General features: G+C 66.9%; 218 protein-coding genes and 2 pseudogenes (1 of these 220 only partly in view). 109 read left to right on the top strand and 111 right to left on the bottom strand.

Annotated elements, in window-relative coordinates:
* Positions 1-118: 118 nt before the first annotated feature.
* On the bottom strand, positions 119-670 hold the full coding sequence (locus ABZS43_RS07425; protein WP_355034966.1) for a YceI family protein: 552 nt from the start codon (positions 668-670) through the stop codon (positions 119-121).
* A gap of 194 nt (positions 671-864) precedes the next feature.
* Here ABZS43_RS07425 and ABZS43_RS07420 point away from each other — a divergent pair, with 194 nt between their 5' ends.
* Positions 865-1,299 (top strand): SRPBCC family protein, encoded by a 435-nt coding sequence (locus tag ABZS43_RS07420; RefSeq protein ID WP_355034965.1) that lies wholly within the window; start codon positions 865-867, stop codon positions 1,297-1,299.
* 103 nt (positions 1,300-1,402) lie between these two features.
* Here ABZS43_RS07420 and ABZS43_RS07415 read toward each other — a convergent pair whose 3' ends face one another.
* From ABZS43_RS07415 to ABZS43_RS07395, 5 genes are all read right to left on the bottom strand, one after another.
* A complete protein-coding gene (locus tag ABZS43_RS07415; protein ID WP_355034964.1) occupies positions 1,403-2,941 on the bottom strand; it encodes a DHA2 family efflux MFS transporter permease subunit in 1,539 nt (512 codons plus the stop codon).
* Positions 2,942-3,004: 63 nt separating this feature from the next.
* Positions 3,005-4,939, bottom strand: a complete 1,935-nt coding sequence (locus ABZS43_RS07410) for an MFS transporter (protein WP_355034963.1) — start codon at positions 4,937-4,939, stop codon at positions 3,005-3,007.
* A 187-nt stretch (positions 4,940-5,126) separates the two neighbouring features.
* The gene (locus ABZS43_RS07405) at positions 5,127-6,536 is read right to left on the bottom strand and encodes an amidase (protein ID WP_355034962.1); all 1,410 of its coding nucleotides are present in this window, start codon (positions 6,534-6,536) and stop codon (positions 5,127-5,129) included.
* Positions 6,537-6,672: 136 nt separating this feature from the next.
* Positions 6,673-7,695: a crotonase/enoyl-CoA hydratase family protein gene (locus tag ABZS43_RS07400; protein ID WP_355034961.1), complete on the bottom strand. Its 1,023-nt coding sequence runs from the start codon at positions 7,693-7,695 to the stop codon at positions 6,673-6,675.
* A 121-nt stretch (positions 7,696-7,816) separates the two neighbouring features.
* The gene (locus ABZS43_RS07395) at positions 7,817-9,346 is read right to left on the bottom strand and encodes a putative glycoside hydrolase (RefSeq protein ID WP_355034960.1); all 1,530 of its coding nucleotides are present in this window, start codon (positions 9,344-9,346) and stop codon (positions 7,817-7,819) included.
* Between the two features lie 186 nt (positions 9,347-9,532).
* Here ABZS43_RS07395 and ABZS43_RS07390 point away from each other — a divergent pair, with 186 nt between their 5' ends.
* From ABZS43_RS07390 to ABZS43_RS07365, 6 genes are all read left to right on the top strand, one after another.
* Complete coding sequence (locus ABZS43_RS07390; RefSeq protein WP_355034959.1) at positions 9,533-10,516, top strand: polysaccharide deacetylase family protein; 984 nt, start codon at positions 9,533-9,535, stop codon at positions 10,514-10,516.
* A gap of 243 nt (positions 10,517-10,759) precedes the next feature.
* Positions 10,760-10,936: a hypothetical protein gene (locus ABZS43_RS07385; RefSeq protein ID WP_355034958.1), complete on the top strand. Its 177-nt coding sequence runs from the start codon at positions 10,760-10,762 to the stop codon at positions 10,934-10,936.
* 87 nt (positions 10,937-11,023) lie between these two features.
* Entirely contained in the window at positions 11,024-11,527 is a 504-nt protein-coding gene (locus ABZS43_RS07380) for a hypothetical protein (RefSeq protein ID WP_355034957.1), read from the top strand.
* Positions 11,528-11,755: 228 nt separating this feature from the next.
* Positions 11,756-11,878: a hypothetical protein gene (locus ABZS43_RS07375; RefSeq protein ID WP_355034956.1), complete on the top strand. Its 123-nt coding sequence runs from the start codon at positions 11,756-11,758 to the stop codon at positions 11,876-11,878.
* Between the two features lie 192 nt (positions 11,879-12,070).
* Entirely contained in the window at positions 12,071-13,336 is a 1,266-nt protein-coding gene (locus ABZS43_RS07370) for a helix-turn-helix domain-containing protein (protein ID WP_355034955.1), read from the top strand.
* A 184-nt stretch (positions 13,337-13,520) separates the two neighbouring features.
* Positions 13,521-15,722, top strand: a complete 2,202-nt coding sequence (locus ABZS43_RS07365) for a serine/threonine-protein kinase (protein WP_355034954.1) — start codon at positions 13,521-13,523, stop codon at positions 15,720-15,722.
* An 8-nt stretch (positions 15,723-15,730) separates the two neighbouring features.
* Here ABZS43_RS07365 and ABZS43_RS07360 read toward each other — a convergent pair whose 3' ends face one another.
* The 11 genes from ABZS43_RS07360 to ABZS43_RS07310 form a co-directional block, all read right to left on the bottom strand.
* The gene (locus ABZS43_RS07360; RefSeq protein WP_355034984.1) at positions 15,731-17,212 is read right to left on the bottom strand and encodes an MlaD family protein; all 1,482 of its coding nucleotides are present in this window, start codon (positions 17,210-17,212) and stop codon (positions 15,731-15,733) included.
* 2 nt (positions 17,213-17,214) lie between these two features.
* A complete protein-coding gene (locus ABZS43_RS07355) occupies positions 17,215-18,378 on the bottom strand; it encodes an MCE family protein (RefSeq protein WP_355034983.1) in 1,164 nt (387 codons plus the stop codon).
* Positions 18,378-19,616, bottom strand: coding sequence for an MCE family protein (locus ABZS43_RS07350; protein WP_355034953.1), 1,239 nt, complete (start codon positions 19,614-19,616; stop codon positions 18,378-18,380). Before ABZS43_RS07350 ends, ABZS43_RS07355 begins: the two co-directional genes overlap by 1 nt.
* Positions 19,613-20,647, bottom strand: coding sequence for an MCE family protein (locus tag ABZS43_RS07345; protein ID WP_355034952.1), 1,035 nt, complete (start codon positions 20,645-20,647; stop codon positions 19,613-19,615). The genes ABZS43_RS07350 and ABZS43_RS07345 overlap by 4 nt, the downstream gene beginning before the upstream one ends.
* A gap of 2 nt (positions 20,648-20,649) precedes the next feature.
* Positions 20,650-21,675, bottom strand: a complete 1,026-nt coding sequence (locus tag ABZS43_RS07340) for an MCE family protein (RefSeq protein WP_355034951.1) — start codon at positions 21,673-21,675, stop codon at positions 20,650-20,652.
* The gene (locus ABZS43_RS07335) at positions 21,672-22,826 is read right to left on the bottom strand and encodes an MCE family protein (protein WP_355034950.1); all 1,155 of its coding nucleotides are present in this window, start codon (positions 22,824-22,826) and stop codon (positions 21,672-21,674) included. Before ABZS43_RS07335 ends, ABZS43_RS07340 begins: the two co-directional genes overlap by 4 nt.
* Before the next feature lie 5 nt (positions 22,827-22,831).
* On the bottom strand, positions 22,832-23,677 hold the full coding sequence (locus ABZS43_RS07330; protein ID WP_355034949.1) for an ABC transporter permease: 846 nt from the start codon (positions 23,675-23,677) through the stop codon (positions 22,832-22,834).
* 10 nt (positions 23,678-23,687) lie between these two features.
* Positions 23,688-24,482 carry an ABC transporter permease gene (locus ABZS43_RS07325; protein WP_355034948.1) on the bottom strand — a complete coding sequence of 265 codons (795 nt, stop codon included), beginning with the start codon at positions 24,480-24,482 and terminating at the stop codon, positions 23,688-23,690.
* Positions 24,483-24,516: 34 nt separating this feature from the next.
* The gene (locus ABZS43_RS07320) at positions 24,517-26,010 is read right to left on the bottom strand and encodes an aldehyde dehydrogenase family protein (protein ID WP_355034982.1); all 1,494 of its coding nucleotides are present in this window, start codon (positions 26,008-26,010) and stop codon (positions 24,517-24,519) included.
* Between the two features lie 324 nt (positions 26,011-26,334).
* Entirely contained in the window at positions 26,335-26,841 is a 507-nt protein-coding gene (locus ABZS43_RS07315; protein WP_355034947.1) for a hypothetical protein, read from the bottom strand.
* Positions 26,838-27,443 (bottom strand): helix-turn-helix domain-containing protein, encoded by a 606-nt coding sequence (locus ABZS43_RS07310; RefSeq protein ID WP_355034946.1) that lies wholly within the window; start codon positions 27,441-27,443, stop codon positions 26,838-26,840. The genes ABZS43_RS07315 and ABZS43_RS07310 overlap by 4 nt, the downstream gene beginning before the upstream one ends.
* Before the next feature lie 440 nt (positions 27,444-27,883).
* Here ABZS43_RS07310 and ABZS43_RS07305 point away from each other — a divergent pair, with 440 nt between their 5' ends.
* The 7 genes from ABZS43_RS07305 to ABZS43_RS07275 all read left to right on the top strand — a co-directional run bounded on the left by ABZS43_RS07305 (position 27,884) and on the right by ABZS43_RS07275 (position 38,056).
* On the top strand, positions 27,884-29,053 hold the full coding sequence (locus ABZS43_RS07305; RefSeq protein WP_355034945.1) for an amidohydrolase family protein: 1,170 nt from the start codon (positions 27,884-27,886) through the stop codon (positions 29,051-29,053).
* Between the two features lie 76 nt (positions 29,054-29,129).
* Positions 29,130-30,365, top strand: coding sequence for a Xaa-Pro peptidase family protein (locus tag ABZS43_RS07300; protein ID WP_355034944.1), 1,236 nt, complete (start codon positions 29,130-29,132; stop codon positions 30,363-30,365).
* Positions 30,355-31,485: a M24 family metallopeptidase gene (locus ABZS43_RS07295; RefSeq protein ID WP_355034943.1), complete on the top strand. Its 1,131-nt coding sequence runs from the start codon at positions 30,355-30,357 to the stop codon at positions 31,483-31,485. Before ABZS43_RS07300 ends, ABZS43_RS07295 begins: the two co-directional genes overlap by 11 nt.
* An 8-nt stretch (positions 31,486-31,493) precedes the next feature.
* On the top strand, positions 31,494-32,453 hold the full coding sequence (locus ABZS43_RS07290) for an enoyl-CoA hydratase/isomerase family protein (RefSeq protein ID WP_355034942.1): 960 nt from the start codon (positions 31,494-31,496) through the stop codon (positions 32,451-32,453).
* A gap of 36 nt (positions 32,454-32,489) precedes the next feature.
* A complete protein-coding gene (locus tag ABZS43_RS07285; protein WP_355034941.1) occupies positions 32,490-34,958 on the top strand; it encodes a CoA transferase in 2,469 nt (822 codons plus the stop codon).
* A gap of 108 nt (positions 34,959-35,066) precedes the next feature.
* Positions 35,067-36,581 carry a DNA mismatch repair protein MutS gene (locus tag ABZS43_RS07280; protein WP_355034940.1) on the top strand — a complete coding sequence of 505 codons (1,515 nt, stop codon included), beginning with the start codon at positions 35,067-35,069 and terminating at the stop codon, positions 36,579-36,581.
* A complete protein-coding gene (locus ABZS43_RS07275) occupies positions 36,578-38,056 on the top strand; it encodes a DNA mismatch repair protein (RefSeq protein ID WP_355034939.1) in 1,479 nt (492 codons plus the stop codon). The genes ABZS43_RS07280 and ABZS43_RS07275 overlap by 4 nt, the downstream gene beginning before the upstream one ends.
* Positions 38,057-38,199: 143 nt before the next feature.
* Here ABZS43_RS07275 and ABZS43_RS07270 read toward each other — a convergent pair whose 3' ends face one another.
* The 16 genes and pseudogenes from ABZS43_RS07270 to ABZS43_RS07195 form a co-directional block, all read right to left on the bottom strand.
* A complete protein-coding gene (locus ABZS43_RS07270; protein WP_355034938.1) occupies positions 38,200-39,402 on the bottom strand; it encodes a cytochrome P450 in 1,203 nt (400 codons plus the stop codon).
* A 48-nt stretch (positions 39,403-39,450) separates the two neighbouring features.
* Entirely contained in the window at positions 39,451-40,683 is a 1,233-nt protein-coding gene (locus tag ABZS43_RS07265; RefSeq protein WP_355034937.1) for a cytochrome P450, read from the bottom strand.
* A gap of 49 nt (positions 40,684-40,732) precedes the next feature.
* A complete protein-coding gene (locus tag ABZS43_RS07260; protein WP_355034936.1) occupies positions 40,733-40,927 on the bottom strand; it encodes a ferredoxin in 195 nt (64 codons plus the stop codon).
* A gap of 47 nt (positions 40,928-40,974) precedes the next feature.
* Positions 40,975-41,811: an SDR family oxidoreductase gene (locus ABZS43_RS07255; RefSeq protein WP_355034935.1), complete on the bottom strand. Its 837-nt coding sequence runs from the start codon at positions 41,809-41,811 to the stop codon at positions 40,975-40,977.
* Positions 41,812-41,842: 31 nt separating this feature from the next.
* Positions 41,843-42,712 carry an alpha/beta hydrolase gene (locus ABZS43_RS07250; protein WP_355034934.1) on the bottom strand — a complete coding sequence of 290 codons (870 nt, stop codon included), beginning with the start codon at positions 42,710-42,712 and terminating at the stop codon, positions 41,843-41,845.
* Positions 42,709-43,902, bottom strand: coding sequence for a 3,4-dihydroxy-2-butanone-4-phosphate synthase (locus ABZS43_RS07245; RefSeq protein ID WP_355034933.1), 1,194 nt, complete (start codon positions 43,900-43,902; stop codon positions 42,709-42,711). Before ABZS43_RS07245 ends, ABZS43_RS07250 begins: the two co-directional genes overlap by 4 nt.
* Positions 43,899-44,513, bottom strand: a complete 615-nt coding sequence (locus ABZS43_RS07240) for an NADPH-dependent FMN reductase (RefSeq protein ID WP_355034932.1) — start codon at positions 44,511-44,513, stop codon at positions 43,899-43,901. Before ABZS43_RS07240 ends, ABZS43_RS07245 begins: the two co-directional genes overlap by 4 nt.
* Before the next feature lie 21 nt (positions 44,514-44,534).
* Positions 44,535-45,530, bottom strand: coding sequence for a cyclase family protein (locus ABZS43_RS07235; RefSeq protein WP_355034931.1), 996 nt, complete (start codon positions 45,528-45,530; stop codon positions 44,535-44,537).
* Positions 45,531-45,582: 52 nt separating this feature from the next.
* Positions 45,583-46,392: a coniferyl-alcohol dehydrogenase gene (locus tag ABZS43_RS07230; protein ID WP_355034981.1), complete on the bottom strand. Its 810-nt coding sequence runs from the start codon at positions 46,390-46,392 to the stop codon at positions 45,583-45,585.
* Between the two features lie 25 nt (positions 46,393-46,417).
* Positions 46,418-47,716 carry an LLM class flavin-dependent oxidoreductase gene (locus ABZS43_RS07225; protein WP_355034930.1) on the bottom strand — a complete coding sequence of 433 codons (1,299 nt, stop codon included), beginning with the start codon at positions 47,714-47,716 and terminating at the stop codon, positions 46,418-46,420.
* A gap of 164 nt (positions 47,717-47,880) precedes the next feature.
* Positions 47,881-49,599: pseudogene (locus ABZS43_RS07220) on the bottom strand (FAD-binding protein); the annotation flags it as partial.
* Positions 49,596-50,573, bottom strand: a complete 978-nt coding sequence (locus ABZS43_RS07215) for a 3-carboxyethylcatechol 2,3-dioxygenase (protein WP_355034929.1) — start codon at positions 50,571-50,573, stop codon at positions 49,596-49,598. The gene ABZS43_RS07215 and the pseudogene ABZS43_RS07220, both read right to left, overlap by 4 nt.
* A complete protein-coding gene (locus ABZS43_RS07210; RefSeq protein ID WP_355034928.1) occupies positions 50,530-52,185 on the bottom strand; it encodes a bifunctional 3-(3-hydroxy-phenyl)propionate/3-hydroxycinnamic acid hydroxylase in 1,656 nt (551 codons plus the stop codon). Before ABZS43_RS07210 ends, ABZS43_RS07215 begins: the two co-directional genes overlap by 44 nt.
* Positions 52,182-53,051 (bottom strand): alpha/beta hydrolase, encoded by an 870-nt coding sequence (locus ABZS43_RS07205; RefSeq protein ID WP_355034927.1) that lies wholly within the window; start codon positions 53,049-53,051, stop codon positions 52,182-52,184. Before ABZS43_RS07205 ends, ABZS43_RS07210 begins: the two co-directional genes overlap by 4 nt.
* A 41-nt stretch (positions 53,052-53,092) precedes the next feature.
* Positions 53,093-54,721, bottom strand: a complete 1,629-nt coding sequence (locus tag ABZS43_RS07200; RefSeq protein WP_355034926.1) for an FAD-dependent oxidoreductase — start codon at positions 54,719-54,721, stop codon at positions 53,093-53,095.
* Positions 54,722-54,756: 35 nt separating this feature from the next.
* Positions 54,757-56,295 (bottom strand): AMP-binding protein, encoded by a 1,539-nt coding sequence (locus ABZS43_RS07195; RefSeq protein ID WP_355034980.1) that lies wholly within the window; start codon positions 56,293-56,295, stop codon positions 54,757-54,759.
* A gap of 219 nt (positions 56,296-56,514) precedes the next feature.
* Between ABZS43_RS07195 and ABZS43_RS07190 the strand changes: the two genes are divergently transcribed.
* From ABZS43_RS07190 to ABZS43_RS07165, 6 genes are all read left to right on the top strand, one after another.
* Entirely contained in the window at positions 56,515-57,375 is an 861-nt protein-coding gene (locus tag ABZS43_RS07190) for a mycofactocin-coupled SDR family oxidoreductase (RefSeq protein WP_355034925.1), read from the top strand.
* A 128-nt stretch (positions 57,376-57,503) separates the two neighbouring features.
* Entirely contained in the window at positions 57,504-58,868 is a 1,365-nt protein-coding gene (locus tag ABZS43_RS07185) for a cytochrome P450 (RefSeq protein WP_355034924.1), read from the top strand.
* Complete coding sequence (locus ABZS43_RS07180) at positions 58,865-59,959, top strand: amidohydrolase family protein (protein WP_355034923.1); 1,095 nt, start codon at positions 58,865-58,867, stop codon at positions 59,957-59,959. Before ABZS43_RS07185 ends, ABZS43_RS07180 begins: the two co-directional genes overlap by 4 nt.
* 31 nt (positions 59,960-59,990) lie before the next feature.
* Positions 59,991-61,136, top strand: coding sequence for an amidohydrolase family protein (locus tag ABZS43_RS07175; protein ID WP_355034922.1), 1,146 nt, complete (start codon positions 59,991-59,993; stop codon positions 61,134-61,136).
* The gene (locus tag ABZS43_RS07170) at positions 61,137-61,538 is read left to right on the top strand and encodes a Rieske (2Fe-2S) protein (protein WP_355034921.1); all 402 of its coding nucleotides are present in this window, start codon (positions 61,137-61,139) and stop codon (positions 61,536-61,538) included.
* 16 nt (positions 61,539-61,554) lie between these two features.
* A complete protein-coding gene (locus ABZS43_RS07165) occupies positions 61,555-62,421 on the top strand; it encodes an alpha/beta hydrolase (RefSeq protein ID WP_355034920.1) in 867 nt (288 codons plus the stop codon).
* A 14-nt stretch (positions 62,422-62,435) separates the two neighbouring features.
* Here ABZS43_RS07165 and ABZS43_RS07160 read toward each other — a convergent pair whose 3' ends face one another.
* A complete protein-coding gene (locus tag ABZS43_RS07160) occupies positions 62,436-62,909 on the bottom strand; it encodes a hypothetical protein (protein ID WP_355034919.1) in 474 nt (157 codons plus the stop codon).
* A 41-nt stretch (positions 62,910-62,950) separates the two neighbouring features.
* Here ABZS43_RS07160 and ABZS43_RS07155 point away from each other — a divergent pair, with 41 nt between their 5' ends.
* Genes ABZS43_RS07155 through ABZS43_RS07145 form a run of 3 tightly spaced genes read left to right on the top strand, consistent with a single transcriptional unit; the run spans position 62,951 to position 64,718 of the window.
* Positions 62,951-64,258 carry an NADH-ubiquinone oxidoreductase-F iron-sulfur binding region domain-containing protein gene (locus tag ABZS43_RS07155; RefSeq protein WP_355034918.1) on the top strand — a complete coding sequence of 436 codons (1,308 nt, stop codon included), beginning with the start codon at positions 62,951-62,953 and terminating at the stop codon, positions 64,256-64,258.
* Positions 64,255-64,530, top strand: coding sequence for a ferredoxin (locus tag ABZS43_RS07150; protein WP_355034917.1), 276 nt, complete (start codon positions 64,255-64,257; stop codon positions 64,528-64,530). Before ABZS43_RS07155 ends, ABZS43_RS07150 begins: the two co-directional genes overlap by 4 nt.
* Positions 64,527-64,718, top strand: a complete 192-nt coding sequence (locus ABZS43_RS07145; protein ID WP_355034916.1) for a ferredoxin — start codon at positions 64,527-64,529, stop codon at positions 64,716-64,718. Before ABZS43_RS07150 ends, ABZS43_RS07145 begins: the two co-directional genes overlap by 4 nt.
* Positions 64,719-64,729: 11 nt before the next feature.
* Here the strand turns inward: ABZS43_RS07145 and ABZS43_RS07140 are convergent, their stop codons facing one another.
* The gene (locus tag ABZS43_RS07140) at positions 64,730-65,905 is read right to left on the bottom strand and encodes an acyl-CoA dehydrogenase family protein (protein ID WP_355034915.1); all 1,176 of its coding nucleotides are present in this window, start codon (positions 65,903-65,905) and stop codon (positions 64,730-64,732) included.
* A gap of 114 nt (positions 65,906-66,019) precedes the next feature.
* On the opposite strand from ABZS43_RS07140, the gene ABZS43_RS07135 reads away from it, so the two are divergent.
* Both ABZS43_RS07135 and ABZS43_RS07130 read left to right on the top strand, forming a co-directional pair.
* The gene (locus ABZS43_RS07135; protein ID WP_355034914.1) at positions 66,020-66,853 is read left to right on the top strand and encodes an acyl-CoA thioesterase domain-containing protein; all 834 of its coding nucleotides are present in this window, start codon (positions 66,020-66,022) and stop codon (positions 66,851-66,853) included.
* Between the two features lie 64 nt (positions 66,854-66,917).
* Positions 66,918-68,531, top strand: coding sequence for an FAD-dependent oxidoreductase (locus ABZS43_RS07130; RefSeq protein WP_355034913.1), 1,614 nt, complete (start codon positions 66,918-66,920; stop codon positions 68,529-68,531).
* Between the two features lie 65 nt (positions 68,532-68,596).
* Here the strand turns inward: ABZS43_RS07130 and ABZS43_RS07125 are convergent, their stop codons facing one another.
* Positions 68,597-68,899, bottom strand: coding sequence for a hypothetical protein (locus tag ABZS43_RS07125; protein WP_355034912.1), 303 nt, complete (start codon positions 68,897-68,899; stop codon positions 68,597-68,599).
* A 21-nt stretch (positions 68,900-68,920) separates the two neighbouring features.
* Positions 68,921-70,435 (bottom strand): AMP-binding protein, encoded by a 1,515-nt coding sequence (locus ABZS43_RS07120; protein WP_355034911.1) that lies wholly within the window; start codon positions 70,433-70,435, stop codon positions 68,921-68,923.
* 293 nt (positions 70,436-70,728) lie between these two features.
* Between ABZS43_RS07120 and ABZS43_RS07115 the strand changes: the two genes are divergently transcribed.
* The 9 genes from ABZS43_RS07115 (at position 70,729) to ABZS43_RS07075 (ending at position 79,448) form a co-directional block, all read left to right on the top strand.
* Positions 70,729-71,631 (top strand): enoyl-CoA hydratase/isomerase family protein, encoded by a 903-nt coding sequence (locus ABZS43_RS07115; RefSeq protein WP_355034979.1) that lies wholly within the window; start codon positions 70,729-70,731, stop codon positions 71,629-71,631.
* Between the two features lie 4 nt (positions 71,632-71,635).
* Positions 71,636-72,877, top strand: a complete 1,242-nt coding sequence (locus ABZS43_RS07110; protein WP_355034910.1) for a CoA transferase — start codon at positions 71,636-71,638, stop codon at positions 72,875-72,877.
* Complete coding sequence (locus ABZS43_RS07105) at positions 72,871-74,235, top strand: amidohydrolase family protein (protein ID WP_355034909.1); 1,365 nt, start codon at positions 72,871-72,873, stop codon at positions 74,233-74,235. Before ABZS43_RS07110 ends, ABZS43_RS07105 begins: the two co-directional genes overlap by 7 nt.
* A 216-nt stretch (positions 74,236-74,451) precedes the next feature.
* Positions 74,452-75,456: a hypothetical protein gene (locus ABZS43_RS07100; RefSeq protein ID WP_355034908.1), complete on the top strand. Its 1,005-nt coding sequence runs from the start codon at positions 74,452-74,454 to the stop codon at positions 75,454-75,456.
* On the top strand, positions 75,453-75,962 hold the full coding sequence (locus ABZS43_RS07095; RefSeq protein ID WP_355034907.1) for a twin-arginine translocation pathway signal: 510 nt from the start codon (positions 75,453-75,455) through the stop codon (positions 75,960-75,962). The genes ABZS43_RS07100 and ABZS43_RS07095 overlap by 4 nt, the downstream gene beginning before the upstream one ends.
* Positions 75,963-76,077: 115 nt before the next feature.
* Positions 76,078-76,935: an acyl-CoA thioesterase domain-containing protein gene (locus tag ABZS43_RS07090; protein WP_355034906.1), complete on the top strand. Its 858-nt coding sequence runs from the start codon at positions 76,078-76,080 to the stop codon at positions 76,933-76,935.
* Between the two features lie 145 nt (positions 76,936-77,080).
* Entirely contained in the window at positions 77,081-77,737 is a 657-nt protein-coding gene (locus ABZS43_RS07085; protein WP_355034905.1) for a TetR/AcrR family transcriptional regulator, read from the top strand.
* Positions 77,738-77,782: 45 nt separating this feature from the next.
* On the top strand, positions 77,783-78,832 hold the full coding sequence (locus tag ABZS43_RS07080; protein WP_355034904.1) for a dihydrodipicolinate reductase: 1,050 nt from the start codon (positions 77,783-77,785) through the stop codon (positions 78,830-78,832).
* Positions 78,833-78,974: 142 nt separating this feature from the next.
* Positions 78,975-79,448: a hypothetical protein gene (locus ABZS43_RS07075; RefSeq protein WP_355034903.1), complete on the top strand. Its 474-nt coding sequence runs from the start codon at positions 78,975-78,977 to the stop codon at positions 79,446-79,448.
* A 37-nt stretch (positions 79,449-79,485) separates the two neighbouring features.
* Here ABZS43_RS07075 and ABZS43_RS07070 read toward each other — a convergent pair whose 3' ends face one another.
* Positions 79,486-80,043 carry a helix-turn-helix domain-containing protein gene (locus tag ABZS43_RS07070; protein ID WP_355034902.1) on the bottom strand — a complete coding sequence of 186 codons (558 nt, stop codon included), beginning with the start codon at positions 80,041-80,043 and terminating at the stop codon, positions 79,486-79,488.
* A 275-nt stretch (positions 80,044-80,318) separates the two neighbouring features.
* On the opposite strand from ABZS43_RS07070, the gene ABZS43_RS07065 reads away from it, so the two are divergent.
* Both ABZS43_RS07065 and ABZS43_RS07060 read left to right on the top strand, forming a co-directional pair.
* On the top strand, positions 80,319-81,902 hold the full coding sequence (locus tag ABZS43_RS07065; RefSeq protein WP_355034901.1) for a hypothetical protein: 1,584 nt from the start codon (positions 80,319-80,321) through the stop codon (positions 81,900-81,902).
* A complete protein-coding gene (locus ABZS43_RS07060; RefSeq protein WP_355034900.1) occupies positions 81,899-82,570 on the top strand; it encodes a DUF305 domain-containing protein in 672 nt (223 codons plus the stop codon). Before ABZS43_RS07065 ends, ABZS43_RS07060 begins: the two co-directional genes overlap by 4 nt.
* Before the next feature lie 90 nt (positions 82,571-82,660).
* Here the strand turns inward: ABZS43_RS07060 and dapA are convergent, their stop codons facing one another.
* Entirely contained in the window at positions 82,661-83,626 is a 966-nt protein-coding gene (dapA, locus tag ABZS43_RS07055) for a 4-hydroxy-tetrahydrodipicolinate synthase (RefSeq protein WP_355034899.1), read from the bottom strand.
* Positions 83,627-83,698: 72 nt separating this feature from the next.
* On the opposite strand from dapA, the gene ABZS43_RS07050 reads away from it, so the two are divergent.
* Entirely contained in the window at positions 83,699-84,730 is a 1,032-nt protein-coding gene (locus tag ABZS43_RS07050) for a LysR substrate-binding domain-containing protein (protein ID WP_355034898.1), read from the top strand.
* Between the two features lie 7 nt (positions 84,731-84,737).
* Here ABZS43_RS07050 and ABZS43_RS07045 read toward each other — a convergent pair whose 3' ends face one another.
* A complete protein-coding gene (locus ABZS43_RS07045; protein ID WP_355034897.1) occupies positions 84,738-85,229 on the bottom strand; it encodes a MarR family winged helix-turn-helix transcriptional regulator in 492 nt (163 codons plus the stop codon).
* A 178-nt stretch (positions 85,230-85,407) separates the two neighbouring features.
* Here ABZS43_RS07045 and ABZS43_RS07040 point away from each other — a divergent pair, with 178 nt between their 5' ends.
* Positions 85,408-86,850 (top strand): MFS transporter, encoded by a 1,443-nt coding sequence (locus ABZS43_RS07040; protein WP_355034896.1) that lies wholly within the window; start codon positions 85,408-85,410, stop codon positions 86,848-86,850.
* Between the two features lie 69 nt (positions 86,851-86,919).
* On the opposite strand, the gene ABZS43_RS07035 is transcribed toward ABZS43_RS07040, so the two are convergent.
* The 3 genes from ABZS43_RS07035 to ABZS43_RS07025 form a co-directional block, all read right to left on the bottom strand.
* Positions 86,920-88,170 (bottom strand): cation:proton antiporter, encoded by a 1,251-nt coding sequence (locus ABZS43_RS07035; RefSeq protein WP_355034895.1) that lies wholly within the window; start codon positions 88,168-88,170, stop codon positions 86,920-86,922.
* Between the two features lie 115 nt (positions 88,171-88,285).
* Positions 88,286-89,533 (bottom strand): cytochrome P450, encoded by a 1,248-nt coding sequence (locus ABZS43_RS07030; protein WP_355034894.1) that lies wholly within the window; start codon positions 89,531-89,533, stop codon positions 88,286-88,288.
* Positions 89,534-90,012: 479 nt separating this feature from the next.
* Positions 90,013-90,924 carry a TIGR03620 family F420-dependent LLM class oxidoreductase gene (locus ABZS43_RS07025; protein ID WP_355034893.1) on the bottom strand — a complete coding sequence of 304 codons (912 nt, stop codon included), beginning with the start codon at positions 90,922-90,924 and terminating at the stop codon, positions 90,013-90,015.
* Between the two features lie 95 nt (positions 90,925-91,019).
* Here ABZS43_RS07025 and ABZS43_RS07020 point away from each other — a divergent pair, with 95 nt between their 5' ends.
* Positions 91,020-91,610: a helix-turn-helix domain-containing protein gene (locus ABZS43_RS07020; RefSeq protein WP_355034892.1), complete on the top strand. Its 591-nt coding sequence runs from the start codon at positions 91,020-91,022 to the stop codon at positions 91,608-91,610.
* A gap of 43 nt (positions 91,611-91,653) precedes the next feature.
* On the opposite strand, the gene ABZS43_RS07015 is transcribed toward ABZS43_RS07020, so the two are convergent.
* The gene (locus ABZS43_RS07015) at positions 91,654-92,124 is read right to left on the bottom strand and encodes a PPOX class F420-dependent oxidoreductase (protein WP_355034891.1); all 471 of its coding nucleotides are present in this window, start codon (positions 92,122-92,124) and stop codon (positions 91,654-91,656) included.
* Between the two features lie 167 nt (positions 92,125-92,291).
* On the opposite strand from ABZS43_RS07015, the gene ABZS43_RS07010 reads away from it, so the two are divergent.
* Both ABZS43_RS07010 and ABZS43_RS07005 read left to right on the top strand, forming a co-directional pair.
* On the top strand, positions 92,292-93,464 hold the full coding sequence (locus tag ABZS43_RS07010) for a DUF3089 domain-containing protein (protein ID WP_355034890.1): 1,173 nt from the start codon (positions 92,292-92,294) through the stop codon (positions 93,462-93,464).
* Between the two features lie 93 nt (positions 93,465-93,557).
* Positions 93,558-93,956 (top strand): hypothetical protein, encoded by a 399-nt coding sequence (locus ABZS43_RS07005; protein ID WP_355034889.1) that lies wholly within the window; start codon positions 93,558-93,560, stop codon positions 93,954-93,956.
* A 25-nt stretch (positions 93,957-93,981) separates the two neighbouring features.
* Here ABZS43_RS07005 and ABZS43_RS07000 read toward each other — a convergent pair whose 3' ends face one another.
* Together ABZS43_RS07000 and ABZS43_RS06995 are read right to left on the bottom strand one after the other, a co-directional pair.
* The gene (locus ABZS43_RS07000; protein WP_355034888.1) at positions 93,982-94,380 is read right to left on the bottom strand and encodes a PaaI family thioesterase; all 399 of its coding nucleotides are present in this window, start codon (positions 94,378-94,380) and stop codon (positions 93,982-93,984) included.
* A gap of 185 nt (positions 94,381-94,565) precedes the next feature.
* On the bottom strand, positions 94,566-94,739 hold the full coding sequence (locus tag ABZS43_RS06995) for a hypothetical protein (RefSeq protein ID WP_355034887.1): 174 nt from the start codon (positions 94,737-94,739) through the stop codon (positions 94,566-94,568).
* Positions 94,740-95,098: 359 nt separating this feature from the next.
* Between ABZS43_RS06995 and ABZS43_RS06990 the strand changes: the two genes are divergently transcribed.
* Together ABZS43_RS06990 and ABZS43_RS06985 are read left to right on the top strand one after the other, a co-directional pair.
* Positions 95,099-95,473 (top strand): DUF2255 family protein, encoded by a 375-nt coding sequence (locus ABZS43_RS06990; RefSeq protein ID WP_355034886.1) that lies wholly within the window; start codon positions 95,099-95,101, stop codon positions 95,471-95,473.
* Between the two features lie 281 nt (positions 95,474-95,754).
* Positions 95,755-96,342 carry a hypothetical protein gene (locus ABZS43_RS06985; RefSeq protein ID WP_355034885.1) on the top strand — a complete coding sequence of 196 codons (588 nt, stop codon included), beginning with the start codon at positions 95,755-95,757 and terminating at the stop codon, positions 96,340-96,342.
* Positions 96,343-96,451: 109 nt separating this feature from the next.
* Here ABZS43_RS06985 and ABZS43_RS06980 read toward each other — a convergent pair whose 3' ends face one another.
* Together ABZS43_RS06980 and ABZS43_RS06975 are read right to left on the bottom strand one after the other, a co-directional pair.
* Complete coding sequence (locus ABZS43_RS06980) at positions 96,452-96,928, bottom strand: DUF1801 domain-containing protein (RefSeq protein WP_355034884.1); 477 nt, start codon at positions 96,926-96,928, stop codon at positions 96,452-96,454.
* 153 nt (positions 96,929-97,081) lie between these two features.
* Positions 97,082-97,867: an IclR family transcriptional regulator gene (locus tag ABZS43_RS06975; protein ID WP_355034883.1), complete on the bottom strand. Its 786-nt coding sequence runs from the start codon at positions 97,865-97,867 to the stop codon at positions 97,082-97,084.
* Positions 97,868-98,046: 179 nt separating this feature from the next.
* On the opposite strand from ABZS43_RS06975, the gene ABZS43_RS06970 reads away from it, so the two are divergent.
* From ABZS43_RS06970 to ABZS43_RS06950, 5 genes are all read left to right on the top strand, one after another.
* Entirely contained in the window at positions 98,047-98,814 is a 768-nt protein-coding gene (locus tag ABZS43_RS06970) for a CoA transferase subunit A (protein WP_355034882.1), read from the top strand.
* Positions 98,811-99,470: a CoA transferase subunit B gene (locus tag ABZS43_RS06965; RefSeq protein WP_355034881.1), complete on the top strand. Its 660-nt coding sequence runs from the start codon at positions 98,811-98,813 to the stop codon at positions 99,468-99,470. The genes ABZS43_RS06970 and ABZS43_RS06965 overlap by 4 nt, the downstream gene beginning before the upstream one ends.
* 36 nt (positions 99,471-99,506) lie before the next feature.
* Positions 99,507-100,223, top strand: a complete 717-nt coding sequence (locus ABZS43_RS06960) for an alpha/beta hydrolase (RefSeq protein ID WP_355034978.1) — start codon at positions 99,507-99,509, stop codon at positions 100,221-100,223.
* A 296-nt stretch (positions 100,224-100,519) separates the two neighbouring features.
* Positions 100,520-101,809 carry a hypothetical protein gene (locus ABZS43_RS06955; RefSeq protein ID WP_355034880.1) on the top strand — a complete coding sequence of 430 codons (1,290 nt, stop codon included), beginning with the start codon at positions 100,520-100,522 and terminating at the stop codon, positions 101,807-101,809.
* Positions 101,806-102,726 carry a hypothetical protein gene (locus ABZS43_RS06950; protein WP_355034879.1) on the top strand — a complete coding sequence of 307 codons (921 nt, stop codon included), beginning with the start codon at positions 101,806-101,808 and terminating at the stop codon, positions 102,724-102,726. Before ABZS43_RS06955 ends, ABZS43_RS06950 begins: the two co-directional genes overlap by 4 nt.
* A 13-nt stretch (positions 102,727-102,739) precedes the next feature.
* Here the strand turns inward: ABZS43_RS06950 and ABZS43_RS06945 are convergent, their stop codons facing one another.
* From ABZS43_RS06945 to ABZS43_RS06915, 7 genes are read right to left on the bottom strand one after another with little or no spacing between them, the layout of a single operon-like run.
* On the bottom strand, positions 102,740-103,408 hold the full coding sequence (locus tag ABZS43_RS06945; protein WP_355034878.1) for a nuclear transport factor 2 family protein: 669 nt from the start codon (positions 103,406-103,408) through the stop codon (positions 102,740-102,742).
* On the bottom strand, positions 103,405-104,943 hold the full coding sequence (locus ABZS43_RS06940) for an NAD(P)/FAD-dependent oxidoreductase (RefSeq protein ID WP_355034877.1): 1,539 nt from the start codon (positions 104,941-104,943) through the stop codon (positions 103,405-103,407). Before ABZS43_RS06940 ends, ABZS43_RS06945 begins: the two co-directional genes overlap by 4 nt.
* Positions 104,940-106,301 carry an SAM-dependent methyltransferase gene (locus tag ABZS43_RS06935; RefSeq protein WP_355034876.1) on the bottom strand — a complete coding sequence of 454 codons (1,362 nt, stop codon included), beginning with the start codon at positions 106,299-106,301 and terminating at the stop codon, positions 104,940-104,942. The genes ABZS43_RS06940 and ABZS43_RS06935 overlap by 4 nt, the downstream gene beginning before the upstream one ends.
* Positions 106,298-106,564, bottom strand: coding sequence for a hypothetical protein (locus ABZS43_RS06930; RefSeq protein WP_355034875.1), 267 nt, complete (start codon positions 106,562-106,564; stop codon positions 106,298-106,300). The genes ABZS43_RS06935 and ABZS43_RS06930 overlap by 4 nt, the downstream gene beginning before the upstream one ends.
* Entirely contained in the window at positions 106,561-107,496 is a 936-nt protein-coding gene (locus ABZS43_RS06925) for a metallophosphoesterase (protein WP_355034874.1), read from the bottom strand. Before ABZS43_RS06925 ends, ABZS43_RS06930 begins: the two co-directional genes overlap by 4 nt.
* Positions 107,493-109,133 (bottom strand): fatty acyl-AMP ligase, encoded by a 1,641-nt coding sequence (locus ABZS43_RS06920; protein ID WP_355034873.1) that lies wholly within the window; start codon positions 109,131-109,133, stop codon positions 107,493-107,495. The genes ABZS43_RS06925 and ABZS43_RS06920 overlap by 4 nt, the downstream gene beginning before the upstream one ends.
* Positions 109,130-115,549: a type I polyketide synthase gene (locus tag ABZS43_RS06915; RefSeq protein WP_355034872.1), complete on the bottom strand. Its 6,420-nt coding sequence runs from the start codon at positions 115,547-115,549 to the stop codon at positions 109,130-109,132. The genes ABZS43_RS06920 and ABZS43_RS06915 overlap by 4 nt, the downstream gene beginning before the upstream one ends.
* 276 nt (positions 115,550-115,825) lie before the next feature.
* Here ABZS43_RS06915 and ABZS43_RS06910 point away from each other — a divergent pair, with 276 nt between their 5' ends.
* The 3 genes from ABZS43_RS06910 to ABZS43_RS06900 are packed head-to-tail and all read left to right on the top strand — an operon-like array spanning position 115,826 to position 119,450.
* A complete protein-coding gene (locus tag ABZS43_RS06910) occupies positions 115,826-116,263 on the top strand; it encodes an SRPBCC family protein (protein WP_355034871.1) in 438 nt (145 codons plus the stop codon).
* A 5-nt stretch (positions 116,264-116,268) separates the two neighbouring features.
* Positions 116,269-116,955, top strand: coding sequence for an ABC transporter ATP-binding protein (locus ABZS43_RS06905; protein WP_355034870.1), 687 nt, complete (start codon positions 116,269-116,271; stop codon positions 116,953-116,955).
* Positions 116,952-119,450 (top strand): FtsX-like permease family protein, encoded by a 2,499-nt coding sequence (locus ABZS43_RS06900; protein ID WP_355034869.1) that lies wholly within the window; start codon positions 116,952-116,954, stop codon positions 119,448-119,450. Before ABZS43_RS06905 ends, ABZS43_RS06900 begins: the two co-directional genes overlap by 4 nt.
* A 31-nt stretch (positions 119,451-119,481) precedes the next feature.
* On the opposite strand, the gene ABZS43_RS06895 is transcribed toward ABZS43_RS06900, so the two are convergent.
* Positions 119,482-120,159: a hypothetical protein gene (locus ABZS43_RS06895; protein ID WP_355034868.1), complete on the bottom strand. Its 678-nt coding sequence runs from the start codon at positions 120,157-120,159 to the stop codon at positions 119,482-119,484.
* Between the two features lie 191 nt (positions 120,160-120,350).
* Here ABZS43_RS06895 and ABZS43_RS06890 point away from each other — a divergent pair, with 191 nt between their 5' ends.
* Positions 120,351-121,100 (top strand): ABC transporter permease, encoded by a 750-nt coding sequence (locus ABZS43_RS06890; RefSeq protein WP_355034867.1) that lies wholly within the window; start codon positions 120,351-120,353, stop codon positions 121,098-121,100.
* Between the two features lie 147 nt (positions 121,101-121,247).
* Here the strand turns inward: ABZS43_RS06890 and efeB are convergent, their stop codons facing one another.
* The 3 genes from efeB to efeU are packed head-to-tail and all read right to left on the bottom strand — an operon-like array spanning position 121,248 to position 124,584.
* Positions 121,248-122,492, bottom strand: coding sequence for an iron uptake transporter deferrochelatase/peroxidase subunit (gene efeB / locus ABZS43_RS06885; RefSeq protein ID WP_355034866.1), 1,245 nt, complete (start codon positions 122,490-122,492; stop codon positions 121,248-121,250).
* 31 nt (positions 122,493-122,523) lie between these two features.
* Positions 122,524-123,612, bottom strand: a complete 1,089-nt coding sequence (gene efeO / locus ABZS43_RS06880) for an iron uptake system protein EfeO (protein ID WP_355034977.1) — start codon at positions 123,610-123,612, stop codon at positions 122,524-122,526.
* Between the two features lie 60 nt (positions 123,613-123,672).
* Positions 123,673-124,584 carry an iron uptake transporter permease EfeU gene (gene efeU / locus ABZS43_RS06875; protein WP_355034865.1) on the bottom strand — a complete coding sequence of 304 codons (912 nt, stop codon included), beginning with the start codon at positions 124,582-124,584 and terminating at the stop codon, positions 123,673-123,675.
* A 537-nt stretch (positions 124,585-125,121) separates the two neighbouring features.
* On the opposite strand from efeU, the gene ABZS43_RS06870 reads away from it, so the two are divergent.
* The 3 genes from ABZS43_RS06870 (at position 125,122) to ABZS43_RS06860 (ending at position 129,287) form a co-directional block, all read left to right on the top strand.
* Positions 125,122-126,486 (top strand): Y4yA family PLP-dependent enzyme, encoded by a 1,365-nt coding sequence (locus ABZS43_RS06870; RefSeq protein ID WP_355034864.1) that lies wholly within the window; start codon positions 125,122-125,124, stop codon positions 126,484-126,486.
* A 201-nt stretch (positions 126,487-126,687) separates the two neighbouring features.
* Positions 126,688-128,091, top strand: a complete 1,404-nt coding sequence (locus ABZS43_RS06865; protein ID WP_355034863.1) for an MATE family efflux transporter — start codon at positions 126,688-126,690, stop codon at positions 128,089-128,091.
* A gap of 134 nt (positions 128,092-128,225) precedes the next feature.
* A complete protein-coding gene (locus ABZS43_RS06860) occupies positions 128,226-129,287 on the top strand; it encodes an inosamine-phosphate amidinotransferase 1 (protein WP_355034862.1) in 1,062 nt (353 codons plus the stop codon).
* Between the two features lie 62 nt (positions 129,288-129,349).
* Here ABZS43_RS06860 and ABZS43_RS06855 read toward each other — a convergent pair whose 3' ends face one another.
* Together ABZS43_RS06855 and ABZS43_RS06850 are read right to left on the bottom strand one after the other, a co-directional pair.
* Entirely contained in the window at positions 129,350-130,066 is a 717-nt protein-coding gene (locus tag ABZS43_RS06855; protein ID WP_355034861.1) for an MspA family porin, read from the bottom strand.
* A gap of 354 nt (positions 130,067-130,420) precedes the next feature.
* Entirely contained in the window at positions 130,421-130,933 is a 513-nt protein-coding gene (locus ABZS43_RS06850) for an ArsI/CadI family heavy metal resistance metalloenzyme (RefSeq protein ID WP_355034860.1), read from the bottom strand.
* Between the two features lie 96 nt (positions 130,934-131,029).
* Between ABZS43_RS06850 and ABZS43_RS06845 the strand changes: the two genes are divergently transcribed.
* A complete protein-coding gene (locus ABZS43_RS06845) occupies positions 131,030-131,389 on the top strand; it encodes an Rv2640c family ArsR-like transcriptional regulator (RefSeq protein WP_355034859.1) in 360 nt (119 codons plus the stop codon).
* Positions 131,390-131,598: 209 nt separating this feature from the next.
* Positions 131,599-132,519, top strand: coding sequence for an MBL fold metallo-hydrolase (locus ABZS43_RS06840; protein ID WP_355034858.1), 921 nt, complete (start codon positions 131,599-131,601; stop codon positions 132,517-132,519).
* A gap of 25 nt (positions 132,520-132,544) precedes the next feature.
* Here ABZS43_RS06840 and ABZS43_RS06835 read toward each other — a convergent pair whose 3' ends face one another.
* Positions 132,545-133,207, bottom strand: coding sequence for a DUF308 domain-containing protein (locus ABZS43_RS06835; protein ID WP_355034857.1), 663 nt, complete (start codon positions 133,205-133,207; stop codon positions 132,545-132,547).
* 365 nt (positions 133,208-133,572) lie between these two features.
* On the opposite strand from ABZS43_RS06835, the gene ABZS43_RS06830 reads away from it, so the two are divergent.
* From ABZS43_RS06830 to ABZS43_RS06810, 5 genes are all read left to right on the top strand, one after another.
* On the top strand, positions 133,573-133,989 hold the full coding sequence (locus ABZS43_RS06830; RefSeq protein WP_355034856.1) for a hypothetical protein: 417 nt from the start codon (positions 133,573-133,575) through the stop codon (positions 133,987-133,989).
* Positions 133,986-134,246 carry a DUF4235 domain-containing protein gene (locus tag ABZS43_RS06825; RefSeq protein ID WP_355034855.1) on the top strand — a complete coding sequence of 87 codons (261 nt, stop codon included), beginning with the start codon at positions 133,986-133,988 and terminating at the stop codon, positions 134,244-134,246. Before ABZS43_RS06830 ends, ABZS43_RS06825 begins: the two co-directional genes overlap by 4 nt.
* A 25-nt stretch (positions 134,247-134,271) precedes the next feature.
* A complete protein-coding gene (locus ABZS43_RS06820; protein WP_355034854.1) occupies positions 134,272-134,949 on the top strand; it encodes a phosphodiesterase in 678 nt (225 codons plus the stop codon).
* A gap of 121 nt (positions 134,950-135,070) precedes the next feature.
* Positions 135,071-135,664 (top strand): DUF6328 family protein, encoded by a 594-nt coding sequence (locus ABZS43_RS06815; protein WP_355034853.1) that lies wholly within the window; start codon positions 135,071-135,073, stop codon positions 135,662-135,664.
* 53 nt (positions 135,665-135,717) lie between these two features.
* Complete coding sequence (locus ABZS43_RS06810; protein WP_355034852.1) at positions 135,718-136,215, top strand: CinA family protein; 498 nt, start codon at positions 135,718-135,720, stop codon at positions 136,213-136,215.
* Between the two features lie 35 nt (positions 136,216-136,250).
* Here ABZS43_RS06810 and ABZS43_RS06805 read toward each other — a convergent pair whose 3' ends face one another.
* From ABZS43_RS06805 to ABZS43_RS06790, 4 genes are all read right to left on the bottom strand, one after another.
* The gene (locus ABZS43_RS06805; RefSeq protein ID WP_355034851.1) at positions 136,251-136,862 is read right to left on the bottom strand and encodes a TetR/AcrR family transcriptional regulator; all 612 of its coding nucleotides are present in this window, start codon (positions 136,860-136,862) and stop codon (positions 136,251-136,253) included.
* Between the two features lie 42 nt (positions 136,863-136,904).
* Positions 136,905-137,618, bottom strand: coding sequence for an ABC transporter ATP-binding protein (locus tag ABZS43_RS06800; RefSeq protein ID WP_355034850.1), 714 nt, complete (start codon positions 137,616-137,618; stop codon positions 136,905-136,907).
* A complete protein-coding gene (locus tag ABZS43_RS06795; RefSeq protein WP_355034849.1) occupies positions 137,615-138,736 on the bottom strand; it encodes an FtsX-like permease family protein in 1,122 nt (373 codons plus the stop codon). Before ABZS43_RS06795 ends, ABZS43_RS06800 begins: the two co-directional genes overlap by 4 nt.
* 119 nt (positions 138,737-138,855) lie before the next feature.
* The gene (locus tag ABZS43_RS06790) at positions 138,856-139,182 is read right to left on the bottom strand and encodes a hypothetical protein (protein WP_355034848.1); all 327 of its coding nucleotides are present in this window, start codon (positions 139,180-139,182) and stop codon (positions 138,856-138,858) included.
* A 155-nt stretch (positions 139,183-139,337) separates the two neighbouring features.
* Here ABZS43_RS06790 and ABZS43_RS06785 point away from each other — a divergent pair, with 155 nt between their 5' ends.
* The 3 genes from ABZS43_RS06785 (at position 139,338) to ABZS43_RS06775 (ending at position 144,970) form a co-directional block, all read left to right on the top strand.
* On the top strand, positions 139,338-143,315 hold the full coding sequence (locus tag ABZS43_RS06785) for a hypothetical protein (RefSeq protein WP_355034847.1): 3,978 nt from the start codon (positions 139,338-139,340) through the stop codon (positions 143,313-143,315).
* 225 nt (positions 143,316-143,540) lie between these two features.
* On the top strand, positions 143,541-144,248 hold the full coding sequence (locus ABZS43_RS06780; RefSeq protein ID WP_355034846.1) for a hypothetical protein: 708 nt from the start codon (positions 143,541-143,543) through the stop codon (positions 144,246-144,248).
* Positions 144,249-144,610: 362 nt separating this feature from the next.
* The gene (locus ABZS43_RS06775) at positions 144,611-144,970 is read left to right on the top strand and encodes a DUF4189 domain-containing protein (protein ID WP_355034845.1); all 360 of its coding nucleotides are present in this window, start codon (positions 144,611-144,613) and stop codon (positions 144,968-144,970) included.
* A 60-nt stretch (positions 144,971-145,030) separates the two neighbouring features.
* On the opposite strand, the gene ABZS43_RS06770 is transcribed toward ABZS43_RS06775, so the two are convergent.
* A complete protein-coding gene (locus ABZS43_RS06770) occupies positions 145,031-146,137 on the bottom strand; it encodes a hypothetical protein (protein ID WP_355034844.1) in 1,107 nt (368 codons plus the stop codon).
* Between the two features lie 235 nt (positions 146,138-146,372).
* Between ABZS43_RS06770 and ABZS43_RS06765 the strand changes: the two genes are divergently transcribed.
* Genes ABZS43_RS06765 through ABZS43_RS06745 form a run of 5 tightly spaced genes read left to right on the top strand, consistent with a single transcriptional unit; the run spans position 146,373 to position 152,476 of the window.
* Complete coding sequence (locus ABZS43_RS06765; protein WP_355034843.1) at positions 146,373-148,268, top strand: hypothetical protein; 1,896 nt, start codon at positions 146,373-146,375, stop codon at positions 148,266-148,268.
* 26 nt (positions 148,269-148,294) lie between these two features.
* On the top strand, positions 148,295-148,636 hold the full coding sequence (locus tag ABZS43_RS06760) for a hypothetical protein (RefSeq protein WP_355034842.1): 342 nt from the start codon (positions 148,295-148,297) through the stop codon (positions 148,634-148,636).
* Between the two features lie 7 nt (positions 148,637-148,643).
* Positions 148,644-149,117: a YbaB/EbfC family nucleoid-associated protein gene (locus ABZS43_RS06755; RefSeq protein WP_355034841.1), complete on the top strand. Its 474-nt coding sequence runs from the start codon at positions 148,644-148,646 to the stop codon at positions 149,115-149,117.
* A 60-nt stretch (positions 149,118-149,177) separates the two neighbouring features.
* Complete coding sequence (locus ABZS43_RS06750; RefSeq protein WP_355034840.1) at positions 149,178-151,676, top strand: hypothetical protein; 2,499 nt, start codon at positions 149,178-149,180, stop codon at positions 151,674-151,676.
* On the top strand, positions 151,673-152,476 hold the full coding sequence (locus ABZS43_RS06745; RefSeq protein WP_355034839.1) for an ESX secretion-associated protein EspG: 804 nt from the start codon (positions 151,673-151,675) through the stop codon (positions 152,474-152,476). Before ABZS43_RS06750 ends, ABZS43_RS06745 begins: the two co-directional genes overlap by 4 nt.
* A 61-nt stretch (positions 152,477-152,537) precedes the next feature.
* On the opposite strand, the gene ABZS43_RS06740 is transcribed toward ABZS43_RS06745, so the two are convergent.
* Entirely contained in the window at positions 152,538-153,362 is an 825-nt protein-coding gene (locus ABZS43_RS06740; RefSeq protein ID WP_355034838.1) for a SigB/SigF/SigG family RNA polymerase sigma factor, read from the bottom strand.
* 166 nt (positions 153,363-153,528) lie between these two features.
* Between ABZS43_RS06740 and ABZS43_RS06735 the strand changes: the two genes are divergently transcribed.
* A complete protein-coding gene (locus tag ABZS43_RS06735) occupies positions 153,529-153,714 on the top strand; it encodes a hypothetical protein (protein WP_355034837.1) in 186 nt (61 codons plus the stop codon).
* A gap of 4 nt (positions 153,715-153,718) precedes the next feature.
* Here the strand turns inward: ABZS43_RS06735 and ABZS43_RS06730 are convergent, their stop codons facing one another.
* The gene (locus tag ABZS43_RS06730) at positions 153,719-154,672 is read right to left on the bottom strand and encodes a YihY/virulence factor BrkB family protein (protein WP_355034836.1); all 954 of its coding nucleotides are present in this window, start codon (positions 154,670-154,672) and stop codon (positions 153,719-153,721) included.
* Positions 154,673-154,875: 203 nt separating this feature from the next.
* Here ABZS43_RS06730 and ABZS43_RS06725 point away from each other — a divergent pair, with 203 nt between their 5' ends.
* From ABZS43_RS06725 to ABZS43_RS06710, 4 genes are all read left to right on the top strand, one after another.
* A complete protein-coding gene (locus ABZS43_RS06725) occupies positions 154,876-155,319 on the top strand; it encodes an SRPBCC family protein (protein WP_355034835.1) in 444 nt (147 codons plus the stop codon).
* A 68-nt stretch (positions 155,320-155,387) separates the two neighbouring features.
* Positions 155,388-155,519 carry a hypothetical protein gene (locus ABZS43_RS06720; RefSeq protein ID WP_355034834.1) on the top strand — a complete coding sequence of 44 codons (132 nt, stop codon included), beginning with the start codon at positions 155,388-155,390 and terminating at the stop codon, positions 155,517-155,519.
* Positions 155,520-155,588: 69 nt separating this feature from the next.
* The gene (locus tag ABZS43_RS06715; RefSeq protein ID WP_355034833.1) at positions 155,589-156,428 is read left to right on the top strand and encodes an SDR family oxidoreductase; all 840 of its coding nucleotides are present in this window, start codon (positions 155,589-155,591) and stop codon (positions 156,426-156,428) included.
* Between the two features lie 190 nt (positions 156,429-156,618).
* Entirely contained in the window at positions 156,619-157,833 is a 1,215-nt protein-coding gene (locus tag ABZS43_RS06710) for a phospholipase D-like domain-containing protein (RefSeq protein ID WP_355034832.1), read from the top strand.
* A 60-nt stretch (positions 157,834-157,893) separates the two neighbouring features.
* On the opposite strand, the gene ABZS43_RS06705 is transcribed toward ABZS43_RS06710, so the two are convergent.
* Together ABZS43_RS06705 and ABZS43_RS06700 are read right to left on the bottom strand one after the other, a co-directional pair.
* Positions 157,894-159,087 (bottom strand): cytochrome P450, encoded by a 1,194-nt coding sequence (locus tag ABZS43_RS06705; protein ID WP_355034831.1) that lies wholly within the window; start codon positions 159,085-159,087, stop codon positions 157,894-157,896.
* Between the two features lie 165 nt (positions 159,088-159,252).
* Entirely contained in the window at positions 159,253-159,834 is a 582-nt protein-coding gene (locus ABZS43_RS06700) for a TetR family transcriptional regulator (protein WP_355034976.1), read from the bottom strand.
* Between the two features lie 193 nt (positions 159,835-160,027).
* Here ABZS43_RS06700 and ABZS43_RS06695 point away from each other — a divergent pair, with 193 nt between their 5' ends.
* From ABZS43_RS06695 to ABZS43_RS06670, 6 genes and pseudogenes are all read left to right on the top strand, one after another.
* The gene (locus ABZS43_RS06695; RefSeq protein WP_355034830.1) at positions 160,028-160,756 is read left to right on the top strand and encodes a glycosyltransferase; all 729 of its coding nucleotides are present in this window, start codon (positions 160,028-160,030) and stop codon (positions 160,754-160,756) included.
* Positions 160,757-160,768: 12 nt separating this feature from the next.
* Entirely contained in the window at positions 160,769-161,692 is a 924-nt protein-coding gene (locus ABZS43_RS06690; RefSeq protein ID WP_355034829.1) for an acyl-CoA dehydrogenase family protein, read from the top strand.
* On the top strand, positions 161,689-162,444 hold the full coding sequence (locus tag ABZS43_RS06685; protein WP_355034828.1) for a PIG-L family deacetylase: 756 nt from the start codon (positions 161,689-161,691) through the stop codon (positions 162,442-162,444). Before ABZS43_RS06690 ends, ABZS43_RS06685 begins: the two co-directional genes overlap by 4 nt.
* Positions 162,441-163,016 (top strand): SAM-dependent methyltransferase, encoded by a 576-nt coding sequence (locus ABZS43_RS06680; RefSeq protein WP_355034827.1) that lies wholly within the window; start codon positions 162,441-162,443, stop codon positions 163,014-163,016. Before ABZS43_RS06685 ends, ABZS43_RS06680 begins: the two co-directional genes overlap by 4 nt.
* Before the next feature lie 85 nt (positions 163,017-163,101).
* Positions 163,102-163,221 (top strand): annotated as a pseudogene (locus tag ABZS43_RS06675) (cyclase); the annotation flags it as partial.
* Positions 163,222-164,056: 835 nt separating this feature from the next.
* Positions 164,057-165,235 (top strand): acetyl-CoA C-acyltransferase, encoded by a 1,179-nt coding sequence (locus ABZS43_RS06670; RefSeq protein ID WP_355034826.1) that lies wholly within the window; start codon positions 164,057-164,059, stop codon positions 165,233-165,235.
* Between the two features lie 104 nt (positions 165,236-165,339).
* Here the strand turns inward: ABZS43_RS06670 and ABZS43_RS06665 are convergent, their stop codons facing one another.
* Positions 165,340-165,966: a TetR/AcrR family transcriptional regulator gene (locus tag ABZS43_RS06665; protein ID WP_355034825.1), complete on the bottom strand. Its 627-nt coding sequence runs from the start codon at positions 165,964-165,966 to the stop codon at positions 165,340-165,342.
* A 313-nt stretch (positions 165,967-166,279) separates the two neighbouring features.
* On the opposite strand from ABZS43_RS06665, the gene ABZS43_RS06660 reads away from it, so the two are divergent.
* Complete coding sequence (locus ABZS43_RS06660; protein WP_355034824.1) at positions 166,280-167,764, top strand: aldehyde dehydrogenase family protein; 1,485 nt, start codon at positions 166,280-166,282, stop codon at positions 167,762-167,764.
* A gap of 11 nt (positions 167,765-167,775) precedes the next feature.
* Complete coding sequence (locus ABZS43_RS06655; protein WP_355034823.1) at positions 167,776-168,225, top strand: nuclear transport factor 2 family protein; 450 nt, start codon at positions 167,776-167,778, stop codon at positions 168,223-168,225.
* 15 nt (positions 168,226-168,240) lie between these two features.
* Here the strand turns inward: ABZS43_RS06655 and ABZS43_RS06650 are convergent, their stop codons facing one another.
* Genes ABZS43_RS06650 through ABZS43_RS06605 form a run of 10 tightly spaced genes read right to left on the bottom strand, consistent with a single transcriptional unit; the run spans position 168,241 to position 173,516 of the window.
* Complete coding sequence (locus ABZS43_RS06650) at positions 168,241-168,534, bottom strand: gas vesicle protein K (RefSeq protein WP_355034822.1); 294 nt, start codon at positions 168,532-168,534, stop codon at positions 168,241-168,243.
* On the bottom strand, positions 168,527-168,751 hold the full coding sequence (locus tag ABZS43_RS06645; protein ID WP_355034821.1) for a gas vesicle protein: 225 nt from the start codon (positions 168,749-168,751) through the stop codon (positions 168,527-168,529). The genes ABZS43_RS06650 and ABZS43_RS06645 overlap by 8 nt, the downstream gene beginning before the upstream one ends.
* Positions 168,748-169,524, bottom strand: a complete 777-nt coding sequence (locus ABZS43_RS06640) for a GvpL/GvpF family gas vesicle protein (protein WP_355034820.1) — start codon at positions 169,522-169,524, stop codon at positions 168,748-168,750. The genes ABZS43_RS06645 and ABZS43_RS06640 overlap by 4 nt, the downstream gene beginning before the upstream one ends.
* On the bottom strand, positions 169,517-169,906 hold the full coding sequence (gvpJ, locus tag ABZS43_RS06635; RefSeq protein WP_355034819.1) for a gas vesicle protein GvpJ: 390 nt from the start codon (positions 169,904-169,906) through the stop codon (positions 169,517-169,519). The genes ABZS43_RS06640 and gvpJ (ABZS43_RS06635) overlap by 8 nt, the downstream gene beginning before the upstream one ends.
* The gene (locus tag ABZS43_RS06630; protein WP_355034818.1) at positions 169,903-170,208 is read right to left on the bottom strand and encodes a gas vesicle protein; all 306 of its coding nucleotides are present in this window, start codon (positions 170,206-170,208) and stop codon (positions 169,903-169,905) included. The genes gvpJ (ABZS43_RS06635) and ABZS43_RS06630 overlap by 4 nt, the downstream gene beginning before the upstream one ends.
* Before the next feature lie 4 nt (positions 170,209-170,212).
* Positions 170,213-170,491: a gas vesicle protein GvpG gene (locus ABZS43_RS06625; RefSeq protein ID WP_355034817.1), complete on the bottom strand. Its 279-nt coding sequence runs from the start codon at positions 170,489-170,491 to the stop codon at positions 170,213-170,215.
* Positions 170,492-170,494: 3 nt separating this feature from the next.
* Positions 170,495-171,277 carry a GvpL/GvpF family gas vesicle protein gene (locus ABZS43_RS06620; RefSeq protein WP_355034816.1) on the bottom strand — a complete coding sequence of 261 codons (783 nt, stop codon included), beginning with the start codon at positions 171,275-171,277 and terminating at the stop codon, positions 170,495-170,497.
* Complete coding sequence (gene gvpJ / locus ABZS43_RS06615; protein WP_355034815.1) at positions 171,277-171,675, bottom strand: gas vesicle protein GvpJ; 399 nt, start codon at positions 171,673-171,675, stop codon at positions 171,277-171,279. Before gvpJ (ABZS43_RS06615) ends, ABZS43_RS06620 begins: the two co-directional genes overlap by 1 nt.
* Complete coding sequence (locus ABZS43_RS06610; RefSeq protein WP_355034814.1) at positions 171,672-172,883, bottom strand: SRPBCC family protein; 1,212 nt, start codon at positions 172,881-172,883, stop codon at positions 171,672-171,674. Before ABZS43_RS06610 ends, gvpJ (ABZS43_RS06615) begins: the two co-directional genes overlap by 4 nt.
* A 6-nt stretch (positions 172,884-172,889) precedes the next feature.
* Positions 172,890-173,516: a hypothetical protein gene (locus ABZS43_RS06605; protein WP_355034813.1), complete on the bottom strand. Its 627-nt coding sequence runs from the start codon at positions 173,514-173,516 to the stop codon at positions 172,890-172,892.
* 402 nt (positions 173,517-173,918) lie between these two features.
* Here ABZS43_RS06605 and ABZS43_RS06600 point away from each other — a divergent pair, with 402 nt between their 5' ends.
* Positions 173,919-174,089, top strand: a complete 171-nt coding sequence (locus tag ABZS43_RS06600; protein WP_355034812.1) for a hypothetical protein — start codon at positions 173,919-173,921, stop codon at positions 174,087-174,089.
* Positions 174,090-174,168: 79 nt separating this feature from the next.
* Here ABZS43_RS06600 and ABZS43_RS06595 read toward each other — a convergent pair whose 3' ends face one another.
* The 6 genes from ABZS43_RS06595 to ABZS43_RS06570 form a co-directional block, all read right to left on the bottom strand.
* Positions 174,169-174,972 (bottom strand): HPF/RaiA family ribosome-associated protein, encoded by an 804-nt coding sequence (locus ABZS43_RS06595; RefSeq protein WP_355034811.1) that lies wholly within the window; start codon positions 174,970-174,972, stop codon positions 174,169-174,171.
* A 99-nt stretch (positions 174,973-175,071) separates the two neighbouring features.
* On the bottom strand, positions 175,072-175,845 hold the full coding sequence (locus ABZS43_RS06590; protein ID WP_355034810.1) for a sulfite exporter TauE/SafE family protein: 774 nt from the start codon (positions 175,843-175,845) through the stop codon (positions 175,072-175,074).
* Positions 175,846-176,010: 165 nt separating this feature from the next.
* Complete coding sequence (locus ABZS43_RS06585; protein ID WP_355034809.1) at positions 176,011-176,247, bottom strand: DUF2892 domain-containing protein; 237 nt, start codon at positions 176,245-176,247, stop codon at positions 176,011-176,013.
* A gap of 125 nt (positions 176,248-176,372) precedes the next feature.
* A complete protein-coding gene (locus ABZS43_RS06580; RefSeq protein WP_355034975.1) occupies positions 176,373-178,466 on the bottom strand; it encodes an MMPL family transporter in 2,094 nt (697 codons plus the stop codon).
* A gap of 277 nt (positions 178,467-178,743) precedes the next feature.
* The gene (gene trxA / locus ABZS43_RS06575) at positions 178,744-179,118 is read right to left on the bottom strand and encodes a thioredoxin (protein WP_355034808.1); all 375 of its coding nucleotides are present in this window, start codon (positions 179,116-179,118) and stop codon (positions 178,744-178,746) included.
* 46 nt (positions 179,119-179,164) lie between these two features.
* Positions 179,165-180,544, bottom strand: coding sequence for an MBL fold metallo-hydrolase (locus tag ABZS43_RS06570; protein ID WP_355034807.1), 1,380 nt, complete (start codon positions 180,542-180,544; stop codon positions 179,165-179,167).
* A 354-nt stretch (positions 180,545-180,898) separates the two neighbouring features.
* Here ABZS43_RS06570 and ABZS43_RS06565 point away from each other — a divergent pair, with 354 nt between their 5' ends.
* The 4 genes from ABZS43_RS06565 to ABZS43_RS06550 all read left to right on the top strand — a co-directional run bounded on the left by ABZS43_RS06565 (position 180,899) and on the right by ABZS43_RS06550 (position 182,763).
* Positions 180,899-181,183 carry a metal-sensitive transcriptional regulator gene (locus ABZS43_RS06565; RefSeq protein ID WP_355034806.1) on the top strand — a complete coding sequence of 95 codons (285 nt, stop codon included), beginning with the start codon at positions 180,899-180,901 and terminating at the stop codon, positions 181,181-181,183.
* A gap of 548 nt (positions 181,184-181,731) precedes the next feature.
* Positions 181,732-182,001 (top strand): metal-sensitive transcriptional regulator, encoded by a 270-nt coding sequence (locus tag ABZS43_RS06560; protein ID WP_355034805.1) that lies wholly within the window; start codon positions 181,732-181,734, stop codon positions 181,999-182,001.
* A gap of 47 nt (positions 182,002-182,048) precedes the next feature.
* Positions 182,049-182,291 carry a DUF2892 domain-containing protein gene (locus ABZS43_RS06555; protein ID WP_355034804.1) on the top strand — a complete coding sequence of 81 codons (243 nt, stop codon included), beginning with the start codon at positions 182,049-182,051 and terminating at the stop codon, positions 182,289-182,291.
* Positions 182,292-182,349: 58 nt separating this feature from the next.
* A complete protein-coding gene (locus ABZS43_RS06550; protein WP_355034803.1) occupies positions 182,350-182,763 on the top strand; it encodes a DUF302 domain-containing protein in 414 nt (137 codons plus the stop codon).
* Positions 182,764-182,830: 67 nt separating this feature from the next.
* On the opposite strand, the gene ABZS43_RS06545 is transcribed toward ABZS43_RS06550, so the two are convergent.
* Both ABZS43_RS06545 and ABZS43_RS06540 read right to left on the bottom strand, forming a co-directional pair.
* Positions 182,831-183,280: a pyridoxamine 5'-phosphate oxidase family protein gene (locus ABZS43_RS06545; RefSeq protein WP_355034802.1), complete on the bottom strand. Its 450-nt coding sequence runs from the start codon at positions 183,278-183,280 to the stop codon at positions 182,831-182,833.
* Positions 183,277-184,095 carry a sigma 54 modulation/S30EA ribosomal C-terminal domain-containing protein gene (locus ABZS43_RS06540; RefSeq protein WP_355034801.1) on the bottom strand — a complete coding sequence of 273 codons (819 nt, stop codon included), beginning with the start codon at positions 184,093-184,095 and terminating at the stop codon, positions 183,277-183,279. The genes ABZS43_RS06545 and ABZS43_RS06540 overlap by 4 nt, the downstream gene beginning before the upstream one ends.
* A 354-nt stretch (positions 184,096-184,449) precedes the next feature.
* Between ABZS43_RS06540 and ABZS43_RS06535 the strand changes: the two genes are divergently transcribed.
* From ABZS43_RS06535 to ABZS43_RS06525, 3 genes are all read left to right on the top strand, one after another.
* Positions 184,450-184,881, top strand: coding sequence for an Hsp20/alpha crystallin family protein (locus tag ABZS43_RS06535; RefSeq protein ID WP_355034800.1), 432 nt, complete (start codon positions 184,450-184,452; stop codon positions 184,879-184,881).
* 90 nt (positions 184,882-184,971) lie between these two features.
* On the top strand, positions 184,972-186,138 hold the full coding sequence (locus tag ABZS43_RS06530; protein ID WP_355034974.1) for a site-2 protease family protein: 1,167 nt from the start codon (positions 184,972-184,974) through the stop codon (positions 186,136-186,138).
* Positions 186,139-186,182: 44 nt separating this feature from the next.
* Positions 186,183-188,225: an erythromycin esterase family protein gene (locus ABZS43_RS06525; protein WP_355034799.1), complete on the top strand. Its 2,043-nt coding sequence runs from the start codon at positions 186,183-186,185 to the stop codon at positions 188,223-188,225.
* 73 nt (positions 188,226-188,298) lie between these two features.
* Here ABZS43_RS06525 and ABZS43_RS06520 read toward each other — a convergent pair whose 3' ends face one another.
* Entirely contained in the window at positions 188,299-188,640 is a 342-nt protein-coding gene (locus tag ABZS43_RS06520) for a hypothetical protein (RefSeq protein WP_355034798.1), read from the bottom strand.
* 512 nt (positions 188,641-189,152) lie between these two features.
* Between ABZS43_RS06520 and ABZS43_RS06515 the strand changes: the two genes are divergently transcribed.
* Positions 189,153-190,550, top strand: coding sequence for a wax ester/triacylglycerol synthase domain-containing protein (locus ABZS43_RS06515; protein WP_355034797.1), 1,398 nt, complete (start codon positions 189,153-189,155; stop codon positions 190,548-190,550).
* Here the strand turns inward: ABZS43_RS06515 and ABZS43_RS06510 are convergent.
* The 12 genes from ABZS43_RS06510 to ABZS43_RS06455 form a co-directional block, all read right to left on the bottom strand.
* Positions 190,536-191,018, bottom strand: coding sequence for a hydrogenase maturation protease (locus ABZS43_RS06510; RefSeq protein WP_355034796.1), 483 nt, complete (start codon positions 191,016-191,018; stop codon positions 190,536-190,538). The two genes, ABZS43_RS06515 and ABZS43_RS06510, sit on opposite strands and share 15 nt — an antisense overlap.
* Positions 191,015-192,307 carry a Ni/Fe hydrogenase subunit alpha gene (locus ABZS43_RS06505; RefSeq protein WP_355034795.1) on the bottom strand — a complete coding sequence of 431 codons (1,293 nt, stop codon included), beginning with the start codon at positions 192,305-192,307 and terminating at the stop codon, positions 191,015-191,017. The genes ABZS43_RS06510 and ABZS43_RS06505 overlap by 4 nt, the downstream gene beginning before the upstream one ends.
* Positions 192,300-193,064 (bottom strand): oxidoreductase, encoded by a 765-nt coding sequence (locus ABZS43_RS06500; RefSeq protein ID WP_355034794.1) that lies wholly within the window; start codon positions 193,062-193,064, stop codon positions 192,300-192,302. The genes ABZS43_RS06505 and ABZS43_RS06500 overlap by 8 nt, the downstream gene beginning before the upstream one ends.
* Positions 193,064-193,918, bottom strand: coding sequence for an FAD/NAD(P)-binding protein (locus ABZS43_RS06495; RefSeq protein ID WP_355034793.1), 855 nt, complete (start codon positions 193,916-193,918; stop codon positions 193,064-193,066). Before ABZS43_RS06495 ends, ABZS43_RS06500 begins: the two co-directional genes overlap by 1 nt.
* Complete coding sequence (locus ABZS43_RS06490) at positions 193,915-194,424, bottom strand: cyclic nucleotide-binding domain-containing protein (protein WP_355034792.1); 510 nt, start codon at positions 194,422-194,424, stop codon at positions 193,915-193,917. Before ABZS43_RS06490 ends, ABZS43_RS06495 begins: the two co-directional genes overlap by 4 nt.
* The gene (locus tag ABZS43_RS06485; RefSeq protein ID WP_355034791.1) at positions 194,411-195,544 is read right to left on the bottom strand and encodes a 4Fe-4S dicluster domain-containing protein; all 1,134 of its coding nucleotides are present in this window, start codon (positions 195,542-195,544) and stop codon (positions 194,411-194,413) included. Before ABZS43_RS06485 ends, ABZS43_RS06490 begins: the two co-directional genes overlap by 14 nt.
* A 140-nt stretch (positions 195,545-195,684) precedes the next feature.
* Entirely contained in the window at positions 195,685-195,945 is a 261-nt protein-coding gene (locus ABZS43_RS06480) for a phosphopantetheine-binding protein (RefSeq protein WP_355034790.1), read from the bottom strand.
* A 2-nt stretch (positions 195,946-195,947) separates the two neighbouring features.
* A complete protein-coding gene (locus ABZS43_RS06475; RefSeq protein WP_355034789.1) occupies positions 195,948-197,402 on the bottom strand; it encodes a 2-oxo acid dehydrogenase subunit E2 in 1,455 nt (484 codons plus the stop codon).
* 1 nt (position 197,403) lies between these two features.
* Complete coding sequence (locus ABZS43_RS06470) at positions 197,404-198,372, bottom strand: pyruvate dehydrogenase complex E1 component subunit beta (protein WP_355034788.1); 969 nt, start codon at positions 198,370-198,372, stop codon at positions 197,404-197,406.
* Complete coding sequence (gene pdhA, locus ABZS43_RS06465; protein WP_355034787.1) at positions 198,369-199,361, bottom strand: pyruvate dehydrogenase (acetyl-transferring) E1 component subunit alpha; 993 nt, start codon at positions 199,359-199,361, stop codon at positions 198,369-198,371. Before pdhA ends, ABZS43_RS06470 begins: the two co-directional genes overlap by 4 nt.
* A complete protein-coding gene (acsA, locus tag ABZS43_RS06460; RefSeq protein WP_355034786.1) occupies positions 199,358-201,157 on the bottom strand; it encodes an acetate--CoA ligase in 1,800 nt (599 codons plus the stop codon). Before acsA ends, pdhA begins: the two co-directional genes overlap by 4 nt.
* Before the next feature lie 133 nt (positions 201,158-201,290).
* A complete protein-coding gene (locus ABZS43_RS06455; RefSeq protein WP_355034785.1) occupies positions 201,291-201,629 on the bottom strand; it encodes a sporulation protein in 339 nt (112 codons plus the stop codon).
* Positions 201,630-202,132: 503 nt separating this feature from the next.
* On the opposite strand from ABZS43_RS06455, the gene ppsA reads away from it, so the two are divergent.
* Entirely contained in the window at positions 202,133-204,424 is a 2,292-nt protein-coding gene (ppsA, locus tag ABZS43_RS06450) for a phosphoenolpyruvate synthase (protein WP_355034784.1), read from the top strand.
* Positions 204,425-204,493: 69 nt separating this feature from the next.
* Here ppsA and ABZS43_RS06445 read toward each other — a convergent pair whose 3' ends face one another.
* Positions 204,494-205,477 (bottom strand): NAD(P)H nitroreductase, encoded by a 984-nt coding sequence (locus tag ABZS43_RS06445; RefSeq protein ID WP_355034783.1) that lies wholly within the window; start codon positions 205,475-205,477, stop codon positions 204,494-204,496.
* Between the two features lie 249 nt (positions 205,478-205,726).
* Positions 205,727-206,203 (bottom strand): nitroreductase family deazaflavin-dependent oxidoreductase, encoded by a 477-nt coding sequence (locus ABZS43_RS06440; RefSeq protein WP_355034782.1) that lies wholly within the window; start codon positions 206,201-206,203, stop codon positions 205,727-205,729.
* A 391-nt stretch (positions 206,204-206,594) separates the two neighbouring features.
* Between ABZS43_RS06440 and ABZS43_RS06435 the strand changes: the two genes are divergently transcribed.
* From ABZS43_RS06435 to ABZS43_RS06380, 12 genes are all read left to right on the top strand, one after another.
* Positions 206,595-207,926: a nucleotide disphospho-sugar-binding domain-containing protein gene (locus ABZS43_RS06435; RefSeq protein ID WP_355034781.1), complete on the top strand. Its 1,332-nt coding sequence runs from the start codon at positions 206,595-206,597 to the stop codon at positions 207,924-207,926.
* A 38-nt stretch (positions 207,927-207,964) separates the two neighbouring features.
* Entirely contained in the window at positions 207,965-209,044 is a 1,080-nt protein-coding gene (locus ABZS43_RS06430; protein ID WP_355034973.1) for a polyprenyl synthetase family protein, read from the top strand.
* Positions 209,045-209,056: 12 nt separating this feature from the next.
* On the top strand, positions 209,057-210,580 hold the full coding sequence (gene crtI / locus ABZS43_RS06425; RefSeq protein WP_355034972.1) for a phytoene desaturase family protein: 1,524 nt from the start codon (positions 209,057-209,059) through the stop codon (positions 210,578-210,580).
* A complete protein-coding gene (locus ABZS43_RS06420) occupies positions 210,577-211,533 on the top strand; it encodes a phytoene/squalene synthase family protein (protein WP_355034780.1) in 957 nt (318 codons plus the stop codon). The genes crtI and ABZS43_RS06420 overlap by 4 nt, the downstream gene beginning before the upstream one ends.
* Positions 211,534-211,571: 38 nt before the next feature.
* The gene (locus ABZS43_RS06415; protein ID WP_355034971.1) at positions 211,572-213,107 is read left to right on the top strand and encodes an NAD(P)/FAD-dependent oxidoreductase; all 1,536 of its coding nucleotides are present in this window, start codon (positions 211,572-211,574) and stop codon (positions 213,105-213,107) included.
* Positions 213,104-214,120 (top strand): DUF5914 domain-containing protein, encoded by a 1,017-nt coding sequence (locus ABZS43_RS06410; protein ID WP_355034779.1) that lies wholly within the window; start codon positions 213,104-213,106, stop codon positions 214,118-214,120. Before ABZS43_RS06415 ends, ABZS43_RS06410 begins: the two co-directional genes overlap by 4 nt.
* Positions 214,121-214,283: 163 nt before the next feature.
* A complete protein-coding gene (locus tag ABZS43_RS06405; protein ID WP_355034778.1) occupies positions 214,284-214,685 on the top strand; it encodes an SCP2 sterol-binding domain-containing protein in 402 nt (133 codons plus the stop codon).
* A 35-nt stretch (positions 214,686-214,720) separates the two neighbouring features.
* Complete coding sequence (locus ABZS43_RS06400) at positions 214,721-215,587, top strand: cytochrome P450 (protein WP_355034777.1); 867 nt, start codon at positions 214,721-214,723, stop codon at positions 215,585-215,587.
* Positions 215,588-215,646: 59 nt separating this feature from the next.
* Complete coding sequence (locus ABZS43_RS06395; protein ID WP_355034776.1) at positions 215,647-216,438, top strand: coniferyl-alcohol dehydrogenase; 792 nt, start codon at positions 215,647-215,649, stop codon at positions 216,436-216,438.
* Positions 216,439-216,446: 8 nt separating this feature from the next.
* Complete coding sequence (locus ABZS43_RS06390; protein ID WP_355034775.1) at positions 216,447-217,853, top strand: aldehyde dehydrogenase family protein; 1,407 nt, start codon at positions 216,447-216,449, stop codon at positions 217,851-217,853.
* Between the two features lie 35 nt (positions 217,854-217,888).
* Entirely contained in the window at positions 217,889-218,080 is a 192-nt protein-coding gene (locus ABZS43_RS06385) for a ferredoxin (RefSeq protein WP_355034774.1), read from the top strand.
* Positions 218,081-218,230: 150 nt separating this feature from the next.
* Positions 218,231-219,478, top strand: a complete 1,248-nt coding sequence (locus ABZS43_RS06380) for a cytochrome P450 (protein ID WP_355034773.1) — start codon at positions 218,231-218,233, stop codon at positions 219,476-219,478.
* A 76-nt stretch (positions 219,479-219,554) separates the two neighbouring features.
* On the opposite strand, the gene adhE is transcribed toward ABZS43_RS06380, so the two are convergent.
* Entirely contained in the window at positions 219,555-222,197 is a 2,643-nt protein-coding gene (gene adhE / locus ABZS43_RS06375; protein WP_355034772.1) for a bifunctional acetaldehyde-CoA/alcohol dehydrogenase, read from the bottom strand.
* Positions 222,198-222,779: 582 nt separating this feature from the next.
* Between adhE and ABZS43_RS06370 the strand changes: the two genes are divergently transcribed.
* Entirely contained in the window at positions 222,780-224,312 is a 1,533-nt protein-coding gene (locus ABZS43_RS06370) for an alpha/beta fold hydrolase (RefSeq protein WP_355034771.1), read from the top strand.
* A gap of 293 nt (positions 224,313-224,605) precedes the next feature.
* On the top strand, positions 224,606-225,499 hold the full coding sequence (locus ABZS43_RS06365; protein ID WP_355034770.1) for a hypothetical protein: 894 nt from the start codon (positions 224,606-224,608) through the stop codon (positions 225,497-225,499).
* A gap of 429 nt (positions 225,500-225,928) precedes the next feature.
* On the opposite strand, the gene ABZS43_RS06360 is transcribed toward ABZS43_RS06365, so the two are convergent.
* Positions 225,929-226,837: a LysR family transcriptional regulator gene (locus ABZS43_RS06360; protein ID WP_355034769.1), complete on the bottom strand. Its 909-nt coding sequence runs from the start codon at positions 226,835-226,837 to the stop codon at positions 225,929-225,931.
* A gap of 70 nt (positions 226,838-226,907) precedes the next feature.
* On the opposite strand from ABZS43_RS06360, the gene ABZS43_RS06355 reads away from it, so the two are divergent.
* Positions 226,908-227,321 carry a nuclear transport factor 2 family protein gene (locus ABZS43_RS06355; RefSeq protein ID WP_355034768.1) on the top strand — a complete coding sequence of 138 codons (414 nt, stop codon included), beginning with the start codon at positions 226,908-226,910 and terminating at the stop codon, positions 227,319-227,321.
* A 148-nt stretch (positions 227,322-227,469) separates the two neighbouring features.
* Positions 227,470-228,063 carry a TetR/AcrR family transcriptional regulator gene (locus tag ABZS43_RS06350; protein ID WP_355034767.1) on the top strand — a complete coding sequence of 198 codons (594 nt, stop codon included), beginning with the start codon at positions 227,470-227,472 and terminating at the stop codon, positions 228,061-228,063.
* A gap of 78 nt (positions 228,064-228,141) precedes the next feature.
* On the opposite strand, the gene ABZS43_RS06345 is transcribed toward ABZS43_RS06350, so the two are convergent.
* The 4 genes in view from ABZS43_RS06345 to ABZS43_RS06330 are tightly spaced (at most 48 nt apart) and all read right to left on the bottom strand, a layout consistent with a single transcriptional unit that may run on beyond the window.
* Positions 228,142-228,417, bottom strand: a complete 276-nt coding sequence (locus tag ABZS43_RS06345; RefSeq protein ID WP_355034766.1) for a cytochrome C oxidase subunit IV family protein — start codon at positions 228,415-228,417, stop codon at positions 228,142-228,144.
* A 6-nt stretch (positions 228,418-228,423) separates the two neighbouring features.
* Positions 228,424-229,068 (bottom strand): cytochrome c oxidase subunit 3 family protein, encoded by a 645-nt coding sequence (locus tag ABZS43_RS06340; RefSeq protein WP_355034765.1) that lies wholly within the window; start codon positions 229,066-229,068, stop codon positions 228,424-228,426.
* 48 nt (positions 229,069-229,116) lie between these two features.
* Entirely contained in the window at positions 229,117-229,878 is a 762-nt protein-coding gene (locus ABZS43_RS06335; protein WP_355034764.1) for a hypothetical protein, read from the bottom strand.
* Positions 229,875-230,224, bottom strand: the 3' portion of a protein-coding gene (locus tag ABZS43_RS06330) for a hypothetical protein (RefSeq protein WP_355034763.1). Its footprint extends 394 nt past the window's final position; only the last 350 of its 744 coding nucleotides appear in the window; its start codon lies off the right edge, out of view; its stop codon occupies positions 229,875-229,877. Before ABZS43_RS06330 ends, ABZS43_RS06335 begins: the two co-directional genes overlap by 4 nt.

The following is a 230,224-nucleotide window of genomic DNA, read 5'->3' as shown; positions in this document are numbered from 1 at the left end:
CTTCCTTCCCACACCTTTTCCCCCACCCCACTCTGTTCCTATCGCCAAAAACAACCAATGCGGCGGGGGTCGCACCGAATTCGGTGCGACCCCGGCCGAAATGTGGAACTCGAGCGGATCAGGCCTGGAGGCCGACCTCCACCTCGAGGGTGAGGGTGATCTTGTCACCGACCACAACGCCGCCGCCGTCCGGCAGTGGCATATCGATATCGACGCCGAAATCGCGGCGGCTGACCACCGTCTTTGCCTCGAAACCCGCGACGGGGCCGTTGCCCATCCCCGGATTCACGCCGAGGAACTCGACCTCGAGCGAGAGCTGCTTGGTGACGCCGTGGAAGGTGAAATCGCCGTCGACGACGAAGTCATCCCCCTTGACCTTGAAGCCGGTCGACTTGAAGGTGGCGGTCGGAAACTGTTCGGCGTGGAAGAAGTCAGCGGTGCGCAGGTGCGCGTCGCGCTGCGGGTTGTCGGTGGTCACCGAGTCGACCCGGATCTCCGCCTCCGCGGAGGCCGTGCCGTCCTCGTTGATGACGAGTCGGCCCGAGAAATCGGTGAATCGGCCGCGCACCTTGCTCACCATCAGGTGGCGTACGGAGAAACCGACCAGTGAATGGACGGGGTCGATGACCCAGGTGCCCGCGGACAGGGCGGTCGTGGTTCCGGCGGTCATGAGCGCTCCTCTTGTTCGGTACGAGTTCGATGACATGGCTCTAGGTCGTGTTGCCGCATATTTGGTTGATGTGGCAACTTCTATAACGCGGATGTCGGGCCGGACATTTCCATTGTGACGCACAACACAATCGACCACATCGGGCGCCCGCGCGGTCGAATACCCACACTTCGGGTAACGGATACCATGCGCGCATGGCAAAGCTGAAGGTCTCCGTCGATGTCCCGATCTCGCCGGAACAGGCGTGGTCACACACCTCGAATCTCGCCGATCTGGACAAATGGCTGACCATGCACGAGGCGTGGCGCGGCGAGGTTCCGAGCGGCGAGTTGACGGTCGGCACGAAACTCGTCGGGGTCGCCACGGTGAAGGGTCTGCGCAATCGCGTGACGTGGACGGTCAAGGCGGCCGAACCGCCACGGCGGCTGGCGCTGAGCGGTGCGGGCAAGGGCGGAACCAAACTCGGACTCGAATTGCGGGTCGCGCCGAAAGGCTCCGGTTCGGAGGTCACCGTCGATATCGAACTGGGCGGAGCGCCGCTGTTCGGACCGATCGGCGCGGGCGTGGCTCGCGCGGTGCGGGGCGATATCCAGCGCTCCCTCGAACACTTCGTCGTGCTCTACACCTGAGCGGAAAACCGAGAATCCGGGTCGATGACGCCCGTGGACGTTCATCGACCCGGATTCGGGCGACCGGCGGATCGGTGCGCCGTCGAGCGGCGCACCGACAGCCTCAGTGCATCATCGCCGCGGGCGCGTCCGCGGCGAGCTCCGGATTCTTCGGTTTCGTCCGCGGCAGGAAGGCAGCGGGGATGAAGGTCAGCACGATCAGCGCGACAGCGACGATGTAGGTCGTGGCGAACGCGTCGGCGGCCTGATCGAGTCCCGTCTCGATCGCGCCGGGCGGCAATTGCGCGGCTACCGACGGATCCACATTCGACGCGATCGCCGGCCCGGCCAGCGGCTTGTCCTTCAGCAAGTTGGTGAGCACCACCGACATCGTCGCGGTGCCGATCGACCCCGCGGTCTGATTGACGATATTCATCAACGTCGTGCCACGGGCGACCTGCGCGTGCGTCAGGGTCTGGATGGCCGCGGTCATGATCGGCATCATCGTGCAGCCCATGCCGAAGCCCTGGATCAGCAACGCGCCCATCATGATCGGATAGGGCGTATCGGCCTGGAGTTGGGTGAAGAACGCGATGCCGACGGCCAGCAGGCTGATACCGGTCAGCACGATCCGGCCTGGACCGATCTTGTCGACCAACCGTCCCGCGATCGGCATGGTGATCATCGCGCCGATGCCCTGCGGCGCGATCAGCAATCCGGCGGCCAGCGCTGATTCCCCTCGCACCTGTTGCAGGTAGCTCGGCAGCAACAACCCGGCACCGAAGAACGCGATCGCGAACAGCACCATGGTGAGCACCGAGAAAGTCATCGCCCTGTCGCGGAACAGATGCAGGTCGATCAGCGGATGTTCGGTGCGCAGCGCGTGCAGGACGAACAGGACGACGAGCAGCAGACCGACGGCGACGGGAATCAGCACCCTGGCCGAGGCGACGGTGCCCTGCTCCGGAATCGAGGAGACACCGAACAGGAACAGCGCCAGACCCGGCGAGGCCAGCAGCATGCCGAGGAAGTCGAAGGATTCCGACGGCTCAGGATTGTCGGAGGGCAGCACGATGAAGGCGAAAGTCAGCGCGATCAGGCCGATCGGCAGGTTGATGAGGAAGATCCAATGCCAGCCGAACGCGTCGATCAGCCAGCCGCCGAGGATCGGGCCGCTGATCGGACCGAGCAGCATCGGCACGCCGAGGACGGCCATGACCCGGCCGATCCGCTGCGGACCCGCGGCGTGGGTCATGATCGTCATGCCCAGCGGCATCAGCATGCCGCCACCGATGCCCTGGATCACCCGGAAGGCGATGAGCGACTCGATATTCCAGGCGGTGCTGCACAAGAGCGAGCCGAGGACGAAGAACGTCAGCGCCATGATGTAGAGGCGCTTGGTGCCGAATCTGTCGGCCGCCCATCCGGTCAGCGGGATGACCGTCGCGAGCGCCAGCGTGTAGCCGGTCATGGTCCACGCCGCGATGGCGTAGCTGGTGTCGAACTCCACCTGGAACGTGGGGATCGCGACGGTCACGACGGTGATGTCGAGGATCGACATGATCGCGCCGAGCACGACCACGCCGGCCACCTTGAACACCCGCGCGTCCAGCTTGTCGCTGGCGGGATCGGAACCCGACGATGTATCCGGAGATAGTGTCACCGCTTAAGAGTGGCATTTCTCCGGCAAAAGAACCAGCACCTCCGGGAAGGCGCCGCGATTCGGCTACCGACCGAGTGCCGCCAGTTCGCTTTCGACCACCTTCTCGTGTTCCTTCGCCGCCGCGGCGGCCTTCCTCGGGCTCCAGTACCCGGCCATGATGAAGACGAACGGCAGGAAGGCCACCTGCGCGATCAGGCAGATCCACCACCAGAGTTCCCACTGTCCGGGCGAATCCTCTTTGGCCTGCTTGACTTCCGTTCCGTGGGCGGCCAGGTACGCCGCGTCGTCGGCCGGGATGCCGCCGACGGCCGCCAGTTGCGCGGCCCCCGTGGCGACCTTCGGACCGACCGCCGCGGCGACCGTCAACTGGTCACTCGGAATTTGCTGGATCGCGGTCAGGCGGGCGATCGCCTGATCCACCGGAATCCCGAATTTCTGCGAGACCTGGCTGACCGCCGCGAGTCCGGCGCTGACATCGGTGGGATTCTCGGCCAGTTTCGCCTGCGTCTCGGGTGCGATGGCTTGCAGGGTCTGCAATTCCTGCGGATATTTCGCGCTCAGCGCGAGCGTGGTCTGGACATCGGCCGCTGTCGCGCCGCTCAACGCCGCCAACGCCCGCACCTGAGCGGCCTGATCGCCCGGATTCTTCTGCAGCGCAGCGAGGGTGTCCGTGCCGACCGTCTGGATGGTGGTGAGTTCCGCGCCGTACTTCGCTTGGATTTCGGCCAGGCGCGGACCGTGGTTGACCAGGGGGCCCGCCGCGTTCACCACGATCAGCAGCCCGAACAGCACGAGCGTGACGACACCGCGCAGGATGCCGCCCCACACGGCCAGTCCCGCCACGGTAGCGGCCGGATTGCGAGCCTCGACGGTTTCGGTGAAGCTGGCCATCCAGGTGGAATAGGCGATGCCGGTGCCGACCGCGATGACCACGAACACCGCGGCGAACGTGTAGTACCCGGTGTCGGGTTCGTCGGTGAATCCGATGAAGACCCACAGACCGATGATGCTGATGATCGCGCCGACGATCATGAACGGTTTGCGCACCTTCAGGTAGTCCGAGGCGATACCCGCGAGCACGAGCGCCAGCGCGTTGAACCCCCAGTACCAGTTGCCGAGCGCATTGGCCTGGGCCGGACTGAAACCGAAGTTGGTCGCCATGTACACCGGCAGGAACGACACGATCGTGTAGAAGAAGGCGAGGAAAAGGCTGATGCCGAGCGCCGAGCCGACGATATTCAGGCGCATCATCTGCTTCCACTGGTCACGTTCCAGCGCGTGCACGTCCAGCCCGCGGGCCCGCGCCTCGATCAGCGCCCTGTCGCGCAGCGAGACCATGATCTGATCGCGCAGCGCCGGGGCCAGCTCCCGCAAGCCGATCACCGCGACGATGGCGATCACCAGGCTGATCACACCGCAGACCCGGTAGTGGAATTGCCAATCCGGATGGGCGTCGAGGGTGCGGGTGGAGATCGCGGTGGTGACCAGCGCGCCGATCACCGGCCCGAGCGTCCAGAAACCCATCGCGGAGGCACGGCCCAACTGCGGGGAGAAATCCCGGATCAGCGCGGGCGTCGCCACGAGCACGGCGCCCTCGACGATGCTCACCAGGATGTAGACGACCAGGTATGCCTCCTTGGTGGTCGTCGCCGGCACCGCGAACAGGGTGAGCAGCGAGCAGATCACCACGCCGTAGGCGACGATATTCGCCCGGCCCCAGCGGTCGGCCAACCCCGCCAGCACCGACGCGACCGCGCCGAAGGCGGCGCCGATGATGAATATCCACACGAAATACGAGAAGGACAGGTCGAAATAGTCGATCAGCTCATTGCCGACCGCACCGGTGACGAACAGTTGGTAGTACAACGCGATCGAGGCGATGACCACGACGGCGAGGTACCAGGATCGGGCGGGAGTATCGGGATAGTGCGGGAGTTTTCGCTGCCAGAGCCCGGTGAGCAGGGTCGGTGCGGTGGTGGGGATCGACGTCGAACTCATAGTCGCGGTGCCTTTCTAGCCACGGCACCTCGCACGATCTGGACCACTGCGATTCAGCAACGAGCAGCCGGGTGGACAACAGGCTACCCAGTCGAGGTGATCCACATCACTGATCGCGAAGGGTTGTCTTGTTCGGCGGCGCGGAGCCCGTGCGACCGGCCCCCATCAGGGCTTTCGCGTACCCGTCTCAGAGCGGGATCCGGTACGGCGGGCGCGGCTGCGGCCGTTCCCGCTCCAGTTGGGCGGCCACCGACAGAATCGTCGTCTCACCGTTGGCGGGGCCGATCAATTGCACCGCGAGCGGCAGGCCATCGGCGGCGACCCCACTGGGGATGGAGGCGGCGGGATGCCCGGTGACGTTCCACAGTCCGGTGTAGGCGACCATCGGGATCGAGGCGAGTTGCGCGCGGACACTGCCGACGCCGTCCAGCACGCCGAGTACGGGCGGGCGGATCGCCGTGGTCGGGGTCAGCAGCAGATCGCAGTCGTCGAAGACACGATCGATGCCGCGCGCCAGGACCTCTCCCCTGCGGATGGCCCGTTCCACCACCGCTCGCCGCGCCCACACTCCGAGTCGTAGTGTCTCCCTGGTACGCCGCTCCAGCAGGCCGGGATCATCGACCACCGCGGCCTCGGCGCGGACACCGCCGAAGAATTGCGGGAAGAACGCGGATGTCGGATCCGGATAGTCGGGATCGATCTCGAAGACGGTGTGACCGAGTCCCGCCAGCAGCGCGACCGTGTCCTCGACCGCGCGCACATGCTCCGGATCGGGTTTGGTCATCGGCACGGGTGATCGCAGGCTGTAGCCGATACGCAGCACCCGATCGGTTCGTCGCGTCGCCTCCTCGAACGACATGATCGGGTCGAGCGCCTGGAAGCGATCCGAGGCAGTGCTGCCACGGATGACGTCGTAGACCATCGCGGAATCCAGGACGCCCCTTGTCAGCGGGCCGACCACCCCGAGTGCCCACCACAGATGCTCGTGCGGCGCGGTCGGCACCCGCCCCCGCTGCGGTTTCAGCCCGAAGATGCCGCAGCACGCCGCCGGAATCCGAATCGAACCGCCCCCGTCGCCACCGAGGGCGACAGGGACGAGACCCGCCGCCACCGCCGCCGCCGACCCGCCGCTGGAGCCGCCCGTCGACCGGCCGAGATCCCAGGGATTGCGGGTCATGCCGAAGGTGCTGGATTCGGTGAACGGCCACTGACCGAACTCCGGCATCGCGGTCTTGCCGATGATGACGGCCCCGGCCGCGCGCAATCGGCGCACCACCTCGGCATCGGCGACCACCGGCGTGCGATTCGCCCGGGTGCCGAAGGTCGTGACCACCCCGGCCACGTCGATCTCGTCCTTGATCGCGACCGGAATACCGTGCAGCGGACCCAGTTCCGCCCCCGCGGCGCGCTGCCGATCGTATTCGGCCGCCTGGGCGCGGGCCTGCTCGCGCAGTACCCGGATGAACGCGCCGAGTTCGGCCGCCGCATCGATCCGATCCAGCGTCGCGTCGACGAGTTCGGTGACCGATACGGCCCCGCTGTCCAACGCCTCGCGCTGCTCACGCACCCCCGCGCCGGCAACCTCGTGAATATCCATCGGCCCTGCTTCTCACATCCGTGTGATCGATCCGGTTCGACCGGTACCGTGAAACGCCCTTCACTGAGCAGAGCCTACTGGCGGGCGCCGCGATATCGATCGGATGAGCGACCGCGAGCCGCCGCGTCGATCACGATCACGGCCTGCCGCGCTTGTGGTCGCCGAAGGGTTCGTCACGTTCGCGCACGGCTTCGCGAAAACCGACGGTCGCCGCGCGCGTCTGGAAGGCGTATCCCTCCTCGGTGTGGCGGGAGATGCCATCGAAGACGGTGGCGATCATGCCGGAGTTGAGCACGCCCTGGGAGTAGAGGGCCGAATTGAGCGCGAGTTTGGCCATCATGAGCTGGTTGACCGGCATCCGCGCGATCCGGGCCACCAGCGCTTCGGCACGGTCGTCGAGTTCGGACGCGGGACACGACTCCACCGCGAGTCCCCATTCCTCGGCCTGTTTGCCGGTGATGCAGTCGCCGGTGAACAGCAGTCGCTTGGCGCGCTGATCGCCGAGGCGGTGCGCCCACATACCGGCGGCGGGAATGCCCCATACCCGCGTGGGCGGGTAGCCGATCTTGGTGTCGTCGGCGCAGATGATCTGATCGGCGAACAGGGCGATATCGCTGCCACCCGCGACGGCGAAACCGTGCAGCTTCGCGACCGTCGGCTTATCGGCGCGCATGAGACTGGCGAATCCGCGGTTGAACCGGCTCATCATCGCGTAATCGACCATCGGATCCCAGGTCGCGGCGGGGTTGTGATTGCGGCCCTGCACCACGGGATCGACCACGGTGCCGGTGACCGGGTCGGCCGCGTTCGCGGGGTCGGTGACCTCGAAGGAGTTCTCCGCGAACATGCTCAGGTCGTAGCCACCGCAGAAACCTTTGCCACGTCCCGACAGCAGGATGACATGCACGCGCGGGTCCAGATCGGCCCGCTCCACCGCGTGCGCGAGGTCGCGTGGCGTGTCCGGGGTGATCGCGTTGCCCTGCTCCGGGCGGTCGAAGGTGATGCGCGCGATACGCCCGTCGACCTCGTAGGTGAGCGTCGGATACGTGTGCTGCGATTCCGGCTCCGCGCGATCGCGCCAGCGCGAATCCGGTGTCTCGGTCCAGTTCTCGTACCACGTCGCGGGCCGCGAACCCGCGGGAATTCGGCTGTCTGTCACTGGTTTCCTTCCGTGCCGGAGCCTGCCTCGGACTCCTCGACCGGTCCGAAGTCGCTGTCCACAACATGACCACACCGGTGACCCGATCACGCGGAACCCGGCCGCCCGGTGCGTGACCCGATCACAGGTGGTAGCGAACGTTGGGGCTCCAGAAGAAGTAACTATCGATATTCGCGGCGGCGCACGCGTCGATCTGGGCCTGGACCTCGGCGGGCCCGTAATTCACCCCGAGACTGAAATCCTGAAGCCAGGGAACGACTTTCGCACCGGTGCCCTCGGTCTGCCTGCGGAAGTCGTCGAGTGAGCGGACGACGATGTCGTAGGGCTGCCGGTTGGGATCGGCGACTCCGTACTCCCCCGGGTTCCAGTGCGACGGGTACAGCATCGGCGCCACGTAGTCGACATGGCGCGCCATCAACGGGATGTCCTGTGCGATCTGCTGCGGGCGGGTCGACGCGATACCGAAGACGGCCGCGCTCTGGAACGCGCCCGCGTCGTGGACGGGACCCCGACTCTCCCCCAGGAAGTCCGCGATGGATACGGCGGCGTCCACCGTGGCCCCGGAGAACACCATCGAGGATTCCGGGCCGTCCGGCCGCCGGATGTAGTCGTACATGATCTCATCGAAGCCGATGCGGGCCGCTTCGACCGCGAGATCGATGTTGTACCTGCGGATCTCGGGATGGGCGAAATTGGTGAACGCGACCGGACCGTATTTGCTCGAGTACGGCTGACCACCCGGATTCTGGATCACCCAGTCCGGCCTACCATTACGCCACGCCCATTCGGCGACCGCCGGATCCCGGAAGGCCACGATCCGCCCCACCACGCGCAGACCCATGTCGTGGAGCACCCGGATCGCGGACGGCGCGTCGTAGATCGCTTCGACCGCGCCGGATTCCCGTGCCAGCGGCACCTGGGAGTCGTAGCCGACCACGCCGTCCTCGTCCTTGATATCGAGTTGGACGGTATCTATCCGTCCGGCTCGCGCCAGTTCGAGCACATCCTCGCGCAGCCCCTCGTGCGACCAGGCATGCGCGGTCACGTGCACCGCCCTGATGCGCGGGACCTGCGCGGTGGCGGCGATCGGAACGGTGGTCGTATTGCCCGCCGCGTCCACCGCGACCAGTTCCGCGCCGACCGGCGCGCGGGGCAGGGTGATCTCGAAGGTCCCGTCCTGGGCGAGCGTCAGCGGCTCCGCGCCGATCGAGGCCCGCTGCGCGCCGGTGATCTTGCCTCGGAGGGAAACCGGCACCCGGTAGGAGTTCACGGGGGCGGGCTGGGTCAGCTCCACCTGCGGCGCCGAGGTATCGACGGTGAAGGTTTCGACGAATCCGGGTCCGGCGCGCAACCACCCGAACGGTCCACCGGGCGGGATCTCCGCGCTGATTTCGTGGTCCCCGTCGGCGAGCGGGCCGGGTCGGTACACGACGACATCGCCCTCGACCGAACCGGTGACCGCGGCGCCGTCCAGTTCCAGGCGCATGGCGTTCGCGTCATGCCCCCGCGCGTCTATTCGCAATTCCAGTGCGCCGAGGGCCGCGGCCCCGACGATGCCCTCCGGCAGACCCGTCACCGCGAGTCCTTCGGGTTCGGTTCTCATCCCGACGATCACCGAGGCGATCAGGCCCGCGAGAGCGATCGCGACCATTACCGACACCAGCCGCCGACGGCCCGGCTGCCGGACACTTTCCAACAACGCCCACACCAACTTTCGTACCGAGTGTTCCTACTATGTACGGCGTTTTCCACCGTGTCGCAGTTTCGCGCATATCCCGCGAACGAAATACTTCCGGCGGGTACCGTCACCCCGGTGGCGGTGAAGACGGTACCCGGAATGCGATTCGCTGTGTTGGCAGTACTGTTCGCGGCACTCACCGGATGTACGACGGCACCGGCTCCCGAAGTCGCTCGGGAACAACAGATTCAGCCGATACCCGATCCCGCGCCAGTGGTCGCCGATCCCGCACGGATCGCGGCCAACGAGTTGGGTGAGGTGCCGATCCTGATGTACCACCAGGTGATCGCGACCCCGGCTGGCGAATACGACCAGACCGTCGAGGAATTCCGTGCCGAACTGGACCGGCTCTACCGCGAGGACTACCGCCCGGTGACCGCCGCCGATTACATTTCCGGGCGCATCGATATTCCCGCGGGCACCCATCCGGTTGTGCTCACCTTCGACGATTCCACCGTCAGTCAATTCGCTTTCACGGCGGCGGGCGGACCAGCGCCGAACTGCGCGATCGGCGTCCTGGAGGAATTCGGCGCGGCGCACCCCGATTTCCATCCGACCGCCACCCTCTACGTCAACGACGACCCGTTCACCCTCGGTGCGCGAGCATTGTCCTGGCTGGCCGGGCACGGCTACGAGATCGGCGCGCACACCGTCGACCACGCCGCCCTCTCGCGCCTGGACGACGACGGCGTGCGCCGCGAGCTCGCCGAGAACGTTCGCGCCATCGAGGCTTCCGGCGTTCGGGTCGACACCATGGCGCTGCCGTTCGGCCTCGCCCCCGCCGATCGTTCCCTCGCGAGGCAGGGCAGCTGGGCGGGTACGTCCTACTCCTTCGATGCCGTGATGCTGGTCGGAGCGGCTCCAGCGCCCTCCCCGTTCGGGCCCGTCGACCCGGCGGCGGTGCCGCGGATCCGATCCGGCCGCGGTGAAGTGGATTTCGATTCCGCCTACTGGTTGGACCGGCTGGCCGAAAACCCGCGACGGCGCTACACCTCCGACGGGGATCCGGCCAGAATCTCCTTTCCCGGCTCGCTGGCCGGTGAACTGGCGCAACCGTGGTCGGGCCGGGGCAACCCGTACTGAGTCCCGCTTCGATTTCTCGTGGACTTCCCCCGAATCGGCCCGCGATGGCAAGCGCGTGGCTTACGGTGGGTCCACCTCGGTAACCCCGGGGTTGCAGGATGGGTAGCGAAGCCCCCAACGCACCCATCATCGCTGAGCAGGTCAGGTGGGGTTCACGGGTTTCAGGCTTCGACCCGACCCCACCTGACCAGTACAGGACCAGTACAGGACCGTTGCGGCGTAGATTCTGATCGAAGGACCACCATGAGCGGTATCGAGGAATGGACACCGGCCGAGCAGTTGCTGGCGAGCATCGCCCGCGCCGGATACGCATCGATCGACGAGTTCATCTCGAGGCTACGCACCGATCCGTTCGCCGATACGGTGGAATTGCCTGCTATCACGGAGTTCTGGGCCATCCCCGCGCGACAGGCCAGCTGACGCGTGGACGACAGCGGAGCGAACCGAGCCCGAATCCCCGGCGCGTCACCACCCCCGACGCGCGAACCGGAGTCGTACAGTGCGCAGATGACCAGTGATGTCGCGCGGCAGCCGAGGGCCGAGGATCTGGCGTGTGCGGCGGCGACCAGGGAGGTGATGGGCTATTTCACCGACCAGGGCTGGTCGTATCCGCCCACCCGGGTCGCGCAGGCCATCGAGTTGATGGGCACCGTAGGACGCTATCTCACCGACGCGGTGGAACATTCGGGTCAGCTGGATTCCGCGGATTTGGGCAGACGCTACGAATTCGTCTGCGCCCTCACCGAAATGGCCTACGAGCAGCGACGTCTGTACTGGCTACTCGACCGGTGGGCGCAGGAATGCGCCACCGAGGGCACACTCAACGGATTCGACGCGGTCTGGACCGCGCATCGATTCCGCGACGCCCAGAAACACGCGACCGCCCTCGGCGACGCACTCAGCGACGCGCACGCCCGCATCGGCCGCGATATCGACCGCACCTGCGCCGAGCACGAGCACGACGCCGTTCGCGCCCATGACGCCGACGGGGACGACGACGGAATCTGGTGACCGACCGGGTCGGCTCGGCGAGGTCGCTCTCGTCCTTGTGGCCTGACTGCCGGCGCAGACTATAGGGAGGATTCACAATCGTGAGGGGCCCCATTCGTTCTCTCTATGAAACGCGCTGGTCGGCTCGAAGGCGGTGACGTCGACACGTACCGTCGAAGCCTGGAGGACGTGACGGCGAGGAGTGGCATGCGCATGGGCCCGCACGAGGATTGCGGAAGTGGGGTAGACATGCCCGACGCCACCGATCGATGCCCGATTCGGCCGCGGGATCCGGATTCGATCCTCAAGGCCGGGATCGAACTCGCGCTCGTTCTGGTGGACGCCGCGGCGGCGATCGAGACGATACCGTAGGCCCGCCGAATCGGACGTTTGACCAGCTCACGGGCGGACTCCGATGCGCGCCTCGGCGCGCTGTGAACCATCACAGGCGAGATCGGCCGCGGTTCGACAGATCTCAGAATCCGTTTCCCGTCCACGCGATCAGCGACGCAACCGCGCTACCGTGATGTGCTTCGCCAGGTGCGGGGACGAAAGGGAGTCAGGATGACCATCGCCAGTACAGCCCGGCCGGACTTGACTGTTTCGGGCCAGCCGGTCACTTCATCACTGAAGGATGTCCGTGCCCTCTCACGAAAGATGGTGGGCCACTTCATCGAGAACGTCGCCCCGTGCCGCACCCTGCCGGGCGAGGCGCTCAACGGCGATATCACCACCATCACCCGCACCTGCCTCGAACTCGCGGTCAGCATGCTCGACGGCACCGATATCCCCGAGAAGACCCAGCAGCTCCGAATCGCCGCGGAAGGGTGGGCGCGCGAGGGAATCCCCATCGACACCATTCACCACGCGGTGCACGAGGGATTCAAACTCGGCTTCGATCTGATCCTCGCCGACGCCACCGCCGCGGATTTCGACAGCCTCAAAACCGTCGGCAGGCGGCTGCTCGAAATTCTCGACATCATCACCTCCACCGTCTCGCAGGCCTACGTCCGTGAACTACGCGCGGTGGTCGGCGAACATCACACCGCCGCGCATACCCTCACCTCGGCCCTGCTCGGCGGACATGCCACCTCGACGATGGCCAGGGAATGCGGGATCGAGATCGCGCAGTCCTATTCCGTACTCGCCGTGGCGATTCCGCCGCATCCCGAGGAAAGCGACACACGCCTCGACGGAAAGATCGTCGCGCGCCGCAAATTGCGCAGGGTGCAGGCCGAACTCGCCAAGCGTTGCGGCGACAGCGCGCTGTCGCTACTGAGCGTCGACGGCGGCACCATCCTGCTGCCGACCGGACTGATGACCGGGGAGGCCATGGACCACCTGGTCGAACAGCTCTCCCGCAGCGCGCAGGTGCCCATCGCGGCGACCCTGGTGGACGCGGTCACCGCGCGGGTTCCCGCTGCCGCCGACCAAGCGCATGAACTGCTGGATATGGTCCAGCGGTTGCGCTGTGTGCGCGGGCTGTACCGCTTCGATGATCTGGCCCTGGAATACCAGCTCACCCGTCCCGGCCCCGGACTCGAGCGATTGCGCACCATCCTCGGACCGCTCGACGAGCATCCAGATCTGCTCGAGACTCTGCAACGTCACATCAGTAACAATCTCAACCGCCAGCGCACCGCCCGAGCACTGCATGTGCATACCAATACTGTCGATTACCGGCTCAAACGCATCGGCCAGCTCACCGGATTCGATCCGTCCGAGGCGGCGGGCCTGTGGTACCTGCGCGCCGCGATCATCGCCCGCAGCTACCAGCGGCCAGCAGATCGCGAGTCGGCGCCGAAGGTGCGACCGATCAACCGATCCTGACAGACGTCCCGCCCGCCTCGTCCCACCCGCCTCGTCCCACCCGCCTCGTCCCACCCGCCTCGATCCGTGCGCTCACCCGCTCGCGAACACGGGGCATACTGTATGAACTATCAGCGGTTGCCGGGCTGTGCTCGGCGGGCAGGTCGGATCGTCCGGCCCGGTAGTCATGGGCGGTGCGGGTGTCATGAGAATGGAACCGACGATCGTTTCGGACGGTGCCGCCCGAACTCGGTCGCTGCTGGCCTCGATCGTCGCGCGATTCGCCGCAGACTGGGACGCTCGCGGAACACCCCCCGATCTGGCCGGATATCTGCCCGAGGCGCCGGAGTTCCGGCGGCTGTGCCTGGTCGAACTGATCAAGGTCGATCTCGAATACCGCTGGCTGCGCTACGACCATCCCAAGCGCCTGACCGACTACCTGGCCGAATTCGCGGAGCTCAGGGACGTGCCGATCCCGCCGGATCTCGCGTACGAGGAATTCCACGCACTGCGCCGATCCGGGCACGCGGGCGAGACCGAGGCGGTCACGCCGACGACCACGTCCGACTATCGCAGCACCATGCTGGCCCGGCCGTGGGCGCAGGAGGCGCTGGAAGGAATCGAGGCGGGCGATCGGCTCGGCGATTTCGATCTGCTCGTCGCGCTGGGCAGCGGCGCCTTCGCGCGAGTGTTCCTCGCCAGGCAGCGATCGATGCAGCGGCTGGTCGCGGTGAAGATCTCGCATAATCGCGGCACCGAACCGGAAACGCTGGCGCGGCTGGATCACAACTACATCGTGCGTGTTTTCGATCAGCGGCTGATCGCCGACCGGGAACTCAAGTTGATGTACATGGAGTACGTTCCCGGCGGCACGATGTCGGCGCTACTCGACCTGGTGCGGGAGCGGCCACCCGATGAACGCGACGGCAGGCTGCTGCTGGAGGCCGTCGACCGGTCGATGTCGAGTGCGGGCGGTATCGGCCCGAGCGAATCCGCCACCAGGTCTGCCATCGCCGAATACTCCTGGCCGGAAACGGTCGCCTGGCTCGGCAGCAGACTCGCCGCCGCACTCGATCACGCCGAACGCCAGGGTGTGCTGCACCGGGATATCAAACCCGCCAATGTCCTGCTCACCGCGGAGGGAGTGCCGAAACTCGCCGACTTCAATATCAGCTTCAGCCACCATGTCGCGGGCGCGAGCCCGATCGCGTACTTCGGCGGCTCACTCGTCTATATGTCGCCCGAACAGCTCGCCGCCTGCCATCCCGAGCTGCCGACCTCCGCGGCGGATCTGGACGGTCGCAGCGATATCTACGCCCTCGGGGTGATGCTCTGGGAGCTGCTGACCGGTCGCCGACCCTTCGACGACGAAACCGGCGCGGGCCGATCCGACACCTCACTCGAGCGCATGCTGGCGCTGCGGCGCACCCCGATCGACGCGCGGTACCTGTCCGAGCTGCCGCGGGACTGCCCGCCGACGCTGCGTCGCATTCTCTTGAAATGTCTTGCCCCGCAACGTGATGACCGCTGGATCAGCGGCGCGGATCTGGCACAGCAATTCGATCTGTGCCTGGATCGGCGAGCCCGCGACCTGGTCGACCCGCCGAGCGGCAGCCTGCGCGCTAAGGTCGGCCCGTGGTCCCTGCTGGCGATCGTGACATTGGCGAGCACGATCGGCGGCGGCCTGGGCGTGCTGTACAGCAATCTGCACAACGGCCCGCTGATCGAATCGTGGATCACCGCCGATCAGCGGGTGCGCCTACGCGAGATCAGCGCCGTCATCGAACTCACCGTGCCCGCCACGGTCGTGCTGGTGACCTGCTACCTGTGCCGCCGGGTATTCCTGGTGTGGCGCGGGCTGCGGCGCGGCAGGCAGTACGACGCGCGGACTCTCGCGCTCGCGAGAACCGACACCCTGGTCGACGGCGACCGGGTTGCCCTGATCGCCTTCGGCGGGTGGGCGGTGTCCGGTGTCGCGTTCCTGGCCGGACTGCTCGTCTACACCGATCTCACCAGGGGCCAGATTCTGCATTTCACCGCGTCCATGGCGGTCAGCGCCACCATCGCCGTCGCGTACCCCTTCTTCTTCGTCACCCTGTTCGTCGTGCGGTGTGTCTACCCGACCCTGCTGACCAGGGGCGCGACCAGCAGCGACTACGACGACCTGCGCAGACTGGGTCGCCGAAGTACCCGCTATCTCGCTGTCGCGGCATCGATTCCGCTGATCGGCGTCGTCACCGGCCTCATGTTCCTCACCCCGGCCGAGGTGTCGCTCGTCATCGATCCGATCCGCTGGCTGTGTCTGGCGGGCGTCGTCGGATTCATCATCGACTACTGGCTGTTCCGCAAACTCGAGGAGGATCTGCGGGCCTACGAACGCGCCATCTCCGCGTCGAACCGGCGGTAGTCGGCCGGTCAGTGCGGCAGCATATCCGTCCAGACCCGCGTGGCGCCCGCGACCAGATCCGACTGCTGGTACATCGTTCCGTCGGGCGAGAGGTATTTGCCGGTGCGCGGGTCGTAGTGCGCGATGCCGATCGTCGGGGAGTGCGCCGCGGGCGCGGTATCCGCACTCGGAATCGGCAGACCGGGAACGCCCGGCGGCGCGGGCTGATGCTGGTGCTCGGCGGGTACCCGGCGGGAATCGGGTGGGACGCCCTGCGATTCGAGATTGGGATCGGTCGGATACGGGCCGAGTAGCGGTTGATCGGTGGACAGCGGCACGAAGTGCTCGTCGCTGTTGCACATGGCCGCCGTCGCGGCGCGTTTACCGGGGACGGCGGCGCAGGGGATGTTGCGCGCACCGCGCACCGCTATCTGGGAATCCTGCGGCAGTTTGCAGTACAGGTCTTCTGGCGTGTCGATGGTGTCGGTCTCGGCGGGCGAGCGCCACGACGACGGCGGGAGGAAGCCGACCGTGCACGCGGGCGGATCGGACAGGCCGCCGAGCCGGAAGGTGCCGAGTCCGAGACCCGAGGCGTTATTACTCGGTTGTACCGCCTGGATCATCGAGATGGACGGCGGCAGCAGCACCAGCAATTGCTCCAGACCCGCGTGATAGGTGACCGCCAGCGAGCCGACGCTGGTCAGGTTGGCGAGCAGAATCGGCAGCGTCAATTTCACCGAGTCGAGCAGTCGCGTCGCCTCCTGCGCGAATCCGGGTCCGGTGTCGAGCAGCGTGCGGATCTGCGGATCGTCGGCGACCACCTGACCGGTGACCCCGGCGAGGCTTCGGGTCCAGATCCGAATGGCGTCGGCGGTGCGCACCTGGGTGTCGAGTAACGGGGCGGCGTCTTCCAGGAATGCCCGCGCCGTGTCGCCGACGCCGTTGAGATCGGACGACAGGACCTGCGCCGAGGTCAGCAGCGAATTCAGGTCGTAGCCAGCACCGTTGACCCCCTTGAACAGTTCATCGAGCAGTTCGTGCAACTTCTCCTTCGGAATGGTGGCGACCAGGGCGCTGAGGCTGTCGAGCATCGGGCCGACCGGTTGCGGCACCGTGGTGTCGGCCGACTCGATGACTGATCCGTCGTGCAGATACGGCGGAGAATCGGTGCGCGGACGCAGGTCGACATACTGCTCGCCAACGGCCGACACACTGCGTACCTCCGCGACCAGATCGGCGGGAATCCGTTGTCCGCCATCGATGGCCAGGCGGGCACGGACCCCGTCGGGAGTCAATTCGACCGCGGTGACCTTGCCGACCTGGACCCCGCGGTAAGTGACATTCCCGAATCGGTACAGCCCGCCGGTATCGGTCAGATCCACCGTGACATCGATGGTCCCGACGCCGAACAGCGTGGGCAGCCGCATGTACACGGTAGCCATGACGACCAACCCGATGACCGACAGTATCGAGAACAGCACCAACTGGATTCGGACGAAACGCGAGAGCAGCATCAGCGGCCTCCGCCGGTCGGCGGCGCGGAATCGGGGGTGATGCCGACACCGAGCGGATTCGAGGTCTGGCGGGCATACCCCGGATCCCCGACCGCGGCCTGGATGACCGCGGTGGGATCGCCCCACGGTGTTCCCATCAGCAGTTCGCGTCGCAGGCGGGGAATGGTGAGGTCGACGGTCGCGTGCAGATTGATGTAATCGCCCCGGACCGCGCGGTCGATGGTTTTCTGACCGTAGGGATAGACCGTCGCGTAGGCCAGCGCGGCATCGAGTTTCGGGCCGACATCGGCGATCGAGCGCAGGGTCGGCTCCAGATTGCGCAGATTCGTCACGAGATCGGACTGCACATCGGTGATCACCGCGGTGGCGGTGTCGCTCAAGGTGTGGAGTTTATCCAGCGCGAGCGTGATATTCGGCCGCTGCTCGATCAGCACGTCCAGAGCGGCGGGCAGGGTGCGCAGGGTTTCGGTCAAGACATCGCGTTGTGCGGCGAAGGTTCCCGCCAACCGGTTGAGCGCGTGGATGGAGGCGACGATCTCACCGCGTTGCTCGTCCAGCGCGCCGAGGAAGGTGTCGAGACGAGTGAGCAACGACCCCACCTGTTCCTGTCTGCCCGCGAACGCGTCGTTGAGATCGTTGATGATGTCGCCGATCTGGCCGAGTCCGCCGCCGTTCACCACGACCGACAGCGAGGCCAAGGTCTGCTCGGTCGACGGATACGTGGAGGTTCTGTTGAGCGGGACCGTCGCACCCGATTCCAATCGACCGCTCGGCGCGACACCGGGCGGGGTGTTGAGCGCCAGATGACTGGAGCCGAGCAGACTGGTCTGCCCGATGGTCGCGACCACATTCGCGGGGACCACCGTATCGGCGTCCACCGAAACCTCGACCACCGCGTGCCAGCCGCGCAGTCCGATGGCGCTGACACTGCCGACCACCACATCGTCGATGAGGACCGGCGAATTCGCTACGAGCGTACCGACATTCGCCATCTCGACCTGGATCACGGTCGAATCCTCGCCGCGCCCCGGGGCGCCGGGCAGCGGCAGGGAATTCACGCCATGCCACCCGCACCCGGTGCAGGCCAGTACGACGCACACACTGAGCGCGGCCAGCCGGACGCCGTGTGGTATGTCCCGAATTCTTCTGCGCGACAAGACCATCACCTTCCGCTCGGAAACAGGATGTCCACCAGACTCGGCAGCGCGGCGGGCGGCGGACCCTGGGTGTCCACCACCGCGGGCACGAGATCGGGTTCGGTGTAGATCAGGCTCTCCGGTCGGGCGGACGGCCCGTGCAGCGGATTCAGCGGGAAGGGCAGGTAATTGAAATTGAGCAGACCGAGGACGGGGCCGAGATAGTCGCGGCATTTGCGCGCCGATTCCTCCGTTGTCGCGGTCTCGATACTCGCGATCGAAGCGCAGACGAACTGGATCGGATTCGAGAAATTGTTCAGCACGAAAACCCCCGCCTCGGTGGCGGTCTCCGGGTTGTAGATGTTGTAGAAGTTGGCCATGCTGGTCGGGAAGATATGCAGCAGCTGTTCCAGATCGCCACGGTTGTCGACGAGGTTCTGGGTGACATTCACCAGCCCCTGGACCTGTTCGCTCGCCCTGTCACGGTTCTCGGCGACGAATCGCCGCACCTCGCCGACCGCGATCGACAACTCGGTCAGCGCCGCGTCCAGATCGGATCTGCTGTCGTCGAGGACGCTGGACAGTGTGGCGAGCCGGTCCTGGAATTGCACGATCTGCTCCGTGCTGCCCCGCAGGACCGCGACGAATTGATGCAGATTGCCGATGATATCCACGATATTCCCGCTGCCGTCGGCGAGTATCCGGCCGACACCGGACAACTGGGCCAGCGTCTCGCGCAATTTATCGCCGTTGCCCGCCAACGCGTTCGCGGCGCTATCGATGAATCGCCCGGTGGAACTGCCGGAGATCGCGCTGCCCGGTCCGAGGTCGGTGGCCAACCGCGTCAGCTGGGTCTTGATCTCGTCCCATTCGACCGGCACCGCGGTCCGCTCGACCGGGATGACCGCGCCGTCTGCCATTGTCGGGCCTTCGGAGCGGTAGGCGGGCGTCAGCTGCACATAGCGCGAGTCGACCAGGCTCTGGGCGATGATCACCGCCTTCGCGTTCGCCGGAACAGCGATGTCGCGATCGATGTCGAGCACCAGTTCGGCGGTGGTCCCGTGCGGCTCGATGGCGGCGATCCTGCCGACCTTCACCCCGGACACCCGCACGTCGTCACCCTCGTAGATCGCGGTCGCCGAGGTGAAGATCGCGCTGATCCGCTTGGGCCCGAACGCTATTCGGTACCCGGTGACCGCGCAGGCGACCAGCGTCGCGGCGACGACGACTATCGCGCCGATGCGCAGGATTCGGCTTCTCGTCATCGCGGCGGCTCCGGGTGCGGTATCGGGATCTGGCTCTGCGGTTGCACGCCGAAGGCCTGATCGATGAACGGCTGGATCAACGACCCGGGGATCAGATTCGCCACGTAGGCGTTGTAGAACGGCCCGCCGGAAACGGCTTCACCCTGCGTCAGCGCCACTTTCGCGAGACCGGGCAGCGCCGCGGCGATATTGTCGCGATTGCGTTCCAGCATGGCGACCACCGAATTCAGCCGATCCAGGGTCGGCGCGAGTTCGGCTTCGTTATCGGCCACGAGGCCGGAGAGCTGCCTGGACACCGCGGCGGTATTGGCCAGCAGGTCGACGATCGCCTGTCTGCGCGCGGCCAGCACCTCGAGCAGCGAATTCGCGTCGAGAATAAGCGAATTCAGCTGCTGACCGCGTTGGGCGAGGATTCCGGTCACGTCGGTGGTCGCCGCGAGCAGTTCCCGCATCGAATCATTGCGGCTGTTGATGGATTTCGACAGCGCGGTCAGACCGTCGAACGCGGGCCCCAGTTGCGGCGCGATGCGGTCGAGCGTGGCGGAGAGCATATCCAGTGACCTGTTGAGCGAGTCGGTATCCATATCGGTGATATCGGTCGTCAGGTCGCCGACGGCATCGGTCAGCGAGTAGGGCGAGGAGGTGCGCGAGGCCGGAATGACGTCGAACGGCCGCATCGTGGCGCTGCCCGCGGAATTCAGTGTCAGTATCCGTTTGCCGAGCAGCGAGCCGGTCTTGATATGCGCGGAGGTCGCGTCGCCGAGCCGGATGGTCTCGTCGACCGCGAAAACCACGCGCGCGTCGCCGTTGTCGAGACGCACCTTGGTCACCCGGCCGACCTTGACCCCGGACACGATCACATCGTCACCGACGGCCAGTCCCCCCGCCTCGGTGAATACCGCTTCGTAGCGCACGGTGGTGGCCCAGGTGATGAACTGCTGGGACTGCAATCCCACCAGGATGACGCAGACCACGAGGACGACCCCGACGAGTCCGTGCCGGAACAGATGTTCACCGCGATATCGGAGCATGACTACGGGCTACACCTTCCTGTGGTCTGTTCGATCCACGGCAGGACGAGCACCTGACCGGATTCGTCGGTCACCCGGACCGTCACGGCGCAGATGTAGTACTGGATGAAATTGCCGTACGCGCCCGCTCGCACCAGCTTCCTGAAGTTGTCCGGCGCGCGTTGCAGCGCGGCGTCGAGACGGTCCTTGTCGTCATCGATCAGCGGAGCCAGCCGCGCCAGTTCGTCGACCGTGCCGGCCAGCGGCGGTCGCGCCCGGGTGAGCAGGTCGGCGACCGTCGCGGTGCCGTTGTCGAGCGCGTCGATCGCCGCGGCGATGGGATCGCGGTCCTCGGCGAGTTGGCTGACGAGCTGTTCGAGGCGGTCGATGGTGGCGGTGAAGCGGTCACCCTCCCGCGCGAGCGTCGACATCACCGTGTTCAGATTGTCGATCACCTGCTCGACCACCACATTGTCACGTCCGAGCGTGGAGGTGAACGACGCCGTTCTGGCGAGCAGCGAATCCAGTGATCCCTCCCTGCCCTGCACGATCTCGAGCAACGACCAGGTCAGCGAGTTGACGTCCTTGGCGTTCAATCCCTGGATCACCGGTTTCAGACCGCCGAGCAACATATCCAGATCCAGGGCGGGGGACGTGCGCTCGAGCGGGATCTCCGTTCCCTCGGAAAGGATTTCGGTAGATCCGGGACCTTCGGTGAGTTCCAGATAGCGATCGCCGACCAGATTCAGGTACCGCACGGCGGCGGTCGTTCCCGTGGTCAGCGCCAGTGCGCGATCGGCGTCGAAGCGCACCGCCACCCGATGGTCGTCGCGTAACTCGACTGCGCGCACGACGCCGACTTCGACGCCCGCGACCCGGACGGTATCGCCGGAGCGCAGTCCCGACGAATCCTCGAAGACCGCGCCGTACTCGTAGGTCGAGCCGCTTCGATACTGGCCGAAGACCAGGATCAGGCATCCCGACAGCACCACCATGACCGCGGCGAACACGCCGAACTTCACCAGCGGTGTATTCCTGGCATCCCTCATCGCGGCGTCCCCAGCGGTCCGAACAGCGCCTGCGGGAGGGTGTCGACATTGAGCACCACGCCCTGATTTCCCTTCTCGAACGGGTTCGCGCCGACATCGGCCACGACGAACGGCGGCTTGCCCTCATAGGGCACGGGCAGTACCGAGCACTGCGGCCCGCCCGTGGCCGCGACCTTCGGCAGACTGTTGGGGTACCGGTAGGGATCGGTGCCCCAGAGGAAATTCGCGGAAAGGCCGAGTCCTGGCACGTCGACGGGTTGCGCGAACGCCAACTGCCCGAAACCCTCGAGCGAGCAGTTCAGCGCCTGGTTGTATTCGTTGGTCAGCGACGTGGTCGGCACCAGCAGTCGCAGTGTCCGCGCCAGCGCGGCACCGTTGTCGGCGAGCACCGGGGTGCCGACATCGGCCAAGCCGATCAACCCGACCAGCAGCGCGTCGAGATTGTGCTGCTCGTCCACCAGGGTCCGGCTCACATTCGTCGCATTGCCCGCGGTATCCACCAGCGCCTGCGCGGAATCGGCGTAGGTGTTCAGCACCGCGGGCGCGAGCGCGAGATCGGTTCGCAGGGCGGGCAATCCGGGCTCCAGCTTGCCGAGGAATGTTTCCAGATCACTCAGCATGAGCCCGACCTGGCCGCCGTGCCCGCCGGTCGCCGCCGCGATCGCGCCGAGGGTCTCGTTCAACTTCTCGGGTTCGATCCTCGACAGTACCGAGGTGAGTTGTTCGAAGACCGTGTTGATTTCGACCATGACATGTTCGGCGTCCAAGACCTGTCCCGCGTACATGGTCCGCGTGGTCGGACGCGCGGAGGGGATCAACTGGACGAATTTCGCGCCGAAGACGGTGGTCGAGGTGATCTCGGCGGTGACGTCGGCGGGGATCATCGCGAGCTGATCGGTGCGGATGGCCAGCCGGATCGCGGCGAGTCCGTCGGACCGTTCGTCGATCGAATCCACCTTCCCGACGGTGACACCGCGCATCTTCACGTCGGCATCCGGGTACATCACCAGGCCCGCGCGCGGCGACAGCACGGTGACCGGGACGGTGTCGGTGAGACCGCCGTTGAACATGACCACCGAGACAGCCACGATCGCCACGCCGACCACGATGGTCAGCAGGCCCGACAGGGGACGCCAGACATTGTCGAACATTTCCCTCACCCCGACAGATCGAAGTTGCCGTTGGCGCCGTAGACCGCCAGGGAGACGAGCAGGGTGACCGAGACGATGGCGATGAGCGAGGTGCGCACCGCATTGCCCACCGCGATCCCGACACCCGCGGGGCCGCCGCTGGCGAAGAAGCCGAAATAGGTGTGGATCAACAGGATCGTCAAGGCCATCAGCATCGCTTGCACGAAGGACCAGATGAGGTCGATCGGATTCAGGAAGGTCGAGAAGTAGTGGTCGTAGAGCCCGGAGGATTGACCGAGCAGAAAGACCGTGGTGAAGCGACTGGCGATGAACGAGGCGATCACCGCGAGCGCGTAGAGCGGGGTGATGGCGATCATGCCCGCCACGATTCTGGTGCCGACCAGGTAGGCGATGGGATCGATGGCAAGCGATTCCAGCGCGTCGATCTCCTCGTTGATGCGCATCGCCCCCAATTGCGCGGTAGCCCCGGCCCCGAAGGTCGCCGCGAGGCCGATTCCGGCTACGACCGGCGCGGAGATGCGCACGTTGATGAAGGCGGAAAGGAATCCGGTCAGCGCTTCGATGCCGATATTGCCCAGCGAGCTGTACCCCTGCACCGCGAGGGTGCCTCCGGTGGCGAGGGTGAGGAACCCGACGATGACGACGGTACCGCCGAATACCGCGAGAGCGCCCGCGCCCATGCTGATTTCGGCGATGAGGCGGATGGTCTCACGCTTGTAGCGCCAGGCCGCGAAGGGGGCGTACGCCAGCGCCTTCAGGTAGAAGAGAGTGTGGTCGCCGATGCGGCGCAGGCCGACGATCGGCGTGCGTATTCGGCGGGCCGCCACGGGATATCGCGCGGTCAGGGTCATGGCGTGCTCCTCACCTGACCGTCATCTGGATACCGATGGCGGTGACGACGACATTGATGACGAACAGCGACATGAACGCGTAGACGACCGTCTCGTTCACCGCGTTGCCGACCGCCTTCGCCCCGCCGGTCACGATCAGCCCGCGATAGCAGGCGACCAGACCCGCGACGAGACCGAAGAGCAGTGCCTTGATCGAGGAGATGATCACCTCGTTGATCCCGGTCAACAGCGTGATTCCGGCCGCGAACGCCCCCGGGTTGACGTCCTGGACGAATACCGAGAACGCGTAACCGCCCAGGATGCCGATGATGCAGACGAGGTTGTTCAACAGCAGCGCGACCAGACCCGAGGCGAGCATGCGCGGGGTGACCAGTCGCTGGACCGGGTCGATGCCGAGTACCTGCATGGCGTCGATCTCTTCCCTGATGGTGCGCGAACCGAGATCGGCGCACATCGCGGTGGCGCCCGAACCCGCGACGATCAGGACGGTGACCATGGGACCGACCTGGGTGACCGCGCCGAATGCCGCGCCCGCCCCGCTCAGATCCGCCGCGCCGAGTTCGCGCAACAGGATGTTGAGCGTGAAACTCACCAGCACCGTGAACGGGATCGCCACCAGCAGCGTCGGCACCATCGACACCCGGACGATGAACCAGGACTGCTCGAAGAATTCGCGGGTCTGGAACGGCCGCCGGAACGCGAATCTCACCGCGTCGGCCGACATCGCGAACAGTCCGCCGACCATCTGCAACGGTGTCGAGTAGCCGCGCGAGATCCCCGGGGACCACCTGCCCCGCCCCGCCATCAGGCCGCCGGTCCTCGGCGCGCCGCCACGGCGCTCACGAGACCACCGTCGCGAAGGTCTTGCTCTCCAGGAACTCCTCGAGTCCGGCGCGGCCCATCTCCCGGCCGATGCCGGACTGCTTGTATCCGCCGAACGGGGTGTCCGGCGCGAAGTAGTGGCCGCCGTTGATCATGAACGCGCCCGCGCGGATTCGGCGCGCGACCGCGATCGCCCTGTCCTCGTCACCGCTGAAGACCCCGCCTGCCAGCCCGTAGATCGAATTGTTCGCGATCCGGACCGCGTCGTCGTCGCCGTCGTGCGGCAGTACGACGAGCACCGGTCCGAAGATCTCCTCCTGGGCGATCTCGCTGTCGGGGTGCACATTCGTGAGCAGTGTCGGGGTGTAGAAGTAGCCGGGGTCGACGCGCTCGCCGCCGGTCACCAGGGTGGCGCCCGCCGCGATGGCGCGCTGGACCATGCCGTCGACCTTGTCGCGCTGCTGCTCGCTGATCAACGGGCCCATATAGGTGTGCGGATGGGAGGGATCGCCGTACGGAATATTGGCGAAACCGTTCGCCACCAGATCGACGATTTCGTCGTGATGCTGCCTCGGCACGATCAGCCGTGAGGTCAGCGCGCATCCCTGGCCCGCGTGGGAGGCCATGCTGAACGCCGAGAACATCGCGGGCATACCGAAATCGGCGTCGTCGAGTACCACCATGGCCGATTTGCCGCCGAGTTCGAGGAAGACCCGCTTGACCGTCTCACTGGCCGCGGCCATGATGCGTCGTCCGGTCGCGGTGGATCCGGTGAAGGTGATCATGTCGACACCGCTGTGATAGGTCAGTGCGCGGCCCACAGCCGCGTCGGAGGAACTGAGCACGTTCACCACGCCCGCGGGGATATCGGTGTGCTCGGCGATCAACTCCCCCAGCGCCAGGGTGACCAGCGGGGTGTCGGGTGCGCCTTTGAGCACCACGGTGCATCCGGCCGCGAGGGCGGGAGCCAATTTCGCGAGGGCGAGCTGATTGGGATAGTTGTAGGCGATGATCGCGGCCACCACCCCGGCGGCCTCTTTCTCGACCCACCGGCGATGCTTCTGCCCCCGTACCTCGATCTCGCCGAGTTCCTCGGTGAGCGGGTAGTCGCGCAGCAGATCCGAGTAGTAGCGGACGATTTCGATGGGAGCCTCCACCAGCGGTCCCGGTGTCAGCAGCCGGGCCGCGCCGACCTCGGCGATGGTCAGCTCGCGCAATTCCTCTGTGTTGTCGAGCAATGCCCGGTGCAGCTGATCCAGGCAGTGGATGCGGAATTCGACGTCGGTCGACCAGGTGGTGGTGTCGAACGCGCGACGCGCGGCGTCGACACAGGCGTCGGCATCCTCGACTGTCGCATCGGGCGCGTATCCGAGAACCGTTGCGGTAGCGGGGTTCATCGACGGGAACGTCGCGGCGGTCCCGACCAGTTCGCCGTCGATCAACAGCCTGCGATCACCGGCCGCGGACGCAGCCGCGGTACTCGTCTGGACTGTGGTGGATTCGGAGTGCATCATCTGCCCCACTCGAGATTCGATGAAAATACCGTTCTCATTTCCGAACAGCGTCACATCTCTGGACCGAGAATTCAATACCCGCAAGGGATGGATTCCTCCTGGAAGACGCGCGTAAGTACGCGTGATCAGGCCCATGGGCGCGCGACAGCGGCGGCGGGCCGCGTCCGGGACGCGAACAGGCCGCGCACTGCCGGAACATGCCCATCCCCGAGCCTGTGCGGGATGAGAGTTATTGGGGTCCAGCAGGTTTCATGGCAGGCGACGGCCGGCACGGTACGCCGGGCGTCGCCGCCGATGACGAGACAACAGATATCGGCGAGGTCAGCCCACGGGGCTGAGATCCGCGCCGACGGGCGGATGATCGAGCACCCCGCTGCGGAACAGTTCCGTCGAGCCGACCGAGGTCATCGGGACAGCGCCCGCGGCGAGCGCGTGCGCCTTGAACGCCTGGGCCGCCAGGCTCAGCCGGTGCAGCACCGGATCGACGCCGTGATCACTGCCGAGCGGCCAGCCCTCGCCCCACACCACGACCTCGATGCCGCCGTGGCCGAGCGCCTTCAGCAGACCACTGCGAGCGCGGGAGTCGACCTCGCAGATATTGGCGGCCACGGCGAGCGCCTGCGGCCTGCGACCGCGCCCGCCCGCCGCGAGAACCGTTTCCAGATCGAGCATTTCGGCGCCGAGGATCTGTAGCGGTCGCGCGTCGCCGGTGCCGGGAACCATGACGGTGACATCCCAGCCCGCTACCGCGCGATCGAATAGCCAGCCGCCCGCGTTCTGCACCACGTCGGCGATGCTCGTGCCGACGACGTCGAGGCGATACCTCATGACTTCGCTACCGGGGCGAAGTCCTGAGCCAACGACCTCGTGTACTCGTTGAACACCTCGGTGAGCGGGATCGAGTGGTCGAGCAGCCATGAGAGCTCCATTCCATTGATGAAGGCGACGATTTCCACAGCCCGAATGTCAGGATCCAAATCGGTCCGGAATCGTCCGATCTCCTGGTTGTGCCGGATGGACTCGGCGACGATGTCGACGGCCACCTTCCAACGGTTGAGGAGCCGGTCGTGGAGGGGAGCCTCGGGCAGCAGGTTCTCCACCAGTAATACGACGAAAGTGCCCACCAATTCTGGTGTGCGTTCTATGCGATCGGCGACCTTGCGAATCTCCTCGATCAGGTCACCGGTCAGATCGGAGACCGCGGCGTCGTCCGCGTCACGCGCATCGAGTACCGCATGCAGCAACTGCTCCTTCGATTGGAAATGATGCAGAAGCCCCGCCGGGGTGACCCCGGCTTCGCGCGCGATCTGCGCGAGTGTCGTACTGCGCCAACCACTACGAGTGAGCATCCGCTGGGCGACAGCCAAGATCCGCTGCCGCCGATCCTCACCCTTGGCGAAGAGGGAAGCGTACGGGCGCGGTGATGTCATTGCGAACCCCGATCAACTAACCTAGTGAACATACGGTAGGCCGGTTCCGGCCATGTGACAAGGGTCTCAGGCGCCCGAATTATCAGGGCGCGTCACACGGCGGTTCGCCTCGCGCGCCCCGCGGTCCGTACGGTGCGCAAACATCCGACGAGGCGTCCTGTTCTCTTTTTTGGAAATATCATTCTCATTGCCTGAGCTGGCATTATCTCGCCCCGAATTTTACCGTCTCGAGAGCGGGCACAACTGAAAACGAAAATGCCATTCCCCTCAAATGGAATCGCGTCTATCATCTGGTTGGTACGCCGCTCCCGCGGCACCTGACGCGGTGCGCGTCCTCGGCGAGGCTCCGACGCGAGTCGGCGCACTCCACACCCGATGGCCGAATCCGCACCGCGCAAGAGATGACGACAGTTCACGAATCACTCCCCTGGAGGCTCACGATGTCGGTTTCCATCAGCAGCTCGTCGCTGTATCCCCCCGGCGGATTCGCACCGCCCAAGGACCGGCGTGGGCACGCCGAGGGCAAGGTCGGCCTCCCCGAGGGCACCGAGGTGTTCTCGGCCGACAACCACATCTCCCTGGCGGACGACATCTTCTACGAGCGGTTCCCCGAGAACATGAAGGACCGCGCGCCCCGGGTCTGGTACGAGGACGGCGCCTACATGCTCGGCCGCAAGGGAAAGTCCTTCGTGGCAGGTGATTTCAGCCATGTGCTGATGCAGTACGACCCGCTGGCCGGTTCCGGAAGCCGGGACATGGCCGCCCGCGCACGCGACCTGCGCGGTGACGGCATCGCCAAGGAACTCGCGTTCCCCAATGCCCTGCTCGCCCTTCTGTTCTACCCGGACACCGAGGTCCGCGAACTCTGTTTCCGCGTGTACAACGAGTACATCGCGCAGTTGCAGGAGGAGTCCGGCGGCGGCTTCTACGGCGTTGGACTGATCAACTGGTGGGACGGCGAGGGGGCGCGCCGCACCCTGGCCGAGCTGAAATCCCTCGGCCTCAGGACATTCCTGCTCCCGCTCTCCGCGGGCAAGGACAACGAAGGCGTCCGCATCGACTACGGCAGCACCGCGATGATCCCGGTCTGGGATGCCATCGAGGAGTCGGGCGTTCCCGTCTCCCACCACATCGGCGAGGCGCCGCTGTCGGCCCCGTGCGAGGTCAACAGCGTCGCCGTCGGCATGATGCACAATGTCGCGCCCTTCCGGGAGATGTTCGGCAAGTACATCTTCAGCGGCATCATCGACCGGCACCCCAACCTGAGCATCGGCTGGTTCGAGGGCGGTATCAACTGGGTTCCCGCCGCGATCCAGGACGCCGAGCACATGCTGGCGTCCTTCCAGCACATGCTGAACCGACCGGTGGAACACGAGGTGCGCCACTACTGGGACAACAATATGCGCGCCTCGTTCATGGTCGACCCGCTCGGCCTGTCGATGGTGGACCTGATCGGCATCGACAGGGTCATGTGGTCCTCCGACTACCCCCACAACGAGAGCACTTTCGGCTATTCGGAGAAGTCGTTGGCGGCCGTCGTCGACGCGGTGGGCCCCGAAGCCGCCGCGAAGATCGTCAGCGGCAATGTCAAGGACTTCCTCGGTCTGTAGCCGTGCCTTCAGCCGTGCTCTCAGCCGTGCCTTCAGCCGTGCCTTCAGCCGCGCCTCGGAAAGTGACGCAAACTCCATGACAACGTTCGCGACCGCGACTCCCTCAGCTCTCGAAATACCGGATACACCGGACCGCGCCAGGATGCGCCGGGAAACCGGTGCGCGCTTACGCGCGTCCATGAGCGATCAGGGCGTCGACGCGCTGATCCTGTTGAACAACAGCAATGTCGTCTACGCCACCGGCGCGAGCTGGCCACTCGGGGACGCGGGCGTGTCCCATGTCGAACGACCCGTTGCGGTGGTCGTCGCGGGCGATCCGTGGCCGCATCTGTTCCTGCCGTTCCGTGAGGGCGCGTCCGAGGAATCCGATCTGCCATCGGACCACCTGCACGGACCCGTCTATCTCGAATTCGACGAGGGCGTAGCCGCTTTCGCGGGCTTGCTGCGCGATATCGTGCCGGGCGGGGCGACCGTCGCGGTCGACGAATGCACCGGCGCGATGATGCGGGCCCCGCACCTGCTGTTCCCCGGCAGCCCGCCACGCGACGCCGCGGCCGTCATCGGGCCCGCGAAACTGATCAAGACCAAGGACGAACTGTCCTGTATCCGCACCGCGTGCCGCATCACCGAGCGGGCGATGGTCGACGTGCAGGCGGCGCTGTCGCCAGGGCGACGCCAGATCGACCTGTCGGCGAGTTTCGTGCGCAGGGCTTTCGAACTGGGCGCCACCGCGACCATGCTCGACGCGATCTGGCAGGTGATGCCGGAACGCAAACAAGACGGTGTCTGGACCACCCACGGCGATCTGGCCCTGCCGCTGCTCACCTCCGAACGCGAACTCGCGGCGGGCGATGTGCTGTGGACCGACGTCAGCATCACCTACGGCGGCTACTGCTCGGATTTCGGGCGCACCTGGATCGTCGGCGAAACCCCTACCGCGCGCCAGCAGGCCCAGTTCGACCAGTGGCGCCACATCATGACCGCGGTGCTGGACGCGGTGCGTCCCGGTAATACCGGCGCGGATCTGACCGCGGCGGCCATCGCCGCGAACGGCGGCGCCCGTCCGTGGCTGCCGCATTTCTATCTCTCACACGGAATCGGCGTGAGCGCGGCGGAGATGCCGATGCTCGGCACCGATCTCGGCCAGGAATACGACGAGGGTTTCGTCCTGCAACCAGGCATGGTGCTCGTCTTCGAGCCCGTGGTCTGGGAGGACGGCACCGGAGGCTACCGAAGCGAGGAAATCGTGGTCATCACCGAGGAGGGCTGGACGGCCCTCACCGACTACCCCTATGCGCCCTATGGGAATTGAGATACTGCCGGACGATCGCGCCCTGCGGCATGGGCGGCGCGAACGCGCACTGGCACAGATGCAAGCCCATGACCTGGACATCCTCGTACTCGGACGGCAGGCGAACGCCAGATATGTCGCGGGCGCCCCGCAATTGTGGGTCGCCGGGACGCGACCGTTCGGCCCGGTGGCGACGCTGGTCCGCAAAACCGGTGACGTCCACCTGCTGAGCAGCTGGGACGAAGGCATCCCCGACGACATCCCGCACGATCACCTGTACGGCCTCGCGTGGAATCCGATGACTCTCGTCGCGGTCCTGCGCGGCATCGAGGGCGCGGATACCGCACAGCGGGTCGGCACCGACGCGCTGTCCCCCGGCTACGCGAACCTGCTGCCGTTGGCGTTCCCGAACGCCGAAATCGTCGACGGAGAGATCGCGATGCGGGCGGCGCGCCGGATCAAGACCGCGGCGGAGATCGAGGTCCTGCGCGGCGCACTGCGTGTCGCGCAGGCGGGCCTGGCGGCGGCCGTGGCCGAATTACGGCCGGGCAGTACCGAACAGGAGTTGACCGGCATCCTGCTCGAGGCGATGACCGCGGGCGGTATCAGCACGCCGGCCACCCAGGATTCGGCCTGGGTGACTTCCAAGGAACATCCCTGGCGGCGTGCCAGCGGTGACCGCAGTGCCCGGGAGGGTGATCTCGTCGCCTTCTCCTCCGGTGCGCTCGGCGACGGATACATCGGAGAGGTCGGCCGCACGATTCCGGTCGGCGATCCCGACTCGAGCCGTTCCGCCACACGCACGCTGTACCGGCGGTGGGAGGCCCTGTGGGCCCGGCTGCTCGAGGCGTGCCGTCCCGGTGCTCCCGCCTCCGATCTGCTCGCGGTCTACGAGAGCGCGGGCGAACCGCTACCGCCGATGCCGGTCGCGCGTGGACTCGGCATGGGCTTCGACCCGCCCGTCGTCTCGCCGCATCTGCGCGCGACCGCGGCGGCCGAACGGCTGGAGCCGGGAATGGTTCTCGCCGTCACCGGTTACGTCTGGCAATCGGGGGTCGGCGCGGTCTTCGGGCGTGACTCGGTGCTCATCACCGATGACGGTTCCGAGGTTCTCACCACAAGCCCGTACTGGAAAGAGTAGGAGCCCCGATGTCCGGTTCCGAGCAACCCTCGGCCGAAGAGATCATTCGCTACGAGAAAGATCCCAAGACCAGGATCGCGACGATCACCTTCGATCGGCCCGACCATCTCAACGCGCCGACCATGGCGGCGCGGCTGCGCTATGCCGATCTGATCCACCGCTCCAGCGTGGACGACGACGTCAAGGTGCTGGTGGTGCGCGGGGTCGGCGATGATCTCGGCACCGGTGCGGACCTGCCGGAATTCATGGAGATGCAGAACTCGCCGTCGCAGGGTCCACGCCTGAGCGAATACAAGATCGGTGAGGACGAGGTCAGGTACCCGCCGAAGGATTCCTTCCGCCACGGCGCCACGATCAATCAGTGGTACGCCAACGCGCAGGCGGGTTGCCGGAGTCTGCAGGAGTTCAAGAAGATCAGCATCCTCGAGGTGAAGGGCTACTGCTACGGCTGGCACTTCTATCAGGCCGCCGACGCCGATCTCGTGATCTCCTCCGACGACGCGCTTTTCGGGCATCCGTCGTTCCGGTACTACGGCTGGGGCCCGCGCATGTGGACGTGGGTGCAAACCATGGGCATGCGCAAATTCCAGGAGATGGTGTTCACCGGCCGCGCGTTCACGGCCGCGGAGATGTACGATTGCAACTTCCTCAACAAGGTCGTCGCACGGCAGGATCTGGAGGCGGAGACGGAGAAGTACGCGCTCGCCTGCGCCCGCACCAGGCCGACCGACACCGTCTTCATGCAGAAGGTGTTCTTCGAGATCATGAAGCAACACCAGGGCGAATACATGGGCAGCCTGCTCAGCGGCTTCTTCGAATCCATGGGCGGCTACGTCCGGCCCGACGACAACGACCTGATGCTCGACGACGCGTTCGAGAACGGCCTCAACAACGCGGTCAAGGATGTCGACAGTAAGTACCCGCCCGATTTCCGCCTGAGCAAGTCGGGCCGCAAGAAGGATTCGTAGCCGCCGCGAGCGCGCAGGCATGACAGGTGGAGTGACATGGCGTCGAAACATGCCCCCGATACGTCGGCATCCGGGACCGAACCGCCGCTCAGCGGTGTCGTCGTCATCGATCTCTCGACCGGGATCGCAGGCGCCTACTGCACGAAACTGCTGGCCGAAGGCGGGGCGCGCGTCGTGAAAGTCGAACCGCCGGAGGGTGATCCGCTGCGGCGGTGGTCGGCGTCATCGACCGAGATCGCCCAGGAGGCCGACGGGGCGCTGTTCAGCTTCCTCAACGGCACCAAGGACAGCGTCGTCGCCGACGTCGGCGTCTCCGGTGATCTCGATTTCGTCGACACCCTGCTGGCCGGGGCCGACGCGGTGGTGTGGTCGTCGGGGACACCCGTGGCCGACCATCCGCGCCTGTCCCCCAGCGTGATCCGGCGCGATCACCCCCACCTCGTGGTCACCGCGATCAGTCCGTTCGGGCTCGACGGCCCGTGGCGTGACCGACCGGCGACGGAATTCACCCTCCAGGCGTGGTCGGGCGGAATCATGGGACTGGGGCGCGGCGCTCCCGATCGTGCGCCGGTGCACGTGGGCGGGCGCGTCGGCGAATGGTTCGCGGGCGCTTACGCATCCGCGGTGACCATGACCTCGCTCCTGCGGACCGCGGGCACCGGCGTCGGCGAACTGGTCGATCTCGCGATGCTGGAAACCCAGATCCTGAGTCTGACCTACTTTCCCGTCTCGTTCTACGAGGCGCTCGGCCGCCCGTTCCGCACCCAGCGCAGGCTCAGCGTGCCGGGGGTGGCCTCGGCGGCGGACGGTCTCGTCGCGCTCGGCTGCGGCACCGCGCAGCAGTGGTTCGATCTGTGCGCCATGGTCGGACATCCCGAGTGGATCGACGAGGGTATCGTCCCGTCGATCACCGAACGCGCCAACGAGAAGGCGCCGGAGATCAACGGCTGGCTGGCCGAGCAGACCGTGGCCGAGATCCGTGATCTGGCAACGGCTTTCCGCATCCCGAACGGGCCCGTCGCGCACGGGGCCAATGTCACCGAGATGGACCATCACCAGGCGCGGGACTTCTTCACGACCAATCCGCGTGACGGTTTCACCCAGCCCGGCCCTCCGTTCCGCACCTCGCCCCCGCTGTTGCGCGAACCGGAACCCGCACCGGGGATCGGTGAGCACACCGAACACTATCGGGCCGAACCGCCGCGGCGCGCCGTCTCCGACACCGGCCGGACCCCGGACGCACTGCCGTTCCGTGATCTACGGGTCCTGGATCTGACGACCTTCTGGGCCGGACCCTCGTGCACCCACTATCTGGCCATGCTCGGCGCGGAGGTGATCCACGTGGAGTCCACGGCCAAGCCGGACGGCACCAGGCTCATCGCGGGCGTGCCGATCACCGAGGACCAGTGGTGGGAGAAGTCCCCGATCTTCTCCGGTCTCAACACCGGAAAGAAGGGTCTGACACTGGATTTCCGCACCGAACGCGGACGCGAACTGCTCACCGAACTGGTCGCCGCCTGTGACGTCATCGTGGAGAACTACACCCCGCGCGTGCTCGAGCAGATCGGGCTCGACTACCCGGCGGTGCGGGCGCTGCGCCCGGACGCGATCATGGTCAGGATGCCGGGATTCGGGCTCGACGGTCCGTGGCGGGAGCATCCGGCCTTCGCCTACGTCATCGAGGACACCTCCGGCCTGACGTGGCTGACCGGACATCCCGACCAGAATCCCGTCGAGCCGTATTCCATCGGCGATCCCAACGCGGGCATCCACGCGCTCAACGCCCTGCTGCTCGCGGTGCGCCATCGCCGCCGCACCGGCGAGGGCGTGCTGGTCGAGGCGGCGATGGTGGAGGCGGCGCTCAATGTGACGGCCGAGCAGGTGATCGAATACTCGGCCTACGGCGCGCTCTTGCAGCGCGCGGGCAATCGAGGCCCCGCGGCGGCGCCCCAGAACCTCTATCGCACTGTCGAACCGGATGAATTCGGCGGCGACGACAGCTGGGTCGCGGTGGCGGTGCAGACCGACGCGCAGTGGAGCGCCCTGTGCGCGGCACTGGGCGATCCGGCCTGGGCGACGGACCCGGCGCTGGCCCGCGCGTCGGGCAGGCGCGAGCGGCACGATCTGATCGACAAACATCTGTCCGCGTGGTGCGCGACCCGCACCGCCGAGGAGATCGTCGATATCCTCTGGGGCGCGGGCGTTCCGGTCGCCCAGGTGATGCAACCGCATCGACAGGCGGAATTGGCGCAACTCGAGTCGCGCGGATTCTTCGAGGCCGTCGGGCATCCGGTCAACGCGACAGCCAGGCACAGCACGGTGCCGGCGCGATTCTCGCTGGGACCGAGCAGTTTCCACGCCGGGCCCGCGCCGCTGCTCGGGCAGCACAATCGGGAGCTGTTACGCGGGCTCGGGGTGAGCGATGCCGAGATCACCGCGCTGGAGGCGGACGGTGTCATCGGAAACGCCCCGGCCGTGTCCGGCGGACGGGCCGCGACGAAGTAATCCGGCAGATCGGGGCGAGCCGACTCGATTCGATCGGGCGATATGGCATAGTCGCGTGCGATCACGCATACGGACGCGCGGCGTCGGGATCGGTGGGGAGGACCGCGATTGACGTGGGATGGGAGCATCCTGTGGGGTGGTGACCGGGACACCGCGGCGGTACGGGTCGCGCCGGAGGTACTCGCCGATCTGAATCTGGACCAGGTTTTCGCCGCCGCCGGTATCGGGGACCAGGAAGCGGTAACGCGTCCGCTGCGCGAGATTTCGACGGTGTCCTACCGGCACGGGGTGTTCCGCGATCTCGAAGTCGAGGAGATCCGCGCCGCGTTCGATGCCTTCGGCGCAGGCATGCGCTCGGTCCTGGAGCATCTGGAGCACGCACAGCGCCTGCGTCACCCACGGCAGCGCGATCGATGGCAACTGGACGCGGAGGCGGTGTATTGCCGGACGATCCTGGATATGTGCGCCGCGCTGCGCGATATGCCGTTGCGCTCGAACGGGTTACGCTACTGGCGGGCATGGTTGAGCGACTACGTCGGCGCAGACCGTTTCCGCGGGTTGACGACCGATGCGGCGAAGATTCGCGCGGCGCTGGACGCTGTGCGCTACCGGGTGCGTGTGACCGGGCGGTCGGTCGTGGTCGATCGGTACGACGGGCGATCCGACTACAGCGAGATCGTCGCGGCGGCATTCGCGCGCTTCCGTCCCGACGGCGATCCCGCTCCCCCGCGTCCGGGTAATCCCTGGTCGGATATGAACGAGGTCGAGGAACGCATTCTCGCCGCCGTCACCGCGCAGCACCCGATGGTGTTCGCGGAACTCGAGCGGCACGCGAACCGCTACCGCGACTTCATCGACCCGGTGGTCGAGCGATTCGATGCCGAGCTGCGCTTCTACCTCGGCTACTTGGGGTTCGTTCGCTCGCTCACCGCGCGGGGACCGCGTTACTGCTATCCGGAGATCACCGCCGACTTCGCGGGCGTATTCGCCGAAGGCGCCTTCGACGCCGCTCTCGCGCACCAACTCTCGGCTGCGGGAGCGACGGTGGTCGGCAACGACTTCCGGCTCGACGGCGCGGAACGGGTCCTCGTGGTCACCGGCCCCAATCAGGGAGGCAAGAGCACCTTCGCCCGCATGATCGGCCAGTTGTTCTACCTCGCCGCGCTCGGCTGCCCGGTTCCCGGATCGCGGACACGGCTGTCACTGCCCGACGGGTTGTTCACCCATTTCGTCCGGCAGGACGACCTCGACGATCCAGGGGGCGCGCTGGCGCAAGAACTCGCCAAAATCCGTGACATCCTGCCCCGCGTGACCGAGCGCAGCGTCCTGGTCTTGAACGAAAGCTTCAGTACGACAACGGCCGACGATGCCCGGCTGATCGGCGGTGCGGTGCTGCGGCGGATCATCGAGCGCGGTGCGGTGGCGGTATACGTGACATTCCTGGAGGAACTGGCCGAACTCGGTCCGGAGGTGGTGAGCATGGTCGCCGGTGTCGAATCGGGGGATGATCCGGTGCGGACCTTCCGCATCGATCGGCGCCCGCCGGACGGGCCCGCCTACGCCGTCGCGGTCGCCCACCGGCACGGGCTCACCTATGACGAGATCCGGGCGAGGGTCCGATGATCCCGGTCGGCCTGTTGCGACCACCCCGCCGTGACGCGCGGATCGCGCGTAACGGGGCCGCGATGGCGGACGACCTCGGCCTCGAGCAGCTGTACTCGGCCATGGCGGGAGATGACGATTTCATCGGAAGCGTCGTGAGAGCGGTGGTGCGGGACAGCCTCACCGATATCGAGGTGATCCGGTACCGGCAGGACGTGCTGGCGGACTGCTGTGCCGATCCGGCGATGCCGCGCGCCCTGTACGCCATCGCCACCGAGGCGACATCGGTGCGACGCTGGATAGGACGCGGGCGCGAGCCGAGGGCCAAGCTCGGGCTGGCACTGCAACCGCTGGAGGCCCTCGTGCATCACCTGCGCGAGCTGCGCCGGACCTGCGCGAAATACGCCGCTTCCTGCACCTCCGACGGCCTGGTCCGCTTGCGTGAGGTACTGGCCGACCAGCTCGACGACGGTTACCTCGCCATGCTCGAACAGCATTTGGCCGCACTGTATTTCGATAACGGTATGATATTCAGCGCCGGAATCGGCGCCGGGAACAAGGCCGACCGCATCATCCTCCACGAACCGCCGCGAAGCGCCGAACGCACGCTGTTACGCCGCCGCTCGGGCACAGAATTCGAGGCCCCCAGCGATTTCGAACACAACAACGACCCCCTGAGAGATGTCATCGAACCGCCACTCGAATCAGTCGCGGAGGTGATCTCGAACGCGACCGACAACGTGCAGGACTTCTTCCGCCGACTGCGCACCGAGCTGGCGTTCTACCTGGGCTGCCTGAACCTGCGCGAGCGGCTGACCCGGACGGGCACACCGGTGTGCTTCCCGGTCCTCGCACCCGAGGGCGGTGTGACATTGCGCTGCCGCGATCTGCGCGACGCGGCGTTATCCCTGACGGCGACCGATGTCGTCGGCAATGACATCGACGCGGCGGGAGCCACCCTCGTCGTGGTGACCGGCGCCAACAGCGGCGGCAAATCGACGTTCCTGCGCAGCGTCGGCACGGCGCAACTGATGATGCAGGCGGGGATGTTCGTCACCGCCGAGGCGTTCACCGCGGACGTGCGCGACGGCGTCTTCACGCATTTCGTGCGCGGTGAGGATCCTGGCATGAAACACGGCCGCCTCGACGAGGAACTCGCCCGTATGCGCGAGATCACCGACCGGATCCGACCCGGCGCGATGTTGTTGTGCAACGAACCGTTCGCCTCGACGAACGACCGGGAGGCCGCCGCCGTCGCCGAGCCCATAGTCTCGGCGCTACTCGATTCCGGCGTCAAGATCGTGCTGGTCACGCACCTGTTCGAACTCACCAGCCAGCGCTACGCCGCCGGATCCGAATCGGATCTGTTCCTGCGGGTCGAACGCGCTTCCGACGGCCGCCGCACCTACCGCGTGCGGACCGGCGCGCCCGCGCCGACCAGCCACGGGGGAGATATCTTCGCCGAGATCTTCGGGAGCCGCCCCGAAGCACCGTGAATATCCGGCGTCGGCCACCGAACGCCCTGTGACGTCGGGCATTCACCCCTGCCTCGCGAGCAAGGCGACCGCGATCACCGGATCGCCGAGGACCGCCGCGGCACGGCCCTCGACGACGGGGATCGGCGGGTCTCAGCCTTCGGTCACGACGTGAACGCGGGCATGGACTCCCAGCCGCGCACCGTCGAGGTGGGAGACAGTTTGGCCCCGGACATATCGACATCCCATTCGGGGAACCGCTTGAGGATCTCCTCGAGCGCGACCCTGCCCTCCAGTCGCGCCAATGCCGAACCGAGGCAGAAGTGGGTGCCGACACTGAACGACAGGTGTTGCCGCGCGTTGCGGTGGATATCGAAGACGTCGCCGTCAGGAGCGAATTGGCGATGGTCGCGATTGGCCGCGCCGATGAGGAACATCATGACGCTGCCCTCGGGCACGGTCCGACCGTGCAACTCGACATCGCGGTTCACGTAGCGGCACACATGCGGGGCGGGGGATTCGAACCGCAGCAGTTCCTCGATCGCCTGCGGTATGAGTTTCGGATTCTCCACCAACTGCTTGCGCTGGTCGGGGTGTTCGGCCAGCACCTTGCCCGCCCAGCCGATCAGCCTGGTCGTGGTCTCGTTACCCGCGCCCGCCACCACATTGACGTAGATCAGCAGTTCTTCACGGGTCAGGCGCCGGTACGTGCCGGTTTCGTCCTCGAATTCGACATTCAGCAGTTCGGTCATGATGTCGTCGGACGGATGCTCGCGCCGCCAATCGATATACGCGGCGAATATATCGCCGCTGACCATTCCGTCCGAGGCCGCCTTCATCGGCTGCCCCTCTTCGGTACGCATCTGTTCGTTGGCGAAATCCCGGATCGCTTCCTGATCCTCCTCGGGAATTCCGAGCAGCAGGCCGATGGTGCGCATGGGCATCTGCGCGCCGAGGTCGGCGATGAAATCGATGCGGCCGGTGCCGACGACCGGATCGAGGCTCTGCGCGCAGAACTCCCTGATCTTCGCCTCGAGTGCGATGATCTTACGCGGGGTGAACATGCGCGACAGCAGTGCGCGATGAATGTCGTGCACCGGCGGGTCCTCGAAGATCAGTGCGCCGGAGGGTATTTCGATATTCGCCTTGATCAGCTCCAGGATCGCGCCGCGGCCCGAGATGAAGGTGTCCTTATCGATGAGCCCCGCGTTGACGTCGTCGAAACGGCTCACCGCGTAGAAATCGTGCGCCTCGTTGTAGTAGAGGGGCATTTCGTCGCGGAGTCTTTTGAACATCGGGTACGGATCATTGTTGAGCTGTACGTCGTATGGATCATAGTGGACGTCACTGGCCGCACTGGTCGTCACGGAAATAGCCTTTCGAGAGTTACATCTATTCGTGCGAGCGTTGAATGCTCACCAGCGGACGGGCAGCGTGTACACGCCGAAGGCGAGCCGATCGTGTTTGAATTCGACCTGATCGAACGGGATCGCCAGTTCCAATGTCGGCACCCGTTTCACCAGGGTCTCGAAGACGATCTGCAACTCCACCCGGGCCAGCTGCTGACCGACGCATTGGTGCACCCCGAATCCGAACGCGACATGGTGGCGCGCGGGCCTGGCCAGATCGAGTTTGTCGGGATCGGGGAATGCGCTCGGATCCCAGTTCGCCGGCGCGAGGTCGATGATGATGCCCTCGCCCGCCCGGATGGTCTCCCCGGCGATCTCGATATCCTCGATCGCGACGCGCCGCTGACCGTTCTGGATGATGCTCAGATACCGCAGCAATTCCTCGACCGCGTTGGCGACCAGCTTCGGGTCCTCGGTATCGCGCAGCAGCGCGAACTGTTCCGGATTCTCCAGCAGCGCGAGCACACCGAGCGAAATCATATTCGCGCTGGTCTCGTGCCCGGCGATCAGCAGGCCGGTGCCGAGCTGGGCGGCTTCGCGCATGGTGAGTTCATTCGAACGGACCCGCTCGGCGAGATCGGAGACGACGTCCTCGGCGGGTTCGTCCAATTTCACCTTGATCAGGTCGATCAGGTACCGCGCGAGTCCGGCCCTGCCCTCCGCGGCCTGCTCCTTCGTCGCGTACCTGTCGACGCCGACGGTCGCGTGGCGCTGGAAGAATTCGTGATCTTTGTACGGCACGCCGAGCATTTCGCTGATCATCAGCGTGGGAATCGGCAACGCCAGCGCCTCCACGAGATCGGCGGGCTGCGGCCCGGCCAGCATCCGATCGATATGGTCCTCGGTCATCTGCTGAATCGATGGCCGCAGCGCGTCGACGCGTTTGAAGGTGAAGGGCTTGGTCATCATCCGGCGGAACCGGGTGTGTTCCTCACCGTCGCTGGTGAACACCGACCGGGGACGGCTGTCCACGGTGGCCAGCATGCCCTCGTTCCAATGCGGGAATCCCGGCCTGCGGTCGTCGACGCTGACCCTCGGATCCGACATCAGCGCCTTCAGCTCGGTATATCCGGTGACGAGCCAGGGCGTGCTGCCATTCCAGATGCGTACGCGGTTCAGCGGTTTGACGGCCGCCAACTCGCGGATCCGCGGGGCGGGCGAGAACGGGCACGCGGCCGATTTCTCGATCGGATATTCGGGAATCTCTGTGGTGGTGGTCGCCGTCGTCGTGTCGGACACGGTCACTCCTGTGGGTTCGGGCCGCGATGGCGGCGTCTCGAAATCTCTGTCATTCCTCGATGTGGATGGCCATGGCGGGGCATACCGCCGCCGCCTGCCGCACGTCCTCGGCGAGTTCCTCGGGCGGATTCTCTTCGAGCAGCACGACGATGCCGTCGTCCTCGCGCTGATCGAACACGTCGGGCGCGTGCATGACGCACTGCCCGGCCGCGACGCATTTGCCTTGTTCGACAGTTACTTTCATCGAAACCTTCCCTTCTGTTCGATCACCGGGCATCCCGCTCGGGACGCTCACCCACGGCTCGACACCGCCTGCGCATTCGTCTCGGCCCGGCGCTTGATCGGTTTGCCCGCGACGGTGCCGCCATCGATCGGCAGAACGGTGCCGGTGAGGTAGCGGGATCTCTCGCTGCCGAAGTACAGCGCCGCCTCCGCGACGTCCTCCGGAGTCCCCTCCCGGTCCAACGGCCGGTCCGCGCGCATATTCTCCCGCACCACCTTGGCGAAACGTTCGGCTCGCTCCGGCGACATCCCCGCGGCCGAGGACGCGAGCAGGGTGGTCGGAATATTGCCCGGTGCGATGCAATTGACGCGAATGTCGTATTGCGCCAACTCGATCGCGGCGGATTTGGTGTACTGGATGACCGCGGCCTTCGACGCCCGGTAGGTCATGACGCCGCCACCGGCCTGGATGCCGCCGATCGAGGACATGTTCACGATCGAGCCGCCGCCGTTCTCGGCCATGTACCGCGCCGCGAACTGGGTGCCCGCCATCACCCCGAGCACATTGACCGACATAACCCTGCTGAAATCGGTGAGATCGTCCAGCAGAATGCTCTTGTACAAAGTGCCGGAGATCGCCGCGTTGTTGACCATGATGTTCAGGTCGCCGAACGCGTCGAGCGCGAAGCTCACCAAACCGGCGACCTGCTCCGGATCACCCACATCCGCGTACTGGAAGATCGCCCCGGTCCCGCAGTGATCGGCCAATTCCGCGCCGCGTTCGCGATTGGTGTCCGCGATGACGACGCGCGCGCCTTCGGCGTGGTAGCGCTCGACGATCGCGCGACCGATGCCCGAGCTGCCGCCGGTGATGATCGCGACCTTCCCCGACAGTTCGTTGGCCATGGCCCTCACTCCTTTCGTTCGGATCGAGCGATCACGAGATCCCGCTCGGTACAGACTGTTTCGCCGATGGCACCGCGATCGCGCTGCCCTCGAGGAATTGGCGAAGCACCGCGTTCACCGCATCGGGCCGCTCGATCTGCGGGCAATGCCCCGCCTGCTCGATGACCACCGAACGGGCCCCGGCGATCCGGTCCGCGATCTCGCCCGCCCAACCCCGTGGCAGTAATTTGTCGCCGCCGCCCTCCACCATCAACGTCGGCACCGCGATACGTTCGTAGGGACGTTCGCTCGACGGAGCGGTCGGCGTGTCGGCACCCGGTCTGCGGAATCTCGCCGCCGCCACCGCTTCCCACGCGCCGGGCAGGGTACTGGACTCGAAACGTCTGCCCACATACCCCTCGTCCGCCGGGTAGGCGGACCCGTGGAACAGCGCCGCGACGATGCGCCGCATCGCCTCCAGCGACGCGTCGTAGTCGTAGAGCGCCCGCATATGCTCGTTGCGCTGGATCTCGCCGCCGCCGCATATCGCGACGAGACTGCGCATCGGCAGTTGCGGCGTTTCCGAGGTGGCGTCGACGAGCAGCATGATCGCTCCCATCGAATTGCCGACGAAATGCGCCGAACTCACCCCGAGTGCCGCGCAGAATCGAGCGACATGCCTGATACGCATGCCCCTGCCGTCGGTGAAGTCGATGACCTTGGCCGAATGCCCGAATCCCAGCATGTCGGGGGCGAGTACCCGGTAGCGCTCGGCGAGCGCGCCGATGGTGTGCTCCCACCCGAGTTCCGCGCTCGCCCCGAATTCACCGCCGTGCAGCAGCACGACGGGTTCGCCGACGCCTGCCTCGAGGTAACTCGTGGACAAACCGTCCACGACCACGGTTCTACGTTCGACCGTCATATCGCGCTCCGGACTCGATCCGCCGCGGCGACGCCGTATCCCTGACGCCGCCGCGCCGGGCCCCTCGCGCCGCCGGCCCGCGCGAACGAATTCTGTGCGGTGAGCTCGATCCGTTCGACGACGCGGATGTCGTCGGGCAGTTCCGCCGCGTCGGCGGTGTCGACGAGCAACCGGATCGCGCGCACGCCGAGATCGGCCAGAATATCGCAGGCCGACCGGAGATCCGTGTGCACCAGCGCATTTCGTTGCGAGGGGTCGCAGGCGGCACGCGGGCAGGTCGCGGGTGTGCGGGACACCACGTCGTCGGGACCGCGCACATAGACGACCGCGCCGCTACCCGCCTCGGCGATGCGCGCCAGGGACTGGCGCAGGGTGTCACGGCAGTCGCAGCGCCGCGACCCGAACACGTCGCCGAGCAGACATTCGCTCTGCACCCGGATCAGCGGGGCTTCGACGGCAGTGGGTTCGCCGCAGACGAGGGCGATATGTTCGCGGCCGGTTCCGTCGACGTAGCCGATCGCGCGGAACTGTCCGGCCTCCAGCGGAATCCTGGCCTCGCCCGCCCGCCGCACCCGGCACAGCTCGCGGCGGCGGTAATCGATCAGATCGGCGATGGTGACCACGGGGATATCGTGCGCGCGGCCGAGTTCGAGCAGTTCCGGTAGGCGCGCCAATTCGCCGTCGCCACCGCATATCTCGCACAGGACCGCCGCCGGATCGAGACCGGCCGACACGACGAGTTCGACCGCCGCCTCCGGATGGGCCGCCACGGCGAGGACACCACCCTCGCCGCACCCGATCGGGAAGATATGTCCGGGGCGGGCGAAATCGCGCGCCGTGCCCGCCGGATCGGTGAGCGCGCGGATCGTATCGGCACGACTGCGCGCGCTGATACCGGGCGCGGTCCCGGTGGCCAGGTCCACCGAGACGCGGAATGTGTCGCGGGCGGGCCCGGTCGCGGTGGGATCGGCGGGCGGGATGCCGAGGGCATCGAGTCGCGCCGCACTCATGGCGACCCGGATCAGGCCGCGCCCCGCCGTCGCCATGAAATTGACCGCATCGGCGCGGATATGTCCCGCGGCGAGCACGAGATTGCCTGTTCCCGAATCGTCGGTGCGGTCGACGACGATGACCATCCGTCCGGATCGCACCGCCTCGACCGCGACCCCCACCGCGTCCGGGCCGGTCACGACGTCGCCCCCGAACTGCGGGCGAAGGCCAGGACCTGGGTCGCCAGCAGCTCGAGTTGATTCTCGACCGTGGCATCGGTCAATTCGCCCGCGCTGTCCCAGATCTGCTCGGCCGAGTTGATCGCCACGCCGAGCGGTGTCGGCCACGCGCGCAGGGCGTGGCCGATCACCCGCAACTGGCCGAGCGTGCCCACCGCGGCCTGCCACCCGTAGGCGCAGGTGATGCAGCCCCACGGCTTGTTGTCGAGGTACACGGTCGGGTCTGCGCGCAGATCCTCGATGTAATCGAGTGCGTTCTTCACCAGACCGGAGATGCCGCCGTGATAGCCCGGCGATCCCACGATGACGGCGTCGGCCCGGCGCAGCGCGTCGACCAGGGCCGTCGCCTGCGGTGTACGGCTCGTATCGTGCGGACTGTACATCGGCAGATTGATGTCCTCGCCGCTGAACAGCGCGGTCCGGCCGCCCTGCTGCTCGACCGCCGCCAGGCAGCGCCGCAGGGCGCGCTCGGTCGACGAGTTCGCCCGCAGGGTGCCGCCGATGCCGACGACGAACGGAGATCCGTCACCGGTCACGGTGGATTCCGGTGCGCTGGTTGTACTTGCGGTCATGACCGTTACCTCGTGTTCTCACTACTTGATGGCGACCGGGTTGATCGGCGATCCGACAGCGCCGATGACTCGCAGCGGTGGTGCGATCAGCTGGAAGTCGTACACGCCGTCGGCGGCGCAATCCGCGGCCAGTGCGTCGAGATCCCAGTACTCCCCCAGCATCAGGCCCATATCCCGCAGGCACAGCATGTGCATGGGCAGGAATGTGCCGTCGACCCCGGAAACGGGATCCTCGACCATGAGGTTGTCGGCCGCGACCGCCGCCACCTCGCGCTCGTGCAACCACGTCGCGCACCGCCAGTCCAGGCCCGAATACGGTTCGGTGCCGTCGCCGGTCTCGAGGAAGCGCGCCTGCCAGCCGGTGCGGATGAGGACGATGTCGCCGCTGCCGACGGTCACGCCCTGGGCGGCGACCACCTCGTCCAATTCCTCTGGCGTGATGGGGTTTCCCGGCGCCAGGTAGGTGTCGGCCTTGCGATGGCGGACCAGGTCGAGCAGCACGCCCCGCGAGGTGATGCCTTTGCTGTCCACTTTGTCGATGCCGCAGTGGAACGCGCCGAGACTGGTGACCGAATCCGCCGGGAACCCGTTGTAGAGCTTGTCCTCGTAGTAGACGTGCGACAGCGCGTCCCACTGGGTGGCGGCCTGCAACGGCATGATGATCATGTCGTCGTTGAAGCGGAACGGATTCTCCTCGCCGTCGAAGAAGCTGCTCAGCTGCTGTCCGACGGTATTGGCCGGCCATTTCGAGCCGTATTCGACCAGGGTCCGCGCGTCGCCGCCGTCCACGGTCATCACGTGCACGGGATTCTGCCGGAACTGGAACGCGCCCTGCGGTCCGGACGATCCGAAATCGATGCCGAGCGGGAACACCCGCCCGTGCCTGACCAGCCCGGCCGCCTCGGCGACCTTGGCCGGGGTGATGAAGTTGAGTGTCCCGAGTTCGTCGGCGGCGCCCCATCGGCCCCAGTTCCGCACACTCTCGGCGACTCGCCGGAAATCGGTCAAATTGGCCACAGCGCCGCTCCTTCCACGTTGATTGCTCGCATAGTTCGGGTCGTTGGAGATATCACTTGGCGGCGATCTCCGCCGCGATTCGTCCGCCGACATTGCCGCCGTCGACCCACAGGACCTGGCCGGTCACGTAACTGGCCGCGGGACTGTTCAGGAAGGCGAGCACAGCCGCCTGCTCGGAGGGTTCGGAGACCCGGCCCAACGGCTTGGCGATATCGTCGAGATAGTCTTGGCCGTAGGCCGTTCGCAGCTGATCCAGGATCGGCGTTTCCGTCACTCCCGGTCCGGTGCAATTGATTCGGATGCCGCGCGCGCCGAGCGCCGCGGCGTTCGCCATGGTGTAGAGGATGATCGCTTCCTTCGACAGGCGGTATCCACCGTCGGCCACGGCCTCCGGATTCCGCCCGCACCACGCGATCCCCTCCGACATCGTCGTGGTGTCGAGCAATCCGCGCACGCTTTCCTGATTGTCGCGGTATCCGGCCGCGGCCAACGAGGAAACGCTCGCGATCGCCGAACCCGGGCGCATCGACTGGGCCAATGCCTCGGTGAATCGACGCAGACCGAGGAAATTGATGGTCACCACGCGCAGCGGATCGCCGATCCCGGACGAGACGCCCGCGACGTTGAACAGCGAATCGACTCGATCGACCGCGCGCGCGGCGCGATCGATCGAGTCCGGATCCGCCATATCCACGTGGTGGAACTCGTCGAGTCCCACCGTCGGCGACGCCACGTCGAGCCCGACCACCTCGGCGCCGAGTTCACGCAGCTGACGCGCCAGAGCGGCCCCGATACCGGAGGCACATCCGGTGACGACGGCACGTTTGCCGTCGTAGCGCCACAGTTCGTGGATAGGGGCCATCGTCAGACGCCCGGACGCGGAGTCATCAGTTCGCATCCCCGGCACGTTCGGCGGCCTGGGCCTGGCCCTCGGCCATTTCCGCCATCGCCTCGGGAACCTCGTTCGCGGTGTAGGTGCCGCCGCGACCGGTCGGCAGACCGCCGAACGCGTAACTCTCGTCGAATTCCGGAATCGCCCACGGCACCCGGCGTGCCTCGGCCTTGGCGAGGACGGGCTCGAGGCGCGCGGCCTTCGCCTTGACCGCTTGCTCGTCGCGTTCGATGAATTCCGGAAGTACGTGTTTACCCATCAATTCGATGGATTCCATCGTCGCCTCGTGGCTGCGCGGATTCAGCAGCAGGATGATCTCGTCGACACCGGACGCCTCGTAGCTGCGCAGGAATTCGCGCACCGTGTCCGGAGAGCCGATCGCGCCGCGACCGGGACCGTAGGCAAGCGTCGGATCGTTGGCGACCTCGGAAGCGTAGGTCTCCCACACTTTGGTGCGGCCGGGGGTGTGCTGACCGGTCATGTAGTAGTGCATGATGCCGAACGAGAAGAACCCGCCGCCGATCCCGAGCCGCTCGATCGCCTGCTCGTCGGTGGGCGCCACCATCATCGACAGGTCACCGCCGATGGCGAGGATATTCGGGTTCATCTGCGGGATGGACGGCGCCGCCGCGTCTTCGAATTCCTGGTAGTAGCCCCTGACCCGCTCACCGAGCGCCTCGGGGCCGGTGTAGGCGAAACTCAGTGCGCCCAGGCCCTTCTGGGCCGCCATCTGCACCGACGATGGCCTGGTACACGCGACCCACACCGGCGGGTGCGGCTTCTGCAACGGCTTGGGAACCACATTGCGCGCGGGCATCTCGATGTGCTCGCCCTTGAAACCGCTGAAGGGTTCTTCCATCATGCAGCGGATCGCCACCTGAAGCGCTTCGTCCCACTGTCCGCGCTTGTCGGCCGGGTCGATATTGAAGCCGCCGAGTTCTCCGACGGAGGAGGATTCGCCGGTGCCGAATTCCACCCGCCCGTTCGAGATCAGATCGAGCGTGGCGATTCGTTCGGCCGCACGCGCCGGGTGATTGATATTCGGCGGCATATGCATGATGCCGAATCCGAGGCGGATATCCTTCGTCCGCTGACTGGCCGCCGCGAGGAACATTTCCGGCGCGGTCGAGTGGCAGTACTCCTCGAGGAAGTGATGCTCGGTCAACCAGACCGTCGAGAAACCGGCCTTATCGGCCGCTTCCACCTCGTCGAGTCCATCCTGGAACAGGAGCCGCTCGTCATCGGCCACCCACGGCCGAGGCAGCGCGAATTCGTAGAACAGGGATATTTTCATCTATTTCCTCCGATGGAATCGACTGACGAATCGGTGTCTGTGGCGGTGCTGTCTGTGGCCGTGCTGTGTGTGGCCGTGCTGTCTGTGGCCCTGCTGTCTGTGACCGGGGCATCGCTGGCATCGCCCGCGGGCCGGGCGGCGACGTACCGAGCGGCGGCGTGCCGGGCGGCGGCGTGCCGGGCGGCGGCGTGCCGGGCGGCGATGTAGCCGAAGGTCATGGCGGGGCCGATGGTCGCGCCCGCACCCGCGTAGCTGCGGCCCATCACCGGGGCCGACGCGTTGCCCACCGCGTAGAGCCCGTCGATGACGGTCCCGTCGGCGCGCAGCACCCTCGCGTGCTCGTCGGTGCTCAGTCCGCCCGAGGTGCCGAGGTCGCCGAGCACTATGCGGAACGCGTAATACGGGGGTTTACCCAGCGGAGCGAGATTCGGATTCGGCAATGTGGGGTCGCCGTAGTAGTTGTCGTAGACGCTCACGCCGCGCTGGAAATCCTGGTCCTCGCCCTGCCTCGCCATCGCGTTGAACCGCTGCGCGGTGGCGTGCAACCGGTCGGCGGGAACCTCGATCTGTTCGGCGAGTCCGGCCAAGGAGTCGGCGGCGCGCACCACCCCGGAGTCCAGCCATGCCTGCGGCATCGTGCGACCGGTCGGCACCGGGGCGAACGGAATCCTGGGCAGCGGAAGGTGTCCGGCGACGACGTAGCGGTGAAACGAGCGCGCGTCGGTGATCAACCAGCACGGAATATGCGTGACGCCGCGGCGCTGGCCCTCGATCATCGCGTGACCGAAATCCATATAGGGCGCGGCCTCGTTGATGAACCGCTCGCCCGCGCCGTTGACGATGAACTGCGACGGCATCATCCGTTCGTTGAGCATGAATTGCATACGGCCGTCGGGCCATTGGATCGCCGGGAACCACCAGGCCTCATCCATGAGTTCGGTGCCGGCGCCGACCTGTTGTCCCGCGCGGATACCGTCGCCCATGGCGCGCGGATTGCCGAAACTCCAGTCGTCCTCGATCTCGGGCAGGTACTCCTTGCGCCACGCCATATCGTGGTCGAATCCGCCGGTGGCGATGATGACCCCGCGCCTGGCCTCGATCCGCAGCTCCGCCCCGTCGCGCTCGACCACCGCGCCGGTCACCGCGCCGTCCTCGGCGGTGATCAGCGATGTCATCGGGGTGCCGAGCCACAGCGGAATATCCCGCTCCCGCAGCGCGAGTCGCAGCCGGGCCACCAGTGACTGCCCGATCGCCGCGATGCGATCGCCGAAAACCCGCGCCCGGAACATCCGCCACAGCAATTTGACCAGCACTGCCTTACCCCGCCAGGATTGGCGCACCTGATAGAACAGCCGCAAATCCTTGGGCCCCAGCCAGATCCCCTTGGGCGCGAGGGCGAGCGGCGCGAGCAGATTCCGCTCCTCGTCGCCGAGCACCCGCAGATCGATCGGCGGCACATTGATGGTGCTGCCCTGCTCGGACCCGCCGGGAAGTTCCGGGTAGTAGTCGGCGTAGCCGGGTTTCCATACGAATTCCAGCCACGGGCTGCACTTCTCCAGGAACTCCATCATCGCGGGAGCCTGCGCTACGTATGCGCGTAACCTCGCCTCGCTGACCAACCCCTCGGTGATGGTCCGCAGGTATTCGACGACCGCTTCCGGGTCCGGCTCATACCCGTCGCGTTTCTGGGCGGGTGCGCCTGGCACCCAGATTCCGCCGCCGGACAACGCGGTGGAACCGCCGTAGCGGTCGGCCTTCTCGATCAGCAGCACCTCGAGTCCGGCGTCGGCGGCGGCGAGGGCAGCGGCCATTCCGCCGCCACCCGAGCCGATCACCAGGATGTCGACCGCGCTGTCGAAGGTGGCCGGTGGTTCGGACGTCACGATCGTCTCCTGTCGTTCGCCTGCGGGGAATCGGCGGCTTCCGGAATCGCCGTGCGGACCGCGAAACCGGCGATCAGCGCGGGGGCGGTCCGGTAGTAACGCACGCCGGTGCGATAGCGCCCCTGGGTCGCCAGGGCCGCGTAAGCGGCTACCCAGGTGCGGATTTCGTGCGCGGAGTTACCCGCCTCGCGGGTGATCGACGCATTGGTCCAGTCGTCGAACGCGTCGAGCCTGCCCTCGTCGACGACGGAGAGGAAGCGCCTGTCCCAGTCCGGGTTGAGCGGGGTGAGCGGGCTGTCGCCCGCGGCGAAATCGCGGGCCGCCGCGATCACCGCGGCCTGCCTGGCGGCACGCTGCTCGGAGGTCTGCGTGACGCCGTGGACGATGCGGTCGAGTACCGGCCCGGTGGCCGTCGCCAGCGATGGCACCGGCGGATCGTGGGAAAGTCCGCCGGAACCGATCAGCAGCACCCGTTTATCCAGTGACGCGAGATATTCGCCGACCGCCCGGCCCAGCGCCGCGGCCCGGCGCACTGGGCCGAGCGGCGTGGCCACCGCGTTGACGAATATCGGAATCACCGGCAGCGCACGCGCGTCGCCGAGCAGTCGCCGCAACGGCTGCGTGGTCGCGTGGTCGACATCCATCGTCGCCGACACCGCGATATCGACGCCCGCGTCGAGCACCGCCTGTGCGCACTCACGCGCCAATTCCGCCGGTACGTCGAGCTGACCCGCGTAAGTTCCGTAGTCGCCGACGCCGGTCGCGGCTGTGCCGAGGCAGAACGCGGGCATCAGTCGGTAGAAGAATCCGTTGTAATGATCGGGCGAGAACGTCACCACCAGTTCGGGATCCCAGGCCCGCACGAAATCGCGCGCCCGCGCGAGCGCGGCCCCGACATCATCGATGAGTTCGGCTTCCGGCCCCGGCAGATCAAGCAGAGGGCTGTGCGATACGCAGCACAGTGCCAGCGCCATGTTCACCTCCGGCGGTCAGGCTGAGCGCGTCGAATAATTCCGCGCTCAGTTCGGGGGCGAGCTGGGCGATACACGCTCCTGCGACACAGCGATCGGGGCGAAGGAACAGCACCGAATCCAGTTGGCCGTCGAACCAGCGTTTGAGTGCGCCGGTGCGGTCGCCGACGATGACGACGTCCGGATCGTCGTGCCCGGTCCAGTGCAGCTGCGACGCCGGTCTGGCCGCGACGAAGACGGCGCCGAGCGATTTCCAGCGCGCGAACGCCGCGTCACCGAGCACCTCGCGCGGCCGGTTGTTCCAGCACAGCACCGCGAACCACGGCCCGAGCACGTCATCGAGCAGGACGTCGGCGCGCTCCCTGGTGTCCACGCGCGGCTGGATGAACAGGGTGCCCACCGCCGACCTCGGTGAGCGAGACCGATTGTGCACCACCGCGCCCCGGTCGTAGCGCGGCATCGGCTTGAACCGCATCCCCAGCACATAGCGTTTCACCGGCGGGATCGCCGCCGCGACCCGCACGGCGACATCACGGAACGCGGTCACCTTCCGATTCGTCGGCGAGATCACCTTGCCGACCATGGTGGACAGGTCGATCATGGCGCGGGCGTGTTTGCGCCGCTCCTGGTCGTAGCTGTCCAGCAGCGCGTCCTCGGCGTGACCGTTGACCACCGCCGCGAGTTTCCAGCCCAGATTCGCCGCGTCCCTGATCCCGCTGTTGTAGCCCTGGCCCTGCCATACCGGCATCAGATGCGCGGCGTCGCCCGCCAGCAGCAGGCGCCCGCGGCGGAACGAGCTCGCGATGCGCGAGTGGTGGGTGTACACCCGCCGTCTGATGACCTCGACCCGATCGGGGTACGGCACGAACGGGGCGATCATCCGCGCGACGAATGCGGGATCCTCTGCCAGTTCGTCGGATTCGTCGTCGTGGATCATGAATTCGAAACGCCGGATGCCGTGGGCGATGGAGACCGAGACATTCGGGCGCTCCGGATCGGCGCCGACCTCGATATTCGGATGCCCCAACGGATCCGAGGCGATGTCGACCACCAGCCAGCGCGTCGACGATGTCGTCCCCTCGAAGGTGACGTCCATCTGATGTCTGGTCGCGCTGCGTCCGCCGTCACAGCCGACCACGTATCGCGCGGATACCATCGACGGTCCCTGCGGACCCTCGATGGCGACGCGGACGGCGTCACCGGATTCGGTGCAGGTACGCATGGCGCTGTGCCATGCGATCTCGACATTCCGATAGCGGTCGAGACCGGCGAGCAGTTCGGCGTCGACGAGCGGCTGGACGAATCCGTTGCGCTTGGGCCAGCCGAATTGGGTGTCGGTCGGCGCGATCTCGGCGAGCAGCCGACGCTTGCCGTCGACGAATCGCATGATCTGGTTCGGCGTGGTGTGGGGCAGGATGGGATCGGTCAGTCCGATCGACTGGAAGGTGCGCAGCGATTCGTCGTCGAGTCCGACGCCGCGCGGGTAGTCGATCAGGGTGGCTCGTTCCTCCACGACCAGTACTCGCACGCCATGGTGGCCGAGCGTATTGGCCAGGGTCAGTCCGACCGGGCCTGCGCCGACGAGCACCACGTCGGCTGTGCGTTCCTCGGTCACGGCCGACCGCCGAGCAGATGATCGAGGTGAATGGCGTTGAAGGTTTTCGCGTCCTCGTACTGGGGCCAGTGGCCGCAGTCGGGCATGACCTCGAAACGGGCGCCGGGAATCATCGATGCGATACGCCGTCCCTCGCTGACGTCCGCGGTGGGGTCGTCGCTGGTCCACAGCACCAGCGTCGGTGCGACGATGCCGCCGTATTCCTTCTCCCCCAGCAGATTTCGCTGGCGGATCACCGGATCCTGGAGGGCCATGATGTCACGCATGGCGGCGACGAAACCCGGCTGACGGTAGATCCGCTGTCTGCTGGCGACGATATCGTCGTAATCCTTCGACTTGTCGGCCATCAGCCAGGTGATCCTGGCCTGCACCGTCTCCCAGGTCGGATCGCTCACCGCGGCCATCGACAGCGTCACGATGCGCCGCATCACCTCGGGATCGGCCTGGGAACCGCCCGCGGTGTTGAGCACAAGGCGGTCGATCCGGTCCGGATGGTCGAACGCCGCCCGCGCGGCGACCCAGCCGCCGAGCGATTCGCCGCTCAGGCTGACCTTCTCGGCGCCGATCGCGTCGAAGAACGCGATCAGATGCTGTACGTAATGGGCGATTTCGAGCGGATGGCCGGGCTTGTCGGTGTACCCGTGGCCGAGCATGTCGATGGACCAGGTCGAGAAATGCTCGGCATGGGCCTCGAGGTTGCGGATATAGGCCTCGGCGTGGCCACCTGACCCGTGCAGCAACACCAGCACGGGCAGGGACGGGTCACCGGCGTGCAGGTAGCGCGTGCGTACTCCGCCCGCGTCGAGATATCCCTGGGTGAAGGACACCCCCTGCAGATCGCTCCAGATGCTTTCGTACTCGGACACTCGCTACCTCCATCTCCCCGGCGCAGTCGCCCGTCTGTGTGTCAGCACTCGACCGACTTACCGGTCGCCGCCGCGTGCCCCGCGCGAAAGCCCCACACCATGCCGGGTCCGATGGTGCCGCCCGCGCCGCCGTAGGCCCGGCCGGTGACACCGGCCATCGCATTGCCCGCGGCGAACAGACCGGGCAGGACATGTCCGTCGACGTGCAGCACCCGGCCGTCGCGATCGGTGCGCGGTCCGCCCTTCGTTCCCATCGCGCCGACGGTCACCGGCACCGCGTAATACGGTCCGGTGTCGAGCGGTCCGAGCGTGCGCCCCGCCACCGTCGCGGCCGACTCGTCGCCCCACCATCCGTCGTAGGCGCTCGATCCCCGTCCCCAGTCCGGATCGATCTCGTCCGCGACCGCGCGGTTCCAGCGCGCGACAGTGTCGGCAAGGCCCTGCGGGTCGATGCCGGTCTTCGCTCCCAATTCGGCCAGGTCGGCCGATTCGCAGAACCAGCCGGGCACCGGATCTCCCGGCGCGATGCCGAGAAATCCATAGCGCCGCAAGTGAATCGAATCGAAGACGATCCAGGCCGGATCGTTGACATATCCGCCACGTGGATCGAGGTAGTGGAACGCGCCGGCCATCGAGTTGTACTCCGACGCCTCGTTGACGAACCGCTTGCCCGCGCGATTGACCATGATGCTGCGCGGGCGGGTGCGTTCGAGCCGGACGCTGCGGCTGCGCGGATGACCGTCGATGGTGTCGCCGGGAATGCGCACGATCGGAACCCACCAGGCTTCACTCATGGTGCCGAGGTCGGCGCCGTGCGCCATCGCCATGCGCAATCCGTCACCGGTGTTGTCGGGCGGTGAGACAGCCCCGCGCATCGGCCCACGCAGGTACGCCTTCACCAAAGCCGGATCCCATTCGAAACCGCCTGTCGCCAGGATGATTCCGCCGCGCGCCCGGACGGTGCGTTCGCCGTCGGCCGTGGCGATCCGGACGCCGACGATCGCGCCGTCCTCGGCGATGAGTTCGACCGCGCGTGCGCCGGTGCGCGGCTCGACACCCGCCGCGAGCACACCCGCGAGCAATCCCGCGACCAGGGCGGTGCCCGCGACGCATGGCTCCGCCGATTCGTTGTCGACGGTGACGTGCAGCCTGGCCCTGGTCTCGGCGTCGAATCCGACATTGCTCCAGTCCGCGGGGAACGCGGTGATGCGGTCGTGCCACTGCCCGAGCCTGGTCAGATCGAAGGCCACCGGACTCAGCGATCGGCCGCCCGATGGCCTGCCGCCGGGCAGCTCCGGCTTGTAATCCGGGAATCCATCGGCGATTTCGAAGCGAACCCCGCTGTGCGCCTCCACGAAATCGACCATGGTCGCGCCGGTGCGCACGAAGGTGTCGACCAGTTCGTCGTCCATCGAGTCCAGCGACTGGGCGTGCAGGTAGCTCAGCGCGGCATCGACGGTCAGCTCACCATCGGGCGAACGGCGATGCGCGGGAATCCAGGCGATGCCACCGGAGACGGCGCTGGTGCCTCCGACAGTGCTCGACTTCTCGAACAAGGCCACCTCGGCGCCGTTCACGGCGGCGCTCAGAGCGGCTGTCAGACCGGCGGCTCCACTGCCGAGTACAACAACGTCGACAGTATCGTCCCAGGTAGAGGGTGGGTTTCCCATGAAAACCTCCATCTTCTAATAAGAGAATCGTATTCTCACAGCGACGCGTCCGCAATAGCTGCTCGTAGCAGATGTTTCTGGACTTTTCCGCTCGGGGTCCGGGGATACTCCGCGACCTCGAACAGTCGCTCCGGCCATTTCTGACGCGCGATGCCCTCGGCTTCGAAATGTCGCCGCACCGCGGCCATGGACGGCATCGAATGACCGGATCGCAACCGCAGGACGGCGCCGACCTGTTCACCGAATCGGTTGTCGGGCACCGCGATCACCACCGCCTCGGCGACCTCGGCCAGGCCGAGCAGCAACTCCTCCACCTCGAGCGCGCTGATGTTCTCGCCACCGCGAATGATGATGTCGGATTTGCGATCCGTGATCGTGAGATGACCGTCCGGATGCAGCACGCCGATATCGCCGGTGTGATACCAGCCATCGGCGTCGAACGCCTTCTCCGTCAACGATTCATCGAGATACCCTACGCACAGATCGGGCCCACGACTCAGGATTTCGCCATCATCGCCCAACCGGATCTCCACACCCGGCATCGGCCTGCCATCGGTCATCAGCCGCTCGAATTCGGGTGCGTCGAACAGCGAACCCGAGATCGACGGATGTTCGGTGCTCCCGTAGGCCCGGAACGCGGTGATGCCGAGCTCGGTCAGCCTGCGCGTCACCGCCACCGGGACCGACGACCCGCCGAGCCCGAAATACTGCACGCCACGCAGGTGTTCCTGGGTGAAATCGGGGTGATCGAGCAGGCTGGTGACGAAATACGGCGGACCGCCGCCGATCGCGAGGCCGTCACTCTTCATCAAGGCAAGCGCGCGCCCCGGATCCCAGGTGTCGGCGAGATGAATCGCCTTGCCGTGCAAGACCGGAATCAGGAACGCGCCGACCATCCCGATGAAGTGGCCGACCGGCGCGGCGGTGAGCTGGGTACTCCGGTCGCGCACATTACGCTCGGAGAGCTGCCTCGCCTCACAGCCGAGGGTCTGATGGCTGTGCACCACTCCCTTCGGCGCGCTCGTCGTCCCCGAGGTGAAGGCGATGAGCGCGGGCGCGGCCGGGTCGATCGCGAGCGTCCCCGCCATCGGCTCATCATCGAGCAGCTGTTCGAAATCCCTGCCGACGACACCGACCACCGGCACGCTCGCGGAAACGTCGGGCTCGTAGGTCATCCGCCCGAACCGCTCGGCGGTGATGAATACCCTGGGGCGCGCGACCTCGATGATGTGCGCGAGTTCCTTACGGCCGTAGAAGTGCACGATCGGCACGATCGCCGCGCCGAGGAAGGCCGACGCCCAGAACGTCGCCGCCGCCTCCATCCAATTGGGCAGCTGGAAGGCGATGACATCGCCCGGACCCACACCCCGCGCCCGCAAACCCGCGGCGAGCCTGCGCGCGAGCTGTTCGACCTCGCCGACCGTGCCGGACCAGGGGCGCAGGTCCGAGTGCACACGGAACTGGGCATCCCGCGCCGAGGCGAGGCTACGACTCAGCAGCTCGCCGAGAGTTTCCGAGGTCCACCAGCCCTCCTGCTCGTAGCGAACCTTCAGTTCAGGGGGAATCATTCGCATCTGAAAACACCATTCTCTGTATGCGAGAGGAACTAATATGCGCCGAACCGACACCGTCTCGAACGAGTGTGGAGGTGACCGCGCGGATCCGCAGCGAGAATGGCGACATCGCACCAGGTAGAAGCCGGAGTCTTGCAGGCAATCTGGCGGTAGAGTACCGTTCTCATATAGCGGAAGTAAAATTCTTGCGCATCGTTTGGGGGATGGAAAGGGATCACTGTGGGACGTGTTGCAGGCAAAGTCGCATTCATCACGGGCGCCGCGCGTGGCCAGGGTCGTAGCCACGCGGTGCGACTGGCCGAAGAAGGCGCCGACATCATCGCGGTCGACTTGTGCGAGAGCCTGACCACTGTCGGATACGCGCTGGCCACGCCGGAAGACCTCGAAGAGACCGCGGCCCTGGTGACCAAGACCGGGCAGCGCTGCTTCACCGCCAAGGCCGACGTGCGCGACGCCAACCAGTTGCGCACCGCCCTGGAGAACGGCATCAAGGAACTGGGCAAGCTCGACATCGTGGTGGCCCAGGCCGGTATCGCGGGCATGAAGGGGGAACCCCAGCTCGAGGCCTGGACCGACGTCATCAACACCAACCTGGTCGGCACCATCAACGCCATCCAGGTCGCCCTCCCCCACCTGAGTGAAGGCGCGGCCATCGTCGCCACCGGCTCGACCGCGGCGCTGATGGACGTCTCCAAGGTCGACCAGCCGGGCAAGGATCTGGGCGGCGCCGCCTATGTCACCTCCAAGCGGGCGCTGTCGGCCTATGTCTACGACCTCGCCACCCACCTCGCGCCGCGCGGAATCCGCGCCAACGTCGTACATCCCACCAACTGCAACACCCCGATGCTGCAGAGCGAGCCGATGTACCGCTCCTTCCGTCCCGACCTCGAGCACCCCACTCGCGCCGATGCCGAGCCCGTTTTCGGTGTGCAGCAGGCGATGAAGATTCCGTACATCGAGCCCGAGGACATCAGCAACGCCATTCTGTACCTGGTCTCCGATGAAGGCCGCTACGTCACCGGTGTGCAGTTGCGCGTCGACGGCGGCGGCTACCTCAAGTGGTACGACCACCACATCTGATCGACCGATCGCGCCGCACCGTCGAACGGTGCGGCGCAATATCTTCAGGTGGACAACCGGATTCGAGCGGCGAGCGCCTGTCATCCACGCGGAGCGGGGCGACACCGTGACCAACAGAGGACAACAGCGTGAGCACTGACGACGTCGCCGCAGACCAGGACCGCAAGGCCAACCGTTACCACTTCGACCGGCACACCCCCGAATACCGGCACAAGTTCCAAGAGATCACCGAAGAGATGCAGGCCAAATGCCCCGTGGCCTGGACCGACACCCACGGCGGCCACTGGGTCGCCGCGGGCGGCAGCGCGGTCTTCGAACTCGCGCGCTGCCCGCAGGTCTCCAACGACCACGATCTGAACAACGAACGCCGGGGATATAAAGGCATCTCCATCCCCTATGCCAAGCGGGTTTCGGTGGTCCGCGGCGGCATCCTCGAGATGGACGATCCCGAACACCGTATCTACCGTTCGATCCTCAACCCGTATCTTTCCCCAGCGGCGGTCCGGCGCTGGGAGCCGTTCATCGACGAGGTGGTGCGGGCGAGCATCGACGAGAAGATCGAGTCCGGCAGTATCGATTTCGTCGACGATCTGGCCAATATCGTCCCCGCTGTGCTGACTCTGGCCATGCTCGGCATCCCCCTGAAGCAGTGGTCCATCTACAGCGAGCCGGTGCACGCCGCGGTCTATACCCCCGAGGACTCCCCCGACGTCACCCGCGTCGCGGAGATGCACCGGGCGATGGGGCTGGATCTGCTCACCAATCTGCACGAGATCAAGCAGAATCCGCGCCCCGGCCTGGTGAACGGCCTGGTCCAGCTTCGGATCGAGGGCGAACCGGCCCCCGACCTCGAATTGCTCGGCATGCTCGGCCTCATCATCGGCGGCGGTTTCGACACGACGACCGCGCTCACCGCGCACGCGCTCGAATGGCTGTCGGAACATCCCGAACAGCGTGAGCTGCTGAGCGCGGAGCGCGAGCATCTGCTCGACCCCGCGACCGAGGAATTCCTGCGCTTCTTCACCCCGGCCCCCGGCGACGGGCGGACGATCTCCGAGGACGTCACGATCGAGCACACCCAGTTCAAAGAGGGTGAGCGGCTGTGGCTTTCGTGGGCGATGGCGAACCGCGATCCCTCGATCTTCCACGATCCGAACGAAATCGTGCTGGACCGCAAGGGAAATCGGCACTTCAGCTTCGGTCTCGGCGTCCACCGCTGCATCGGCTCGAATGTCGCGCGCACCGTATTCAAGTCCATGCTCACCGCCGTGCTCGACCGGATGCCCGATTTCCGCTGCGACCCCGAGGGCGCGGTGCACTACGACACCATCGGCGTCATCCAGGGCATGCGGAAACTGCCCGCCACCTTCACCCCCGGCCCGCGCCTCGGCCCCGGCCTCGACGAGACGCTGGAGATGTTGCAGCGGATCTGTGACGAGCAGGGTCTGGCCGCCCCGGTCACCGAACGTCCGGAAGCCGCGAGAATCCGATGAAGTCGTACGCCGACGGTACGAGCGTCCCCGTCATCGACGCCAGCGTCCACATCTTCTTCGGCTCCAACCGCGATATGCGCGATTTCCTGCGCGAGCCGTACAAGAGCCGCGGCATACCGGATCCCGAAATGGATTGGTACGGCGCTCCCGGCGGCGAATACGCCGCCGGGACCAAGGGCGAGGGCCGGGGTGGCTATCCCGGCTCGAATCCCGAACTGGTCGGCAGGCAGTTGTTCGTCGAGCGCGGCGTCGACGTGGCGATTCTGCATCCGATGACGCGTGGCATCCTGCCCGACCGGCATCTGACCACCGCGGTTCTGGCCGCGCACAACGAGATGCTGGTGACCAGGTGGCTCGATTCCGGCGAATACGCCGCCCGATTCCGGGGCACGATTCGCGTGAATCCGGAGGATATTCCCGGCGCGCTGCGTGAAATAGACAAGTGGGCCGACCATCCCGGCGTCGTCCAGGTCGGCATTCCGCTGCAATCGCGCGAACTCTACGGTAAACCGCAGTTCTGGCCGCTGTGGGAAGCGGCGGCGAGAGCGGGGCTGCCGGTGGCCGCGCATATCGAGACCGGTGAGAGCATCGGCTTCGCGCCGACTCCGTCCGGGCACACCCGCACCTATGAGCAGTACCTGGGCTTCCAGTCGCTCAATTACGTGTACCACCTGATGAATATGATCGCCGAGGGCGTCTTCGAACGGCTGCCCGAGCTGAAGTTCGTGTGGGCCGACGGCGCCGCGGATATGCTCACGCCCTTCACCTGGCGAATGGATACGTTCGGCCGTCCGCATCTCGAGCAGACACCGTGGGCGCCCCGTATACCGAGCGACTATCTGCCCGGTCACGTGTACTTCGTCCAGGGCAGCCTGGACGGTCCCGGCGATACCGAATTCGCCGGAGAATGGCTCGGATTCACGGGCAAAGAAGATATGGTGATGTTCGGGTCCAGTTATCCACACTGGCATTGCGGCGATATCGACACGCTGCCCTCCTCGCTCACCGCAGAGCAGCGCGAGAAGCTCTGCTGGCGCAACGCGGCCGAACTCTACGGAGTCGATATTCCGGTTCCGTCGACCATCCGGTAGTCGCTTTACAGTCCCTTTCAAGGAGACGACCATGACCCTGGCCCACCAGCAAGCGCGCACACCAGCCGCCGAACAGGTCGCAGTCCGAGTCGTCGACTCGGATGTACACCCCGTGCCCCGGCGCGGGGAACTTCTCGAATACATCCCCGAGCCGCATCGCACCTCGTACTTTCGCAGCCACCGCGTCGGGGACACCATCCTCTACGACGCCCCCGATTACGCCCACTCGTACGCGATGCGCGTCGACTCCTTCCCCGAGAGCGGCGAATTCCCCGGCAGTGACCCGGATCTGGCGTTTCGGCAACTGATCCTCGACGCCGGATCCGATATCGCGATCCTGGAGCCGACGGTCAAGGCCGCACGACTGCCCGAGGCGACCCAGGCCCTGGCGACCGGTATCAATCACTGGTTGGCCAATCACTGGCTCGACCCCCACAACAACTGGCACACGCGGTGGCGCGGTTCGATCTGCGTCGCCATCGATGATCCGGTCGGCGCGGTCCGCGAGATCGAGCACTGGGCGGGTCACCCCTATATGTCGCAGATCCTCATCAAGGCCGAACCGAGGCCGGCGTGGGGCGATCCGAAGTACGACCCGATCTGGGCGGCGGCGACGAAACACGACATCGTGGTGAGCTGTCACCTCGCGCGCGGCGCGTACGAGACGATGCCGATGACGCCGGTCGGATTTCCCAGCTACAACCACGATTTCATGGTCACCTATTCGCTGCTCGCGGCGAACCAGATCATGAGCCTGATCTTCGACGGCGTCTTCGACCGGTTCCCGACCCTGCGTATCGTCTTCGTCGAACACGCCTTCACCTGGATCCTTCCGCTGATGTGGCGGATGGACGCCATCTACGCGGCGCGCAAGTCCTTCACCGGAATCCGGCGCAAGCCTTCGGAATACGTCAAGGAACACATCAAGTTCACCACCCAGCCGTTGGACTATCCCGAGGACAAGACCGAACTCACCCGGGCGTTCGAATGGATGGAGGCGGACAAGATCCTGCTCTTTTCCTCCGATTACCCGCACTGGACCTTCGATGATCCGCAATGGCTGGCCAAACACCTGCCTACTTACGCGCGTGAGCGGGTCATGTTCCGCAACGGTATCGAGACCTATCACCTGCCGGAATCGGTGCCGGTGCTGCCGGGGCAGAGGCGGGTGTTCTGAGTGTCGGACACATCCGGACACGCCGATAAGCGCCGTTTGGCGCAGGGGCGCGAACACGTCGTCGCCACCGTCGACGAAATTCCGCCCGGCGCTTCGAAAGTCGTTCCGATCGGACGCCACGGCGTCGGTGTCTACAACGTCAACGGCACCTACTACGCGATCGCCAACTACTGTCCGCACGAGGGCGGTCCGCTGTGCTCGGGACGGACAAGGGGGCGCACCATCGTCGACGAGAGCGTGCCCGGCGACGCGGTCATGGTCCGCGACCAGGAATTCATCTACTGCCCGTGGCACCAGTGGGGTTTCGAACTCGCCACGGGAACGACCGCGGTCAAACCGGAATGGAGCATCCGCACCTATCCGGTGCGGATCGTCGGTGATTCCGTCGTCGTGTCGGCATGAGCCAGAGGAGAGTGTCATGCCATCGGTGCAGGTCAATGGCGGCCGGGTGGTCTACGAAATACTAGGCGGCTCGGGCGAACTCATCGTGCTGACCCCCGGCGGGCGGTTCGGCATGGATATCCCCGGAGTGCGGCCACTGGCCGAAGCGCTCGTCGAAGGCGGCTATCGCGTGCTGCTGTGGGACCGCCCGAACTGCGGCGACTCCGATGTGCAGTTCTACGGGCAGAGCGAATCGCATATGCGCGCCGAAACCCTGCACGGGTTGCTGACCGCGCTGGAGACCGGACCGTGCGTGCTTGCGGGCGGGTCCGGCGGGGCGCGTGACTCGATGATCACCGCGATCCTGTATCCGGAACTGGTCGAGAAACTGGTGCTGTGGAATATCGTCGGCGGTGTCTACGGCTCGTTCAATCTCGGCTCGTACTACATCATGCCGAGCCTGCAGGCGGCGCGCGCGGGCGGCGGTGAAAGCCTGGTGCGACTGCGGGAATGGCGTGAGCTTATCGAGCGCAATCCGGAGAACAAGGCACGGCTGCTCGCCCTGGATCGCGACGAATTCGTCAAACTGCAACTGCGCTGGCTCAACGCCTACGTACCCAAACCCGGTCAGACCATCCCCGGCGTGGAGGACGAGCTGTTCGACCGCATTCGCGTTCCGACACTCATCATCCGCGGCGGCGAGAACGATCTGGACCATCCGAAACGCACCTCACTGGAGGTGAGCTGCCTGATCCGTGGCTCCACGCTCATCGATCCGCCGTGGCCCGAGGACGCGTGGGAACGCGCGATGGAAGATCGCGCGAGCGGAAAAGTGAACCGCTACAACCTTTTCGACACCTGGGTGTTGGCCGCGCCCGCCATCCTGCGGTTCCTGAGCAACTGATGGCCGCGCGCGATTCACTTCGCGAGAATGGTGACCTCGCAGTTGAGCGAGGCCTCGAGCGCGGTGTGCAGGCGACTCTCCGGCACCCGTTCGAGATCCTGCTTCGCCACGGTCACCGAGATGACGTCGAATCCGTCGGTGTCCTGGGTTCTGACGATGTCGGCGGTCAGTCCGAATCCGGCGAGGACGCCGTGCGCGTCGTCGTCGGTGCCACGGCTGACGAAGGTCACGACACCGGCCGCGGGCGCGGTCCCGAAGGCGCGCGCGCAGATCTCGAGCGCCGCGCGGCGCACACCGTCGGGATCGTCGGTGGCGACGAGTACCTGCACTTCGCGCCTGTTCGCGGGCGCGGCGGCGAGGTCCGCGTCGAGCACTTCGCCTTCCCACGACGCGATCCGGGCACGCAACGACGACATCCCCTGCGCCAGTTGCTCATCGGTGAGCTCACCGGCCGGGTCGATATTGATGCGCAGTACCGCCGTCCTCATATCGGCCAGCTTAACCAGGAAATCAGCCAGAAGAGGTGACCATGCACGCCGCGTTCGAACCGTCCGGTTCACTCACCGTCGCCGTTGCGCCCGGCTGCCGCCCGCGTCTGTTGCGGGTCGCGCCGGGGACCGAGAGTGTGGCCGAATACCGCGAACAGGGCGGTTACCGCGCGATCGACTCGCCCGAGGAGTTACTCGCCGAGATCGAACGCGGTGGCCTGCTCGGCCGAGGCGGGGCGGGGTTTCCGCTGGCCGTCAAATTACGAACGGTCCGCGCCGCGAAGACGCGCGGTCGTGACACCGCCGTCGTCGCCAACGGCGAGGAGGGCGAACCCTCATCGATCAAGGACAAGTGGTTACTGCGCCACCGTCCGCACCTGATCCTCGACGGATTGCGGCTGGCCGCGGCCGTGGTCGGAGCCGAGCGCGCCTACGTCTACCTGTCGGATCGGGAAGCGGCCGAGCGGGTCGAGCAGGCACTGGCAGAACTGGGCGACACCGGACTCGGCGACCTGGTCGTGCGGGTGGTCAGCGTCGACCCCGCCTACGTAGCCGGCGAGGAGACCGCGGCGATCCGAGCCATCGACGGCGGCCCGGCGCTGCCAAGGGACAAACCGCCGCGCCCGTTCGAACACGGCGTCGGCGGAGATCCGACGGTGGTGAGCAATGTCGAGACGCTGTCGAATCTGCCGTACATCCAGCACCACGGCGCGGCGGCATTCCGGTCCGAGGGCACCGCCGCGTCACCGGGGACATTCTTGGCGACGCTCACCGTGGCCGGGCGCGCGCCCGCCCTGTACGAACTGCCGCACGGCGTCGCGCTCACCGATCTGCTCGCCTGGCACGGCGTTTCGCCCGACGACGTACGCGGGGCGCTGATGGGCGGCTATTTCGCGGGCATGCTGAACCGCGATGTGCTCGGCGCGACGCTGGACCACGGCGCCTTGCGCGCACTCGGCAGCGGTCTCGGGTGCGGGGCGATCTCGCTGGTGACCACCGAATGCCCGGTCGCGATGGCCGCGTCGGTGATGAGCTATTTCGACCGCGAGAACGCCGGGCAGTGCGGCTCGTGCTTCAACGGCACCGCGGCCATGGCCGCGGTGCTCACCGCGCTACGCGACGGCCGCGCCGACGCCGAGGATCTCGCCCGGCTCGAACGCTGGTCGGTCGTGCTGCGCGGGCGCGGCGCCTGCGGCACCATCGACGGCGCGACCAATACCGCGGCGGGCCTGCTCGCCCGCTTTCCCGCCGAGGTCGGCGACCACCTCGGCAATCGTTGTCCGACTTGCCGATCCGGCGCCTACAGCGCCGATCGGCCCTTCGAAGTGGAGGCGGTGGCCCACGCATGAGAATTCGACTCGACCGCACACTGTGCGACGGCTTCGGTATCTGCGCCAAACACGCGCCGGAGTATTTCTCGCTCGACGATTGGGGCTACGCCGTACTCGTCGGCGACGGCGCCATCCCGCCGCACGATCGCGACGCGGTCATGCGCGCGCTCATGGACTGCCCCGTGCACGCGATCATCGAAACACCCCGCGCCGACACCGACGTCGACGCCGCCGATTCCCCTGTCGCGACCACCGGCCGCGCCGGGCAGACCACGGAGGTACCCCGATGAAGGTGCGCGTCGACACCGTGCTGTGCGAGAGCAACGGCATCTGCGTGGGCATCATCCCCGAGGTCTTCGATCTCGACGACGACGATCGGCTCGAGTTGCTGCGCGAGGAGGTCACCCCCGAGATCGAACCGCGGGTGCGCGACGCGGTCGCTCAGTGTCCGCGTCACGCCATATCCCTTGTGGAATAACGGATTCGGCGTTACTGCCGGGGCAGACCGAGCACGCGCTGGGCGATGATATTGCGCTGGATCTCGGAGGTGCCGCCCGCGATGGTTCCCGCGAAGGTCCGCACGTAGCGTTCGAACCATCCGCCGGCCACATCCTCGAGATTCAGCGCGCTGCGGCGGCCCGTGGCGCCCGGATGCGCGAGCCCGTCCGCACCCGCCGCGTCGAGGGCCGCCTCGGTGGCACGCTGCGCCGCCTCGGAGCCGAGCAGTTTCAGCACCGACATCCCCGCCACATCGTCCTCGCCGCGCGCCGCCTTGGCCAGCGCCGCCGAACCGAGCAGGCGCAGGGCGGTGGCGTCCATGACGAGAGTGGCGAACTGGTCGGCTTCCAGCGGGCCGCTCGGGCGGAATTCCTCGACGAGGTTGGTCAGTCGATCGGCGAAGGCCAGCCACAGCAGTGTGCGCTCGTGCCCGAGCGATCCGTTCGCCACCGCCCATCCCTTGTTCAATTCGCCGACGAGATTCTCGGCGGGCACAGCGACGTCGGCGAAGAACACCTCGTTGAAGTCGAGATCGTCGCGGTCGCAGACGGAGGCGAAGGGACGCCGTTGCACGCCGGGAGCGTCGGCGGGGATGAGCAGCGCGGAGATGCCGCGGTGTTTGGCGGCGTCAGGGTCGGTGCGCACGAAGGTCAGCAGGATGTCGGCGTCGTGCGCCCCCGAGGTCCAGACCTTCTGGCCGTTGACGATGAACCGGTCGCCGTCGAGCACCGCGCGGGTGCGCAGCCCGGCCAGGTCCGAACCCGCGCCGGGTTCGCTCATACCGAGCGAGGCGGTCATGTCACCGCGCAGGATCGGGACCGCCCAGCGCCGCTGCTGTTCGGCGGTGCCGAAGGTGATCAGTGACGCGGCGATGATGCCGAGCCCCTGCGGATTGAAATTCTCGTAGATCCCCCTGCGCGCCAATTCCTCGCGGTGCACGTATTGCTCGATGATGCTTGCGTTACGGCCGCCGAATTCCGGCGGGTATCCGGGTACCAGCCACCCGTGCTCGAATTGCAGGCGCTGCCAGCGCCGCGCCCATTCCGGGACGTGGGAGGTGGAACGCGCGCGCTCGGTCGCCTCGGATTCGGCCGGTAGGTGCGCGTCGAGAAATTCGACGAACTCCGCGCGAAATGCCTCTACGTTCTCATCGAAGGTCAGTTGCACGATCCAGCCTCGCTATCGTCGCGTGAAATCCCCCGCGGACCAGGTGTCGCCAGTCCACTACCGCTACAGAGAATGTCCTTCTCGGATGGCGAGAGTATCACTTACACTATTCGCATGTCCGATATGTGGAGCGACCTCCTCGCGTGCCTGGATCTGAAGGAAATCGCCGATGACAGCGGCGCGACCTCGACCGGAGCCTCCAGCCCCCTCTTCTTCGAGGGGCCCAACCAGCAGCTCGAATACCACCGCCTGTTCGGCGGTCAGATCCTGGGGCAGCTCATGAGCGCCGCCCGGCTGGCCTGCCCCGACAAGACGGTCAAATCGCTGCACACCGTCTTCCCGCGCGAGGGCCGCGCCGATCAGCCGGTGCGCTACGAGGTGATCCGCAGGCACGAGGGACGCTCCTTCGCGACCCTCGCCATCACCGCCACCCAGGGCGAGGACACCGTGGCCTCGGCCGTGGCATCGGTCCACGCCGCCGAGGAAGGGCCGGACCGCCAGAGCGTCCCGCCGGTCAGCAGTACCGCCGAGGAACACGCGCCGCGCGCATTCGGCCTCATCCCGTGGGAAGTCCGCGCCGCCGACGATCTCGACAGCACCGCGACCGGCCCCGCCGAATTCCAATTCTGGATGCGGACACCGGAAGTCGACCCGGCCCTGGCCCCCTCGCTGGCCGCCTACGCCACCGATCTGACCCTGATCGGCACCGCGCTGCGACCCATCGATGGCATCAGCCACGTCGGCAACGGCACCCAGTTCCTCTCCGCGGTCACCTCGCACACCCTGTGGTTCCACCGCCCGCTGCGCACCGACGACTGGCTGCTGATGCGTCAGCACAGCCCTATTCTAGCCAACGGCCGCGCGTTCGGGCGCGGCGACGCGCTGACCGAGGACGGCACCCTCGTCGCATCCTTCGCCCAAGAAGCACTAGTGCGGTTCCGTTCGTGACCCGTCGGTGCCCCAGCGCCCCGCACGCGGGCGCCGATCCGTCACCTTCGAAGGAGGCCGACCGATGACCTACGTCATCACCCAGAACTGCTGCAAGGACGCCAGTTGCGTGGCGGTATGCCCCGTCGACTGCATTCGGCCGAGCGCGACCGACGGCTCGCCGGACACGCAGATGCTGTTCATCGACCCGGAGACCTGTATCGACTGCGGCGCGTGCGCGGATGAATGCCCGGTCGACGCGATCTACTCGGAATTCGATCTCCCCGAAGGCATGGAGCGATTCCTGGATTTCAACGCGGAATACTTCCGGCACAACCCACTCGAGCCCGGCATCATGATGCCGATGGCCCGCCCGCCCGCCGTCGACCGTGGCACACTGCGCGTGGCGATCGTCGGCGCGGGTCCGGCCGCGTGTTATGCCGCCGCCGAACTGCTCGAGGTCGACGGCGTCGAAGTCGAGATGTTCGAACGGCTCCCGACGCCGTTCGGGCTGATCCGAGCGGGCGTCGCGCCCGATCACCAGCGGACCAAATCGGTGGTCCGCCTCTTCGACTCCGCCTTCGGCAAGAGCCGATTCGGCTGTCACCTCAATGTCGAGATCGGGAAATCCGTCACCCACGCGGATCTGCTCGCCCACCACCACGCGGTGATCTACGCGGTGGGCGCGTCGGCCAGCCGCGACCTCGGCATCCCCGGCGACCAGCTCGCCGGCCACCATGCCGCGGCGGATTTCGTCGGCTGGTACAACGGCCATCCCGATTACGCGACAAGGGATTTCGATCTGTCCGCGCACCGCGCCGTCATCATCGGCAACGGCAATGTCGCCCTCGACGTCGCCAGGATGCTGCTGCTCGGCCTCGATGAGCTCACCAGGACCGATATCGCCGAGCACGCGCTGAAGGCCCTGGCGGACAGCGCGATCCAGGAAGTGGTCGTCCTCGGCAGGCGCGGCCCCCGCGACGGTGCCTTCTCTCTCGGCGAATTCCACGCACTCGGCCAGCTGCCCGGTATCGACGTCGTCATCGACGGCGGCGATGTGGTAAGCAGGCCGGGCGACGATGTGGAGACCGCGCTGAAACTCGAGCTCGCCCGCGAATTCGCCGAGCGCGAGCCCACCCCGGGCAATAAGCGGATCGTCTTCCGGTTCGACACCGCGCCGACCGAATTCGTCGGTACGGATCGGGTGGAAGGGTTGCGCGTGGTCGGTCCCGGCGCGGCCACCGAGGTGATCGAGACATCACTGGTGCTGCGGTCGATCGGGTACCGGGGGCTGGCGGTGGACGGTGTGCCCTACGACGCGGCCACCGGGACGATTCCGCACGAGAACGGCAAGGTGATCGACCCCGAGGGCAATCCGGTCGAGGGCGTGTACGTCACGGGCTGGATCAAACGCGGACCGCGCGGTGTCATCGGCACCAATCGCGGCTGTGCCGAGGAGACCGTCGCCCAGCTCATCGCCGATTTCGATCGAGGCGCGCTGCACCGGGACGTCGGCGATCGCGCGGCACTGCGCGCATTGTTGACCGAACGCGGCGTCGAAGCGATCGACTGGTCGGGCTGGCGGGCCATCGATGCCGCCGAACGGCAGCGCGGCGCGGCAATCGCGCGTCCGCGCGTGAAATTCACCGATGTCGATGAAATGGTCACGATCGCGATGGCCGCTACCGCGAAGGTATAGAGACAGTCATGGCACCGCCCGTCGCCGGTGCGGTGCCATGATCGCGACGAGTCGCGCGTTTCCCGTCAGTCGCTTGCGGGCAGCGGTTTGGCCTCTTTCAGCGACAGCTTCGTCGCGCCGACACTGAGCGAGCCGAGACCCGCCTTGGTGACGAGAACCTCGGCGCCGCTGTCGTCGACATAGCGTTTGCCCATCACGGTGCCGTCGGCGAAGTCGACGTCCAGCGTCGCGCCCACGGCCTTCTCGCCGTCGATCGCCACCATCGGGACACCGCCCGCGCGCAGATCGTCGAGACTGTCCGCCGCCTTCACGACGATGACCTCGGTATCGCAGACCTGGCTGCGTAGCCGAGAACCGTTCTTGATCATGATCATCCTTCCTGACCGGTACTACTGAGCCGCCGCGCCGCCGACAGCGGCGTCGAGGGTGAGTTCATCGATGAGTTCGCGCCGCAGCACTTTGCCGGTGGGCGTGGCAGGCAAGCCGTCCCGGAAAACCACCCGATCCGGGGTCCGCGAGCCGCGCAGGCTGCCGCGGACGAATTCGCGCAGTTCCCCCGGATCAGGCTCGGCGCCCGACTCCGGAACCACCACGGCCACGATGATCTGCCCCCATTCGGCATCCTCGACGCCGACGACGGCCACCTCACGCACGCGCGGATGTTCCACGAGGACATCTTCGATTTCGGCGGGCGCGATATTCTCGCCGCCGCGAATGATCGTATCGTCGGAGCGTCCGCCGATGAACAGGTAACCCTCGGCGTCGAGCACCGCGACATCCTTGGTCGGGAACCACCCGTTCTCATCGAGAACCGACCCGATACCGGCGTATTTGCCCGACACCTGGTCACCGCGGACGAACAGCTCACCCGGTTCGTCCGGGCCGAGGACGCGGCCGTGTTCGTCGCGGATCTCGACCTCGATACCGGGGACCGGACGTCCCACCGAGCCGAGCCGCCGGACCACCGCCGGATCATCGGACGCGCGGGCCTCGCGATGGTCCTCCGGGCCCAATACCGCGATGGTGGAACTGGTTTCGGTCAAGCCGTACGCGTTCACGAATCCGACCTCGGGCAGCAGTTCGAGCGCCGTGCGGACCAGCGGCAGCGGCACCTTGGAACCGCCGTAGGCCAGATTGCGCAGCGTCGGCAGGGTCGTGCCGGAGCGCTGGAGTTCGGTGACGATGCGATCGAGCATCGTCGGCACCACGGTCGCCGTCGTGACGCGTTCCTCGTTGACCAGCCGGACCCACTCCGCCGGATCGAAACTGCGCAGGTACACCATCTTGCGGCCCGCGTACAGATTCGACAGCGCCGCGCCGACACCGGCGATGTGATACGGCGGCACGCAGATCAGGGCCACGTCGTCGGGGGCGGCGGATTCGAAATCGACCGTGCCGGTGATGTAGCTGACCAGATTGTTGTGCGACAGTTCCACGGCCTTGGGGGCCGAGGTCGTCCCCGAGGTGAACAGCACGACCGCGACGTCATCGGGCTCGGGCATCACCGTCACCGGATCGGCCGAGGCGGCGGCGTCGAGGAAATCCTCCGAACGCAGCACTCGCCCATCGAATCCGCCGATACCGTCGACATAGTCGCCGTCGCAGATCACCAGTGGCTCGTCGAGCCGGTCGATCAGTTCGCGAAGTTTCGGTCCGCTGAGCCGATAGTTCAACGGCGCGAACGGCACCCCAGCGCGCGCCGCGGAGAAGATCAGCAGCGGCAGCAGCGCACCGCCGGTGCCGACATAGGCGACGGTGCGCGCGCCCGACGCGTCGATCACCCCTGCGCCACCTTCGGCCAACGTATGCAACTCACCCGCGGTCCACCGCAATTCGTCGGAGACGACCGCGACGCGGTCCGGGGCGCTCGACGCCGCCATGTCCAGCAACAACGAAATGCTCATGCAGTCGCCTCTCAGTGCGCCACCGATCGACATTCGGCGCGGACCGCCGGTCGATCACGGGTGATAGTGGCATTCTCCTGTTCGGAGAATAACATATGCAAAGAGCGTAACCGGCTGGTCGAACTGTGTGCCGGACCCGGCATCGAGCCAGCGCAATGGACGCGGGTGGCATCATGAGCACCACCGCGACCGCACCAGGAGAGGCCCGAAATACCGTGATCCGGGTGATCGAACCAAGCACAGCGTCGGCGGACGATATCGCGGACGATATCTCCGACGATATCTCCGGGGCTATGCCGTCGGGCCCGCTGATCGCCATCGGTTTCGATCTCGACGACCCGGCATCTCGGTACTGGCTCGACAACGCCACGATCACCCTGACGGAAACCGAATCCACCGACCCGCGCGTCGTCACCGTCGACTCCATCGATGCGACGCTCGCCGAGATAGCGGGCCGGTGCGCGCGCTCGCCACTGGCCGCCACCATCTGTGACGACGTCCTGCGGGCCACCGCGGCCTGCACCGAACTGTGGCCGGGGCTCGCGCTCGAATCACTGGCCTATTCGACATTGCAGGCCGGACCGGAATTCGAGCGCTGGTTATCCGAGCGAGGACCCGCCAGGACAGCCGAGGAATCGGCCGAGGCGGTGCTGACCTCGCGCAGCGCGGACACCATCGAGATCTGGTTCAACCGTCCGCACCGACACAACGCCTTCGACAACCGGACCAGGGCGGGACTGCTGGACGCGCTGACGGTGGCGCGGCTGGATCCCTCCGTACGCGCGGTTCACCTGCGCGGCGCCGGACCGTCCTTCTGCTCCGGCGGCGATCTGGCCGAATTCGGTACCTTCGTCGATCCGGCGGCCTCCCATGTCGCGCGCACCAGGCACAGTCCGGCACAGGCGATCGATGAGCTGACCCGACGGCTCGGCCGCGAGTGCATGGCCTCGGTGCACGGCCGTGTTCTCGGCAGCGGACTGGAGATGGCCTCGTTCTTCGGCACGGTGCGCGCCCATCCCGACACGGTATTCGGACTGCCCGAACTCGATCTCGGCCTGATACCCGGTGCGGGCGGCACCGTCAGCGTGACCCGCAGGATCGGCCGCTGGCGTACCGCGTACCTGGTGCTCAGCGGGCGCACGATTCCCGCGGCGACGGCTCTCGCGTGGGGGCTGGTCGATGAGATCGGCGAATAGTCGGATGGCCGCGCACGCCGTGGACAGCGATGCCGTCGACCCGCACGGCCGATTCGACGCGGTCGCCGCGTGGGCGGACAGCGGACTCGCGTGGCTGACCGGGTGGCCCGAGGCGAGGCCGGATTTCTCCCGTGCCCCGATCCTGACGCGGGCCGATGCCATCGGGCGGCGCATCACCGCGACGACCGGCATCGCCGTCGACGTCCCGAATATCCTCGCCGGACGCGCCGCCCTCCTCGGACTGCGTCGCCGCGGCGATATGTCGGCGGGCGGCGCGACCGCGCTGCTCGCCGCGACCGACGGCTGGTGCGCGCTCACCCTTTCGCGCGCCGCCGACCTCGATACCGTTCCCGCGCTGGTGGAATCCGACGCGGTCGATCTCGATCCGTGGCCCGCGATCCGGCGCTGGGCGGCGCGACGCCCGGCCGCCGAGATCACGGCTCGCGCCCGCCTGCTCGAATTGCCCGCCGCCACACTCGGTGAGACCACGCAGGCCCCACCGCGTATCCGACCGTCGGGACCGCGCGGACGGGTACGCGGCCTCGCGCAATGCCTCGTGGTCGACCTGACATCGATGTGGGCCGGTCCGTTGTGCGCCCAACTGCTCGCCAGGGCGGGGGCGGTCGTCGTCAAGGTCGAAAGTCCCCGGCGGCCCGACGGCACCCGAGGCGGCGACGCGGCCTTCTTCGACTGGATGAACAGCGGAAAGCTCTGCTGGGCAGGTGATCTGGACTCCGAGGCGGACGCACTCCGCGATCTGCTCGCGGTCGCCGACATCGTCCTGGAAGGGTCGAGGCCCGCCGCACTCGACCGACGCGGACTCGGACCGCACGATATCGCCGCGCGACCAGGACGGATCTGGCTTCGTATCACCGGTCACGGCACGGAAGGCGCGCGAGCCGGCCACGTGGCATTCGGCGACGATGCCGCCGTGGCCGGTGGATTGGTCGGTTCCAGCGGTGGGCGGCCGGTTTTCTGCGGTGACGCGATCACCGACCCCCTCACCGGACTCGAAGCCACCGCGGCGGTGCTCGACTCACTCGAGCGCGGCGGCGGCGAACTCGTCGAACTGTCCATGGCCGCTGTCGCGGCGACCTACGCGGCCATGCCCGGCGCGGCGATCGACCCGTCGCGCACCGCGACTCCCCCGATTCGACCCACCGATATCGGGCCGAAGGCCGCCGCCGTCGGCGCGGACACCGACGCGGTGCGGCGCCTCGTCGCCGAGCGGCTCGCGGCATGCTGATCCAGCGCGCCACCCTGCTGAACGGCAGGCGCGTCGATCTGCGGGTCGGCGCGACCATCACCGAACTGGCCGACAGGCTGACCCCGAGGCGCGCAGAGGACATCTTCGACGCCGCCGGCGGCACGGTCATCCCCGGCCTGCACGACCACCACGTCCACCTCCGCTCGACCGCCGCGGCGCAGACCTCGGCGCGGGTCGGTCCGCCGACGACGACCGATCCCGTTGGATTAGCCCACGCCCTGCGTTCGGCGAGCGCGGACGCGGACGGCTGGATCCGGGCGGTGGGATACCACGAATCCGTCGCGGGCGACCTCGACCGCCACCGCCTCGACGCGATCGAATCCACGAGGCCGGTCCGGGTACAGCACCGCGGCGGCGCACTGTGGATCGTCAATTCGGCTGGTCTCGCCGTACTCGGAATGCCGGACCACCCGGACGGCAGGCTGTTCCGTGTCGATATCGATCCGGGATACGCGCTGCACCGGCGCGATCACCCGCTGACCGAACTCGGCGCGCGGCTGTCCCGATGGGGTGTCACGGGGGTGACCGACGCGACCCCGGGTCAGGGGCAAGCCGATATCGACGCGCTGGCCGCCGCGCACCACACCGGCGAACTGCCCCAGCGACCGCATATCTTGGCCGCGGTCGGGGCCGCCGCCGTTCCCGGAGTCACCATCGGGGCCGTCAAGATCATTCTCGATGACCAGACGCTGGATCTGGACGATCTGATCGACCGGACCGCTCGGTGCCATCGCGCCGGACGCGGCGTCGCCGTGCATTGCGTCACCGAAAGTCAATTGGCCGTGACCGTCGCGGCGTTGCGATCGGCGGGAACCGATCCACGCGACCGCATCGAACACGGGGCGCTGATCCACGACGACTACCTCGACGTACTCGCCGAACTGGACGTCACCGTGGTGACACAGCCCAATTTCGTGGCCGAACGCGGTGACGCCTACCTGCGTGACATCCCCGCCGAGGACCATCCGATGCTGTGGCGCGTCGCCTCGCTGCTCGACCGGCGCATCCGGCTCGCCCTGTCCACCGATATGCCGTTCGGACACGGCGATCCATGGGCGGCGATGCGGGCCGCCGTGCATCGGCGTACGGCCGGGGGCGCGGTCCTCGGTCCCGCCGAACGGATTTCGGCGGGGCGAGCACTCGACCTGTTCTGCGGGTCACCCGACCGCCCGGACCGGATACGGCGAATCGCGGTCGGGCAGCCGGGGGATCTGTGCGTGCTGCGGAGCGCACCCGCCGAGGCGCTGGCCGAACTCGGGTCGGACATGGTCGCTCTCACCGTTGTCGGCGGGCGGACAATCTACCGCTCCGATGCGGACGGCGCCGTCCCGAGCTGATAGAACGGAGCCGCGTTCGCGAAAATCAGTAATGCCATTTCCGCATGTCAGCGGCCATATCGTCGGGTTCCATATGGAAATATATGAGCCAGATAACGGCATCGATGGTAACGTCATTCTCGTCAAAGTTGACACGACGGAGCGATCCGAGGACCCCACGGGCGCACGCCCGTGGCCCCGGAATTCGCGATCCGTCACGATGTCGAGGGACCGACGATGCAGCAACTCACCGACCACGCTCTCGATCCACCCGGCACGCGCGGAGACGACTCCGGCGACACCGCCGCGATTGCCGAATCCGATTCGCGCACATTGATTTTGGCCGTCGAAGAAGCCGAGGCCGAAGCGGAGGCGGCCGAAGCTGCCGCCGAAGCGGCCCGCGCCAGGGCCCGCGCCGCACGGTTGCGGCGACATGCGGCGAGCACCACCGCCGCGCACGGGCGAGCCGCAGAGGCGTCGACGGGGAGCGGTCGACCGGAAACAGTCGGGGCCGACACCGCGGCGACCGAGGCAGGCGAATCGGCGACGGACCGAGCCGATACCGTCGATGCGTCGGCCGCCGAGGACCCGGTGTCGACCGAAGACACCTCGGCCGAAGCCACCTCGACCGAAGACGCAGCGACCGAAGACGCAGCAACTGAAGCCACCGCGGCCACAGCGATTACCGACGACGACGCGGCAACCGACGACGCGCCAGCGGTACCGCTCGAGCACAACGCCGCCCCCGTGATCCGAGGCCGACGCCGCCGCATCGCCGTGATATCGACGGCCGTCGCTCTCATCGTCGCCGCCTTCGCCGTCAGCGGCTTCTCTGTGTGGCATCACCACCAGCTCACCCAGGAGCAGCGCCGGACCGCGGAATTCACGGCCGCGGCGCGCCAGGGCGTCGTCGCACTGACGACATTGGATTTCAATCACGCGCCCGAGGATGTGCAGCGCGTCCTCGACAATTCCACGGGTTCCTTTCGCGAGGACTTCAAGAGTCGCGCAGAGGATTTCACCACTGTGATCCGCCAGTCGCAGGTCTCGACCGAGGGCGCTGTCAACGGCGTGGCGGTCGAGTCGATGACCGAGGACACCGCGGTGGTGCTGGTCGCCGCGACCTCCCAGGTGACGAATTCCGCGGGCGCGAAACAGGAACCGCGCGCGTGGCGGCTCAGCGTCACCGTGACGCGGGTCGACGGTCAGATCAAGATGTCGAAAGTCGAGTTCGTCCCGTGATCGCACGCATATTCAGCCGACTCCGCGCCGAACCGCGCCTGGTTCTGCTCGGGCTCGCGGTCCTGGTCTCGGTGGCCACCGCGGCGAGCCTGGTCCTGTGGCAGTACCAACCGGACCGGCGCACCGGGGACGACGCCGCCCACGCGGCCGTCGCCGCCGCCTCCGAGGGCACCGTCGCCCTGTTGTCATACGCGCCGGACACCCTCGACCGCGATTTCGCCTCGGCGAAGGGGCATCTGACCGGCGACTTCCTTTCGTACTACACGCAATTCACCCAGCAGATCGTCGCGCCGGCGGCCAAACAGAAGGCCGTCAAGACCACCGCGGCCGTGGTTCGAGCGGCGGTATCGGATCTGAGACAGGATTCGGCGGTGGTGCTGGTATTCATCAATCAGACCACCACGAGTTCGGAGAAACCGGATCCGGCGATGGCCGCGAGCAGCGTCCGGGTCTCACTCACCCGCGTCGACGGGGACTGGCGGATCTCGTCCTTCGATCCGGTGTGACGGCCAGGGCGTTCTCACCGGGGAGCGGAATGTTCTCCCCCACAGCCCGGATAGCGGCGACCCTGGGCGGGAGAACGCAATTCTCCACATAGGAAAGGCTGCCCTACACTGAGTTATGCCCGATATGTGGAGCGACCTGCTCACCTGCTTCGATCTCCGTCATCGACCGACGACGCCGCAGACCGAGGCCGACCGGCCGGAACCTCCGCCCGCGCGGCGCAGCACACTGGCCGTGTTCGAGGCGCCCTGCCAGCAGATCGAGCACTACCGACTGTTCGGCGGGCAACTACTCGGACAATTCGTCCGGGCCGCGACCCGAGCGTGTCCGTCGAAGGTCGTGAAATCGCTGCACGTCCTGTTCGCCAGCGAAGGCAAAAGCGATTCCCCTGTCTTCTACATCGTGCAGCGCCAGCAGGAGGGCCGGACCTACGCGGCGCTGACGATCACCGCCAGGCAGAAAAGCGATGTCATCGCGACCGCCATGGTGTCGATGCACGCGGAAGAGGACGGGCCCGAACGCCAGACCGTCGGCGATATGCCCGACCTGCCCGGCCCCGAGTACCGCCGCGATATTCCGCTCATGCCGTGGGAAACACGGGCAACGACCGATCTCGACTCCACCGAAGTCCACCCGCCCGACTACGAACTGTGGATGCGCACACCGGGCGTCGACGCCGAGCTGAATCCGGCGATCCTCGCCTACGCGACCGACCTGAGCCCGATCGGCACCGCCCTGCGACCGCTGGACGGGATCAGCCAGGACGGCAACGGGACCGACTTCACCGCGGCGACCATCACGCATTCGGTCTGGTTCCATCGACAGGTGCGCGCCGACGACTGGTTACTGCTGCGCCACCACAGTCCGCTGGCGGCACACGGCCGCTACTTCGGCCGGGGTGACATACTCACCGAAGGCGGCATATTGATGGCCTCGTTCGCGCAAGAGGGGTTGCTCCGGTTCCGCCCATCGTGACATCCAGTCCGAGAACCTAGTTCTCGAATCAGGAAGTGCAGATCTCAAAAACCTGAACACACCGGTTCCGAGCGGACCAAACCTGCGACGTTCTCCGGTACAGTGCAATCATGTTCTCTCCACATGACAGCGGGTCGGTAGCCCGGTGACCACCGCCAGCGAAGAGCCGGCCTGGAAGCAGCGCGCCGTCGAACGGTCCATTCGGACCGCAAAACTCCGCGCCGAACAGCGCGTGCAGCGATTCCTCGACGCGGCGCAGGCGATCATCACCGAGAAGGGCACGACGGATTTCACCGTCCAAGAGGTCGTCGACCGCTCCAAGCAGTCGCTGCGCAGCTTCTACCTGCAATTCGATGGCAAGCACGAACTGCTGCTCGCCCTGTTCGAGGACGCGCTGAGCCGCGCCGCCGAACAGATTCGCGCCGCCGCGGCGGGCCAGACCGACCCCTACGATCGACTCGAAGTGGCCGTGCGCCTGCTGTTCGAACTGTGTCGGCCCGACCCAACGGCCCAGCGGCCCCTGTTCACCGATTTCGCGCCGCAACTGCTGGTCACCCATCCCGCGCAGGTCAAGATCGCGCACGCGCCGTTGCTGGCGCTGCTGGCCGAACTCCTCTCCGAGGCGGATGCCGACGGGAAGCTGCGCTCCGATGTCAACGCGCGTCGCATGGCGGCGATGGTTATGCAGACCGTGATGTTCACCGCCCAGTCGACCGGCGCCGAGGACGAGGAAACCCTCAATCCGATCACCGCCGACGAGGTATGGAACTTCTGCGCGCTCGGGTTCGCCGGTAAGCGGTAGGAGAATTTCATTCTCATGACATGAGAATGCATTTACACTCGGGGAATGACCGAAACGACGGCCACTCCGTATCGCGTAGTCCAGTGGGCGACCGGGAATATCGGCACCCGCTCACTGCGCGCCGTGATCGAGCATCCGAATCTACATCTGGTCGGTGTATATGTGCACAGCGCCGACAAAATCGGCGTCGACGCGGGCACCCTCTGTGGCCTCGACCGTGAAACCGGTATTACCGCGACCGGCGATATCGATGACATTCTCGCTCTCGAGGCCGACTGTGTGCTCTACATGCCCCGCGCGACCGACGCCGAGGAAGTGTGCGCGCTGCTCGCCGCCGGGCTGAACATCGTCACCACCCGCGGCGAATTCCATCATCCCGCGAGTATGGACAAGGACTCGAGAGCACGGGTGGAGTCCGCGTGCACGCTCGGCAACGCGTCGATCCACAGCACGGGAAGCAGTCCCGGCTTCATCACCGAGGCCGTTCCCATCGCGCTCACCTCGATCCAGCGCAGACTCGAACGCATCACCATCGAGGAGTTCGCCGATCTCTCCCAGCGCGATTCGCCCGGAATCCTGTTCGATGTCATGGGTTTCGGCGCGCCGCCGACCGCGTTCGACCAACATCGCCTCGACCACCTGCGCGCCAACTTCGAACCGTCGCTGCGACTGCTCGCCGACGCGGTGGGCCTTCCGCTCGATACCGTCGACGTCACAGGCGAAGTCGCGACCGCCAGGCAACGCACCCGCATCGCCGCGGGCACCCTCGCTCCGGGAAGTGTCGCGGCACAGCGCATCACGATCTCCGGTTACCGAGAGAGCAAGGCGCTGATCGAATTCCGCGCGACGTGGTACTGCACCACCGATGTCGAACCCGAATGGGAGGTACGTCCCACCGGCTGGCATATCTTCGTCGACGGCGACGCTCCGCTGGACGTCGACCTGCGCTTCCCGGTCTCGCTCGACATGATGAGTTCCGTCTCGCCCGGCTACACCGCCAACCGCGCCGTGAACGCGGTGCCGCACGTGTGCGCGGCACCGCCCGGAATTCGAACCAGCATCGATCTGCCGCAGTTCACCGCGACACTGGGCTGACCCGAATTCGCCCGAACCGGGCCGATACGAAACAGGGCGAAATTTCGAAATGAGAATGTTGTTTACGTCATGGGAGAATGTGATTACCATCATGGGGGTAAGGACTCCCGGAGTCGACCGCCGCGTAGCGAGGCAAGCAATCGTGCCCGATCACACCGACACCAGCAGATTCTCAGCACTCCCGGCACGGCCGGAAGTGCCGTGGCTCCCCCGCGCACGACAGAACCCGTGGCAACAGAGCACCGCGTCACAAACACTCACCGCGGAGAAGCAATCGGTCAGCATCAGCGTCAGCGACGTGCTCGACTATTTCGAGAAGTGCCCGAGTTGCGGATACCCCGCACAAGCGACCGCGACCGTGCGCCGCTTCGAGAACGGCCACGTCGAGACTTCGATCCATCCCACCTGCGGGCTGCCCTGCGGATGGCACGGAACCGTCCAGGTCACGACCAAGCCCGCCGTGCGAGTGGACCCGAAACCCGCTGTCACACCGGTCGAATCGACAGCGCGGCTCGAGTCCGGGGCCCGCGCCGGGAAAGCCGAACCGGGAATCCGCGGCCATTCCCCCCTGCGGGCCGGATGGACCATGACGCCACCGCGCGCCGCGATTTCCTGAGCTCGCACGGGTTCGAGGAGCCGGACGCACGACCGGCTCAGCGAGTCAGCCCGCGCTCCAGCAGATCCCATGCCCGCGTCGCGACCATCTGCTTGGACTGCGCATCGGTCTTCGACATGATCCCCGCCAGCATTCCCACCGCGAGAACGACATCGAAGGCGGTCAGATCCGCGCGGATGGAGCCGCGCTGGCCGGGATCGTCGAGTTTGCGGGCGACCAGGTCGATCAGCCGGGTCGAGACTTCCAGCAGGCGCGGATCGTCGGTGCCGGTCGGGTTGAACATCGCGATGAACGCCGCCGACCGGGTGAGCTGGTCGACGATGACCGCGAGGACATCGTGGACGGTGCTGGACGGATCCGCGGCAAGCACTTCGACCTCGACGATATTCTCCTCGAATACCGCCAGCGCCAGACTCTCGCGGGTGGGAAAGTGCCGATACAGCACACCCTGTCCGACGCCGGCGGCCCGCGCGATGGAACTCAGCGGCGCGTCGAAACCGTTCTCCGCGAAAATCTCCCGTGCCGCCCGAATGAGTGCTGCGTGGTTGCTCGCCGCGGCCTTCGGCCCCCTGTTCGCACGGGCTGACGATGTCATCGCGCCAACGTACCGCACGGGAAGTATTCGCTCGCACCGCGGTGTCCGGCCGAGCCATGGCGAGAATCCCTTAGTGAGCCGTAACATCATTGACTCCGAAGGTAACCGGGAGCACACTTACGGACCAACCGGACAGTACAGTCCGGTGAACGGATCCTGCCGACATCCCGGCGGTCTCCGTGACACGGCGTACCTCGGCCGAACCAGGACCGCACGGAACACCGAGACGACCCGCGTGACCCAGAGGAAAGGCGCCCTCACCGCCGAGGGGCATTATGAGATCACAGCACTATCTCCGAACCCGACGGACACTGGTGATCGCGGCAGCCTGCGCGCTGCTGCTGCCGACCGGAATCCTTTCCGCACAACCTGATTCCGGTTCGCCGGGCCGGGTCACCGAAATCGGCAGTCTGAGTGCGACCCCCGTGGGACGCGCCGACTGCGGACCCGGTTCCGACGCCGCGTCCGGCCCCGAGACCGGCCTGCAGGGTGACGTCCCCGCCGCCGACAGGGACAGCAGGCGCAGCAGCCGGGGCTACAGCTGCAATATCCGGCAGCTGGGCAACTATCCGGGCGTCGGCGGCGGCATCACCTCGATCACCTTCGATCACTGCGCCTATATCGGCACCTTCTTCCCCGGCAACCTGGTCGGCGTGGAGCAGGGCGTGCAGGTACTCGACGTCTCCGATCCCACCGCCCCGGTCCTCACCGCCGTATTGAACGAACCGGCGATGCTGGCGGGCACCTGGGAAAGCCTGAAGGTCAACCACGAACGCAAACTCCTCGTCGGCACCGGCGCGCCATTTCTGACCGGTGCGGGACTGCTGTCCGTCTACGACCTCTCCGATTGCGCGCATCCGCGACTGCTCAACCCGGGACCTGGCACCAACCTCGCTATGCCACTGCCCATTACGGCACACGAAGGCGGCTTCTCCCCCGACGGCAACACCTACTGGGCATCCGGTGTCGCACCGGGCCTCATCAGCGCTGTCGACCTCACCGATCCCGCCGCGCCACGCGTCATCTGGCAGAGCCTGCCCGGACTGTCGATGCACGGCTTCGGATTCAGCGCCGACGGCAACACCATGTACCTGGCGAACAACTTCGGCGGGATGATGATCCTCGATGTCTCGGCCGTCCAACGCCGCGATCCGAATCCGCAGGTCCGCGAACTCTCGCACACCACGTGGACCGATGGCTGGGCCACCCAGCACAATCTTCCCGTCACCTACGACGGCACGCCGTATGTCTTCTCTGTCCAGGAAGCAGGATCCGGCGGCGTCAAGATCTTCGATGTCACCGACGGCAGCCGCCCGCAGCTGGTCAACACCATCAAACTCGAGATCAACCTGCCCGACAACCAGGACGTCGCCATGGCGTCGGCGGCGGGCGGCTCGCTGTTCGCCTACGACGCCCACTACTGCGCCGCCGACCGACCGGCGAATCCCACAGCTCTCGCGTGCGGTTGGACCTCATCGGGAATCCGCGTCTTCGACGTCGGTGATCCACGCGCGGTGCGCGAGATCGCCTACTACAACCCGCCCGCACGAACCGGCGAGAACACCGAACTCACCAATTCACCGCACGCGCTGGCTTCGATCATCGGCCCTCCCGTACTCGCCGCGCCGACGCTGCTCCAGACCATCCTGCAGGGCCAGTTCGACCTCGCCCAGGCCGTCAGCAACCGGACCGGCATGCTCGCACTCGGTGACCTGTCCACGGACTGGTGCTTCTCCGCTCCCGAATGGCGGGGCACGCAATTGTGGACGACGTGCGCGGACAACGGATTCCTCGCTCTGCAACTGTCGCCGTCGGTCTACACCCCGCCCGCCGACCAGCACTCGACCATCGGCTCATGACGCGGGCGAACTGGGGCAAGGTCGCCGCCCTCCTCGGCATGGCCGTATTACTGCTGGTCATCGGCGCTGCCCTGCGGCCGCTCGTGATATCCGACGACACCACCGCGCCGCCCGTCATGACCGATACCGAAATCGGCTTCACCCAGGATATGGTCGCCCACCACAACCAGGCGCTGCTGATGACGCAGCGACTGGACCCGGCGGCCGACCCGACGGTGCGGGCCCTGGCCCAGCAACTGGCCGATACCCAGCGCGTCGAAATCGGCATGATGCTGGGGTGGTTGCGCATGGCCCATGTCGTCACCACCAATCCACACCCCATGGCGTGGATGCACGACGCCGGTGCCGAGCCCAGCGGACATCAGCACAGCGGACAGGCCACGAGCGCAACGACTTCGGCGGACGCCACGGGTTCGACCATGCCCGGTATGGCGACCCAGGCCGAACTCGACGCCCTGTCCGCCGCACGCGGTGCCGAGGCCGAAATCCAGTTCCTTCGCTTGATGCAACGCCACCACTACGGCGGCGTCCAGATGGCGCAGGCCGCGGACCGGCAATTGTCGAGCGGGATCGTCAAACAGGCGGCGCGCGACATGCTCGACACCCAGTCTCGTGAGTCGGGGCTCCTGGGACTATTGCTGGCACAGCGGACAGCATCGACACCGTGAGACCCCGGCTCGACGTTCGGCCCAGGGGGCGAGTCCCGGACAGTCTCGAATGAACCCTCGGTGATGGTTCCTCCTGCGACAGAGAGAACTTCACGCCGACTGCTGCGGCGAACGAGCGCCCGCCGACAGTAGCGCGCCCGCCTTCGGTCGGCAGGGCGCGGCGATGGTGGCCAGCGCATCCACCAGTCGACGCAGATCCGGCGGCGGCGATTCGAGCAGCGGAAGACGCACCGTCGCGTGCGGGATGACGCCGAGCTCGGTCAGAGCGGCCTTGGCCATGACGGCACCCTGGGATGTGCGCATAATGGCCTCCACCAAGGGAATCAGCGAAATGTGAATCGCCCGCGCCGCGTCCAGGTCGCCCGCGCGGACCGCTCGAATGAGTGCGGCATTGCGGTCGGCGACGATATTTCCGATGACGCTGAGCACACCGGTGGCGCCGCACGCGAGATAGGGCAGATTGAGTTCATCGATGCCGCAGTAGTAGGCCAGCGATGTGCTCGACATGACAGATATCGCTTCGTACACGTCGCCTTTGGCGTCCTTGACCGCTCGGATCCGCGGATGGCGGGCGAGTTCGATCAGCGTTGCCGCCTCCATGGCGATACCGGTCCTGGCGGGGACGTCGTAGAGCATCACGGGCAGTTCGGTGGCGTCGGCCACCGCCAGGCAATGGGCGATCACCCCGGCCTGCGTCGGCCTGGAGTAGTAGGGACAGACCAGCAGCAGCGCGTCCGCCCCGGCAGCCTCGGCGTCACGTGCCCGTCGAATACTGGCGGCCGTGTCGTAGGTGCCGACGCCGGCGACCACCCGCGCGCGGTTCCGCGACCTGACCGCCACCGAACGGACGAGCCCGGCTGCCTCGGTGTCGGTCAGGGTGGGCGACTCACCGGTGGTCCCGCCGACGACGATGCCGTCGCACCCGGTGGTCAGCAGGTGGTCGACGAGACCGGCGAGTCCGGGTTCGCTGATCGTGCCGTCGGGGTCCATCGGGGTCGCCATGGCGACGAGGTTGGCGCCGAAGAGTAGTTCGGCCGGGTGCCGCGGGTCGGTCATGAATCGATCGTGCCCCGCCCCACAAGTGTGGTCCAGCAATGGTTTCTTGCCGATATTACGTAGTATTTCTTCATGATCGATGTCGGGGCCCTGCGGGCGTTGCGGTCGGTGGCCGCGCTCGGAACGCTGGTACGAGCGGCCGATGAGCTCGGGTTCACCGCCTCGGCGGTATCGCAGCAGATCAAGAGACTGGAACGTCAGGTCGGTGTGCCCGTGCTCGCGCAGGCGGGACGCGGGGTCGTCCTCACTCCGGCCGGGCAGGCCATCGTCGACTCGGCGGCCGAAGTGTTCCAGGCGTTGGAGCGTTGCGCCGAAGCGGCCCAATCGGTTTCGCGGGGCGCGCCGCGCGGCACATTCCGCATCGTCGCCTTCTCGACCGCTATCCGCGGACTGCTCGCGCCCACTGTCGCGCGACTGTCGACGCGCTGCCCGGACCTGCGCGTACACATCACCGAGCAGGATCCCGACCAAGCCCTCCACAGTGTCGATGCGGGCACCGCCGACCTCGCCCTCGTCCACGACGCCGACGGGCTGCCCGCCCCGCTGCCCTCGGCATTGACCCAGCGCCGTGTGCACACCGATGTCGGCGACGTCGTCATGAATCGAACGCATCCGCTCGCGCGGGTCGACCGGCCGCTCATCGGCGCGGACCTCGTCGGGCACGCCTGGGTGACCAGCCCGCCGGGCACCGTGTGCCACCAGTGGTTCCGACGACTGTTCGCGAATATGCCGGAAGACCCCGACGTGCGCCATCTTGTCGACGATTTCGCCACCCAGCTGTCGCTGGTCGCCTCGAGCGACGTCATCGCCCTGATCCCACGCCTGGCTCGCCCGCCCCTGGGGGACGGACTCATCGCCCTGCCGCTGGGGCGGCAACCGACGCGCGAAATACACGCGGCGTGGCGTCGCAGCGCCGATGCCAGCCCGGCGATCCGGGCGGTACTCGCGGAACTGGCGTCCGATCAGGCAGCATCCGAGCAGGCGACGTCCGATCAGGCAGCGTCCGACCAGGCAGCGTCCGACCAGGCAGCGTCCGACCAGGCAGCGTCCGACCAGGCAGCGTCCGACCAGGCAGCGTCCGACCAGGCAGCGTCCGGTCGGTGAGACGGGTTCAGCGTGCGGCGTCCCGGTGGAAACGGGCGGAGGAGATGGTGCCCGCCGGACGCGGCCACGGCCGTCCGTGATAGCGCTCGATATCGCTGTTGAACCGCTCCAGATACGCGCCGAAGGCCGCGACATCCTCGGGCGCCCAGTCGCTCAGGATGGTATCCAGGTGCCGAACGCTGTCGGCGCGTTGCGCTTCCAGTCGGCGTTCGCCTTCCGCGGTGGTCCGGAACTTGCGCGCCATCCCACCGTAGGGATCCGCGATCCGTTTCAGCAGGCCGGCTTTCACCATGGCCGCGGTCTGGCGATTCACCGTCGAATCGTCCAGGCCGAGCGCGTCGCCGAGCTGGCCGATGGTCATCGGCCCTTCCATATGGAGCCGCGCGAGCAGCGTGTACACACTTCGGTCGAGATTGCGCTCGTTGCCCTTGCGTGAGGCCAGACTGTATCGGCCGAACAGCATGGTCTCGAACTCGATCGAGTCGAGGGGCTTGTCCATTCCGATCCTTTCCACCACGCCGCGGAACTCCGCTGGCGACTCCCCATTCCAGGTATACCACGGGTTATGCAGGACACATAGGCCATGCAGGATGCATGACATGTGCATCACACATGTTGTATGCATAGTGCATATTGGCTGTATGGTCCATATCGTTAGTTAACGTCAGCAAAGGGAGATGTTCGTGAGCACACCCAGCTCCACTGTTCGGCCCAATGCCGTCCTGGCCGTTCTGGCGTCCGCGGGCATTCTCGCAGCGCTGATGCAAACCCTCGTCGTACCGTTACTCGGTCAACTACCCCAGATTCTGCACAGCACGCCGTCCAATACCACCTGGGTCGTCACCGTCACCCTGCTCGTCGGCGCCGTCGTCACACCCGTCGCCGGGCGCCTCGGCGATATGTACGGCAAGCGGCCGGTACTGCTGGCCTCGTTCGTCCCGCTCGTCATCGGCTCGGTGGTGTGCGCGACGGCCACCGCCGTCCTGCCGATGATCATCGGCCGCGGCCTGCAGGGCATGGGCGTCGGCATCATTCCCCTCGGCATCAGCGCGATCCGGGATCTGCTCCCGCCGGAACGCCTCGGTTCGGCCATCGCTCTGATCAGCGCCTCGCTCGGCATCGGCGGCGCACTCGGACTTCCCGTCGCCGCCGCCGTCGTCGAGAACAGCGACTGGCGGATGCTGTTCTGGGGCTGCGCTGTCCTGGCCGCGGTCGTCGGGGTGCTGATCTTCCTCGTGATCCCCCATATCCCCACCGACGGACCCGCCGGGCGTTTCGACTACCTCGGCGCGGTCGGACTCGGCATCGGACTGGTCTGCTTACTTCTCGCCGTCTCCAAGGGCGCGAGCTGGGGCTGGTCGAGCACCACGATCCTCGGCCTGTTCGCCGCCGCGATCGTCGCGATCCTGATCTGGGGCTGGTACGAACTGCGCACCTCCCAGCCACTGGTGGACCTGCGCGTCACCGCGCGCCCACAGGTTCTGGTCACCAATGCCACCTCGGTGGTCGTGTCCATGGCCATGTACGCCCAGGCGCTGCTCATCCCCCAACTCCTGCAACTGCCGAAATCCACCGGGTTCGGCCTCGGCCAGTCCATGCTGGCGATGGGCCTGTGGATGGCGCCCGCCGGTTTCACGATGATGCTGATGTCCCCGGTCGGCGCGCGCCTCTCCGCCGCTCGCGGCCCCAAATTCACGCTGGCCGCGGGCTGCGTCGTCATCGCCACCGGCTACGCCATCTCGTTGCTCGTAATGGGTTCCACCTGGGGCATCCTCGCGGTGACCGTCACCATCAACATCGGTGTCGGCTTCGCCTACGGGGCCATGCCCGCGCTGATCATGGGCGCTGTCCCCCATTCCGAGACCGCCGCGGCCAACAGCTTCAACACCCTGATGCGGGCCGTGGGAACCTCGATCTCGGCTGCCATCGTCGGCGCGATCCTGGCGCAGATGACCGTATCGGTAGGCGGACATATGTTCCCCACGGAGAACGGGTTCCGCGTCGGACTGCTGATCGGATGCGGCGTCGCGATCATGGGTGCGGCACTCGCCTCGGCCATTCCGGTGCAGCGAGTGCTGACCGGGGTCGCACCGCGACCGAAGGTGGCGTCGAAGGTCTAGACCTGCCGGGATACCCCGCCGCTCGTGAACTATCGCGGGCGGCGGGGTTTCGCGTCAACGGACACCGGATCACGCCGCGCCGGCCGGATCACGCCGGGATTCGGCCGATGACGACGCGTCGCCGTCGGGACCGTCGACGGCGACCGGGTCGGACACTCCGATCATCCGCAGCATCGGCGCGGTCATCGCCGTGGTCACCAACGCCATCACCACCAACAGCGAATACAATTGCGGCCCGATGATTCCGATTCCGAGTCCGATATTCAGTATCACGAGCTCGGTCAGCCCACGGGTGTTCAACAGTGCCGCCAAAGCCGCCGCGGGGCGAGCCCCGATCCCGGACATTCTCGCGGCCAGGTAGACACTTCCCAATTTCCCCGCGATCGCCACCCCCACGATGACAGCGAGTTCGCCGACCGCCGTGCGATCGATCGATCCGAGATCGACGGCAAGACCCGAAACGACGAAGAACCCCGGCAAAAGCACCGAACTCAGCACTCGCGCACCGGATTCGACCGGCTTCCTGTGCGCCCGAGGGAAGACGACACCGAAGGCGAACGCACCGAATATCAGGTGCAGACCGGTCCATTCGGTCACCGCGCCCAGTAGCAGCGCACCGCCGACCCCGACCACGATCATCGTCTGCTCGGTCGCCACCGACGCCAGCCGCGCGAGGACCGGACGCACCACCCACCATGTCACCGCCACGACGGGTACCAGCAGAACCGGACGCCACTGGCTCCCCACCGATGGATGCGCGATGGCGAGCACGATGGCCAGCGCCGACCAGGCCAGGAGGTCGACCAGCGCGGCGCAGGCCAGGCTGAGCTGACCGATCTCTGTTCGAATCATGCTGCGGTCGTGCAGGATTCGGACAAGGACGGGAAATGCCGTCACGGCGAGCGAACACCCGATGAACAGCGCGAAATTCAGCCGGTCACCGGTCTCGTGGCGCGACAACGCGATCGCGGCGACACCGCATCCGAGGACGAAGGGAATTCCGTAGGCCGCGGCGGACACCACCGAAATCGACCGTCGAGCCCCCGCGAACATTCCGCGGTCGAGTTCGAGTCCGGCCACGAACATGAACACGGCGACACCGACATTGGCGAGCAGACTCAGATACGGACGGATCTCGAGGGGAAACAACGTGGACGACAGATGGGGACCGAGAACGGTCGGCCCGGCCAGGATCCCCGCCGTGATCTCCCCGATCACCGCGGGTTGACCGACTCGCTCGGCGAGCCACCCCAGGCTCCTTGCCATCGCCATGATGACGACGAGATCGAGGAACACCACCACGATTTGGCTGCTGTGCACTCTCCCATCCTCGCGGCAGGCGGACGGACGGCGCGACTCGTCGGCCCACCCCCGAGGCGGACCCGGCCGGCGTGCGACCGCGAAGGCGGACCTCAGGCGAGCCCGCGTGCGCGGCTCACACGGCGAGCGGGGATGTGGGCGGGAAGGTGACCGGCAGCTCGGTCAGCGCCCGATGGAACGGTCCCGGCCGCCACGTCGGGGTGCCGTCCGGCAGGTCGATCTCGATCTCGGGCAACACGTCGAGAAGTTGATCGATGGCGCATTCGGCGATCAGATACGCCAGCGATTGCGCGGGGCAGGCGTGCGCGCCGATCCCCCAGGCCAGATGCGCGCGGTTACCGGTGAGGTCGGCACTGCGGACCGCGGGGTCGTTATTGCACGCGGCCATGCTGATGACGACAGGCTGATGCGCGGGCAACCAGACATCATCGATCACGATCGGCTGGCGGGGGTAGGTGATCAGCAGATTCGCCAGCGGGGGGTCGTTGAAGAGCACCTCGTCGAGCGCGTCGCGGGAGGACAGATTCCCGCCGAGGACGCTGCCGCCGAAGCGGACATCGGTGACGATCAGCAGCAGGGTGTTGACGATCAGGTTCAGTTGGAACTCGATACCACTGCCGTAGACCTGTGACACATGGTGCGAGACTTCGACGTCGTCGAGACCGGAGGGATGTTGCAGCAGCGTCGAGGGGATATCCCGGCCGGGTTCGGCCCGTTTGAGCGTCACCAGGCTCATGAGCGCCTCACCGAGCAACTGGTTGCCCGCCTCGGCGTCGACCCCCTCGATCAGGGCGGCCGTTCCCGCCGCCACCTTGGCGCTGATCTCGGGCGGACACCCCAGCATGTGGTTGACGGCGTCGAAAACCAGCGGGAAGGCGTACTGCCGAATCAGATCGGCGCGTCCGTCGGCGCAGAAGGTGTTGATCAACTCGACGGCGAGTTTGTCCACGACGCCGCGCATCGCGAACAGGTCGACCGAGTCGATACTCGCCGTGATCGCCTGGCGATAGCGGGTGAACTCCGCGCCCGCGCTCCTGCTCGCCATCGGCCGCCACTCCAGCAGCGGAAGGATGGGGCAATCCGACGGCACGCTCTGCTGCCAAGTTCGCGGATCCGCGGGGAATCGGTCGGGGTCGTTGAGGATCTGCACCGCGGTCCGGTAGGAGATCACCAGCGTGGCCGACACGCCCGGCGCCAGTTCCACCGGAACCAAACTTCCGTAGCGACTACGCATTTCGCGGTAGAAGCGGTGCGGGTCCGCAGCGAACTCCGGTGAATGCAACGGGATCCGGTCTTCGTCGGTCGGGATCGGCGAGTGGTGGACGACCGGGCACGACAGATCCCGGGACTGCTTCGTACTCAAGTAAGAACCTCCCCAAATGTGTTCGTGTGCATTGCAGGTTGGTGAATCGCCGACACTCTGCGCGCGATGACGCCGCGACCGAGCGCGTTACGTGGAAAACGGGTGACCCCGGTAGATGGTACGACACGCTGTGGACACACGTGGACCCGCGAAAACGAGCTGGGCGGAATGTTTTTCGCCCGTTCAACTCGTCGTGGTAATGAATGCCCGGCACCCTCGGCCCGGACGGTCCGGGGCCTCACACGCCGAGCGCACCGAGCGAATCGCGGCCATCGATGGCGGCGGTGATGCGTTCCAGCAGCGTCGTATATGCCAGGTCCTGCGGTTCACAGCCCCGAATCGACGGTGTAGGCGAAATCGTGAGCCCAATCACCCGCTCGCCCCCGCCCACAGGCGCTCGCCGCGACCGTGCGGCGATTGCGGTCGACCGCCTCGACCCTACTCAGTCCGACCAAGGTGATCCGTCGCGGCATGTCGCTTCAGACCACACCCAATCGGGGCGCCAGCTTTTCGAGCTGATCGACCGCGGTCGACAAATCCGGCGCGAGCGGGTGCAGCAGCACGTGATCCGCGCCCGCCGCCCGATGTTCGCGCAGCCGTTCGGCCACCGCGTCCGGATCACCAGCGGCCAGTATCGCGTCGATGAGGCGGTCGCTTCGCCTGCCGGCGAGATCGTCGTCGGTGTAGCCGAGTCGCCGGAAATTCGCGGTGTAGGGACTCGATTCACCGCGTGTATCTGCGGCGACCATCATGCGCAGCACTTCCCGAGCCTGTTCGACCGGCATATCGGCGAGCAGGAACTGGTGCGGGATCAGCAGCGGGTCGGGGCCGAGGGTCTGCCTGGCGAGCACGGTGTGAGCGACCGGCTGACTGAACGGGTGCGCACCATCGGCACGTGTGGCGGCGAGCCCCATCGTCTTCGGCCCGAGTGCCGCGAGCACCCGCGAATAACGGATATCGGGCAGCAGCGTCCGCGCCGCGTCGTCCATCCGGTCGAGGTAGTCGCGCACCATGGCCAACGGTCTGTCTCCGGTCTGCCCGCCCAATCCGAGTACCAGACGTCCGGGATACGCCTCGGCGAGAGTCGCCGCCGCGCCGTGCGTCGCGGCGGGTTCGCGCAGGGTGATATTCGCGATGCCCGCCCCCGTCACCAGCCGGTCGGTGGCCGCGAGCACGACCGCCAGTTGCGTGAAGATCTCCCGGCCGCGAATCGGCGAGACCACAGGGGCCTCCCCCGTCCAGAACGAGCCGTAGCCGAGATCTTCGATCCGGCGCACCTGCGCCCGTTGCTCGCCGATCGGGGTGGACAGCAGCGTTGCCGGGGCGATCCACACCCCGAAAGAGCCGAGGCGCGTGCGCAGTTCGGCGCGGTCGGCGACAGCAGATGTCATGTTCGGTCCTTCACGGTCATCAAGCGGAGGGTTCCTCCGCTTCGGTGACTCTACGATACGGAGGGATACTCCGTTTTGTGAAGCCGAGGAGGAAGATGGATCACCCGCCCGCCGCGCGCCCGCTGCGGGCCGACGCAAAACGCAATCGCGAACAGTTGCTCGGCGAGGCGCGCACGGCATTCATCGAACGCGGCATCGACGCGCCGCTCGAGGAGATCGCCGCACGAGCAGGCGTCGGCGTCGGCACCCTCTACCGGCATTTTCCGACGCGGGAGGCGCTGCTCGAGACCCTGCTGCGCGACCGATTCGACGCGCTCGCCGACGCCGCGTCGGACCTGAGGCCAGACCCCGATCCCGGGTCAGCGCTGACCGAATGGACCTTGCGATTCATCGACACCACCACGGTCTACCGTGGCCTCATCGGGGCACTCACCGCCACCCTGCACGATCCCGCGTCCGCACTGCACACCTCCTGCGAACGTATGCGCGCCGCGGGAGCCGACCTGCTCGACCGCGCCCGCGACGCGGGACGGGTGCGCGCCGACCTCGGACCCGATGAGTTCCTGGGATTGGTCGCCGGAGTCGCGTGGGCGGGCGAGCAGATGCGCCGCACCGGGCCCGAGGACCGACGGCGACTGCTGGCACTGCTGTTCGAAGGGCTCGGCGAGACAACGCGGTCGCGATGAGCGCACGCCGACGCGCGCGCGAAGGCGGCGGAGCGGAATTCGTCTACTGATCTTCGCCGGACCGCTCGGGCGGGAATCCGCCCGTCGCGACCGGACCCCAGCGTTCGATATGCACGCGGATCAGCGATTTGTCCTGCCGGACCATGGCTTGCCGGTATTCGGCCCAGTCGGGATGCTCCCCGGAAATGCAGCGGAAGTACTCGACGAGACCGTCGAGCGCCTCCGGCATGTCCAGCACCTCGGCCCGTCCGTCGACCTGCACGTACGCGTCGTCCCAGTCGTCGGACAGAACACAGAGCGAGACCCGCGGATCACGGCGGGCATTGCGTGCCTTCGCCCGGGTGGGATATGTGGCGACGACCAGGCATCCATCGGAATCGATACCGCAGGTGACCGGAGAGAGCTGGGGCCGTCCGTCGGCACGGGTGGTGACCAGCACGGCACGATGTCTCGGGCGCAGGAAGTCGAGCAGCTCGGATCGTTCGACGGTGTCGGCGGTGGCGATACGTGGCATATCTCCGATACTGGCACGGGAAGGTTCGTCGTGGATTCCGAAGGCAATAGATCCCGAATTCACCGGCTGCCGAACGCTAGGATGACGCGACCAAGGCTCCCGACGCCGGTGCGGTGACGCACGAGGCGATCGACCACGGGGCACGGAATCGGCGGAGGCGGAGGGCGATGCGCGGTAGTCGGTGTTGGCGTGCGGTCGCGGCCGTGGTGTGCGGCGTCGGGTTGTTGCCCTGGGTGTCGGTGAGCGCGGTCGCCGCTCCCGACGACGGCGTCGTCTGGTTGTGCCGACCCGAGATGATCGACGACCCGTGTGACGCGAGTACGGCGACAACCGTGCGGCGGGCGGGACAGCCGGATATCCGGGAAGAACCGGCCGCGCCCGCCGATCCCGGCGTGGACTGTTTCTACATCTATCCCACGGTGTCGCTCCAGCAGACACCCAATGCCGACACCACCGTGACACCCGAACTGCGGATCGTCGCCCAACAGCAGGCGGCGCGCTTCTCCCAGGTGTGCCGGATCTACGCACCCGTGTATCGGCAGCGGACCCTGGGCGCACTGGCGGAAGAACGCGACTACACCCCCGAGCAGCGCGCCGAACTGTCGCGCATCGCGTACGAGGACGTGCGGCGGGCCTGGCAGCAGTTCGTCGCCGAACACGACAGCGCGCGGCCGGTGGTGCTGATCGGCCATTCGCAAGGCGCGCGCATGCTGCGGCAGCTGATCCGTGAGGAGATCGACCCGAGGCAGGCGACGCGGGATCAGATCCTGTCCGCGATCCTGCTCGGCGGCAATACGGTGGTGGCGAAGAACAGCGATGTCGGCGGCGATTTCCAGCATCTACCCCTGTGCCGTAGCGAGCAGCAGACACAGTGCGTGCTCGCTTGGCAGACCTTCGACGAAACGCCGCCGCCGGACAGCAGATTCGGCCGCGCCCCCGCGACGCCGGAAGCCGCGCCCCGGCCGTACGGACCGGATTTCGAGGTCGCGTGCACCAACCCGACCTCGCTGGACCGCAACGAATCCCGCGGCGCGGCGACCATTCTGCGCGCGAGTCCCGTTCCCAGCCCGCTCGGCATCGAGATCGCGCTGCGTGCCGGGCCGTCCGCGGCTCTCGCGCCGACTCCGTGGCTGATCCCCGCCGAAACCTATCTGGTGCGGTGTGTGCGCGAGAACGACGCGACAGTACTGATGGCAGCTCCCGGCCCCGGCAGTCCTGACCTGCCCGCCGTCCCCGACGCGAGCTGGGGCCTGCATCTGGCCGACGTCGAGATCGCACTCGGCGACCTGGTGCGGATCGTGGCGGCGCAGAGCAGCGCCTACCGTGCGGCACATCCCTGATTCCCGCGCGTTAACCGCGCTTTCAGGTAACGACAAGTCGCGGCGGCAACACTCGGCGACATTCCACATCCCCCGCACGACAGGACACCGACCATGGCTTCCAGCATCCGTTCCCTCCGCGCGGCGTCGGCCGTCGCGCTCGCCACCGTGGCGACGACCGTCGCCGTCGCCTTCGCGGGCGCCGCTGAGGCAGGCGTATGCACCCGGGTCGAGTTCGCGCCGGGCACCAGCGACGCCGTTATCGACGGAGCGGTGGTGCGCGGTGACGCCGACAGCTACTTCTTCGAGGCGCGCCGCGGACAGGTGCTCAATACCACCCTGACCTCGGTCGAGGGGAACGCGAATTTCAGCATCGCGAGTCCCGAAGGTGCCGCGCTGGTCGTCGAGGACGCCTGGACCGAGATCGTCCTGCCGTCCGACGGTTTGTACCGGGTGACCGTCGCGCCGACGCGCGGTAACGCCACCTACACCCTGTACGTGGAAATCATCTGAGAAACCGGCTGTTCGTCGCGCCGGATCAGGCCTGCGTGACGGCGAGCATCTGGGTGGTGCGAACGCAGTGACGGCCCTTCGCGTCGTAGACGTCGACCTCCACGCAGATCAGCGCACGGCCGACCCGGACCGGGCGGGCCTCGGCGGTGGCCGAATCGCCCCGCAGCGGAGCCAGGAAATAGGTCGAGGATTCCGCGGTGGTGGTGACCTGCCCCGGCGTGACATGCACGGCCGCGCACAGCGCCGCCGCCACATCGCACAGACTCATCAGCGCACCCCCGTGCATTCCGCCGCCCATGGTGCCCAACTGCTCCCGATGCGGCAGCCGTACCCGTACCGATTCGGCCGTCGCCTCCTCGATCCTGACGCCGAGCGTTTCGGCGAAAGGCGCTACCGCGTAAAGAACTTCATCGTTCAGCTGCATCGCGTCATCATCGCACTCGACACCACGCGAACGGGGTCGAGCGCCTGCTGCGCCACCGGCGGTCGTCCCGGTTCGCGAGGCGGTCGAAGAGACCCGGCGCACGGATCCACGAAGACCTCGGGGCGTGCGATCCGGACGCGTTCACGGACAGGCAGCGGCACGATCGCCGCGACGGATGCGTCGCGTCAGAGGCAGACGCTGATACTGAACGGCGGCAACGGGATATTGAGGCACAACGCTACCGAACCGGCCACCGGGGTGGATGGTGCGGGGGCGGCCGACGCGGCCGGAGCCGCGAGTGTCCCGATGGATACCGCGATGGCGGTGACGGCAAACGCTTGTGCTGCTTTGGTGACCATGATGACGTTCCTCGGCTGAGCGGTACGGCGACTGGCGAGCCAGTGTTGACCCGCCTGACATCATGCGCCGATGCCATGGACGAGGCAAGGGGCAATCGATCGGGCCGGGCGCCCCTCTCGCCGACCGGCCAGCGAAACTCCTTGTATCCCACACTATTACCCGCCAGGACGAGCGGTGAGGTATGCCCCGATCGCCGATTCGGCGCGGATCACCCGTACCGCGCGGCGATCGGATCCCCTTCCCGAATCCGACTCACCGCATCTCCAGCGGTGAAGATCAGCACTGGTGAACTTTCGGCAAATACGATGCACGGGCTGCACCCGAGCACACCGACGCCGATGAACCGAAGGAGAATGTCATGGCCGCATGGACGAACGATCAACTCGACACGATCGCGCGAGTCGACGAGATCGAGATATCCTCCCGCCGCACCGACGGAACATTGAACACGCCGCGGATCATCTGGGCGGTGCGCGACGGTGACGACGTCTATATCCGATCCGTCAACGGACCATCCGCCGCCTGGTACCGAGCCACCCGCGGCCGTCGCGAAGGTCACCTGCACGCATCCGGTGTCGATACCGATGTCGTGTTCATCGACGCCGACGCCGCGGTCAACGACCGCGTCGACGCCGCCTACCGCGACAAATACCGCCGTTACGACGCCTCGATCGTCGATTCGATCAACAGTCCGCACGCCGCCGAAACCACCATGCTGGTAGTTCCGAGGTAGCCGACGAGCGACGCGAAAGCGCGTCACGCTCGGACCGTAACTCGCAGTGGCACCGGCCATCTCGATGCGGATGCGCCGTGGTCGCCGGCTTCAGGCGGCCCGGTCGCGCGGGCGGGTATATCGCCCGTTTGCTCACACCCACGTCGCGATCGCAAGTTCCGAGGGCACGGTTGTGAGTATGCCGACGAATCGGCCCGGGTCAACTTACGAATTAGCGGAAAACAGACGTAGGGTGACTGACTTCGGCACACGGCGACACCGGATACGATATTCCGGGCACCGTGCTGGTCGTGCTCGCCGCCTTCGTGGCGGTGGCGAAGCGTTCGTCCAATCCCCTTCTGCCGCTCTATATTCCATGGAACCGCAATCGCGCTCCCGGACTACTCGGGTCGATGATGGTCGGAGCTGTTCTGATCGGCGGCACCCTGTACCTGACGTTCTACCTGCAGATCCTGCTGGGGATGAGCCCGTTCGTCTCCGGGCTCGCTTCGGTGCCGCTGACCGTGGCGATCACCATCGCGGCCGGGATCTCGACCCAGCTGAGCATCCGGGTCGGCCCGAATATTCCGATGGCGGTCGGTCCGCTGATCGCCGCGGCGGGTCTGCTGCTGCTCGCCAGGATCGAGGTCGACGGCTCCTACTGGGCTCATGTGCTGCCCGCACTGTTCACCACGATCTACGTGGCCGCGAAGTCCGGGTTCACCGAACGCGACCCTTCCGGTGGGCCGCTGGAGGTCGAGGTGTCCGGGTATGTGCACCTCTTCGTCTGGGCGGCAGTGCTCCTCGCGATCATCTGCCCGGTGGTTCTCGCCCTGGTGCGAGCCGATAGGCACGACCTGCCCGCCGAAGGCGCCGTCGGCACGCACTGAGCCGATTCGCGGCATCGGCGCCGGGGCGATGTCCCGGTGCCGGTGCCGGTGCCGCCTGCTCGACATCACCGGCGGGACTCGGCCAAGGAAGTCGGCGCGTGCACCGTCCTCAGCTGACCGCTTTCTTCACCAGCTCGCCGATCCTCGCCTCGTCGGCGGCGGTCAACTGCGTCAGGGCGAACGCGGTCGGCCACATGGTGCCGTCATCAAGGCTCGCGATGTCGTTGAACCCGAATGTCGCGTACCTCGCGTTGAACTTCGCCGCGCTCTGGAAGAAGCAGACGACCTTGCCGTCCTTCGCGTACGCGGGCATGCCGTACCAGAGTTTCGGTGCGAGTTCCGGCGCGTTGGCTTTGACGACGGCGTGGAGACGTTCGGCCATCGCGCGGTCCGATTCCGACATCTCGGCGATTTTCGCCACCACGTCGGCCTCTCCGTTCGCCTTGGCACCGCGTGCGCCTCGGCGCGCGGCCGTTTTCAGCTCTTGCGCGTGCTCCTTCATCGCGGCTTTTTCCTCGTCCGTGAATCCCACGGACGATTTCTTCTCGGCGGTGCTCGCCCTGGTGGTCTTCCGCGCTTCGGTCATTGCCGAGTTCCTCCCTGCTGGTCTCGTTCGGGGACGATTCTCATGCTATGGAGCCGAGGCGGCCGACGGCTTCTTCAAAACTGATCAATCGTCATCCGCTGTTTGCCGTCGCCGCGGGACTCGCGATGCCGATCCCCCGGGCGCCGCAGCGCGTCACTCCGGTCGGCCGGAGTGACGTAGACGTAGCGCGCGGGTGAGTCGGTGCGCTTCCAGCAACAGCAGTTCGCCCAGGTGGGCGCGGCGGTCGACGCCGAAGCGACTCTCGACCCCGGTGATACTCAACGCCCACGCGGGTTCGTCACGGTGGTCGAAAACCGCCGCGCCCATACCCCAACTCCCCTCGACCAGCAGGCCGGGATTGAGCGAGTAGCCGGTCTCCCTCGTCCGCTCCAGACGCTCGGTCACCTCGTCGCGAGCATGCGGAGAACCCCATGCCTCGGTCAGCTGCACCCGGTCGAGATAGTCCGCGACGTCATGGGGCGGCAGATGGGCGAGGATGACGAGTCCGGCCGATGCCACGCCGAGCGGCAGCCGGATGCCGACGTGCAGGACATGCGATCGCAAGGGAAAACTACCCTCTTCGGCTGCCACGCATACGGTTTCGTCGCCGCGGCGGACCGAGAGAAAGGTGCTCTCGCCCGTGGTGCGGGCAAGATCGCGCAGTACCGGCCGCGCGATATCGACAATGTCGTAGCGACTCGCGGACAACGATCCGAGCAGATACAACTCTGGACCGATCGACCACCTGCCGGAACGATGATCGCGGTCGGCCAGGCCTTCGTCGGCCAGGGTCGTCAGCAGCCGGTGTACGGTCGGGCGGGCCAATCCGGTCGCGCTCGCCAGTTCCGACGTCGACGCGCCCTTCGGCTCCGCCGCGGCCAGCGCGCGTAACAGCGCGGTCGCCCGCCGGATTACCTGCGGCTTCTGCTGGTCGTCCACTCACACAGGATACGTCCACTCAGTGAACGCTTGACCTTCACCCGTCCACGGCGCGAACAATGTGGCCTTACCGCCCATATCCGGCTTGAAATGCCGCCGATCAGACGGTTGAGTAGCGACAGATCCCGATCAGGATGCCCACTGAATGAACGGCACCGAGATCGACCGGAAGGAACGACATGGGCACCACGGTCTTCACGACCCCCGCCGCTGCCGTAGCGGATATCGGCAACGACACCTCTATCGCAGTCGGCGGTTTCGGACTGTGCGGCATCCCCGACGAACTGATCCGAGCGCTCGCCGAGTCCGGCGTGAGCAATCTCGAGATATTCTCCAACAATTGCGGCGTCGACGACCACGGTCTCGGCATACTGCTTTCGGCGGGGCGGATTCGGCGCGTGGTCGCCTCCTATGTCGGTGAGAACAAGGAATTCGCCCGCCAATATCTGAGCGGAGAACTCGAAGTAGAGCTCACGCCGCAGGGCACCTTGGCAGAACGGCTGCGCGCCGGGGGCGCGGGCATTCCGGCGTTCTACACCCCGGCCGGAGTGGGCACCCCGGTCGCCGACGGCGGACTGCCCTGGCGATACGCCGCCGACGGCACCATCGCGGTCGCCTCCCCACCGAAGGAGACGCGCACCTTCGGCGACACCAGTTACGTACTCGAGCTGGGCATCACCGCCGATTACGCCCTCGTGCACGCCGCCGTCGGCGATACAGCGGGCAACCTGATATTCGAGAAGTCCGCGCTCAATTTCAATCCGCTCGCCGCCATGGCGGGCCGCGTCACCATCGCCCAGGTCGAACAATTGGTGCCCGCGGGCGCCCTCGACCCGGCGCAGGTGCACCTGCCGGGGGTGTTCGTGCAGCGCATCGTGCACACCGGCCCGCAGGACAAACAGATCGAGAAGCGCACCGTCACCGTCGAGGAGGGCTCGGCCCGATGACCACACGCACCGGATGGACCCGCGACCAGATGGCCGCCCGCGCCGCCGCCGAACTCACGGACGGCGAGTATGTCAACCTCGGAATCGGTTTGCCGACACTGATTCCCGGCTACCTGAGCGCCGACGTCAAGGTCACCCTGCACTCCGAGAACGGCATCCTCGGCACCGGACCGTACCCGCCACCCGACGCGGTCGACGCCGATCTCATCAACGCGGGCAAGGAAACCGTCACCGTCCTACCCGGCGCCGCGTTCTTCGATTCGGCGCTGTCGTTCGGCATGATCCGCGGCGGCCACATCAATACCGCTGTCCTCGGCGGGATGCAGGTATCACGCTACGGCGACCTCGCCAACTGGATGGTGCCCGGCAAAATGGTCAAGGGCATGGGCGGCGCCATGGACCTGGTTCACGGTGCGGGACGGGTCATCGTGCTCATGGAGCACACCGACCGGGAAGGCAATCCCAAAATCGTCGACACGTGCACATTGCCGCTCACGGGCCGCCGTGTCGTCGACCGGATCATCACCGATCTCGCCGTGATCGATATCCCCGGCGACGGAACCCTGATCCTGCGCGAACTCGCCCCCGGCGTCACCACCGAACAGGTCGAGGCAGCCACGGGCGCGCCACTGGTCGTCGACAGTATCGTGAGCTGATCGAGCCCGGTAGTTCAGCCGTGCGCATACTGTCGGATATGTCGGAATACGACGAATTCGGACTACTGGCCGAGAACGCGGCCGAAGCCGGACTGCCCTGGTCCGGTACGCCGCAGGTGCGACGGCTCGCCGCCGAGATCGGCGACGGGCGGAATATCAGCGCCCTACGCTGGGGCGACGGCGAACCGGAACTGGTACTGCTGCACGGGCGGACTCACCGCACTCCGACTGGCCGCCGAGCGCCCCGATCTGGTCCGCCGCCTCGTCATCGTCGATGTGACCCCCGGCACCGGCGACCACCCGGGCAAAACAGCCGCCATCACCGCATTCGTCAACGGCCCCGACGATTTCACGTCCTTCGACGAGATCCTCGACCGTACCGTCGCACACAATCCCGGCCGATCGGTCGCCTCGCTGCGACGTGGAATCCTGCACAACGCACGCGAACAACACAACGGCCGCTGGGCCTGGCGTTACGACCGGCTCCGCCCGACCGCCGACGGCTCACTCGATTTCAGTCCGCTGTGGAACGACGTCTCCGCGCTGCGAACGCCACCGATGCTGGTTCGCGGCGCGCGGTCACCAGTCGTCGACGATGCCGACACCGCGGAACTACTCCGCCGCCAACCTCTGGCACGGATCGAAATCGTCGACGGCGCGGGACATTCCGTGCAAGGCGACCGCCCGCTCGAACTCGCCGGGCTCATCCACGACTTCATCTTCGACCACGACGCCCACACCGACCGGGGCTGACCACCGGTTTCCGGCTCTACGGCGGGTGCGGATCACGGCTTCGCCGGCGGATATCGGAGGTCGGCGAGTAGCCGCCGTCAGCATGCGACGAATGTGATCCCAGCGCCTGCCACTCGGTACACAGGCCGAGCGAACTGCCGATAGCTTCCAACTATCGATCAGCCTGAGAATCACGAAAGCCACTGGTCTACAACGCAGCTCGCCAACCAGACATTCTGGTAGCCACTCTTTCCACAAGAATGGTGCATAACTTTTACCGATGTGTTAGACATATCGCCAACGGCAAGGAGGCGGTTGTGGCACGTCCGTATCGGCTCGTCATCTGGGGCCCAGGCGACATGGGTGGGCGCGCTCTGCGGGCCGCGCTCGAATCACCCGATTTCGAGGTGGTCGGCGTCAAGGTCTTCAGTCCGCACAAGAACGGCAGGGATATCGGCGAACTCGTCGGCCTGCCGCCGGTCGGCATCGCGGCGACGACCTCCAAGGAGGCGATTCTCGCCCTCGACGCCGACTGCGTCGTCCACACGCCGACCACGCCGTCGCTGGTGCAGGGCGCCGACGCGGACGTCCTGGATCTGCTCGAATCGGGCAAGAATGTGGTGTCGGCCGCCTCCTACCACAACCCGTCGATGACGAATTGGCTGTCAGCCTCGCAGACACCGCTTTCGGTACTGCGCACGGTGGCGGATATGAAGGTCACCGGCGACGCGTTCGGGTCGCGACTGCGCCCGGCGCTCGAGACGCTGCGATTCGGCATGAACGTACTGGATTCGGCGGCGGCGCGGCCACTTCGCCCCGGGCTGGAACGGCTGGCGGGTCTCGTCGTCGATCGCGCTGTTCCCCGCCGCCCTTTGGGAAGCCGGCTCCAGGCGGCCTGCCTATCGGGCGGGGTCTCGTTGCACGGAACGGGTCTGCATCCCGGTCTGATGGTCGAACAACTGCTGCTGCGCCTGGCCGGGCTGCTCGACGAGGTCACCGAGGTGCGTTTCCTCGAGGTGGGCGATCTGTCCGCGGCTCCCGACGGTATGTGGGGCGGGTTGGCGAGTCTGGGATTCGGCACGCCGCTCAGCGCCGTCGACTCCGACCACGCGATCGGCCTGATGCAGCATTTCTACTTCAACGACGTGCTCGGCAATGTCGCGCACGCGCTGTACGGCGTCGGGTCCGAGGCCGTGCGCGTCGAGCGGCATATCTATCCCGTGCCCGCGCGTGTCACGGTGCGCGCGGGCGGCACGGTGATCGAACCCGGCAGCGTCGGCGCCATCCACATGACCTATCGCGGCTATATCGGTGACCGCCTCTTCATGACCAATGAGGAGTGCTGGCACGTCGGGTCGGGCAACGCGCACCTCGGACCCGATCATCCGCGCAGCCTGTCGGGCGGACATGTGATCACCCTCGACGGCAGTCCGGGCCGCATCGAGATGCGCAACGAGATGGACGACGAGGCCTACAGCGCGGATTGGTCGGCCGTCACGGATATCTCGGTCAGGGCGATGCTCAGCGCGGTGCCGCAATTGTGCGCGGCGCCGCCCGGTGTCGTGATGCCCGATCTGAAGCCGCGCTACCGTCTGGAGAACGCATGAGTCCGAGGCCCATATCCGTCGCGATTCTCGGCACGGGCCCCATCGCGGACCGACTCGCCGCCAGGATCGACGAAGGTCACGACCTCCGCCTGACCGGACGGATCACCACCGCGCAGCCCGTACCGGAGGGGACCGACTGCGTGGTCTACGCGCCGACCCTCGCCGAGATCACCGGGGACGCGACGAAAGATGTGCTGGCGCTGCTCCGCGAGGGGCACGACGTGGTGTCGGCGATACCGCTCGACGGCCAGGTTCCGATCGCCGACATCCGCGACGCGTGCCGCGCGGGAAATTCGACCTTCCACGCGACAAGCGCCTTCCAGACCGCGCTCGCGACCCGCCTCGTGCGCTCCCTGTCCGAAGTCACCCGCGATATCCGCCGCGTCGAACTCGAGGAGGAACTCGACCTGCCCGATGCCGGGGTGTATCCCTGGAAAACGCTGGGCGACACAGGCATCGGGATCGAGGATATCGAGGCGGCGAGGTCGGCCGTTTCGGCGGTCGCCGGGTTTTACGAAGCCGGGCTTCGTGTGCTGGACGAGGCCGTCTTCGCCGGTGCGGCGGAAACGGACGCGACCCCCGCGGTGTCGGTCCAAGTGCTCACCACCGACGCGGGAATCGTGGAGAAGGTGATCGTGAACCGCGATTTCGGCCCCCGGCTGAGCTACCGATCGACCTGGATCGCGCGCACCGGCGACGGCGCGCCCCTGCGCTACCGGATCGTCACGGCCACCGACACCGCGAAAGGATCCACCACCGTGCAGTTCCATGGCGCGGACGGGCTGCATCCCGCGGACCATCTGACGTGCGTTGGCATCCTCGACGCGCTCCGCCCCATTCACGAGAGCGATGCCGGGATCGCGCACCGCGATCTGTCGATCACCTCTCTGATGTCCGACGACCGCCTCGCCACCTGACCTCGCGGCGATATCAGCCGCACGCGGACCGCTGCGCCCTGCGCTGCCGGTACCGGTGCACCCCGCGCAGCAGCGGCGCACCGAGGCGCTGCACGCGGATGGCGAGTCGAAAGAGCGGGCTGCGTGCGCCCGGCATCATGCCGAGTTGCCGGGCGAGTTCGGTGAGATCGGCGACGCTGACCCACGTGCAGAGCAGCCCGTCGCGCAATTCGTAGAGATCGACACCTGTGGTGTCGAACCGACGACCGGTGGCGGCGATACCCACCGGGGAAGGCCCACCGCCCATATCACCGGTGAAGGTTCCGCGAGCACGCCACGGCGCCGCCATTCCCGTGCCGAGTAGTGAGAGATACGGGGTCGAGGCGAGTTCGAAGTGGATATCGGGAAAGGCCCGCCAGGTCATCTCGACGTAGTCGCGGAACGCTGGTTTCCCGGCCACCCGCTCTCCGCACAACGACGGATCCTCGCACACGATATCGTCGGTCACCAGTGCGAGCACCGCGTCGAGGTCGTGGGTGTTCCAGGCGCGCAGCCACTCCCGTGACCACTGCCGCAACGTCGCCGCCAGGTCCGGCGCACGCTCGGTCGCCGCGTCGACCAGTTCCGGCAGCGCATCGATCAGCTGCTCGTTGGTCATGCCCGCGACGATGGTCGGCTGATCCCGCTGGTCCCGCGCTGTCATGACTGGGCCGCCTCCTGGTCGGTCGTGTTGTCTCGATCCGCCACCACCGCCTGCTTCTTCGTGAACGCGTAGTGGTCCAATGGGAAACTGCGTGCCCGCCACCAGGCTTCGGCGCCGGTGGACGGCCGGATCAGCGGCACGTCGCCGAATTTGTCGAAGTAGAAGCTGTGCGCGTTGGCGCAGTTGGAGGCGTAGAAGATCGACGTCGACTGCCGCGTCACCATCTCGTCGAAGAAACGGTCGTGCGGTTCCCGTTCGATGTCGATCCTGGTGGCCCCCCTGCGCTCGGCTTCTTCGATACAGCGGATCGCGTGCGTCGCGGAGTTCTCCACCATCAGGAAGTACGAGCCCGTCACCGAGTACGGGCCCAGGATCCAGAAACTGTTCGGCCAGCCGGGGATGGTGACGCCTTCGTAGGCCGCCCACCGGTTGACGTCGAAATGGTCACCCAACTCGGCGCCGTCCGCGCCGAAGACGGGAAACGGTGGCACCCGGTCGTAGATGTGGAAGCCGGTGGCAAGGATCAGGGTATCGATCTCGTGGTGTGCGCCGTCGGCGGTACGCACGCCCGTCGGGGTGATCCGCTCGATACCCGCGGTGACCAGTTCGACGTTATCCCTGGCGAAGGTCTTGTAGTAGCGGTTGGAGAAGGTCGGGAACTTGCAGCCGAATCGATAGTTCGGTGTCAGTGCCGCACGCAGTTCCGGATCTTTCACCTGCAGACGCATCAGGGCAAGACCCATCCACTCCACCATGGTCACCATGGCGGGCAGCTTGAAGCGGATACCGAAGTAGAAGAAGCCCTCGATCATCAGCACGGCGGCGATGCGGAAGACGATATTGGTCCTCGGCACTCGACGCAGCAGCCACCTGATGGCACGCGGTATCCGGAAGTCCAGCGCGGGCACCGCCCAGATCGGGGTGCGCTGGAAGACCCGCACATGCGCGGCCTGTTCGGCGACCGCTGGAATGAGTTGCGCCGCAGAGGATCCGGTCCCGATCACCGCCACCCGCTTTCCGGTCAGGTCGTGGTCGGGATCCCAGCGGGCGCTGTGCATCGCCGTGCCGTCGAATTCGTCGAGACCGGCGATATCCGGTCGTTTGGGCTCGGTCAGGCCGCCGTAGGCGAAGATCACATAGCGGGCGGTGATGGCACCGAGGCGGTCGGTGTCGACCCGCCACCGATGGTGCTCCTCGTCGAAGGATGCCTTCTCGACCGTGGTATCGAGGCGCAGATGCGAACGTAGTGCGTACTTGTCGACGCAGTGATCGGCGTATGCCTTGAGTTCGTGCCCCTTCGCGAACCAGTTCTCCCAGTTCTGGTTGGGTTCGAACGAGAAGCAATAGTTCCACGACGGAACGTCGACCCCCACCCCGGGATAGACGTTGTCGCGCCACGTTCCCCCGACGTCGGCGGCGCGTTCCAGAATGACGAAGTCGTGAATTCCACTGTCCGCGAGCTTGATTCCCGCTCCGATGCCACCGAATCCGGCACCGATGACCACCACTTCGTAGTCGACTTCCCGCATCGTCATCCTTCGAATCGATCCTGTTGCAGCCGGACGGCGCCGGACCACAGGCTGAGTTGTCCCGGCTTGGTCGGTGTACCGAGGCCGGGCAGATGGGCGTGCAGCCGAAGCGGTTTGGGTGAACGGTTCCAGCGCGCGGCCGCTTCGAACAGCGACTGCGTGTCGACGGCGGTCCACCCGGTGAAAAAGCGCACGCCATCCGCGGGCGCGAAATGCCATCGGGCGCTGCCGAGGTGCCTGCCCATGCTCAGGTTCACGGCCTGGCGCATCATCGGCGAATAGAGATCGAGCAGCCACCATCGGATCTCCGGCCTGCGCAGCGCGCCGCACAGGGCGCTGACCTGGGTCGGCGTGAGATAGGGCAGCAGCCCCTCGGTGATGACAAGCGTCCGGTGCGCCCCCTCGGTGGCCGCGTCGAGGAACGCGGTGAGCGCGACGGTGTCGGTCACGTCGACCGGAGTACGGACGAGTCCGCAGCACGGTTTCTCGTCGGCGAGCAGCTCGTCCTTCTCGGCGAGGAGCGCGGGCAGGTCGGCCTCGTGCCACAGCAGTTCGGCGGGCAGATCCATCCGGTAGGGACGGGTGTCCAGTCCGGCGGCCAGGTTGACGACCCGATCGCAGCCATGAGCCAGCGAGTCGACGATCAGATCATCGATGAGCTTGGTGCGCACCACCTGTGGCCAACCGCTGCGTCCGCCGCGCGGGGCCACCGGACCCTCGGCGATCGCGCGCCCGCGCTCGCCGGCCAGCCGCGCGGCGAGCGGGTCGACGAACAGCGCGTCCGGGCGCGCCGATTCGATGGCCCGGTAGGCGGCCACCCACCGGGCGGTGTCGGACACGTTCGTGATCAACGGTTCGTTCACGGCTCGCCCCGCGCCGAGCGCCGATTCGTCCAGGTAGTCGGCGAACAGATCGGCGGTGCTGAAATCATTGCGCCGCAACAGTTCCATCATCAACCCGTGCACGAGCGCGGGCGGCGCGAGATGGGCGAACCGGGCGATGACCCTCGGGTCGATGTACGGAGCGGCGTCGGCGACCAGGCCCGGATCCATACCGGAAAGCACGCGCAGCGCCCGCTCCATCTCCGAGTCGTCCAGTGCGCTGGCCGCCGCGCGCCCGATCAGTCTGGGCGGCAGGATTTTCGCCGCGAGCGGCACCGCGACGCGCAGCGGAACGGATCGGCGGTACAGCCGCAATCGCCGATGCTCCTCGTCGTACTTGTCGGCCAGCGAGGTGGTGACGCGCTGACGCAGGGCGAGCAGATTGTCGTAGCCGAGGTGCGCGAGGTGCTGGACGCGCTCGGCGGGTACATGCAGCAACTCGGCCAGTTTGTCGATTTCTTCCCGCACGACCCGCTCGGTCATCGCCGCGCCTTTCGCGAGAAGCGGCGCTGGAAGGTTCGTTTCCAGCCGTAGGCGAGCACGGACGCGGCGGCCCTGGTGCCGCGCGGCAGTGTGGCGAGCCTGGCATCGATGGCGGCGTCCATCACGACCCGCTCCCGAGTGGGCGCCGCCAGCAACAACTCCAGTAGCTCGGCGCACTGAGCCTCGGGCAGCAGGTACAGCGCGGGCAACGGTCCGCCCAATTCCCGCTCGAGTTCCGCGCGTGATCCGGCCGCGGTGGTCATCGATTCGCCTTTCCGTGCTGAGTTGTCCGAAATCCGTCGGCCAGGCGCAGCGCGCGACCGGCGAGGCGACGTCCCCACGAGTCGAGTGCGTGGTGTGAACCGCGCGGCGCGGGCAGGATGCGGCGCAGCAGCGGGTCGGGCAGGCCGCGGCGCTGCCACTCGCGCGGGTAGCCGACCGACACCTCCTCGAATCGGACGCCGTCGTAGCAGTCGGTGCGCGGCAGGTGCAGATGCCCGTAGACCGCGCACAGCACGTTGTAGGCGCGATGCCAGTCGGCGGTCAGTTCGGTGCCGCACCACATGCCGAACTCCGGGGGAGCCATCAGCAGCGTCGGTTCGCGCACCAGCGGAAAATGATTGATCAGCACCAGCGGCACCGCGGGGTCGAGAGAGTCCAGCCGGGCCTTCGTGTGGGCGACACGCGCCCGGCACCAGTCGTCGACGCTGGAGTACGGATCGCTGACCAGTAGGTGCTCGTCCACGGCGATGACGTCGCGCTGCCGCGCGATACGCAATCCGGCCGCCTTGTCCGGCGCGCCCGCGGGCAGGAATGTGTAGTCGTAGAGCAGCATCATGGGAACCAACCGCACCGGCCCGCCCGCGCCCCGCCAGACCGGATACGAGTCTTCGGGTGTGACGACGCCGATATCACGACACATTTCGACGAGATGTTCGTAACGTCCGACCCCGCGCAGGGGTGCGGGATCGAGTGCCGTCGTCCACAGTTCGTGATTTCCCGGTACCCAGACGACGGTGTCGAATCGCGACCGCAACAGCGTCAGCGCCCACCGGATATCGTCGATCTTCTCGGCGACATCACCCGCGACGATCAGCCAATCGCCCGGGTGTTGCGGTCGAATGCGCTCGATGACTTGACGATTGCCGCGATGGGCGATGTGCAGATCACTGACGGCGAGGACGGCGGCGGTCATGCGTCCGCTCGCGCGAGCAGGGCCAGCGTCGCGGACCGGCGTAGTTTGCCCGATGGCGTCTTGGGCAGGGAGCCCGGCTCGGTCACCGCGACGAATTTCGGTCCGACGCCGATCTCGTCGTAGACCGTCCGCGCCACGTCATTGCGAATCCGTTCCGCCGCTTCGGTATCGGCGTGCTCGCGCGATTCGACGACGACAGCGAACTGTTCGCGGTGGTCGGCCTGGCGAATGCTCACCGCCACGGCATTGCCACGGCGCACACCCGCGACTCGACCGGCCGCGCGCTCGATATCGGTCGGAAAGATATTGCGTCCGCCGACGATGATGACGTCCTTGACGCGCCCGCACACCACGATTTCGCCGGTGTCGGTGAGGTATCCGAGATCCCCTGTCGACAACCAGCCACCGGCGTCGACCGCCGCGTGCGCGCCGTGCTCGGTCAGGTAGGTACGGGTGACGGCAGCGCCGCGCACCTGGAATTCGCCGACCATCCTCGGCGGCAACCGATCGCCCCGACCGTCGACGACGCGAAGTCCGAGCCCGGTCAACGGTCGACCGAGGACGGCGAACTGCCTCGCGCCCTCGCCCCGCACGGCCCGCGCGTAGCCCTGTTCCTCCAGTTCGTCCGCGTCGACGGAATCGACGGTCAGTACCTCGCCCAGAGCGGAAAGCGATATCCCCAAGGTGGTTTCGGCCATGCCGTAGGCGGCGGTCAGCGCGGACTCGGCGAGGCCGAACCGGGCGCCGGCCTGCTGTATCGCCGCGATGGTCGCCATATCGATGGGTTCGGCTCCGTTGACCGCGATACGCAGACTCGACAGGTCATAGGCGCCATCCGGCGCTTCGTTCAGACTGCGCGCCCACAGGGCGTAGGCGAAATTCGGTGCCGCGGTGATGGTGCCGCGATATCGGGTGATCAGCTCCGCCCAGATCAGCGGATCGGCGAGAAAGTCCGCGGGCGTGACGATCACCGCGTCCAACCCGGTCTGCATCGGTCCCATCAGCAGCCCGATCATGCCGAAATCGTGGGAGAAGGGCAGCCAGCTGATCATCACGTCGTCGTCGGCGAATTCAGCGGTGGCCGTGATGGAGCGCCAATTCCGATCGAGGTTGCCGTGGGTGATCACCACGGCCTTCGGCGTTCCCGTCGAGCCGGAGGTCAACTGCAACAACGCGACATCGTCCTCGTCGGCGGGCAGCGGTTCGACGGCGGTCCCCGACCGCAATGCCGCCACCTCGACGACGCCGACACCGCCGGCGCGCAAGCCTTCGACGGCCGCCTCGAAGGGAGCCCCGACCACGACCAGCTCGGCGCCGAGCACGGTGAGAACAGCGCGCGCGTCCTCCAGCCACACGGTGAGATCAGCCCTCGGGGTCGGCTGATGCAGCATGGTGACCGAGCCGCGGCGCATCCACACCGCCTGGATGAGCGGCGCGACATCATCGGGCCGACCGGCGAGGATGGCGACCGGACTCCCCGCGCCGACACCGAATTCGGCGAGCGCTCCCGCCATCCGCCGCCCGGTGGCATGGATCTGCGCCCAGCTGTGGCGGACGGGGGCTTGCGGTGCGCCGGTCACCAGGCCCTTGGACCCGGCGGGCACACGGACGAAGACGTCCTCGGTGAACTGGCTCATGCCATCTCCGCGGGATCGGTGACGCGCACGCGACCGGGGCCGAGTCGCTCGATCGACCCGCAGAGTCGAGCGAGCACGTCCTCGGGCATCTCCCTGTCTCTGTGCATGGCGGCGAGACGGTCGAGCAGCATGTCGACCTCGGCGAGGATCGGGCCGGCCAGTTCGGCGTCCTCCGGGGTCACCTGATCGAGGATGTGCCGGGCGAGCAGGGCGGCCGTCGGGTACTGGAAGATCACCGAGTTGGCGAGTTTCACGCCGGTGAGCGAGCGCAGGTGACTGCCGAGCTCGATGGAACTGAGCGAGTCGATGCCCATCTCGGTGAACTCCCGATCCGGTTGCACGGCATCGGGTGAGGAGTAGCCGAGCACCATCGCGATCGGCACCTTCACCATTTCGACGACGATCGCGTGCTGCTGTTCAGGACTCAACCCGGCGAGCCGTTTGGCCAGCTGTGCGGGATCCCCCATCGGGGTGCTCGCCTTGGCCCTCGCATGCAGCAGGGCGCGGAACAGCGGCGGCAGCTCGGCCACCGATGCCGCCGCGCGCAACAGTGATACGTCGAGTCCGACGGGTACCGCGTAGGCCCTGCCCCAGCCGAGTGCGCTGTCGAACAGCGCGAGCGCCTCCTCGGTCGGGATCGGCGTGATGCCCATCCGGCTCAGCCGGGCCCGGTCCTTCTCGTCGAGCTGTCCGGTATTCGCGGTGTCCTGCGCCCACCAGCCCCAAGCCATGGCTGTCGCGGGCAGGCCACGATGGGTCCGGTACTGGGCGAGCGCGTCGAGGAAGACGTTCGCGGCCGCGTAATTGGCCTGTCCCGGTGCACCGAAAGTGCCTGCGGCGGAGGAGAACAGCACGAACATCGACAAATCCAGTCCGCTGGTCAGCTCGTGCAGATGCCAGGCTCCCGCCGCCTTCGCGTGCAGGACTTCGTCGAGGTGGTCGCGGGTCAGACCCGCGAAGGTCGAATCCGCGAGACTGGCGGCGATATGCACGACGGCCCCTATCGGCCGCTCCCCCGGCACGTCATCGATCAATCGCCGCACCGCGGCACGGTCACCGACGTCACAGGCGGCGAAGCCGACTTCCGCGCCGAGGTCGGCCAGTTCGGCCGCCAGTTCCACGGCGTTCGGCGAGGCGGAACCGCGACGGCCCGCGAGCAACAGATGTCTGGCGCCGTATTCGACGACCAGGTGCCTGGCGATCAGAGCACCGATCGTGCCGGTGCCGCCGGTGATCAGCACCGTGGCGGCCGGGTCGAAGGGCGCGGGCCAGGTGAGCACCACCTTGCCCACCTGCCTGGCTTCGGCCAGATGCCGCAGCGCGGCGGCGGCTCGGCGAACATCGAAGGTGGTCGACGCGAGTGCGGCGATATCGCCTGCGCGCAGCAGATCCGCGACCTCGCGCAACAGCGCGCCGAGTCGCGCCGGCTCCATGCCCGCGAGTTCGAAGGTGGAGTAGACCGCGCCCGGATGCTCGCGCGTCACCTCCGCGGGGTCGTGCACCGCCGATCGCCCGATCTCGACGAATCGGCCTCCGTCCGCCAGGGTCCGCAACGAGGCCTCGGTGAACTCGTCGGGCAGGGCGTTCAGCACCGCGTCCGCCCCGCGCCCTTCGGTGGCCGCGGCGACGCGTTCGACGAATGCGGCCGAACGCGAATCCGCGATCCATTCGTCGGTGAAGCCGTTGTGCCGCAGTGTTTCCCACTTCGACCGGCTCGCCGTCGCGAAGACGCGCAAGCCCATCCGGCGCGCGAGCGTGACGGCGGCCGAGCCGACCCCGCCGGTGGCGGCGTGGATCACAACGGTGTCGCCTGCCGAGAGCGCCGCGTGGTCGCGTAGCGCGTGCAATGCGGTGGTGAAGGCCACCGGCACGGTCGCGGCCTGCTGGAAGGACATGGCGTCGGGAATGCGCGCGAGCAGCAGGTGATCGGTCACCGCGGTCGCGGCGATCGCCGGGAAGAATCCGAAAACCCGGTCACCGGGGCTGAATTCGGTGACCTCGGCCCCGACCGCGAGCACGATGCCCGCGCCGTCGACAGGCGAGGCCCCGGACAGCCCGGTCGGGATCGCCAGACCCGCGACCGCATCCCGGTAGGTCAGCCCGCCCGCCCGCAGTCGCACCGACACCTCGGTGACGCCGAGTTCCGCGGGCCCCTCGGTGTTCTCGACCAAGCGCGCGTCCTCGACATTGCCGGACGACGGGATGTCGAGCCGCCAGTTCTTTCGGAACAGCTCGGCGCTCTTGGCGGCGGCGTCCACCGCGGGACGGATGCGGCGGCCGTGGAATTCACCGTCGCGCAGCACTATCTCGGGTTCATCGGTCTGCAGGGCCGCCGACAAGGTGTCCAGGGTGACGTCGGCGGCGTCCAGGTCGAGCTGGACGAGGCGGCCCTGGTTCTCCGACTGCGCGCTGCGCAGCAGACCCCACACCGCGGCGCCCGCGAGGTCGGATATGTCGTCGCCGTCGCGCAGCGCCTGGGTGCCGCGGGTGAGGACCAGCACCCGCGTCGACGCGAAACGTTCTTCGGCCAACCAGGATTGGATCTGTGTCAGTGTCCGGGCCAACTGGTCGGCCACCGCGTCCGGCAGGTCGGCATCCGGGTCCGCCGCGTCTGCCACGCGGGACAGCACGAGCACGGCCGGGATATCGGCTCCGGCGTCGACCGCATCGATCACCGCGGGCACGGAGGCGTATTCGCCGATCCCCGCGGCGATGAGATCGGCGTCGAGCCCCTCGCTCGAACCCACCACCGCCCATGCCCCCGATGGCGCGGTGAACCGGGCCCTCGGCGCCGGAACCGGCAGCCATTCCACGCCGAACAGCGACTCGCGCTGGTTGGCGAGGCCGCGTTCGGCCAGTGCGCCCACCGTCACCGACCGCACCTGGAGGGTGCCGGTGGCGACCGCCTTGCCGTTGGCGTCGGCGAGCAGCCAGCGCATCCGGTCGGTCCCCGCGGGCGTCAGCCGCACGCGCAGCGCGGCGGCGCCGATCGCGTGCAGCCGCACGCCCTCCCAGGCGAACGGCAAACGGATGCTGCCGTCGGTCGGGGCGAGCGCGGTCAGCGCCGCACCCGTCTGCATGGCCGCGTCGAGTAGTGCGGGGTGCAGGCCGAATTCGGCGGCATCGGTGACCGAGTCCGGCAGCGCGACCTCCGCGAACACCTCATCGCCGCGCCGCCAGACCGCCCGCATGCCCTGGAAGACCGGGCCGTACTGGTAGCCGAGGGCGGCCAGGCCCTCGTAGGCGGCCTCCGGGTCAATGGCGAGTTCCGCGCCGATGGGCGGCCACACCTCCATGCTGTGCGCTTCGACGTCGTCCTGCTGATCCGCCTGCCCCAGCGTGCCGTCGGCGTGCAGACTCCACAGGGTTTCGCCCGGCGCGGCATCGTCGACCTCGGGGCGGGAGTAGACGGCGATCGACCGGCGTCCGGGTGCGACGCGATCCCCGACGACCACCTGTACGTGGACCGCGCCCTGCTCCGGCAGGGTGATCGGCGAATACATGGTGAGCCTGTCGACCCGCTCGCAACCGAGCCGCTCACCGACGTGCAACGCCAGTTCCAGCATCATCGCGCCGGGGACGAGCACCGTGCCGAACAGCGCGTGATCGCCGATCCAGCCGTGGGTGGCGAGGGAGAGCCTGGTGGTGAACTGATATCTGTCCGCGCTGGGCAGTTCGGCCATCGCGCCCAGCAGCGGATGCCCCGCCTCGGTGAGTCCGAGGCTGCTCGGCTTGCCCCCACCGCTTCCACCGCCGCCGGTGAGCCAGAACTTCTGCCGCTGGAACGCGTAGGTCGGCAGGTCCACCCGTGTCGCGAGCGCGGTCGGCGCCAGCGCCGACCAGTCGACCCCGACGCCACCGACGTACGCTTCGGCGACCGAGGTGAGGAATCGGCGCAGGCCGCCGTCGTCCCGCCGCACCGAGCCGGTGATCACGCAGTAGTCGGTGAAAGCGCCGACGTATTCCAAGGATTCGTGCATGGCGGCGGTGAGCACGGGATGCGGGCTCATCTCGAGGAACGCGCTGTGGCCGGACTGGTAGGCCGCCTGGAACGCGTCGTCGAAGCGGACCATGTCGCGGAGATTGCGGTACCAATAGTCGGGGCCGAGCGCGGTGGGTTCCAGCAGATCCCCCGTGTGCGCCGAGTAGAACGCGATATCGGTCGGGTGTGCCGTCACCGGGGCGAGGGCGCTCGCGATATCGGCCGCGATGGCCTCGACATGCGCCGAGTGCGAGGCATAGTCCACCGGAATATGTTTGGCGCGAATACCTTCCGCTTCGCAGCGCGCGGCGAACGCGAGCACCGCGGCCTCGTCACCGGAGACGACGGTGGTGGCAGGACCGTTGACGGCGGCGATGGCGATTCCCTCCGTCGTCGCCAGCAGCCGCGTGACATCCTCGGCGGACAGCGCGATCGACGCCATCGCGCCCCGCCCCGCGATGGCGCGCAGCGCGAGACTTCGCAACGTGACGATGCGCGCGGCGTCGGACAGCGTCAGCGCACCAGCCACATACGCCGCCGCGATCTCGCCCTGCGAATGTCCGAGCACGGCGTCGGGTTCGATACCCATCGACCGCCACAGCGCGGCCGTCGACACCATCACCGCGAACAACGCGGGCTGCACGACATCGACGCGATCCAGACCGGGCGCGCCCGCCGCACCGTGCAGCACATCACGCAGCGACCAATCGACGAATTCCGCGAAAGCCTGTTCACAGGCGTCGATCTGCGCGGCGAACACCGGGGATTCGGCGATCAACCGCACCGCCATTCCCGTCCACTGCGCGCCTTGGCCGGGAAAGACGAATACCACCCGGTGCGCATTGTCCGCGTGGCCTCGGACCGCGCCCACCGGGCTGCCCTCGGCGACATTCGCCAACCCGGCCAGCAGTTCGTCGCGACTTTCGCCGAGCACCACCGCGCGGTGTTCGAAGGCGGCGCGGGTGGTGGCCAGGGCACGCGCCACATCCCCTATGCCGTACTCGGGGTGCGCCCGCACCTGCGCCGACAACCGAGATGCCTGCTCCGCCAACGCTTCCGGCGTTCTTCCCGATACCGGCCAGGCGAGAACGCCCGGCGGGGGCGGCTCCGGGAGCGCCGTCGACGCGGGAGCGGGAGGCTGCTCGATGACCACGTGCGCGTTGGTGCCGGCGATGCCGAACGAGGAGACGCCCGCCCGACGCGGTCGTCCCCGCTCGGGCCAGGGCGTCAACTCGGTCGCCACTTCCACCGCGCCGGAGGACCAGTCGACGCTCGGCGTCGGCTCCCCCACATGCAGGCTGGCGGGAAGCACTCCGTGCCGCATCGCCTCGATGACCTTGATGACACCGGCCGCACCGGCCGCCGCCTGGGTATGCCCGAAATTCGATTTTATCGAGCCGATCCGCACCGGCCGATCCGCGGGCCTGTCCTGACCGTAGGTGGCGAACAGGGCCTCGAGTTCGATGGGGTCGCCAACGGGCGTGCCGGTTCCATGTCCTTCGACCACGTCGACGTCAGCGCCGGTCAGCTCGGCGGAGGCCAGCGCCGCCCTGATCAGCTTCAGCTGGGCCTGCGTACTCGGCACGGTGAGACCTTTGGACGCGCCGTCCTGATTCACCGCACTGCCGCGCAGCAGCGCGAGTATCGGATGACCGTTGCGCTCGGCGTCGCAGCGCCGCTCCAGCACCAGCATCGCGGCCCCCTCCGCCATGCAGAAGCCGTCCGCGTCGGCGGAATACGGCTTACTCTTACCCTCTTTGGAGATCGCCCCGTGCTGGCCGAGCGCGTAGAACCCCGTCAACGTCGACATGATCGACACTCCGCCCGCCAGCGCCAGCGAACACTCCCCCAGCCGCAGCCCCTGCGCGGCCAGATGGAAGGCGACCAGCGAGGACGAGCAGGCGGTATCCACGCTCAATGTCGGCCCCTCCAATCCGAGCAGGTACGAGATACGGCCCGACAGCACACTCTGACTCACGCCGAGCGAGACATAGCCCGGGTCGATATCCTTCTGGCCGGGAATGAGGTAGGCGTAGTCCCCCGACATCGCTCCGGCGTACACACCGGTGTCACTGCCACGCAGCAGCGCGGGGTCGATTCCCGCGCGCTCCAACGCTTCCCACGAGACCTCGAGCAGCACTCGCTGTTGCGGATCCATCGCTCGCGCCTCACGCGGGCTGATCCCGAAGAACTCCGGATCGAATTGACCCGGGTCGTCGATGAAACCGCCTCTCGGCGCGAACGCGGCGATCACCTCGGGTGAGGCCATATTCGCGAGCTCGGTCATCGACCGATCGTCCGGGAATCCACTCGAGATGTGTTTCCCTTCGACCACGAAGCGCCATAGCGACTCCGGTGAGTCGATACCTCCGGGAAATCGACATGCCATGCCGACAACCGCAATCGGCTCACGCAGGGAAGCGGCAGTCGTCATATGTGCTCCGTAAATAGATCAGAATGGCCGAACGGTGGCCGGAATTCGGGCGGCGCGCCTACGGCACTGCCTGCCGGGCGACTTGGAACGCGTTTCAGCGTATACCCGAACACCGATGTTCGCAGACCGGTCGATATAGTGTGACATGAATCACATCGGTTGGACTGCGGTTCGTCAATCATAAACAATCCCAACAACATTCAGATCCCCGGCCCCCCCACTTCCAGGGGCACACCGCCGGGACCGACGACCTAACGGCACCGACGAGGAGAGTCGATGGCACATATCGAGGTGACCAAATTGTTGACCGTCAACCCGGCTAGGCTCTACGCGACAATCGCCGATCCATCGACGTGGGGCAATTGGTTCGCATTACACGACAATTTCGTGGAAGAACCGCCGAAACAGATTTCCGTCAATACCAGAATGGTGCAGAATGTGCGCATACTCGGCATGTCGCATCGAGTGGAATTGACGGTCACGTCCTTCCGTCCGCCCATGCAGCTGGTCATGTCGGGAAGCAGCGCCGCCGGAGTCACCTGCGAGTTCCACTTCTCCGTCGAAAGACATTCCGGCGGTTCCAAGTTGACGTTCTCCGGCGACTTCACCGGCGCGGCGCTGACCGGTCAACTGATGCGGGCGGTGGACACCGACGTGGTGGCGAAACTCGAAGCCTCCCTCGACAAACTGGCCATCCTCGTCGAGGCGGCCTGACGCGCATGCTCGAATTGACCGACGTGGTCCGGGAATACCGTATCGGCGGCCAGACCGTGCGTGCGCTGGACGGGGTGAGCCTGCGCGTCGAGGCCGGGCGATTCCTCTCCGTGGTCGGCCCGTCCGGCGCGGGTAAGAGCACCCTGCTGCACATGCTCGGAGCCCTGGATTCCCCCGGTTCCGGATCGATTCGGTTCCTCGGCCGCGAGATCGGCCACCTGTCCGAGAATCAGCAGGCAGCCTTTCGGCGCAACCAGGTCGGATTCGTCTTCCAGTTCTTCAACCTGCTGCCCACCCTGTCCGCCTGGGAGAACGTCGCCGTCCCGGCGTTGCTCGACGGAATCGGCATGCGCAAGACGAGAACTCGCGCCATCGAACTACTGGAATCGGTCGGGCTCGGCGACCGGGTGCGGCATCGGCCCTCGGAACTGTCCGGCGGGCAGATGCAACGCGTCGCCCTGGCCAGGGCGCTGATCATGGACCCGCCGCTGATCCTCGCCGACGAACCGACAGGCAACCTCGATAGTCACACGGGGACAACCATTCTCGAGCTGCTCGCCGGTATCGCCCACTCGGGCGACCGCGCCGTGGTGATGGTGACACACAACCCGGCCGCGGCAGCCGCCACCGACCGGCTCATCACCATGCGGGACGGGCGTATCGACGCCGACGAGCAGACGGCGGCCTCATGATGTGGGCGCTCGCCGACCGGGCCCGCGTATTCAGCCTGCGTGAGTTCTGGGTGCACCGAGGACGGACGTTCGCCTCGATGACGGTGATGGCGGTGTCCGCCGCATTCCTCGTCGCGGTGCTCGGGCTCACCGGGTCGATCACGGGGTCGATCGCTCGCCTGGTCGACGGCATCGCGGGGGACGCCGCGCTGGAGATCTCCGGCATCACCGATTCCGGTCTACCCCAACAGATCAGCGAGCAGGTCGCCGCAGTCCCCGGAGTGGCGGCCGCCGTGCCGATGGTGCGGACGACGGCGCCATCGGCAGGCGGGCCTGTGCTGCTGCTCGGCGTCGACGGGAACGGAACCGCCCTGCACAGCGACGTGGCCGCCGCGGTGCGAGCGCAACTCGCGCCCCTGCTGACCGTGCCGAACGGAGTTCTGGTCGGTCCCGGACTCGGATACGACGACGGTGACAGCTTCACACTGGGTTCCGGCACCGTCACCGTCGCCGGGGTACTTCGTGACAGCAGCGTCGCGGCACTGAACCAAGGCCACTACGTCCTCGCGCCACTGCCCCTGGCGCAGTACCTCATCGATCGGACGGGCAGGCTCGACTCGATACTCGTCACTCTCAGGCCGGGGGCGGACGAATCCGCCGTGCGGACCGCGGTCACCGATGTGGTGGCGGGGCGCGCCGTGGTGGGCGATCCGATCCAACGGGCAGCGCACACGGGGAATGCCGTCAAGATCGTCAGGTATATGACGCTCATGGGCGCGACCGCCGCCTTCGTCGTCGCGGCCTTCTTGATCTATACCGCGATGACCATGGCGATAACCCAACGCAGGCCGGTGATTTCGATGCTGCGGGCCATCGGCGGGCGGCGGCGCACAATCGTCGGCGACCTGCTCGTCGAGGCGGCATTGCTCGGCCTCGTCGGCGGGAGCGTCGGCGCGGGGATCGGCATCCTGATGGGCCGCGTCGCGGTCACCGGCCTACCGAATGTCCTGATGCAGGCGGTCGAGGCGCGCACGGAATACCTGGTCCCGATCTCGGCGATTCCGATAGCCGTCGCGGCGTCGATCTGCACGAGTATCGCCGCGTCGGCGGTGGCGGCACACCAGGTCTACAAGGTGTCACCGATCGAGGCGCTCGCCCCGGTCGGGGCGTCGGTCGCCGATCGGATCCCGCGTTGGCTGCGGATCGGCGCGTTCGCTCAAGCCGTGGTGTGCGCGGGCGCCGCGATCACCATCGTCGCATCCGGTGCGCGCACCCTCGCCTTCTCGGCGGTGGCGCTCGCCTTGTTCTTCGGGGCGGGAATGGCGCTGTGCTTCGCCTTCGCCGAGCCCGTGCTGCGGGCGACAGCCGGCGCCGCAGGGCTTTTCGGGGCGCCGGGCGCGCTGGCCGCCGTGAGCGTCGGGCGGTCGCCGCGGCGGGTATGGGCGACGGTGATGACCGTCGTCATGGCCGTCGCCATCACCGTGACGATCACCGGCTCCAATCACGACCTGCTGACGTCGGCGCGCGGATCACTGTCCTCGGTGGCCGAGGCCGACGCCTGGCTGGCCTCGAACGCCCCCGACGAACTTCCGGTCGGGCCCCTGCTCCCTGCCGATCTCGCCGGACGAGTCGCCGCCGTGCCCGGCGTGGCACGAGTGACCCCGGGTCAATTGGCCTTCGCGACCCTCGGGGACAGCAAGGTTCTCCTCGACGGATTGGCCGAGGGCACCGACAATCCGCTACTGAACGCCGTCGACGACCGAGTCCGCGACGACGTGCTCGCCGGGCGCGGTGTCGTGCTCTCGCGCGACCTCGGCGCGGCCCTCGACGTCCGGGTCGGCGACACGCTCGAGTTGCGGACACCGCACGGCGTGCGACGAATCACGGTGTTGCAGTTGGTGTCCTACTTCTCCGTGCTGGCCGGAACCGTCGGCATGAGTCTGCACCAGGTGCGGGAATGGTTCGATCGGCCCGGTGAGACGACATTGCAGATCGATGCGCTGCCCGGCGCCGACACCGACCGCATGCTCGCCGAGATCCGCGCCATCGCCCCCGCCGGGGTGCACGTCTTCACCGGAGGACAATCACTGGCCGGAATCGAATCGGCGTTGCGCCAAGGTTCGGCGGTGAGCAACGCCATGTGGATCATCGTCGTGCTGATCGCCGCTGTGGCGCTGCTGAACACACTGACACTGTCGGTACTCGAACGACGCCGCGAGATCGGCGTGCTGCGGGCACTGGGCTCCAGCCGCCGCTTCACCCTGCGCACCATCCTCGCCGAGGCGGCGGGCATCGGGGTCGTCGGCGGCGTTCTCGGCCTGCTGTTCGGCAGCGCGTGTCAATACTTCTACGACACCGTCACCCCGGGCATCCTCAATTTCGACGTCGCCTACCGGCCGAGCCCCACCGTGCTCTACTTCGGCCTCGCCGCCCTCGCCCTCAGCCTGCTCGGCTCCATTCCCCCCGCCGTCCGCGCCGGCCGAGTCGACATCATCGAGGCGATCGGCGCCGACTAGCCGATCACGCGGAAGGCGACTCCCGGGCGGGTCACACCGCGTTGGCCGGCGCCACGAGCTGCGGGGTCGCCGGAAGCGGCGCCACGGCGCCTTCTATCGCGCCGACCGCGGCGCCGATACCCCCACCGATCGCGGCCGCGGGGACGGCGATCACGGCGTAGCCGATGGCCGCGCAGACGATCGGCATGACGACCAGACCTGCGGGGAGGAACGGAAAGCCGACGATGAGTCCGGTCGCGGCGCCCATCACCGCGCTCGTCGCGGCCAGCGGACTCGCGACGGTGGCTCCGACGGATGCGCCGATCACCGACGCACCGATGACATCCTCGGCGATGCGGTCGGAACGGGCGGGATCGACGCCCGCCGAATCGAGTGCGTCCGACAGGGAGGACTCGACGCCCTCGGACCCTTCGTTGATCTGCCGCGCCTGTTCGGGCGCGATGAAATCGGGCCTGCCGACCTCGATGTCACCGATGCGGATCGTATCGACCGGGGCCTGCGGCGGCGGTACGTCATCCGGTGCGGGTACGGGGTCGTCCACCGGCGTGACCCGGAACTGTTCGGCGCCGACGACCGACGGCCCGCCGGGCGGCGTGGCGAATGCCGGGGCGGCGGCGATAGCCACGGCGACCGGCAGCGCACCAGCCACCAGGAAAGCGGCGTTGCGCCGGGATGTACGGCGATGCGAGACGGTCTTCGGTGTGACCAATGGGATCTCTTTTCCGGGAGGCGGAAGTCTCTTCTTCTGATTCGGACCCGACGGCGGCACGGATGGAATCGCGACGGAAGCAATCTCCTCGCCCGCGTGCCGCTCGGACCCGACCGTGCGCCCGCTCCTGCGCCGTCGACAACGGCCCGAGGATCAACCTGGCGCGCCCGCTGTCGTGGGATGATTCCGCGGTGAATTCGGTAGCGACGCCAGGGGTCGCGCTCGCGGTGCTGTGCGTGCTCATGGTCGGGTCGACGGCCGTGGTGTACCGGGTGGCGGATCTGGGATCGGTCACCGTGGCGCCCGGCGCGGCGCTGCGCGGAGCCGCCCAGTTGGCCGTGGTGGCGTTGATTCTCGCGGCGGCGCTGGCACATCTCTGGTCCTCGGTCGCGGTGCTGGTGGTGATGTTCGGCGCGGCGGTGGTGACGGCGGCTCGCCGGGCCGGGGCGGGATGGTCGGCGGCATGGCTCACCCTCGCGCTGGGGACCGGACTCGGGACCGTACTGCCGATGATGTTGATCAGCGGGGTGGTCCCCCTCGAGGGCGTCGCGCTGGTGCCGATCGGGGGAATCGTGCTCGGGGGCGCCATGACCGCGACGTCGCTGGCGGCGCGGCGGGCATTGGACACGATCGAACAGCGGTGGGGTGAGGTGGAGGCCGCGCTGAGTCTCGGATTGACCGAACGCGACGCGCGCCTCGAAGTCGTTCGCGCCACCGCCGCCGACGCGCTGCTGCCCGGCGTCGATCAGACGCGCACCGTCGGATTGGTCACGCTGCCAGGCGCTTTCGTCGGCGTCCTGGTCGCGAGCGGCTCCGCGACGCAGGCGGCGGCCGTACAGATTCTGGTCCTCGTCGGCCTGATGCTCGCCCAATCCTGCGCGGTCGCCGTCACGATCGAACTCGTCGCCAGGACCAAGGTGCGCAGATCCCGCACCGCGTGACACACTCCGGCGACCGCCACGGCGGGGATCGACACGTCTCGATCCCCGTCAGGTCGGCAGGGTGATCACCACTCCCGAACCCGTCGATGCGCACCGCCGCGATATGCGGCGGCGACGGCAGGCCGACAACCGCGGCGGTGCGCGGTCCTACGGCGCGAACAAACCCGAGCCCCAGTAGTCGTCGTCGGTGCCCAGCCCGGGGGGCACCGCGAAAACAGCGGAGCCGACGTGCTTGATGTACTCGTTGAGCGCGTCGTTTCGAGCGAGCTTCTCCTGCATCGGCACGAATTGGGCGAGCGGGTCACGACAGTAGGCGATGAAGAACAACCCAGCGTCGAGATGCCCGAAACCATCGGACCCGTCGGTGAAGTTGTAGCCGCGCCGCAGGATCTCGATCCCGCCGAGTTCCTCGCGCGAGGCGAGCCGAACGTGGGCGTCGGTGTCGATCAGCGGCCCCGACGGTCCCGACGACTGCAGATCCAGCTCCTCGAACTCGTCCTTGCCGCCCAGCGGTGCGCCGCTGCCTTTGGCCCGGCCGATGACCCGCTCCTGCTCGTGCAGGGTGGTCCGGTCCCACGGTTCGATCAGCATGCGTATCCGGCGCGTCACCAGATACGAACCACCCGCCATCCATGCCTTGTCGTCGTTGTCGCCGACCCACACGAATTTGGAGACCGCGTCGTGGTCCTCGGCTTTGATATTGCGGGTTCCGTCTTTGAATCCGAGCAGATTTCGCGGTGTCGCCTGACTGGTCGAGGTCGAGGAGGTTCGACCGAAGCCCAGCTGTGACCAGCGCACGGACACCACCCCGAACCCGGCGCGCGCCAGGTTGCGGATCGCGTGGACCGCGACCTGCGGATCGTCGGCGCACGCCTGGATGGCGATATCGCCGCCGGACCGCGCCGGATCCAGGGCGTCACCGGTGAATTTCGGCAAGTCGGCCAACGACCTCGGCTTGCGCGCCGACAAACCGAATCGGTCGGCCCCGGTGGCGGTGGTGAACAGCGAAGGCCCGAAACCGATGGTGAGGGTCAACCGGGCCGGTGTCAGATCCAATGCCTCGCCGGTATCGGTGGGCGGCGTGTAGGCGCCCGCGCCGGTCGCGCCGTCGTGCACGGCTTCCCGACCCGATGTCATCCGCTCCGCCATCGCGGTCCAGGTCTTCAGCAATGCCACGAGTTCGTCGCGGGATTCGGTGTGCACGTCGAACGCGGCGAAATGCAGGCGATCCTGAGCCGGGGTGACGATACCCGCCTGGTGTGCCGCGCGAAACGGCACGGTGGCCGAATCAGCCGCCCCGGCAGCCGGACTCGACGCCCGGCCCGCGAGAACTCCGGCCCCCGCCGCCAGGACGCCGACGCCCGCGGTGCCGATCAGGCCACGCCGCGACACCCCGCCGCGGTCCTGGCGGGCCTGTGTACGTTCAGGATCCCGCGACAATGCCCTGCACCTGACTCACGACTGCGGACAAGGCGTCGATGCGCCGAGCGAGCTCGACGCGCTGCGGTTCCGTGACGGTGTCGTAGCTGACATGGCCGTCACCGGCGCGATACTTCGCCAATTCGCTGTCGAGTTCGGCGAACCGGCGATCGATCTGGGTGCCGAGATCCTTGTTCCGTTCGTCCAGGATGGGTCGGACGCTGGCGATCGCGGCCTGCGAGCCGTCGACATTGGCCTGGAAGTCCCACAGATCGGTGTGCGAGAAGGTGTCTTCCTCACCGGTGATCTTGGTGCGCGCGATCTCGTCCAACAGCGTCTGCGCGCCACCGGCCACCTGGATGGGGTCAACGGCGAAGTCCGCCGCGCTCACTCCCGCCGCCAATTCCGCGATATCGGCGAGGAGCTGGTCGGCCACCTGCTTGGTGTCGGGCTGGAGCCCCTGGGCCCAGAGATCCTTCTCCAGCCGGTGGAACCCGGTCCAGCGGTCGCCGGCCGCGAGATCGGCTTCGCGCAGGTCCAGCCGCGGATCCAGATCGTTGGGGAAACTCTCGGCGACGGGTTCGATGCGCTCGTAGTAGGTGCGCGTGCGCGGATATTGCTTCTTCGCCGACTCGATATCACCGGCTTTGATCGCGGCGACGAATAGATTCGCCGTCTCCTGCAATGCGCTCACCTGCGAAACCAGGTAACGCTGGTAACCGGCGGCGGCCTCGGCGAGTTTGCCGGTGGCGTCGCGAGTCTGCGCCTGCCCCGTGACGACGAAATCGCGGCGAATCCCGTCGCCGACCATTCCCGGTTTGCACGCGGTCTGATAGGTGCCCGGGTCGGGCACCGAGACGATCAACTGCCGGGTCAGGCCGGGGCCGATATTCTCGATCTCGCCGATAACCCGTTCTCCCGCGCCGTACACATAGAACTCGGTGACCTTGGTGCCGTTGTTGGTGATCCGGAACGTGGTGGTACCGGTCGTGGCCGAATTGGTCGACACCTCGCACGAGCTGTCGTCGGCGGTCACGACGATATCGGCGCCGCCACTACTCTCGGATTTACTCGTACACGAGACCAGCACCATCGGCAGTGCGACGGCGGCGGTGACCCACCGGGTAGTAGATCGCATGGGCGGTAGAACCTTTCACGAATGCGGCGCGGCCGCGGAGGGGGCAGCGGGTGGTTCATCGGACACGGTGCGCGGGCTCGGCTCCGCGGCGGGACGCAGGAACAGCGTCAAGACGACGACCAGGTATCCCGCCCACGCCAGCACCTGGAACAGCGTCGGGTCGGCACGGAAATTGAAGATGCCCTGCGCGACAGTGCCGTACCAGCTCGACATGGTGAACCACGACGAGATGTCGAACGCGGTGGCTGTCAACCCCGGCAGCCAATCGGCGGTCTGCAACGCGCGAATCCCGTATGCCAGGATTCCCGCGGCGACGACGATCAGAAAAACTCCCGTGTACTTGAAGAACACCGCGAAGTTGATGCGAACCGCGCCGAAGTACATCAGCACCGTCAGCACCGCGGCCACCGCGATACCCAGCAGCAGACCGATCAGCGGCCAGCTGGTTCCCCCGGCGTTCTCCGCGTAACCGACCATCAGTAGCGCCGTCTCCACGCCCTCGCGACCGACCGCGAGAAAGGCCAGCGCGAGCACCGCGACCGGGCCGCCCTTCACCGCCTTCGCCATGCCCGCCTTCAGATCGCCCGAAATCGATCGCGACGCGGTGCGCATCCACAGCACCATCCAGGTCACGATCAGCACCGCGGCCAGCGAGGCGATCCCGGAGATCAATTCCGCCGCCACACCGGTGACCGTCGATGTCCCGAAACGCACACCGACGAATATCGCCGCGACCATCGCGACCGCCGCCGCGACCCCGGCCGCGACCCACTTCAACGACCCGCGATCACCGGATTTGACGAGGAACGCGACGAGGATCATGACCACGATCCCGGTTTCGAGACCCTCGCGCGCACCGATCAGCCCGCTTCCGAACAACTGGGCGGCGACCGAGGGCGCGTCGGAAGCGAATGTCCGCTCGACCACATTCACTCCTTAACTAAACCAAGCCTTGCCATAGTTAAGCAAGGTCAGCCTAGTCTTGCACACGGATCGCCACCGCAGATACGCGAGCCGCGAATGCACCGGGACTCCGCCCGCGACCAGGCGTCGACTGCCCTGGCGTGCGGGTGCGCGTCGGATAGGCGATCGCGATGTCCACCCGACCCCAGGGGTCACATCCGCCCCATCAACCGAGCGTCGCACGCCGACCACCGCGGCATTCGCCGAACCGCGGCCCGAGTTGACCGACTTGCCGACGTCCAGGCCCCGGAGGCCATGACAGCGGCGACGCCGTATGCGAACATCGCTGGGCAAGTTGGCAATTCGTACGACACCGCCGAGCCGCAACACCTTGGTGATGCTGTGCCCAACCCCTCGTAGCTCGGTATGGTCGACACCGTTCACGGTTGCGAGCCGTGGGGCACCCGCGTTCCCGCGCGTCCTCGGAGGACCGTGCGAGCTGCGCACCGACAAGGGGGAAGTCCAAGATGTCGACGAAGGCAGTGGACAGGAGTTGCGACTGTGGAAGTGACCGAGACCGCCTCGCCCCTCCCTGCGAAAGAACCGGACTGGGTGACCCGGGTCAAGGCCGATCCGGCCCTGCTCGCCGAGATCGCCCACGCGGTCGGCGGCGATCCGTTTCACGTGGTGTCTCCCGAGCGGTTCACCGTGCACCTCGCGGCCTTCGCCGAGGCGATGGGCACCGCGGGCGTCGACGGCACGGTCTATTTCGGGAAGAAGGCCAATAAGGCCGCCTGCTGGCCGCGCGCCTGTGCCGAGGCGAACGCGGGAGTGGACGTCGCCAGCACCCCGGAGTTGGTTCACGCGCTGGCGAACGGGGTTCGCGGTGCGGACCTGGTTGTCACCGGGCCCGCCAAGACCGACGATCTCCTGTGGTTGGCCACCCGCCACCGTGCCCTGATCGCGGTCGACGCGCTCGATGAACTGGAGCGGGTGATCGCGATCGCCGAGTCCACCCACTCCGTCCGCGTCTTGTTGAGAGTGCTGCCCGCCGCGAACCCCCACAGTCGTTTCGGGCTCACCGACGACGAGTTGACGGTGGCGATCGATCGGTGCGCCGCGCACCGGGCGCACCTGACGATGGAAGGATTCTCCTTCCATCTCACCGGATACGCCGTGGCGCCGCGTGCGTGGCAGGCCTCCGACCTCATCGACCGGTGCCTGTCCGCGAGAACGAAAGGGCTCGCGGCCACGTCGATCTCGATCGGCGGCGGATTCGCGCTGGATTACGTCGACGCGAATTCGTGGCAGGAATTCCTGCGCGAGTACCGGGATTCCTGGTTCCACACCCGCAAAACCTTCGGCGGGTTCTACCCTTATCACTCGGATCCGGCGGGCGCCGCGATGCTGTCGGCGATTCTCGCCAGTCCGGTGCCGTCGGAGCACGCCGATCTCGCCGCCAAATTCGCCGAGACCGGTACCCGACTGCTGATCGAGCCGGGTCGCGCACTGCTGGACGGCTGCGGATTCAGCGTATTCCCGGTCCTGGGCCACAAACATCGGGGCGACTACGGATTCGTCACGGTGTCCGGGCTCAGCCTGAGCCTGTCCGAGCAGTGGTTCGACAGCGAGTATCTGCCGGATCCCACGCTGTGGCCGCAGCGGCAGGCAGGTGACCCGACCAGCGCGTGTGTCGGCGGCTCCAGTTGCCTCGAGACGGATATGTTGTCCTGGCGCAAGATTCGGTTCGATCGCGTGCCGAGGGCCGGTGATCTCCTGATCTACCCGAATACCGCCGGCTACCAGATGGATTCGAACGAATCGGAATTCCATCAGCTGGCATTGCCGCCGAAGATCATCGTCACGACCACGCCGGACCGCATCCGGTGGCGATGGGATTCCACGATTTCTGGACGCGGGCGTTAAGGTATCGGATGTCGACGCGTTCGCGACGTTCCTTCCGGAAGCACAATCGTGACCATTGCCTGCGACGGGGCGAGAAATACCTCGACACGTTCATCGATTGATCCGGTGGCAGCGGGAGAGGACGAAACAATTGCTCGATGAATACGCCGGCGAAGTCGGCTCGGCGGCGACGTTGCGTTTCTCTGCTCGATCGACGCGGGCATGAACCTAACGACCGGACTGCGGGACAGTCGTCCGCTGATCGCGCTCGCGGCGCCGATCGCGGGAATCCAACTCGCGCAGGTAGCGCTGACCACCACCGACCTCGCGATGATGGGCTTGCTCGGAGTACAAGCCATCGCCGCCGGTGGCCTGGCCATCACCCTGTACAACCAGGTCCGCACCATGTGTGTCGGCGTGGTCACCGCCGTCGGGAATCTCGTCGCGGGCGCGGTCGGCCGAGGTGAATCGCGCGCGGGTACCGAACAACTCGATGACCAGGGGCGATCCGAAATCCGGCGCATCGTGCGCGCCGCGTTCCTCGTCGCGACAATCGTCGGCCTCCTCGCCGGGGGCGTCCTCACCGCACTGAGTTACTCCCTCGTCTGGGTCGGCCAGGACCAGAAGATCCTCGAACTGGCCAGACCCGTGATGATCGCGCTCGCATTCGGCCTGGTACCGATGCTCTGGCTCAACGTGCTCCGCCAATTCGCCGTCGGTATGCGCCGACCCGGATCACTGCTCTGGGTCACGATCGGATCGATCGCGGTCAACGCCGCCCTCAACGCGGTATTCATCTACGGCTGGCTCGGGCTCCCCGTCCTCGGACTCACCGGAATCGGCCTCGCGACGTCCTTCGTCAACCTCCTGACCTGCGGCGCGTTCTACCTCATCGTCCGCCGCGACGACCATCTCGCCCCGCTGCTCTCGATCCAGGGCTGGCGCGCCGATCTCCACACCGTCCGCGAAATCCTGCGCCTCGGAATTCCCATCAGCCTCACCTACGGATCGGAGGCGGGCATTTTCTCCGTCGCCGTACTCGTCATGGGCAGTTTCGGCCCCGTCGCGCTGGCCGCGCACAACGTCGTCATCCAACTCACCTATATCGTCTTCCAGGTCACCATCGGCCTCTCCCACGGATCGTCCATCCTCGTCAGCCGAGCCGTCAGCAAGGGCGATCCCGACCAGGCGAGGAGCACCGCCCGCATGGCCTTGACCCTCGGCGCGGCCGTGATGGGTGTGGTCGGCGTGATCTACCTGGTGGCGCCCACGCTGGTACTCACCGCATTCCTCGATCGATCAGAGGCCGCCGACGTGCTCCCGGTGGCGAAGACGCTCCTCCTCATCGCTATCGCGCAGCAATTCATGGACTGCGCGCAGAATATCGGCGTCGGCCTCCTGCGCGGCCTCGGCAATACCAAGAGCGGATTCCGAATAACGCTCATCGGCTACTGGGCTGTCGGGTTGCCGGTACTTCTGATCTGCGCCTTCGGTTTCGGACTTCGCGGCCCCGGCGTGTGGATCGCCCTGTCCACCGGCCTTGCCGTCACGGCGACGCTGCTGTTGCGGCGTTTCGACCGTGATCTCCGAACCGTCCGACCCGCCCCGGCCGCCGCATTGATCTGATCGAATAGATCTGACGAGTCACGAAAGAGATCCACGTGCGTCTGAATAGCTATGATGAATGGTCTCCGCTACGCGAAGTAATCGTAGGATCGGGGCTGAACTACACGACACACGAGCGCGAACTCACCTTCGACATGTTTCTTCACGAGAACATTTCCGGTGATAACGACCTCTCCCGCAAGCCGTGGCTCTATCCGCCGTTCTCGCCTCCGGCCGGGGGCGACGGGCGGTCCAGAATCACCATCGCGCAACGGCACGTCGACGAATTGAACGAGGACATCGCGGGTCTCGTCGAAACGCTCGAATCGCTTTCCGTCACTGTCCGCCGTCCGCTCGACTTGGGACCCGCGGTTCCCGAGGTACGGACTCCGGCATGGTCGGCGACGATGATCCCCGCGCTCAATGTGCGCGACAACGTGATCATCATGGGCGACGAGATCGTCGAGACCCCGCCGATGATGCGTTCGCGCTACTTCGAGAACCAATTGTTGAAGCCGGTTTTCATGGACTACTTCAACCAGGGCGCGCGATGGTCGGTGATGCCGCGACCACTCATGACCGACGGATCGTTCGACTTCTCCTATGCCGACGGCAGCGGTTCAGCCGACGAGGAACTCCGGCCCACCGGTCGTCCCGACGACTCGCCGTACCACGTCGGCTTCGAAATGATGATGGACGCCGCCCAGATCCTGCGCTTCGGCAAGGACGTCCTCGTCAATGTGTCGACCGCTCATCACCAACTCGCCTACGAGTGGCTCGCACGGCATTTCGGGGATCGTTTCCGGATCCATCGAATCTACCGACTCAGCGATGACCACATCGACAGCACGGTATTGCCGCTTCGGCCCGGTCTGCTGCTGGCCCGCTCACCCGAAATCATCGATCGCCTGCCCGCCGCACTCCAGAAATGGGACCGTATCTACTATCCCGAACCGGCCGCGGACGGTTTCCCGCCCTACGACGACAACGATCTGGTGCTCACCAGCAAATTCATCGATATGAACCTGCTTTCGATCGACGCCGAGACCGTGCTCGTCAATTCGGCCCACCTCGAACTCATCGCGCTGCTGGAATCGCGCGGCATGACAGTGGTCCCGGTCCAGCATCGCCATCGTCGTCTCTTCGGCGGCGGATTCCACTGTTTCACCGTGGACACCGTCCGCGAAGGCGGACTGGAGGACTACCTCTCGGGGTAGTAGTCCTCCAGTCCGGACCAGCGGGGCGGGATTCCGGCCCGGCCGGGGGTAGTCGGGTCGCCTCAGAATGTGAAGACCGCGCCATAGCCCGTCGTCTGCGCGGTGCCGTTCCTCGCGTCGGCCCGGACGGTGATGAACGGCATCGCCGAGGCGGGCGCGAGGCATCCGTTGACACTCAGCGGAGTATTGGTGTGCGCGAAGGTGTATGGGAATGTCGCGTCCGCGTCCAGCGCTGCCGCGCCGATCACCGCCGCCGTGACCGTGCCCGGCGCCAGATTCACCGCGAGCTCACCCGCCAGGCCCATATCGACACCGACGGAAGGCTGGATAGCGAACCCGACACCGGCACTGACCCCCACGGTCGGCGGAGCATCTATCGCCAAGCCGAGATCCACGCCGAAATCGACACCGACAGAGGGGGCGATCGCGACGCCGACATTCACACTCGGGGAGATACCTATCGAGATGCCATTGGAAATATCCACGGCGCAACCGATCAGGTATCCGGCGACGATTTCCCCGCCACGCAGCGTGGCGCCGTCCAAAGCGACCGAATAGTCTCCGGATACTTTGACCGAATGCACGAAGGGTACGCCCATCGCGATATTGGCGGCTGGCGTCACGGTATTGCCGCCCACCGAGGCGACCATGTGCAGTGCACCGGAGTGGACCTCCCCCGGCTCCGCCCGGGCCTCGGTATCGACACCGGAGGCAGCACCGGTAATCGCGACGATCACTGCGGTGATGATGACAAGGACATGGGAAGGCTTGCGGTTCATTACGCTCCGGTCGAGTGATAGTCGAATAGGAACTTTCACAACGGACTCGCACACCGACGACCGCCGCCGACTCCCTGCGGTGTGTGCGGATCCGAACTCTATCGGCCGAGCAGATCATTCACGGTATTTAGTACCGCACCGGCGATTTCGACGCAACCGGCGCGCGGAACCAGGCGGCAAGCATAACCATCACCGCCCGAGGCGCCGAGAACGCCTCCGATTCCCGAAGACCGCGCGGGGGCGGGGACGACCACGCCGGTCGACGGCAACTCCGGATTCGACATACATCGATATCGACAAATGTCGAATCCGGAGCGCGCGCGAACGCCCGGCGAATTCGCCCACCGCGTGCGGTCAGCCGCAGCAGGATTCGCCCGAGGCGACGGCCTCGCCCTTGGGCTCGCTACCGCAGCAGGCGCTATCGGCGGCGGCCTGCTCGGCGGTGCCGCAGCACACCCGCACCGCTTCGGCGTCGCTGAGTTGCGGTGCGGCGCCGAAGGTTTCACTGTCGGCGAGCACGGTGTAGACCTCCCACCGTTCGGTGTCCGGTGCGGTGACCCACACCTTGTCCTGGGTGGCGAAACAACAGGTCGTGGCGATCTGCTCCTCGGTGAACATTCCCGCCTGCGACAGCCGGGCGATCTCCGAATGCACCTGCTCGGAGGATTCCACCTCGACACCGAGATGGTTGAGACTGCCGCCGTGACCGGAGTTCTCGATCAGCACCAGCTTCAGCGGCGGCTCGGCGATGGCGAAATTGGCGTAGCCAGGCTTGCGCTTGGCCGGTTCGGCGTTGAACAGGGTCGAGTAGAACCGCACCGCCTGCTCGAGGTCATCGACATTGAGGGCGAGCTGGACGCGAGACATGAGAACCTCCACTTGTGTGACATATGTCGAAGAACTGACAGTCCCGAGTCTGCCACCTTTTCGACATATGTCAATAAAGTAGGTAGTGTTGGTTCCATGCCCAAGGCGTTACCCGTGATCGACATGTCCGCCCCCGTCTGCTGTTCGCCCGTCGCGGCGGCCCCGATCGACGACAACGCCGCCCTGGAAGTCGCCTTGCGGCTCAAAGCGCTGGCCGACCCGGTTCGGGTGAAACTGATGTCGCTGCTGCTGACCAGCCCGAAGCAGGGAGAGAACGGCGGAGATCTCGCCGCCGCGGTGACACTCTCGGAGTCGACGGTCTCCCATCACCTCGGCCAACTACGCAAAGCGGGCCTGGTCGAGTCCGAACGGCGCGGTATGAACACCTTCCACCGCGCCCGACGTGACGCGCTCAGCGCCCTATGCCTGGTGCTCGACCCCAACTGCTGCACCTGACGTTTCCCACATCCCCGGAATACACCGGACATCTCGCCGACCAGCTCGCACTTCTCGACCGCCACATCGGCTTCGTGCCCACCTGAGCCCCGGTGGCACCGCTACAGTCGGCGCGTGAATCGAATCTCCACCATTTCCATCCCGGATGCCACATTCGACAGCGTTCCCGGTCGAATCCTCGGCAGGCCCGACGCGAGTGGTGAATTCTGATGCCACGACTTTCGCTTTCCCGTCCGGCGATGCACCACTACCCGGAATGGACCGACTCGGCCGACCGCCGATCCGGCCCCGTCCGAACGACATTTCTCGGCACGAGCACCGTGCTGATCCGCGACGACAGAACAGCGCTTCTGGTCGACGGATTCTTCAGCCGTCCGTCACTGCGGCGGGTCGCGACGACCCGGATCGGACCGGATCGGAAAATTGTCGACGCATGCCTGGCCCGAGCCGGTATCGACTCGCTGGACGCGGTGATATGCGCACACGCGCACTACGACCACGCCTTGGACGCGCCGCTCATCGCCGCCCGCTTCGACGCACCGCTGATCGGCTCGGAATCGACGATGAATCTCGGCCGCGGTCACGGATTGGCCGAACGACTATTGCGGCCAGCTCGCGATGAACAGACCTTCGTATTCGGCGATTTCGACGTCACCGTGATCTCGGGACCGCACAGTCCCGGCGATGTGGCCCCCGGTGGTATCGACGCCCCGTTGACACCACCCGCCCGATACCGGGCTTGGCGGTCCGACGACTGCTACTCGATATTCTTCGGACACCCCACCGGAACCGTGCACGTACATGCCAGCGCCAACTACGTGGCGGGCAAACTCGAGGGCAGACAGGCCGACACCGTGTATCTGAGCGTCGGCAAACTCGGCGGACAGTCCGAGCGCTTCCGCTCGGAGTACTGGAGCAATATCGTGACAGCGACCGGCGCGACGACTGTACTGCCGGTGCACTGGGACGACTTCTTCGTTCCGCTCGATCGCCCGCTGCGCCCGATGCGCCATGTCATGGACGACGTCACATCGGCGCTGGATTTCGTGGTCGACCGAAGTCGGCGCGACGGCCTGTATACGGCGATACCGGCCGCGTGGCAGGAGATCGATCCATTCGCACACAGGTGATTTCGCCGAGGTGACATCCGTGAATTCAGATGTGCGACACAGGAATCCGATTCGTCCACGCAATGTGCGCCGCGCCGCGCCCGACACCGGCCAATGCCAGGTTCGCCGAACCGAGCAGAACCAGTCCCGCCGCGGCCACCAACCCCAGCGCCGTCGCCGATTCCAGTGGCGACAGGAGCACGACGACACCCACGAGCATTGTCGCGACCCCGACCAGTTCGTGCCGGACAGGTTCGGCCAACCGCTCGTCCCACACCGACACCGTCGCCTGGCTGACACCGGCTATCGCCCAGCTCAGCCCGAGCCACATCGACAGCACGGCCACCGAACTGCCGCCGCTGAGGCACAGCACCGCCAGCCACGCCGACAGCACGCCGCTCAGCAACAGCAACGCGCGCAACGGCATCGCGAAACGCGCACGGACCGCGAGAAATACCTGCACTCCGGCGCTGACCGCGACACCGAGACCGAACAACAGCCCGAGCGAAGAGTCCGACTTGCCCGGCCACACCGCGACCAGCAAGCCGAGCGCCGCCGAGCAGATGCCGAGTAGCAGAACAGCTTCCCGTCCGCCGCGGACCCGCGAAGCCGCCTGCCTCCCGGAAGACGCCGCGGGCGCACCACCGTCATAGGAACGCGAAAACAGCCGACCCGTCGTGGCGGGAAGGCGGGAGCGAATCGTCACCATGCGGCAGGAATGCCCGCTCCCGAGCATTCGACACGGATCGATTCGGCGCCATGGATTCGGCGCCAACGATTCGGCGCCAACGATTCGGCGCCATCGCCGCACCGAACGCTCCGGACGGACGCCAGTGGCGACGCTCCTGCGACAGCACTCCTGTTTCGCCCTGTCATCGACGGGTAGGCGGCATGCAGGAGGTGAGGTCCCATGGTTCGACCCACGGAGAGCCGACCGGACACCGAAGCACGTTCGGTGCCGGAATCGGTAGTTGACGCGTCGACGCACTCGACACGCTTGGTGCCGCAGGAGATACGGCTGGCTCGGCGGGAAATCGCCGACAGAGGGGCTGGCGTAGGAGACGGGAGCCGACGATGACCGACGAGCGACCCGACCTCCCCGATACCCCTGACGCGATTCCCGAAGACCGTGACCGTGACCGTGACTATGAGGAACTCGAACAGGCCGTCTCCGAGCTCAGCGACGATGTCGCTGTTCCCGCGCGCGCCGAGTCCGAGATCCACGAGACCACGCAGGCGGCGCGACACCGTGCGGTCGAGGCCGGGGACCAGGTGGTCGAGGCCGGGGACCACGCCGGGACTCGAGCGGGAGACCTGATCGACAACGCCACGCCGTCGGTAAACGCCACGCCGTCGGTATCGGAACCGCTGGAGGACGTGGGCAAGCAGGTCGCGGATTCGGCACGCAGGAACCGCGTGCCTGTCGCCGTGCTGGCCGCGGGGGCAGCGGCAGTCCTCACCTGGACCATCCTGCGGCGGAGGCGGTCATGACCACGTTGTACAAGCCGCTCGGCATGATCGTCGGCGTTATCGGCGCCATCGCGGCCAATGCGGTCTTCACGCGGGTGTGGCGCCGGGTCAGCGGGGAGGATCGAGCTCCCCGCGCCACCGCCCACGGCTACAGCTGGCGTGAGGTGCTGATCGCCGCCGCCCTACAGGGCGCGATTTTCGGGCTGGTGAAGGCCGCGATCGATCGCGCGGGCGCCACCGGTTACCAGCGGCTGACAGGTACGTGGCCGGACGAATAGGGAGTTCGCCCCCGAAGGAGATTCCATGCAGGTACACCTTTCCACCCTCGTGAAATCCGTCTTCGATGTCGGCGCGCGCGTCCGTCACGCGCGCGTCTTTCATCCCGATGGCATCCAACTGTCGGGGCGTTTCCACGCCGATGCCGAATTCGAGCCGTGGTTCGGTTCGGGCGAACGTGCGGTCATCGCCCGGATTTCCAAAGGAGCCGGCACGCCGAAGAATCTGCCGGATGTCATGGGGCTCGCCTTTCGGGTGCTGGATCGCGATGAGCACCCGTGGGATTTCGCGCTCGCGACAACGGGTCGCGGCCTCGTAGGGCGTTTCGTGATCACCGTGGCCCGCGGGTGGGCCAGCGCCGAGTACGGCGCCCTGCTTCCGTACCGCTTCGGTGACGCCGACCTCGTGTGGTTGTTCGCCGAACCCGACCCGGACCAGCCGAGTTCCGCCTCCCTCGCGGCCATGACCGAACATCTGCGTGATCATCATCTGAGATTCGAGATCACCGCCAGCGGGGTGAATACACCGCCGCGGCGGGTAGGTGAACTGGTTCTGCACCACGCGGACTCCCACGAACACAGAACCGACTTCTTCGACCCGATACTCAACCACCCCGCCGACGTCGCGCTCGAACCCGAAATGATCAGCCGCATCCGTGAATTCGCTTACCAGGGCAGCCGCGCGGGCCGCGGAGAACCGAGCTGACGGACCGAATCGGCGCATCCGACGACGGCCGCCCGATACCGGCGACAGCGCCTCCTCGCCCGATTCGCCGAGACGAAACCGGGTATGCGTGTCAACACCCGTGCCCCTATACGAGACCTCGATGACTGATTCGCCACCCGAAAGCCCGACCCCGGGCTACACCCCCTCGAGTGCGAACGACCGCCCCGAGGCGGTGGACTCGGCCACGACCGTCGCGCACCCGGCCGGCACCGAGGACGCCCGCCGCTGGGACCGTCGTGTCCGCGGGGAGAACCCGACCGAACAACTCGACCGCAATCTCTCGAGCCTGCTCCAGGAACTACGGGTGGTCCAGACCGGCGTGCAACTCTTGACCGGATTCCTGCTGACTCTGCCGTTCCAGAGCCGATTCGCCAGCGTGTCCACCCCCATGCGAAGCGTCTACCTACTGGTGGTGGCGGCATCCATCGCGGCAACGGTTTTCCTCACCGCTCCGGTCGCCGCCCATCGCGTACTGTTCCGCCGACACCGCCTCGATCAGGTCGTGCGCAGCGCCCATCGCTACGCCATGATCGGGCTCGTACTCCTGGGTGTCGCGCTCACCGGAGTCGCGATACTGATCTTCGATGTCGTAGCGGGCCCGCTCCCTGCGATCGCGGCGGGAGTCACCTCCGCCCTGCTGTTCACTACCGTCTGGCTCGTCATTCCGTGGGCGCAACGCTCCCACGACGGTTGATCCGCTCGCGCGGTTTCCCGAGGGGTCCACGAACGACAACAGGAGGACAGCTGATGACCGGAGTCGAACTTGTCGCCGAGGAACTGGCCGACGTCGCGAAGCGAACCGATCTCACCATCGCCGTCGCGGAATCGCTGACCGCGGGCAGGCTCGCCGCCACACTCGGCGCGGCCACCGATGCCGCCACCTGGTTTCGCGGCGGCATCGTGGCCTACTCGCGCCACGTCAAACACCACGTCCTCGACGTACCCGAGGGGCCCGTTGTCTGCGAGGCAGCCGCCGATGCCATGGCAGAGGCCGTCAAGTCGATGATGGGAGCCGCCCTCGCCCTGGCCGTGACCGGCGCGGGCGGACCCGATCCACAGGACGGCCACCCGCCCGGATCGGTGTGGTTCTCCGTCGCCTTCGGTGACACGCACTTCGCCTCGCACCAGCAGTTCGACGGCGGTCCCGAACGCGTGGTCGAGCAGACCGTCGACCACGCGGTCCGACTATTACTCGCCGCCGCCGAAGAGCTGTACGCGCTCAATCAAATGGTCGACAAGAGCTGATCCCGTTGACGCAGGGGACCGGTGTCATAGGCCGACTATCTCGTCGGCGGCGGCGCCATCCCCACCCTCCGACCCTCGCGCAGGTAGGGCCCGAGCAATTGGTGCGCGAGAGCGCGGACACGCGTTTCCTCCGCGCCGTTCTCGATCATCCTGCTCGCGGCGAGGACGATCGACTGGATCAGGTCGGACATGCCTTCCGGGTCGTCGGCGCCATGGGCCGCGACGGCTTCGGTGAGCGGTATTCGCAGCCGCTCGTGCAGGATTCGGCTGTCCTCGGCGAGTCGCTCGCCGGGGACGACCGCGGCGAGCCCGCGCACGACGGCGTGCTCGCCCGCGGCGACCAGGTGCAGGTTGGCGTCGACGTAGGCGAGCACTCGCGCGCCGGGGTCGTCCACGCCGTCCATCCGCTCCAGGACGGCCGTCGACCAGCGGGGGAAACTGTCGGCGATGACGGCCTCCAGGAGGTCGTCCCTGGAACGGAAGTAGCGATACACGCTCGGGCGCGCCAGACCTGTCCGCTCGGCCACGGCGGCCAGGCCCGGCGCTTCGCTGCCGCCCTCCGCGAGCAGCTCACGTGCCGCGTCCAGGATGGCCCTGCGCTGCGCGGCGCGATGCTCGGCAACGGTGGCGGCCTGGATTTTCGGCATCTACGAGCGTTCCCCTCTGACGATACGGCGGCACGCTCCCGGTCAATCGAGCCGTGCCAGTCTCCCGTCGATCATCTCGTACACGGTGTCGCAGTGGCCGAGCACCTCGTGGTCGTGGGTGACCATGACGGTCGCCGCCCGGTGCGTTCGAGTCTCCTCTGCGAGTAGTTCGACCACTTCCCGGCTGCGAGTTCGGTCGAGTGCCGCGGTCGGCTCGTCGACCAGGAGCAGCGTGGGTGAGGTCATCAGGGCTCGGGCGATGCCTACGCGCTGCCGCTCGCCGCCGGAGAGTTGGTGCGGGCGACGGTTCGCCTTCTCCGCCAAGCCGACCTCGCCGAGTAGTTCGAGAGGGTCGCGCGCCGGACGTCCCTTGCTGAACTTCGTCGGCAGCCGAAGCTGTTCGGCAGCGGTCAACGCCGGAATGAGGTTGCCGGACTGGAAGACGAAGCCGACCAGGTTACGGCGTAGCGCGGCGCGTGCGCGGCCACTGGACGCGGTCATATCCTGTCCGGCGACGGTCACCGTCCCGGAATCCGGCCGGGTCAGCGCACCCGCCACGGCCAGCAAGCTCGACTTGCCGGAGCCGGACGGGCCGACGACCGCGACGAATTCGCCCGGCGCGACGGTGAGCGAGACGCGATCCAGCGCCAGCATGGTGTCGTCGCCGTCGCCGAATCGCAAGCTGACCTCGTGCATCACCAATCCGGCCGCGACATCGGCCGAGTTCGCGTCTTCGACCTGCGCAGCGGTGGTCATCGGTTGCCTCCCAGTGCGGTGAGCGGATCGACCGAGGCGATCCGGATAATGGCGGCCGCGGCGCCGACGACGCCGAGGACGACGAGCAGCGCGGCTGCCGAGCCGATCGCGGACACGGTCATCGAGAACGGGACCGCGTCGCCCATCAGGCTGCCGAGGCCGACACCCGCGCCGACGCCGACCAGCACCGCGAGCACCAGGATGATCAGCGCCTGGGTCAGCCCGTCGCGGAGCAGGTAACTGGTCGGGGCTCCCATCGCGCGCAGCACGGCGAGTTCCTGCCGCCGTTGGATGGTCCACACCGTGAAGAACGCCCCGACCACCAGCGCGGAGATGGCGTACAGGAACACCTGGATCATGGTCAGCGTCAGCGTCTCGGCACTGTAGCCGGGAGACGCGGCGAACGACTCGGACAGCGAAAGGCTCTTCGTGCCCGCGGCCAGGTCTCCCGCCTCGAGGTCGACTCCGTCATCGCCTTGCACGGCGACCGCGGTGATTTCGCGGTGCACGTGCGCGGGCACCGGGTCACCCGGTTTGACCCCGGCCCTGATCTCCTGCCACACGGGCAGCGGCACATAGGCGACGTCCACGTGACCGTAGGTGTGCTGCCCGGACAGGGAGCCGACCACTGTCAATGTCGTGCCCACCCGGTCGACGGTGATGGTGTCGCCGATCTTCAGCCCGGCGTCGATCGCCGTCTCGCTGACAACGAGGCCATCGGGTGCGCCCAACCGATCACCGGCCGCCACCTGCGGGGCGAGGAACGAATCCGGCTGCACGCCGAACAGCGCGAGGTCGATCTCGACGCCGGAATCGCTGCGGGCGTTGATGAGCGCGTTACCGAAGGGCGCGGCATGCTCGACGCCGGGCCGCTCGGCCCACACGCCGACCGCGTCCTGGTCGACGACACTGCGGGAGAACGCGGAATCGGTCTGCACACCTCGAGCGAAGGCGAAGGAGGTGACAGGCAACTGCTGTAGTCCGGAGACGCCGTCGCGGACCAGCCCCTCGGAGAAGCCCGACAACATCACCATCAGTACGGCGATCAGTGAGATAACGGCTCCCACCAGGGTGAATCGGACCCAGGCGAAACGCAGTTCTCGAATGGCTAGGAACATCTCGGCTGCCTCCCGAAGAAGGTTGGAAACATCATGTCCGCATGATAGCGACAACCTGTTTCTATCTCTCGGCCGAGGGGTACCGCTTCCATTCACCGGGCGCGGGGACGATGAGCCGGTCACTGCGCCACACCAGCGATCCGTTCTCGTCGACGGCGGCGGCCAACTTCACCGGCAGCCGGGCCACATACGACCAGCACCGCCACCGCCACCCCCGTCTCGATGGCGATGGCGCGCGGCCGTCCGGCGACCACTCCGATGCGACGCGGAAGAACGTGTCCGACGGCGACCGCATGCCATCGTCGAAGCTCCGGCACGCCGCGAAGCACCAGGAAGATCATCGCGACGCCGCCGAGCCATACGGTGATCCCGTACACGTGCGCCAGCGTGCCGACGAACGACAGGGGCCACCGCCGCGCCGAGCCGCCGTGACCACCGAGCGTCACCGCGAGAATCGCCGAGACTGCCTGTAGCGCAGCTAGGTACCCCCTCCGATTCGACGTCAACACCGGATTCGGTGACGCTCACGAGTTATGCTCGACTGCGCCGGTGAGAGTTACGGCCGCAGTGGGGAATACGAGAACGTTCGGGGCGGGCAGGGGTGAGTTCCATCACGACAGACAGCGATGCGGACTCACCTCGGGCGGTCTTCGCCGAGCGCCTGTCGGAGCTTTTCGCGCTTGCGGGCAACCCTCCGTTGAAGCAGGTCGCCGAGCGAGCCGATGCCGGCGCGAAGGGGGCGCGACCTCGTGGCGCGAAACCTCTTGTCAACTTCCAGCGCATACACGCCTGGCGTGCCGGGGCGAATGTGCCCAAGGATTTCGAGCCGGTCCGATTCGTCGTGCTGGCGTTGCGGTTCTACGCGGGTAAGGCAGAGCACGATCCGATTCGATGTCAGGAACTCACGGACCTTGCCGAGTGGAAGACGTTGTGGGAGGCGGCAATACAGTGGCGTCCCCCCGTCGATGAGCTGAACTGTCCCTATCCGGGACTCGCCGCCTACGGACGCGAGGATGCACGGCGTTTCTTCGGTCGTGACGCGGTCACCGCCGAACTGACCGAATTGATCCGTGTCTCAGCCGATTCTGTCGACACCGGAGGCATGGTGATACTCGTCGGCGCCTCTGGCGCGGGGAAATCTTCGCTGCTGCACGCCGGAGTCGTGCCCGCCCTCATCGACGGGGCCGACGACTCCGGCGACAGTTGGGCATACGCCTCGCTGGTCCCTGGCGCAGACCCGACCACAGCATTGACCTCCGCGCTCGGCCTGCCCGACGCACAGTGGGCCGCCGGTGGGCGGGCAATGCTGGTCATCGATCAACTGGAGGAACTGTTCACCGTCTGCGAAGACAACAAACAGCGCGCGATATTCATCGATAGGCTCGCCGTCCTCGCCACCCGTCGCCATGACCGCTCGGTCGCGGTGGTGGCGGCGGTGCGTGCTGACTTCTTCGCTCAGTGCCTGGAATACCCGGCGCTGGAACAAGCCTTGAACAAGCGCTCCTATGTGCTTGGGCCGATGCGGTTGGCCGAGCTCCGTGAGGCCGTGTCCGGCCCGACCCGAGCGGCGGGCCTGGAACTGGATCGCGGGCTGACCGAATTGGTTGTCACCGAGTTGTGCTCGCTCAGTGAACATCACGACCGCCGCACCTACGATCCCGGTGCGCTGCCCTTGTTGTCGCACGTCATGGCCGCCACGTGGCAGCATCGGGTGAAAAGAACACTGACCGCCGAGGGATACCGTGCCGCGGGCGGGGTGGCGGGTTCGATCGAGGCCACCGCAGAGCGCGCGTGGACAGACCTGACCGACGACCAGCGGCGCGCGGCGCGACTGCTGCTGCTCGATCTCGTGTACCTCGCTCCGGACGGGCACAGCAGCCGCCGTCGGGTACCGCGCACCCAACTGCTGGCGCACTCCACCGAGCGAGCCGCCGCCGAGGCCGCGTTGGAGCAGCTGACCCGTGCGCGCCTGCTCACCACTGATCGCGACAGCGTGTTCCTCACCCACGAGATCGTGCTCAGCGCGTGGCCGAGGCTACGTGGCTGGGTCGAACAGGATCAAGTCGGTCACCTGCTGCGCCAGCAGATCGAATCCGATGCCGCGGAATGGGATCGAACCGAACATGATCCGACACTGCTGTACCGGGGCAAACGCCTGACCTCGGCCGTGCTCGGTTCGCACCCGTTGTCCGATATCGCCGCGCAATTCCTCGCCGCGGCGCAGCGGGCACGAGCACGGGCTCGCCGTGTGCTCGGAGCCAGCGTCGCCGCCGCGGCGTTGCTGCTGGTGGTTGTGTTGGTACTCGGTCTCGCCGCCTACGCGCAGAACCGCGAGAACACGATCCGGCGCGACAAGGAATTGCTGGCATCGATACTGGCCGCGTCGGAATATACGCGCAGCACCGACCCCACTCTTTCCGCGCTGTTCGATCTGTCCGCCCTCCGACTGAAACCGGACGACGACAATGTCCGTACACGAATACTGGCAACCCAGAACATGCCGTTGGCCGCGCCCATAGCCGCCCACAATGCCGCACCGGTGAACCAGATCCAGTACGTCCGCGATCGCAAACTCCTCATATCCGCCGGCGACGACCACCTCGTACGCCTCTGGGATGTCTCGGAATTCACGGCTCCACGACCGTTGGGCTCCGGACTCGATCACGGTGGCCCGGTGAGCTCTATCGCAGTGAACAACGCCGCAACGCTGCTCGCGGCGGCATCCGGTACATCGATCCGGCTGTGGGACATCACCGATCCGTCCCGCCCTGTCCACGTCGGCACGATCACGGCCGATGACGCGGTGAGCCGAGTCGCCATGAGTTCGGACGGTCGAATCCTGGCCGCAGCCGCGGATTCCGGCGCTCTTGGCTTGTGGGACGTGAGCGAACCCGAGTTTCCGGAAACGCTGAGTATCCCGCGATCCGACACCGCCGTTCGGTCGATCGGATTGCACCCCGACGGCCGGTGGCTGGCCGTAGCCACCGACGACGCCGTCCGTATGTGGTCGATCCCGGACCCGACGTCGGTGTCGGGGGCTGCGACCCCTGGACCTGTGGTCGCGCTTCCCGCGCGGGCGCCACGATCTCTGGCCTTCGGCCTCGATGGGCGTACCCTCGCCGTCGGATTCGGAGACGACTCACTGATGGCGGACCGGTCCGATCCGGCGACAGTGGCATTGTGGGACTTCACCGACCCCGAACGCCCGGTGTCCGTTGGCCCGCCATTCGAGATCGGACATCGTTCCAGTGCGCGCGCGATCGCATTCTCGCCCGACGGCGCCACGCTCGCAGTAGCCGACGGTAACCGGGTCACCGTGTGGAATATCGCGAATCGATCTCACCCCATCCCCCTGGGTGAACCACTCGTCGCCTTGTCGGATGCGTGCTCGAACGTGGAATTGGGCACGACGACCTGCGACAACCTGACCACCACACTCAGTTTCGGCTCCGACGACCATACGTTGGCCGTCGGTGCCGGGCACGGACTCGTCCGCATGTGGTCGCTGCCGCCCGCGGTGATCGGGGGCCGTCACGACTTGGGGTTGTTGCAGACCCAGAGCCTCGACGGACGGATGCTGGTCGCGGGGCTGCACAGCGACACCCGCCTCTGGGATATCAGCGATCGCAGCACTGCCAGGGAGATCGGCGACCTCGGGCCGAATAGTAAAACCGATTTCGTCTCCCCCAGTCTGAGTCGTGACGGTCGCACCGTGATTCTCACCAACGGCCCGCCCCAGCACATCGATGCCTACGACATAACGTCCGCGGGCCGACCACAGCATTTGTTCGGCGTGCCGAATACGGCCTACGGCAACATCTTGCCGACCGGCACACTGCTCACGGCGTCGTTCGACACCCAGTGGACCTTCCGACTGTGGGATCTCGCGAACCCTCGGCACCCGACCCCGACCGGCGCCCCGATACCGTTCGGCGCCATCGGCGGATCGGTGAGCCTGGCGATCGATGATCGCGCGAGCGTCCTGGTGACGTCGGCCGACGTCGACACAGGCAACGCCGGTGAACGGCAGCAGGCGATCAAACTCTGGGATATCAGCGACATTCGGGCACCGCGACAGCTCGGAGAGATTCGCAGCGCACCGTCACAGCCATTCACCTGGATCGGCATCACACCCGACGGGAACAATCTGTTGACGCTGTCGGCCGACGCTCTGCAGGCGTGGGACATCAGTCAGCGCACGATAGGTAAGGTCGCGGAACCCGTCGCCACCCACGGGCCCAACTTGACATCTGTGGACATCAGTCCGGACGGCCGATGGATCGCGACCAGCAGCTCGGACTCTTCGGTCCAGCTGTGGGACTTCTCCGATCATATTCGCCCCCGACCTTTCGGACGTTCGATCACCCTTCCCGGTACGCAAACGTGGTGGGTCTCCTTCGATCTCGCGGGGCGATACCTCACCGGGGTAGGAAACGGCACACTCAGCCTCTGGGATATCGACCCGCGCAACGCCGATCAGCGCATCTGCACCGTCGCGAATCAGGTCCTGACCGAAAAGATATGGCAGGCCGACCTACCTGGCTGGCCATACCGACCACCGTGCCGGGAATCTCGATAGAATGTCGCGGCGAGGTGGGGGGTAGGCGCACCGTCCGGGTGGTCATCGACACCGGTCATATCGACCCGAGCCCCGTCCGCTCCGCCGTGAGAAAGAGACCTGTCGTGTCCGCTGCCAAGGTGATGCGTGGATATCGTCGTGGCCGCAGCCGGTAGCAGCCCGCCTGTGCGTCGTCACCGAATACCGTGCGGCGCACGGTGGATCAGATGTGCGGCCCGCGTCGCCGTGACCGCACTGCTCGCGGCGATCGCGATCACCCGAACGATGACAGCTCACGCCGACGATCGCGTCGCCATCGGGAGCGGTACCGCACTGCTGTCGCTCCACGGTGTACCGCAACAGCACTCGCGATTCAGCTATAGCTGCACGCTCACCGCCGTCGGTTACGACAACGCCGGCCGACTGATCGGGATCACCAACGCGCACTGCTTCTACGACAACTTCGGCGACCAATGGCTCTATGACGCCATTTACCTCGAAAGACCCGGACAGACCGGCTTCATCGACGTCGGCATCGGGCCCATCGGACACGTCGCGGTCATCGGTCCCGGCAATCCCGTCGCGCCGGGGCCATCCGGAGTCGGCCTCGACTACGCCGTCATCGTCTTCGATTCCACCAAAGTCGCCCCGTCCGCATCTGTCGGCGCCACACCCGTGACCGATATCGGCCCGCCCCCGCCGCCCGGCGCACCCGTCTGCAGGCACGGCAGCCGCACGGGCCGAACCTGCGGAATCATGTTGGGCCACAGCGGTCCCTATTTCATTACCACCCTGATCGAAAGCCCGGGAGATTCCGGGGCGCCGGTCCTTTCGGGCAGCACACTCATCGGCACACTCTGGATGACCTCGACTGCCACCTCGATATCGGCAATTCTGGCCGACCTCGACCAAATCGGCGGGATCGGCGCGGGATTCCATCTCGCCACACGCTGATTCGCTATCAGTGACAGGCCGCGGGCGAGACTTCTTCGCCCGCGGCCACCGTCCTTTCCGGACATCCTGAGGGCATCAGGCGGAAACCGTCGCAGCACACCTGATGTCACTTCCCGGAGCTCGATTCAGCTTCCGGACCGGAACCCGGACCTTGTTTCACACTTACGGTCAGGAATTCCCGCCCATCCGCCCTGACCAGCGGTTTCATAACCTTCGTCGAAATCGATGCTCGTGCCGCTTCGGCTCTGAACCTACTTTTTTGTTAGTGCGGCCGGATCGACTCGATTCTCGGGAATCAGGCCGCACGGCGGCTACGGATTCCCATTTCGAGAATCCACATTTCGAAACGAGGTCAAAAGATCATGCAACGAATCTTCACCAAAGCTATTGCCATCGCAGCACTCGGTGTATCGGGTCTGCTCGCCGCTCCGGCACCCGCGCACGCCTACACCACTTATGGTGCGATCGCGGTATCAGGAAATGGCGCCACCGGCCAAGCCTGGAACTATCCGTCGCGGGCCAGCGCCGAACAAGCCGCCCGCTCGGAGTGCGGGTATTCGGACTGCACCGTACTCGTATCGTTCACCCGGTGCGGCGCCGTATCGGATTCACCCGGTGCGGGCATGTACACCGGCGGGTACGGCGCAACCCGCGCCGAAGCCGAACAAGCCTCACGCCGCTACACCGATTCCTACGTCATTGCCTCGGTGTGCACTTCGTAAGAATTCACCTGCGCCCGGCCTGCCCAGTATCGATCCAGAACGCTGCGGCAGGCCGGACAATCACTCGTCGACCGCCACACCCGCCATGATCAACTGGAGGTAGGCATCATCGATATCCCCCTCGCCGAAAACCGCGGCGAGCGAGGAACGTCCGATCTCCCCGCGATCGGCGGCCTGCACCAGCCCGAGCGCCGCCTCGCGGGCCCCGGCCCCCGGTTCGTCCTCCCTCAGCGCGGCCACAATGGCGGCGGCGCTCTCCCGGCTCCACACACCGGGTACCGCCGCGGCGACCTCGCCCGCGGCCGGTGAGTCCCCGCGGTACCACCGGCCGCGATCCCACCAGTAGCAGAAGGACAGCAGGCCGGTGCCCGCGCGCGGGTTCAGCATCGGATTCGCCACCCATGCGGGCGCGCCCGCGTACAGGTCCGGCATCGGCGCTCCGGCGTTGTAGACCGCGTCCAGGACCGGGGCGTTCCACACTCCGCCGGATAGGACGGCCCGATCGCCCGGCATGATCCAGAGCGAGGAGCCGCTGCGCTCGGCGCCCTCGAACAAGCCCAACGCGGGCAGGACCCGCGGGCCCCACGGGGAGCCGGCCGCCACGAATGCCGCGGACAGCAACGCCCAGCGCGCCACCATCAACGGCAGCGCGGGCAGACCGTCCTCAACTACCGCCCCGCCCGGCTCGGCCCGCGCCGCCGTCTGGGCTGGCCGCGACTGCCGATCGGCGTGATCGATGTAGGCGGCGAGCCACACCGGCAGCCGGTCGCGCGGGAAAACCTCGAGATCCGCGCGATAGACCTCGGCGGGGAAGAGGTGTTCGTCGGGGAACGGTTCGTCGCCGAAGTCGTAGTCGGTCCGCACCTCACCGGAGGCCGACACCACGAGCAGGTAGCGCCACCACGGCCCCTCGGGCCGGGCGGCCGATGCCTCCCGGTGCAGGCGGACCAGCGCCATGACCTCCTCCGGCGGCACAATCTGGACCGGACGGTCCTGGTCGTCGACGGCGACGACCGAGGCCAGCTCGGCGGCGACCGTCAGCACGAATACCGCGTGAATCTCGTTGCCGCCCTGCGGACCGAGCCCGGTCAGCAGCTCGGCGATCCTGCGGCTCATCGCATCCGGCGGCGCTGATCGGCCCTCGGTCGGCTCTTCGTCTCCGGTCACGTTATGGCACCTCCTCGATCGCGGCGCAGGCTATCATCCGGCGGGAAACGAACGGTGTTGCCGACAGCTGGGTTTCGTATTCCGCTTCTCGACCCATGCTGTGCGCGAGCAGAATTCGCTTGCGCGTCGATGAGGGTTCAACTTCCTGCGGTCTAATCCGACGACATCGACCGCCGAGGAGGACAGCTGTGCTGAGCAATCCGAGAGGACGTTTCGGGTCCACCGCGGAGCGGTCGTGACCCTTTACCTGCCGGACGGGTTGCAGTGGCTGGCCTGGGTGGCCGGCACGACCTGGCCGGAGGGCGACGAGGACGCCGCATGGGCGGTCGCGGAGGCGTGGAAGACGGCGAGCAACGAACTCGAGGCGCTGCTCGCGGGCATCGACGCGGCCGAACAGGCCACGGTGGCGGCATACCCGGCCGGGGACGGCGGCGCGGCGATGGGGGCCCGCTACGACACCCTGCGCAGCGGGGATCAATCCGTGGAGGCGCTGGCGAAACTGATGGGCACGGTCAGCGACAGCGCCTTCGACATGGGCACCGAGATCCAGGCGACCAAGATCACCGTCATAGTGACCCTGGTCTGGCTCGCGGTCGAGATCCTGTGGGCGTGGGTGTTCCCGCCGACCGCACCCGCGGTCGAGGCGGCCGCGATCACCACGACCCGGTCATTCCTCAAGGTGTTCGAGGATTTCGTCCAGAAGATCATCACGAATATCGCCGCTCGACTCGGCGCCCCGACGGTCAAGCGGCACTTCTGGTCCCACGCGGCGCGGCTGCGGCCGGTGCTGCCGACGGCCAAGGGGTACGGCGTCTACGGCGTGCGGGCGATCGAGGCCGCCGCCATCACCGGAACGATCAATGGATCGGTGCAGGTCGGCCAGCTCGCGGCGGGCAAGCGCCGCCACTTCAACGGCGGCGAGTTCGGGCTGTCGGTCCTCGCGGGCGTCGCGGGCATGATCCCCGGCCGCGAGGTCGGCCGCTATCTCGGAAAAGGCATCGACAAAGTCGCGGGCAAGAATCTCGACAATGTGGCGGGCCGCGTGGGCCGGGGCGCCGTGATCGGCGGCACCTCCGGCGCCGTCGGCACCGCCTTCGGGAATGTGGCGGCGGGCGCGGTCACCGGTGACTGGTCGTCGTTCTCCTCCGGTGCCGGCTGGGTCGGCGGCATCGCGCGCGGCGGCATCGTCGGCGGGGCGCGCGGCGGATTCGCCCTGGGAACCCCGATTCCCCCGGGGCGTGGGGACATTCGCTCCTACGTGTGGATGCCGAAACCCGCGCCCGGCAATACCGCACGCCCGCCGGTCAACGACGGATCATCCACCGGCACGGGCGGGAGCGGGTCCTCGTCGGCGACCACCGGCGGGTCGACGAGTGTCCAGGACGGGCGATCATCGATCGCGGGCGGCAGCGGTACGTCGACCCAGGCGGGCCGCGGCGACGGCTCCTCGTCCTCGGGCAGCTCCGTGTACTACGAGGCCACCGGCGGATCCAGCGGCGGATCCAGCGGCGGCAGCGTCGGCGCGGGATCGGGCCGGACGGTGTATCACGATGCCGTGAGCACGTTTTCGGGCTCGTCCTCGGGCTCGTCCTCGGGCTCGTCCACGGGATCGACCTCCAGCTACGCGACGGCTGTCGGCAGCGGACAGTCCGGCCATTTCGTCGGCAGGCCACCTACCTCGTGGGAGTCGTCGGTGGACGGCTGGGGCACGACCGGACGCCCGCCGCCCGGCGGCACGGGATTTCAGGGGGGAGCGCCGCTTCCACCCGCGCCCCTCCCGCCCGGTGGTGCGTCACCCGCGTCGTCCATCTCCGCCGGACACGCGCCGCCCGACCCGAACGGCGGGGGGTCGTACTCCACCGGATCCCAGACAAGCGGTACGGCAGGCACACACGGAAACCCGATCGTCACCGGCGCCGACCAACCGTTCCTCGGTGAGGGCAAGGATGTGCGCGGCAAGCCGCGCCCGAAACTGTGGCCGTCGGTGGAGCCGCTACCCGGCGCCTACACGCCGCCTTCCGGGGTCGGGTCGCAGCCGAGCGACTGGCTGCCCGCGGCGCTGTCCCCCGAGACCGACGCGCGGGCCGACGCCGTCGGCCCCGAGGACGTCGATATTCCTTTCACCCTCTAGACCGCCGACATCGAAGGGAGTGCCGTATGGCCGATCGCGTGGAGGTCGACCCTCAGCAGTTGCGCCGGGCCTCGGAGCTGACCGCGGAGTTGTCGACGAAGATCACGGCAACCGCCGACAGACTCCGCAACGCCCTCGCGGGCATCGAATCCGACGCCACCACCGCGCCCTGGGGAAATGACAAGCGGGGCAAGAAGTTCGCGGAGGGCGACAAGGGTTACCAGGCCGCGCGGAAGAATCTGCTCGACGGCGCGACCGGGGCGGCACAGGCGCTGCACGACATGTCGGAGGGCCAGCGCGAGGCATCGGACGCGCTGACCAACACCGATCAGGCATCCGGCGGGCAGTTCGGCGGGGGAAACGGGTGAGCGTCTCATGGTGAACGACCGCTTGCGCGCGGATATGGCGACGATGCTGGACGGCCTCGGCGAGCAGTTCCGCGGAATCGCCGAACTGCAGAAGCAGCGCTCGCTGCTCACGGCCACCGTGACCGCCTGCGAGAAGCGCATCGAGGTGATGGTGAACGCCGACGGTGTCCTGATCGCCACGAAATTCGCCGACGACGTCCTCGATCTGAGCCTCGAGGAGATCGCCGCGAATCTCACGGCGGCCGTGCAGGCCGCAGCCGCCGAAGTGGCCGCTCGCGGAAGGGAATTGATGACGCCGCTGCTGGAACGCAGGAACGCGCTGCCGAAGCTCTCGGAAATCGTCGAGGGCGCACCCGACCTGGGCGCGATGCTGCCGACCGCACCCGCCCCGCCGACGACGCCACCCGACCCGACCCGTTGGCCCGCCGACGATTCCGCTGCCACGGGGTCGCGGTCGATGGTCGCCGACAACGACGACTGACATACCGGCAGTGGACACCACAAGAAGCCGGGATCCGATCCCCGACGAAGAAAGGTGACGATGGCCCTCGAACCGAACACGTGGTCCGGCCTGGAGAACCAGGCGAAGGCGGGGTATCTGAAGTTCGACGCGGCCAATGCCTTGGCCGCGGCCAAAGCAGCCGCCGACCTGGTCGATGATCTGCTCGGGATGGCCGCCGCGGTGACCGACCTGCGGCTGAACAATTTCGCCCCCATCGGCACACTGACCTCCGGCGCCCAACTGGCAATGGCGTTCACCACCAAGGGTTCCCGCCTGCACACCATCCTCGGCGACCACGCGAAGATCGTCACCGATATGGGCGAGACCTACATCGCCGCGGGCAGGGCGTACGCGACCGCCGACGGCGATTCCGGCGACAACTTGAGGGCGCTCGGCGAGCTGAAGATGCCGACCGCCGCGACGCCCTACACCCCCGGCAACCGGGCACCGGGAGCTCCGGCCGCCGAATTCGACCAGCCCAGTGGCGGTTTCACGTGGAAGGACGAAAACGGCGGAACCCATACCCTGAAGGCGAACGCCGAGAGCTTCCCCTCGTCGTTGAAGGACTACCAGGGCGCGAAGGACACCGGCGTCACGGCCAACATCGAGAACAAGGACAGTCTCAGCTTCAGCGAGATGTACGAACTGGGCCGCGATCTCGATCCGCAACCGGTGCTCGCCGCCGCGGGCACCTGGCACACCCTGGCCGATGACCTGCTGGGCAGGCTGAACAACTTCGTGACCGTGATCTCGGCGGGCACCGATGGCTGGGAGGGGCAGGGCGCGACCGCGGCCGCGGCGGCGGTCCAGAACTACTCCGACGGGGTGCAGCCGCTGATCAGCTCCATGATCGCGATGAGCCAGAACCTCGACTACACCGCGCAGTGGCTATATCTCACCAAACTGAGCATGCCCGCGACATCGGATCCCGGTGACTGCTGCCCCGGTGTGGTGACCAGGCGGTACCGCAAGGAATGGCAGAAGCACTACGGCGAGGGCATGAAGAACACGGTGTCGGTGATGCCGGTGGTCGACGGGCCCATCGCCACCCCGCAGCCGTCCGGGGGCCAGGGACAGAACCAACCGGGCAACAACGGGAACGGCCAGGGCGGCCAACAGGGCGGCGGTTCCGGTTCGGGCGACCAGGGCTACGGCGGCCAGGGCTATGGCGACCAGGGCGCAGGCACCCCATCGACCGACTACCGCACCGGCTATCAGGAGGGCTACCGCGAGGGCCTGGAGGCCGGACAGGGCGGCTACGGCTCCGCGGGTTCGGGCCCCGGCTCGGGTGTAGGTTCCGGCGCGGGTCTGCCCGGCGCCGCAAGCCAGGCCGGCGACGGCTCTCTCGCGGGCGGTTCCCTGCCCGCGGGCTACGACGCCGCCGGCACCGGATCCGGCGCGGAATCGGCGGGCGGCGGCACCGATCCCGCGGGCCTCGTCGGCGGTGCCGCCGGATCCATCGGCAGCGCGACACCCACGCGTTCGTCCGGCGGATCGGGAAGTTCCGCCTTCCCCCGCAGCAGCGTGTCTCCCACGGGACAGCCCGAATTCTCCTCGGGCGGCGCCATGCCCGATGTCGCCTCCCTCGGTTCGGCGCCACTGCCTCGGATGTCCTCCGGGGCGGGCGGTTCGTCCGGCGGGACGTCGTCGGGATCGGGCCGCCCGGGCGCCGATACCGGCGCGGCGTCTCTCGAGGACGCCCTCGCCAGGGCCACGGGCGCGGATCCCGCGCAGGTGCGGTCGGTCCTCGATAATCTCCCGGGTCTGCTCGACGAGAACACCCTGTCGGGACTCACCGGGTTGCCGCCGGAGCAGGTGCGTTCGATTCTGGACAGCATCCCGGAAGTGGTCGACGAGGGCGCGCTGTCCAGGCTCAGCGGTGTGGACGCGGCGGGGGTGCGCTCGGTCCTGGAAAATCTCCCCCGCGCACTGGATGAGCAGGCGCTCGCGGCGGCGACCGGCACGTCGGCCGCCGGGGCGGGTCTCGCGTCGCCGGACGCGGCATCGGCGACGGGCGCCGGGTCACTCGCTTCGGCGGGCCGGGATCTCCTCGGTCAGGTGGGGAAGGCGCTGACCCAGGGGCTGGAGGCCTTCACCCAGATCGGGAGCACACTTCCGGGCGTGGAGGGCATGCAGGAGTTGTTGCGGCAGTTCGATCCGACCGCGCTGGCGGCTGCGTCCGGGGAGGTTCCCGTCGATCCCGCGGGCGCGGGCGGCGCGGGTGTCGGCGGCGGCGGCGGAGGAGCCGGGGTGGAGGCCGGCCTGTCGGAACAGCCGACCCAGCAGTCCCGCGCCGCGCTGTACCCGCGGGCGTCGCTGCCCGGCGCGGAAACGCCGGTCTATCCCCTCGCGGCCACGGCTGCCCGCGCCGACAGCATGCCCGCCGGTGCGCCCATGATGGGATCGCCCGGCGCGGGCGGTGGCGCGTCCCAGGGCAACACCGCCCACAAGCCCGCCAAGTTCCTACAGTCGAAGGTGCACCTCGACGAAGCCATCGGGCCGGTGCCCGACCGAGTGAAGCCGGTGGTCGACTCATGAATCGGACCTGGGAATTCACCGACCTGGAGTTCAACCTGCTCTGCGAAGATGTCCGGCAGGGCGAACTGCCCGCGCCGTTCGTCTTCACCAGCCGCACCCGGCTCGAGGCGGACTACGAGCTGGAGAAGGCGCAGGTCCGCCAGCAGTTGCGGCGCCGACACGACCACGATCTGGACGCTCTGGCCGGCGCGATCGCCAAACCCGATATCTTCGTCGTCGCGCACGCGTGGAACGACCAGGATTTCGGCAATCCCGAAGCGCGCACCAGGGTGCACGCGATCCGGCACCGGGCACGCGGCTACGTGATCACCCAGCGGCCGGGCGAAACCCTTTCGCACAGCGGTGGTTTCGACGTCGTCGAATGCGATCCCTACACCCTGGCCGACGCCGTGCTCGGACTGCTTCCCCGCTGCGCCGCGGGCAAACTCGACGATATCCGCCTCGCACTCCCCACCACCGAACCCGAGCCCCAGCACGACCGCCCGTCCTCCATGATCTCGGACAATGACGACGAGCCGGACGACGACACCGCCCGCAGCGCCGCGTTCTTCGATACCCCCGCCGTCAGCACCGGGATCGTCAAGGTGCTGCAGGGCCACTCCAAGTACGGACCACGGGGCCGGATCGAGGCGGGCCTGCTGTGGCGGGATCTCCCCGACGACGGACGCTACGTGATACCCCTGGACCATCCCGCCCCGGTCGCCACCGCCATGGGCAGCGATCGGCTGCTCCTCTGGATGCGCGACCGGATCGAGGAGATTCTCGCGCGGATGGAATCGCATATGGAAACCGAGGAGTGATCGGGCCGACCAGCACCTCGGTCATATCGAGAACTCACGCCGCCACTTCGACTCCCCATTGTCAGGCGGCGTGATTTTCGGCTTCGGGTTCGGCCAGTGCCCGCTCCCGCAGCTGCCTGAAGATCCGCGTGAGCATTCGCGAGACCTGCATCTGAGAGACACCGATGCGTTCGGCGATCTGGGCTTGAGACAGACTCTCCGAGAACCGCCACACCAGCACCTGCCGCTCCTCGGCGGGCAGCGCTTCCAGCATCGGGCGTACCGCGAGCGCGTCTTCGATCAGCCCGTAGGACGACTCCTCCGTGCCGAGGCGCGCGGCGGTGGAGTTGCGCCTCTCGCCATCGTCGTCGCGGAATACCGCGTCGAGGGAATCGGAACGGTACGCGTTACCCGCTACCAGCGCCTGGGTGACTTCGACCCGATCGAGACCGAGTTCGGCGGCGATCTCACTCGGGCGTGGCATCCGCCCCAGTCTCTGCGCCAGCTTTTCGATCGCGGGCCCGATCAGCGCGTGGGTCTCTTTGGTACCGCGGGGCACCCGCACCGCCCAGGACTGATCCCGGAAGTGGCGACGGACCTCACCCATGATGGTCGGGATCGCGAAGGACAGGAAACTCGTCCCGTGGACGGGATCGAAGCGGTCGACCGCACCGAGTAATCCGAGGCACGCCACCTGCCGCAGATCGTCGTCATCGATGCCGCGACCGCGGAATTTCCGCGCGATGTTCTCGGCCAGCGGCACACACATCCGGATGATTTCCTCCCGCACCGCGGCCCGGTGCGGATCGGCTTCGTCGAGGGCGGCGAGTTTGTCGAACCAGGGGTCGATGTCGTCGTAGGAATCGCCGCGGGACGAAGCGGATGTCCTGTTCGAGTATTCGCTCATGAGAATCAGCTCTCGGCTCCGGGGATACGACTTCCAGTGATCGCCCGGATAACCCCAGGATGATGGCTTCAAACCCTCGGTTCCAGGATTTTTTTCCGACGAGGGCCCGTCGCGCTCGCCGAGCACATTCCGGTTTGACCACGACGAGAACGGGGAGACGAACACTATGGCAGTGAAAACACCCCGTCCCGGCCCCCGGCGGATCGAAACCGGCAGCGCATGGCTTTCCGGCCTGATCGTGGCTACTCTCTCCGGCGGCGTCGCCGTCCTGTCCGCCTCGGTCCTGTCCGCGGTCTTCGTCGCTTTCGGAATCACCGTCGCGCTCGCCCTGGCCCTCGGCTTCCTCCCCTGATCGGTCATTCCGGTTGGTCCCGAGGCGGCAGGATGGGTTCTTCGTCGGCCGATCCCCCCTGCTCGATACGTCGACCCCGGGCCAATTCCGCGTCGAATTCGGCGCCTAGCAGTATCGCGACGTTGGTCAGCCACAACCACACCAGGAATACGATCGCCCCGGCCAGCGAGCCGTAGACCTTGTTGTAGGAACCGTAATGAGCGGCATAGAACGCGAACCCGGCCGAAGCGGCAATCCATATCAGCACCGCGAGCACGCTGCCCGGCGTCAACCAACGGAATCCGAGTTGGCGGGCATTGGGGGCCGCCCAGTACAGCAAGGCGAATGTCAGACTCACCAACGCCGCCATGACAGGCCATTTCACGATCCCCCAGACCGTCACTCCCACCGACCCGAGCCCGAGCCAGCGCCCCACGGTGTCGGCCACTCGGCCGCTGACCAGTACACCGACGGCACACACCCCGACCATGAACACGATTGCGGCAGTCAGAGCGATCCGCAGCGGAACGGTCTTCCAGATCGGGCGACCTTCCTCGGTGTCGTAGACGGCGTTCGCCGCGCGCACGAAAGCTCCGACGTAACCCGACGCCGTCCACAACGCGGTCGCCATGCCGATGATCGCCAATGGTCCCGCGACAGAATGCGAGCGCTGCAATTCCTCGAGCACGTGCACGACGACCGAATTGCCGCCGCCGTTGCCGACTTCGTTGATGGTATCGACCAGCGACTGCGTCGCCGATGGCCCGGCCAGCCCGAGCAGCGCGGAGAGCACGATGACACCGGGGAACAGCGAGATCACGCTGTAGTAGGTCAGCGCCGCCGCCCAGTCGGTGAGGTTGTCCGCCTGGAACTCGGTCACCGTGCGCCGCAGCACACCCCACCACGACCGCCATCGCAATGCCGAGGGGCCACTGATGCGACGGTGTCCCGTGTCCCCGTGTGTCGAGATATCAGTCATCCGTTCAACCTCCCGCTCGCCCACCCCATACCCGCGAGGCCACGGGCGAAACGGGCGCGCCCCACTGGAAGAAACGCCTTCGCCTTCCCTGAGCGAACGCGCATGGGCATCGGATCGGCCATATCTCCGTACACGCCGATCACCTCGCGCGGTTTCGATCGGACGCCGGTGGGCACTCGCGGCACATGAACGGTGTCGAACGAATGATTCCGGTTTCCGCCGAACAGCTGTTCGAAACCCTCGCGGATGGTTGGCTCTATTCCGGTTGGGTCGTGGGCGCTTCGCATATCCGCGCCGTCGACTCGGATTGGCCGCAGGTGGGGGCCCGCATCCATCACAGTGTCGGCCCGTGGCCGTTCACTGTCGCGGATACCACCGAGGTGACCGCGGTCGATCCGCCGTATCTGCTCGAATTGAACGCCAGGCTCTGGCCCGTCGGCGCGGCCCGCATCCGCATGGAACTGAACGAATTCGAACAGGACCTCACCCGTGTCCGGATGCTCGAGCACGCGGTGCGCGGTCCCGCCGCGCTGGCACCGGAAGCCGCACAGGAGTTCTTGCTGGCGCCGCGCAATCGCGAATCGCTGGCACGTCTGGCCGATCTCGCGGTCGGCCGGGACCAGAGGAAAATCACCGGACAGCAGTAGGCGCGCGACCGAGCCGGTGCTGATCGGCCCGCTCGTTAGGTCCGGCAAACACGGGGTACTGCCCCCGCATGGAACTACTCGTGATCATCGGCCTCATCGTGCTGGTCGGTGCGGTGGTGCTGTACCGCAAGTTCAAGGGCACTGACAAGGACACCGACATGTCCACCGGCAATCCACCCCACGACAACGACGAAGCGTAGTCGGCGCACTGCTCGCCGGGTACCGCACTGGACGAGCGAGTTCGTCGGCTCTCGTCAGAGGAGGAGACCATGGGATTTCCCGAACAGCAGCAGCACGTGCCCGGCCTCCAGTCCCGCATGTCACCGGTCCCGGACTGCGGGGAGCAGAGCTATCGCGGCTCCGGGAAGCTGACCGATAAGGCGGCGGTGATCACCGGGGCCGACAGCGGCATCGGCCGGGCCGTCGCCATCGCCTACGCGCGAGAGGGCGCCGATGTCCTGATCTCCTACCTCGACGAGGACGACGACGCGAAGGAAGTCGCCGACCTGGTCGAACAGGCCGGTCGCAGAGCGGTCCTCGTGCCGGGCGACCTGGCCGACGCCGGACACTGCCGCGCCGTCATCGATCGCGCGGTTCGGGAATTCGGCAAAATCGACGTATTGGTCAGCAACGCGGCCTATCAGATGACGCACGAGACGATCGAAGAGATCAGCGACGAAGAATTCGACCACACCTTCAAGCTCAATGTCGGCGCGTACTTCTACCTCGTGAAGGCGGCATTGCCGCATATGCCGTCCGGCTCGTCGATCATCGGCAGCTCCTCGGTCAACTCCGATATGCCGTCGCCGACGCTCGCGCCCTACGCCGCGACCAAGGCGGCGATCGCGAACTTCTCGGCCAGCCTCGCCCAATTGCTGGGAGAGCGTGGAATCCGCGTCAACAGTGTTGCGCCCGGCCCGATTTGGACACCGCTGATTCCGTCGACCATGCCGCCGAAAAAGGTGGCGGGATTCGGCGACGACGTACCGTTGGGCCGGGCCGGTCAGCCCGCGGAACTCGCGCCGACCTATGTACTGCTGGCCTCCGACGACGGCAGCTATATCTCCGGTGCCCGCGTCGCCGTCACCGGAGGCAGACCGATTCTGTGATCGAGGCGTTCACGGACGGGCGACAGCCAGGCGAGCCTCGCCGGGGCGCGCCCGTCTCGATCGTTTGGCGCGCCGTACGCGGGGAATGCCCTCCGAGGCTGCCCGGACCAGCGACAGCTGTCGGCGCACGTGCGGACTCCACCGGACCGGGCATGCGGGAACCGACTCGTGCACCGGCGGAGGAGAGACCATGACCAGCACCGACCATGTACCGAATTCCGTCGCGCCGGTAGCGGAACCCGATGTAGCAGGGGAGCGCGCCGCGCGCATTCGGCGGCGGCTGGAGCGGCTCATCGGTATCGCCGCGACCGAGGGGAACGCACTCGTCGCTCTGCGAAACGGGGATGAGATCTTCCCGGCGATGCTCGACGCGATCCGCTCGGCCGAGCACACCGTGGACTTGATGACCTTCGTGTACTGGCAGGGTGATATCGCGCGGCAGTTCGCCTACGCGCTCGCGGATCGAGCCCGGGCCGGATTACGGGTGCGGCTGCTGTTGGACGGCTTCGGCAGTCGGCTGATCGAGAAGGATCTGCTGGAATCGATGGATCAGGCGGGTGTCGAGATCGCCTGGTTCCGCAGACCCCTGTATCTGTCTCCGTTCAAGCAGAACCACCGCTGTCACCGCAAGGTGCTGGTCGTGGACGAGCAGGTGGCCTTCACCGGCGGGGTCGGCATCGCCGAGGAGTGGTGCGGCAACGCGAACAACGAACACCAGTGGCGCGATACGCACGTGCGGATCCAGGGCCCCGCGGTGGACGGTGTCGCCGCGGCCTTCGCGCAGAACTGGGCCGAATGTCACGACGAACTCTTCGACGACCACGACCGCTTCACCGCCCACGACAACCACGGTGGCGCGGTGGTGCAGGTGGTGCGCGGTTCGGCCAGCTTCGGCTGGCAGGACATGCAGACTCTGCTCCGGGTGGTGATCGAATCGGCCGAGCGGCGTTTCCGGTTGGCCACGGCCTATTTCTCACCGGACGCCTACTTCATCGAATTGCTGTGCGCCGCGGCGCGGCGGGGCGTTGAGGTGGAAATTCTGCTACCCGGCCCCTATACCGATAAGCGGGTCTGCCAGCTGGCGGGGCAGCACTATTACGAAGAACTGCTCGCCTGCGGTGTGCGGATCCTGCAATATCAGCCGACGATGATGCACGCCAAGATCATCACCGTCGACGGGATCGCGTCCCTCATCGGATCGACCAACTTCAACCGGCGCTCCCTCGACCACGACGAGGAGATCATGCTCGCGGTTCTGGACGAGGAGTTCACCGCCACGCTCGACGCCCATTTCGAGGACGACAAGGCGGTCAGCGTGCCGATTCAGGAGGGACGCTGGAAGCGACGGCCGCTATTGCAGCGGGCCCGCGAAGCGGCCGTCCTGCCCATCCGCCGCTTTCTGTGAGCGGGGTGTCGCCCCGAGACCATCGACATACTCGGGGTTTACGCACAGGCAGTGCCGGGGTCAGCCGACGGTGATCGGCAGGGTTTCCCAGCCGCGCACCGTGGATGTCGAAGACAGGGCGAGCGCGTCCCAATCGACGTCCCACCGCGGGAAGCGTGCGAGGAATTCCTCCAGCGCCACTCTGGCTTCGAGTCGGGCCAGCGCGGCGCCCAGGCAGAAGTGAGTGCCGAGACCGAAGGTCCGCAGGTTGTTCATCTTGCGGTGGATGTCGAAGCTGTCCGGGTCGGACCAGCGGTCTTCGTCCCGGTTCGCCGAGGCGATCAGCAGCATCATCGCGCTGCCCGCGGGCACGGTGCTGCCGTAGAACTCGACGTCGGTCGTGACATATCGGGCGATGGCGTGACCGGTCGGTTCGAACCGCAGCGCCTCTTCGATCGCGTTCGGGATCAGCCGCGGGTTATCGACGAGTTCGGCGCGCTGGTCGGGGTACCTGGCGAGCAGCGAACCCAACCAGCCGATCAGCCTGGCCGTGGTCTCGTTCCCCGCACCGGCCACGACGGAGATGTAGGTCAGGATCTCCTGACGGGTCAGCGTCCGTGTCACACCGTCGGTGTCTTCGAATTCCGCGCGCAGCAACTCCGTCATCAGATCGTCGGATGGGTGTTCGGCGCGCCAGTCGATGTACTCCGCGAAATGGTCCGCGTGCGGAATCGCCTTGTCGGACACCTGCATCTGCTGCCCGGGCTCGGTACGTAGATTCGCGTCCGCACGGTCGCGGACCGCCTGCTGGTCCGACTCCGGGATCCCGAGCAGCATTCCGATCACCCGCATCGGCACCTCGTTCGCGAACGAGGTCATGAGATCGAAGCGATCGAGACCGGCGAGCCGGTCGAGCGAGCGGGTGCACATGTCCCGGATCTGCGGCTCCAGAGACAGCACCCGCCGCGGCGTGAATACGCGCGCGAGCAACGCGCGATGGACGTCGTGGGCCGGCGGGTCCTCCATCAGCAACGTGCCCGGGGGAATCTCGATGCCCGCCTTGATGATTTCCAGGATCGGACCGCGCGAGGAGGAGAAGGTCTTCCAGTCGAGCAGGGCGCGGTCGATGTCCTCGCAGCGACTGAGAGCGTAGAAGTCGTGCTTGTCGTTGTAATAGAGCGGCGCCTCGGCGCGCAGCCGCCGGTAGATCGGGTACGGGTCTCGCGCGATGTCACGGTCGAAGGGATCCCAGTAGACCGGACCTTCATGACTCACCGGCGCGACTCCTTCGGTCGCTGCGGTAGGGCGGTATGCGCGTGTTTCGGACATGCTGTCTCGGGCCTCTCGGGCTGGGTCTGCGAGTTCGGGCGCAGAGCACTGTCAGGGTCGTGGATCGGCGGGTCTCCCGCGTGGAATGTCAACTGGCCTGGCGTTTCCCGGCTATCGCTGCGCGCGGGCGGCTTCGTAGCCGGAGGTCAGCCAGAACATGGTGCGGTCGATCGCGGGGACGATGTCGGTCGCCTCGATCTCCCCTGCCGCGAAGCGTCCCATCAGTCCGTACACCAGGCTGCTGAGAATCGCGTCGAGGTCCTGGATGAATTCGATGTCGACGTCTTCCAGTGCGGCCATCGCGGCGGGAAAGACGGCCTCGATTCCGTGGCTCATCAACGTCGCTCCGCTCGCCGAGGCGCGTGCGCGGAAGTACGCGGCGAGCAGGCCGGGATGACGCTCCCATGGCTCGAAGATCGGACGCAGCACGCGCATGAGGGCGACGTGCAGGGATTCGCCTGGGTGGACGGTGTGTTCGGACAGCTTGGCATAGCAGTTCTCCGCCATCCACCAGTCCAGCGCCGCGAGGATGAGTTCGTCGCGAGTGCCGTACAACTTGTAGATCTTGGTGAGCGACACCCGAGCCTGCCGAGCGACCTCGCGCACCTGTATCGCGTCGTAGCCCTCGACCTCGAGCAGTTCCACCACCGCCTGGCGAATGCGTTGCTCGCCCTGTCCGAGGGCCGAGTCCATGACGACAGCGCGGTACTCAGCCAATCCGACCTCTTCTCCACCGAGCGGCAGAGATGCCACTTCCGCTCATCGGTAATCAGATTACCACTAGTCGCTCGCGTCGCGCGGGTTGTTTGCCCGCACCCGGCGGGGGTAGATCGTCGTTGTCCGAGCCTGATTCACGGTGTTGCCGGAGGACGATGTGAAGTCATCGGTGGTCAGATTGTCCGAAACCGAGGCCGCCAGCCCCGTGCGGGCTGCGCCGACCGCGGTCGTGGTTGTCGTGCCGGTGCACGACGAGGAGCGACTGCTGTCGCGCTGCTTGCACTCGGTGCGACGGGCGGCGCACAACGTGCCGATTCCGGTTCGCGTCGTTGTCGTCCTCGATTCGTGCGCGGACAACTCCGCGCATCTGGTTCCGCCGTCGGCGGCGACGGTGCGCATCGACGCGCGCAATGTCGGTGCGGCGCGCGCAGCGGGTTTCGCGTTCGCGGCCGAGGAGTACGGCGGCGGCGAACGTCTGTGGTACTCGACCACCGACGCCGACTCGTCGGTGCCGACGGATTGGTTCACCGCGCAGTTGGCGCACGCGAGGGCAGCCGATGTCACGGCGGGCACGATCGCGGTGCGGTGGCGCGAGCGGACCGCGACGGTGCGCGCGGAGTACGAGCGCCGCTACCATCGCCACACGGTCGGCGGACACCATCGGCACGTACACGGAGCCAACCTCGGGTTCCGCGCCGCCTGGTACCACCGGGTCGGCGGTTTCGCCCCGAAGAGCGTCGATGAAGACGTCGACTTGGTCACACGCCTGCACGCGGCGGGGGCTCGCATCGCGTGGATCGACCATCCCGCGGTCGCCACCTCCGATCGCCACGACAACCGCGTCCGCGGCGGATTCGCGGGATATCTGACCAACCTGGCGAGCACATCGCCGGACTGAGGAGTGCTGCCGATGCGCGAAGTACCCGAACGCGACGAGATCCCGGCGGACGAGGCATCGCAGTGGCCTTTGCCCGGCAGCGGCCACACCGATGCGCGATGGCAGGCGTTGATCGACGCCGCCCGCGCCGACGTCGTGATCGGCCGACTGACCGAGGCTCATGCCGACGCGTGCGCGATCACTCACGACCTCGGCAGCACGACGCCGCGACCGGGGCAGCTGTGGGGGGTGTGGGCCGCGCAGCCGCCGAATCCGGTGTTACACGCGACAATTCACGGAAATCACGCAGTGCTGTCGGGTCGGAAGATGTGGTGTTCGGGTGCGGGAATATGCACCAACGCGCTGGTTACCGCCGATATCGACGACGGCGCCGCGTTATTCGCGGTCGACCTGTCCGAACCCGGTGTGACCGTAGTTCCCGATACCTGGCACGGAGTCGGGATGGCCGGGTCGGCGACATCGAGCGTCGACTTCGACGACGTGCCCGCCACAGTGGTCGCCCCACCCGGCGGCTATGTGGAACGGCCCGGATTCTGGCACGGCGCGATCGGTGTCGCCGCCTGCTGGCTCGGCGCGGCGCAGGGCGTCGCGGACCGTCTGCTGAATGCACCGGGCGACGATCTGCTGCGGCAGGCTCATCGCGGTGCCGTCGACGCGGCGCTGTACGCGGCTCGATGCACTCTCGCCCGCGCCGCCGCGGAAATCGATACCGACCCGGATGATCTGCGCAGCGCCAGGATTCGGGCGCGACGGGTGCGGGCGGTTGTCGAAGACGCCGCCACGCGAACCATCGACCGGGTGGGCCGGGCACTGGGAGCGGGCCCCCTCGGCCAAGACGCCGCCCACGCGACGCGGGTCGCGGATCTGACCGTGTACCTGCGTCAGAGCCACGCCGAATACGATCTCGCCGACCTGGGTTCGCTGGTGGGGCCGTGACGAGCATCGAACGTTTCGCCGAACGCGATCCCTCCGAACCGGGCACGCCGATCGAGGTATGGCGACCATGGATTCAACGGCTGGCGTCGATCGACGCGATCGAGCTGGCGGGGGAACGCTTGCAGATCGTGGCGCCACATCCCGATGACGAAGTTCTGGGCACGGGCGCGCTGGCCGCGTTCCTGACCGACCGGGGTGTGCCCGTGTCGATCATCGCCGTCACCGATGGTGAAGCGTCACACCCTGATTCGCCCACGCACTCCCCCGCCGAACTCGCCGCGATTCGCAGAAACGAGTCCGCCGCGGCGGGCCGGGTGCTCGGTATCGAGCGGATCACGCGTCTCGGGCTGCCCGACGGCGCGGTCGCCGAGAACGAGGACCAGCTGACCGCCCTGCTGACCGACAGTATCGAGACCGGCGCGACCGTCGCGATACCGCTGCGCAACGACGGGCACCCCGACCACGAAGCCACCGCCCGCGCCGGCGCGGCTGCCGCGCGTGAACGAGGCGCGCGCGTCATCGAATACCCGATCTGGATGTGGCACTGGTCTTTTCCCGACGATCCGGCGATCGACTGGCGGCGAGCGCGGCGGCTGATCCTGCCCACCGAGTGCGCCGCACGCAAGCGACGAGCCACCGCACAGTTCCACTCCCAACTCCGGCCGCTGTCCGAACATCCCGCCGACCGCCCCGTGCTCGGACCGCACGTGGTGCGACGTCTGCTCGACCTGGACGAAGTGGTGCTGGTATGAGCCCGCGCAGCGATCCGGAGTTCTTCGACGCGAAGTACCGCGCGGATCCCGATCCATGGAATTTCGACACCGACTGGTACGAGATCCGCAAGCGAAACCTGTTGATGGCGTTACTTCCGCACCCTCGATACGGCGCGGCACTCGAGCCGGGGTGCGCCAACGGGCACATCACGACCATGCTCGCGCAACGCTGTGATCATGTGCTCGCCACCGATATCGCGCCGCACGCGCTCGAACTGGCCCGCGCCCGCTGCCGACACCAGGTGAACGTCACCGTCGAGCGCTGGGCATTCGGTGAAACATGGCGCTGGGAAACGGCATTCGACCTCGTCATGCTCAGCGAGGTGGCCTACTACCTGACCGAACCGGCACTGACCGCGGCGATCGAGGATATGGCGGCTCATCTGTCCACCGGTACCACCGTCGTGCTCTCACATTGGCGTCACGACGAAGAAGACCATCACCTCGGCGGCGACCAGGCCACCCGGATCGCGCTCTCGGGGCTGCCGCACCGACCGGTGGCACGGTATCTCGATGACGATGTACGGATCGAGGTCGTCGCCGTACGGTGACTGCGCCCCCCACGCTCCACATACCCGCGCCGGGCTCGGCGACGGCGGTTCCTGAGGTGCGGAATCCCGCGCGGTCGCGGTGGGTGACGACAAGCACACGCATCGGCGTATCCATGTCGGCCCGGCGACCCGCGAATTCGACGCGACGATCACCGAGCAGCATCCGGATGAGCGGGTGGCGTGGAAATCCGATAGCGGCCCGAACGTCGACGCGGACGACCCGTTATTCGTTCGAGAACCGGGGAATTCCGTTCGCGTGAAGGTCTACGCCGATCGCACCCCCGTCGTCATCCGCCAACTGCTCACCGACCTGCTCGTGGCGGCGTGGGTGTACGCCTCGATCCGGGCCGCGATGTGGATCCACGATCTGGTGCACAAGCTCGCCGTTCCAGGGCAGAAGTTGGAGGACGCGGGCAGCGGTATGGCCGACAACCTCTCGGACGTGGGCGACAAAGTGGGCCGGGTGCCGATGGTGGGAGATGAGCTGACCTCGCCGTTCGAGCGGGCCGCCGCGGCCGCTCGGACGATGTCGGAGGCCGGAACCGATCAGCAGGCGTTCATCGACGATCTCGCCTTGGCACTCACCATCGGGTTCTTGATTTTCCCGATCGCGCTGGTGCTGTTCATCTGGTTGCCGCGGCGGGTGCGCTGGATGCGGCGAGCAGGTGCGGCGGTGAGTCTGCGGACCGACCCGGCGGGACGGGACCTACTCGCCCTGCGCGCGCTCACGAACCAGCCGCTGCGCACATTGAACCGGATCGACCCCGATGTGGTGAACGCGTGGCGACGCGGGGACGACGCCACGGTGCGCGAGCTGGCCGCCCTGGAGCTGCGTGGCCTCGGCCTACGTGGGAGCTGACCGCGCAAGGTGTGGCAGTAGAGCGTCGCCGCGCCCTGGATCCGATTACCCGATCGCGGCACAGTCCGAACGGGGTCGCGGTACTGGACGAACTACCGAGAAACTCGAATGGGAACATCCTCGGACGGGAACTGCACGCCGGCAACCTGAGCGTGCGAGCCGGAAGAAGGAGATTTCAGTCGTGAGCACCAGTGTCATCATCGCGGGAGCGCGTACCCCGATCGGCAGACTTTCCGGCGCATTGGCGTCGTTGACAGCCACAGACCTCGGCGGCCACGCCATCGCGGCGGCGATCCAGCGCAGTGGCCTCGGTGTCGACGATGTCGACGCCGTGGTGATGGGTACCGTCGTGCAGGCCGGCGTCGGCCCCAATCCGGCACGGCAGGCGGCGGTCGCGGCAGGTCTGCCGTTGACAGTGCCCGCGACCACCGTCAACAACCTCTGCCTGTCCGGACTCGAGGCGATCATGCAGGCCGACCGCTTGATCGCGACCGGCGCCGCGGACGTGGTCGTCGCCGGCGGAATGGAATCGATGACGAACGCCCCGTACCTGGTTCGCGGCGCCAGGCAGGGTCTCAAGTACGGCTCAACCGGATTCGAGGACGCCCTCGACCGGGACGCGCTCACCTGCGCGTTCGACAGTATCTCGATGGGCGCCTCCACGGAGCGGTACCAGTCGTCGGAGAACATCAGCCGCGCCGAACAAGACGAGTTCGCGGCCCGTTCGCATCGCTTGGCCGCCGCGGCCACCGAGTCGAACACGTTCGCCGCCGAGATCGCCCCGGTCGAGATCGCCTCACGCAAGGGCACGATCACCGTTGCCACCGACGAGGGCATCCGGGCCGAGACCACGGTCGAATCCCTCGGCAAACTGCGTCCGGCATTCGCGAAGGACGGCACGATCACCGCGGGAGCGTCCTCACAGCTGTCCGACGGCGCGGCAGCGGTCATCGTGATGCGCAAGGATCTCGCTGAGGCCCGCGGCATCGAGTGGCTGGCCGAGATCCGCGCGCACGCGCTGGTCGCGGGCCCGGACACCTCGCTGCTGCACCAACCCGCCAACGCGATCGAAGCGGCGCTCGAGCGAGACGACGCGACCACCGTCGATGATCTGGACGTCATCGAAATCAACGAGGCGTTCGCCGGTGTCGCGATCGCGTCGATCCGCCAACTCGGTGTCGACGCCGACACAGTGAACATCCACGGCGGTGCGATCGCACTCGGACACCCCGTCGGCATGTCCGGCGCGAGAATCGCACTGTCCCTGGCGCATTCGCTGAAGGCTGCCGGTGGCGGCACGGGTGCGGCGGCTCTCTGCGGTGGCGGCGGTCAGGGTATCGCCATGATCTTGTCCGTCTGAGGCAGGTGGCGCCAGTACGCGTTTGCGACAGCTGCCGCAAACGCGTACTGGCGCACGGGGAGACAGTGACGCCTGGCTCGCCATCAGGGTGAGCGGAACGACGGTCACCGTCCTCGACGCGGCTGCGGACTACCCGAATTGCCTTCGCCGGGCCCCGGAGCGCTGAACGCCGCGTGCACGAGGTCCAGAAATTCGACGAGACCGTAGTCCGGCCGTTCGGCGTGGTTCGCGTTGTCGATGCGGTGGAAGGTTTCCAGCATTCCCAGGAAGATCAGCGCCAACGCCTGGGGGTTTCCGTCGCGGATGCGTCCTTCACGTTGCCCCCTGGCCATGACGTCGGCGAGAACGTCGGCGACTACCTGGTGGCCGACCTCGTAGAGGTGTGACGATCCCGCACCCGGTGGCGCGACGCGAGCTCCCGAGCCCAGCGCCGAGGCGAGTTCGGCCCAGTCGGAATGCTCGCGGAAGTATCGGATCTGCAGTTCGGCGAGTTGGACCAGGGTGGTGTCAGCGGGGCCGGACTCGGAGGCTTTGGCTTCGGTCAGCGCGTGCAGGGCTGCGCCGCGCCGACGCAGCACCGCTTCGTAAATGCTGTCCTTGTCCTCGAACAGTGTGTATATGGTCCCGACCGCGATCTCACATCGCTCGGCGATCGATTTGATGCTCGTGTTGTGGAAACCCGCGGAGGCGAACGCATGTTCGGCCACATCGAGGACCTGGGATCTGGTCATCTCCAACCTGAGACGACGCCGTTGCTCCCGAGGCGAGTTATTCGCTGCCCCTTCGTCGCTCAGCGCATTCACCGCATCCACATCGGCAGGACCTCGCACCACACACTCCTCTCGGAACATCGCGACGGCGTCATCCGGGTGCCGCCCGCACTCGCGGGAACTCTATCCTGAACGGCACATCCGCGAGATGAACCTATGAATTTCTTCATGAATCCTGTTCATTTATAGTTCGCCGTGTTCTAGGCTGCTCGAGAAGTGTGGCGCGACATATGTGCCCGCATCACCGCTGAGCAAGCTCGAAGGGACGTCGCACATGACAGACGTGCAAACCGAATCCGGTGTGCTGGCGGGTGAGCAGCGAATGCTGATAGACGGCGAACTGCGCTACACCGACAGCGGCGCGATGTTCGATGTCGTCCACCCCGCCTCCGAGGAGGTCGCGGGCCAGGCGACCGACGGGACCGTGGCCGATATGGAGCGTGCGGTCGGGGCGGCGCGGCGGGCCTTCGACGAGACCGACTGGTCACGAGATCTCGACTTCCGCTACCACTGCCTGATCCAGTTGCACGAGGCGTTGGATCGCAACAAGGAGCGGCTGCGTCGAATCCTGGTCACCGAGGTCGGCTGCCCGGTGACGGTGAGCGGATCGCAGATCGAGAGCCCCATCGAGGAGGTCGAGCACTGGGCCGAGCACGGCAAGGCCTTCGATTACCTGGTCGACACCGGGATTCACCCGACGCAGTTGGGGCCCGCGCGGCGAAAGATCCATTACGAGCCGATCGGCGTGGTCGGGGCGATCACGCCATGGAACGTGCCGTTCTACCTCAATATCGCCGAGACGGTGCCCGCGCTGATGGCCGGAAACACGGTGGTGCTCAAACCCGCTCAGCTGACCCCGTGGTCAGGCAGCGAGTACGGGCGGATAGTGGCCGAGGAAACCGATATCCCCGCGGGCGTATTCAACGTGGTGGTGTCCAACGCCAACGAGGTCGGTGCCGCTTTGTCGGCCGATCCGCGCGTGGACATGATCACTTTCACCGGCTCCACCGCGACCGGACGGGCAATCCTGGCGGCGGGCGCGGCGACGGTGAAGAAGACTCTGCTGGAACTGGGCGGAAAGTCCGCGCACATCGTGCTCGACGACGCCGACTTCGACTCCGCGCTACCGATGGCGGCCATGATGGCGTGTGTCATGTCCGGTCAGTCCTGCATCCTGCCCAGCCGGATCCTGTTGCCGCGCAGCCGCTATGACGAGGGTCTGGAGATCCTGAAGACGATGATGGAGGGCTTCCCGGTCGGAGACCCGTGGACCCCGGGCGTCATGCAGGGCCCGCAGATCAGCGCGGCTCAGCGCGAGAAGGTTCTCGGTCTGATCAACAGCGGCATCGACTCCGGCGCCCGACTGATCACCGGTGGCGGTGTTCCCGAGAACCTGCCAACGGGCTACTACACCCAGCCCACGCTGCTGGCCGACGTCGATCCCGACGCCCGGATCTCCCAGGAGGAGATCTTCGGCCCGGTACTGACGGTTACGCCCTACGACACCGACGACGAAGCCGTGGCGATCGCCAACAACTCGATCTACGGGCTCTCCGGCGAGGTATCCGGCGGTGACCTCGACCGCGCGTTCGCGATCGCGACCCGGATACGCACCGGCAACGTCACCATCAACGGCAAAAGCCACTTCGGCATCACCAGCCCGTTCGGCGGTACCAAACAGAGCGGACTCGGCCGTCGCAACGGTGATGAGGGCTACCGGGAATACCTCGAGGCCAAGACCATCGGCATGCCCGCATGAAGGAGAACGCCATGGATGTCCAGCGCATCAGCGACGAACTCGAGATCAACGCGCTGCTCAATACATACGCCCGCGCCGTCGACACCAAGGACTGGGCCCTATACCGATCGGTATTCACCGACGACGCCCACATCGACTACTCCTCCGCCGGTGCGATGGCCGGATCCCGTGACGAAGTCGCCGAATTACTGAGCCGAAGTTTCGCCGCCATCCCCATGACGATGCACTACATCACCAATATCGAATGCGAGATAGACGGCGACCACGCCCACGTACGCGCCATGTTCTACAACCCCATGCACCTACCGGGCATGTCAGAGCTCAGCTACTGCGGCGGCTATTACCACCACGATCTACTGCGCACACCCCACGGTTGGCGCAGCCGAAACCTACGCGAGGAAAACGTCTGGTTCATCAACTCCCCCAAAGCCAAAGCCTCCGAAGGAAAGACAGCGCCATAGCGACGCCTGGAGTATTCACTCGCGTGGAAGTAGTGATCCCAACGGGCCGAGATCGATGTTGAGATCTTCCGGTGTGAGGTCGAAGTGCTCGCGTAATTCGGTCATCCGTTCTTCGAGCAGCATCAAGGTCTTGCCGATGCGCTCGACCTGCTCGTCGCTCAAGTCGCCCTCGTCCACCCGCCGCAGCGCTTGCCGTTCCATCAGTTGTCGCAGCAGTTCCACGAGGGTGAGTACGAGGGTGACGAGTCCGCGCTCGACAGATTCCGGGCTCGAGTCGATACGCGTTGGGATGCCGTCGAATTCAGTCATGCGCGCGCGGCTCCAGCGCGTCGCGCGGTGGGGCGGACTCGAGTGTGCGGGCGGACAGGGTGCTGATGGAAGAGATCAACGCCCGCAGCGAGATCTGCACCATGTCGACATCGGCGACAGAGAGCTTGATGTCGCCCGAGATGACGACCCCGCCGGACAGCACCCGATCCAGTAGGTCGATGAGGGCGATACGGCGGTCGTCTCCGGGTTGGCTCATGTGGGCTCCCGTGCCACGCCGACGAATGAATACGGCGGCCACGGACCGGTGAGTTCGAGCCGGAAACCGGGGTTGTTCTTCCCGAGTTCGGCGACTGTCGCCGCGAACTCGTCGGCGCGGTCGTCATCCACCAGATAGGTGCCGTTGAGCACCATCCAGTCCGGCCGTCCGGTCAACACCGGGTCCGTCGTAGCCTGGCGAGTACCGGCGGCGGCCTGCCGAACCAGGTGCGCGTGGATCTCGTCGGCGCGGGACGCGGCATCCCGTTCGACGGTCTCCTGCGCGGACAGCTGGGCTTTGCGACGCAGCAGATATGCCGTTCCCGCGCCCCTCGCACTGCTCGTGACGTTGGTCTCGGCCATCGCGCTGGTGAGCGCGGCGCGGTCGCCGTACGCCTTGACGCCCCATTCGGTCCGACCGGCGACGAGCGTCAGCGCCGATTCGAAGTCGGCGCGCCGCTCATCGAGCAGACGGCGCACGCGGTCATCGTCCAGATAGACGGTGGCCAGTCGCAAAGGGACGGCCGGGCCTTGTCGCGTGATGGCGGAGACGACGGCGTCATGCGCCCGAGCCGTCGCCTCCAGCCAGCGCAGGTCTTCCAGATTGCGGCGCAGCGGCTCCGCTCCGAAAATCTCGAGCGGCACCGAGCCCACCATCGCCGCCAAGTCCCCCGCGACCACGGCGCGCACCGGCTCACCGGCCACCCCCGTCATGCCCCTCGGTTCGTCCGCCGCGTTCGCGGTGATCGCGTACACCCAGACGCCGTCAGTCACGGTCTTCCTCTTCCATCTCGCGGGCGCGTTCGATCGGGGTGGCGCTGTCGCGCCCGGCTTCGAGTGCGGCGATGCGGTCGCGGAGTTCACGATTTTCGACTTCGAGGTCCCGGTCCCGGCGTTCGAGCGTGCGGGCCTTGCTGTTGAGCCAGGGGTCGGTCTCCCACCAGTCGATGCCGACCGCCTTCGCGGTTTCCAGTGAGGCGATCACCAATCGAAGTTTGATGGTGAGCAGTTCGATGTCGAGCAGATTCACCTGGATATCGCCCGCGATCACCAGGCCCTTGTCGAGGACCCGTTCGAGGATGTCGCCCAGGTTGGTCGACTGATGCCCGCCGCCGTAGGGCTGCGGTGCGGACGATTCGCCGCCGACCACCGTCATAGTCGATTCCCTTGACCGATATCGCTGCTGCCGCGGCTGTAGCGTTTGGTTCTGCGGTAGGCCAACAGATTCCCGTCCAGGTCGATCTCGACCTCGTAGAGCGCCATCATGTCCGCCGACGAGGGAATGCGGCGGTCCGCGAGCACCTCGACCTCCACCGTCCAGCCCTGGTCGGTGGGCTCGATGGACGTGGCCCCCTGCACTTCCGCCGCGGTCAACTCCACGAGGTGCTCGATCGCCGCCGTCGCGGCCTGAACCGCGTTCAGGGGAGGTGGTTGATCCTCGGAAGTCTCGCCCGGCACGCGATCACTCCCTCACTTCGGGCGGGGCCGAGTGCTGTCGCGGCGGAGCTGCACTGTCGGATGGCTGGATCATCCGGTTGAGGACCGCTTGCTGCGCGTCCTGCTTCTCTTCGTCCGACAACTCACCGGCTGCCACCGCCGCATCGATCTCCTCGAGTTCCCGGCGGGCGACCGCGGGATCGTGCAGTTGCCGCTCGACCTGGTCCTGGATTACTTCGCCCAGCCAGATCACGCCGCGGACCGGGGTGAGCGGCAGGGTCAAGAGCGAGGACAGCAAGCCCATTCGTCAGTCCCCCTCGTCCCGTTTCGTCACGAAGTCGTAAGCCGCCATCGGGCCGAGCAGTTCCAGTTCCACGCGACCGTCCCACCGGTCGGCGAACTGTCCCAATATCTCCTCGAGTTCGCCCTGTCTCGACATCTCGATGAGGACCGCGACGTGCACCGCGTCCTCCTCATGGGTGGGTTGACGCGGATTGACAAGGGGTTCCAGCGCGTCGAGCGCGTCGATCACCTGGCGCGTGTCCGCTGCTCGTTTGGCCTCGATCGCCTGGTTGATCATTTCGCCCAGCTGCATCCGAGCATCACGGGTGGCATCGGCCGGTTTGTCGCGAATCTGTTCCCGAAGTCGAGCGGCGGCGGAATTCTCCTCGAGCAACTCACGCAGGATCGCCTTCTCCACGTAGCGACCCTTGATCACGAATTGCGCCCGGCCCTCGAGTTCACGGAGCGCGGAACGGAATTCGTCCATATGGGCCGCGAGCAGTTCCTGCTCGACCGCCTCCTGATCGGACAAGACCGCGCCGAATCGCAGGGGCAGCACCGGCGCGACAGCCGCGGAACCATCGAGCAGTTTCGCGTGTGCGGTCAGATCGTCCGGCGTGCCGAGCGGTCGATCGACCGAGATCTCGCTGACCAACGCGGCGATTTCGGCATGCCGCACGACGGCGACATCGCTGGGCGGATCACCGATGCCGCAGGCGTGCTCCTGCGGTTCCACATCCGCTGGCACGATGCCGTAGACGTACACCGCGGTGGCGCGACTGCTCTCGGTGGCTTGATCGACAGCCATCACTTCGCCCCTCGTCTCTGCGTCTGACGCTTGTCCTCGACATCGCCGAGCATGTCCATGACCTTCTCGCCCGCGGCCTCCAGCGCGCCTTTGGTCTTATGCTTCGCGGCGCCCTCGGTGACGTCACCGACCAGGTCGGGCAGGCCCTTGGGTTCGCTATCGGAGATCTCGAGCCGGTCGACCGCTTCGGCGAATCGCAGGTAGGTGTCGACACTGGCCACCACGACCCGCGCGTCGATGGTCAGCAATTCGATGCCGACCAGTGACACCCGCACGAACGCGTCGATGACCAGTCCCTTGTCGAGAATCGTGTCGATGACGTCGGCCAGGCCCGAGGAATTCGGACGGGTCATCGTGCTGCCGCCGCCCGCGCCGCCGCCCGCGGGTTCGATGGTCATGCTCGTTCTCCTTGCCGTTCCCTCGAGCGGGTTCTGCCTGCGGTGGTACGCCGGGCGGCGGGCCGACGACGACGCGGCGGCTCGGGTTCTTCCTCGTCCGGTTCCTCGTCTTCCGGCGCGGCATCCTCGTCTTCTAGCCCGGTGTCCTCGTCATCCGGCGCGTTGTCGTCGCGTTCGTCGTCCACGCCCTCTTCCTGCTCCTTGCGGCGGGCGGTCTCGTCGTCCTCGACCACTTCCTTGTCCCGGATCTCGCCGTGCCAACCCTCGATATCCTCGGGATGCAGCACGCTCTCGGTCATGACGTGACGCTGGAAATGCTTGAGCTCGAGGCGGGACCGGCGGCCGACCGCACGCCAGAGATTGGCGGTCTTCTCGAACAATCCGCCGGGGTGGTACTCGAGCACCATGATCACGCGGGTCAGATCGTCGGCGAGTTCATGGAAGGTCACCGCGCCGTCGATATAGCCCTTGTCGCCTTTCGACCGCCACACGATCCGTTCGTAGGGCACCTGCTCGGTGATCGTGGACTCCCAGGTCCGCCGGGACCAGAACACCTTGCCGGTCCATTGGAGCTTCTCGTCCGACGCCTGCTCGACCTGTTCGACCTTCTTCATGAACTTCGGGAAGTCCGCGAATTGGGTCCACTGGTCATAGGTGAGCTGGATCGGAGCGCCGACATCGATCTGCTCGACGATATTCGTCAATTTCAGCTTCTTGCCCCCGGAGCCCTTGCCCTTTCCGCCGAGCAGCGAGTCCTTCACATCCTGGAATTTCTGCACGGCAGTGTGCTTGACACCGTCCAGCCCGGCACTCATGGCCGCTCGCATCGGCGAGGCGCCACCGGCGAGCTTCTCGATGCCGGTCACCGCCGAGACCAGATTCCCACCACCTCCGTCTGCGTACTGGGTCAGGCGTTCGGCCGTCCCGGACACCTTGCCGGTGACACCCGAGAGGGCGCGTCCGGCCAGAGTCCCGGCCAAATCCTGCAGGGAGTGCTGTAGGTGTTGGGTTGGGGTCTCCTCCTGCACCGTCCGCCGAGCGGTTCCGGCCGCGCCCGCCGCGGTCTTCCCTGCCCGACCGGCCGCGCCGGACGCGGTCTTACTCGCCCGCCCGGCCGCGCCGGCGGCGGCCTTACCTGCCTGGCCTACGGTGCCGGTGGCGGCCCTACCTACGTTTCCGGGAACATCCGTGAGAGGTTTGCGCACCATCGCATGTCATCTCCTCGTGCGCCGCACGGGCGCCTGTTCCGCTACGTCGGCGCGTACGCGACGCCGGCTGGGGGTGGTCGGATTCGGGCTCTTGGAACCGGTCGACGTGTCCGATCCTCTGGAGCGGGATTCGCTGGCTCTAGGCCGTCTGGTGCGCGCCGCCGGACGTGCGCGGGCGGGCTCGGGCGCCTGCTCGTCGTCTTCGTCTTCGATCTCATCGGTTTCGGAGTCCGCTTCCGACGGTTCCTCCTCGTCGGCGTACTCGTCCCCCAGTTCGTCCTCGGCACCTTCGTCGCCGTACTCGGCTGATTCGTCGTACTCGTCGTCGGCGGGCTCGGGAGAATCGATTTCGTCCCGCGCTTCGTTTCCGTCGGTCTGGTGCAGGAGGCGAGCGTTCAACGAATCGATCCGGTTGCTCGCGGCGGAGACCGCCGCCGCCCGCGCCGCCCCCAGCAATTCGCCTCGGACACTCTCGGCGATCTTGGCCAGTTCCGGCGAGGAACCGAGCAGCGAGGTACCGCGCTGGAGCAGCTCTTGCGGAACCCCCGCGGAGCCTCGTGTCGCAGCCGCTCCCGCCAGCATCAGCGCGAAGCGCATCTTGCGCGTGCGGCCGAGGATATAACCGACTCCCACGCCTACCGCTATTCGTGCCCCAGCCTTCACGATGATCACTCCTTGTTTGCTTCGACTTCGACACGCCGAATAGTGATTCCAACCGGAGCGCCATAGGAATGCGCTCTCAATGTGGTAGGGGCCACATTACTCCGCTCACATCTTGTTCACGCCAGAAGTTGCCTGTAGATAGCTTCGTGACACGGCAAATAGCTGTGCGGCTCGGCGAGCAGACAATGGGATCCGACATCGGCCGGGCGGCATCCAACGGCGAAATCGCCCCGCCCTCCGGTCCGAAGTCGTCTACGGGTCCGGCTGTATTCCCAGTTCGTCATCGCGCCGACGAGCACCGGGGTACCGTCCGCGCGATCGCGCTCGGCCGAGTCCGGGAGTGCGGGTCGGCTACCGCATGCCTCGCCCGAGTTGGCGCCGCGGCGCACGGCCGGTGGCATCGAGCCGCAACTCACCGACGCCGAAGTGTTGCCCCCGGCCGTGACGCAGGCGCTGTTACGCGAGAAGCAGGACGCGACACGACGCGACATGAGCCGACGCGGTGCGCTCGCGCCACGCACCGCGATCGTGCCCGCCGGTTGAGCCGACACTTCCGAAAGGCCCGAATGGATCCGATATCAGAAGACAACGACCGGAATCCACTTCGGGCAGGATCTTTCGTTCACCGTGTCGGCGGCATGATGAGCCCATAGTTTCCGTCATATCGGTGGTAGAGCACGCTGCCGCGATTCGAATCGCGGTCGCGGAAGAAGACGAACGGCAACCCGGTCAACTCGAGCCGATCGATCGCCGCGCCGATATCCAGTGTGGGCGCGGATACCCGGCTGATCGTGCACTCCGTCGCGCCGTGGGTCACCGCGTCCGGCGACGGATCAACTTGCGCGAGACGGTAGCCGGTGTCGCCCGCTCGGTACATCACACTATCGGCGCCGCTACCGGATTCGGTGAACAGATGGAATTCGTAGTCCATTGTCTCCATATCGAATATGGCCTCATCGCAGGTCTCGCCGATCAGCGCGTAGGACTTGCGCCGGACGACCTCTCGCTGCTCGGACTCCCGCGGAAAGTACGACAGCCAGGCCCGCGAGATATCACCGTGGCGCCATTCGTGCCCACGGAAACCGCGACGGCCGTTGCGGACCGCGTCGCGATGCCGGGACAGCCGTTCCAGTCGCGTCTTCAAGCGAGCGGCCAACAGATCGATGGCCTCCCGGGTGGTCTCCGCCGCGACCTGAACCCGGACCACTCGACCTTGCGTGTCGACATTCGCCTGGGCGACGATCGGGCGCGCTACCGCCGGATCCGGATGCCCGGTGAGTCGAATCCCCACGCTCAGCACCGGCTCGAACCCGTGGTCCAGGATAGGAATGATCTTCTCGCGCACGTAGTCCGACGCACCGGCCGAAACATGGTGCCCGATCGAAATCCGAAGTACCGAGTCGATAGCTGTATCACTTGTACGCATATTTCGACCTTGCCCGGCCACGTCCACCATCGAGAGTGCCGAAAGTCCTTCACCGCCAATGTCATCGGACACCGATCTACAATCCGATAGACCCGAGGCTCACCGAAGAAATAGCACTTGGAAGAGGACGAAGGCTGCCACCGCGAAGATCAGGTAGGCGAACCACTTCTGCAGTCGGCGTGTGTCGATGTTCTTCCCGTATCGGCCCGCCACGAGCGATCCACCGATGGCAGTTGCCGTGAAAGCTGCGGCGACTCCCCAGTCGAGACCGAGATTGCCGAGATATGCGAGGAGACCGGACCCGGAATTGGCGGTCACGATCACCAGTGAGGTGCCGACCGCGACGGACATTTCGATGCCGAGCAACAGGACGAGGGCAGGGATGATGAGAAAGCCGCCGCCGACACCGAAGAGTCCGGTGAGAAAGCCGACACCGAGACCGGCCGGAATAGAGCGGGCGGTGCATCGGCGCCAGTTGATGGTGGAACCTTCCACTCGGCAGGCGGTGCCGGCGCCCTCGGTGCTCGACAGCATCCGAACTCCCGCCGCGATCATCACGATGGCGAATCCGGCGAGGGTGAGCGCCTCGGGGAGAAGTCGATTCACCGCGCTTCCGGCGAATGCGGCCGGGAGTCCGGTGACGGCGAACATCGCCGCGACTCGCCATTGGACCAGGCCGGCACGCATTTTGGGGAGGGCACCGAACAACGACGCGATGCCGACCACCATCAGAGACATCGGAACTGCTTCTTGCAGCGGAATTCCGAGGCCGTAGACCAGGGCGGGGACGGCGAGGATCGACCCGCCGCCCCCCAGTAGGCCGAGGAGGATTCCGATGACGGCGCCCAGGAGGAGGGAAACGAGAATGGTCATCCGTTTCTCCTTCGATTTCGTATCGTCATGCCGGGCTCGTTTCCGTCCCGAAGCCTCAGTTCCTGGTGCCCAGCGTGTCGATCGCGGCCCGCAGGCGCTTACCCGCTTCATCCGCCCCCGACAGGAGCTCGGGTTCGCCGGAGACCTGCACCGGGGATTCGCCTCCTACTCGGTCGATTCGTCGGCGAGTCGGGGGACTCCCAAGCGTCCGAGCAGCAGGCTCATCGGACACCAGCCGACGGTCCCGTAGAGGGCGAGGTTGGCGCCGGCGAATCCGGTCAGCCCAAGCCAGCGCGGTGAATGTGCGCGGCTCAGTGCCAGGCTCGTGAGTACTACCGAGCCTCCGAGGAGCGGGACCACTCTCTCGATGGTCCAACCATTGTGACGGGGCAGCTTTGTCATCATTCTTCCTTGTTCGTGTCCGATCGACACCTCCCAGTATACCCCCGGGGGTATGGACGGTGGGTGTGCGATAACCCACCGTCCATACCGCTGCGTTGCCGGGTTCGGACGGATCCGCCGAAAGCTCAGCCGTGCGAGAAAGTGATGCTCGGCAGCACCTTGCGGAGCCATGCCGGGGACCACCAGGCGGCGTGCCCGGTCAGGCTCAGGACCACCGGCAGCAGGATCAGGCGAACCAATAGCGCGTCGAGCAGCACCGCGACACCGAGGATGATGCCCATCTCCTTCGGCGGCAACGGCTCCGACAGGGCGAAGGTGAAGAACACCGCCACCATCACCGCCGCCGCGGCGAGGATCACCCGTCCGGAATGCGCAAGTCCCATGATGTGAGCGACGTCCGGATCGCCGGAGGTCTCGTAGTGTTCCTTGGCGGTCGAGAGCAGGAAGACGGTGTAGTCCATCGCGATCGCGAAGATCATCGCGAAGAAGAACACCGGTCCCCAGCCGTCGAGGAAGCCCTGGGGTTCGAATCCGAGCAGGCTCGCACCGACACCGTCCTGGAAGATCAGCTTCGCGACACCGAACGCCGCCGCGGTCGAGAGCAGGCTCACCAGGGTGCCGATGAGCGCGATCAGCGGTGCCTGCAGGGCGACGAGCAGCAGCAGGAATCCGAGGACGAGGATGACTCCGACGATCACCGGCAGGTAATCGTCGAGCGCCTGCTGTAGATCGAGGTTCTCCGCGGGCGCGCCGCCGACCAGCGCACTGTCGGGCAGATCGGCGCGCAGCTGCGACAATATGGTGCCCATCTTCTCGTCCGAGGGGTCGACGTCCGGGATGGCTTGCAGCATGACGTAGTCGGCGCCGTCCATGGCGGACTGCGGGGGCGTGACCATGGTGATCCCCTCGGTGCGGGCGGCAGCGGCCGCAGTCGCGTCGGCATCGGCCGCGGGAGTGATGATCTGCAGCATGCCGGGTGCGCCCTCACCCATCTGGGACTGGACGAGTTCGTAACCCTGGCGGACCGGGGCCTCTTCCGGGACGACCTCGATCGACGGCATGGCGACCTTCAGGCCCAGAACCGGCAGGGCCAGAGCGACAAGCACCAGCAGCGCGCCGATCGCGAAGGGCCACGGATGGTTGTTGAGCAGATTGCCCCACGCCTCGAACTTCGGGGAGCGGTGCTGCTGGCGCTTGGCGAAGGGCAGCGCGCCGGCATTGACCTTGCCGCCGAGTTTTGCCAATACCGCCGGGAGCAGGGTCATGGAGGCGGCGAGGACGAAGAACACGGCGAGCATGATGCCAACGGCCATCGTGCGCACCGCGGGAGCGGGCACGAGTAGTACGGCGGACAGGCTCACCAGCACGGTGATCCCGGAGAGCACGATCGCCTTGCCCGCAGTGTCCATGGTCTCGGCCACCGCGGCCCGCCTGTCGGCGTTCTTGCTCAGCGCATCTCGGAAGCGGGCCACGATGAACAGGGCATAGTCGATGCCGAGGGCGAGGGCGAACATCATCGCGAAGTTCATCGCCCACACCGAGATCGGGGTGACCTCGTTGAGGAGCACAAGGCCACCGGCCGAGGCCACGAGCCCGGCGACGGTCAGCAGTAGCGGCAATCCGGCCGCGACGAGGGAGCCGAAGGCGAGCACCATGATCGCCAGGGTCACCGGCCACGAGAGCATCTCAGCCTTGATCATGGCATCGTGGTTGGCCTTGTTGAAGTCGCTCCACAGAGCCGACGATCCGGTCGGATACACCTCGATGCCGTCACCCGAGAGTGCGGTCAGTTCGTCTTTGAGTTCGTCGACCGCCTTCACCATGTCGTCGGTGCCGGCATTCGCGCCGGCGATCATGATGCCGGTGTGTCCGTCGGGGCTGATCGACATGCCCGGCTGCGGCGCGATGATCTCACCGAATCGAGGATCCGATGCGAAGATCGCGGTGGCCTCGGCCACGGTCTGCCGCATCGGGGCATCGCTGACCCGCAGCGTGTCCGAGTGCACTACCACCTGGACGGCGGCCGACGAGTTACCGCCGAAGTGTTCCTCGGCGAGTTGGCGGACCTGCACCGATTCCGAACCGTTGGCCTGCCAGCCGGCGCCTGCCAGTGAGCTGAAGACGCTCGGGGCCACCGCGCCCAGGGCAATCAGCACGATCACCCAGACGCCGAATACCCATTTGGCGTGTGTTGCCATGGCTGAACCCAGGTGCGCCATCGGACCCCCCAGCGTCGAGGGCGGTGGGCCACTCACATTCTTCGAGGGCTTCGTCAGCGACGGATGATCGTCACCGGGCTTGTTCTCACTCATACACGAACTCCTTATACGGGTGGGGGTATATCAGGGGCTGTAATGCGCCCCGAACAAGAGGATTGAGTACCGAGGAATCACTGCATCGCAGTTACGCGCACCGAATATATACCCCCAGGGGTACTTTTGGCCAGGAGGCGCGGTGTCCTGGTTCCAGATCTCGCGCCTCCCGGCGCACCGATACCTAGGCGTTCGCGGACGTATTCCGCTCGGCCAATTTCGTATGGACCGCGGTCATGTCGATGGCCTTGATCTGGGTGATCAAGTTCTCGAGCGCGGCCGGGGGGAGGGCTCCGGGCTGGGCATAGACGAGCACACCCTCGCGGAATGCCATTATCGTGGGAATCGACCGGATTCCCACGGCAGCGGCGAGTTGCTGTTCCGCCTGGGTGTCGACCTTGGCGTGCACGATGTCGGGGTGAGACCGCGCCGACTTCTCGAAAATCGGGGCGAACGCCCTGCACGGTCCGCACCACCCCGCCCAGAAGTCGACGAGCACGATGTCCTGCCCGGAGACGGTGGATTCGAAGTCCGCGGACGTAAGGTTTGTGGTGGTCACGAGGTGGTCCTTTCGTTGATGTGAATCGAGGATGCCGCCGAGTCGGTCAGACAGGGACATGCGCCTCGGCCCATTCGTTGTAGCCGCCGATCAGATCGGAGACCCGCTCGAATCCCTGGGCGCGCAGCAGCGACGCCGCCACACTCGACCGCCACCCACCGGCGCAGTGCACCACGATCGGCCGGCCGGTGGGCACCTGCCCGAGCTGAACCCGCAGCTGCGCCAACGGGACCGCGATCGCCCCGGGAATGACCCCGGAATCGCGTTCACCGGGGTTGCGGATATCGACCAGGGTGACCGCGTCCGCGGCCAGCAGGCGGTCCAGCTCCCGCACGGTGGTACGCGGCGCGGTCCGCACCAGGTCCGCCAGCTCGGTCGGGAACACTCCGTCGAGACCTGTGTTGACGTAGCCCACAGCATTGTCCGAGCCGATCCGGGCGAGCCGCAGCGCCGCGTCCTGCTCCTCGCCGGGGTACGTGATCAGCACGATGCGCTCCCCCACCTCGGCGACCATGCCGCCGGTTTCGGCGAACCGGCCGTCGAAGCCGACGTTGACCGATCCCGCCAGGTGTCCGGCGGCGAAGTCCTCGACGCTGCGGGCGTCGAGCACCCGCGTTCCCGCCTCGAGCTCGGCCCGAAACTGCTCGGGGGTCTGTTCCGGAATTCGGCGCGCCTGATCCAGCAACGGATGCATCGTCTTGTTCAGCCCGGCATCGACCGAGAAGTACGATGGCGCCGCCGGCTGACCGTCGACCACCAACGCCACGAACGCATCCTCACTCATCGGCTGCACCGACGGGTTCGTCGCCCGCTGCTCACCGATGGTGGAGGTCAGCTCCTCGGACAGGTTCTTGCCACAGGACGAACCGGCACCGTGGGCCGGCATCACCGTCACCACATCGGGCAGGGCCAGCAGCTTCGCGTGGATGGTGTGATACATCGCCCTGGCCAGATCCGAGGTGGAGCTGTCGCCGATGTTCACCAGGTCCGGCCTGCCCACATCGCCGATGAACAGTGAGTCCCCGGTGAGAACCGCCGTGGGCGTGGCGCCGGGACGCTCACGCACCAGCACACTGATCGATTCCCACGTGTGCCCCGGGGTGGACAGGATTTCCAGATCGACGTCGCCGAGGGAAAGGCGCTCACCGTCGGCGAGGCGGCGGATCGGGTAGTCGGCCTCCGCGGCCTCGCCGAACCCGATCCACGCGCCGGTCGCCTCGAGCAGTTCCAGGTGACCGGACACGAAGTCGGCGTGGAAATGGGTGTTGATCACACCCTCGATGGTCAGACCGAGACGCTGTGCGTCATCGAGGTATTCGGTGACGTCACGGCGTGGGTCGACCACGACGGCGCGGCCGGTGCGCTCGTCGCCGATCAGGTACGACGCATGCGACAGGCACTCGATGTAGTACTGCTCGAGAATCATCGCGTCTTCCTCCGTGTGGTCGATTTATCGGGGCTTGCTATATAGACAGCCTGGCATATACCCCCTAGGGTATATCAAGTACCCCCTGGGGTATGCCGAGCGAAGCCCGATACCCCGCCCGAGCCGAGGAGTCGCAGATGAGAGAAATCGATATCGCCAGCGGCGCCGGCCGCCGCGCCATCCCGGTCGCCGGCGGGACAGACGCATGGCTGCGCACCGGAAATCCCGCCGCGACGGGCGGTGCGCGATGAGCATGCACGACAAGGCCAGGGCGCCGTTCGGACGATACTCGAAACCACCCCCACCATGAGCGCCTTCGTCAGGGGACGCACCTCCGAACAGAAGGGTCGACAAATGACCACACAACCCGCCACCGCCGCCGATTCGACCGCTCTGGTGCTCAACCGCCTCCGCCGAGCGCAGGGCCAGCTCGCCGGGGTGATCACGATGATCGAATCCGGCCGGGAATGCCGTGACGTGGTGACGCAACTCGCCGCGGTCTCGCACGCCCTGCACCGTGCCGGCTTCAAGATCGTCGCAGCTCAACTACGTCAATGCGTTCTCGACGAGCAGGACAGCGCCTGCGGCGACCGCCTGTCCGAGGAAGAACTCGAGAAGCTCTTCCTCACCCTGGCCTGACCGCCGCGGACGACGACCGAGGTCCGGCTGTTCGCTTACCCCGAAAAGCGAAGCGGGAGAACCGACGTGGACACGATCCGGTTCGAGAACCTTGATCACTTATACCCCATGGGGTATATTGCCACCATCCACACGATCCCAGGAGGGCCACCATGTGTTACCCCGTCACGTGCTCGACCTGCTCGAAGACCACCTGGGGAGGCTGCGGTTCGCACGTCGACAGCGTCATGCGATCGGTCCCCGCCTCCGATCGGTGCGACTGCGCCGAGAACTCCGCTCCCCCCGCGAAAGCAGGGTTCTTCGGCTCACTTTTCGGCCGCTGAACCCAGCGCGCCGACAGCGTCCCGCGCGCATGCGCCGGACCGACGAGCGGGCATCACCTTTCGACAGCCGGGACGACGAGGCGCCAATCGGGGGCCATGAGCCACGCCGGGGCCATCGCCCCCAGGACTGGACAACTACGCCTTCGCCGCCCCCGCCCTGCTAGCAAGCCTCCGATATACCACTAGGGGTATACTAGAGGCTCGGATTCGAGGAAGGAACACATCATGGTCGGCGACGAAGACACTATCGCCCTGGTACTCAACCGGCTGCGCCGCGCGCACGGACAACTCGCGGGCGTGATCTCGATGATCGAGCAAGGTCGCGACTGCAAGGACGTCGTCACCCAGCTGGCGGCCGTTTCACGCGCACTGGACAAGGCCGGATTCAAGATCGTCGCCACCGGACTGCGGGAATGCCTGACCGGGCAGACCGCAGACGGCACCGCGCCGATGACCGAAGCCGAACTGGAGAAACTGTTCTTGGCCCTCGCCTGACCCACATCCGGCGCGGGTGGAGACCCCACAGAACCACGGAGATATCGATGTCGCAGCTACCTCGTCACCATGGCTGGTCCATTCCACGCGTCGTACCGCTACTGGCGGGGATCATCGTGGTGGTCAGCACACTCCTGGCAGCGATGGTTTCGCCGTGGTGGCTACTGCTGACCGGGTTCGTCGGAGCGAACCTCCTGCTCTACGGCACCCTCGGCTGGTGCCCCGCGAGCCTCGTGATGGCCCGGTCGGGTATTCCGACGACGGCATCGTGCGCCAGACCGCAGCCATAGTCGAGGCCGAGTTCTCGTCGAGGACCGCGCATACCGACACGACAGAAAGCAGATCATCATGAATCAGGCCTTGTCGACCACCCTGCACACCAGCTTCGCCGACGCTGTCGAACGCACCCGCGATGCCTTGTCGCAACAAGGATTCGGAGTCCTGACCGAAATCGACGTCCAAGCGACGCTGAAAGCGAAACTCGGCCACGATATGGAGGACTACCTCATCCTCGGCGCCTGCAATCCGCCGCTGGCACACCGCGCGGTCGAGGCGAATCGACAGATCGGCATGCTCCTACCGTGCAACGTCGTCGTGCGCCGCGACCTCAGCGCCCAGGACACCATCATCATCGAGGCGATGGATCCGGAGGTGATGGTCCAGGTCACCGGCGAACCCGCGCTCGAACCGATCGCCGCCGAGGCCACCGCGAAGCTGGGCTCGGCGATCCGAGCCCTGCGGGAGACCGCCCACAGCGCGTGAACCCGGTGGACGAGCCCGGATGACCACCGACGGCGCGGGCGTGGCCCGCGCACGGAAAACGGATCGGCTACGCCTGCTCTGTCTTCTCGACGAGTCGAATCCCGCTCACGATGGTGGGTTCGATCGAGATCACGGTATCCATGACCTGGTCGACCCAAGGACGCAGTAGCCGTTCGTATTTCGCGATCAGGTCGGGGTCGGTCACCGGGCGGGCCACGCCGGTGACCACCACCGACCAACCGGTCCGTCGATCGAGATCGATCTCGTCGGCTTCATAGGCCACCACAACACCCGAATTTCCGCGCACCGCGGTGGTGAGCGGCGCGGCGAGCCGAGTGCGAACGATGACCGAGCCGTCCGGCTCGACCAGGTGATTGACAGGCCGGATCGCGGGTAACGCGTTGCGGGTGAACACCACACGGCCCACCGACGTGCGGGCCAGCAACCGCAAGGCTTCGGTGCGGCTCAGTTTGTGAACGGCACGGCCCGGGTCATCGATCGAAACGTCCTCGATCACGACCCATCACCACGCTCGGTCGCGGCCGGAGCCACCAGCGCCAGATCGCCGTCGTAACGCCGATACAGCAATCGACCTCGTTTGTCGCCCGGGTCGGTGAAGAATACGAACGGCAGGCCGTAGCGGCACAGCCGGTCGGCGGCCTCGGTATCGGTGAGCAGCGGCGCGGGATGCGGATTCATGCTCAGCGGCAACGGATTCGACCGTGGTGGATCGACCCGGTGCTGGCGCGCCAAACGCACTCCCGTTGGTCCCGCCCAGTAGACGGTGGCATCCTCGCCGGTCTCGGCGTCGGTGTACAGATACGCGTCGTAGTCCATCGCGTCCATCGCGCTCGCCGCGGTCATCGGATCGCCTCGGAGTAGCTCATAGTATTTGCGGCGCACGATCGGTCGGGGTTCGGTGATCGAGGCCAGCGCGGGACGCGCCGGATCGGGCCAGATCCGCATCGCGTCACCGGCGGCTATCCGCGCGATCTGGCGGTCGAGGCGTTCGGCCACGAATGTCGCGATGAACCCGCTGGGACCGCCGACCTGAACCCGGACCGGCCCCTCTCGGAATCGGACGTTCACCTGTGCCAGCACCGGACCGTCCACACACGGCGCAGCGGTCAGCCGGACACGGGCGGTCGCGTCGATCCCGTGATGACGCGCGACCCGGCCGACCGACCGCAGCGTACGTTCGACCTCCCGATCCCCGATCGCACCCCGGGTCACGAGTTCACAGTGCATGCCCGTCCCGATCGGACGCATTTCGGACAGTTCCACCGACGACAACCCCACTTCCAGGTCCCAAGGATTCGAGCGCGACCCCATGCCATCATTCGCGGCCGCACAGTCGACAGGGCATAAGGTCCCAGGAAGATCGGACATAGTGCCTCGCCCGCACACCGAGGCGGGTTCGGTCGATCACCGCTACCGACGCGTGTGTCGAGCATCCCGCGTTCGGTGATCGGGCAGCAGAGACGAAAGTCCTCCTGTTGCCGGGTCGATCGGCCTCACTTCCGTTCGCGACCCCGCTGCGCGGCCCACCGGAGCGAGCAGCGCGTGATCGCCCCCGCCGTTGCGACGACCAAAGACCCCTCGCGACAGGTACGCCTGCCCCTATTCCCGCACACCGGTCCCTGGTCGAATCGAATCGTCAATCCCCCGACCGAAACGGAGACCATCATGAGCCTGCTGCCCGCACACCGGCGCCACTCGCTGTTTCCCGATCTGACCGATTGGTTCGCCGGCTTCCCCACCGTCGAGAACGTCCGTCCCTTCGTCGAGGGCCGCCTGATCCGGGTGGAGGACGAGACGGCCGATGGCAAATATCTGGTACGCGCGGAGCTGCCCGGCCTGGATCCGGACAAGGATGTCACCGTCACCGTTCACGACGGCCTGCTGACGATCAAGGCGGAGCGCAGCGAACGACAGGAGACCAAGGGACGCACGGAGTTCAGTTACGGCTCGTTCGTCCGGTCGGTCGCCCTGCCCGAGGGCGCGAACGAAGACGATATCGCCGCCACCTACGAGAAGGGGATTCTGACCATCGCGGTTCCGCTCGTCACCACCGAGGCGGCCGAGCCGAAGCGTGTGTCTATCACCTCGGTCGAGTGACGGCGTGTCCGGGCGGCCATCCAAGTCGGGAAATCGCCCGGATTCCCCTCACCAAAACCCATTCGCTACCTCCCTACAGACTGAGATGTGATGTTGCGGGAAACGGTTTCATTCGGCCGCATCGGCGGTATCCGGGTCGGCGCGCACTGGTCCGCGCTGGTGACACTCGGCCTGTTCATACTGTCGCTCGGGCAGTCGTTGGCCGACGCCTACGGCGGGTCCGTGACCATATGGCTGATGGCCGCTGTCGGCGCACTCGGTCTACTCGCCTCACTACTGCTGCACGAGCTTGCCCACTCGTTGGTCGCCCGGCGCGCGGATGTCCAGGTGGACGGAGTGGTGTTGTGGCTGCTCGGCGGGGTCTCCGAGCTCGGTGACGAGCCGAAGGACGCGCGTTCGGATCTGCGAATCGCGCTCGCCGGCCCACTGACCAGCCTGCTCCTCGCCGCGGGGTTCTTCGCGGTGGCGGCCGTGGTCGGCACGGCGGCGGGTGACCCCGCGCTGCGGACCCTGGTGTGGCTCGCCTCGATGAATCTCCTGCTCGCCGTGTTCAATATGCTGCCCGGCGCGCCGTTGGACGGCGGCCGGGTGCTGCGCGCCCTGGTGTGGCGCTCGACCGGTGACCGGCTGCGCGCGGCGACGGTGGCCGCGCGCAGCGGCCGGACGTTGGGGCTGTTCCTGATACTGCTCGGGGTGGCGGAGTTGATCGTGGTCGGCAACCCCGGCGGGATCTGGCTGATGCTGCTCGGCTGGTTCCTGTACTCGGCGGCCAACGTCGAACTGACCACCGCCGGGCTGCGACAGCAACTGGGCGACACTCGGATTCGCGACGTGATGACAGCACATCCGGTGGCGATTCCGGTGTCCTGGTCGGTCGCGGAATTGCTGCGCTCCCCGGCAATGCATTCCGACCACCGAGTCTTTCCCGTGGTCGACGCAGCCGGGCAGCCGGTCGCCGTGCTGTCCTGGGCGGACCTCACCGCCTTACCGGTGCACGAACGTGAGCGGGCCTCGGTGCGATCGGTGGCACGGCCGCTGGCCGCCGCGGCCAAGGCAGCCGAGGACCAGTCGCTCAGCGACGTGGCATCCCGGGTGATACTGCGGCCCCACCTCGACATCATCGCCGTCGTCGACCCGTCGGGGCGACTCACCGGCGTGGTTACGGCCACCGACTTGGCACTGGCCTGCCACCGCAGCGCATTGGGTCTGCCCTTGCGCGGCACCGATGGGAAGCGATCTGCCATCGGCGACTTGTGACCACACACGATTCGGTCTCCCCAGCGGACCGCCAGGAGGTAACGATGAACCAGGTTCGAGTGGAACCCGATGTTCCCCGCAGGATCTTTCGCGACCGGCACGAAGCGGGTCGGGCACTCGCCGGATTGCTCCAGCACTATCGCGACGACCCAGATGTGCTGGTGCTCGGCTTGGCCCGCGGCGGCGTCCCGGTCGCCTGGGAGGTCGCCGCGGCGCTCGGCGCGCAACTGGACACGCTGATCGTGCGCAAACTCGGCGCACCGGGCAATCCGGAATTCGCCATCGGCGCGCTGTCGGTGGGCGGCCGAATCGTACTCAACGACGACATGATCCGCGGTCTGCGGATCACCGCCGACCAAGTGCGGCAGATCGCCCGCGACGAGACCGAGGAGATGTATCGCCGCGAAGCGGCCTATCGCGGCGACCGCGGTCCGCTCGAGATCGCGGGGCGCACGGTGATCCTGGTGGACGACGGATTGGCGACCGGCGCCAGCATGTTCGCGGCGGTCGATGCGATACGGGCGGACGAACCGAAACGGATCGTCGTCGCGGTGCCGGCGGCACCCGAGTCGACCTGCCGCGAGCTGGGCGCCAGCGTGGATGAGATGGTCTGCGCGACAATGCCTTCCCCGTTCGGGTCGGTCGGTGAGTCGTTCTGGGACTTCACGCAGGTCACCGACGAACAGGTGCGGGTCCTGCTGGCCACACAGACCACGGGAACGGCGGTGCCACCCGTCGACCCCGCGGCGATCATTCGCGCGGCTGCCATCGATGCGCCGGGCGGTGTACCGCCCGAACATGTTCTCGACGACCTGATCGGCGACGCGCGGATCGTATTGATCGGCGAAAGTTCGCACGGCACACAAGAATTCTATGCCGCGCGGGCCGCCATCACCCGATGGCTGATCGAGCACAAGGGTTTCACCGCGGTCGCGGCCGAGGCCGACTGGCCGGACGCGTACCGGGTGAATCGCTACGTACAGGGGCGCGGCACCGACACCACCGCCGAGGAGGCACTGCGCGGATTCGAGAGGTTCCCCGCCTGGATGTGGCGCAATACGGTGGTCCGCGACTTCGTCGCCTGGCTACAGACGCACAACCTCGCGCAACACCTACACGACCGTCCACGCGCCGGGTTCTACGGCCTCGACCTCTACAGCATGCACCGGTCGATGCAGGAGGTCATCGCCTACCTCGACCACGTGGATCCGCGGGCCGCGCAACGCGCCCGCGCCCGCTACGGCTGCTTCGACCACGTCGCCGGCGACGACGGCCAGGCGTACGGATTCGCCGCCGCCTTCGGAGCGGGAAGGTCCTGCGAGGCCCAAGCGATACGACAATTGCTCGAACTGCAGCGCGGCGGCCCGGCGGGGGAAGAATCCGACTCGGCCGCCGACGATCGATTCGATGTGCTCCGCAACGCGTGGGCTGTGCGCGACGCGGAGGCGTACTACCGCGCGATGTTCGGCGACCGTGTGTCGTCGTGGAATCTGCGCGACCGGCATATGGCCGACACCCTCGACGCGCTCATCGAGCACCTGGACCGCCGCGACGAGCAGGCCGTCCGGCACCACGGCCCGCAGGCTCGGGTCGTGGTGTGGGCGCACAACTCGCATGTCGGCGACGCCCGCGCCACCGAAATGGGCGCCGAGAGCCAGCTGACTCTCGGTCAGTTGGTGCGGGAACGCCACGGCGGGACGTGCCGGTCCATCGGCTTCAGCACCTGCTCCGGCACCGTCACCGCCGCCGAGGAGTGGGGCGGGCCCGCCGTGCGCGAAGATGTGCGGGTCGCGCTGCCTTCCAGTGTCGAGGAGCTGATGCACGACACCGGCAAACCGGAGTTCTTGCTCCGCATGGACGTGCCGGGAGACGCGGTCGACTGTCTACGCCAGCCGCGACTTCAACGAGCCATCGGAGTGATCTACCTTCCCGGTACCGAGCGCCAGAGTCACTACTATCACGCCAGGCCCGCCGACCAGTTCGACGCGTTGATCCACCTCGATCGGACCACCGCCGTCGAGCCGTTGGAACCGACGAGCCGCTGGCTCGCGGGCACGACACCGGAGACCTATCCTTCCGGGTTGTGAGACGGGGCTCGCTCGCATCCCTCCGCCGCGCATTCCTCAGCCGCGGCGCGCCGACGCGGCCGGATCGGTTTCGTCACGCCTGCGAGGAGGTGGCGGCCGACGAAGACCCGGAGGACGAAGACCCGGAGCCGCCTCGGTTCAGCACCGACAACCGGCGCAGATATTCGGTTTCGTCCAATTGACCGTCGGCAAAGCGTAACGCGAGAATCTCTGCGGGCGTACGTTTTTCGGTGCCGAGCGGCTCGTTCCCGGACTTGGCGGATTGCCTGCGCTCGGGCCGGTCGACGCCGCGCAGCACCATCACCACGCCCGCGACCAATGCGATCCACAGCGGAATAAGGGCGAACATCACGAGCACGAACATCCAGCCATTCATCGCATCGCCGTGCCCGTACATCCCATCGTGCCAGTACATCGCTGCCTGTCCTCTCCGATCGGGCGATCGTCACGCCCGTACCCATGCCGTTGTTTCCGTGATCCGGTATCGAGCATCCGCTCCACGCCTGATCATCGGCAGATCCGAAGGTCACGACCGCGCGAGTCGTCGGACCCCACTGCGCCGCGTAGAGTCGCGGGGGCCGGGCGGGGCAGCCTCGGCATATCGATCGATGTCGAGCCACTGCCTAAAGTCCATCGAGAAGTGGCGGTTCGGCACTGTCGGACGAGCACGCGCACGCGTAGCGTCGATTCTCCGGAGCCTTCAGCGGATGCCCGGTACCTGCCCGAGTCGTCTACCGATCGATGTCTGCGCACCGTGCTCGACGGCGCGGTCACCGTGGACGCGCTGACGCGGGCGCACCGTCTCCAGCCGGTAACCAGGCTTGCGGGCCGCGCAGCGAAGGCTCGCTCAGCGGGCCGCGATACAAGCGGCTCGAGGTACAACGACGAATACGAAGGCGGCGGACGATGGACCACCGTGAATCCCATATGTCGCAGACGGACCTGTTCTCATGGAACATGGAGCGCGACCCGAGCCTACGCTCGACGATCGTCTCGGTGCTGCTACTCGATACAGATCCGGACTGGGATCGCCTGGTACGCACGATCGCTCGCGGTACCCTCGTCGTGCCGAAGTTGCGGGATCGGCTGGTCGCCGTGCCGTTCGGTCTCGCTCCGCCCCGGTGGGAACCCGATCCGGATTTCGACCTGCTCTGGCATCTGCGCCGCGCCGCGCTGCCGGAACCGGCGAACCTGTCGACAGTGCTCGACTTCGCCCGCACCGAAGCGATGACCGCGTTCGATCCGGTCCGGCCGCTGTGGAGGTTGACGCTGCTGAGTGGTCTGGATGGCACTCGATGCGCGGTGGTGCTGACGGTGCACCACAGCCTCACCGACGGTATCGGCGGTATTCGGATGGCCACCGAGATACTCGATCTGGATCGGGCGGGCACCGATCGCGCCCATCCGCCCGCGCCGCGCTCCGGTGGCGACAGCGGGTGGCGCGATATCGCGGCCTGGAACTGGTCTGTCGGGACGGACCTGCTCCGTGGCGGGATCGGCGCGACACTGCCCACCGCGTGGCGAGCCGTCACCCACCCGGCGCGGACGCTACGTGACAGTTCCACGCTGGTCGCCTCGCTGGTCCGCCTGGCCCGCCCCATCACCGCGACACTGTCGCCGGTGATGAGGGACCGGAGTACCCGTCGTGAACTGGCGATACTCGAAGTGCCCGTCGAGCGGCTGCACCGCGCCGCGCACGCCGTTGGCTGCACGATGAACGCCGCCTTCCTGACCGCGGTGGCCATCGGACTGCGCACCTATCACGAGCGGCACGGGGCGAAGGCGGACCAACTGCGCCTGACCATGCCTATCAGTCTTCGCACAGCCGATGATCCGCTCGGCGGCAATCGAATCACCCTCGCTCGCTTCGCGTTACGGGTCGACATCGCCGACACCGAAGACCTCATGCGCGCCCTGAACACCACGATCAGCGATTGGCGCCGCGAACCGGCGATCCCGTTCTCCAGCGCCGTCGCGGCCGCCTTCAACCGCATGCCGGTCGCCATGGTCACCGAAATGCTCAAACACGTCGACTTCGTCGCCTCCAACGTTCCGGGATCCCCGGTGCCCCTGTATCTCGCCGGGGCGCGGGTCGACCGGATGTATGCCTTCGGCCCCACCATCGGCACGGCCATGAACGTGACGCTGACCTCGCATGTCGAAACCTGCTGCATCGCGATCAACGCGGACTCCGCCGCGATACCGGATATCGCATCCCTGGTCGAATGTTTCGGCGAGGGGTTCCAGAGGGTGCTCGACCTCGTCGACGAGCCGGAACCGCTAGCCGATACCGAACCGCCTGGTCCTCGTTCACTGCGGAAGTGAGGTCGTCCGCTCCGCTCGCTTCAACTCCGTCAGCACCGCCTCGACTGCCCGCGGCACGGCAGCCGCGACCGGTTCGGACAGCCCGACGCCGAAATCGACGCGGGCCGCTTCCACGGTGATAACGACGAGTGCGCCGGGGACGGCGCCGAGGACCCGGCCCAGTGCCAGCGCGTCCTGTATCCCGAAAGCGTGGGAGCTGGTGCTGCCCTGGCCCGCCCGCAGCGCATCGACGCCGGTGCGCCGGATTCGGCCGGGGGTCGCGGGTTGACAGCGGACGGCGTCGACCACGATCGCGAGTTCCGCGTCGGCCCAGATATCCAGTAGCTCGGTGAGTTCGCCATCGCTCGCGGTCACGACGACGTCCGCGAGGCCGAGTTCGGCGAGTTCGGAGGCGACGACGAGACCGACTCCGTCGTCGCGACGGAATTCGTTGCCGACGCCTATGACAACCGCACGCGGCGCGGTCATCGGCGCACCACGTCCAGATCCAGGAAATGCGCTGAGCAGGAGATGCACGGATCGTAGTTGCGGATCGTGCGCTCGCACAGTGTGGTGAGCGCGTCATCGTCGAGATCGAGGTTGGCCGAGACCACCCTGCGCAGATCCTCCTCGATGGCAGCCTGGTTCTGCGAGGTGGGCGGGACGATGTCGGCCGAGCGGACGATCCCGTCGTCGTCGAGTTCGTAACGGTGGTAGAGCAATCCGCGCGGCGCTTCGCTCACCCCATGCCCGGTCCCGGCTCGGGGTTCGACGGGAACCGCTGCGCGACCGGGGCGTTCATAGCCGTCGATGAGCGCGAGCGCCTCCTCGATGGCGTACACGACTTCGACGGCGCGCACCAGGATGCTGCGGAACGGGCTACGGCATTGCTCGCCGAGCCCGATCTCCGCCGCCAACTGCCGCGCGTTCGGCGAAAGCTGTCGGTAGTTCAGCGTGTATCGCGCCAGGGGCCCGGTCAGATACCGCCTGCCGTCGAGTTCCGCGTGCAGGGCGGTGGAGTGCGGCACCTGTCGTTCCACCACGTGCGTGCGAAAATCGGCCGCGGGGAAGCACAGTCCCGTGCTGGTCCGCAGATCACCACCTTCGATGGCGTATCGGTCGGCGTCAGTCGCGGCGAGCAGTTCGTCGTCGATCTCGGTGTCGGGAAAGTCGAAACCCGCCGCCCGGCGTGCGGTATTCACCGCGTAGTCGTACGCGCGGCGCAGTTGCTCGGCGACCGGCGCCAGGTCAGCGCGGGTGGGTACCGAGTAGAAACCGCCGACTCGGACATTGATGGGATGGATGGGCCTGCCGCCGATGAGCTCGAGCAGCGCGTTACCTGCCTTCTTCACCGCCAATCCCTCGACGACGAGGTCACGATGGTCCGCCGAGAGTGTGATCGCGTCCGGGTAACCGAGGAAATCGGGCATATGCAGGAGGTGGATGTGCAGCGAATGACTGGAGATCCACTCGCCGCAGTACAACAGCCGGCGCAGGTCGGCCAGTGGCCGGTCCAATTCCACGCCACAGACCTGTTCGAGCGCGTTACACGCGCTGGTCTGGTAGGCCACCGGACAGATGCCGCAGATGCGAGCGGTGAGGTCCGGCGGCTCGGTGTAGGCACGGCCGCGCAGGAACGCCTCGAAGAATCGCGGGGGCTCGTAGATCTGTAGTTCGGCGCGCTCGACTCGGCCGTCCGCGACGACTACGCGTAGCGCGCCCTCGCCTTCCACCCGAGCCAGCGAGCCGACCTTCAGCTGCCTACCGCGGTCACTCATCGCGACTCCTTCGCGCGAATTCCGGCGCCCCCGAGGCGAATGTCGTGAACACCCGATCGATATCGTCGGTGGACATGCCGTTGACGCGCAGGATGGGAAGCAGCGCGTGGATATCGGGATCGGCCATCGGGCCGAAACAGCCGTAACAGCCACGGTGGTACGCCGGGCACAGCGCGCCGCATCCGGCCTGGGTGACCGGGCCGAGACAGGGAATGCCCTCGGCGACTGTCACACAGGTGGTGCCGCGACGTTTGCATTCGGTGCAGACGCTGGTGTTCGGGATGTCGGGCTTGCGCCCGGCGAGGAAGGCGCCCAGTGTGTCGAGCAGCTGGCGCCGATCGATCGGACAGCCACGCAGCTCGAAATCCACCGGTACGTGCGCCGAAATGGGGGTGGAGGTGGCAAGTGTGGCAATGTGCTCCGGACTGGCGTAGACCACCGAGGTGAATTCGGCGACATCGGCGAAATTGCGCAGCGCCTGAATCCCGCCGTGGGTGGCGCATGCGCCGATCGCCACCAGAATCCTGGATTGCGCACGGATCTCGGCGATTCGGCGCAGTTCGTCGGGCGTCGTCACAGATCCTTCCACCAGGGATACGTCGAAGGGCCCGGGTTCCGCGGCGCTGGAGGCTTCCGTGAAATGCACGATGCGAAGCCGGCCCGCGAGGGTCAGCAGCTCGTCCTCGCAGTCGAGCAAGCTGAGCTGACAGCCGTCGCAGGACGTGAACTTCCAGACCGCGAGGGTCGCGACACTCATCACAACTCCTCGACTGCCAGTAGTGGTTCGGCTACCGCGTAGTCGACGATCGGGCCGTCGCGGCAGAGCAGTAGCGGGCCGAGCTGGCAGTGACCGCACCGCGCGACACCGCACTGCATATTGCGTTCCAGTGATACCCGGATATCGCTCGCGGCGATGTCCTTGTTCAGCAGGGTTCGTGCGCAGAATCGCATCATCGGCTCCGGGCCGCACACGAATGCCGTCGTGCGGGCCGGTTCGAGATTCAGCTGCGCCAACGGCTCGGTGACGAAGCCGATCCGCCCCGTCCAGCCCGGCGTCGGATGGTCGACGATCTGGTGCAGTTCGATCGAATCGGTTGACTGCCAGAGCTCTTGCTCGCGACGGAAGAGGATATCCGCTGGGGTGCGGGCGCCGGTGATCACGACTACCCGTCGGTAGTCCTCGCGCGCCGCCAGCGCGCCGAGCAGCACCGGTCGCAGCGGCGCCACACCGAGTCCGCCGCCGACGATGACGAGATCTCCCCCGATCGCCGATTCCAGATCCCATCCGGTGCCGAACGGTCCACGTACACCGATCACCGCGCCGATCTCGGCGCGGTACAGCGCGCCGCTCACCGCGCCGACGACCCGGATCGTATGTTCCAGAACATCGTCGGCGGCAACCGGGTTCCCGCTGACCGAAATCGAGATCTCACCGACGCCGTAGCTGTACAGCATCATGAACTGCCCTGGCCGAAACCGTGGTGCCACCTCGTGAATCGGTGTCAAACGCAGCGTGACGGTGTCCGGGGTCTGCGGGGTGCGGCCGACGACCCGATAGGGCAACATCGTGTCGCCCCGCGATGTCGTGTCGGTCCGTACGTCGACGCTCATCGGCCGCCTCCTCCGTCTCCGATGCGGGCCGGGTACGAGGTGGATGCTTCGGCGGGATTGCGGTAGAGATCGAGCAGTCTGGCCCTGGTGGCCTGTAGTCGTTCGAGCAGCGCCTCGAAGAGCATCAAGATCAGCGCCCGGCCGAATCGAGGGTCGGCGTCGACCAGGTCGGCCAATGCCGCCGAATCGAATTCGACGGCCGTAACCGGCTCGGCGGCCAGTGCGCCGAAATGCCATTGGAACGGCGGCACCAGCCACGACCAGCCGAGCAGGTCACCGCTGCCGAGGGTCTGGATGACGACGCCGCCGCGTCCGGGTACCTGCGCGTCCAGCAGTACCCGCCCTTCGCGGATCATCCAGCACCGGTCGGCGCGGCGGCCTTCCACGATCAGGCGGTGCCCGGCGGGGAAGGAGACCTCATGCCCGGCCGCGGCCAGGGTACTCAGTTCGTCCGGGCCCAGTGCGGCCAGGCGCGCGAAACCGGACAGCTCCTCAGCCGTCGACATCGGCGGATTCCTCGGCCAGTTCCGCGAGCCGTCCCACTTCGGCCGTCAGATCGATCCCGGCCGGGCACCACGCGATGCACCGCCCGCACCCGACGCATCCCGAACTGCCGAACTGGTCGTGCCAGGTGCCGAGTTTGTGGGTCAGCCACTGCCGGTATCGACTTTCGCCGGATTGCCGCACGCTGCCGCCGTGCAGATACGAGAAATCCAATTCGAAGCACGATGCCCACCGCTGCCAGCGTTCGGCGTGATCGCCGGTGAGGTCGGTGAGGTCCTCGGTGGTCGTGCAGAAGCAGGTGGGGCAGACCATGGTGCAGTTGGCGCAGGTCAGGCAGCGGCTCGCGACGTCTTGCCACTGCGGCGACTCCAGGGAGTCACGGAGTAATGCGTGGATATCGACCTCCGGCATCTGTCTGCCCATCCGGCCGGATGCCTCCGACACCGCCGCGCGCGCGTGCGCGACCTCCGTCGCGTCAGCCGGGCGGGAGGTGAGCTCGGCGAGGACCTGCGCTCCGTCCGGACTGCCCACCTCGACCAGGAACCGGTGGCCGTCGGCGTCGAGACGCTCGGTGAGGGCCAAGTCGTATCCGGCGGACACACCAGGACCCGTGCCCATCGACGCGCAGAAGCACACACCGCCCGGCTCGGTGCAGTTCACCGCGATGACGAACAGGTCTTTACGGCGCGCGGTGAACGCGGGATCGGGGTACGTCCCGCCACCGAGCACCCGTCCGAGGATCGCGATCGATGCGAGGTCGCAGCCACGGACGCCGAGAAACGCGGAGCGTACCGGCACGTCCTCGGCGGGTGCCGCCGTCTCCGGATCCGGTCCGATCTCGAGCATCTTGCGGCGCGGCGGATGCAGGAACTGTTTCCAGGATCCGGGGCCCGCCGAATGCGCGAACACCGCGTCGTCGTCGCGGCGATGAATCCGGTACCGGCCCGGTGCGGTCTCCACACCCCACCCGCTCGGCAGCTGCGCTCCCGAGTCGAGTTCGTCCAAGATGATCGCGCCGTCGCGGACCTGCGGACCGATGACCCGGTAGCCGCGCGCACGCAGCACATCCACCAGACGGTCCAGACCAGCGCGATCGATTACCACCGTGTTGTCAGGCATCATCGAAGCCCCTGTTCAGTCGGGGTAGAGGCGTCCGTTGTCCAGTCTGGTCCACGCCGAAGTCCGTGGCGAGGGACGAAAGTCCCGGATCGCGATGGCCGATGCCATCCGCTCAGGCGGCCCGGCCTCGGCTCGCCGCGCCGTCACCGATCCGTCGTGCCAAGCAGATAGTCCACACAGGAGCGGATCGAGACCAGACGGGGATAGTCGTCCTCCTCTATGCGCGACCCGCGCGCCTGCGAGAGCCGTTCCACGAATGTCAGAAAGTCGATCGAATCCAGGTCGAGCGCGCCGCGCAGGGGTTCATCGAGCGTCAGCGCGGCCACCTCGGCGTCGGATCCGAAGCCGCGCAGGGCAGTGCGCACCCGCTGATCGGCTTGGTCTCGGGTCAGGGTCTCGGGCATGGTCACCACTCCTCGGGGTGTTGCAGCAGTTCGGAGACGACGTGCAGGAAGCGGGAGCCGGTGGCGCCGTCGCTGGCGCGATGATCACCCGACAGGGTCGCGGTCACCTGCGGCCGCACACCGAGTAGACCGTCCACAGCACAGGGCCGCGGCGTGATCGCGCCGAATCCGATGATCGCCACCTGGGGAACCGCGATCACGCCGAACACCGTCTCCGCTCCGAGATCACCCAGATTGGTGACGGTGATGGTCGCCGGTGTGGTGTCTGTCGAACGGAGCCGAGCGTCGCGAGCGCGGGCGACGAGCGCTCGTAACCGCGCCATGATCTCGGCCACCGACAGCGTGTCGGCATCCGGGATGGTCGGCACGATGATGCCGCCTCCGCGCAGCGACACCACGATTCCCAGGTGCACCGAGTCGGCCGGGTGATACGCGTCCTCGACCCAGTGCCCGTTCAGCTCCGGCACAGCGCGAGCGGCGTGCGCGACCGCCCACAACAACAGTGCGGCGGGCAGGATCCGCTCCGACACCGATGCCTGGAGGTTGATCTCGCGCAGCCTGCGCAGTGCCGAATCCATATCGATCGGTTCGGACAGGTAATAGTGCGGCACAGTCTGTTTCGATCGGGTCATGGCGGCGGCTATGAGCCGTCGGACCTCGTCGCGATCACGTTGCGGCACGGGTCGTCGCACGGTGATTGCAGGCGGTGCGGGGGCAGGCGCTTCAGGGGCGAGCGGTGCGGGAGCGGGCGTGGCCGGAAGCGCGGACTGAGCGGCACGGACGTCGCCTGCCTGCACCGCACCACCCGGCCCGGTGCCATCGATATCGGCCAGATCGATGCCGAGGTCGACCGCGAGACGTCGCGCGTACCCGGAGGCGGGCACCCGCCGACTCGACGCCGATCCCACCCGCGCGGGGCGCGGCTGTGCCGACTCCAGCGCCGCGCCGCCGCTATCACCCGTCGATCGGGCGACGGCGTGTTCCACGTCGATCCGCAGGATTCGGCCACCGGGCCCGGAGCCGGTCAGGGACGCCAGGTCGACCCCGGCTTCCGCCGCAAGTCGGCGGACCAGCGGGGTGGCGTGCACATCGGGTGTCGGTGCGCCGTTCGCGCCGTGGAGCGCGGCTTCCCTGGCCGGGGGCGCTTCCTCCTTGTCCGCGCCGTGCGCCGCGGAGCCGTGCTGTGCCGCGAGCTCGCCTGCGGGCTCGTCGGCCGAGGTCCGCTCGGGCCGAATCGTCGCCAGGACGGTGCCGACCGGCACGGTCGCGCCTTCGGGCACCAGCACATCCGCCAGAATCCCATCGTCGAAGCACTCGACTTCGATGGCCGCCTTGGTGGTGTCGACTTCCGCGACCACCTGGCCGTTGTGCACTGCCTCCCCCGGCGCTACCAGCCAGCGCAACAGCGTGCCCTCGGTCATATCGGCGCCGAGCGAGGGCATCCGGAATTCGACCATCTCAGCTCACCACCGCGCGCACCGCGTCGACCACCGCGGCGGGCTGGGGCAGGGCCGCCTCCTCCAACTGCCGGGCGTAGGGGATCGGGACTTCGACGGTGCAGACCCGCCGAATGGGGGCGTCGAGCTCGTAATAGCCGGATTCCGCTGCGCGGGCCGCGATTTCGGAGGCGATGCCGACGCTGCGCCAGCCTTCGTCGACGATCACCAGGTGGTGTGTCCGCGCGATGGATTCCAGGACGGTCGCCTCGTCCAGCGGGCGTAAGGTGCGCAGATCGATCACCTCGGCGGAGATCGATTCGGTGGCCAATTGCTCGGCCGCCGCTTCGGCCACCCGCAGCCCGCCGCCGTAGGCGACGATGGTGACGTCGGTCCCGGCGCGCCGGATCGCCGCGCGCGAGATATCGGTGACCGTGCCCTCGGCGGGCAGTTCGCCCTCGGAGTTGTACAGCGCGATCGGTTCGAAGATCAGCACCGGATCGGGGTCCTCGAGCGCGGCCCACAGCATGCCGCGGGCGTCGGCGACGGTCGCGGGCGACACGACGCGCAAGCCGGGGATATGCGCGTAGAAGGATTCCAGACTGTGCGAATGCTGGGCGCCGAGCTGGCGTCCGGCTCCCGTGGCCATCCGGATCACCAGGGGCACTCCGAGTTGTCCCCCGGACATGTGACGCAAGGTGGCGGCGTTGTTGAGGATCTGGTCGAGGGCGAGCAGGCTGAAGTTGACGGTCATGATCTCGACGATCGGGCGCATGCCGCCCATCGCCGCGCCGATTCCCGCGCCGACGAAGGCCGATTCGCTCAGCGGGGTGTCCCGGATGCGTCGCGGCCCGAATTCGTCGAGCATGCCGCGACTCACGCCGAAGCAGCCGCCGTAGGCGCCGACATCCTCGCCCATCAGGAAGACTCGGTCGTCACGCTGCAACGCCTCGCGGATCGCCGCGGCGATCGCCTCCCGGTAGGTGGTCATGACGGCTCCGCGTAGACGTACTTGGTCAAGTCGGCCACCGGTTCCTCCGGCGCCGCCTCCGCCGCGGCGATGGCGGCGTCCAACTCCGCGTCCGCGGCGGATTCCATTGCGGCGCGCTCTTTTTCATCCAGTTCGCCAGCGGCGTCGAGCGCGGCGCCGAGCACCGTGATGGGATCGCGCGCCTTCCACTGCTCGATCTCGGCCTTGGACCGGTAGCGATCCGCGTCGTAGAGCGAATGCGCGCGGAAACGGTAGGTGCGCAATTCCAGGAAGCACGGGCCGCTGCCTGCCCGGATCGACGCGAGCGCCCGTCGGGTGGCCGCCGCGACCGCGACCGCGTCCATTCCGTCCACCGGCCACGACACCAGCCCGTAGGAGGCCGCGCGCAACGCGAGATCGGTGTTCGCGTGCTCGCGGGCCAGCGCCGTCCCCATCGCGTACCTGTTGTTCTCACAGGCGAACAGCACAGGAAGCCGCCACAGGGCGGCGAGATTGAGGCATTCGTGGAACTCACCCTCGGCGACCGCACCGTCACCGAACAGACACACCGTCACCGCGTCGCGCCCGCGCATGGCATCCGCCAGCGCGAGCCCGACGGCGACCGGCAGCCCGCCGCCGACGATCGCGTTACCCCCGTAGAAACGGAGATCGGCGTCGAACAGGTGCATCGATCCGCCGCGGCCGCGGCTGCAGCCGGTCGAGCGGCCGAACATCTCGGCCATCAGCGCCGTCATCGAAATGCCGCGAGCGATGGCGTGGCCGTGCTCGCGGTAGGTCGAGACCACCGCGTCCTCCTGGGTCAGCTCGCCGAGCAAACCGGCCGCGACCGCTTCCTCCCCGATGTAGAGATGCAGGAACCCGCGGATCTTCTCGGCGCTGTAGAGCTGCACGCAACGCTGTTCGAAATGACGAATGCGAATCATCTGCCGCAGCAGAGCGATCCGGTCGAAGGAACCTGATTCGATCGGGGTGTTATCGATCTCGATCATGACGAGCCTTCCAGGGTCGACACGTCACCCTCGGGTAATCCGAGTTCGCGAGCCTTGAGCAGTCTGCGCATCACCTTGCCGCTGCGGGTATGCGGAAGCGCGGTGGTGAACTCGATGGCCTTCGGCGCCACCGCGCCCAGTGCCTTGCGCCCGAAGGCGAGCAGTTCGGCGCGCAGTTCCTCATCGGGCGCGTAGCCGGGGCGCAGGAGTACGAATGCCTTGACCAGTTCGCCCGCCACCGGGTCCGGGGTCCCGATGACCCCCGCTTCGGCCACCGCGGGATGTTCCAGCAGCGTGCTTTCCACCTCGAACGGTCCGACCAGGTGGCCCGCGGATTTGATGACGTCGTCGGCGCGTCCGACGAACCAGTAGTAGCCGTCCGCGTCCCGGCGAGCCAGGTCGCCGCTGAGGTACCAGCCACCCGCGAAGCACTGCGCGTAGCGTTCCGGCTCGCCCCAGTAGGCCCGAAACATCGATGGCCAGCCGGGCCGCAGCGCCAGCTCCCCCACCTCACCCGGTTCGGCCGGGGTCACGGCCCCGTCGACGACCGCGGCGCGCCCGTCCTGGCCGCGGCGCAACGTGACCGCCTCGACGCCGGGCAGCGGGCGTCCCATGGAGCCGGGACGTATCTGCGTGGCGGCCAGGTTGGCGATCATGATCGCACCGGTCTCGGTCTGCCACCAGTTGTCGTGTATCGGGTGCCCGAGGGCTCGTTCGCCCCAGACCACCACTTCCGGGTTCAGCGGTTCCCCGACGCTGGTGACGAAACGCAGCGCCGACAGGTCGGTGCCTTCCGGAGGATGGTCACCGAGTCGCATGAGCATCCGCAAGGCGGTCGGAGCGGTGTACCACACCGATACCCGCTGTTCGTCGAGGACGCGGTACCAACGTTTGGCGTCGAATTCGGCTTCGTCACTGATCACCGTGGCGCCGAGGCACAGGGGTGCGATGACCCCGTAGGACATGCCGGTGACCCAGCCGGGGTCGGCGGTGCACCAGAAGATGTCACCGGCACGCAAGTCGAGGGCATACCCGGCGGTGACCCGATGGGCGAGGACCGCCCCGTGCACATGCAGGGCGCCTTTCGGCTTGCCCGTGGTTCCGCTGGTGAAATGCAGCAGCGCCGGATCTTCGGGACCGGTGTGGGCGGGCGCGCATTCGTCGTCGGCCTCCGCCATCGCGGTGCGCAGGTCGACGCCGTCGGGCCCGCCGTCGGTGAGGAGAACGGTTCGCACGGTGGGAACAGCGTCGCGAATGGGGCCGATCTTTCGGCGGTACAGCGCCGCGGTGGTCACCACTGCCGCCGCGCCCGCGATCACCAGGCGCTGGCGCACCGGCTCTGGTCCGAACGCCGAGAACAGTGGCGAGACCACACAGCCCGCCTTCAGCGCACCCAGCACCGCGATATACAACTCGGGGGTACGCCCGAGCAGCATGCAGACTCGATCGCCACTGTGTATTCCGTTGTCGCGAAGGACATTCGCGAACTTGCTCGTCGCCGCGGCGAGCTCGGCATAGGTGTAGTCGACGATCTCCCCGTCGGCGCGTAACCAACGCAACGCGACGACATCGGCGGTCGGGGTACCGAGGTGCCGATCGACCGCTTCCCACGCGATGTTCACACCACCGCCGGGTAGACCGGCCAATTGCGGCGCCGCCGCGTCCCAGCTGAACTCACGACAGGCTCGGTCGTAGTCGGCGACGTTGGCCTGCGAGCATTCCGACGGCGACTTCTCGATGGGCGCCCATCCGGCGAAGCCGCCCACCGGCTCACCCGCGGCGGTTGTCTCGGTCATATCGTCATCGTCTCGATTCCAGATCCTCGATGGCAGAGCAACTCGCCCACCGAATCAGGGGCACAAGTCCCCAATCGAATGGCCTTCGATCGACCAGGCGCAGACCCCTGCGCCCGCCGAGGCGGGCTCGACGTCAGCTGACGCCGTTGGCGATTCGCGCCCCGACGAGTAACGCGGTTACGGTTACGGTTACGGCACCGACGATCACCGCGAGCCGATTGACATCGACAGCGGGCTGCCAGGTCAATCGACCGTCCTTGATCACATAGACGCCGACCGGCTTGGCACCGAGCCCGAATCCGCCTCCTGAGCCCTGGCCGCCGTCCTTATCGCTGCCGACGCCCGCTCCACCTCCGCCGGACACCGCCGCCACCTCGATGATGGTGAGGCCGCCGCTCTCCACCGGGTCGGAATAGACGCGCCGAACCGTCAGAGAATCCTTCGCCAAGGTCATCAACTCGTCGATCTTCATGTGGTGAAACCCATCTCGTCCGACTCGACCGGGCGGACACCCGGTCGAGTCGATTCTCCGCGCCCGCGCCTGCCGCGCCGAGAGTCTTTCGACCCGGTATCGAAGGCGTTACGGCATCGGCGCCGATCGCGGGCCGCGCTGCCCCGAAGTCCCTTCACTCGGAGTCGTTCGGCACTGTGAGACACCCGCGTGCGGCATGCATACTCGCACCAACGTGCCAACCGGAAGGAAACTATCGTGAACTGGCCTACCGCGGCGGTCATCATCGCCATCGTCTTCGCCATCATGGTGATCGTCTCGACCTACCTGTCGAGCCGGAAACCCTGACGGTGCGAACCGCAAGCACCCGCCCGCTCGATGTCGCAGGCCGACCGCCGCGCACTCGCCGCACAGCAGATGAGGCCGTTGGTCCCCGAGGCCCGGGCACGACGGCCCTGACCGAGACACCCATCACTGCGCGAAGCTGAGTCGACCCCAGTTCAGATGCGCAGATCGGAGTTGATATGGGCGACTTTATAGCCGATTTCGGTGAGTTACGACTCACCGATTCCGATATCGCAGGAGGCAAAGGCGCGAATCTCGGCGAGTTGGTCGCCGCGAAACTACCCGTCCCCCCGGGCTTCGTTATCCTGCGTTCCTGCTACGAGCGGGTGATCACCGCGGGCCCGGACGGCGCCGAACTGGACCGCCTGCACGGCGAGGCGCTCGACGCGGTCACCGACGAGTCGAAAGTGGCGCAGATATGCCTGCGGATGCGCGAACTCGTGCACCACGCCGCGCTCGACGGCGTCGTCCGCGAGGCTATCCTGTCCGCGTATCACGCACTCGGTGACCAGGTTCCCGTCGCGGTCCGATCATCGGCGATCGGCGAGGACAGTGCCACCTCTTCGTTCGCGGGCATGAATATCTCGCGGACCAATGTGCACGGCGACGAGAAGCTCCTCGAAGCCGTGATCGACTGCTGGGCATCACTTTTCACTCCTCGCGTGGTCACCTACCGGGCCCGGCGCGGCATGCGCGGGCGACCGGTGATGGCCGTCGTGGTCCAGCGCATGGTGAGCGCGCGGCGCTCGGGGGTCGCCTTCACCGCCGACCCGTCGACCGGACGCCGGGACCGGGTGGTGATCGAAGCCGCCCGCGGCCAAGGTGAGGTAGTCGTGTCCGGCGCCACCGAACCCGATACCTATCTCTTCGACGCGGCAGGCCCGACCCAACTCGAAACTCGCACGGGCCACCAGGATTACGCGATCGTCGCCGGAACCGATGGCGATCGCCAGGTCACCCTGTCCGACGCCGAGGCCGCCGCTCCCGTGCTCGACGCGGCGCAGGCAGTGGCCGTAGCCCGGCTCGCGCTCGACGTGCAGAAGCACCACGACGGCATCCCCCAGGACGTCGAATGGGTTTTCGATGACGATGCCCTGTGGCTGGTGCAGGCACGCCCCATCACCACACTGCACGACGAACCGGCCCGACCCCCGATAGCGGGGCCGGCGCCGACGCGCATTCTGGTGCGCGGCCTGGCCGCGGCTCCCGGAATCGCGGACGGTGTCGTGCGGGTGCTCTCCTCACCCGCCCAGGGACACTCGCTGCGAGACCGCGAAATCCTGGTCGCCCCGATGACCAACCCGGACTGGCTGCCGACCCTGACACGCGCGGCGGCGGTGGTCACCGACAACGGCGGTATGACCTGTCATGCCGCGATCGTCGCGCGTGAGCTCGGTATACCGTGTGTCGTCGGCGCCCGCATCGCGACAACGACATTGGCGGATGGCGCAGTGGTCACAGTGGACGGGGCGGCGGGTGAAGTCCGGGCCGGACGGGCCGAACCGGCCGTGACCGACGCCCGCCCCGTCGCGACCGCCCCCCACGGTGAGGTTCGCGTGCCCACCGCGACTCGCGTCTACGTCAATCTCGGGCTCCCGGACGCCGCCGAACGGGTCGCCGCGGGTGATGTCGACGGCGTCGGCCTGCTCCGCGCGGAAACCCTGCTGACCCACGCACTCGGCGGCAGACACCCCAGGGACCTGATCGCACGCGGCGAGGAACATCTGTTCGTCGACCGCATGGCGGAATCGCTGCATCGCATCACAGCGGCGTTCCAGCCACGCCCCGTCATCTATCGGGCGACGGATTTCCGCACCAACGAGTTCCGGGCGCTGACCGGCGGCACTCGTTACGAGCCCGTCGAACACAATCCGATGATCGGCTACCGCGGCTGCTACCGCTATATTCGCGAACCCGAGTTGTTCACCCTCGAAATGACCGCGCTCGCTCGCGTCCGCGAACGAACACCCAACCTGCACTTGATGATTCCATTCGTGCGCACCCGCTGGGAGTTGGCGGCGTGTCTGGAACTGGTCGACGCGAGCCCACTCGGACGCCAGCGAGGCATGCACCGCTGGGTCATGGCGGAAGTCCCATCCGTCGTGCACTGGCTCCCCGAATATATCGGCTTGGGAATCGACGGGGTCTCCATCGGTAGCAACGATCTCACCCAACTCATGCTCGGCGTCGACCGTGATTCCGAACAGTGCGCCGAACTCTTCGACGAATCCGATCCCGCGGTCCTCGACGCCATCGGGCAGATCGTCTCGACCGCGCGGCGGCACGGCATCACCTCGTCGCTGTGTGGTCAGGCGCCGTCGAATCGTCCGGAGTTCGCCGAGTACCTGGTGCGCATGGGTATCACCTCGATCTCGGTGACACCCGACGCCGCGGTCGCCACCCGGGCCGCTGTCGCCGCCGCCGAACGACGCCTCCTGCTCGATCACGCGATCGCCGACCGGCAGACCTGATCGGATACTCCACAAACAGATAGCGGGACGGCCGGTCGGCCGTCCCGCTATCGCGTGAAGTGGCGGCGATCAGTCACTGATCTCGAACGGATCCAACACCTCGTCGAGCGCGCGCCGGGGAGTCTCCTGCAGCGCAGGGGCGCTCGACGGCGCCCAACCGAGTCGGACGATCACCTGGGGGTAGGCCGAGTCATCGAGCACACCCACCCGGACCTGACGACGCAATTCCGCGATCTCCAGCGCCTCGGTGAGCGCGCAGGTAGCGAGGCCGACATTGGTGGCGGTCAGCAGGACCGCGCTCAACGCTTCCCCGGCGCGCAACCGGGACACCCTGTCGTCGGCGGAGGTGCCGAGAACCAGCAACTCCGCGGAATCGGGTTCATGTGCCGAATCCACCAGCTGCGCTCCGGCGAAGTGCCGGGCGGGCAGTTCGTCGCCGGATCGTGGGCTCGGGGCGTTCTGGGCGGGCACTCCGTCCGGGGTGCTGTGCCGACCGCTCCAGATCGTCAGTTCGAACAGGTAATCCGGATCCTGCCCGTGCTGGGCAGCGGCGGCCCGGACGGTTTCGACCAAGCGGTCGCGCTCGAGATCGGTCACCGGGCGCAGGATCGCGCCGAACGCACCGGCACGTTCGATCAACAGCCCGTGATTTCCGGGCGGCATCGGCCACGAGCTGTAATGCCTTCTGTCGGTTCGGCGCCGCGTGATCGCCGCGCTCAGTGCGACCTCCAGCGGCGTGGGGCGATGCCGCACCAACTCGATAGCGGCGAGATGGTTCGGATCGTCGGGATTGGGCATGCGGTGCACGACGGCCGACCAGCCGAGCGCGGCCGACGCCACGCTGAAATGATGCAGGGCCGCGCCGCAACTCAGCAACATATCCCGCTGGTCCGGGTCGGTCGCTGGCAGCGCTCGGGTCGGATCCAGGTACAGGTGGACCGTGCGATCGCCTATTCGCCACCGCCACGGCTGCGTGTTGTGAACCGACGGCGCCCGCACCGCGAGCGAAAGCGCTGCCTTGACGGTGTCGTCGTCGGGCATTCCGTGTTCCATGTCGTCATCCTTCGGTCGATGTCGCTACACGGTCCCACCGCCACCTCCGCGCTGAGAAGGGCCCGACGGCCCTGTCGGCAGGGACTTCGGACGCATTCGCGGCCAACGACATCGCGGCCCGACCCTGCCGCATGGACGGCTATCTCGCAGATATCGAGGCCCTTCCAGTGGCCTGATCCCAGCACGAATCGGCCCCGCTGAGGCGCAGCGCTCGACCACCGGACACGCGTACGCAGACTCGGGAGTCGTCTACTCCCGAGCCGCCGGGTCGATTCGGAACACCGGATAGTCCTGGGCGACGCGCTCGAATTCGGCAAGTGGGGCCTTCGGGCTCACCGGGATGTGGGGACGCGCGCCCGGCGCCACGCGCAGGTACTCTCGCAGGATCGGGGCACGCTGATCGGGCTCGATCTCCACGAGATGGACCGCGTCTTCGCGGCCGTAGCGCAGCACCGCCGCGCCATCGGCGGCGGCCAGGTTGCGCACCCAGTTCACGTTGTTCCCCAGCATGGAAACGAGATAGCGTCCGCCGTCGAATTCCGCCAGCGCTACCGGGAACCAGATCACGCGACCGCTGCGGCGCCCGCGAATCCCCAGGGCCGCGACCCGCTTCGGCGCGACGCCTGTCGCGAAAAGCCATGCCGAGAAACGGTTCTGAATGCGGGCGAACGGATTCGGCCTGCCGCTGCGATACAGCCAACGCAGGTAGCTGTCGTATCCCCACATGATGCACTCCTCGGATATGGCCGGTTGTGTAACCACTCTCGCACAGCGTCGACTGGCACCGAGAGGGGCCAAAGACCTTCCCGATGGGCGCCATCGGGCCGCAGCCGAACTGGCGGGACAAAGGCGCGGCGGCGTTCGGACGAGTGCGCCGACCGCCAGGGTGACATCTCCGAAACAGTTTCCGATCGGTGCGCATCGAATATGCATCATTCTACGTAAGATGGGTTGGTCTGCTTGGGAAGGGTCGTTATGGGTAGCACCCGTATGTGTTTCTCCGGGCGGGTCGGAAACGCTCGCGCTCAGCTGCCGCGCCGCGACGGCCGCGGCGCGGAGGTCGGCTGCCCGTGGGCGCGCGGGCACCGGCGGATTCGTCGAGCGCGGGGGTAGCGCCGTGGCACGGTACCTACTCGCCGCCAGCCCCATCCCCGGGCATGTGACGCCCATGATCGCGGTCGCGGCCGACCTGCGGCGTCGCGGACACGAGATCGCGCTGCTCACCGGCGCGGCATTCCGTCCGGCTGTCGTCCGGGCGGGAGTTCGGCCGCTGCTGCTCCCCGCGGCGGCACACCCCCGGCCGATCACGCCGCGGCGCGGGCCGCTACCGGATGTGGTGCGGCGTTGGCGCACCGGTCGCGCGGAGTTGCTGTCCGGTTTCCTCGCGCCGCTCACCTCCCAATACGCCGCCTTGGCGACCGCATCGAAACGCGATCGGTACGACGCCGTGCTGGTCGACGTGATGTATACGGGGGCGATTCCGTTTCTGCTGTCCGAACGGCCAAGGCCACCGGTCCTCGCGTGCGGTGTCGTGCCGCTCATGCTGTCCAGCGCGGATACGCCTCCGTTCGGGATCGGGTGGCGACCGCGAGCCGGTCGCGACTACACGACGATGAACAGGTTCGTGCACGACGTGCTTTTCCGGGCAGATCAGGCGCGGCTGGACGCGGCCCTGCGGGAGCTCGCGGTGGCGCGCGCGCCGGTCTTCTTCCTGGATTGGCCGGTTCTCGCCGACCGGATCCTGCAATTCACCGTGCCCGGTTTCGAGTATCCCCGCCGCGATCTGCCGTCCTCGGTGGTATTCACCGGACCCGTTCCTCCACCCGCCGATACGGAGCCCGCGTCCCCGGACCGCTGGGATGTGCTCGATCGCGGGCGAACGGTCGTTCTTGTCACGCAGGGAACGTGGGACAACGCCGATCTCGGTCAACTGATCCGCCCGACTCTGTCGGCCCTCGGCGGACGCGACGATCTGGTCGTCGTGGCCACAACCGGCGGCTCGTCGGCGCCGATCGGACCGGTGCCCGCGAACGCGATGGTCCTCGACTACGTGCCGTACTCGCGGCTGTTACCCCATGTCGATGTCATGATCACCAATGGCGGATACGGCGGCGTGCAGCAGGCGCTGGGCCACGGCATACCCGTGATAGTCGCGGGTGATACCGCCGACAAACCGGAAATCGCGGCACGGGCAGCGCATTTCGGCGCGGGCATCGACTTGGGCACCGCGCGCCCGCGACCCGACCGGATCGCCGCGGCCGTGGATCGCCTGCTGAGCGCCGACGCCTACCGCGCCGGGGCGCGTCGGCTAGCGGCCGACATGGCGAATCACACTCCGTTCGAGACGATCGCACAGGTTCTCGCATCGCTGCCCCGGCCGCCGCGCGCACGACCGTCCGCGGGTCATGGGCACCGCGTTCGAAGTATTCGAGAGAGGAGACGCAGGTGAGCATCACACACATCGGCCCGGCGTGGCCACCGGCGGCCGTGGATACGGGAGCGGGCCTGCCCGACATCGCCGTCGGATTCGACGGGTGGCGCGCGGAGGTGCGCACGCGGGTACTCGACGAGGTCGCCGGTTTCCTGCGCGGGGTCCGGACCGATGGATTGCGCTCGGCGGCAGTCGAAGACGTCCTTCGGCAATACGCCGTCGGGGGTAAATGCCTGCGGTCCGGCTTCATGTATCTGGGATGGCTGTGCGGCGCCGAACCGGATGACGCCGCACTGCGGGCGGCGGCGAGCCTGGAACTGCTGCACGCGTTCGCCCTGCTTCAGGACGACGTCATGGATGACGCCGCATTGCGTCGCGGCGCACCCGCGGCGCATATCCGACTGTCCGAAGGGTACGGGCACGACGGCGTCGAATCCGCCGTGCGTTTCGGGGCGTCGGCCGCGACCCTGCTCGGTGATATGTGCCTGGTGTGGGCCGAGCGGATGCTGCGCGAAAGCGGTGTCGATGCCGCCGCGCTGGCGCGGGTGTGGCCAGGCTACGACGAGATGCGGATCGAGCTCGCGGTCGGTCAATACGCGGATCTGACCAATGACGTCCGTGATCGGCCCGCGCTGGAAGAGGTACTCGCGATCGCTCGCGCGAAATCCGGGAACTACACCGTCGCGCGCCCGTTGGAACTCGGCGCGGCGATGGCCGGATGCGCCGAGGAAACGCTGATGATGCTGAGCCGCTACGGAACTCGTATCGGTGAGGCATTCCAGCTGCGTGACGACCTGCTCGGCGTCTTCGGTTCGGCGGCCGTCACCGGCAAACCCGAGGACAGCGACCTCGGGCAGCACCGGGCGACCACGGTCGTCGTCGTGGCACTCGAATCGGCCGACCCCGCGACCCGGCGGGAACTGTCGGAGCTGGCGAGCCGCCCGGCACTCGACCAGGCCGCGATCACCCGATGCCGGGACCTGATCGGCGCGTCCGGCGCACCCGAACGCGTCGAGGCGATGATCGCCGACCGCGTCGACGAGGCGAGGAGTGCGCTACGAGCCTGCTCGCTGCCCTCCGGTCGGCGGGCCGCACTGGACCAGATGGCGCTGCTGTGTACCGCGCGGCAGATGTGAGGAGGTCCGATGATGCGCACCGTCAAGGGTCCTACCGACCACATCGTGGTGGTGGGGGCCGGACTGGCCGGTCTGTCGGCCGCCCTGCATCTCGCCGGACGCGGACGCGCTGTGACGGTGGTGGAGCGGGCCGCGGTACCGGGCGGCCGCATGGGCCGCCTCGATCTGGACGGCTACCGGATCGATACCGGACCGACCGTGCTGACGATGCCCGATCTGATCGATGAGGTCTTCGAGGCGGTCGGGGAACGGGCGGGCGATCGCCTGGAGCTGATGCCGGTCGCGCCCGCCTATCGTGCGCGCTACGCCGATGGGCGCACCCTCGACGTGCACAGCGACGAGGAGACCATGGTGCGAGCCGTCACCGAATTCGCCGGTGCGGGCCAAGCCGAAGGCTACCGGCGGCTGCGTCAGTGGCTGACCCGGCTCTACCACGTGGAGTTCGATCGTTTCATCGCCACCAATGTCGATTCGCCGCTGTCGATGCTGACCCCGGCACTCGCGCGGCTGACAGCGCTCGGCGGCTTCGGCGGCTGGGACCGCCGGGTCGCCGAATTCATCAGCGATCCGGATCTGCGCCGAATCTTCACCTTCCAGTCGCTCTACGCCGGTGTCGCACCCGAGCGGGCGCTCGCGGTCTACGCCGTGATCGCCTATATGGACACCGTGGCGGGCGTCTATTTTCCGCGCGGCGGAATGCGCGCGCTGCCCAACGCACTCGCCGCCGCGGCCGAAGCCGCCGGGGTGCGATTCCGCTACGAGACCACGGTGACGGGACTGGTGCGCGAGGGGTCGGCCATCAGTGCCGTGCACACCGACCGGGACGAGCGAATCGCGTGTGACGCTGTGGTACTGACGACCGAACGGCACCGCGCCTACGAGCTGCTCGGACATCATTCCCGGCGGCCGTTTCCGGTCCGGGCCGCCCCGTCCGCGGCGATTCTGCATATCGGGTGCGATCGTGGCGCTCTCGATATCCCGCACCACTCACTGCTGTTCGGCGCGGCATGGGAATCGGCCTTCCGCGACATCATCCGGGACGGGCGGGTCATGTCCGATCCCTCGCTGCTGGTCACCCGGCCCACCGCGAGCGATCCCGCGCTGGCCCCGCGGGGCCGGGAACTGCTCTATGTCCTCGCGCCGGTCCCGAATCTGGAGCGAGGCGAGATCGACTGGCCGCACTTCGCCACCGAGTATGCCGAGCAGATCCTCGACATACTCCGGGAGCGTCTCGACACCGACGCGTTCCGCGACGCCGAACTGCTTCGCGTGGTCACACCCGCCGATTGGGCCGCCCAGGACATGCTCGCCGGTAGTCCCTTCGCCTTGGCGCACACCTTCACCCAGACCGGTCCGTTCCGGCCCGCCAACATGATTCGCGACATCGACAACGCCGTACTCGCGGGCGGCTCCACCGTGCCCGGTGTCGGCATACCTCCGGTGCTGATCTCCGGACGTCTCGCCGCGGACCGCGTCACCGGCGCCGTCCGCGCCACCACATCCACCCGCCCCTACAGCCGATCGGATCCGACATGACGCGCACCGAACTCGACGCGGCGGGTATCACCGATCCGTCCCTGCGCCGATCGTACCGACTCTGCCGGGAACTCAATGCCCGGCACGGCAAGACGTTCTTCCTGGCGACCCGGCTGCTCGCCCCGGATCAGCGACCCGCCGTGCACGCGCTCTACGGCTTCGCCCGCCGCGCCGACGACATACTCGACGACTTCGACGCCCGACTCACCACCGCCGAACGCGCCGCTCGATTGGACACTCTGGCCGCGCAATTCGAGCACGCGGACGCGGACGGCGACCCGGTGCTCGCCGCGGTTCTGCATACCGCCGCCCGCTATCACATCCGCGGTGATCTCTTCGACGCGTTCCTGGCATCGATGCGGATGGACCTGTCGGTCACCGACTATCCGGATCGCGCCGCACTGGATCGCTACGTCTACGGATCGGCGGAGGTGATCGGCCTGCAACTGCTGCCGATACTGGGCACGACGGTTCCGGAGTGGGAGGCGGCGCCCTATGCGGCGGCCCTGGGCAAAGCGTTCCAGCTCACCAACTTCCTTCGCGATGTCGATGAGGATCTGGCCCGCGATCGCGTATACCTACCCGCCGACGAACTGGCCGCGCACGGTGTGGATCGGGACCTGCTGTCGTGGTGCCACACGCGCGGCACGGTCGAACCGAGGGTACGCGACGCTCTCGCCGCACAGCACGAAATCACCAGGAAGACATACGAATTCGCACGCGGTGGCATCGAGCGGCTGGCGCCGCGATCACGTCCTTGTGTAGCGACCGCACTGCTGCTGTACTCCGAGATCCTCCAGTGCATCGAGGACCGCGACTTCGAGGTGTTCGGCCGCCGTGCCACCGTCGGAACCCGACGACGCCTGCGAGTCGGCGCCGAGGGCCTGGTGCGGGCGTGGTGGGCGCGCCGGGGTTCGCACGCGGTGCGCGTCTCATCGGGAGCGATCCGGTGAGCAATGGAACGGCGGTCTACGGCAGGGATAATCGTAGGGTGCGGTACCCGGGTGCGCCCGGACTGCCCGACGTCGGTGCGGACGGGGCGCGGCCCCGAGCGGTGGTGATCGGGGCCGGAATCGCGGGTTCGGCGGCTGCGACCGGGCTGGCCGAGCGGGGCTTTCACGTCGAGGTGATCGAGCGCGAACGATATCTGGGCGGGCGGGTAGGCGGCTGGACCGAGCGGCTGTCCGACGGCACCGAGGTGGGGATGAACCGCGGCTTCCACGCCTTCTTCGCCCAGTACTACAATCTGCGGAAGTTGTTGGTGCGCGGCGATCCTCGGCTGAGCCGATTCCGCCGCCTCGACGACTATCCGCTCGCCGGCTCCGACGGACGCCTCGACACCTTCCGGGACCTGCCGCGCACCCCACCGTGGAACGCGCTCGCCTTCGCCCTGCGCAGCCCGAGCTTCCAACTTCGTGATCTGATCCGCATAGACGCGCGTGCCGCCGCACCACTGGCCGCGGTGTCGGTCCCGCGGATCTATGAGCAACTCGACCACCTCGACGCCGAAACCTTCCTGCGCGGCATCAATTTTCCGCCCGCGGCCCGCCACCTCGCCTTCGAGGTCTTCTCCCGCAGCTTCTTCGTCGAGCCGCGGCATATGTCCGCGGCGGAACTCGCGACCATGTTCCACATCTATTTTCTCGGCTCCAGTGAAGGACTGATATTCGATGTGGCACGGGACAACTTCGATATCGGCCTGTGGACGCCGCTGGCGGAATACCTCACCGCGCCGGGAATTTCGGGTCGGCCGGGCCGAGTCGAGTTCCACACCGGCGTCTGCGTCACGAGTATCGACACCGGCGGCGAGGCCACCTTCCGGTTGACCGTCGATACCGGTTCCACCCTCGACGCGGATGCCGTCGTCATCGCCACCGACGTGGCGGGTCTCCGCGATATCGTCGCCGCGTCACCGACGCTGGGGAACGACGAATGGCGTTCGCGCGTCGCCGAATCGGCCGTCGCACCGGCATTCGCTGTGCTGCGGCTGTGGCTCGACCGTCCGGTGCGCCCCGAGCGTCCCGCATTCCTCGGCACCGGCAACCTGCACCCGCTCGACAACATCAGCGTGCTAGAGCGATACGAGAACCAGGCGGCGGCGTGGGCGCGCCGCCATGGCGGAAGCGTCGTCGAATTGCACGCCTACGCGGTGCCGGGCGACGCGGGCGGTGAACTGCGCGACCGCCTGCTGGCGCGGTTGCACGAGCTCTACCCGGAAACCGCCCAGGCGCGCATCGTGGGAGAGAGCATCCTGTGGCGCCAGGACTGCCCGCGGTTCGCCCCCGGTGACTTCGCCCGACGACCGGGCGTGATGACACCGCACCCGCGACTGATGCTCGCGGGCGACGGCATCCGCGTCGATCTGCCCGTCGCCCTGATGGAGCGCGCGGCCACCACCGGATGGCTCGCGGCCAACGCCCTGCTGAGGCAGTGGGGCGCCGCCGAGCACTCCCTGCAAACGGTCCCCGCCGACGGGCGCTCGGCGGTGCTGCGCACCTTGGCCGCACGACGGGAGCGGGTCCGATGAGTGCCGATCGCCATCGGCCGACGTGGCCGAAGAACTCTCCGCTACAGCGCTTCTCGCCGCAAACGTGGGCACGGCAACAGCCGACCTACCAGGACGCCGATCCCGGCCTGATCGCGGCCTCGCTGCGCTGGTCACAGCAGCAACCGTCCGGTAATTGGTACGTCCTCGCCGCCAGCACCGACATTCGCGCGGACCGCCCGTTCGGCGCGCAGATCGGCGGCACGGAGCTCGTCGCGTGGCGAGACGCGGCGGGCGCCTTGCGTATCGGGCCGGGGGCATGCCCGCATCTGGGGGCGCCCCTGGCACTCGCCGAGGTCGACGACACCGCATTGATCTGCCGCTGGCACGGAATGCGTATCGGCGCGACCGAATCGACCCGCTGGTGTCCGTACCCCGGCTACGACGACGGCGTCCTCGCCTGGGTACGGTTGGACGCGCTCGGCGGCGAAACACCCACGGACACACCGATCCTCGGTCCGCGACCCGCGGACGCGACGATGCACGCGGTGACCACGGTGGTGGGCGTGTGCGAACCGCGCGACATCATCGCCAATCGTCTCGATCCCTGGCACGGCGCATGGTTCCACCCCTACTCCTTCGCCCGGCTGCGGGTCACGCGGACACCGCCGCGCGAGGCGATCACCGAGGACAATCACCGATTCGTGCTCGACGTGACCTTCCGCGTGACCCGACGCCTCGGTGTGCCCGTCGAAGCCGAATTCACCTGCCCCGACCCGCGCACCGTCGTCATGCGCATCATCTCCGGCGAAGGAGCGGGCAGTGTCGTCGAAACCCACGCCACCCCGATGGGGTCCGGCCCCGACGGCAGGTCACGTACGGCCGTCGTCGAAGCCGTGATCGCCGATTCGGATCGTCCGGGTTTCCGCCACGCGCACCGGGCTTTACCGCTGCTGCGGCCCCTGATGAAACACGCGGCGACCCGCCTGTGGCGCGACGATATGGCCTACGCCGAACGACGCTACGAACTGCGCACCCGAACCCGCCCCATTTGACGGTCGCAACAGCGATCGGCGCAGGTAGAACACGTCGCGGAGCGGCTGTGTCTACGAAACTCTTGTCAGTAAGATAACTTATGCTATGTTTGCGACAGTGATCCACCGCACACCGCTTCCCCCCGGGTCACTCTTCGGCAGCCGCCACCGAAAGGACTCCCCCATGGCTTTCAGCACGTCCGACGAAGTCCGTCGCTACATCGGTGGAATCTTCGAGGCAGCCTTCGCCGACGACGAACTGCGCGAAAAGCTCTCGGCGACCGGCGTGGTCCTGCGCTCCACCTTCACCGATCCCGACGCGGACATCGTGGTCGACATGGGTGCGGGCAAGGTGCTGCCCGCGGGCGCCGACGCGACCCCCAACGCCACCATGACCATGGCGGCCGAGGTCGGCAACGCCTACTGGCAGGGCAAGATCAATCTCCCGCTCGCGATGGCCAAGGGCAAGATCACAGTCGACGGCAATGTCGCGAGCCTGCTCAAGCTGGCCCCGCTGAGCAAACAACTCTTCCCCGTGTACGTCGAGACGCTGAAGGCCGACGGCCGGACCGACCTCATCGCCTGAGCCCGGTCCACACCACCGAAGCAGTAGGGACAGCAGTGACCGAGCACCACGACCGTCTTCCATACGACGCCGTCGACATCTCCAGCCTCACCTTCTGGGCATCGAGCCAGGAAGAACGCGACCTGCGATTCGCCGAGCTGCGCAGGCGCGACCCGGTGAGCTGGCAACGCCCGGTCGACAGCGCGATCGCGACACCCGAGATCCCAGGATTCTGGGCGGTGACCACCAATGAGCTGATCCGCGAGGTCAGCACCCATCCCGAGCTGTTCTGCTCCGGCGAGGGCACCCAGCTCGAGGAAATCCCCGACGACTTCCGCACGGCCGCGGAGTCGTTCCTCGGCATGGACGGCGAAGAGCACCACGCCGACGATCTCGCGTCGATGTTCGTCTCGATGTCGTTCGCGGGCAACGACACCACCCGCACCACGATCAGCCTTGGCACCAAGACATTCCTGGATCACCCCGACCAGCTGGCGTACCTGATGGCGGATTTCGACGGCCGCATCGACGCCGCGGTCGAGGAAGTTCTTCGATGGGTGACACCGATCATGACCTTCCGCCGCACCGCCACCCGCGATACCGTGCTCGGCGGCAAACAGATCCGCGCGGGCGACTGGGTCGTGATGTATTACGCCTCGGGGAACCGTGACGACAACGCCTTCGACAACCCCTGGACCTTCGACATCACGCGACGGCCGAACGGTCATGTCGCGTTCGGCGGCGGCGGACCCCGCTTCTGCCTCGGCAGCTTTCTCGCCAAGATGATGCTCCGCCATATGTTCGGCGAACTCTTCCACCGCGTGCCCGCACTCACCCTCGGCACCCCGGACCTGCTGGTCGGCAATTTCGCCTGCGCGGTGAAACGCTTGCCGGTCTCGACCACCTGCCCGGTAGCGCGCTGATCGACCTTCTCTCCCCCGCCGCCCGTTCCAGGGGCCGTACCTCTTCCGAAAGGAATTCCGTGTTCGACTTCTCCGGCAAACGTTTCGTCGTCACCGGCGCCGCGTCGGGCATCGGTGACGCCACCGCCCGGCAGCTCATCTCCGCCGGCGCCCACGTGGTCAGCCTCGACCGAAACGAGCCGACCGCCGATGTCGCCACCCATTTTCCGGTGGATCTCGCGGACGAGAACAGTATCGACGCCGCGGTCGACCGTCTCGACGGCACCTTCGACGCCCTGCTCAACGTGGCAGGCGTTCCCGGCACCGCCCCAGCCGAAACTGTCATGGCGGTCAACGTTTTCGGTATGCGACACCTGACCGAGACGATGTTCGAACGGATGGCACCCGGCGGGTCTGTCGTCGTGGTCTCCTCGACGGCGGGATTCGGCTGGCAGCAGCGCCTCGACACGATCAAGAAACTCCTCGCCACCGACTCGTTCGCCGAGGCCGCCCAGTGGTTCGCGAAGAATCCGCAGGAGGGCAACGCCTACAACTTCTCCAAGGAGTGCGCCACCGTCTACACGATGACCATGGGTGTCGCCCTTCACGACATGGGTTTGCGCATCAACGCCGTGTTGCCCGGCCCCGTCCGCACTCCGATCCTCGAGGACTTCCGTCAATCCATGGGAGAAGACAACATCGACGGCGCCGAGAACCTGCTCGGCCGACACGCCGGCCCCGACGAGATCGCGTCGGCGATCCTGTTTCTCGCATCGCCCGCGGCAAGCTGGGTCAACGGGCATCCGCTGATCGTCGACGGCGGGTTGAGTGGCACGTACCTCACCGGCCTGGTCCCCCTCCCCCAGATCTGAGGCCACCCGTGACCACCATCGAACCGACCCGCACCCCATCGGCCGACGGAGTCGAGCACGCCGCACTGCTCGCTCGCCTCCGCGCTGTCCACGCCACCGGGCGAACCCGCTCGGCATCCTGGCGCGTCCGCCAGCTCGAGGCGATCGAGCGCCTGGTCGACCAGTGCGAATCCGAGATCGCCGCGGCCCTGAACGCCGACCTCGGACGCAGCCCGGTCGAGGCGTGGCTCGGTGACATCGCTCCCACCAAAGCCGAAGCCGCCTACGCGCGCAAGCGCGTGCGCGCATGGATGCTTCCCCGTCCGAAAACCCTTTCTCTCAATCAGCTTCCAGCCGTGGGTTGGGTCCAGTACGAGCCGCTCGGCACCGCGTTGATCATCGGTCCGTGGAACTACCCGGCCTATCTGACCCTGAGCCCGTTGGTGGCGGCCGTGGCCGCAGGCAACTGCGCCGTCGTCAAGCCGTCCGAGTTGGCACCGGCCACCTCAGCATTGCTGGCGGACCTGATTCCGAAATACCTCGACCCGGATGCGGTGGCGGTGGTCGAGGGCGACGCGAGCGTCACCCAGTCGCTCATCGCGCTGGGCTTCGATCACGTGCTGTTCACCGGGGGCACCGAGGTCGGCCGCAGAATCATGGCCGCAGCCGCACCAACATTGACGCCGGTCGTTCTCGAACTCGGTGGCAAGTCACCTGTCATCGTCGACGCCGACGCCGATCTCGACGTCGTCGCGCGGCGCCTGGCGTGGGTCAAGTTACTCAACTCCGGCCAAACCTGTATCGCACCCGACTACGTGCTCGTCGAGGCAAGCGTCCGCGATGCCCTCGTCGAGAAACTCACGCGGGTGATCGGTGAATTCCTGGCCGCGGAAACCAATCCGGCGATGCGGATAATCAACGAGCGGCAATTCGATCGTCTGGAGTCCTATCTGGCGACATCGAGCGGCTCGTTCGCCGTCGGCGGCGGCGCCTACCGCGACACACTCACGATCGAACCAACCGTGATCGTCGATCCATCGGTCGACGATCCGGTGATGACCGAAGAGACCTTCGGCCCCATCTTGCCGGTCATCACCGTCGATTGCGTCGACACCGCTTTCGAGTTCGTTCGTTCCCGACCGAAGCCGCTCGGCGCGTACCTGTTCAGCAGGTCGATCGCGGTGCAGCGACGATTTCTTTCACGCGTCAGCGCGGGCGGTGCGGTGATCAACCACATCGGTATGCACGTCCTCGCGCCCCAACTTCCGTTCGGCGGTGTCGGCGACAGCGGCATGGGCGGCTACCACGGACGCTACGGATTCGAAACACTCAGCCACCGCAAGTCGGTGCTGCTCAAACCACAGCGCCCGGATCTGAGGTTGGTCTACCCGCCGTACACCGCCACCGCGCTGAAGGTCATGCGGAAGCTGTTCTGAAACGCATCCCGCCCCACGTCATCGAAGGAAATACCATGAAGATCATCGTCGATCGGGCGAAGTGCACTGGCCTCGGCCTGTGCGAGTCCGTCGCCCCCGACCTGTTCGAGGTCGACGACTCCGGTGACCTGATTCTCTTGCGGGACGAGATCACCGAGGACCGGCGCGCCGAGGTGGATGCGGCCGTATCCGGCTGTCCGACAGCGGCTTTGCGCCTACAGGTATGACATGTCCACACCCCGCCGAGCACCTGGTCACTGGTCAGAGGCAACTGGTCAGAGGCAACTGGTCAGCCGCTGTGCCGCCGGAGCGGCGGTGTGACACTCGCCCCGCACTGACCGAACGTCCCACAGACCTATCCGACACAGAGGAGACCCTTGAGCACCATCACCCGCGACTTCCACCCACTCGCTGTGACGAATCTGGCGTTCTGGGCCCGATCCGCAGACGACCGCGAAGCCGTGTTCAAGCAACTCCGTGACGAGGCTCCGGTCAGTTGGCAGCCCCCGATGCAGGGCGGCATCATGCCCTCCGACGAGCAGGGAATGTGGGTGGTCACCCGCCACGAGCACATCACCGAGGTCAGCATGCACCCGGAACTGTTCTGTTCCGGCCAAGGCGTGCAGTTCGAGGATCTTCCTGAGGACCTACTCGAGGCGTCACAGTCGTTTCTGGCCATGGACGACCCTCGCCACCGGCAACTCCGGCGGCTCGTCAGCTCGGCGTTCACACCCAAGCAGGTCGCGAGGATCGACGATCAGACCGCTTCTCAGGCGAGGCGAGTCGTCGACGGCCTGATCGAAGCCCGCGAAGGCGACTTCGTCGACCTCGTGTCGCGGCGGCTGCCGATGTGGACCGTCTACGAGATGCTCGGCCTCGATCCCGCGCTCAGGGAAGAGGCCGCGCATATGGCCGACGAAATGGTCTCGTTCAACGACGATGACGTCGCCGCGGGACGCGAGCCGGGTGAGGTCATCAACGACTCGCTGGTCCGGCTGCTGACCATCGGCCTCGAGTTCGCCGATCAGCGCCGACGGAACCCGGCAGACGACCTGATGACCAATCTGGTGCAGGCCGAAATCGAAGGCCAGCGCCTGACCGACGACGAGATCGCCGCATTCTTCGTCCTGCTGTCGGTGGCGGGCAATGACACCACGCGCAACACCATTTCCCTGAGCACCCATGCCCTGCAACAGCATCCCGACCAGAAGGCGTGGCTGCTCGAGGACTTCGACGGCCGGATCCCCACGGCCACCGAGGAGTTCATTCGCTGGGCCTCCCCTGTGATGACCTTCCGTCGCACCGCTACTCAGGACACCGAACTCGGCGGCCAGAAGATCTCGAAGGGCGAATGGGTCGCCATGATCTACAGCTCCGGAAACCGCGACGAGCGAATCTTCGACGCCCCCCACCGGTTCGACCTCTCTCGGCCGAAGAACCCGCATGTCGGGTTCGGCGGCGGCGGCCCGCACTTCTGCATGGGCAATTTCGTCGCCAAGATGCAAATGCGCCACCTGTTCGGCGAACTGCTCACCCGAGTACCCGGCCTGCGGGTCGGCGAGCCGGAGCCACTCATCGGCAACTTCGTGCGTGCAGTCAAGCGGATGCCGTGCACTACCGGATAGATCTCATCGCGGTATGTCACCGCAACACCACACCGCCGGACCGGCGATGCGGTGCGGGGAGATCTCGGTCGCCGAGTCAGTGCGTGTCGTCGTCCCCGTAGTAGCCGAGCCGCAGGAGGGTGGTGATCTCGCTGACCAGGGGCATCCGCGGATTCGTGCGATTGCTCAGGTCCTGGAAGGCGGTAATCGCCAGTTCCGGTAGGGCGGCGCGGAATTCGTCCTCGGGGACGCCGAGTTCCGCGAGTGTGCGCGGCACACCGAGCCGCTCGAGAAGGTCGTGCACGCCCTGGAAGAGCCGGCGACGACTCTCGTCGGGTTCATGCCCGCCGAAGATGATCCGTCCGAGTTGGGCGTACTTCTCCGGTGCGACGTAGGCCGAATAGCCGGGGGCCGGCATGAACTTGGTGGGCAGGTCGGCGTTGTAACGCAGGGTGTGCGGTAGGAATACCCCGTTCGCGCGGCCGTGGGCGATGCCGAACCGGGCCCCGACGGCGTGGGCGAGGGCGTGATTCGTGCCGACGAAGGCATTCGAGAAAGCGAGGCCCGCGAGCGTGGCCGCGTTGGACATGTCGGTGCGGGCGGACAGATCGTCGGGGTTCTCGTACGCGCGTGGCAGCGCCTCGAAGATCAGCCGCGCGGCCTGGACGCAGAAGGCGTCGGTGTAGGGCGTGGCGAAGATCGAGGCCGCGGCCTCGAGGGCGTGGGTCAAGGCGTCCACGCCGGTGTCGACGGTCAGCGTTCGCGGCATGGAGAGCGCGAGCAGCGGGTCGACGATCGCCATGTCTGGTACGAGGGAGTAGTCGACCAGGGTTTCCTTGCGGCCCGCGACGGTCAGGACCGCCGCCGGTGAGACCTCCGAACCGGTACCGGACGTGGTCGGGACGGCTACCAGCCGGATCTTGTGCGGATCCTGGGGATAGTCGGCCATGCGCTTGCGGGGATCGAGGAACGGCAGTGTGAGTGCGGCGAGGTCCTTCTCCGGGTGCTCGTAGAACAGTCGGATCGCCTTCGCCGCATCGATCACCGATCCGCCGCCGATCGCGATGAGCAGGTCCGGCGGCGACGCCTCGAGCAGGGCGACGCCGCGGCGGATGGTGGCCTCGTCGGGTTCCGGCTCGATCTCGCTGAACACCTTGAGATGCCGGGCGCGGACCTTGCCGCGCAGTTCGTCGACCACTCCACGCTGTTCGCTCAGCGCGTCCGTGATCACCACGACGCTGTCGCACTCGACGTCCCGGAGGTTCTCGAGGGCGCCGGCGTTGAAGAACGTGTTCGAGGGAACGCGGAACCACTGTGGCGGCGTGCGCCGGTGCGACACGGTCTTGATGTTGAGCAGCTGCATGTAGTTGACGTTCTCCGTGGTGCTGGAGCCGCCCCAGGTACCGCAGCCGAGGGAGAAGGTCGGGGTGAGATTGTTGTAGATCCCGCCGAGGGCCCCGACCGCCGTGGGCGCGTTGACCAGGATCCGTCCGGTGCGTACGGCGAGGCTGAAGGCCTCGATCACGGCGGGATCGTCGGCGTAGATGGCGGAGGTGTGCCCGAGGCCGCCGTGTTCGGTAACGAGCACGGCGGCGTCGATGCCGTGCTGGACGTCGCGGGCACGCACGAGTCCGAGGACCGGCATCAGTTTCTCCTGCACCAGCGGGTGCGCGGCGAGCTCGTCGAGATCGGCGGGCAGCGGCGCGAGGAGGACCTTGACCGCCTGGTCGACGGTGAATCCGGCGCGGGCGGCGAGCTCGGGCGCCTGTCTGCCCAGGGCCTCGAGATTGACCTTGTCGCCACAGCCGAAGGCGAAGTCGGCGACCGCGGCGCACTGCTCGTCGGTGAGCACGTGAGCGCCCATCCTCTCGAACTCGGCGATCGTGTCGTCGTAGATCGCCTCGTCGATGATGCAGGTCTGCTCCGCGGGACAGATCACGGACGCGTCGAAGGTCTTCGAGATCAGGATGTCGACGACCGCGCCTCTGATGTCTGCCGTGCGATGGAGGTAGATGGGTGCGTTGCCGGGGCCGACACTGAGTGTGGGTTTTCCTGCCGCGTTGGCCAAGGCGACGATCTTCTGACCGCCCGTCACCCAGATGAAGTCGACCAGGGGATGCTTGAACAGGTAGTGGGTCACCTCATGGGCGGCGTCGGGGATGACCTGCAACGCGCCGGGCGGCATTCCGGCCGCCTCGGCCGCAGCGCGGAGGATCTCGACGGTGCGTTCGCACGAGCGCACGGCGAAAGGCGACGGCCGGAAGACGATAGCGTTGCGCGTCTTCGCGGCGACGATGGCCTTGTACAGAACCGTCGAGGTCGGATTGGTGACCGGGGTGATGGCCAGCACGACTCCGATCGGCTCGGCGACGCGCACGATGCTGCGCTCGACGTCCTCCTCGATGACTCCCACGGACTTCTTGTCCCGAAGGTAGTCGTAGAGGAACTCGGTGGCGACGTAGTTCTTGACGACCTTGTCCTCGAAGACGCCGAAGCCGGTCTCCTCGACGGCCACCATCGCCAGTTCGACCGCGGCCCGGATACCGGCCTCGACCATCGCCTCGACAATCGTGTCGACCTGCTTCTGGTCGAGCTTGCGGAACGCGTTCGCCGCGGATGTCGCGACGTCGACCATCGCGTCGATGTCATTGCGGCGGGCGGCCTCGTCCGGCTCAGCGGGGGCGCCGTCGCCGGTGCGGTCGACGGCCTGAGTTCCGGTGCCGATCCGGGTATCGGTCATGATATCTCCTCGGATTGGAGATGCCCGTAGCCCTCGGTCGCGCCGAGGCCTCTCTGTTCGAGACATTACCCCCGCTCGCGGCCGTTGACTGTGGTCTTTGTGCCCTGCCACGCCCTGCCATCGGTCCCGTTCGGCCCTCCGGTGGCCAGGAGTCCGCCGCGAACGGCGACAACGTGCATCCCTCCCGCACCCGGATCGGAACTACTCGAAGTTTCCGCATCCAGGCACCGCGGGGTCCACGCGTTATCCGTCTCGGTCGTGGCGGGGTGGCCGAGACGTTCCGATCGAGGTTTCGGGACCGGTTCGGAGTGCGGTTCGTCGTGATCGGCGATCTTCGCCCATGGGCGAAAGCGTCAAACCGTACATTGCGAAGTCTTAATTCATTGCCGCAGTTGACATTTGGATGAATTTCGACAATTGTCAGCGGTGCCGCTCGGCGATCGGAATGCTCTCACCGGTCGATTACGGCTCAGGAATAGACTCTTTCACCGATCCGGCGTGGTCCGAGGCTCGTTGCGCTACACACAGGAGGCTCCCTTGGTTCGGCGACTGCGGCGTGGCGGTTCTCGTCGAATCAGCGCTGTGCTACTCGCGCTTGTCTTCGGTGCCGCCGCGCTCGGCACGCCCGCCACGGCGACCGACGCCGTCGACCCCTATCTGGATGGTCTCGCCGAGGCCGCGCCGACGCCGGAACTGCACTGGTCCGATTGCCAGGACGGCTTTCACTGCACCGCCGCGCGAGTGCCGCTGGACTACCACCAGCTCGATGGCGACCACATCGACCTCGCGGTGATCAAGCTGCCCGCCGCTGATCCGAGCCGTCGCATCGGTACCCTGTTCGTCAATTTCGGCGGCCCCGGCCAATCCGGCGTCGACCGGCTGCGGGAGCGGGCCCGGTGGCCGTGGTTGTTCTCCGATGAGCTGCGGTCGCGCTTCGACCTCGTGGCCTGGGATTCACGGTCGGTGGCGCGCAGCTCGGCGACCCGCTGCTTCCCGAATGCGGACGAACAACTCGCCTTCCTCGGCTCCAGCCCGGAAATGCCAACGGTTGCCAGCGACGAAGCCGCGTACTTCGCGTACGCCGAGGAACTCGCCGACCGCTGCGAACGCAACGCCGGGCCGATCCTGGATCACGCGTCCACCGCCAATACCGCGCGCGATCTGGAATTGCTGCGCCGCGCGGTCGGCGATCCGCAACTCACCTACCACGGAATCTCCTACGGCACCCAACTCGGCGCGATCTACGCGAACATGTTCCCCAGCCGGGTGCGGGCGATGGTGTTCGACGGGTCGGTGGACTTCGAGGGCAACGTGAACGGCCATGACGGACAGGGCACGACAGTCCCGTTGGACGTCAGACAGAATGTGGCCGCCGGTATCGCGGACACCTTCGACGAATTCCTCCGCGAGTGCGCGGTAGCCGGTCCACGCTGCGCATTCGGTGCAGGCGATCCACGACTGAAATGGATGGCACTCACCCAGCGAGCGCGCATCGCGCCCATCAGGGTAGCGGGTCAGAGCTGGACCTATTCGGCGATCATCGGTGCGGCCAGCGCACTTTCGCAGCCGTCGACCTACCCGGACCTCGCCACCCTGTTGCAGGCGCTGTTCGATTCGGCGACCACCCTTCCTGACCTCGCCGACCTGCGGTCGATCGCTGAGGCCTCGTATCTGGCCAACCGCACCGAGGCGTACTACACGATCCAATGCAGTGACAGCGTCGTGCCCACCGATCCCTCCGTCTACAGCCGCGCGGCCATCACAGAGGACCAGCGAATACCACACTTCGGACGGGTGGCAGTCTTCGACACCACCGTCTGCGCCTTCTGGCGTGGCCACGACGCCGACCGGTACACCGGGCCGTGGAATCGGTCGGCCTCGGCCCAGATTCTGGTCCTCAACAGCAGATTCGATCCGGCCACACCGCTGGCCGGCGCGGTCGCGGGCGCCGCCGAACTCGCCAGCGCCCGAGTAGTCGTGATCGAGGGCGCGGGTCACAGCAGCATGTACGTGGCGAGCACCTGCGCTGAACAGGTCAAGCGGGAGTACCTGGAATCCGGGGAACTTCCCCCGGCCGGTACCGGCTGCGGCATCGACAAAGGCCCGTTCGACTGACCGCACGCCGACGAAGGCGCCGACGACGCCCAGGCCGGTGCTGGATTCCAGCCGGAAACAAGTTGCGACACTGGCAGATCCAACTCGAATTCCGACCATGATCGAGGCCGCTACCGCTCGGCGTCGCGCCGGGGATTGGGCCGGGGCCTGCGCGGCCGCCGGTTTCGATGTCGATATCGATCTACGTGCTCTGGCAAGGGCTCACGGCCAGGAGTTGGCGGCCGAGGTCCGGTCCGATCTCCGGCATTTGGCCCCGGATCTGCTGCGCTGGCACCTGCCGAGGGTCGCTCCGGATGGACCTGCACCGTCACCTCTGGGATGCGCGCCGCACCGATGAGCTGGGGGTACGGTGTGGAGCCGAACCGGTCGCCGATCGGCCGGCGCCGGACCCGGCTCTGCTGGAGATCGCGCCGCGCGATCGCGGCTACGCCGTTGATCGCTGGGGCGACGAGGCACGAATCCTGCTCGATTCCGAAGGGCGACAGGACAATACGGTACTGGTGCGGTTGGGTTCCCGGCAGCGGGTGATCGCCGAACTCGGGCCTGCCGGATTGCGGATCGCGCCGGCATATCCAGCCGGAGCCGTCTCCGCGCTTGCGGTGCTGCCCTACGCCGCGACCTGGCGACCACCCGACCTGGAACTGCTTCGCACCGGCGTGATCTCGATCGACCGATTGCATCCGCTGGTTGCCGCGGCGCTGGTGCCGGACGATTCGCCGAGCGAATCCGTTCGGGGCCCAATCCACGCGGAGCGAACGCACCTGGTGGAATGCGGCAGCGAGCGACATCGAATCGGCGTTGTCGACGGTGCGCTGTCCGCGCTGGATCACGACCGGACCGAGATCCGGCGCGAGGAACTCCTGGCCGCCTTGACCGGCACCCCGCTCCCCTGCCTGCAGGTTATCGACCAGGCGCATCGCCAACCGGAGTGCCTCCCTGGAGTTCGCGAACGTCTCGCACACGGCGACGTCGCCGGCGCACTCCGCGTCGTCGAAGGCCTGCTCGGTCCCGAGGCGATCCTGCGCGACGGCGCTCTCCGGGACGAACTGACAGCTACCGCGCAACAGCGAATCACACACGGGCTCTACCGATCCGGCCTGTCCGAACCGCAACTGACCCCCGACTACCCCGGTGTTCGGCGTCCACGCGATCGCCGCGCGCACCCGCGCAACGCGACGAGCTACTGACCTGCCGAAGCGTGCGCTCCGGCGCGAGACCACGTCCCGATCTCGCGACTACCGCACACAGCCGCGCGGCGCGACCACCCAGACCCGCGACGGCGCGATCACTTCTCACCGTCGTATCCGCTGATCCTGCTACAACACAAGGTGATTCATATGTCTACATCTGTCACGGGCGCCGCCGCTCACACCTGCGCGCCTCAGGGTTCCCAGCTCGATATCGCGGCTGATCTGCTGACACTGCTCGGCGAGGCCACCACCGAACCGACGGTCAGACGCCCTGGCCCGAGACCGAGCCCTCGTGCCGCACCGTCGTCGGCCTGTTCCGCCGGGCCCCTTCGTCGAGCGAACGCGATCCACCGGCGTGGGCGCGAGTCGTCGAAATCGGCTAACCGATAACGCGATTCGGCGCAGGCGCGAAGCTGTACAAGTCGGCTATCGAAGTCGCTGGCGAACCTCGGTGGCGAGGTCGGCGGCGGCGTCGCGCAATGCCTCGATGAAGAGTTGTCTCGGGGTGGCCGAGTCCGCGCCGCGATAGACGACGCTTGTCGTGCGAACCGCGGCGGGATGGTCGACGCGGATCAGTGCGATGCCCGGCGGCAGGACCGGCACCGCGATCGCGGGCACCACGGTGCTGCCCATACCCGCCGCGACCAGGCCGAGCTTGGCGAACCAGTCACGGGCGACGAAGGCGATCTCCGGTTCCCAGGTGGCATCGCGCCACGCGCCGAGCAGGGTGCTGCTCACCTCGGTGCTGCCCGCTATCCAGCGCTGCCCGCGCAGCTGTGCGGGGGTGACGCTCGCGCGTCCGGCGAGTGCATGGTCCGGTGACACCGCGATGAGCAGCGGCTCGTCCAGCAGCGGCTCGATCTCGGCATCCACGGGCAGATTCCCCGTCTCGGTCACCACCGCCACATCCAGCCGCCCGCGCGCGACGGCGGAGATCAACCGCGGACTGGTTCCTTCGCGCAGCGGTATTCGCGCGAGTCGTGGCGCGGTGGCGGCAACGGCCCTCGGCACCAGCGCGGCCATGGCAGTCGAGAATGCGCCGACCCGGAGCGTGACGGGCGGGCGGGCGGACAGTTCGTCGAGTTCCTGCCGCGCGGAGCCGAGCCCACCGAGCACTGTTTCGGCATGCCGCAGCACGATCCGGCCCGCCTCGGTGGCCCGCACCCCGCGTGCGTGCCGCTCGAACAGCACCCGACCGGCCGCCTGCTCCATCAGGGCGATCTGCCGCGACACCGCCGACTGCGTGTAGCCCAGATTCTCCGCGGCCGTCGAGAACGACCCGCACCGAGCGGCCTCTCGGACCACCCGCAACCCGACGATCGTGAACTCACCCATGCGATCCACTCATACCAAATATGCGAGAAGATCGCTTGCCGCATACCTCGACGCCCCCTAGCGTCGAGGTATGAGCACAGCGGCGAACAAGAAATTGATCGAGCACATCTTCGAGCAGATGTCCCAGGGCAATACCCGAGCGATGAGCGAAGCCATGGCCGAGGACTGCCGCTGGATCTTTCCGGGAAACTGGTCCTGGTCCGCGACCTGGGAACCGAAGTCGGTTGTGCTGAACCAACTTCTGCGGCCACTGATGACCCAGTTCACCGAGTACCGCAGCGCGGCCGACTTCGTGATCGCCGAGGACGACCGCGTCGTCGCCCAGGTCCGCGGACACGGCATCACCACCGCCGGCGAGCCGTACGAGCAGACCTACTGCTTCATCTTCCGGATCGCCAACGGCCGGCTCACCGAGGTGATCGAACATTGCGACACCACGCTGGTGGAGCGGGTACTGCAACCGCTCCAGCGCGTCGGCGGTTAGTTCCGGCGGGTCCGGGGTGAGGCCGCAGGAGCTTCGATCAAGTGCCGTTCCCCTGACCGGAGCCCCACATCAGCAACGGCCAAGCATCCGAGTCGGCCGAGACCACGACCCTCCGGCACAGACCGAGACTCGAGCTAGCCTGATGGCTATGCTCGCCGACAGCCCGCCGAAACGCCCTTTCAGCAGTATTCAGTGGAGCGCAGCGCAGCGTCGGACGATGGCGGCCGCGCTGGATCTGTTCGGGACGCACGGTGTCAGCGGCACGTCGCTGCAGATGATCGCGGACGCCGTCGGTGTCACGAAGGCCGCGGTGTATTTCCAGTTCAAGACGAAGAACGAGATCGTCATCGCCGTGACGGCGAACGAACTGTCCATTCTGGAGGACGCGCTGGTCGCGGCCGAGGGCGAGGAGGACCGCCCCCGCGCCCGAAAAGTGCTGTTGAATTGCGTCATCGAGCTGGCGGTGACACGCCGTCGGTGGGTGAGCACCCTGACCAACGATCCGATCATCGTACGTCTGCTCGGCCAGTACGAGCCTTTCCGGATCTTCATGAGCCGGCTCTACGCGGTCCTGCTCGATGAGCGCAGCAATGACGATGTGGTCGCTCGTGTCTCGGCGGCGGTCCTGTCCGCGGCGATCGCGGGGGCGGTGGTCAACCCGCTGGTCACCGATCTCGACGACGAGACATTGCGGTCTACGCTGATTCACCTCACCCAACGGATGCTCGATCTGCCCGACTAGGACGTAGACCACGACAGGTCGATGTGGATGGTCGGGTTGCGACCGATTCCGGCCGAGGCGTGCCTGTCGTGCGGCGAATCACCACAGGTACACCGCGAAGATCGCGCTCCACAGGACGAGTAACCATCCGTCGGTGGCCAGGCGCAACCATCGCGGTGCGGCGCGCACCTCCATGAAATACCGGATTATCATGCGTCCCTTGACAGCACCGAGCACGACGACCGCGAGGGTGACGACGGTACTCGGTACCGCAGGTTCGCCGGAATGGCCCGGAGCCAGCCACCACGAGAGCAGAGTGATCGCCGACAGCGCGAGCCAGATCACCGTGATTGTCCGAGTCGATATGGGTCTCAACGGATTTCACCTCATGACGTAGAGTAGGCCGAAGATGACGATCCAGAGCAGATCGACCATGTGCCAGTAGATCGCCCCGGATTCGACCATGCTCATGCGGCTGCGGTTCGGACTTCGCACGATGCGCTGACGGTCCGGGCGGCGCAGTTCCCGCACGACGACTCCGAGAATGAGCAGGCCGAGTGCGACATGGAACAGGTGCACGCCGGTGAGCACATAGTAGAAGGAGAAGAATTCGTCGGAGACCAAGGTGTGGCCGCGCGAGATCTCCGCCGTCCATTCTCGGGCCTTGATCACGATGAACAGCACGCCCAGCGCGGCGCCCGCGTAGGTCAGTCGTACGGCACGTTGATGCTGGAGGGTCCGCGCGGCGTGGACGCTACGGGCGATGAACCATGAACTGGTCAGCAATACAAGGGTATTGAGCGTACCCAGGTCGAGGTCGAGATGTTGCTGAGCAGCGAGGAATGCCTCCGGTTCCATGGCCCGGTGGACCATGAAGATCACGAAGTAGGCCCCGAAGATCAGCAGATCGCCGAGCACCATGATCCACATGTGGACATCACCCGGTAGGTGGGCGATCGGAGCGGACCCGGCACCGGGCGGCTCGGCGACACCGGAGCTCGGCGTGCCGTAATCGGTGTTGGTCATCGAAAGGTCCTCATGTCGTTGGTTCGCGCCGGACGTGGTCGCGGCGGTTCACGGCAGCGCCGGTTCGTCGGCGGGTCGCAGTTCGGTCGCCCTGCGCAGGAAGGTGATCACGCACATGAGCCAGACACCGAAGACGACGGTGCCCATCCAGAACGAGATCGACCCGTTCCACGCGAAAGGCCCGGAACGCATCACGAAGACCGGGGTCGCCAGGATCTCGGTGACGACCTGCCAGATCGTCACGTAGGCAAGCCATTTGGGGAATATGCCGTTGCGGTCATAGAAGATCGCGATCGCGAATCCGACGTATGCGGCGGTGAAACAGCCCAGCGATCCCACAAAGGAGAGCAGGCCGAGATCGTAGAGCAGCGCCAGCAGCCGCGGGTCCCGGTCGGGCCGGTACACCGCCGCCAGGAAACAGAACGCGACCAGCAGACATCCGGGGAGCGCGCCGACGGCCATTCCCGCCATGTAGATGTAGGCGCAGACCGAGCCGGTGGTCATCCGCTTCATGTGGAAGACGATGATGCCATTCGCCACGCCCGCGCCGCCCACGATGAGTAGCAGGAGCGCGAAACCGATCTGGATGGTGACGGCGTGGTCGTCGAAGAAATGTGTGATCTGCTCCGGGCCGGTGTCGGGTCGCGGGGGCGGCATCACCCGGGTCAGCAGGACGAAGATCAGCCCGAACGCCGTATAGAAGGCGGGCACGATCCAGTAACAGATCCAGATATCGCGCTTGCCCGCGGGTTTCGGACTCGAGTCGGCAGGCTCGGTGACTGCCTCCCGGGACAGTGGCGACCGCATCATGCCACGCTCTCCGCGGCGGCCTGGCGGCGTAGCGCTCCACGCAGCACCGGGAACATCACCACCACGAAGGCGATGAACGCGATATTGCGCAGCCAGAACGAGATCGCGCCGTTCCAGGCCAGCGGACCACTGGTGAAGACCGCCGCGCCCACGGCCGGAGCCATCGCCAGCGCGGTGACCACCGAGAGGTGACCGACCCACCGCGGGAAGACGGGTTCGGGCCCGTCGTCGAAGTAGATCGCCAATCCGAGCAGTAGGTTCTGTGCGACCAGCATTCCCACCGGTGCGATGAGGGTGATCCACGCCAGATCGTTGAGCAGCAGGATCAGTTCGGGATCGCGTTCGG

Origin of the sequence: Nocardia sp. NPDC005366 (genome assembly GCF_040606855.1) — a bacterium.
GTDB lineage: Bacteria > Actinomycetota > Actinomycetes > Mycobacteriales > Mycobacteriaceae > Nocardia.
Note: the sequence above shows the minus strand (reverse complement) of the source record. Positions and strands in the feature narration are given on the sequence as shown.

Bases quoted from the DNA above. Each gene is read 5' to 3' on its own strand.
- ABZS43_RS07425 (WP_355034966.1), bottom strand. From the start codon at position 670: ATGACCGCCGGAACCACGACCGCCCTGTCCGCGGGCACCTGGGTCATC.
- ABZS43_RS07420 (WP_355034965.1), top strand. From the start codon at position 865: ATGGCAAAGCTGAAGGTCTCCGTCGATGTCCCGATCTCGCCGGAACAG.
- ABZS43_RS07410 (WP_355034963.1), bottom strand. From the start codon at position 4,939: ATGAGTTCGACGTCGATCCCCACCACCGCACCGACCCTGCTCACCGGG.
- ABZS43_RS07405 (WP_355034962.1), bottom strand. From the start codon at position 6,536: ATGGATATTCACGAGGTTGCCGGCGCGGGGGTGCGTGAGCAGCGCGAG.
- ABZS43_RS07395 (WP_355034960.1), bottom strand. From the start codon at position 9,346: ATGGTCGCGATCGCTCTCGCGGGCCTGATCGCCTCGGTGATCGTCGGG.
- ABZS43_RS07390 (WP_355034959.1), top strand. From the start codon at position 9,533: ATGCGATTCGCTGTGTTGGCAGTACTGTTCGCGGCACTCACCGGATGT.
- ABZS43_RS07385 (WP_355034958.1), top strand. From the start codon at position 10,760: ATGAGCGGTATCGAGGAATGGACACCGGCCGAGCAGTTGCTGGCGAGC.
- ABZS43_RS07380 (WP_355034957.1), top strand. From the start codon at position 11,024: ATGACCAGTGATGTCGCGCGGCAGCCGAGGGCCGAGGATCTGGCGTGT.
- ABZS43_RS07375 (WP_355034956.1), top strand. From the start codon at position 11,756: ATGCCCGACGCCACCGATCGATGCCCGATTCGGCCGCGGGATCCGGAT.
- ABZS43_RS07370 (WP_355034955.1), top strand. From the start codon at position 12,071: ATGACCATCGCCAGTACAGCCCGGCCGGACTTGACTGTTTCGGGCCAG.
- ABZS43_RS07365 (WP_355034954.1), top strand. From the start codon at position 13,521: ATGAGAATGGAACCGACGATCGTTTCGGACGGTGCCGCCCGAACTCGG.
- ABZS43_RS07355 (WP_355034983.1), bottom strand. From the start codon at position 18,378: ATGGTCTTGTCGCGCAGAAGAATTCGGGACATACCACACGGCGTCCGG.
- ABZS43_RS07350 (WP_355034953.1), bottom strand. From the start codon at position 19,616: ATGACGAGAAGCCGAATCCTGCGCATCGGCGCGATAGTCGTCGTCGCC.
- ABZS43_RS07345 (WP_355034952.1), bottom strand. From the start codon at position 20,647: ATGCTCCGATATCGCGGTGAACATCTGTTCCGGCACGGACTCGTCGGG.
- ABZS43_RS07340 (WP_355034951.1), bottom strand. From the start codon at position 21,675: ATGAGGGATGCCAGGAATACACCGCTGGTGAAGTTCGGCGTGTTCGCC.
- ABZS43_RS07335 (WP_355034950.1), bottom strand. From the start codon at position 22,826: ATGTTCGACAATGTCTGGCGTCCCCTGTCGGGCCTGCTGACCATCGTG.
- ABZS43_RS07330 (WP_355034949.1), bottom strand. From the start codon at position 23,677: ATGACCCTGACCGCGCGATATCCCGTGGCGGCCCGCCGAATACGCACG.
- ABZS43_RS07325 (WP_355034948.1), bottom strand. From the start codon at position 24,482: ATGGCGGGGCGGGGCAGGTGGTCCCCGGGGATCTCGCGCGGCTACTCG.
- ABZS43_RS07320 (WP_355034982.1), bottom strand. From the start codon at position 26,010: ATGCACTCCGAATCCACCACAGTCCAGACGAGTACCGCGGCTGCGTCC.
- ABZS43_RS07315 (WP_355034947.1), bottom strand. From the start codon at position 26,841: ATGAGGTATCGCCTCGACGTCGTCGGCACGAGCATCGCCGACGTGGTG.
- ABZS43_RS07310 (WP_355034946.1), bottom strand. From the start codon at position 27,443: ATGACATCACCGCGCCCGTACGCTTCCCTCTTCGCCAAGGGTGAGGAT.
- ABZS43_RS07305 (WP_355034945.1), top strand. From the start codon at position 27,884: ATGTCGGTTTCCATCAGCAGCTCGTCGCTGTATCCCCCCGGCGGATTC.
- ABZS43_RS07300 (WP_355034944.1), top strand. From the start codon at position 29,130: ATGACAACGTTCGCGACCGCGACTCCCTCAGCTCTCGAAATACCGGAT.
- ABZS43_RS07295 (WP_355034943.1), top strand. From the start codon at position 30,355: ATGGGAATTGAGATACTGCCGGACGATCGCGCCCTGCGGCATGGGCGG.
- ABZS43_RS07290 (WP_355034942.1), top strand. From the start codon at position 31,494: ATGTCCGGTTCCGAGCAACCCTCGGCCGAAGAGATCATTCGCTACGAG.
- ABZS43_RS07285 (WP_355034941.1), top strand. From the start codon at position 32,490: ATGGCGTCGAAACATGCCCCCGATACGTCGGCATCCGGGACCGAACCG.
- ABZS43_RS07275 (WP_355034939.1), top strand. From the start codon at position 36,578: ATGATCCCGGTCGGCCTGTTGCGACCACCCCGCCGTGACGCGCGGATC.
- ABZS43_RS07260 (WP_355034936.1), bottom strand. From the start codon at position 40,927: ATGAAAGTAACTGTCGAACAAGGCAAATGCGTCGCGGCCGGGCAGTGC.
- ABZS43_RS07255 (WP_355034935.1), bottom strand. From the start codon at position 41,811: ATGGCCAACGAACTGTCGGGGAAGGTCGCGATCATCACCGGCGGCAGC.
- ABZS43_RS07250 (WP_355034934.1), bottom strand. From the start codon at position 42,712: ATGACGGTCGAACGTAGAACCGTGGTCGTGGACGGTTTGTCCACGAGT.
- ABZS43_RS07240 (WP_355034932.1), bottom strand. From the start codon at position 44,513: ATGACCGCAAGTACAACCAGCGCACCGGAATCCACCGTGACCGGTGAC.
- ABZS43_RS07230 (WP_355034981.1), bottom strand. From the start codon at position 46,392: ATGGCCCCTATCCACGAACTGTGGCGCTACGACGGCAAACGTGCCGTC.
- ABZS43_RS07225 (WP_355034930.1), bottom strand. From the start codon at position 47,716: ATGAAAATATCCCTGTTCTACGAATTCGCGCTGCCTCGGCCGTGGGTG.
- ABZS43_RS07215 (WP_355034929.1), bottom strand. From the start codon at position 50,573: ATGGCGCTGGCACTGTGCTGCGTATCGCACAGCCCTCTGCTTGATCTG.
- ABZS43_RS07200 (WP_355034926.1), bottom strand. From the start codon at position 54,721: ATGGGAAACCCACCCTCTACCTGGGACGATACTGTCGACGTTGTTGTA.
- ABZS43_RS07195 (WP_355034980.1), bottom strand. From the start codon at position 56,295: ATGCGAATGATTCCCCCTGAACTGAAGGTTCGCTACGAGCAGGAGGGC.
- ABZS43_RS07180 (WP_355034923.1), top strand. From the start codon at position 58,865: ATGAAGTCGTACGCCGACGGTACGAGCGTCCCCGTCATCGACGCCAGC.
- ABZS43_RS07175 (WP_355034922.1), top strand. From the start codon at position 59,991: ATGACCCTGGCCCACCAGCAAGCGCGCACACCAGCCGCCGAACAGGTC.
- ABZS43_RS07165 (WP_355034920.1), top strand. From the start codon at position 61,555: ATGCCATCGGTGCAGGTCAATGGCGGCCGGGTGGTCTACGAAATACTA.
- ABZS43_RS07160 (WP_355034919.1), bottom strand. From the start codon at position 62,909: ATGAGGACGGCGGTACTGCGCATCAATATCGACCCGGCCGGTGAGCTC.
- ABZS43_RS07155 (WP_355034918.1), top strand. From the start codon at position 62,951: ATGCACGCCGCGTTCGAACCGTCCGGTTCACTCACCGTCGCCGTTGCG.
- ABZS43_RS07150 (WP_355034917.1), top strand. From the start codon at position 64,255: ATGAGAATTCGACTCGACCGCACACTGTGCGACGGCTTCGGTATCTGC.
- ABZS43_RS07145 (WP_355034916.1), top strand. From the start codon at position 64,527: ATGAAGGTGCGCGTCGACACCGTGCTGTGCGAGAGCAACGGCATCTGC.
- ABZS43_RS07135 (WP_355034914.1), top strand. From the start codon at position 66,020: ATGTCCGATATGTGGAGCGACCTCCTCGCGTGCCTGGATCTGAAGGAA.
- ABZS43_RS07130 (WP_355034913.1), top strand. From the start codon at position 66,918: ATGACCTACGTCATCACCCAGAACTGCTGCAAGGACGCCAGTTGCGTG.
- ABZS43_RS07125 (WP_355034912.1), bottom strand. From the start codon at position 68,899: ATGATCAAGAACGGTTCTCGGCTACGCAGCCAGGTCTGCGATACCGAG.
- ABZS43_RS07120 (WP_355034911.1), bottom strand. From the start codon at position 70,435: ATGAGCATTTCGTTGTTGCTGGACATGGCGGCGTCGAGCGCCCCGGAC.
- ABZS43_RS07115 (WP_355034979.1), top strand. From the start codon at position 70,729: ATGCCGTCGGGCCCGCTGATCGCCATCGGTTTCGATCTCGACGACCCG.
- ABZS43_RS07110 (WP_355034910.1), top strand. From the start codon at position 71,636: ATGGCCGCGCACGCCGTGGACAGCGATGCCGTCGACCCGCACGGCCGA.
- ABZS43_RS07105 (WP_355034909.1), top strand. From the start codon at position 72,871: ATGCTGATCCAGCGCGCCACCCTGCTGAACGGCAGGCGCGTCGATCTG.
- ABZS43_RS07100 (WP_355034908.1), top strand. From the start codon at position 74,452: ATGCAGCAACTCACCGACCACGCTCTCGATCCACCCGGCACGCGCGGA.
- ABZS43_RS07090 (WP_355034906.1), top strand. From the start codon at position 76,078: ATGCCCGATATGTGGAGCGACCTGCTCACCTGCTTCGATCTCCGTCAT.
- ABZS43_RS07080 (WP_355034904.1), top strand. From the start codon at position 77,783: ATGACCGAAACGACGGCCACTCCGTATCGCGTAGTCCAGTGGGCGACC.
- ABZS43_RS07070 (WP_355034902.1), bottom strand. From the start codon at position 80,043: ATGACATCGTCAGCCCGTGCGAACAGGGGGCCGAAGGCCGCGGCGAGC.
- ABZS43_RS07065 (WP_355034901.1), top strand. From the start codon at position 80,319: ATGAGATCACAGCACTATCTCCGAACCCGACGGACACTGGTGATCGCG.
- ABZS43_RS07060 (WP_355034900.1), top strand. From the start codon at position 81,899: ATGACGCGGGCGAACTGGGGCAAGGTCGCCGCCCTCCTCGGCATGGCC.
- dapA (WP_355034899.1), bottom strand. From the start codon at position 83,626: ATGACCGACCCGCGGCACCCGGCCGAACTACTCTTCGGCGCCAACCTC.
- ABZS43_RS07050 (WP_355034898.1), top strand. From the start codon at position 83,699: ATGATCGATGTCGGGGCCCTGCGGGCGTTGCGGTCGGTGGCCGCGCTC.
- ABZS43_RS07045 (WP_355034897.1), bottom strand. From the start codon at position 85,229: ATGGACAAGCCCCTCGACTCGATCGAGTTCGAGACCATGCTGTTCGGC.
- ABZS43_RS07040 (WP_355034896.1), top strand. From the start codon at position 85,408: ATGTTCGTGAGCACACCCAGCTCCACTGTTCGGCCCAATGCCGTCCTG.
- ABZS43_RS07025 (WP_355034893.1), bottom strand. From the start codon at position 90,924: ATGACATCTGCTGTCGCCGACCGCGCCGAACTGCGCACGCGCCTCGGC.
- ABZS43_RS07020 (WP_355034892.1), top strand. From the start codon at position 91,020: ATGGATCACCCGCCCGCCGCGCGCCCGCTGCGGGCCGACGCAAAACGC.
- ABZS43_RS07015 (WP_355034891.1), bottom strand. From the start codon at position 92,124: ATGCCACGTATCGCCACCGCCGACACCGTCGAACGATCCGAGCTGCTC.
- ABZS43_RS07010 (WP_355034890.1), top strand. From the start codon at position 92,292: ATGCGCGGTAGTCGGTGTTGGCGTGCGGTCGCGGCCGTGGTGTGCGGC.
- ABZS43_RS07005 (WP_355034889.1), top strand. From the start codon at position 93,558: ATGGCTTCCAGCATCCGTTCCCTCCGCGCGGCGTCGGCCGTCGCGCTC.
- ABZS43_RS07000 (WP_355034888.1), bottom strand. From the start codon at position 94,380: ATGCAGCTGAACGATGAAGTTCTTTACGCGGTAGCGCCTTTCGCCGAA.
- ABZS43_RS06995 (WP_355034887.1), bottom strand. From the start codon at position 94,739: ATGGTCACCAAAGCAGCACAAGCGTTTGCCGTCACCGCCATCGCGGTA.
- ABZS43_RS06990 (WP_355034886.1), top strand. From the start codon at position 95,099: ATGGCCGCATGGACGAACGATCAACTCGACACGATCGCGCGAGTCGAC.
- ABZS43_RS06980 (WP_355034884.1), bottom strand. From the start codon at position 96,928: ATGACCGAAGCGCGGAAGACCACCAGGGCGAGCACCGCCGAGAAGAAA.
- ABZS43_RS06970 (WP_355034882.1), top strand. From the start codon at position 98,047: ATGGGCACCACGGTCTTCACGACCCCCGCCGCTGCCGTAGCGGATATC.
- ABZS43_RS06965 (WP_355034881.1), top strand. From the start codon at position 98,811: ATGACCACACGCACCGGATGGACCCGCGACCAGATGGCCGCCCGCGCC.
- ABZS43_RS06950 (WP_355034879.1), top strand. From the start codon at position 101,806: ATGAGTCCGAGGCCCATATCCGTCGCGATTCTCGGCACGGGCCCCATC.
- ABZS43_RS06945 (WP_355034878.1), bottom strand. From the start codon at position 103,408: ATGACAGCGCGGGACCAGCGGGATCAGCCGACCATCGTCGCGGGCATG.
- ABZS43_RS06940 (WP_355034877.1), bottom strand. From the start codon at position 104,943: ATGACGATGCGGGAAGTCGACTACGAAGTGGTGGTCATCGGTGCCGGA.
- ABZS43_RS06935 (WP_355034876.1), bottom strand. From the start codon at position 106,301: ATGACCGAGCGGGTCGTGCGGGAAGAAATCGACAAACTGGCCGAGTTG.
- ABZS43_RS06930 (WP_355034875.1), bottom strand. From the start codon at position 106,564: ATGACCACCGCGGCCGGATCACGCGCGGAACTCGAGCGGGAATTGGGC.
- ABZS43_RS06925 (WP_355034874.1), bottom strand. From the start codon at position 107,496: ATGACCGCCGCCGTCCTCGCCGTCAGTGATCTGCACATCGCCCATCGC.
- ABZS43_RS06920 (WP_355034873.1), bottom strand. From the start codon at position 109,133: ATGAGCCAGTTCACCGAGGACGTCTTCGTCCGTGTGCCCGCCGGGTCC.
- ABZS43_RS06915 (WP_355034872.1), bottom strand. From the start codon at position 115,549: ATGACGACTGCCGCTTCCCTGCGTGAGCCGATTGCGGTTGTCGGCATG.
- ABZS43_RS06910 (WP_355034871.1), top strand. From the start codon at position 115,826: ATGGCACATATCGAGGTGACCAAATTGTTGACCGTCAACCCGGCTAGG.
- ABZS43_RS06905 (WP_355034870.1), top strand. From the start codon at position 116,269: ATGCTCGAATTGACCGACGTGGTCCGGGAATACCGTATCGGCGGCCAG.
- ABZS43_RS06900 (WP_355034869.1), top strand. From the start codon at position 116,952: ATGATGTGGGCGCTCGCCGACCGGGCCCGCGTATTCAGCCTGCGTGAG.
- efeO (WP_355034977.1), bottom strand. From the start codon at position 123,612: ATGGTGCTGGTCTCGTGTACGAGTAAATCCGAGAGTAGTGGCGGCGCC.
- ABZS43_RS06865 (WP_355034863.1), top strand. From the start codon at position 126,688: ATGAACCTAACGACCGGACTGCGGGACAGTCGTCCGCTGATCGCGCTC.
- ABZS43_RS06860 (WP_355034862.1), top strand. From the start codon at position 128,226: ATGTTTCTTCACGAGAACATTTCCGGTGATAACGACCTCTCCCGCAAG.
- ABZS43_RS06855 (WP_355034861.1), bottom strand. From the start codon at position 130,066: ATGAACCGCAAGCCTTCCCATGTCCTTGTCATCATCACCGCAGTGATC.
- ABZS43_RS06850 (WP_355034860.1), bottom strand. From the start codon at position 130,933: ATGTCTCGCGTCCAGCTCGCCCTCAATGTCGATGACCTCGAGCAGGCG.
- ABZS43_RS06845 (WP_355034859.1), top strand. From the start codon at position 131,030: ATGCCCAAGGCGTTACCCGTGATCGACATGTCCGCCCCCGTCTGCTGT.
- ABZS43_RS06840 (WP_355034858.1), top strand. From the start codon at position 131,599: ATGCCACGACTTTCGCTTTCCCGTCCGGCGATGCACCACTACCCGGAA.
- ABZS43_RS06835 (WP_355034857.1), bottom strand. From the start codon at position 133,207: ATGGTGACGATTCGCTCCCGCCTTCCCGCCACGACGGGTCGGCTGTTT.
- ABZS43_RS06830 (WP_355034856.1), top strand. From the start codon at position 133,573: ATGACCGACGAGCGACCCGACCTCCCCGATACCCCTGACGCGATTCCC.
- ABZS43_RS06825 (WP_355034855.1), top strand. From the start codon at position 133,986: ATGACCACGTTGTACAAGCCGCTCGGCATGATCGTCGGCGTTATCGGC.
- ABZS43_RS06820 (WP_355034854.1), top strand. From the start codon at position 134,272: ATGCAGGTACACCTTTCCACCCTCGTGAAATCCGTCTTCGATGTCGGC.
- ABZS43_RS06815 (WP_355034853.1), top strand. From the start codon at position 135,071: ATGACTGATTCGCCACCCGAAAGCCCGACCCCGGGCTACACCCCCTCG.
- ABZS43_RS06810 (WP_355034852.1), top strand. From the start codon at position 135,718: ATGACCGGAGTCGAACTTGTCGCCGAGGAACTGGCCGACGTCGCGAAG.
- ABZS43_RS06805 (WP_355034851.1), bottom strand. From the start codon at position 136,862: ATGCCGAAAATCCAGGCCGCCACCGTTGCCGAGCATCGCGCCGCGCAG.
- ABZS43_RS06800 (WP_355034850.1), bottom strand. From the start codon at position 137,618: ATGACCACCGCTGCGCAGGTCGAAGACGCGAACTCGGCCGATGTCGCG.
- ABZS43_RS06795 (WP_355034849.1), bottom strand. From the start codon at position 138,736: ATGTTCCTAGCCATTCGAGAACTGCGTTTCGCCTGGGTCCGATTCACC.
- ABZS43_RS06775 (WP_355034845.1), top strand. From the start codon at position 144,611: ATGCAACGAATCTTCACCAAAGCTATTGCCATCGCAGCACTCGGTGTA.
- ABZS43_RS06760 (WP_355034842.1), top strand. From the start codon at position 148,295: ATGGCCGATCGCGTGGAGGTCGACCCTCAGCAGTTGCGCCGGGCCTCG.
- ABZS43_RS06755 (WP_355034841.1), top strand. From the start codon at position 148,644: ATGGTGAACGACCGCTTGCGCGCGGATATGGCGACGATGCTGGACGGC.
- ABZS43_RS06750 (WP_355034840.1), top strand. From the start codon at position 149,178: ATGGCCCTCGAACCGAACACGTGGTCCGGCCTGGAGAACCAGGCGAAG.
- ABZS43_RS06745 (WP_355034839.1), top strand. From the start codon at position 151,673: ATGAATCGGACCTGGGAATTCACCGACCTGGAGTTCAACCTGCTCTGC.
- ABZS43_RS06740 (WP_355034838.1), bottom strand. From the start codon at position 153,362: ATGAGCGAATACTCGAACAGGACATCCGCTTCGTCCCGCGGCGATTCC.
- ABZS43_RS06735 (WP_355034837.1), top strand. From the start codon at position 153,529: ATGGCAGTGAAAACACCCCGTCCCGGCCCCCGGCGGATCGAAACCGGC.
- ABZS43_RS06730 (WP_355034836.1), bottom strand. From the start codon at position 154,672: ATGACTGATATCTCGACACACGGGGACACGGGACACCGTCGCATCAGT.
- ABZS43_RS06725 (WP_355034835.1), top strand. From the start codon at position 154,876: ATGATTCCGGTTTCCGCCGAACAGCTGTTCGAAACCCTCGCGGATGGT.
- ABZS43_RS06720 (WP_355034834.1), top strand. From the start codon at position 155,388: ATGGAACTACTCGTGATCATCGGCCTCATCGTGCTGGTCGGTGCGGTG.
- ABZS43_RS06715 (WP_355034833.1), top strand. From the start codon at position 155,589: ATGGGATTTCCCGAACAGCAGCAGCACGTGCCCGGCCTCCAGTCCCGC.
- ABZS43_RS06710 (WP_355034832.1), top strand. From the start codon at position 156,619: ATGACCAGCACCGACCATGTACCGAATTCCGTCGCGCCGGTAGCGGAA.
- ABZS43_RS06700 (WP_355034976.1), bottom strand. From the start codon at position 159,834: ATGGACTCGGCCCTCGGACAGGGCGAGCAACGCATTCGCCAGGCGGTG.
- ABZS43_RS06690 (WP_355034829.1), top strand. From the start codon at position 160,769: ATGCGCGAAGTACCCGAACGCGACGAGATCCCGGCGGACGAGGCATCG.
- ABZS43_RS06680 (WP_355034827.1), top strand. From the start codon at position 162,441: ATGAGCCCGCGCAGCGATCCGGAGTTCTTCGACGCGAAGTACCGCGCG.
- ABZS43_RS06665 (WP_355034825.1), bottom strand. From the start codon at position 165,966: ATGACCAGATCCCAGGTCCTCGATGTGGCCGAACATGCGTTCGCCTCC.
- ABZS43_RS06660 (WP_355034824.1), top strand. From the start codon at position 166,280: ATGACAGACGTGCAAACCGAATCCGGTGTGCTGGCGGGTGAGCAGCGA.
- ABZS43_RS06655 (WP_355034823.1), top strand. From the start codon at position 167,776: ATGGATGTCCAGCGCATCAGCGACGAACTCGAGATCAACGCGCTGCTC.
- ABZS43_RS06650 (WP_355034822.1), bottom strand. From the start codon at position 168,534: ATGACTGAATTCGACGGCATCCCAACGCGTATCGACTCGAGCCCGGAA.
- ABZS43_RS06645 (WP_355034821.1), bottom strand. From the start codon at position 168,751: ATGAGCCAACCCGGAGACGACCGCCGTATCGCCCTCATCGACCTACTG.
- gvpJ (WP_355034819.1), bottom strand. From the start codon at position 169,906: ATGACGGTGGTCGGCGGCGAATCGTCCGCACCGCAGCCCTACGGCGGC.
- ABZS43_RS06625 (WP_355034817.1), bottom strand. From the start codon at position 170,491: ATGGGCTTGCTGTCCTCGCTCTTGACCCTGCCGCTCACCCCGGTCCGC.
- ABZS43_RS06620 (WP_355034816.1), bottom strand. From the start codon at position 171,277: ATGGCTGTCGATCAAGCCACCGAGAGCAGTCGCGCCACCGCGGTGTAC.
- gvpJ (WP_355034815.1), bottom strand. From the start codon at position 171,675: ATGACCATCGAACCCGCGGGCGGCGGCGCGGGCGGCGGCAGCACGATG.
- ABZS43_RS06610 (WP_355034814.1), bottom strand. From the start codon at position 172,883: ATGGTGCGCAAACCTCTCACGGATGTTCCCGGAAACGTAGGTAGGGCC.
- ABZS43_RS06595 (WP_355034811.1), bottom strand. From the start codon at position 174,972: ATGCGTACAAGTGATACAGCTATCGACTCGGTACTTCGGATTTCGATC.
- ABZS43_RS06590 (WP_355034810.1), bottom strand. From the start codon at position 175,845: ATGACCATTCTCGTTTCCCTCCTCCTGGGCGCCGTCATCGGAATCCTC.
- ABZS43_RS06585 (WP_355034809.1), bottom strand. From the start codon at position 176,247: ATGACAAAGCTGCCCCGTCACAATGGTTGGACCATCGAGAGAGTGGTC.
- ABZS43_RS06580 (WP_355034975.1), bottom strand. From the start codon at position 178,466: ATGGCGCACCTGGGTTCAGCCATGGCAACACACGCCAAATGGGTATTC.
- ABZS43_RS06570 (WP_355034807.1), bottom strand. From the start codon at position 180,544: ATGATTCTCGAGCAGTACTACATCGAGTGCCTGTCGCATGCGTCGTAC.
- ABZS43_RS06565 (WP_355034806.1), top strand. From the start codon at position 180,899: ATGACCACACAACCCGCCACCGCCGCCGATTCGACCGCTCTGGTGCTC.
- ABZS43_RS06560 (WP_355034805.1), top strand. From the start codon at position 181,732: ATGGTCGGCGACGAAGACACTATCGCCCTGGTACTCAACCGGCTGCGC.
- ABZS43_RS06555 (WP_355034804.1), top strand. From the start codon at position 182,049: ATGTCGCAGCTACCTCGTCACCATGGCTGGTCCATTCCACGCGTCGTA.
- ABZS43_RS06550 (WP_355034803.1), top strand. From the start codon at position 182,350: ATGAATCAGGCCTTGTCGACCACCCTGCACACCAGCTTCGCCGACGCT.
- ABZS43_RS06540 (WP_355034801.1), bottom strand. From the start codon at position 184,095: ATGGGGTCGCGCTCGAATCCTTGGGACCTGGAAGTGGGGTTGTCGTCG.
- ABZS43_RS06535 (WP_355034800.1), top strand. From the start codon at position 184,450: ATGAGCCTGCTGCCCGCACACCGGCGCCACTCGCTGTTTCCCGATCTG.
- ABZS43_RS06530 (WP_355034974.1), top strand. From the start codon at position 184,972: ATGTTGCGGGAAACGGTTTCATTCGGCCGCATCGGCGGTATCCGGGTC.
- ABZS43_RS06525 (WP_355034799.1), top strand. From the start codon at position 186,183: ATGAACCAGGTTCGAGTGGAACCCGATGTTCCCCGCAGGATCTTTCGC.
- ABZS43_RS06520 (WP_355034798.1), bottom strand. From the start codon at position 188,640: ATGTACTGGCACGATGGGATGTACGGGCACGGCGATGCGATGAATGGC.
- ABZS43_RS06515 (WP_355034797.1), top strand. From the start codon at position 189,153: ATGTCGCAGACGGACCTGTTCTCATGGAACATGGAGCGCGACCCGAGC.
- ABZS43_RS06510 (WP_355034796.1), bottom strand. From the start codon at position 191,018: ATGACCGCGCCGCGTGCGGTTGTCATAGGCGTCGGCAACGAATTCCGT.
- ABZS43_RS06505 (WP_355034795.1), bottom strand. From the start codon at position 192,307: ATGAGTGACCGCGGTAGGCAGCTGAAGGTCGGCTCGCTGGCTCGGGTG.
- ABZS43_RS06500 (WP_355034794.1), bottom strand. From the start codon at position 193,064: ATGAGTGTCGCGACCCTCGCGGTCTGGAAGTTCACGTCCTGCGACGGC.
- ABZS43_RS06495 (WP_355034793.1), bottom strand. From the start codon at position 193,918: ATGAGCGTCGACGTACGGACCGACACGACATCGCGGGGCGACACGATG.
- ABZS43_RS06490 (WP_355034792.1), bottom strand. From the start codon at position 194,424: ATGTCGACGGCTGAGGAGCTGTCCGGTTTCGCGCGCCTGGCCGCACTG.
- ABZS43_RS06485 (WP_355034791.1), bottom strand. From the start codon at position 195,544: ATGATGCCTGACAACACGGTGGTAATCGATCGCGCTGGTCTGGACCGT.
- ABZS43_RS06480 (WP_355034790.1), bottom strand. From the start codon at position 195,945: ATGCCCGAGACCCTGACCCGAGACCAAGCCGATCAGCGGGTGCGCACT.
- ABZS43_RS06475 (WP_355034789.1), bottom strand. From the start codon at position 197,402: ATGGTCGAATTCCGGATGCCCTCGCTCGGCGCCGATATGACCGAGGGC.
- ABZS43_RS06470 (WP_355034788.1), bottom strand. From the start codon at position 198,372: ATGACCACCTACCGGGAGGCGATCGCCGCGGCGATCCGCGAGGCGTTG.
- pdhA (WP_355034787.1), bottom strand. From the start codon at position 199,361: ATGATCGAGATCGATAACACCCCGATCGAATCAGGTTCCTTCGACCGG.
- acsA (WP_355034786.1), bottom strand. From the start codon at position 201,157: ATGACCGAGACAACCGCCGCGGGTGAGCCGGTGGGCGGCTTCGCCGGA.
- ABZS43_RS06455 (WP_355034785.1), bottom strand. From the start codon at position 201,629: ATGAAGATCGACGAGTTGATGACCTTGGCGAAGGATTCTCTGACGGTT.
- ppsA (WP_355034784.1), top strand. From the start codon at position 202,133: ATGGGCGACTTTATAGCCGATTTCGGTGAGTTACGACTCACCGATTCC.
- ABZS43_RS06445 (WP_355034783.1), bottom strand. From the start codon at position 205,477: ATGGAACACGGAATGCCCGACGACGACACCGTCAAGGCAGCGCTTTCG.
- ABZS43_RS06440 (WP_355034782.1), bottom strand. From the start codon at position 206,203: ATGTGGGGATACGACAGCTACCTGCGTTGGCTGTATCGCAGCGGCAGG.
- crtI (WP_355034972.1), top strand. From the start codon at position 209,057: ATGCGCACCGTCAAGGGTCCTACCGACCACATCGTGGTGGTGGGGGCC.
- ABZS43_RS06420 (WP_355034780.1), top strand. From the start codon at position 210,577: ATGACGCGCACCGAACTCGACGCGGCGGGTATCACCGATCCGTCCCTG.
- ABZS43_RS06410 (WP_355034779.1), top strand. From the start codon at position 213,104: ATGAGTGCCGATCGCCATCGGCCGACGTGGCCGAAGAACTCTCCGCTA.
- ABZS43_RS06405 (WP_355034778.1), top strand. From the start codon at position 214,284: ATGGCTTTCAGCACGTCCGACGAAGTCCGTCGCTACATCGGTGGAATC.
- ABZS43_RS06385 (WP_355034774.1), top strand. From the start codon at position 217,889: ATGAAGATCATCGTCGATCGGGCGAAGTGCACTGGCCTCGGCCTGTGC.
- adhE (WP_355034772.1), bottom strand. From the start codon at position 222,197: ATGACCGATACCCGGATCGGCACCGGAACTCAGGCCGTCGACCGCACC.
- ABZS43_RS06365 (WP_355034770.1), top strand. From the start codon at position 224,606: ATGGACCTGCACCGTCACCTCTGGGATGCGCGCCGCACCGATGAGCTG.
- ABZS43_RS06360 (WP_355034769.1), bottom strand. From the start codon at position 226,837: ATGGGTGAGTTCACGATCGTCGGGTTGCGGGTGGTCCGAGAGGCCGCT.
- ABZS43_RS06355 (WP_355034768.1), top strand. From the start codon at position 226,908: ATGAGCACAGCGGCGAACAAGAAATTGATCGAGCACATCTTCGAGCAG.
- ABZS43_RS06350 (WP_355034767.1), top strand. From the start codon at position 227,470: ATGCTCGCCGACAGCCCGCCGAAACGCCCTTTCAGCAGTATTCAGTGG.
- ABZS43_RS06340 (WP_355034765.1), bottom strand. From the start codon at position 229,068: ATGACCAACACCGATTACGGCACGCCGAGCTCCGGTGTCGCCGAGCCG.
- ABZS43_RS06335 (WP_355034764.1), bottom strand. From the start codon at position 229,878: ATGATGCGGTCGCCACTGTCCCGGGAGGCAGTCACCGAGCCTGCCGAC.